The organism is Streptomyces saintjeani, assembly GCF_055409605.1.
In genome coordinates, this window is the sequence record NZ_CP189624.1 from 901,696 (window position 1) to 1,127,444 (window position 225,749).

General features: G+C 72.2%; 202 protein-coding genes, 4 pseudogenes and 2 riboswitches (2 of these 208 only partly in view). Of the genes and pseudogenes, 105 read left to right on the plus strand and 101 right to left on the minus strand.

Annotated features, from left to right (window positions below):
- The 7 genes from ACQCO7_RS04070 to ACQCO7_RS04100 form a co-directional block, all read left to right on the plus strand.
- Window positions 1-2,013 carry the 3' portion of a bifunctional aldolase/short-chain dehydrogenase gene (locus ACQCO7_RS04070; RefSeq protein ID WP_464070490.1) on the plus strand. 27 nt of this gene lie to the left of the window's left edge, so 2,013 of the gene's 2,040 nt are visible here — the last part of the coding sequence; its start codon lies beyond the left edge, outside the window; its stop codon occupies window positions 2,011-2,013.
- A 56-nt stretch (window positions 2,014-2,069) separates the two neighbouring features.
- Window positions 2,070-3,446, plus strand: coding sequence for a rhamnulokinase (locus ACQCO7_RS04075; protein ID WP_464070491.1), 1,377 nt, complete (start codon window positions 2,070-2,072; stop codon window positions 3,444-3,446).
- A gap of 215 nt (window positions 3,447-3,661) precedes the next feature.
- Window positions 3,662-4,417, plus strand: a complete 756-nt coding sequence (locus ACQCO7_RS04080) for a (Fe-S)-binding protein (RefSeq protein WP_464070492.1) — start codon at window positions 3,662-3,664, stop codon at window positions 4,415-4,417.
- Window positions 4,414-5,892: a LutB/LldF family L-lactate oxidation iron-sulfur protein gene (locus ACQCO7_RS04085; protein ID WP_464070493.1), complete on the plus strand. Its 1,479-nt coding sequence runs from the start codon at window positions 4,414-4,416 to the stop codon at window positions 5,890-5,892. Before ACQCO7_RS04080 ends, ACQCO7_RS04085 begins: the two co-directional genes overlap by 4 nt.
- Entirely contained in the window at window positions 5,889-6,548 is a 660-nt protein-coding gene (locus tag ACQCO7_RS04090) for a LutC/YkgG family protein (protein WP_464070494.1), read from the plus strand. Before ACQCO7_RS04085 ends, ACQCO7_RS04090 begins: the two co-directional genes overlap by 4 nt.
- Before the next feature lie 35 nt (window positions 6,549-6,583).
- Window positions 6,584-7,441, plus strand: a complete 858-nt coding sequence (locus ACQCO7_RS04095) for an AAA family ATPase (RefSeq protein ID WP_464077142.1) — start codon at window positions 6,584-6,586, stop codon at window positions 7,439-7,441.
- Window positions 7,438-8,787, plus strand: coding sequence for a vWA domain-containing protein (locus ACQCO7_RS04100; RefSeq protein ID WP_464070495.1), 1,350 nt, complete (start codon window positions 7,438-7,440; stop codon window positions 8,785-8,787). Before ACQCO7_RS04095 ends, ACQCO7_RS04100 begins: the two co-directional genes overlap by 4 nt.
- A gap of 14 nt (window positions 8,788-8,801) precedes the next feature.
- Here ACQCO7_RS04100 and ACQCO7_RS04105 read toward each other — a convergent pair whose 3' ends face one another.
- The 3 genes from ACQCO7_RS04105 to ACQCO7_RS04115 all read right to left on the minus strand — a co-directional run bounded on the left by ACQCO7_RS04105 (window position 8,802) and on the right by ACQCO7_RS04115 (window position 10,965).
- A complete protein-coding gene (locus tag ACQCO7_RS04105; protein ID WP_464070496.1) occupies window positions 8,802-9,161 on the minus strand; it encodes a cupin domain-containing protein in 360 nt (119 codons plus the stop codon).
- Between the two features lie 127 nt (window positions 9,162-9,288).
- Complete coding sequence (locus tag ACQCO7_RS04110) at window positions 9,289-10,266, minus strand: threo-3-hydroxy-L-aspartate ammonia-lyase (protein ID WP_464070497.1); 978 nt, start codon at window positions 10,264-10,266, stop codon at window positions 9,289-9,291.
- A 33-nt stretch (window positions 10,267-10,299) separates the two neighbouring features.
- Window positions 10,300-10,965: a helix-turn-helix transcriptional regulator gene (locus ACQCO7_RS04115; RefSeq protein ID WP_464070498.1), complete on the minus strand. Its 666-nt coding sequence runs from the start codon at window positions 10,963-10,965 to the stop codon at window positions 10,300-10,302.
- A gap of 202 nt (window positions 10,966-11,167) precedes the next feature.
- On the opposite strand from ACQCO7_RS04115, the gene ACQCO7_RS04120 reads away from it, so the two are divergent.
- A complete protein-coding gene (locus ACQCO7_RS04120; RefSeq protein WP_464070499.1) occupies window positions 11,168-11,989 on the plus strand; it encodes an SAM-dependent methyltransferase in 822 nt (273 codons plus the stop codon).
- Window positions 11,990-11,999: 10 nt separating this feature from the next.
- On the opposite strand, the gene ACQCO7_RS04125 is transcribed toward ACQCO7_RS04120, so the two are convergent.
- Together ACQCO7_RS04125 and ACQCO7_RS04130 are read right to left on the minus strand one after the other, a co-directional pair.
- Window positions 12,000-12,917, minus strand: a complete 918-nt coding sequence (locus ACQCO7_RS04125; RefSeq protein WP_464070500.1) for a helix-turn-helix domain-containing protein — start codon at window positions 12,915-12,917, stop codon at window positions 12,000-12,002.
- Between the two features lie 105 nt (window positions 12,918-13,022).
- Window positions 13,023-13,244, minus strand: coding sequence for a DUF397 domain-containing protein (locus tag ACQCO7_RS04130; protein ID WP_464077143.1), 222 nt, complete (start codon window positions 13,242-13,244; stop codon window positions 13,023-13,025).
- Between the two features lie 133 nt (window positions 13,245-13,377).
- Here ACQCO7_RS04130 and ACQCO7_RS04135 point away from each other — a divergent pair, with 133 nt between their 5' ends.
- The 3 genes from ACQCO7_RS04135 (at window position 13,378) to ACQCO7_RS04145 (ending at window position 18,338) form a co-directional block, all read left to right on the plus strand.
- On the plus strand, window positions 13,378-13,812 hold the full coding sequence (locus tag ACQCO7_RS04135; RefSeq protein ID WP_464070501.1) for an ATP-binding protein: 435 nt from the start codon (window positions 13,378-13,380) through the stop codon (window positions 13,810-13,812).
- Between the two features lie 138 nt (window positions 13,813-13,950).
- Window positions 13,951-15,903 carry a protein kinase domain-containing protein gene (locus tag ACQCO7_RS04140; RefSeq protein WP_464070502.1) on the plus strand — a complete coding sequence of 651 codons (1,953 nt, stop codon included), beginning with the start codon at window positions 13,951-13,953 and terminating at the stop codon, window positions 15,901-15,903.
- Window positions 15,904-16,172: 269 nt separating this feature from the next.
- Window positions 16,173-18,338, plus strand: coding sequence for a sensor histidine kinase (locus ACQCO7_RS04145; protein ID WP_464070503.1), 2,166 nt, complete (start codon window positions 16,173-16,175; stop codon window positions 18,336-18,338).
- Between the two features lie 52 nt (window positions 18,339-18,390).
- On the opposite strand, the gene ACQCO7_RS04150 is transcribed toward ACQCO7_RS04145, so the two are convergent.
- On the minus strand, window positions 18,391-20,040 hold the full coding sequence (locus ACQCO7_RS04150) for a cellulase family glycosylhydrolase (protein ID WP_464070504.1): 1,650 nt from the start codon (window positions 20,038-20,040) through the stop codon (window positions 18,391-18,393).
- A gap of 535 nt (window positions 20,041-20,575) precedes the next feature.
- Complete coding sequence (locus ACQCO7_RS04155) at window positions 20,576-21,574, minus strand: ATP-grasp domain-containing protein (RefSeq protein ID WP_464070505.1); 999 nt, start codon at window positions 21,572-21,574, stop codon at window positions 20,576-20,578.
- 494 nt (window positions 21,575-22,068) lie between these two features.
- Here ACQCO7_RS04155 and ACQCO7_RS04160 point away from each other — a divergent pair, with 494 nt between their 5' ends.
- Complete coding sequence (locus ACQCO7_RS04160; protein ID WP_464070506.1) at window positions 22,069-22,593, plus strand: hypothetical protein; 525 nt, start codon at window positions 22,069-22,071, stop codon at window positions 22,591-22,593.
- Window positions 22,594-22,608: 15 nt separating this feature from the next.
- A complete protein-coding gene (locus ACQCO7_RS04165; protein ID WP_464070507.1) occupies window positions 22,609-22,920 on the plus strand; it encodes a DUF6191 domain-containing protein in 312 nt (103 codons plus the stop codon).
- Between the two features lie 2 nt (window positions 22,921-22,922).
- On the opposite strand, the gene ACQCO7_RS04170 is transcribed toward ACQCO7_RS04165, so the two are convergent.
- The 5 genes from ACQCO7_RS04170 to ACQCO7_RS04190 all read right to left on the minus strand — a co-directional run bounded on the left by ACQCO7_RS04170 (window position 22,923) and on the right by ACQCO7_RS04190 (window position 30,856).
- Complete coding sequence (locus tag ACQCO7_RS04170) at window positions 22,923-23,366, minus strand: RpiB/LacA/LacB family sugar-phosphate isomerase (protein WP_464070508.1); 444 nt, start codon at window positions 23,364-23,366, stop codon at window positions 22,923-22,925.
- Window positions 23,367-23,409: 43 nt separating this feature from the next.
- Entirely contained in the window at window positions 23,410-26,316 is a 2,907-nt protein-coding gene (locus tag ACQCO7_RS04175; protein WP_464070509.1) for an ATP-binding SpoIIE family protein phosphatase, read from the minus strand.
- 139 nt (window positions 26,317-26,455) lie between these two features.
- The gene (locus ACQCO7_RS04180) at window positions 26,456-27,628 is read right to left on the minus strand and encodes a winged helix DNA-binding domain-containing protein (protein WP_464070510.1); all 1,173 of its coding nucleotides are present in this window, start codon (window positions 27,626-27,628) and stop codon (window positions 26,456-26,458) included.
- 391 nt (window positions 27,629-28,019) lie between these two features.
- Window positions 28,020-29,306 (minus strand): MFS transporter, encoded by a 1,287-nt coding sequence (locus tag ACQCO7_RS04185; protein WP_464070511.1) that lies wholly within the window; start codon window positions 29,304-29,306, stop codon window positions 28,020-28,022.
- A gap of 155 nt (window positions 29,307-29,461) precedes the next feature.
- Window positions 29,462-30,856: a M20/M25/M40 family metallo-hydrolase gene (locus ACQCO7_RS04190; protein ID WP_464070512.1), complete on the minus strand. Its 1,395-nt coding sequence runs from the start codon at window positions 30,854-30,856 to the stop codon at window positions 29,462-29,464.
- Between the two features lie 128 nt (window positions 30,857-30,984).
- On the opposite strand from ACQCO7_RS04190, the gene ACQCO7_RS04195 reads away from it, so the two are divergent.
- From ACQCO7_RS04195 to ACQCO7_RS04205, 3 genes are all read left to right on the plus strand, one after another.
- On the plus strand, window positions 30,985-31,878 hold the full coding sequence (locus tag ACQCO7_RS04195; protein WP_464077144.1) for a LysR family transcriptional regulator: 894 nt from the start codon (window positions 30,985-30,987) through the stop codon (window positions 31,876-31,878).
- Window positions 31,879-31,977: 99 nt separating this feature from the next.
- Window positions 31,978-32,127, plus strand: coding sequence for a hypothetical protein (locus tag ACQCO7_RS04200; protein WP_464070513.1), 150 nt, complete (start codon window positions 31,978-31,980; stop codon window positions 32,125-32,127).
- On the plus strand, window positions 32,127-32,795 hold the full coding sequence (locus ACQCO7_RS04205; protein ID WP_464070514.1) for a TetR/AcrR family transcriptional regulator: 669 nt from the start codon (window positions 32,127-32,129) through the stop codon (window positions 32,793-32,795). Before ACQCO7_RS04200 ends, ACQCO7_RS04205 begins: the two co-directional genes overlap by 1 nt.
- A 13-nt stretch (window positions 32,796-32,808) precedes the next feature.
- Here ACQCO7_RS04205 and ACQCO7_RS04210 read toward each other — a convergent pair whose 3' ends face one another.
- Window positions 32,809-34,104 carry a tetratricopeptide repeat protein gene (locus tag ACQCO7_RS04210; RefSeq protein WP_464070515.1) on the minus strand — a complete coding sequence of 432 codons (1,296 nt, stop codon included), beginning with the start codon at window positions 34,102-34,104 and terminating at the stop codon, window positions 32,809-32,811.
- A gap of 228 nt (window positions 34,105-34,332) precedes the next feature.
- On the opposite strand from ACQCO7_RS04210, the gene ACQCO7_RS04215 reads away from it, so the two are divergent.
- Window positions 34,333-35,175, plus strand: coding sequence for an SDR family NAD(P)-dependent oxidoreductase (locus ACQCO7_RS04215; RefSeq protein WP_464070516.1), 843 nt, complete (start codon window positions 34,333-34,335; stop codon window positions 35,173-35,175).
- Window positions 35,176-35,445: 270 nt separating this feature from the next.
- Here the strand turns inward: ACQCO7_RS04215 and ACQCO7_RS04220 are convergent, their stop codons facing one another.
- Window positions 35,446-36,165, minus strand: coding sequence for a TetR/AcrR family transcriptional regulator (locus tag ACQCO7_RS04220; RefSeq protein WP_464070517.1), 720 nt, complete (start codon window positions 36,163-36,165; stop codon window positions 35,446-35,448).
- Window positions 36,152-36,607: a DUF1569 domain-containing protein gene (locus ACQCO7_RS04225; RefSeq protein ID WP_464070518.1), complete on the minus strand. Its 456-nt coding sequence runs from the start codon at window positions 36,605-36,607 to the stop codon at window positions 36,152-36,154. The genes ACQCO7_RS04220 and ACQCO7_RS04225 overlap by 14 nt, the downstream gene beginning before the upstream one ends.
- A 59-nt stretch (window positions 36,608-36,666) precedes the next feature.
- On the opposite strand from ACQCO7_RS04225, the gene ACQCO7_RS04230 reads away from it, so the two are divergent.
- Window positions 36,667-38,061, plus strand: coding sequence for an aldehyde dehydrogenase family protein (locus ACQCO7_RS04230; RefSeq protein WP_464070519.1), 1,395 nt, complete (start codon window positions 36,667-36,669; stop codon window positions 38,059-38,061).
- A 64-nt stretch (window positions 38,062-38,125) separates the two neighbouring features.
- Complete coding sequence (locus tag ACQCO7_RS04235) at window positions 38,126-38,542, plus strand: VOC family protein (protein ID WP_464070520.1); 417 nt, start codon at window positions 38,126-38,128, stop codon at window positions 38,540-38,542.
- On the opposite strand, the gene ACQCO7_RS04240 is transcribed toward ACQCO7_RS04235, so the two are convergent.
- From ACQCO7_RS04240 to ACQCO7_RS04265, 6 genes are all read right to left on the minus strand, one after another.
- Window positions 38,539-39,000: a VOC family protein gene (locus ACQCO7_RS04240; protein WP_464070521.1), complete on the minus strand. Its 462-nt coding sequence runs from the start codon at window positions 38,998-39,000 to the stop codon at window positions 38,539-38,541. The two genes, ACQCO7_RS04235 and ACQCO7_RS04240, sit on opposite strands and share 4 nt — an antisense overlap.
- 110 nt (window positions 39,001-39,110) lie before the next feature.
- Window positions 39,111-39,389 (minus strand): WhiB family transcriptional regulator, encoded by a 279-nt coding sequence (locus ACQCO7_RS04245; RefSeq protein ID WP_464070522.1) that lies wholly within the window; start codon window positions 39,387-39,389, stop codon window positions 39,111-39,113.
- 34 nt (window positions 39,390-39,423) lie between these two features.
- A complete protein-coding gene (locus tag ACQCO7_RS04250) occupies window positions 39,424-39,930 on the minus strand; it encodes a DUF6328 family protein (RefSeq protein ID WP_464070523.1) in 507 nt (168 codons plus the stop codon).
- A 28-nt stretch (window positions 39,931-39,958) separates the two neighbouring features.
- The gene (locus ACQCO7_RS04255; RefSeq protein WP_464070524.1) at window positions 39,959-41,803 is read right to left on the minus strand and encodes a transketolase; all 1,845 of its coding nucleotides are present in this window, start codon (window positions 41,801-41,803) and stop codon (window positions 39,959-39,961) included.
- A 9-nt stretch (window positions 41,804-41,812) separates the two neighbouring features.
- On the minus strand, window positions 41,813-42,037 hold the full coding sequence (locus tag ACQCO7_RS04260; RefSeq protein ID WP_464070525.1) for a DUF6458 family protein: 225 nt from the start codon (window positions 42,035-42,037) through the stop codon (window positions 41,813-41,815).
- A gap of 373 nt (window positions 42,038-42,410) precedes the next feature.
- Entirely contained in the window at window positions 42,411-42,971 is a 561-nt protein-coding gene (locus ACQCO7_RS04265; RefSeq protein WP_464070526.1) for a hemerythrin domain-containing protein, read from the minus strand.
- A 228-nt stretch (window positions 42,972-43,199) separates the two neighbouring features.
- Between ACQCO7_RS04265 and ACQCO7_RS04270 the strand changes: the two genes are divergently transcribed.
- From ACQCO7_RS04270 to ACQCO7_RS04300, 7 genes and pseudogenes are all read left to right on the plus strand, one after another.
- Entirely contained in the window at window positions 43,200-43,637 is a 438-nt protein-coding gene (locus ACQCO7_RS04270) for a phage holin family protein (RefSeq protein WP_464070527.1), read from the plus strand.
- Window positions 43,638-44,035: 398 nt separating this feature from the next.
- Window positions 44,036-45,373, plus strand: coding sequence for an NAD(P)/FAD-dependent oxidoreductase (locus ACQCO7_RS04275; RefSeq protein ID WP_464070528.1), 1,338 nt, complete (start codon window positions 44,036-44,038; stop codon window positions 45,371-45,373).
- Between the two features lie 131 nt (window positions 45,374-45,504).
- Window positions 45,505-45,615, plus strand: coding sequence for a gas vesicle protein GvpO (gene gvpO / locus ACQCO7_RS04280; protein ID WP_464070529.1), 111 nt, complete (start codon window positions 45,505-45,507; stop codon window positions 45,613-45,615).
- A gap of 73 nt (window positions 45,616-45,688) precedes the next feature.
- Window positions 45,689-45,931: pseudogene (locus ACQCO7_RS04285) on the plus strand (SRPBCC family protein); the annotation flags it as partial.
- 113 nt (window positions 45,932-46,044) lie between these two features.
- Window positions 46,045-46,566 (plus strand): GvpL/GvpF family gas vesicle protein, encoded by a 522-nt coding sequence (locus tag ACQCO7_RS04290; RefSeq protein WP_464070530.1) that lies wholly within the window; start codon window positions 46,045-46,047, stop codon window positions 46,564-46,566.
- A pseudogene (locus ACQCO7_RS04295) lies at window positions 46,542-46,610 on the plus strand (gas vesicle protein); the annotation flags it as partial. The gene ACQCO7_RS04290 and the pseudogene ACQCO7_RS04295, both read left to right, overlap by 25 nt.
- Window positions 46,606-46,677 (plus strand): annotated as a pseudogene (locus ACQCO7_RS04300) (gas vesicle protein K); the annotation flags it as partial. The pseudogenes ACQCO7_RS04295 and ACQCO7_RS04300, both read left to right, overlap by 5 nt.
- A 20-nt stretch (window positions 46,678-46,697) precedes the next feature.
- Here ACQCO7_RS04300 and ACQCO7_RS04305 read toward each other — a convergent pair.
- A complete protein-coding gene (locus ACQCO7_RS04305) occupies window positions 46,698-46,868 on the minus strand; it encodes a hydrophobic protein (protein WP_464070531.1) in 171 nt (56 codons plus the stop codon).
- A 102-nt stretch (window positions 46,869-46,970) separates the two neighbouring features.
- Window positions 46,971-47,609, minus strand: coding sequence for an ANTAR domain-containing protein (locus ACQCO7_RS04310; RefSeq protein ID WP_464070532.1), 639 nt, complete (start codon window positions 47,607-47,609; stop codon window positions 46,971-46,973).
- A gap of 143 nt (window positions 47,610-47,752) precedes the next feature.
- Between ACQCO7_RS04310 and ACQCO7_RS04315 the strand changes: the two genes are divergently transcribed.
- Window positions 47,753-48,115, plus strand: coding sequence for a helix-turn-helix transcriptional regulator (locus tag ACQCO7_RS04315; RefSeq protein WP_464077145.1), 363 nt, complete (start codon window positions 47,753-47,755; stop codon window positions 48,113-48,115).
- Between the two features lie 369 nt (window positions 48,116-48,484).
- Here the strand turns inward: ACQCO7_RS04315 and ACQCO7_RS04320 are convergent.
- The 19 genes and pseudogenes from ACQCO7_RS04320 to ACQCO7_RS04410 all read right to left on the minus strand — a co-directional run.
- A pseudogene (locus tag ACQCO7_RS04320) lies at window positions 48,485-48,700 on the minus strand (response regulator); the annotation flags it as partial.
- A gap of 77 nt (window positions 48,701-48,777) precedes the next feature.
- A complete protein-coding gene (locus tag ACQCO7_RS04325; RefSeq protein ID WP_464070533.1) occupies window positions 48,778-48,930 on the minus strand; it encodes a hypothetical protein in 153 nt (50 codons plus the stop codon).
- A gap of 100 nt (window positions 48,931-49,030) precedes the next feature.
- Entirely contained in the window at window positions 49,031-49,996 is a 966-nt protein-coding gene (locus ACQCO7_RS04330; protein WP_464070534.1) for a serine hydrolase domain-containing protein, read from the minus strand.
- Complete coding sequence (locus tag ACQCO7_RS04335; RefSeq protein ID WP_464070535.1) at window positions 49,996-50,901, minus strand: DUF6895 family protein; 906 nt, start codon at window positions 50,899-50,901, stop codon at window positions 49,996-49,998. Before ACQCO7_RS04335 ends, ACQCO7_RS04330 begins: the two co-directional genes overlap by 1 nt.
- The gene (locus tag ACQCO7_RS04340; RefSeq protein WP_464070536.1) at window positions 50,898-51,782 is read right to left on the minus strand and encodes a DUF6895 family protein; all 885 of its coding nucleotides are present in this window, start codon (window positions 51,780-51,782) and stop codon (window positions 50,898-50,900) included. The genes ACQCO7_RS04335 and ACQCO7_RS04340 overlap by 4 nt, the downstream gene beginning before the upstream one ends.
- Window positions 51,779-52,435: a hypothetical protein gene (locus tag ACQCO7_RS04345; protein WP_464070537.1), complete on the minus strand. Its 657-nt coding sequence runs from the start codon at window positions 52,433-52,435 to the stop codon at window positions 51,779-51,781. The genes ACQCO7_RS04340 and ACQCO7_RS04345 overlap by 4 nt, the downstream gene beginning before the upstream one ends.
- 12 nt (window positions 52,436-52,447) lie before the next feature.
- Window positions 52,448-52,627 carry a hypothetical protein gene (locus ACQCO7_RS04350; RefSeq protein ID WP_055721676.1) on the minus strand — a complete coding sequence of 60 codons (180 nt, stop codon included), beginning with the start codon at window positions 52,625-52,627 and terminating at the stop codon, window positions 52,448-52,450.
- A gap of 132 nt (window positions 52,628-52,759) precedes the next feature.
- A complete protein-coding gene (locus ACQCO7_RS04355) occupies window positions 52,760-53,182 on the minus strand; it encodes a hypothetical protein (RefSeq protein WP_464070538.1) in 423 nt (140 codons plus the stop codon).
- Between the two features lie 131 nt (window positions 53,183-53,313).
- Entirely contained in the window at window positions 53,314-54,192 is an 879-nt protein-coding gene (locus tag ACQCO7_RS04360) for an SDR family NAD(P)-dependent oxidoreductase (protein ID WP_464070539.1), read from the minus strand.
- Window positions 54,193-54,203: 11 nt separating this feature from the next.
- Window positions 54,204-55,259, minus strand: a complete 1,056-nt coding sequence (locus tag ACQCO7_RS04365; RefSeq protein ID WP_464070540.1) for an LLM class flavin-dependent oxidoreductase — start codon at window positions 55,257-55,259, stop codon at window positions 54,204-54,206.
- A complete protein-coding gene (locus tag ACQCO7_RS04370) occupies window positions 55,256-55,774 on the minus strand; it encodes a flavin reductase family protein (RefSeq protein WP_464070541.1) in 519 nt (172 codons plus the stop codon). The genes ACQCO7_RS04365 and ACQCO7_RS04370 overlap by 4 nt, the downstream gene beginning before the upstream one ends.
- Window positions 55,775-55,800: 26 nt before the next feature.
- Entirely contained in the window at window positions 55,801-56,841 is a 1,041-nt protein-coding gene (locus tag ACQCO7_RS04375; protein WP_464070542.1) for a phosphotransferase family protein, read from the minus strand.
- A gap of 4 nt (window positions 56,842-56,845) precedes the next feature.
- The gene (locus ACQCO7_RS04380; protein WP_464070543.1) at window positions 56,846-58,135 is read right to left on the minus strand and encodes a ketosynthase chain-length factor; all 1,290 of its coding nucleotides are present in this window, start codon (window positions 58,133-58,135) and stop codon (window positions 56,846-56,848) included.
- Window positions 58,132-59,397, minus strand: a complete 1,266-nt coding sequence (locus ACQCO7_RS04385) for a beta-ketoacyl-[acyl-carrier-protein] synthase family protein (protein WP_464070544.1) — start codon at window positions 59,395-59,397, stop codon at window positions 58,132-58,134. Before ACQCO7_RS04385 ends, ACQCO7_RS04380 begins: the two co-directional genes overlap by 4 nt.
- A gap of 60 nt (window positions 59,398-59,457) precedes the next feature.
- Window positions 59,458-60,303: an NAD(P)H-binding protein gene (locus ACQCO7_RS04390; protein WP_464070545.1), complete on the minus strand. Its 846-nt coding sequence runs from the start codon at window positions 60,301-60,303 to the stop codon at window positions 59,458-59,460.
- Window positions 60,300-61,379: an LLM class flavin-dependent oxidoreductase gene (locus tag ACQCO7_RS04395; protein ID WP_464070546.1), complete on the minus strand. Its 1,080-nt coding sequence runs from the start codon at window positions 61,377-61,379 to the stop codon at window positions 60,300-60,302. Before ACQCO7_RS04395 ends, ACQCO7_RS04390 begins: the two co-directional genes overlap by 4 nt.
- A gap of 22 nt (window positions 61,380-61,401) precedes the next feature.
- A complete protein-coding gene (locus tag ACQCO7_RS04400) occupies window positions 61,402-61,707 on the minus strand; it encodes an antibiotic biosynthesis monooxygenase family protein (protein WP_464070547.1) in 306 nt (101 codons plus the stop codon).
- Between the two features lie 28 nt (window positions 61,708-61,735).
- The gene (locus ACQCO7_RS04405; RefSeq protein ID WP_464070548.1) at window positions 61,736-62,977 is read right to left on the minus strand and encodes a nuclear transport factor 2 family protein; all 1,242 of its coding nucleotides are present in this window, start codon (window positions 62,975-62,977) and stop codon (window positions 61,736-61,738) included.
- A complete protein-coding gene (locus tag ACQCO7_RS04410) occupies window positions 62,967-63,284 on the minus strand; it encodes an antibiotic biosynthesis monooxygenase family protein (RefSeq protein ID WP_464070549.1) in 318 nt (105 codons plus the stop codon). The genes ACQCO7_RS04405 and ACQCO7_RS04410 overlap by 11 nt, the downstream gene beginning before the upstream one ends.
- A gap of 234 nt (window positions 63,285-63,518) precedes the next feature.
- Here ACQCO7_RS04410 and ACQCO7_RS04415 point away from each other — a divergent pair, with 234 nt between their 5' ends.
- From ACQCO7_RS04415 to ACQCO7_RS04465, 11 genes are all read left to right on the plus strand, one after another.
- Window positions 63,519-63,833: an antibiotic biosynthesis monooxygenase family protein gene (locus ACQCO7_RS04415; RefSeq protein WP_010353757.1), complete on the plus strand. Its 315-nt coding sequence runs from the start codon at window positions 63,519-63,521 to the stop codon at window positions 63,831-63,833.
- Window positions 63,830-64,732 (plus strand): MBL fold metallo-hydrolase, encoded by a 903-nt coding sequence (locus tag ACQCO7_RS04420; protein WP_464070550.1) that lies wholly within the window; start codon window positions 63,830-63,832, stop codon window positions 64,730-64,732. Before ACQCO7_RS04415 ends, ACQCO7_RS04420 begins: the two co-directional genes overlap by 4 nt.
- A gap of 60 nt (window positions 64,733-64,792) precedes the next feature.
- Window positions 64,793-65,800 carry an MsnO8 family LLM class oxidoreductase gene (locus ACQCO7_RS04425; protein WP_464070551.1) on the plus strand — a complete coding sequence of 336 codons (1,008 nt, stop codon included), beginning with the start codon at window positions 64,793-64,795 and terminating at the stop codon, window positions 65,798-65,800.
- A 29-nt stretch (window positions 65,801-65,829) separates the two neighbouring features.
- Complete coding sequence (locus ACQCO7_RS04430; protein WP_464070552.1) at window positions 65,830-66,801, plus strand: quinone oxidoreductase family protein; 972 nt, start codon at window positions 65,830-65,832, stop codon at window positions 66,799-66,801.
- A gap of 56 nt (window positions 66,802-66,857) precedes the next feature.
- Window positions 66,858-67,643 (plus strand): SDR family NAD(P)-dependent oxidoreductase, encoded by a 786-nt coding sequence (locus ACQCO7_RS04435; protein WP_464070553.1) that lies wholly within the window; start codon window positions 66,858-66,860, stop codon window positions 67,641-67,643.
- Window positions 67,644-67,685: 42 nt separating this feature from the next.
- Window positions 67,686-67,955, plus strand: coding sequence for an acyl carrier protein (locus ACQCO7_RS04440; RefSeq protein ID WP_464070554.1), 270 nt, complete (start codon window positions 67,686-67,688; stop codon window positions 67,953-67,955).
- Window positions 67,956-67,973: 18 nt separating this feature from the next.
- Window positions 67,974-68,759 carry an SDR family NAD(P)-dependent oxidoreductase gene (locus ACQCO7_RS04445; protein WP_464070555.1) on the plus strand — a complete coding sequence of 262 codons (786 nt, stop codon included), beginning with the start codon at window positions 67,974-67,976 and terminating at the stop codon, window positions 68,757-68,759.
- 100 nt (window positions 68,760-68,859) lie between these two features.
- On the plus strand, window positions 68,860-69,804 hold the full coding sequence (locus tag ACQCO7_RS04450) for an aromatase/cyclase (RefSeq protein ID WP_464070556.1): 945 nt from the start codon (window positions 68,860-68,862) through the stop codon (window positions 69,802-69,804).
- Between the two features lie 236 nt (window positions 69,805-70,040).
- Window positions 70,041-70,883 (plus strand): AfsR/SARP family transcriptional regulator, encoded by an 843-nt coding sequence (locus tag ACQCO7_RS04455; RefSeq protein WP_464070557.1) that lies wholly within the window; start codon window positions 70,041-70,043, stop codon window positions 70,881-70,883.
- A 25-nt stretch (window positions 70,884-70,908) separates the two neighbouring features.
- Window positions 70,909-71,790 (plus strand): alpha/beta hydrolase, encoded by an 882-nt coding sequence (locus tag ACQCO7_RS04460; protein WP_464070558.1) that lies wholly within the window; start codon window positions 70,909-70,911, stop codon window positions 71,788-71,790.
- A 14-nt stretch (window positions 71,791-71,804) separates the two neighbouring features.
- Window positions 71,805-73,082: an MFS transporter gene (locus ACQCO7_RS04465; RefSeq protein WP_464070559.1), complete on the plus strand. Its 1,278-nt coding sequence runs from the start codon at window positions 71,805-71,807 to the stop codon at window positions 73,080-73,082.
- Here ACQCO7_RS04465 and ACQCO7_RS04470 read toward each other — a convergent pair.
- From ACQCO7_RS04470 to ACQCO7_RS04480, 3 genes are all read right to left on the minus strand, one after another.
- Window positions 72,994-75,702, minus strand: coding sequence for an AAA family ATPase (locus ACQCO7_RS04470; RefSeq protein ID WP_464070560.1), 2,709 nt, complete (start codon window positions 75,700-75,702; stop codon window positions 72,994-72,996). The two genes, ACQCO7_RS04465 and ACQCO7_RS04470, sit on opposite strands and share 89 nt — an antisense overlap.
- Window positions 75,703-75,902: 200 nt before the next feature.
- On the minus strand, window positions 75,903-77,276 hold the full coding sequence (locus ACQCO7_RS04475; RefSeq protein WP_464070561.1) for a methyltransferase: 1,374 nt from the start codon (window positions 77,274-77,276) through the stop codon (window positions 75,903-75,905).
- Between the two features lie 171 nt (window positions 77,277-77,447).
- A complete protein-coding gene (locus ACQCO7_RS04480; RefSeq protein ID WP_464070562.1) occupies window positions 77,448-78,413 on the minus strand; it encodes a pirin family protein in 966 nt (321 codons plus the stop codon).
- A 91-nt stretch (window positions 78,414-78,504) separates the two neighbouring features.
- Here ACQCO7_RS04480 and ACQCO7_RS04485 point away from each other — a divergent pair, with 91 nt between their 5' ends.
- Both ACQCO7_RS04485 and ACQCO7_RS04490 read left to right on the plus strand, forming a co-directional pair.
- Window positions 78,505-79,032: a MarR family winged helix-turn-helix transcriptional regulator gene (locus tag ACQCO7_RS04485; RefSeq protein WP_464070563.1), complete on the plus strand. Its 528-nt coding sequence runs from the start codon at window positions 78,505-78,507 to the stop codon at window positions 79,030-79,032.
- Window positions 79,029-79,466, plus strand: coding sequence for a MarR family winged helix-turn-helix transcriptional regulator (locus ACQCO7_RS04490; RefSeq protein WP_464070564.1), 438 nt, complete (start codon window positions 79,029-79,031; stop codon window positions 79,464-79,466). The genes ACQCO7_RS04485 and ACQCO7_RS04490 overlap by 4 nt, the downstream gene beginning before the upstream one ends.
- 54 nt (window positions 79,467-79,520) lie before the next feature.
- Here the strand turns inward: ACQCO7_RS04490 and ACQCO7_RS04495 are convergent, their stop codons facing one another.
- Entirely contained in the window at window positions 79,521-80,912 is a 1,392-nt protein-coding gene (locus ACQCO7_RS04495) for a PepSY-associated TM helix domain-containing protein (RefSeq protein ID WP_464070565.1), read from the minus strand.
- Window positions 80,913-81,047: 135 nt separating this feature from the next.
- Between ACQCO7_RS04495 and ACQCO7_RS04500 the strand changes: the two genes are divergently transcribed.
- Window positions 81,048-81,686 (plus strand): peptide deformylase, encoded by a 639-nt coding sequence (locus ACQCO7_RS04500; RefSeq protein WP_464070566.1) that lies wholly within the window; start codon window positions 81,048-81,050, stop codon window positions 81,684-81,686.
- An 8-nt stretch (window positions 81,687-81,694) separates the two neighbouring features.
- On the opposite strand, the gene ACQCO7_RS04505 is transcribed toward ACQCO7_RS04500, so the two are convergent.
- Window positions 81,695-83,101, minus strand: coding sequence for a dihydrolipoyl dehydrogenase family protein (locus tag ACQCO7_RS04505; RefSeq protein WP_464070567.1), 1,407 nt, complete (start codon window positions 83,099-83,101; stop codon window positions 81,695-81,697).
- Window positions 83,102-83,224: 123 nt separating this feature from the next.
- Between ACQCO7_RS04505 and trxA the strand changes: the two genes are divergently transcribed.
- Entirely contained in the window at window positions 83,225-83,617 is a 393-nt protein-coding gene (trxA, locus tag ACQCO7_RS04510) for a thioredoxin (RefSeq protein WP_464070568.1), read from the plus strand.
- Here the strand turns inward: trxA and ACQCO7_RS04515 are convergent.
- The 3 genes from ACQCO7_RS04515 to ACQCO7_RS04525 all read right to left on the minus strand — a co-directional run bounded on the left by ACQCO7_RS04515 (window position 83,614) and on the right by ACQCO7_RS04525 (window position 87,058).
- The gene (locus ACQCO7_RS04515; RefSeq protein WP_464070569.1) at window positions 83,614-85,044 is read right to left on the minus strand and encodes a benzaldehyde dehydrogenase; all 1,431 of its coding nucleotides are present in this window, start codon (window positions 85,042-85,044) and stop codon (window positions 83,614-83,616) included. The two genes, trxA and ACQCO7_RS04515, sit on opposite strands and share 4 nt — an antisense overlap.
- A gap of 152 nt (window positions 85,045-85,196) precedes the next feature.
- Complete coding sequence (locus tag ACQCO7_RS04520; RefSeq protein WP_464070570.1) at window positions 85,197-86,237, minus strand: LacI family DNA-binding transcriptional regulator; 1,041 nt, start codon at window positions 86,235-86,237, stop codon at window positions 85,197-85,199.
- A gap of 155 nt (window positions 86,238-86,392) precedes the next feature.
- Window positions 86,393-87,058: a TetR/AcrR family transcriptional regulator gene (locus ACQCO7_RS04525; protein ID WP_464070571.1), complete on the minus strand. Its 666-nt coding sequence runs from the start codon at window positions 87,056-87,058 to the stop codon at window positions 86,393-86,395.
- A 120-nt stretch (window positions 87,059-87,178) separates the two neighbouring features.
- Between ACQCO7_RS04525 and ACQCO7_RS04530 the strand changes: the two genes are divergently transcribed.
- Window positions 87,179-87,739 (plus strand): NADPH-dependent FMN reductase, encoded by a 561-nt coding sequence (locus ACQCO7_RS04530; RefSeq protein ID WP_464070572.1) that lies wholly within the window; start codon window positions 87,179-87,181, stop codon window positions 87,737-87,739.
- 105 nt (window positions 87,740-87,844) lie between these two features.
- On the opposite strand, the gene ACQCO7_RS04535 is transcribed toward ACQCO7_RS04530, so the two are convergent.
- Window positions 87,845-88,726: an LLM class F420-dependent oxidoreductase gene (locus tag ACQCO7_RS04535; protein WP_464070573.1), complete on the minus strand. Its 882-nt coding sequence runs from the start codon at window positions 88,724-88,726 to the stop codon at window positions 87,845-87,847.
- A 224-nt stretch (window positions 88,727-88,950) separates the two neighbouring features.
- On the opposite strand from ACQCO7_RS04535, the gene ACQCO7_RS04540 reads away from it, so the two are divergent.
- Both ACQCO7_RS04540 and helR read left to right on the plus strand, forming a co-directional pair.
- Window positions 88,951-90,144, plus strand: coding sequence for a nucleotide disphospho-sugar-binding domain-containing protein (locus ACQCO7_RS04540; RefSeq protein ID WP_464070574.1), 1,194 nt, complete (start codon window positions 88,951-88,953; stop codon window positions 90,142-90,144).
- A gap of 24 nt (window positions 90,145-90,168) precedes the next feature.
- On the plus strand, window positions 90,169-92,316 hold the full coding sequence (gene helR / locus ACQCO7_RS04545; protein ID WP_464070575.1) for an RNA polymerase recycling motor ATPase HelR: 2,148 nt from the start codon (window positions 90,169-90,171) through the stop codon (window positions 92,314-92,316).
- Here the strand turns inward: helR and ACQCO7_RS04550 are convergent.
- Entirely contained in the window at window positions 92,285-93,229 is a 945-nt protein-coding gene (locus tag ACQCO7_RS04550) for a TerC family protein (protein ID WP_464070576.1), read from the minus strand. The two genes, helR and ACQCO7_RS04550, sit on opposite strands and share 32 nt — an antisense overlap.
- A gap of 240 nt (window positions 93,230-93,469) precedes the next feature.
- Between ACQCO7_RS04550 and ACQCO7_RS04555 the strand changes: the two genes are divergently transcribed.
- From ACQCO7_RS04555 to ACQCO7_RS04570, 4 genes are all read left to right on the plus strand, one after another.
- Window positions 93,470-94,447: an alpha/beta hydrolase gene (locus ACQCO7_RS04555; RefSeq protein WP_464070577.1), complete on the plus strand. Its 978-nt coding sequence runs from the start codon at window positions 93,470-93,472 to the stop codon at window positions 94,445-94,447.
- A 63-nt stretch (window positions 94,448-94,510) separates the two neighbouring features.
- Complete coding sequence (locus ACQCO7_RS04560; protein WP_464070578.1) at window positions 94,511-95,914, plus strand: helix-turn-helix domain-containing protein; 1,404 nt, start codon at window positions 94,511-94,513, stop codon at window positions 95,912-95,914.
- A 129-nt stretch (window positions 95,915-96,043) separates the two neighbouring features.
- The gene (locus ACQCO7_RS04565; protein WP_464070579.1) at window positions 96,044-97,255 is read left to right on the plus strand and encodes a sensor histidine kinase; all 1,212 of its coding nucleotides are present in this window, start codon (window positions 96,044-96,046) and stop codon (window positions 97,253-97,255) included.
- Window positions 97,252-97,890 carry a response regulator transcription factor gene (locus ACQCO7_RS04570; RefSeq protein ID WP_464070580.1) on the plus strand — a complete coding sequence of 213 codons (639 nt, stop codon included), beginning with the start codon at window positions 97,252-97,254 and terminating at the stop codon, window positions 97,888-97,890. The genes ACQCO7_RS04565 and ACQCO7_RS04570 overlap by 4 nt, the downstream gene beginning before the upstream one ends.
- A gap of 24 nt (window positions 97,891-97,914) precedes the next feature.
- Here the strand turns inward: ACQCO7_RS04570 and ACQCO7_RS04575 are convergent, their stop codons facing one another.
- Complete coding sequence (locus ACQCO7_RS04575; protein WP_464070581.1) at window positions 97,915-99,378, minus strand: MFS transporter; 1,464 nt, start codon at window positions 99,376-99,378, stop codon at window positions 97,915-97,917.
- 117 nt (window positions 99,379-99,495) lie between these two features.
- Here ACQCO7_RS04575 and ACQCO7_RS04580 point away from each other — a divergent pair, with 117 nt between their 5' ends.
- Window positions 99,496-99,957 (plus strand): MarR family winged helix-turn-helix transcriptional regulator, encoded by a 462-nt coding sequence (locus ACQCO7_RS04580; protein WP_464070582.1) that lies wholly within the window; start codon window positions 99,496-99,498, stop codon window positions 99,955-99,957.
- A 203-nt stretch (window positions 99,958-100,160) separates the two neighbouring features.
- Here the strand turns inward: ACQCO7_RS04580 and ACQCO7_RS04585 are convergent, their stop codons facing one another.
- Window positions 100,161-101,936, minus strand: coding sequence for an FAD-binding dehydrogenase (locus ACQCO7_RS04585; protein WP_464070583.1), 1,776 nt, complete (start codon window positions 101,934-101,936; stop codon window positions 100,161-100,163).
- A gap of 244 nt (window positions 101,937-102,180) precedes the next feature.
- Here ACQCO7_RS04585 and ACQCO7_RS04590 point away from each other — a divergent pair, with 244 nt between their 5' ends.
- The 8 genes from ACQCO7_RS04590 (at window position 102,181) to ACQCO7_RS04625 (ending at window position 110,717) form a co-directional block, all read left to right on the plus strand.
- Window positions 102,181-103,452 carry a helix-turn-helix domain-containing protein gene (locus ACQCO7_RS04590; RefSeq protein ID WP_464070584.1) on the plus strand — a complete coding sequence of 424 codons (1,272 nt, stop codon included), beginning with the start codon at window positions 102,181-102,183 and terminating at the stop codon, window positions 103,450-103,452.
- A gap of 183 nt (window positions 103,453-103,635) precedes the next feature.
- A complete protein-coding gene (locus ACQCO7_RS04595; protein WP_464077146.1) occupies window positions 103,636-104,157 on the plus strand; it encodes a GNAT family N-acetyltransferase in 522 nt (173 codons plus the stop codon).
- Between the two features lie 128 nt (window positions 104,158-104,285).
- On the plus strand, window positions 104,286-104,837 hold the full coding sequence (locus ACQCO7_RS04600; protein WP_464070585.1) for a GNAT family N-acetyltransferase: 552 nt from the start codon (window positions 104,286-104,288) through the stop codon (window positions 104,835-104,837).
- 57 nt (window positions 104,838-104,894) lie between these two features.
- Window positions 104,895-105,041, plus strand: a riboswitch (cobalamin riboswitch).
- Between the two features lie 86 nt (window positions 105,042-105,127).
- On the plus strand, window positions 105,128-106,144 hold the full coding sequence (locus tag ACQCO7_RS04605) for an ABC transporter substrate-binding protein (protein WP_464070586.1): 1,017 nt from the start codon (window positions 105,128-105,130) through the stop codon (window positions 106,142-106,144).
- Complete coding sequence (locus tag ACQCO7_RS04610; protein WP_464070587.1) at window positions 106,141-107,151, plus strand: FecCD family ABC transporter permease; 1,011 nt, start codon at window positions 106,141-106,143, stop codon at window positions 107,149-107,151. The genes ACQCO7_RS04605 and ACQCO7_RS04610 overlap by 4 nt, the downstream gene beginning before the upstream one ends.
- Window positions 107,148-107,918: an ABC transporter ATP-binding protein gene (locus tag ACQCO7_RS04615; protein WP_464070588.1), complete on the plus strand. Its 771-nt coding sequence runs from the start codon at window positions 107,148-107,150 to the stop codon at window positions 107,916-107,918. Before ACQCO7_RS04610 ends, ACQCO7_RS04615 begins: the two co-directional genes overlap by 4 nt.
- Before the next feature lie 185 nt (window positions 107,919-108,103).
- Window positions 108,104-109,075 carry an ACP S-malonyltransferase gene (locus tag ACQCO7_RS04620; RefSeq protein ID WP_464070589.1) on the plus strand — a complete coding sequence of 324 codons (972 nt, stop codon included), beginning with the start codon at window positions 108,104-108,106 and terminating at the stop codon, window positions 109,073-109,075.
- Window positions 109,065-110,717, plus strand: a complete 1,653-nt coding sequence (locus ACQCO7_RS04625) for an acyl-CoA dehydrogenase family protein (RefSeq protein ID WP_464070590.1) — start codon at window positions 109,065-109,067, stop codon at window positions 110,715-110,717. The genes ACQCO7_RS04620 and ACQCO7_RS04625 overlap by 11 nt, the downstream gene beginning before the upstream one ends.
- Here ACQCO7_RS04625 and ACQCO7_RS04630 read toward each other — a convergent pair.
- Window positions 110,621-111,991 (minus strand): class I adenylate-forming enzyme family protein, encoded by a 1,371-nt coding sequence (locus ACQCO7_RS04630; protein WP_464070591.1) that lies wholly within the window; start codon window positions 111,989-111,991, stop codon window positions 110,621-110,623. The genes ACQCO7_RS04625 and ACQCO7_RS04630 overlap by 97 nt on opposite strands.
- Before the next feature lie 426 nt (window positions 111,992-112,417).
- Here ACQCO7_RS04630 and ACQCO7_RS04635 point away from each other — a divergent pair, with 426 nt between their 5' ends.
- On the plus strand, window positions 112,418-113,479 hold the full coding sequence (locus tag ACQCO7_RS04635) for a 3-oxoacyl-ACP synthase III family protein (RefSeq protein WP_464070592.1): 1,062 nt from the start codon (window positions 112,418-112,420) through the stop codon (window positions 113,477-113,479).
- Here ACQCO7_RS04635 and ACQCO7_RS04640 read toward each other — a convergent pair.
- Window positions 113,424-115,622 (minus strand): MMPL family transporter, encoded by a 2,199-nt coding sequence (locus ACQCO7_RS04640; RefSeq protein ID WP_464070593.1) that lies wholly within the window; start codon window positions 115,620-115,622, stop codon window positions 113,424-113,426. The two genes, ACQCO7_RS04635 and ACQCO7_RS04640, sit on opposite strands and share 56 nt — an antisense overlap.
- A 121-nt stretch (window positions 115,623-115,743) precedes the next feature.
- Here ACQCO7_RS04640 and ACQCO7_RS04645 point away from each other — a divergent pair, with 121 nt between their 5' ends.
- From ACQCO7_RS04645 to ACQCO7_RS04660, 4 genes are all read left to right on the plus strand, one after another.
- Window positions 115,744-116,067, plus strand: coding sequence for an antibiotic biosynthesis monooxygenase family protein (locus ACQCO7_RS04645; RefSeq protein ID WP_075736808.1), 324 nt, complete (start codon window positions 115,744-115,746; stop codon window positions 116,065-116,067).
- 184 nt (window positions 116,068-116,251) lie between these two features.
- Entirely contained in the window at window positions 116,252-117,748 is a 1,497-nt protein-coding gene (locus tag ACQCO7_RS04650) for an alpha/beta hydrolase (RefSeq protein ID WP_464070594.1), read from the plus strand.
- A 143-nt stretch (window positions 117,749-117,891) separates the two neighbouring features.
- The gene (dacB, locus tag ACQCO7_RS04655; RefSeq protein WP_464070595.1) at window positions 117,892-119,229 is read left to right on the plus strand and encodes a D-alanyl-D-alanine carboxypeptidase/D-alanyl-D-alanine endopeptidase; all 1,338 of its coding nucleotides are present in this window, start codon (window positions 117,892-117,894) and stop codon (window positions 119,227-119,229) included.
- A 128-nt stretch (window positions 119,230-119,357) separates the two neighbouring features.
- Window positions 119,358-120,656: a Gfo/Idh/MocA family protein gene (locus tag ACQCO7_RS04660; RefSeq protein WP_464070596.1), complete on the plus strand. Its 1,299-nt coding sequence runs from the start codon at window positions 119,358-119,360 to the stop codon at window positions 120,654-120,656.
- 51 nt (window positions 120,657-120,707) lie between these two features.
- Here ACQCO7_RS04660 and ACQCO7_RS04665 read toward each other — a convergent pair whose 3' ends face one another.
- Both ACQCO7_RS04665 and ACQCO7_RS04670 read right to left on the minus strand, forming a co-directional pair.
- On the minus strand, window positions 120,708-121,433 hold the full coding sequence (locus ACQCO7_RS04665; protein ID WP_464070597.1) for a TetR/AcrR family transcriptional regulator C-terminal domain-containing protein: 726 nt from the start codon (window positions 121,431-121,433) through the stop codon (window positions 120,708-120,710).
- Between the two features lie 233 nt (window positions 121,434-121,666).
- Window positions 121,667-122,701 carry an aldo/keto reductase gene (locus ACQCO7_RS04670; RefSeq protein WP_464070598.1) on the minus strand — a complete coding sequence of 345 codons (1,035 nt, stop codon included), beginning with the start codon at window positions 122,699-122,701 and terminating at the stop codon, window positions 121,667-121,669.
- 88 nt (window positions 122,702-122,789) lie between these two features.
- Here ACQCO7_RS04670 and ACQCO7_RS04675 point away from each other — a divergent pair, with 88 nt between their 5' ends.
- On the plus strand, window positions 122,790-123,419 hold the full coding sequence (locus ACQCO7_RS04675; protein WP_464070599.1) for a TetR/AcrR family transcriptional regulator: 630 nt from the start codon (window positions 122,790-122,792) through the stop codon (window positions 123,417-123,419).
- Window positions 123,420-123,851: 432 nt separating this feature from the next.
- On the opposite strand, the gene ACQCO7_RS04680 is transcribed toward ACQCO7_RS04675, so the two are convergent.
- From ACQCO7_RS04680 to ACQCO7_RS04720, 9 genes are all read right to left on the minus strand, one after another.
- Window positions 123,852-125,009, minus strand: coding sequence for an MFS transporter (locus ACQCO7_RS04680; protein WP_464070600.1), 1,158 nt, complete (start codon window positions 125,007-125,009; stop codon window positions 123,852-123,854).
- Between the two features lie 114 nt (window positions 125,010-125,123).
- Window positions 125,124-125,378 carry a hypothetical protein gene (locus tag ACQCO7_RS04685; protein WP_464070601.1) on the minus strand — a complete coding sequence of 85 codons (255 nt, stop codon included), beginning with the start codon at window positions 125,376-125,378 and terminating at the stop codon, window positions 125,124-125,126.
- A 31-nt stretch (window positions 125,379-125,409) separates the two neighbouring features.
- Window positions 125,410-126,258 (minus strand): PEP/pyruvate-binding domain-containing protein, encoded by an 849-nt coding sequence (locus ACQCO7_RS04690; RefSeq protein ID WP_464070602.1) that lies wholly within the window; start codon window positions 126,256-126,258, stop codon window positions 125,410-125,412.
- A 156-nt stretch (window positions 126,259-126,414) separates the two neighbouring features.
- Window positions 126,415-126,954 (minus strand): hypothetical protein, encoded by a 540-nt coding sequence (locus ACQCO7_RS04695; RefSeq protein WP_464070603.1) that lies wholly within the window; start codon window positions 126,952-126,954, stop codon window positions 126,415-126,417.
- Window positions 126,955-127,194: 240 nt separating this feature from the next.
- Window positions 127,195-127,611, minus strand: a complete 417-nt coding sequence (locus ACQCO7_RS04700; protein WP_464070604.1) for a tetratricopeptide repeat protein — start codon at window positions 127,609-127,611, stop codon at window positions 127,195-127,197.
- 24 nt (window positions 127,612-127,635) lie between these two features.
- Complete coding sequence (locus tag ACQCO7_RS04705) at window positions 127,636-128,709, minus strand: LLM class flavin-dependent oxidoreductase (protein WP_464070605.1); 1,074 nt, start codon at window positions 128,707-128,709, stop codon at window positions 127,636-127,638.
- Between the two features lie 159 nt (window positions 128,710-128,868).
- On the minus strand, window positions 128,869-129,210 hold the full coding sequence (locus ACQCO7_RS04710) for a GNAT family N-acetyltransferase (protein WP_464070606.1): 342 nt from the start codon (window positions 129,208-129,210) through the stop codon (window positions 128,869-128,871).
- A complete protein-coding gene (locus ACQCO7_RS04715) occupies window positions 129,203-130,186 on the minus strand; it encodes a pirin family protein (RefSeq protein WP_464070607.1) in 984 nt (327 codons plus the stop codon). The genes ACQCO7_RS04710 and ACQCO7_RS04715 overlap by 8 nt, the downstream gene beginning before the upstream one ends.
- Window positions 130,187-130,282: 96 nt before the next feature.
- The gene (locus ACQCO7_RS04720) at window positions 130,283-130,771 is read right to left on the minus strand and encodes a MarR family winged helix-turn-helix transcriptional regulator (protein ID WP_464070608.1); all 489 of its coding nucleotides are present in this window, start codon (window positions 130,769-130,771) and stop codon (window positions 130,283-130,285) included.
- A 153-nt stretch (window positions 130,772-130,924) separates the two neighbouring features.
- Between ACQCO7_RS04720 and ACQCO7_RS04725 the strand changes: the two genes are divergently transcribed.
- Window positions 130,925-131,956 carry an ATP-binding cassette domain-containing protein gene (locus ACQCO7_RS04725; protein WP_464070609.1) on the plus strand — a complete coding sequence of 344 codons (1,032 nt, stop codon included), beginning with the start codon at window positions 130,925-130,927 and terminating at the stop codon, window positions 131,954-131,956.
- The gene (locus ACQCO7_RS04730) at window positions 131,953-132,783 is read left to right on the plus strand and encodes an ABC transporter permease (protein WP_464070610.1); all 831 of its coding nucleotides are present in this window, start codon (window positions 131,953-131,955) and stop codon (window positions 132,781-132,783) included. The genes ACQCO7_RS04725 and ACQCO7_RS04730 overlap by 4 nt, the downstream gene beginning before the upstream one ends.
- On the opposite strand, the gene ACQCO7_RS04735 is transcribed toward ACQCO7_RS04730, so the two are convergent.
- The 3 genes from ACQCO7_RS04735 to ACQCO7_RS04745 all read right to left on the minus strand — a co-directional run bounded on the left by ACQCO7_RS04735 (window position 132,738) and on the right by ACQCO7_RS04745 (window position 137,668).
- A complete protein-coding gene (locus ACQCO7_RS04735) occupies window positions 132,738-135,800 on the minus strand; it encodes an ATP-binding protein (RefSeq protein WP_464070611.1) in 3,063 nt (1,020 codons plus the stop codon). The genes ACQCO7_RS04730 and ACQCO7_RS04735 overlap by 46 nt on opposite strands.
- A 79-nt stretch (window positions 135,801-135,879) precedes the next feature.
- On the minus strand, window positions 135,880-136,752 hold the full coding sequence (locus tag ACQCO7_RS04740; RefSeq protein ID WP_464070612.1) for a hypothetical protein: 873 nt from the start codon (window positions 136,750-136,752) through the stop codon (window positions 135,880-135,882).
- Window positions 136,753-136,870: 118 nt separating this feature from the next.
- Window positions 136,871-137,668 (minus strand): putative protein N(5)-glutamine methyltransferase, encoded by a 798-nt coding sequence (locus ACQCO7_RS04745; protein WP_464070613.1) that lies wholly within the window; start codon window positions 137,666-137,668, stop codon window positions 136,871-136,873.
- A 275-nt stretch (window positions 137,669-137,943) separates the two neighbouring features.
- Between ACQCO7_RS04745 and ACQCO7_RS04750 the strand changes: the two genes are divergently transcribed.
- The 3 genes from ACQCO7_RS04750 to ACQCO7_RS04760 all read left to right on the plus strand — a co-directional run bounded on the left by ACQCO7_RS04750 (window position 137,944) and on the right by ACQCO7_RS04760 (window position 139,426).
- Entirely contained in the window at window positions 137,944-138,339 is a 396-nt protein-coding gene (locus ACQCO7_RS04750; RefSeq protein WP_464077147.1) for a MarR family winged helix-turn-helix transcriptional regulator, read from the plus strand.
- A 72-nt stretch (window positions 138,340-138,411) separates the two neighbouring features.
- The gene (locus ACQCO7_RS04755; RefSeq protein ID WP_464070614.1) at window positions 138,412-138,759 is read left to right on the plus strand and encodes an ArsR/SmtB family transcription factor; all 348 of its coding nucleotides are present in this window, start codon (window positions 138,412-138,414) and stop codon (window positions 138,757-138,759) included.
- Window positions 138,760-138,844: 85 nt separating this feature from the next.
- The gene (locus ACQCO7_RS04760; protein ID WP_464070615.1) at window positions 138,845-139,426 is read left to right on the plus strand and encodes a hypothetical protein; all 582 of its coding nucleotides are present in this window, start codon (window positions 138,845-138,847) and stop codon (window positions 139,424-139,426) included.
- A 16-nt stretch (window positions 139,427-139,442) separates the two neighbouring features.
- On the opposite strand, the gene ACQCO7_RS04765 is transcribed toward ACQCO7_RS04760, so the two are convergent.
- The 3 genes from ACQCO7_RS04765 to ACQCO7_RS04775 form a co-directional block, all read right to left on the minus strand.
- A complete protein-coding gene (locus ACQCO7_RS04765) occupies window positions 139,443-140,597 on the minus strand; it encodes an NAD(P)-binding domain-containing protein (protein ID WP_464070616.1) in 1,155 nt (384 codons plus the stop codon).
- A 117-nt stretch (window positions 140,598-140,714) separates the two neighbouring features.
- The gene (locus ACQCO7_RS04770) at window positions 140,715-141,278 is read right to left on the minus strand and encodes an EF-hand domain-containing protein (protein WP_464070617.1); all 564 of its coding nucleotides are present in this window, start codon (window positions 141,276-141,278) and stop codon (window positions 140,715-140,717) included.
- Between the two features lie 238 nt (window positions 141,279-141,516).
- Window positions 141,517-142,509, minus strand: a complete 993-nt coding sequence (locus ACQCO7_RS04775; protein WP_464077148.1) for a LacI family DNA-binding transcriptional regulator — start codon at window positions 142,507-142,509, stop codon at window positions 141,517-141,519.
- Window positions 142,510-142,685: 176 nt separating this feature from the next.
- On the opposite strand from ACQCO7_RS04775, the gene ACQCO7_RS04780 reads away from it, so the two are divergent.
- The 11 genes from ACQCO7_RS04780 (at window position 142,686) to ACQCO7_RS04830 (ending at window position 155,504) form a co-directional block, all read left to right on the plus strand.
- Complete coding sequence (locus ACQCO7_RS04780) at window positions 142,686-143,636, plus strand: TIM barrel protein (protein ID WP_464070618.1); 951 nt, start codon at window positions 142,686-142,688, stop codon at window positions 143,634-143,636.
- A complete protein-coding gene (locus ACQCO7_RS04785; RefSeq protein ID WP_464070619.1) occupies window positions 143,626-145,032 on the plus strand; it encodes a sugar porter family MFS transporter in 1,407 nt (468 codons plus the stop codon). Before ACQCO7_RS04780 ends, ACQCO7_RS04785 begins: the two co-directional genes overlap by 11 nt.
- A gap of 14 nt (window positions 145,033-145,046) precedes the next feature.
- Window positions 145,047-146,063 carry a Gfo/Idh/MocA family protein gene (locus ACQCO7_RS04790; RefSeq protein WP_464070620.1) on the plus strand — a complete coding sequence of 339 codons (1,017 nt, stop codon included), beginning with the start codon at window positions 145,047-145,049 and terminating at the stop codon, window positions 146,061-146,063.
- Window positions 146,060-146,929 carry a sugar phosphate isomerase/epimerase family protein gene (locus tag ACQCO7_RS04795; protein ID WP_464070621.1) on the plus strand — a complete coding sequence of 290 codons (870 nt, stop codon included), beginning with the start codon at window positions 146,060-146,062 and terminating at the stop codon, window positions 146,927-146,929. The genes ACQCO7_RS04790 and ACQCO7_RS04795 overlap by 4 nt, the downstream gene beginning before the upstream one ends.
- A 187-nt stretch (window positions 146,930-147,116) precedes the next feature.
- The gene (locus tag ACQCO7_RS04800) at window positions 147,117-148,496 is read left to right on the plus strand and encodes a glycoside hydrolase family 43 protein (RefSeq protein WP_464070622.1); all 1,380 of its coding nucleotides are present in this window, start codon (window positions 147,117-147,119) and stop codon (window positions 148,494-148,496) included.
- A 210-nt stretch (window positions 148,497-148,706) separates the two neighbouring features.
- Window positions 148,707-150,353: an MFS transporter gene (locus tag ACQCO7_RS04805; protein WP_464077149.1), complete on the plus strand. Its 1,647-nt coding sequence runs from the start codon at window positions 148,707-148,709 to the stop codon at window positions 150,351-150,353.
- A 163-nt stretch (window positions 150,354-150,516) separates the two neighbouring features.
- A complete protein-coding gene (locus ACQCO7_RS04810; RefSeq protein ID WP_464070623.1) occupies window positions 150,517-151,524 on the plus strand; it encodes an Lrp/AsnC family transcriptional regulator in 1,008 nt (335 codons plus the stop codon).
- Window positions 151,525-151,590: 66 nt separating this feature from the next.
- Entirely contained in the window at window positions 151,591-152,085 is a 495-nt protein-coding gene (locus ACQCO7_RS04815; protein ID WP_464070624.1) for a MarR family winged helix-turn-helix transcriptional regulator, read from the plus strand.
- Between the two features lie 159 nt (window positions 152,086-152,244).
- The gene (locus ACQCO7_RS04820) at window positions 152,245-153,372 is read left to right on the plus strand and encodes an ABC transporter substrate-binding protein (protein ID WP_464070625.1); all 1,128 of its coding nucleotides are present in this window, start codon (window positions 152,245-152,247) and stop codon (window positions 153,370-153,372) included.
- Between the two features lie 56 nt (window positions 153,373-153,428).
- Entirely contained in the window at window positions 153,429-154,709 is a 1,281-nt protein-coding gene (locus ACQCO7_RS04825) for a YhgE/Pip domain-containing protein (RefSeq protein WP_464070626.1), read from the plus strand.
- Window positions 154,710-154,910: 201 nt separating this feature from the next.
- Complete coding sequence (locus ACQCO7_RS04830; RefSeq protein ID WP_464070627.1) at window positions 154,911-155,504, plus strand: DinB family protein; 594 nt, start codon at window positions 154,911-154,913, stop codon at window positions 155,502-155,504.
- A 3-nt stretch (window positions 155,505-155,507) separates the two neighbouring features.
- Here the strand turns inward: ACQCO7_RS04830 and ACQCO7_RS04835 are convergent, their stop codons facing one another.
- The 7 genes from ACQCO7_RS04835 to ACQCO7_RS04865 all read right to left on the minus strand — a co-directional run bounded on the left by ACQCO7_RS04835 (window position 155,508) and on the right by ACQCO7_RS04865 (window position 166,829).
- Window positions 155,508-159,116, minus strand: coding sequence for a family 78 glycoside hydrolase catalytic domain (locus ACQCO7_RS04835; RefSeq protein WP_464070628.1), 3,609 nt, complete (start codon window positions 159,114-159,116; stop codon window positions 155,508-155,510).
- Window positions 159,117-159,120: 4 nt separating this feature from the next.
- Window positions 159,121-159,912, minus strand: coding sequence for an SDR family oxidoreductase (locus ACQCO7_RS04840; protein ID WP_464070629.1), 792 nt, complete (start codon window positions 159,910-159,912; stop codon window positions 159,121-159,123).
- On the minus strand, window positions 159,909-161,696 hold the full coding sequence (uidA, locus tag ACQCO7_RS04845; protein ID WP_464070630.1) for a beta-glucuronidase: 1,788 nt from the start codon (window positions 161,694-161,696) through the stop codon (window positions 159,909-159,911). The genes ACQCO7_RS04840 and uidA overlap by 4 nt, the downstream gene beginning before the upstream one ends.
- A 77-nt stretch (window positions 161,697-161,773) precedes the next feature.
- Entirely contained in the window at window positions 161,774-162,610 is an 837-nt protein-coding gene (locus tag ACQCO7_RS04850) for an ATP-binding cassette domain-containing protein (protein ID WP_464070631.1), read from the minus strand.
- Window positions 162,607-164,331 (minus strand): dipeptide/oligopeptide/nickel ABC transporter permease/ATP-binding protein, encoded by a 1,725-nt coding sequence (locus ACQCO7_RS04855; protein WP_464070632.1) that lies wholly within the window; start codon window positions 164,329-164,331, stop codon window positions 162,607-162,609. The genes ACQCO7_RS04850 and ACQCO7_RS04855 overlap by 4 nt, the downstream gene beginning before the upstream one ends.
- Window positions 164,328-165,272: an ABC transporter permease gene (locus ACQCO7_RS04860; protein ID WP_464070633.1), complete on the minus strand. Its 945-nt coding sequence runs from the start codon at window positions 165,270-165,272 to the stop codon at window positions 164,328-164,330. The genes ACQCO7_RS04855 and ACQCO7_RS04860 overlap by 4 nt, the downstream gene beginning before the upstream one ends.
- A gap of 9 nt (window positions 165,273-165,281) precedes the next feature.
- Window positions 165,282-166,829, minus strand: a complete 1,548-nt coding sequence (locus ACQCO7_RS04865; protein WP_464070634.1) for an ABC transporter substrate-binding protein — start codon at window positions 166,827-166,829, stop codon at window positions 165,282-165,284.
- Between the two features lie 243 nt (window positions 166,830-167,072).
- Here ACQCO7_RS04865 and ACQCO7_RS04870 point away from each other — a divergent pair, with 243 nt between their 5' ends.
- The gene (locus ACQCO7_RS04870; protein ID WP_464070635.1) at window positions 167,073-167,669 is read left to right on the plus strand and encodes a TetR/AcrR family transcriptional regulator; all 597 of its coding nucleotides are present in this window, start codon (window positions 167,073-167,075) and stop codon (window positions 167,667-167,669) included.
- Window positions 167,670-167,766: 97 nt separating this feature from the next.
- On the plus strand, window positions 167,767-168,072 hold the full coding sequence (locus ACQCO7_RS04875) for a hypothetical protein (protein WP_464070636.1): 306 nt from the start codon (window positions 167,767-167,769) through the stop codon (window positions 168,070-168,072).
- Here the strand turns inward: ACQCO7_RS04875 and ACQCO7_RS04880 are convergent.
- From ACQCO7_RS04880 to ACQCO7_RS04920, 9 genes are all read right to left on the minus strand, one after another.
- Window positions 168,053-169,828, minus strand: a complete 1,776-nt coding sequence (locus ACQCO7_RS04880) for an RICIN domain-containing protein (protein WP_464070637.1) — start codon at window positions 169,826-169,828, stop codon at window positions 168,053-168,055. The two genes, ACQCO7_RS04875 and ACQCO7_RS04880, sit on opposite strands and share 20 nt — an antisense overlap.
- Window positions 169,822-172,020, minus strand: coding sequence for a beta-galactosidase (locus ACQCO7_RS04885; protein WP_464070638.1), 2,199 nt, complete (start codon window positions 172,018-172,020; stop codon window positions 169,822-169,824). The genes ACQCO7_RS04880 and ACQCO7_RS04885 overlap by 7 nt, the downstream gene beginning before the upstream one ends.
- 47 nt (window positions 172,021-172,067) lie before the next feature.
- Window positions 172,068-172,979 (minus strand): carbohydrate ABC transporter permease, encoded by a 912-nt coding sequence (locus tag ACQCO7_RS04890; protein ID WP_464070639.1) that lies wholly within the window; start codon window positions 172,977-172,979, stop codon window positions 172,068-172,070.
- Window positions 172,976-173,851, minus strand: a complete 876-nt coding sequence (locus ACQCO7_RS04895) for a carbohydrate ABC transporter permease (RefSeq protein WP_464070640.1) — start codon at window positions 173,849-173,851, stop codon at window positions 172,976-172,978. The genes ACQCO7_RS04890 and ACQCO7_RS04895 overlap by 4 nt, the downstream gene beginning before the upstream one ends.
- Window position 173,852: 1 nt before the next feature.
- Window positions 173,853-175,238 (minus strand): ABC transporter substrate-binding protein, encoded by a 1,386-nt coding sequence (locus ACQCO7_RS04900; RefSeq protein ID WP_464070641.1) that lies wholly within the window; start codon window positions 175,236-175,238, stop codon window positions 173,853-173,855.
- A gap of 178 nt (window positions 175,239-175,416) precedes the next feature.
- Window positions 175,417-176,490, minus strand: a complete 1,074-nt coding sequence (locus tag ACQCO7_RS04905) for a LacI family DNA-binding transcriptional regulator (protein ID WP_464070642.1) — start codon at window positions 176,488-176,490, stop codon at window positions 175,417-175,419.
- Window positions 176,491-176,713: 223 nt separating this feature from the next.
- On the minus strand, window positions 176,714-177,748 hold the full coding sequence (locus ACQCO7_RS04910) for an enoyl-CoA hydratase/isomerase family protein (protein WP_464070643.1): 1,035 nt from the start codon (window positions 177,746-177,748) through the stop codon (window positions 176,714-176,716).
- A 171-nt stretch (window positions 177,749-177,919) separates the two neighbouring features.
- The gene (locus tag ACQCO7_RS04915) at window positions 177,920-178,159 is read right to left on the minus strand and encodes a hypothetical protein (RefSeq protein ID WP_464070644.1); all 240 of its coding nucleotides are present in this window, start codon (window positions 178,157-178,159) and stop codon (window positions 177,920-177,922) included.
- A gap of 14 nt (window positions 178,160-178,173) precedes the next feature.
- Window positions 178,174-178,863, minus strand: coding sequence for a M24 family metallopeptidase (locus ACQCO7_RS04920; protein ID WP_464070645.1), 690 nt, complete (start codon window positions 178,861-178,863; stop codon window positions 178,174-178,176).
- A 153-nt stretch (window positions 178,864-179,016) separates the two neighbouring features.
- Here ACQCO7_RS04920 and ACQCO7_RS04925 point away from each other — a divergent pair, with 153 nt between their 5' ends.
- The 5 genes from ACQCO7_RS04925 to ACQCO7_RS04945 all read left to right on the plus strand — a co-directional run bounded on the left by ACQCO7_RS04925 (window position 179,017) and on the right by ACQCO7_RS04945 (window position 184,110).
- On the plus strand, window positions 179,017-180,600 hold the full coding sequence (locus ACQCO7_RS04925; RefSeq protein ID WP_464070646.1) for an ABC transporter substrate-binding protein: 1,584 nt from the start codon (window positions 179,017-179,019) through the stop codon (window positions 180,598-180,600).
- A 65-nt stretch (window positions 180,601-180,665) separates the two neighbouring features.
- A complete protein-coding gene (locus tag ACQCO7_RS04930) occupies window positions 180,666-181,634 on the plus strand; it encodes an ABC transporter permease (RefSeq protein ID WP_464077150.1) in 969 nt (322 codons plus the stop codon).
- A complete protein-coding gene (locus ACQCO7_RS04935; RefSeq protein WP_464070647.1) occupies window positions 181,624-182,496 on the plus strand; it encodes an ABC transporter permease in 873 nt (290 codons plus the stop codon). Before ACQCO7_RS04930 ends, ACQCO7_RS04935 begins: the two co-directional genes overlap by 11 nt.
- On the plus strand, window positions 182,493-183,473 hold the full coding sequence (locus ACQCO7_RS04940; protein ID WP_464070648.1) for an ABC transporter ATP-binding protein: 981 nt from the start codon (window positions 182,493-182,495) through the stop codon (window positions 183,471-183,473). Before ACQCO7_RS04935 ends, ACQCO7_RS04940 begins: the two co-directional genes overlap by 4 nt.
- The gene (locus tag ACQCO7_RS04945; RefSeq protein WP_464070649.1) at window positions 183,466-184,110 is read left to right on the plus strand and encodes an ABC transporter ATP-binding protein; all 645 of its coding nucleotides are present in this window, start codon (window positions 183,466-183,468) and stop codon (window positions 184,108-184,110) included. The genes ACQCO7_RS04940 and ACQCO7_RS04945 overlap by 8 nt, the downstream gene beginning before the upstream one ends.
- A 19-nt stretch (window positions 184,111-184,129) precedes the next feature.
- On the opposite strand, the gene ACQCO7_RS04950 is transcribed toward ACQCO7_RS04945, so the two are convergent.
- The 6 genes from ACQCO7_RS04950 to ACQCO7_RS04975 form a co-directional block, all read right to left on the minus strand.
- Complete coding sequence (locus tag ACQCO7_RS04950; protein WP_464070650.1) at window positions 184,130-185,095, minus strand: TAXI family TRAP transporter solute-binding subunit; 966 nt, start codon at window positions 185,093-185,095, stop codon at window positions 184,130-184,132.
- Complete coding sequence (locus ACQCO7_RS04955) at window positions 185,092-186,597, minus strand: sensor histidine kinase (protein ID WP_464070651.1); 1,506 nt, start codon at window positions 186,595-186,597, stop codon at window positions 185,092-185,094. The genes ACQCO7_RS04950 and ACQCO7_RS04955 overlap by 4 nt, the downstream gene beginning before the upstream one ends.
- A gap of 4 nt (window positions 186,598-186,601) precedes the next feature.
- Window positions 186,602-187,261 (minus strand): response regulator transcription factor, encoded by a 660-nt coding sequence (locus ACQCO7_RS04960; protein ID WP_010355199.1) that lies wholly within the window; start codon window positions 187,259-187,261, stop codon window positions 186,602-186,604.
- Window positions 187,262-187,265: 4 nt separating this feature from the next.
- Window positions 187,266-188,582 (minus strand): MFS transporter, encoded by a 1,317-nt coding sequence (locus tag ACQCO7_RS04965; protein WP_464070652.1) that lies wholly within the window; start codon window positions 188,580-188,582, stop codon window positions 187,266-187,268.
- 151 nt (window positions 188,583-188,733) lie between these two features.
- Window positions 188,734-188,883 carry a hydrophobic protein gene (locus tag ACQCO7_RS04970; protein ID WP_464070653.1) on the minus strand — a complete coding sequence of 50 codons (150 nt, stop codon included), beginning with the start codon at window positions 188,881-188,883 and terminating at the stop codon, window positions 188,734-188,736.
- 117 nt (window positions 188,884-189,000) lie between these two features.
- A complete protein-coding gene (locus tag ACQCO7_RS04975; RefSeq protein ID WP_464070654.1) occupies window positions 189,001-189,213 on the minus strand; it encodes a hypothetical protein in 213 nt (70 codons plus the stop codon).
- 382 nt (window positions 189,214-189,595) lie between these two features.
- Between ACQCO7_RS04975 and ACQCO7_RS04980 the strand changes: the two genes are divergently transcribed.
- On the plus strand, window positions 189,596-189,892 hold the full coding sequence (locus tag ACQCO7_RS04980) for a hypothetical protein (protein WP_464070655.1): 297 nt from the start codon (window positions 189,596-189,598) through the stop codon (window positions 189,890-189,892).
- A 207-nt stretch (window positions 189,893-190,099) separates the two neighbouring features.
- Window positions 190,100-190,456: a PRC-barrel domain-containing protein gene (locus ACQCO7_RS04985; protein ID WP_464070656.1), complete on the plus strand. Its 357-nt coding sequence runs from the start codon at window positions 190,100-190,102 to the stop codon at window positions 190,454-190,456.
- Window positions 190,457-190,558: 102 nt separating this feature from the next.
- Here the strand turns inward: ACQCO7_RS04985 and ACQCO7_RS04990 are convergent, their stop codons facing one another.
- On the minus strand, window positions 190,559-191,053 hold the full coding sequence (locus tag ACQCO7_RS04990; RefSeq protein ID WP_464070657.1) for an Asp23/Gls24 family envelope stress response protein: 495 nt from the start codon (window positions 191,051-191,053) through the stop codon (window positions 190,559-190,561).
- Between the two features lie 391 nt (window positions 191,054-191,444).
- Here ACQCO7_RS04990 and ACQCO7_RS04995 point away from each other — a divergent pair, with 391 nt between their 5' ends.
- From ACQCO7_RS04995 to ACQCO7_RS05010, 4 genes are all read left to right on the plus strand, one after another.
- On the plus strand, window positions 191,445-191,870 hold the full coding sequence (locus tag ACQCO7_RS04995) for an STAS domain-containing protein (protein WP_464070658.1): 426 nt from the start codon (window positions 191,445-191,447) through the stop codon (window positions 191,868-191,870).
- 78 nt (window positions 191,871-191,948) lie between these two features.
- Window positions 191,949-192,692 (plus strand): GAF and ANTAR domain-containing protein, encoded by a 744-nt coding sequence (locus ACQCO7_RS05000; RefSeq protein WP_464070659.1) that lies wholly within the window; start codon window positions 191,949-191,951, stop codon window positions 192,690-192,692.
- A 79-nt stretch (window positions 192,693-192,771) separates the two neighbouring features.
- A complete protein-coding gene (locus ACQCO7_RS05005; RefSeq protein ID WP_464070660.1) occupies window positions 192,772-193,488 on the plus strand; it encodes a GAF and ANTAR domain-containing protein in 717 nt (238 codons plus the stop codon).
- 640 nt (window positions 193,489-194,128) lie between these two features.
- Window positions 194,129-194,257 carry a hypothetical protein gene (locus ACQCO7_RS05010; protein WP_464070661.1) on the plus strand — a complete coding sequence of 43 codons (129 nt, stop codon included), beginning with the start codon at window positions 194,129-194,131 and terminating at the stop codon, window positions 194,255-194,257.
- A 55-nt stretch (window positions 194,258-194,312) separates the two neighbouring features.
- Here ACQCO7_RS05010 and ACQCO7_RS05015 read toward each other — a convergent pair whose 3' ends face one another.
- Window positions 194,313-194,693: an STAS domain-containing protein gene (locus tag ACQCO7_RS05015; RefSeq protein WP_464070662.1), complete on the minus strand. Its 381-nt coding sequence runs from the start codon at window positions 194,691-194,693 to the stop codon at window positions 194,313-194,315.
- A gap of 408 nt (window positions 194,694-195,101) precedes the next feature.
- Here ACQCO7_RS05015 and ACQCO7_RS05020 point away from each other — a divergent pair, with 408 nt between their 5' ends.
- Together ACQCO7_RS05020 and ACQCO7_RS05025 are read left to right on the plus strand one after the other, a co-directional pair.
- A complete protein-coding gene (locus ACQCO7_RS05020; protein WP_464077151.1) occupies window positions 195,102-196,466 on the plus strand; it encodes an FAD-dependent oxidoreductase in 1,365 nt (454 codons plus the stop codon).
- Window positions 196,467-196,491: 25 nt separating this feature from the next.
- Window positions 196,492-196,896 carry an ArsR/SmtB family transcription factor gene (locus ACQCO7_RS05025; RefSeq protein ID WP_464070663.1) on the plus strand — a complete coding sequence of 135 codons (405 nt, stop codon included), beginning with the start codon at window positions 196,492-196,494 and terminating at the stop codon, window positions 196,894-196,896.
- Window positions 196,897-196,900: 4 nt separating this feature from the next.
- Here ACQCO7_RS05025 and ACQCO7_RS05030 read toward each other — a convergent pair whose 3' ends face one another.
- The 4 genes from ACQCO7_RS05030 to ACQCO7_RS05045 all read right to left on the minus strand — a co-directional run bounded on the left by ACQCO7_RS05030 (window position 196,901) and on the right by ACQCO7_RS05045 (window position 202,454).
- Window positions 196,901-197,413 (minus strand): DinB family protein, encoded by a 513-nt coding sequence (locus tag ACQCO7_RS05030; RefSeq protein WP_464070664.1) that lies wholly within the window; start codon window positions 197,411-197,413, stop codon window positions 196,901-196,903.
- Window positions 197,414-197,426: 13 nt separating this feature from the next.
- Entirely contained in the window at window positions 197,427-198,746 is a 1,320-nt protein-coding gene (locus ACQCO7_RS05035) for an ABC transporter ATP-binding protein (RefSeq protein ID WP_464070665.1), read from the minus strand.
- A gap of 97 nt (window positions 198,747-198,843) precedes the next feature.
- Window positions 198,844-200,565: an ABC transporter permease gene (locus ACQCO7_RS05040; protein WP_464070666.1), complete on the minus strand. Its 1,722-nt coding sequence runs from the start codon at window positions 200,563-200,565 to the stop codon at window positions 198,844-198,846.
- Between the two features lie 386 nt (window positions 200,566-200,951).
- Entirely contained in the window at window positions 200,952-202,454 is a 1,503-nt protein-coding gene (locus ACQCO7_RS05045; protein WP_464070667.1) for an MFS transporter, read from the minus strand.
- Between the two features lie 178 nt (window positions 202,455-202,632).
- Window positions 202,633-202,852: riboswitch (cobalamin riboswitch) on the plus strand.
- A gap of 143 nt (window positions 202,853-202,995) precedes the next feature.
- On the opposite strand from ACQCO7_RS05045, the gene metE reads away from it, so the two are divergent.
- The 10 genes from metE to ACQCO7_RS05095 all read left to right on the plus strand — a co-directional run.
- Window positions 202,996-205,287: a 5-methyltetrahydropteroyltriglutamate--homocysteine S-methyltransferase gene (gene metE / locus ACQCO7_RS05050; RefSeq protein WP_464070668.1), complete on the plus strand. Its 2,292-nt coding sequence runs from the start codon at window positions 202,996-202,998 to the stop codon at window positions 205,285-205,287.
- Window positions 205,288-205,454: 167 nt separating this feature from the next.
- The gene (locus ACQCO7_RS05055; RefSeq protein WP_464070669.1) at window positions 205,455-207,101 is read left to right on the plus strand and encodes an allantoin permease; all 1,647 of its coding nucleotides are present in this window, start codon (window positions 205,455-205,457) and stop codon (window positions 207,099-207,101) included.
- A gap of 139 nt (window positions 207,102-207,240) precedes the next feature.
- A complete protein-coding gene (locus ACQCO7_RS05060) occupies window positions 207,241-208,443 on the plus strand; it encodes a cytochrome P450 family protein (RefSeq protein WP_464070670.1) in 1,203 nt (400 codons plus the stop codon).
- A gap of 60 nt (window positions 208,444-208,503) precedes the next feature.
- The gene (locus ACQCO7_RS05065; protein ID WP_464070671.1) at window positions 208,504-209,955 is read left to right on the plus strand and encodes an amidohydrolase family protein; all 1,452 of its coding nucleotides are present in this window, start codon (window positions 208,504-208,506) and stop codon (window positions 209,953-209,955) included.
- Window positions 209,956-210,237: 282 nt separating this feature from the next.
- On the plus strand, window positions 210,238-211,836 hold the full coding sequence (locus ACQCO7_RS05070) for a lyase family protein (RefSeq protein WP_464070672.1): 1,599 nt from the start codon (window positions 210,238-210,240) through the stop codon (window positions 211,834-211,836).
- Window positions 211,833-212,753 (plus strand): GHMP family kinase ATP-binding protein, encoded by a 921-nt coding sequence (locus ACQCO7_RS05075; RefSeq protein WP_464070673.1) that lies wholly within the window; start codon window positions 211,833-211,835, stop codon window positions 212,751-212,753. The genes ACQCO7_RS05070 and ACQCO7_RS05075 overlap by 4 nt, the downstream gene beginning before the upstream one ends.
- Before the next feature lie 97 nt (window positions 212,754-212,850).
- Window positions 212,851-215,133: a pyridoxal-phosphate dependent enzyme gene (locus tag ACQCO7_RS05080; protein WP_464070674.1), complete on the plus strand. Its 2,283-nt coding sequence runs from the start codon at window positions 212,851-212,853 to the stop codon at window positions 215,131-215,133.
- On the plus strand, window positions 215,130-216,203 hold the full coding sequence (locus tag ACQCO7_RS05085; RefSeq protein WP_464070675.1) for a GntG family PLP-dependent aldolase: 1,074 nt from the start codon (window positions 215,130-215,132) through the stop codon (window positions 216,201-216,203). The genes ACQCO7_RS05080 and ACQCO7_RS05085 overlap by 4 nt, the downstream gene beginning before the upstream one ends.
- Window positions 216,196-219,864: a fatty acyl-AMP ligase gene (locus ACQCO7_RS05090; RefSeq protein ID WP_464070676.1), complete on the plus strand. Its 3,669-nt coding sequence runs from the start codon at window positions 216,196-216,198 to the stop codon at window positions 219,862-219,864. The genes ACQCO7_RS05085 and ACQCO7_RS05090 overlap by 8 nt, the downstream gene beginning before the upstream one ends.
- Before the next feature lies 1 nt (window position 219,865).
- Window positions 219,866-225,749: the 5' portion of an amino acid adenylation domain-containing protein gene (locus ACQCO7_RS05095; RefSeq protein WP_464070677.1), read on the plus strand. Its footprint extends 851 nt past the window's final position; only the first 5,884 of its 6,735 coding nucleotides appear in the window; the start codon lies at window positions 219,866-219,868; the stop codon falls past the right edge of the window.

Below are 225,749 nucleotides of genomic sequence, written 5' to 3' on the forward strand. Positions count from 1 at the left end.
CTCATCGCTCGGTCGCGTCGGCTCGGTGCCGATCCTCGTAACACCAACTACGCCGGTGGGAATGCGTCTGCCAAGGGCGATGCCGTTGATCCTGTGACCGGGAGCGATGTGCCGCTGATGTGGGTCAAGGGGTCCGGTGGTGACCTCGGCACCCTCACCGAAGCCGGGCTCGCCGTGTTGCGGCTGGATCGGCTGCGGTCGCTCGTCGGCGTGTATCCCGGTGTCGAGCGCGAGGACGAGATGGTCGCCGCGTTTGATTACTGCCTGCACGGGAAGGGTGGCGCCGCTCCCTCCATCGACACCGCCATGCACGGGCTCGTCGACGCCGCGCACGTCGATCATCTGCACCCCGACTCCGGGATCGCGCTCGCCTGCGCGGCCGACGGGGAGAAGCTGACCGCCGAGTGTTTCGGGGACACGGTCGCGTGGGTGCCCTGGCGGCGGCCCGGTTTCCAGCTCGGGCTGGACATCGCCGCCATCAAGGAGGCCAACCCGCGGGCCATCGGCGTGGTTCTGGGCGGTCATGGGATCACCGCCTGGGGGGACACCGCCGAGGAGTGCGAGCGGAACTCGCTGCACATCATCCGGACCGCCGAGGAGTTCCTGGCCGCGCGGGGGAAGGCCGAGCCGTTCGGCGCGGTGATCGAGGGGTACGAGGCTCTGCCGGACGCCGAGCGGCGGGAGCGGGCCGCCGCACTCGCGCCGTACGTGCGTGCGCTCGCGTCGCAGGACAAGGCTCAGGTCGGGCACTTCAACGACTCGGCGCCGGTACTGGAGTTCCTGTCCCGCGCCGAGCACCCCCGGCTGGCCGCGCTGGGGACGTCCTGCCCCGACCACTTCCTGCGGACCAAGGTCCGGCCGCTCGTCCTCGACCTGCCGCCGGCCGCTGCGCTGGAGGACGCGGTGGCGCGGCTGAAGGAGCTGCACGCCGAGTACCGCGAGGAGTACGCCGCCTACTACGCGCGGCACGCCGACGCGGACTCGCCCGCGCTGCGCGGCGCCGACCCGGCGATCGTGCTCGTTCCCGGTGTCGGGATGTTCTCCTTCGGCAAGGACAAGCAGACCGCGCGGGTCGCCGGGGAGTTCTACGTCAACGCGATCAACGTGATGCGCGGGGCCGAGGCGGTCTCGTCGTACGCGCCGATCGAGGAGTCGGAGAAGTTCCGGATCGAGTACTGGGCGCTGGAGGAGGCCAAGCTCCAGCGGATGCCGAAGCCCAAGGCGCTGGCGACGCGGGTGGCGTTGGTGACCGGTGCCGGGAGCGGGATCGGGAAGGCCATCGCACAGCGGCTGGTGGCCGAGGGGGCGTGTGTCGTCGTCGCGGACCTCAACGCCGACAACGCGGCTGCTGTGGCCGATGAGTTGGGCGGCTCGGACAAGGCGGTCGCCGTCACGGTCGACGTGACGTCCGAGGAGCAGATCGTTTCCGCCTTCAAGGCGGCCGTGCTCGCCTTCGGTGGTGTCGACCTGGTCGTGAACAACGCCGGGATCTCCATCTCCAAGCCGCTCCTCGAGACTTCGGCCAAGGACTGGGACCTCCAGCACGACATCATGGCGCGCGGGTCGTTCCTGGTGTCGCGGGAGGCCGCGCGGGTGATGACCGCGCAGGGGATCGGCGGGGACATCGTCTACATCGCCTCCAAGAACTCCGTCTTCGCCGGTCCGAACAACATCGCGTACTCCGCGACCAAGGCCGACCAGGCGCACCAGGTCCGGCTGCTGGCCGCCGAGTTGGGCGAGCACGGGATCCGGGTCAACGGGGTCAACCCCGACGGGGTCGTGCGCGGGTCCGGGATCTTCGCCGGGGGCTGGGGTGCCCAGCGGGCGGCGACCTACGGGATCGAGGAGGAGAAGCTGGGCGAGTTCTACGCGCAGCGGACCATCCTCAAGCGCGAGGTGCTGCCCGAGCATGTCGCGAACGCCGTGTTCGCGCTGACGGGCGGGGAGTTGACGCACACCACGGGGCTGCATGTGCCGGTCGACGCGGGTGTGGCCGCCGCGTTCCTGCGGTGAGCGGGCGTCAGAAGGCTTACGCGGCCGTCGACTTGGGCGCGTCCAGTGGACGTGTGATGGCCGGCCGCGTGAGCCCCGACTCGCTGGAGCTGACGGAGGTGCACCGGTTCGCCAACCGGCCGGTGCGTCTTCCGGAGGGGCTGCGGTGGGACGTACTCGCCCTGTACGCCGGGGTGTTGGACGGGCTGCGCGCGGTCGGCCAGGTCGACTCCGTCGGCATCGACAGCTGGGCCGTGGACTACGGGCTGCTGGACGGCGACGGGGTGCTGCTCGGCAACCCCGTGCACTACCGGGACTCCCGCACGGAGGGGGTCGCGGAGAAGGTGTGGGCGTCGGTTCCGGCGGCGGAGCTGTATGCGGCGACCGGGTTGCAGTACGCGCCGTTCAACACGCTGTACCAGCTCGCCGCCGAGCGACTCCGGGGCGCTGAACGGCTGTTGCTCATCCCGGACCTGCTGACGTACTGGCTGACCGGCGAGCAGGGCACCGAGCTGACCAACGCGTCGACGACCCAGCTGATCGATCCCCGGACGCGGGACTGGTCGCGCGAGGTCGCCGAACGCGTCGGCATCGACCTGGAGTTGTTCGCGCCGCTGCGGCAACCCGGTGACCACGCCGGGGAGTTGCTGCCCGCCGTGCTGGAGGAGACGGGGCTCACCGGCCCCGTCCCGGTGACGGCCGTCGCCTCGCACGACACCGCCTCCGCCGTGGCCGCCGTACCCGCCGGGAGCGAGCGGTTCGCGTACATCAGCACGGGGACCTGGTCGCTGGCCGGTCTGGAGCTGGACGCGCCGGTCCTCACGCAGGAGAGCCGGGCCGCGAACTTCACCAACGAGCTGGGGATCGACGGCACCGTCCGCTACCTGCGCAACATCATGGGGCTGTGGCTGCTCCAGGAGTGCGTACGGGCCTGGGGCGAGCCGGACCTGGGGCTCCTGCTGCGGGAGGCCGCCGCCGCGCCGGCGCTGCGGTCGGTGGTCGACGCGGGGGACGCGGCGTTCCTCGCGCCGGGCCGGATGCCGGAGCGGATCGCCGAGGCGTGCCGGGCGTCGGGGCAGCCGGTTCCCCAGGCGCGGGGCGAGATCACCCGGTGCATCCTCGACTCCCTCGCCCTCGCCCATCGCCGGGCGATCGAGGACGCCCAGCGGCTCGCCGATCACCCCGTCGACGTCGTCCACATCGTGGGGGGCGGGACGCGTAACGCGCTGCTGTGCCAACTGACCGCCGACGCCTGCGGGTTGCCGGTCGTGGCGGGGCCGACCGAGGCCGCCGCGCTCGGGAACGTGCTGGTGCAGGCGCGGGCGCACGGTCTGGTCGGCGACCGGGCCGACATGCGGCGCCTGCTGGTCCAGAGCCTGCCGCTCACCCGGTACGAGCCCCAGGGGGGCACGGACCGGTGGCGCGAGGCGCGGGAGCGGCTCGGGGGGCGGTGAGGGTGCCGGGGTGGCGTGCGCGATTCCGGGGGCCGGGCGGGGTGCGCGATCCCGCAAACCTTGTGGTGCGCGCCGCCCCGCAGACCGGGTGGCGTGCGCCGTCCCGCAGACCGGGTGGGGTGCGCATCCCCGGGACCGCACCCCACCCCTTCTCCCCTCCCGCCCCGTCTCCGACTACCCTGCACTCATCCGATGACTGACCCCGAGGAGCCGCGATGCGTGTCGCTCTGTTCCTGACCTGTGTCAACGACACGCTGTATCCGGACACCGGCCGGGCCGTGGTGAAGCTCCTGACCAGGCTGGGCGTCGACGTGGACTTCCCGATGGCGCAGACGTGCTGCGGGCAGGCCCACTACAACACCGGGTACCGGCATCAGGCGGAACCGCTGGCCCGGAAGTTCTCCGATGTCTTCGGGGGGTACGACGCGATCGTCACCCCGTCCGGGTCGTGCGGGGCGATGGTGCGGGAGCTGTATCCCCGGATGGGCGAGCGGGCGCGGGCGGAGGGCCGGGGCGACTCGCTGGCCGCCGTGCTCGCGCCGGTCGTGCCGAAGACGTACGAGCTGACGGAGTTCCTGGTGGACGTGCTGGGGGTGACCGACGTGGGGGCGTACTACCCGCACACGGTGACCTACCACCCGACCTGTCACGGGCTGCGCAGTCTCGGGCTCGGCGGGCGGCCGTACCAACTCCTCAAGGCCGTCAAGGGACTTGAGCTGGTGGAGCTGCCGGGGGCGGAGGAGTGCTGCGGGTTCGGGGGGACCTTCGCGATGAAGAACTCCGATGTCTCGGCGGCGATGGGCGCGGACAAGGTCCGCAACGCCGCGTCGACCGGCGCGGAGGTGCTGTGCGCCGCCGACAACTCGTGTCTCATGCACATCGGGGGGACGATGACCCGGCTGAAGACCGGCATGCGGCCGGTGCACATCGCGGAGATCCTGGCGAGCACGGAGGAGGAACCCGCCGTATGAGTGGAACGTATCTGGGCATGCCGGCGTTCCCGGTGGCCGCGAAGGAGGCCGTCGGCAACGCGACCCTGCGCGGGAACCTGCGCCACGCCACGCACACGATCCGCGCCAAGCGCGCCAAGGCCGTCGCCGAGGTGTCGGACTGGGCCGAGCTGCGCGAGGCGGGCAAGCAGATCAAGGACCACACGCTGCGCCATCTCGACCGGTATCTCGTCCAGTTGGAGGAGTCGGTCCAGGCTGCGGGCGGCACCGTGCACTGGGCGGCCGACGCCGACGAGGCGAACCGGATCGTGACCCGACTCGTCAAGGAGACCGGCGAGTCGGAGGTCGTCAAGGTCAAGTCGATGGCCACGCAGGAGATCGGCCTCAACGAGGCGCTCGAAGCGGAGGGCATCCACGCGTACGAGACCGATCTCGCCGAGCTGATCGTCCAGTTGGGCAAGGACCGGCCCTCGCACATCCTTGTCCCGGCGATCCACCGCAACCGGGGTGAGATCCGGGACATCTTCCGCGCCGAGATGAGCGAGTGGGGCCGCCCGGCGCCCGAGGGCCTCACCGACACGCCCGCCGAACTCGCCGAGGCGGCCCGGCTGCACCTGCGGGAGAAGTTCCTGCGGGCCAAGGTCGGCGTCTCCGGCGCGAACTTCATGGTCGCCGACACCGGCACCCTCGTCGTCGTCGAGTCCGAGGGCAACGGCCGGATGTGCCTGACCCTCCCCGAGACGCTGATCTCGGTCGTCGGCATCGAGAAGATCGTCCCGACCTGGCAGGACCTGGAGGTCTTCCTCCAGACCCTGCCGCGCTCCTCGACGGCCGAGCGCATGAACCCGTACACGAGTACCTGGACGGGTACGACGGACGGCGACGGGCCGCGCGTCTTCCATCTCGTCCTGCTGGACAACGGGCGCAGCGACACCCTCGCCGACGAGGTCGGGCGGCAGGCGCTGCGGTGCATCCGCTGCTCGGCGTGCCTGAACGTGTGCCCGGTGTACGAGCGGGCCGGGGGGCACGCCTACGGCTCGGTCTATCCGGGGCCGATCGGCGCGATCCTCAGTCCTCAACTCCGGGGCACGGCAAGCGAGATCGACGCCTCGCTGCCGTACGCGTCGTCGTTGTGCGGGGCCTGTTACGAGGTGTGCCCGGTCGCCATCGACATCCCCGAGGTGCTGGTGCATCTGCGGGAGCGGGTCGTGCAGGGCGGGCCGGTCGTGCGGGAGGGGAACCGGGTCGTGCTCAAGCCCGCGAAGGGGCATGCCGCCGAGCGGGCCGCGATGCGGGCGGCGGGGTGGGCCTTCGGGCGGGCCGGTGCGCTGCGGGCGGGGCAGCGGGTCGCTTCGCGGAGCCGACGGTTCCATCCCCGGACGCTGCCCGGGCCCGGCAAGGCGTGGAGCGGGACGCGGGATCTGCCGACGGTTCCCGTCGAGCCGTTCCGTGACTGGTGGCAGCGGACCCAAAACGGAAGGGGCGGCGCGAAGTGAGCAGCAGGGAACGGGTGTTGGGGCGGGTGCGGCGCGCACTGGCGGATGTGCCGCGTGATGACTCGCCGGTGGAGCGGGGGTATCTGCGGGAGCACGGGGGGCTGAGTCCGGCGGAGTGTGTCGAGCTGCTGGCGGAGAACCTGGCGGATTATCGGGCGATCGTGCACCGGACGGATGCGGGCGAGCTTCCCGGTCTGATCATGCGCTTGTTGGCCGATCGGGGTTCCCGGCAGGTCGTGGTGCCGCCCGGGCTGGACGCCGGGTGGCTGTCGGCGACCGACGTGGAGCGGGTCGAGGACGTCGCGGAGGGCACCCCGTACGAGCTGGACCGCGTCGCCAGTGTCGTCACGGCGTGCGCGCTCGCCATCGCCGAGACCGGCACGATCGTCCTGGACGGCAGCCCTGACCAGGGGCGGCGCCGGATCACGCTCGTCCCCGACCACCACATCTGCGTCGTCCGCGTGCCGGATCAGGTCGTGTCGTCCGTACCGCAGGCGCTCGAACGGCTGGACCCCTTGCGGCCGTTGACGTGGATCTCGGGTCCGTCGGCGACGAGTGACATCGAGCTGGACCGGGTCGAGGGCGTGCACGGGCCCCGGACGCTGGAAGTGATCCTGGTGGGCCGTGACAACGGAGGTGAACAAGCGCTTAGATAGGAGCGCCCGTGCCGCCCCTCCTGCCGGAGGCCCCCTTGTTCACGTCCGTCGACGACGTCTCCGCCCGCCTCGCCGAGGCCGGGTACCTCGCCTCCCCGGCGATCGCCACGACCGTCTTCCTCGCCGACCGCCTCGGCAAGCCGCTGCTCGTCGAGGGTCCGGCCGGGGTCGGGAAGACGGAGCTGGCGAAGGCGGTCGCGGCGGTGGGCGGCGCCGAACTGGTCCGGCTCCAGTGCTACGAGGGGATCGACGAGTCCCGCGCGCTGTACGAGTGGAACCACGCGAAGCAGTTGCTGCGGATCAGCGCCGGGCAGGGCGAGACGTGGGACGAGGCGCGCACCGACATCTTCGGCGAGGAGTTCCTCCTCCCCCGGCCCCTGCTGGCGGCGATCCGCGGGGACGCGCGCAAGGTGCTGCTGATCGACGAGACCGACAAGGCGGACGTCGAGGTGGAGGGGCTGCTCCTGGAGGTGCTCAGCGACTTCCAGGTCACCGTCCCGGAGCTGGGGACCGTCACCGCGACGCACCGGCCGTTCGTCGTCCTCACCTCCAACGCCAGCCGTGAACTGTCCGAGGCGCTGCGGCGGCGCTGCCTGTTCCTGCACATCGGGTTCCCGGAGGAGGAACTGGAGCGGCGGATCGTCCGGCTGAAGGTGCCCGGCGTCGAGGAGGCGCTCGCCGCGTCGGTCGTCCGGGTCGTGGGGGCGCTGCGGGCGATGGACCTGCGCAAGGCGCCCTCGGTCGCGGAGACCGTCGACTGGGCGCGCACCCTGCTCGCGCTCGGCGCGGACACGCTGGACGAGACCGTCGTGCGCGAGACCCTCGGGGTCGTCCTCAAGCACCAGGACGACATCCTGAAGGCCGCCGCCAAGCTCGACCTGGACGCGGTGTGAACGACGTCGCGGCGCGGCTCGCCGGGTTCGTCGGCGTGCTGCGCGAGCACGGGGTGTCCGTCGGGACCGGCGAGACCGTCGACGCGGCCGAGGCGCTCGCCGTGCTCGGCTTCGACGACCGCGAGGTGCTGCGGGAGGGGCTCGCGGCGACCCTGCTGCACACGGCGGGGCAGCGCGCGGTGTTCGACGCCGTCTTCGACCTGTACTTCCCGCGCTCCGTCGGGGCGCCGGGGCGGGCGCCGGGCGACCGGGAGTCGCTGCGGGACCGGCTCGCCTCCGCCCTCGCGGACGACGACGCCGCGATGCTGGGGCAGTTGGCCGTCGAGGCGGTCGACGGCCTTGGCGGGTACGGGAGTTCGCCGGGGTCGGACGGGTGGTCGGCGCACCAGACCCTCGAACGGCTGCGTCCCCAGACCCTGTTGGCGCGGGTCCGCGACGACGTGCGCTCGCGGGGTGCCGGTACGGGGTTCACCGACCGGCTCCTCGAAGACGAACTCCGGCGGCGCATCGAGGAGTTCCGCGCGCTGGTGGCCGCCGAGGCGCGGCGCCGGGTGGCCGAGCGGCGGGGGCGGGAGACGATCGCGCGGCGCGCGGTGGCGCCCAGCGCGGACCGGGTGGACTTCCTGTACGCCGGGCGCGATCGGCTGGCCGAACTGCGGCGTACGGTGCGGCCGTTGGCGCGCAAGCTCGCGACGCGGCTGGCGGCGCGGCGGCGGCGTGCCTCGCGGGGGACGATCGATCTGCGGCGTACCCTGCGGGCCTCCCTGTCCACGGGCGGGGTTCCCGTACGTCCGGTGCTGCGCCGGCGGCGGCCCGTCCGGCCCGAACTGGTCCTGCTCTGCGACGTGTCCGGGTCCGTGTCCGGGTTCTCCGACTTCACGATGCTGCTCGTGCAGGCCCTCCACGACCAGTTCTCGAAGGTCCGCGTCTTCGCGTTCGTCAACCGGATCGACGAGGTGACCGGCCTCCTGCGGCACGGCGCCGCCGACCCGGCTGGGCTCGGTGCGGTCATCCGGGCCGAGGCCGACCTCACGCGGTGGCACGGCAGCAGCGACTACGGCGCCGCGCTGGGCGAGTTCGCCGAGCGGTACGGTCTCACGCTGACCCCGCGCACCACCGTCTTCGTCCTCGGCGACGCCCGCACCAACATGAGCGACCCGAACCTCGCGGCCGTCCGCGAGATCGCCGGACGCGCGCGGCGCGTGCACTGGCTGAACCCCGAGCCCCGTTCGCTGTGGGGTACGGGGGACTCGGCCGCCCCCGAGTACGCCGAGCTGGTCGCGATGCACGAGTGCCGCACCGCCCGCCAACTCGGCGACCTGGTGAGCCGGTTGCTCCCGGTCTGACCTCCCTCTCCCGGTCAGTCCGCCTTCGCGTACTCCTTCGCCATCGAGCCCGCGAAGTCGTACACGATGACCTGTTCGTCGCCCACCACCCACGCGTCGTGCCCGGGCGGGCAGACGAACACGTCACCGGGGCCGACCTCGCCCTCGCCGCCGTCGTCCATCCGGATGTGCATGCGTCCCTGGACGACGTAACCGTTGTGGTGGATCTCGCAGCTGTCCGTGCCCGCGAGGGGGGCCACCGACTCGGACCAGCGCCAGCCCGGCTCGAACGTCGCCACGGCGAAGTCGAGCCCCGTGAGGTGGACGGCTTCGAGGTGACCGCGCGGGAAATCGCGCCGTTCGTCGGGCTTGTCGAGCGTCTTCATCTCCAGCATGACGCTCCTCCCTTCCGGCCTTACGTCTTCATGGTCCGCCTGTCCAGCGGGGGCCGCCATTCGGGGGAACGGGGATGGGTGCGCCGCCGATGAGGGTGAACCCGGCGTCACCGACGCGGACGCCCTCTCACTCCCCGCCCCCGCACAGCCCCGCGAACCTCTCCGCATCCACGTTCCCGCCCGACACGATCACCCCGACCCTCCCGGACACCCCTTCCACCCGCCCCGCGAGCAGCGCCGCCAGCGGAGTCGCCCCGCTCGGCTCCACCACGATCTTCAGGCGTTCGAACGCGAACCGCATCGCCGCCCTGATCTCGTCGTCGGAGACCAGTTCCACGGCGTCCACCAGACGCTGGATCACCGCGAACGTCAGCTCCCCCGGCGTGTCCAGTGCCTGTCCGTCGGCGATCGTGCGCGGGATCGGGACGCTGACGCGGTGGCCGGCCTCAAGGGACCGCTTCGTGTCGTCCCCGGCCTCGGGTTCCACGCCGATCACCCGGGTGTCCGGGGCGAGCCCCTTCACCGCGGTGGCGGACCCGGCGATCAGTCCACCACCGCCGACCGGCACGAGGAGGGCGTCCAGCTCACCGACCTCTTCGAGGAGTTCGAGCGCGGCCGTGCCCTGCCCAGCCATCACGTGGGGATGGTTGTAGGGCGGGATCAGGGCCAGGCCACGCTCCGCGGCGAGGGCCTCGCTGATGGCCTCGCGGTCACCGGTGTACCGGTCGTACGTGACGATCTCGGCGCCGTACCCGGCCGTCGCCTCGGCCTTGGAGCGCGGCGCGTCCTCCGGCATGAGGATCACGGCCGTCGTACCGAGTTCACGCGCGGCGAGGGCGACCGCCTGGGCGTGGTTGCCGGAGGAGTACGCGGCGAGCCCCCGCTCCAGCTGCTCCGGCGTCAGCCGGGACGCCGCGTTGTAGGCGCCCCGGAACTTGAACGCGCCGATCCGCTGGAAGTTCTCGCACTTCAGGTACACCTCGGCACCGACCCTCTCGTCCAGCGTCCGCGAACGCAGGACGGGGGTCCGGTGCGCGACCCCTTTGAGGCGGACGGCCGCCTCACGGACGTCGTCGAAGCTGATCGGCAGGTCTGTGGTCGTCATGGATGGTCCACCTCTCAAGTCGTTCACACGCATTCAGTGAGGCGCTTCCGCTCTCGCCTGGGACAGATAGCTGTACGCCGAGGCCCTGGAGATCCCGAGCCGGGTCGCGACCTGTTCCACGGAGTGCCGGACGGCGAACACTCCCCGCGCGTCGAGGCTCCGGAACAGTTCCAGTCGGCGCGGGCGGTCGAGGTCGGACCAGGTGCCCTCGCGGGCGGGAAGGTGAGTGTCGACCAGGACGTCGACCACGGAGTCGATGTCGTGCTCGAACGTCGTCACGGGCGTCTCGGGCACCGACACGGCCGGTCCGGCGAGCGCGCCGAGCAGGTTCTGCACCTTGGCGACCTCGGTGATGTCCACGTTGACACACAGCGCGCCGAAGACGGTGCCCCCCGAGTCCCGCAGCACCATCGTGGACGACTTCACCAGTTTCCCCCCGACCGTGCGCGTCACGTAGTTCAGGTCGTCCGACGCCTCGTCGCCCCCGGCGAGCACCCGCAGTCCGATCTCGCTCATCGCGGCCCCCACCACGCGCCCGGTCACCTCACCGGCGACGGCCACGGCCGAGTGCTCGGGCCGCCGGTAGTCGTGCAGCACCACTTCGCACACCGGCCCGAACGTCGCCACGAGCCCGTCCACGACCGGCCTCAGCGCCGCGAGAATCGCGTCCCGCTCGGCATCCCTGCTCCCGCTTCCCATCGTCCGCCTCCCTCACCTCTGCCTTCAGACTACACATCCATCGCCTGGACGAACAGTCCACTTTCGAGTGACACCCCACCCCGCACACCACCCCGCACCTCCTCCGGGGGAACCCCGCCCGGACCTCTGGCGCCCTCGATTCCCGCTTCCCTACGATGAGTTCGCCTCCGCGCCCCGGCGGAGCAGGACTGGGGGGACACGTATGCGGCCCGGTGAACGGCTCTCCATGGACATCGACGCGGCGGTACCCACCGCGGCCCGGATGTACGACCACTACCTGGGCGGCAAGGACAACTACGCGGCGGACCGGGCGGCCTGCGAGCAGCTCGACAAGGTCGTCCCGAGCACGCGCGTGCTCGCGCTGAACAACCGCCGCTTCCTCCAGCGGGTGGTCCGCACGCTCGCGCGGGAGTACGGCGTCCGCCAGTTCCTGGACCACGGCTCGGGCCTGCCGACGCAGGACAACGTCCACCAGGTCGCCCAGCGCGTCGACCCGGCGGCGCACGTCGTGTACGTCGACAACGACCCGATGGTCCTCGTGCACGGCCGCGCGCTGCTGGAGGAGGACGAGCGCACGGCCGTGATCCACGCGGACATGCGGCGCACGGAGGAGATCTTCGCGCACCCCGACACCGAGCGCCTGATCGACTTCTCGCGGCCGGTGGCCGTGCTGTTCAACTCGGTGTTCCACTGCGTCCCGGACGACGAGGCGGACGGCCCCGAGGCGGTCGTACGCAGGGTCGTCGAGCGGCTCGCGCCCGGCAGCTTCCTGGTGATGTGCCAGCTCGTCAGCGAGGACCCGGAGGTACGGAAGTTCGTCACGGACTTCATGGACCAGGCGACGCAGGGGCATTGGGGCCGGGTGCGGCAGGAGCGGGACGTCGCCGCCTGGTTCGCGGGGCTGGAGATCCTGGAGCCGGGTCTGGTGGAGGTCTCCACCTGGCGCCCGGACACGGAGGTCGCGCCGCGTCAACAGAGCCTGGAGTGGATCGAGTTCGGCGGCCTGGGGCGCGTCCCCGGCTGAGCCCGGCCGGCTACCGCGGGTACCGCTCCTCCATCACCTGCTTCAACAGGGCCAGCGAGTCACGGGGGTTGAGCGCCTGGTCGGCCAACCGGTCGAGCGACACCCGGTACTCCTCGGTCTCCTCCTGCGCCTCGACGAACACCGCTCCGGCGAGGTGTTCCAGGTAGACGACGTCGGGCAGGTCGACGCCGCCGAAGCGCAGGTAGGTCACCGGCAGGGGCGGCGCGGAGGCGACCGCGCCGTCCAAAGGGACGATCTGGAGGGTGACATGGGGCCGCCCGGCCATCTCGACGAGGTGGGCCAGCTCCTCCCGCATCACGTCCCGCCCGCCGAGCACGCGCAGCAGCACGGACTCGTCGACGATCGCCCACAGCGCGGGCGCGTCGGCGCGGTGCAGGAGCCGGGCGCGCCGCATGCGCAGGTCGACGCGCCGCTCGACCTCGCGCGAGGGGGCGCGGGGCAGTCCGCGTTCGACGACGGCACGGGCGTACGCGGGGGTCTGCAACAGGCCCGGCACGTACTGGATCTCGAAGGTGCGGATCGCGGTCGCGCCCTCCTGGAGGCCGACGAGCCGGTCGAACCACTCGGGCACGAGCCGCTTGTCGTACCGCTGCCACCAGCCGGGTTCGCCCGCTCTGCGCAGGAGTTGGAGCAGGACGGACGCCTCGTACCCGTCGGTGCCGTAGAGCCGCAGCAGGAGCAGTACGTCGGTCTCGGCGGGCGGTCTGCGGCCCTTGCCGGACTCGATGCGGGAGAGCTTCGCGGGGCTGAACCCGGCGGCGCGGGCGGCCTCCTCCTGGGCGAGGCCCAAGTCCTCGCGGATACCGGCGAGTTGCAGGCCGACCAGCGTCTTCAGCAGGGTCGGCGCGGGGTCTTGCCGGTTCAGATACGGTTCGAGGCGGGAGACGCGAGGTGACTCCGCGGGCATCCTGAACTCCTCAGGGCCGGGCACATGACGAGACTGTACTTTCCCGACCGGATTATCCCATCTCCGGGGCGCGTGGCACATGCCCCCGGAACATGACGGAACGCGTCACAGGAGATGGTCAAACTCCCCGTCCTTCACGCCCGCGAGGAACGCCGCGATCTCGTCCGGCGTGTACACCAGCGCGGGACCGTCGGGGTCGCGGGAATTGCGCAGGGCGACAAAGCCGCCGGGCAGGGCGGCGGCCTCCACACAGTTGCCGGTCGCGTTGCTGTGGCGGCTCTTGGTCCAGCGGGCGTCCAGCGAGCTCGCCCGTACTCCGTTCTCCACCGGCACGGCTGCCTCCTAGGCGGTGAGGGCAATTTCCCGTGAAATTGCACGGGGCCATCGACACCGTGGATAATAGACAGGCCGACAACCGGTGTGCCAGAGCCCTGTTCTGACGTCGTACCAGGGAGAAGCCGTGCCGCCACGTGCCCCGTTCCCCGCCGCGAAGTCCGCGATCCTGGATCTCACGGGCAGCCGGGAGGGTTTCGCCGAGGCCCGCGACTTCACCCACCGCACGCTGGACGACTGGGAGTTGGAGCACCGCCTCGACGTCGCCGACGCGGTCGCGGTCGTCACCGAACTCGCCGCCAACGCCGTGCTGCACGCCCTCCCGCACGCGGATACCTGTGACGTACGGGTCAGGCTCACCCTGCGCCGTACGCACCTGATGTGCGCCGTCACCGACCGCAGCGACGACGTGCCCGTGTACCCGCCGGTCGTCGATCCGTTGCTCGAACACGGCCGGGGGCTCAGGATCGTCGAGGCGCTGTCGCAGCACTGGGGGTGGACGAAACGCACGCCTGTGGGCAAGACCGTCTGGGCCATGCTCCCGACCCGCTCCCCGGCCTGATCCGATCGCCGCAATCACCGGCGTCACCTGCCGGTACTGGGCTAGCCTCGTACTTCCCGTCCGAGACGAACTGACGTACGGCGAACATCACTTCGGGGTTGATCTGTGTCAGACCAGCGACCGGTCCCACCTGGCCCGGTGACGAACGAGGCCGGTGCCCTCCGGCTGACCGGCGCGCAGCCGCTGCGGCTCGGCGACCCGGACCGCGTCGGTCCGTACGCGACCCTCGCGCTGCTCGGCAGCGGCGGCATGGGCCGGGTGTACCTGGGGCGCTCGGCGGACGACGGGCCCGGGCTGTTCGCGGTGAAGGTGATCAGGCCCGAGTACGCCGAAGACCCCCGTTTCCGCCGCCGGTTCGAGCGCGAGGCCCTGGTCCACGACCGGATCCGCACCGCCCGCGCGCCGCGCTTACGGGGCACCGGCTTCGAGGCCGAACTGCTGTGGATGGCGACGGAGTACATCCCGTCGCTGGACCTCGCCGACGCGGTCCGGGAGGACGGCGCGCTCTCGACTCCCGCCGTGTGGCGGCTCGTTGCCGAACTCGGCGAGGCGCTCGGCGTGTTGGCCGAGGCGCACGTCGTGCACCGCGACCTGAAGCCGTCCAACGTGCTGCTCTCCGACCGGGGTACGCACGTCATCGACTTCGGCATCGCCAAGGCGGTCGACGTCAGCGCGATCACCGGTACGGGCAACCGGGTCGGCACGCCCGCGTACATGTCCCCGGAGTATCTGCGCACCGGCCACTGCGACACCGCGTCCGACGTGTTCTCGCTCGCCGGGACGCTGATCTACGCGGCCGTGGGCCGGGCGCCGTTCGGGGACGGCACGGGCGTGGACGTCATGCACCGCGTGGCGTTCGAGGAGCCCGACGCGGAGGTCCTCGCGAAGGTGACGGCCGCCGACCCCGGCCTCGGCGCGCTGCTGGCGTCCTGCCTCGCCAAGGACCCCGCCGAGCGCCCCACCCCGGCGGCGCTCACGGAGTCGGCCACAGCGCATCTCACCTCGCCCGGCTGGCCCGAGCCGCTGGGCTCCCGGGTGCGTGAACTGCGCCGGGCGTACGACGTGTTGCACGACATGCCGGTGGCGCTGGTCCCGCACCTGCGCCCGCGCGGCCACCGCCCGCCCCTCGGCTCGACACCCCCGCCGGGCCCGCTGAGCCGCCCGGCACCCGACGCCGTCGTGATCCCGCCGGTCGCGGACAGCGGGGTGGCGCAGACGCCGGGGTCACTGGCGTACGGGGCGGCGGAGCCGGGGGAGTTGGCGGGGTCGCGGGGGCCGGGCTCGGCGGCGAACGGCCCGCAGCCGGGGCGCGACCCCAACTCCCGGGAACACGCCGGACCTCCAGACGGCCCCGGCTCTTCGGAGACCGCCGGACCCGCAGGAGGCGCCGGCTCTCCAGGTGACGCCAACTCGCCGGACGCCGCCGGGAGTTCAAGCGGCTCCAAACCCCTCCTCGCCGGTCCCGGCCGCCGTCGGCGCAAGCGGCTCATCATCGCCACCACCGGCGTCTCCCTGTGCGCGGTCGCGGCCGGTACGTTCGTCCTGACCCGCCCCGGCACCCCCGCCTCCGCCGCCCCGCCGAGGAACAGCGTCGTGACCACTGGCGGCGCCGCCCCGAGCCCCGGCGCATCGGGCTCGCGCGAGCCGAACGGCACGAAGACCATCTCCGGCGACCGCTCGGCCTCGGACCCCGCCGACGCCCCGGGCGGCAGCCCCAGCGCGCCCACGCCCGACGGCTCGGCCGACGAGGACACCGCATCGGCGGACCCCACCCCCTCGGCGGGCCCGAGCGGCGGGGCGAGCGACCCCGGCACCACCCCGGGCGCCGAGTCCCCGTCCTCCGACCCCGAGCCCCCGCCGGCGAGCTGCTCCTACTACGCGGGCAACGGCCCCGTCGGGCCCGGCGACAGCGGCAAGAAGGTGCAGCAGGCGCAGTGCCTGCTGGTCGCGCGCGGATACGACATCGGCGGCGAGAGCGGCAGTTACGGGGCGGGCACGGAGGCGGCGGTACGGAGTTTCCAGGGCTCGGCGGGGCTGAACGCGACGGGCTCCGTGGACCGTTCGACATGGGGAGCGCTGCGTTCCGGTTGACGACCGGCGACGTGACACACGGGTCGTGAAGATCGACCGGGTTGTGTGAAACTTGGACGGCTTGGGCCGAACGATGAACATCGACGATCGCTCGATGCTAAGAATTGGCCAGATCAGATCGAGCCCCGCCCCACCCTGCCCGGACGCGTGACGGCTCGGAACCGAATGGGACGCACTTGCCGAACACCTCAGCCGACGCCCCGGCGGCCGAGCCCCGGAGAGGGCCCGCGGAAAAGCCCGCGCGGACGTCACTCACCCGCAACTGGCCGGTGGCCAGGCGCCTGCGGGCCGTGCTGCTGCTGCCGGTGCTGGTGACCCTGGTCCTCGGCGGGATCCGGGTACGGGACTCGCTGGACACCTGGCGGGCCGCCGACGACGCGGTCCGGGTCGCCGAACTCGTGGGCGCGGCCAGCCGGTACGCGAGCGACGCGATCAACGAACGGGACGTCTCCGTCGTCCCGTTGCTGAGCGGTCAGCGGGACGCGGCGGTCGTCGCCGAAGCTCGCAGGGTGACCGACGCGGACGCGAAGGCGTTCACCGAGGCGGTCGAACGGATGCCGCAGGAAACCCGGTTGATCCGCCGGGTCGCTCTGGTGCGGGCCGGGGAGCGGCAGTTGCCGCGGGTGCGGACCGCCGCGTTCACCGCGCGGACGACGGGCGTGCAGACCGAGGAGAGTTACTACGCCGTCCAGCACCCCTTGATGGAGATCTCCAACGAGCTGGGGTACGGCCGCTCCAACCAGTCGAGTTTCGGCCGTTCCCTGTACGCGATCTCCCTCACGCAGGCCGCCGAGTCGCTGATCCGGTCCATCGGCACCCACCTCCTCGTCGGCGACCGCGACAAGCTCGCGCGCGGCGAACTCACCGTCCAGCTCACCGCGTTCAGGTCGTACGCCTACCTCGAACAGGTCGCCCTGCGCGAGTACGCGGCGGCGGGCACCCCCGACGACACGACCCGCCTCCAGCAGGCCCTCGCGGCGGCGCAGGCGCGCGGGCAGGAGCGCAACGCGCAGGCCGCCGCCGAGGCGCGGGCCGCCGGGCGGACGTACGTGCCGCCGCCGACGATCGCGACGATGGTCGAGCGGATCTCCTCGGGGGCGTCGATCGGGGAACTCGCCGGGGAGGGCATCACCGCCGAGTCGTTCTTCGCGTCGTCCACGCTCGGTTTCGACGCCTACCGCAGCGTCCAGGTGCAGCTGGTGGACAGCGCGCTCACCAACGCCCGTGCCATCGCGGACGATTCGCGCGACGACGCGATCGTGACCGGCGCGGTGGTGCTGGCGGCGATCCTGCTGGCGTTCCTGTTCGCGGCCTGGATGGCCCGCCTCACCAGCCAGGGCATGCGCAGCCTGAGCGCCTCCGCGATCGACATCGCCGAACGCCAGCTCCCGGAGCTGATCGGCAGGTTGTCGCAGAACGACCCGCACACCGTCGACCCCCGGGTGCGGCCGATCCCGATCACCTCCACGGACGAGATCGGGGAGGTCGCCCGCGCCTTCGACCACGTCCACCGCGAGGCGGCCCGACTCGCCGCCGTCCAGGCCAGGTTGCGGGGGCAGGTGAACGCCATCTTCACCAACCTCTCGCGCCGCAACCAGTCCCTGATCGAGCGTCAGCTCGCGCTGATCGGCGAGCTGGAGGACCACGAGACCGAACCGCAGCAGCTGGAGAACCTCTTCCGCCTCGACCATCTCGCCACCCGGGTACGGCGCAACGGGGAGAACCTCCTGGTCCTCGCCGGGGAGCGGCCCGGCCAGCTGTGGGACCGGCCGCTGCCGCTGGTGGACGTGGTGCGGGCGGCCTCCTCCGAGGTGGAGAGCTACGAGCGCATCGAGCTGGCGGGCGTCCCGGACGTCGGGATCGGCGGCCCGGCCGTCACCGACCTGGTGCACCTGCTGGCCGAACTCCTGGAGAACGCCACGTCGTTCTCGTCCCCGAAGGCACCGGTGCGGGTCCTCGCGACGCGGCTGCCGGACGGCGGGGTCATGGTCGAGATCCACGACCAGGGCATCGGGCTGCGCCCCGAGGACTTCGCGACGATCAACCGCAAGCTCGCCGATCCGCCGGCCCCCGACGAGACCGCCTCCCAGCACATGGGCCTCTTCGTGGTGAGCCGGCTCGCCCACCGCCACGGCATCCGCGTCCAGCTCCGGCCGTCCGCCGCCCGGTCGGGCACGACGTCCCTCGTCATGCTCCCCGCGGTGGTCACCGACCAGGCGCTCCCCGACTCCGACACGCTGACCCTGCGCCGCGCGGTCCCGGCGGGGCGGCCCGCCGAGGACCCGTTCGCGGGGTACGAGTCGTGGAGCGACCACACGCCCTCCGACGACGCCTCGGAGAAGGTGGAACGCTCCCTGCTCAGGCCGCGCTGGGGCCGTAAGAAGACCCCGGCACAGAAGGACGCCGCGAAGAAGAAGGCGTCCGCGAAGGACTGACCCGGGCGGGCCGGGGCGTTCCGCGCTCGCCCCGGCCCTTTCTGATGGTTCGTCAACTCTTGGCGCAGGTCGTGCCGTTGAGGGTGAAGGCGGCCGGTGCGCTGTTCGTGGCCCCCTTGTTGGCGATGAATCCGACGGTCACCGAGCCCGCCGCCGGGATGACGGCCGTGTAGCTGGCCGGTTTCACGGTCACGGCGCCCCCGGACTGGGTGGCCGTGCCGCCCCACATGTTGCTGACGGTCTGCCCGTCGGCGAAGGAGAACCCGAGGGTCCAGCCGTTGACGGCGGTCGTGGAGGTGTTCTTGATGACGATCTCGCCCTGGAATCCGCCGGACCACTCCCCCACCGCCCGGTAGCCGACGGAGCAGGACTGGCCGGGGGCGGGCGGGCCCGTGGTCACGTTCACGGTACCGGAGCGGGTGGAGCGGTTCCCGGCCGCGTCACGGGCGTACACCGCGAACGTGTACGCAGTCGAGGCCGAAAGCCCGGTCACGGTCGCCGAGTTGGTGGTGGACGCGGCGGCGGCCGTCTCCGTCGTGCCGCTCACCCGGACGACGTCGTACGCGCTCACGCCAACGTTGTCGGAGGACGCGGCCCAGGTCAGGGTCGCCGAACTCCCGGTCACCGCCGAGGCGGTCGGGGTGCCGGGTGCGGTCGGCGCCTGGGTGTCGCCGCCGGGGCCGCCACCGCCGAAGATCGTCGCTTCCTTGGAGGTGCTGACGATGCCGTTGGCGCCGTTGAAGATCCGCTGGCCCCACGAACTCAGGTTCTTCGCGTCGAAGTTGAGGGCGAGGTCGAGGACCGGGTCGGTGTTGCCGCTCCAGCTCCACGCCAGGTAGCCCAGCTTGAGCTGTTGCGCGCTCGCCATCATCGTGTCCTCGTCGGGGTCGCCGTACTGGTCGGCGGGGCCGCCGAACTCACCGATGAGGAGGGGGAGTTTCGCAGTGACGAAAGCGCCCAGGTAGTCGGTGATCTCGGCGGCGGTGTCGAACACGCTGTACATGTGGATGGAGAAGATGAGGTTGCCGGTGGTGTCGGCGGCGTACACGGACTGGGCGTTGGCGCGCATGACGCCCTGCCAGTCCTGGCCCCAGTTGGGGGCGTCGACCATGAGGAGGTGCTGGAGTCCGGCGGCGCGGAGTTTCTTGACCGCGGCGATGGTGGGCGCGGTCCAGCCGTCGGGGTTCGTGTTGCCCCAGGGCTCGTTGCCGATGTTGATGGCGATGTAGTCCTCTTGTCCGGCGAGGACGCTCTTGAGACTGATCCAGTAGTCGGCGGCCTGGTCGAGGGTTCCGGCGGCGGACTCCTCGCCGTAGCCGGTGGTGTCGTGGACTTCGAGGACGCAGATGACGCGGTTGGCCTTGCACTGGGTGATCACGTTCGCGACGTCGGAGGCGGTGTTGGCGGTCCAGCGGTGGCCGTCGGCGAGGACGACGCGGACGGTGTTGGCGCCGAACGCCTTGATGTCGGCGAGGGACTGGTTCAGGCGGGTCGGGTACCAGGTGTGCGCGTGGTTGACGCCGCGCATCACGAAGTCGTTCCCGTTGGACTCCAGCAGGCGGCCGTTGCTGATGTGCAGGCCGGTCGCCTTGATGCGCGGTGCCGTCGCGGCCTGGACGGCGGCCGGTGCCAGCGCGCCGAGCAGGAGGGCTCCGAGGAGAGCGGCCAGCACTTTCCGGAAGAGGGCTCTGGGTGTTCTCACTGCGGCTCCAGTAAGTGAGCGCCAAGAGGTTCAGGCTAGGGACAGAAGATGGGAGCGCTCCCATAAACCCACTTGGCCAAGTACACGTCAAGAGAGACGGCGCATGCTCATCGGTGCGTGCCCCCCTACCTGCACACATTCGTTCCGGCCGGTCGGCATATTCCGGCCGCCAGATGGGGATGACCGGCCCCAAGAAGGTCAACACGCCCGAGCGCACGGGACGCGAACCGGACCGTGCTGCGGGGGACGAGGAGGCGGACGTGAAGAGGATCCAGTTGAACAGGCATCCCCGTGGACCCCGCCGACCGGAGCCGCAGGACCTGCGGACGCCGTCGGGCCGGCCGCTTCCCTACTGACGGCCTTTCTGCACAGCGCGCTCTCCGTACGCGGCGGCGCGACCGGGTCGACTTCCCGGCCGCGCCGCTTTGTCGTGTCCGTACGGTCCGACTCCCCCGCAGGTCGGGGTGGTTGGACCCCGTCCCGGTGACGGTCAGGGCGGAGCACGTCGGTCGGGTGCTCCGGCCGTCATGTCACGTCACCGGGACGGGAGCCTGTCGCCGCGCCCCAGCGGCACCCGCGTCGCGCTGTGGTGCGCGCCGGTGGCCAGGGCGTGGGCTTCGAGGTGGGCCTCGATGTACGGGACGGCGACGAGCGGGAGTTCGCCGTCCACGAAAGCGGGCTGCACGTTGACCTCGAAGACGACGCCGCCGTTCTCCACCGCGAGGTCGACCCCGGCGAACGGCAGCCCCACCGACGCGGTCGCCGCGATCGCCAGCTCGGCGAGGCGGGGCGGCAGTCCGTGCGCCCCCAGGTGCACCGGGGTCGCGCCCCGGCAGGTGTTGCACGGCGTGTCGTCCTCGGGCTGGAGGTGCTCGCGGGCGTGCACGATCCGCGAGCCGAGGACGAAGACGCGGAACTGGTGGCGCAGACCGTCGGCGGTGACGTTGCCCGCGTCGCGCGACAGCAGCCAGTCGGTGTCCTGCCCGGCGTAGTAGGCGGCGGCCTCGGCGAGCCGGTCGAGGCTGTTGACGTGGAAGGTGTCGTTGCCGCCGGTCCCCACGACCGGGCGGGCCCAGGTGTCGCCGCCCAACTCCTCGAAGGCGCCTCGGACTTCGTCCCGGGTGGGCCGGGACAGGACGACCGTGTCCATCTGGGCGACGCCGTCGCGCCGGAAGCGCTCGACGGTCAGGTTCTTCTCGGTGGCGGTGCGCCAGGCGTCCGGGCCGGTGCCGAGGGTGACGACGTCGCACTCCTCCAGCAGCCGCTGGAAGCCGGCCAGCTCGGCGCGTCGGTGCGGCGGGATCTCGTAGAGGACGACGACGTCGGGGACGAGGTCGAGGCCCTCCTCGGGAACCCGCAGCCGTAACCGGCCGCCGTCGCGGACGGCGCGGCCCGCGCCGCCGGTCGCGAAGTGCCGTGAGTCGACGCGGACGGGCGGGGTTCCGGTGAGCAGTTCGACGGCCTCGGCGAGGTACTCCCGGCAGCCTTCGGGCGACGTGGGGTCGGCGATCAGGGCGATGCGGGGTCGGGACACAGCGGCCTCCAGATGCTCTCGACGCGCGCTCGCGGCGTGGGACGGCCTGCGCCGCCTCGCGTGCGGTGTCACGGGTGGTGCCTGTCGCGCGGGGTGCCCGTGTCCCGTAGGCCGGCGGCCGTGGGGGCGCGGACCCGGTGTCGGGCCCGGCCGGTCGGGGCGGCTTGCCGGGGCTCCGGGGCTCGTGCGGGGTGCCCCGCCGGTCCCGCGCCGCAGGGCTGTGGCGCCACAGTAGGCGCCCGGTGCCGGACCGGGCCAGGGCGCACGCGCCCCGGCGCCCTGACCCTGCCCTTGCGCCGGACGCCCCGGCCGTGCGCCCCGCTACGACTCCGGATGACGTGCGGTGACCCCTGAGCCCCGTCCGGCCCCAACCGCCCCTTGGCGTACGGCTCTTCGGGTGCGTCGACGCACCGGCGGGTCTCCTGGAATCCGTCTGCCCGCTCTGAGCAGGAACACTCATGCCCGTGTTCATGTCGTCCGGTTACGGTGATCGTGTGACGGATGTCAGGGTGCGGGTGCTCGAAGGCCCGCTGCGCACGGAGTGGTTCATCGGCGTGACGATGTTCAGCTGGGTCGCCATGACCGTCGCCGGGGTGAGCGGCCTGTTCGGGGCGGCTCCGGCGGGACCGGCGATCGCGGGAAGTCTGGGGCTGCCGTTCCTGCTGCACTTCGCGCTGCGCGGGCGGTTCGCGGTGCGGTTCGACGAGACCGGGGTGACCGTGCTGCGGCCCTGGTCGCGGCGGCGTGCCGGGTGGGACGAGGTGACCGGGGTGGGGTTTCGGCGGCTGCCGCTCGCCGAGGACGACACCGAGCGGTGGGCCGTGTCGGTCCTCGCGGGCGGACGGTCGCTGCCGCTGGTGACCGTCGAGGACGCGGTCGACGCGGACCGGCCCTCGCGGGACCTCCTCGAACACCACGGGCGGCTCTTCGCACCGCTCGCGAAGCAGGGCTTCCGCCCCGAAGAACCCGCGGAGCGCCGCTACTTCGACCGCGCGGTGGGGTCGTTGTCCGTGGGCTGACCCATACTGGGCGGCATGGAATTCGTCGTCTTCATGACTCTGCCGGGGCTGGTCGTCATCCTGACCGCGATCGCCTTCACCGATCAGCTCCTGCTGCGCGCGGGCCGCGCCGGATTCCTCCCCTGGCGCAACTCCGCGCGCCAGGGCCAGATCTCGGCGACCGGCTTCGAGCAGCTCCACGCGGCGCTGTCGCCGGGCAAGCAGAGCGAGCTGAAGGAACGCCAGTCGTCGCTGGTCCTGCGGGACGACGAGGGGGACGGCGCGCCGCCGCACCGTACGACGGTCGATCTGGACGGGGGCCGGGCGGTCGTGCGAATACGTCGCTGAGGTCAGCGTCCGTCGAGCCGCGCCACGTGTTCGACGTTCCCCCGGTCCTCGGCGTCCTCGCTGGCCTCGGCCGTGAACCAGGCGTCCAGGATCTCCTTGAGGAGCGGCTCTGAGGTGAGGCGCAGTCCCAGCGCGAGGGCGTTGGCGTCGTTCCAGCGGCGGGCGCCGTCGGCGGTGTAGGCGTCGGTGCACAGGGCGGCGCGCACGCCGGGGACCTTGTTCGCGGCGATGGAGGCGCCGGTGCCGGTCCAGCAGCAGACGACGGCCTGGTCGGCGCGTCCCTCGGCGACGTCCCGCGCGGCGGCCTCGGAGCAGACCGCCCACTGGGGGTCGGCGCCTTCCCGCAGCGCGCCGTACAGGGTCACGTCGTGGCCGCGTCCCCGCAGTTCGGCGACGAGGGCGCGGGCGACGGGTTCGTCCATGTCGGAGGAGACGGAGATGCGCATGGGGCCAGCGTACTGAGCGGACGGAGGGTGCCTGCCAGGGTGCCTACCAGTCGTCGCCGAACGGCAGCTTGTCCAAGTCGCCGTCGAAGTCCGCGAACTCGGGGAGTATCTCGGCGTCGGCGAACCCGGGGAGGACCCCCGAGCCGTCGACGGGCTGTTCCGTCCAGATGCACTTGCCGGTCGCCGTGTACCGCGTCCCCCACCGGTGCGCGAGCGCCGAGACGAGCTGGAGCCCCCGGCCCCCCTCGTCGGTGTCGGTGGCCCGCCGGATGCGCGGCATGGTGAGGCTCCCGTCGAAGACCTCGCAGACGAGGTCGGTGCCGTGCAGGAGCCGCAGGCGGGCGGGGCCGCGCGCGTGCCGTACGACGTTGCCGACGAGTTCGCTGACGAGGAGTTCGGTGGTCGGGATGAGGTCGTCGAGGTGCCAGGCGGTGAGCTGGTCGCGGACGTGGCCGCGGGCCTGTCCGGCGGCGCGGGGGTCGTCCGGCAGCGACCAGGACGCGATCTTCCCGGCGGGCAGCCCGTGCAGCCGGGCGACGAGGAACGCGGCGTCGTCGGCGGCCTGCTGGTCGGCGGGGAGGAGTTCGGCGGTGAGGCGGTCGCAGAGCGCTTCGAGGTCGGCGGCGGTCCCGTCGCGGTGCGCGGTGCGCAGGAGCTGTCCGAGGTCGGCCATGCCCTGGTCGACCTCGCGGGTCGCGGACTCGACGAGGCCGTCGGTGTACAGGACGAGCAGGCTGCCTTCGGGGACGGCGAGTTCGACGGTCTCGAAGGGCGGCCTCGCGGCGCCGAGCGGCGGGTCGACGACGTCGTCCGGGAAGTGGACGGTGCCGTCGGGGTGGACCAGCGCGGGCGGCGGGTGCCCGGCGCGGACGATGGAACAGGTCTGGGTGGTGGAGTCGTACAGGGCGTACAGGCAGGTGACGTACGACCGTTCGCCCATCGCGCCGACGATGTCGTTGAGGTGGCCCATGATCTCGTCGGGCGGGAGTTCCAGGTCGGCGAGGGTGTGGACGGCCGTCCGGAGCCGTCCCATGGTGACCGCCTCGGACAGGCCGTGGCCCATGACATCGCCGACGACGAGGGCGACCTGGCCGCCGGAGAGCGGGATGATGTCGTACCAGTCGCCGCCGACGTCCATGCCCTGGCCCGCGGGGAGGTAGCGGGCGGCGGCGGTGCAGGCGGGCAGGTCGGGCAGGGCGTCCGGCAGGAGGCTGCGCTGGAGTTCGCGGGACCGGGTGTGCTCGGCGTCGTAGAGGCGGGCGCGCTCCAGGGCCTGGGCGACGAGCGCGCTGATGGTGGCCAGCAGGGTGCGTTCCTCGTCGGTGAGGCGGCGCGGCCGGTCGAAGGCGACGACGCAGATCCCGAAGGTCTTGCCGGAGGCGGTGAGCGGCAGGAACGCCCACGCTTCTTTCCCGGCGCGCTCGGGCATGCCCGCCAACTGGGGTGAGCGCTCGACGAGTTCGCGGGCGGTGGACAGGAACAGGGGGGTGCCGTGGGTGACGGCGTCCCAGGAGGGGTCGCGCGGGGCGCGGCGGCGGCCTTCGACCTCGGCGAGGAACGCGTCGGGGTAGCCGACGGCGCCGACGTTGTGCAGCCGGTCGTCCTCGATGACCTGAACGAGGAGCCCGGAGGCGGCGAACGGCGGCAGCACCCGGCGCGCGACCGCCTCGACGACGTCGGCGGAGGTGGTCGCCTTGGCGAGGGCGGCCGTCAACTCGGCGATGCGCGCGGCGCGTTGGGAGGCGGCACGCTCCCCCGCGCGGCGTTCGTCGGCGAGGCGGCGCTTCTCCGTGACGTCGGTGAAGTACAGCGTGCGTCCGTCGGGGCCGGGGACGAGGCGCAGGTGGTAGCGGCGACACGTGTCGCTGGGATGGATGTCGAACTCGGTGGGTCTCTCCTCGGCGGCGGCCTTGCGGCAGCGCTGTTCGAGGCCGGGGACGTACCGGACGGCGGGGACGTCCCACAGGGTGCGGCCGAAGAGTTCCTCCTCGGTGAGGCCGAAGGTGCGCTCGGCCTCCAGGTTGGCGAAGGTGATCCGCCAGTCGTCGTCGACGGCGAGGAAGCCGTCGCTCATGTGCCGCAGGGCGCGGCCGAGGGCGTCGCGGCCGGGCCGGGAGTCGTCGCTGTCCCAGGCCATGCCGATGAGCCGGTGCGGCTCGCCGTCCGCGTGGTACGTCGCCTTGCCGCGCGTGCGGGTCCAGCTCCAGCCGCCGTCCAGGGCGCGCACCCGGTACTCGGCCTCGAACACGGCGTGGTCGCGGACCGCGCGTTCGGCGAGGGTGAGGGTGGGGGCGAGGTCGTCCGGGTGGACGACGCGGATCCAGCTGTCGATGTGGCCGGTGAAGTCGGCGGGGCGCGTGCCGTACAGCTCCATCGCCGCCTCGTCCCAGCTCAGCGCGCCGCTGGTGAGGTCCCAGTCCCAGGCGCCGACCCGGGCCTCCTTGAGGGCCTGGCGCAGCCGGGTGTGCTGTTCGCCGCGCGGCCGGTGGGTGAGCGGCGGGGCCTGGCCCATGCGTTCCTCGGCCCAGGAGACGAGGGAGCGCAGGTACGACCACTGCGCGGCCGTGGGCTGGCCGGAGTCTCCGGTGAGGAGGGTGAGGGCGCCGATGCTGTGCTCGCCCCGGTACAGCGGGAGGGCGGCGAGGCCGGTGCCGGGCCAGGCGGGGTCGGTGGCGTCGCCGGGGAGCGGGTCCCAGACGCCGCTGCCCCGGTGCAGGGCGCGGGCGGGGGCCAGCGGGCCGTTGTGGTCGACGATCTCCCAGGTCCGGGTGAGGGCGGACGGCAGGCCGGTCGAGGAGACCAGGCGCAGCGGGGACTTGAGGCCGCGCAGGTGGATCGTGCCACCGAGGGCGCCCAGCTCGGCCACGGCGTGCTGGAGGGCCAGTCGGAAGACTTCGCTCTCCGGGATGCCGGGACCTACCGTGCCGAGCAAAGCCAACCGCGCGTTCATGCTGGGAACCTTATCGTTCACGTCTCGGACGGAAGCGTGCTTCGCAGAATTCTCACCGGTCACGGGGGGTTGGCGCTATACGGAGGGCAACCCCGTTTCGTTCCCCGGCACTTCGGGCGGTGTCTTTCGACGGTGCCTTTCAGAGGGTGCCTTCGTACAGGCGCCGTTCGACCGGTGTACGGAAGCTGGCGCGGACGCGGGTGTCGCCGAACCATGCCTTGAGGCGCTCGGCCTCCGCCGTGACCGCCGCCGCGCTGATCCCCTGGTCGAACAGGTGGGTCGCGATCTCGCCGTCCGCGCGCTGGGACCAGACGCCGACGACCTCGCCGTCCCACCAGACCGTCGGGCCGATGTTGCCGTTGGTGTCGAACAGGTCTGCGGTCAGGGCGGGTTGGAGGTACCAGTCGCGGTGCCGCCAGCCCATGGGGGTGGGGTCGAGGGCGGGCAGGAGGGCGATGCCGGGGTCCACGGGCTCGGGGGTCTCCAGGTCGGCGGGGAGGGCGTGGCCCTCGCCGTGGTCCAGGGCGACCGGGATCGCGCCGGTCTCCGCGAGGGCCTTGCGGGTGTCGGTGAGGTTCCAGCCCGTCCACCATTTGACGTCCTCGGTGGTGGCCGGGCCGAACACCTCCAGGTAGCGGGTGACCAGCGCCGCCCTCGCCTCGGGCGCCGACAGCTCCGGGTGCGGTTCGACGAGCCGCCAGCGGAACTGCGACGACGCCCAACTCCCCAGCGGGCGCCCGCGCCTGATCCGGTTCTCCGCCGCCATCACGCCGAGGAACCGGTTCGCGATCTTCGGCCGCGCCTCGTATTTCTTGCCGGGCGACTGCACGATCCGCTCGCTCAACTCCGGTACGGCGTCGGAGAGCTGACTCGCCGTCGCCTCGCCGAGGCCGGTGAGCGCGGCCACGACCTCGCGTTCGACGGCCGTGAACCTGTCCTCGTCGTAGCCGAGTTGCTCGGCCAGCACCTTGAGGAGGTCCCGGCGCAGGCGGGCGGCGACCGGGCGGGCGGCTGCGGCGTCGACGACCGGGGCGAGGTCGCGGGGCACCACGAACACCGTGCGCCTCATGCACAGCATCCGCACCAGGGTGCCGTCTTCGTACTGGGCCCGCTCCAACTCGCCGACGGACGGGTTCTCCTGACGTGCGGCCACCGAGAGGTAGACGCTCGCCGGGTCCGTCGCGTGCAGGCACAGCACCGACTCGACGACCTCCTCCGGGGTGGCCGCACGCAGGGAGGGGGCGAGCCGGTGCCGGGTGACGAGGAGGGCACGGCGGTGGGCGTCGGTGAGCCTGGGGAGGGGGGTGGTCATGGCGCCGGAGGATACCGGGTGGGGGGGGCGGCTACCGGCGGGTCGGTCGGGGTGGGGGGCGTGGAGACAGCGGCAGGCCGGCACGGACGGGGCGACCGGCTGACGCTGCTCGGCCGCACGCCGGAAGGTACCGCTTCGCGGGGAGGGACGACCGGCGAGCCGCCCGAGACCGGTCCGCCTGAGGACAGCGGCAGGCCGGCGCCCGGACGAGGCGGCCGACGGGCGCTGCTCGGCCGACGGCCACCGGCAAGCGCATCCCGCCCGGGCGGCCACCAGCGAGCCGACACGCATCGCTCGGCAGCAGCCGCGATCGAGCGCAGGTCGGCCGGCAGCCGTCGACGCGTCTGCGCGCTCATTCCGCCCGGCGGCCACCGGGGCCTCGCCGGTCCCCTCAGCGGATGCCTCCCACCCGTACCGCCGCCCCCAGCGCCGCCACGCTCAGCAGGGCCGTACTCAGGAGGTAGTACCCGGGAGCTACTCCCGACCCCGTCGCCTGGGTCAGGGCCGCCGCGATCGTCGGGGTGAAGCCGCCGAAGACCGCGACGGTCGTGTTGTAGCTGAAGGAGAGGCCGGTGGCGCGGGCATGGGCGGGGAACGCGTCGGCCATCACCGAGGGGAGCGTGCCGAAGTAGACGGACTTCAGCAGGCCGAGGATCGTCGTGCACAGGGCGAGCGTCAGGAACGTCGGGGACGCCGTGAGCCACAGGAACAGGGGGACCGCCGAGACGCCGAGGAGCAGCGCGGCCGGGACCATGAGGCGCAGCCGGCCGTACCGGTCGCCGAGCAGGCCGACGACGGGCGTGACGAACGTGAGGACGGCCCCGGCGATGAGGAGCGCGGTGAAGGAGAGCGAGTCGTCGAGGCCGAGTTCGTCGATCCCGTACGTCGGGAGGTACTGGAGCATGAAGTTCACGGCCGTCGACACGACCAGGAGGCCCCCGGCGATCAGCAGTCCCCGCCAGTGGTCGCGGAACACCGTCAGGATCGGCGACTTGGCCTGCGGCTCGCGCGGGGCCGCCGGGGAGTCCTCGACGTACCGCCGCACGAAATACCCGACGGGACCGATCAACAGGCCGAAGACGAAGGGGACCCGCCACCCCCACGCGTCCATCTGCCCGGTGCTCAGTACGGCGGTGAGCCCCGCCGCGAACCCGGCCGCCATCAGCGTCGACAGCCCCTGGCTCGCGAACTGGAAGCTGCCGAGAAAGCTCTTGCGGCGCTCGTCCTGCTCGACGAGGAACGAGGTCGCCGCCCCGAACTCGCCGCCCGCCGCGAACCCTTGGCAGAGCCGGGCGACGACGACGCCGACGGTCGCGGTGATGCCGAGCGTGTCGTAGCCGGGCATGACCGCGAGCATCAGCGTGCCGAGGACCATGAGCCGGATCGACAGCATCAGGGCCTTCTTGCGGCCGTGCCGGTCGGCGTACGCGCCGAGCAGGAGCCCGCCGAGGGGCCGGATCAGGTAGGTGACCCCGAACACGGCGTACGCCTGGACGAGTTGGACGCCGGGGTCGCCGCCGGGGAAGAACGTGCGGCCGATGTGCGCGGCCATCAGCGCGTACACCGCGAGGTCGAACCATTCGAGGGCGTTGCCGATGGTCGCCGCCGCGATGGCCCTGGTGGCGCTCCGGCGGACGGGGGCGGCGGTGTGGGTGGACTGCGGGGAGGGAGCGGTCACGGGGAGGGGTCCTTCCGGCGGGCCGAGGCGGGGAGGGGGACGGGGAGGCGTGCGGGGCCGGAGGTACTACGGGTAGGGGGTACTACGGGCATGACGGGTCCGCCCGGTGGGAGTGCCATGGCCCCACCGGGTACTGCGCGGGGACTACCTGAGGACTACGCGCGGCGGGACTGCGCGCGGCTCGGCAGCGGATGGTCCGCCGTCGGATTCCCCAGCGCGTGCAGCAGCCCCGCGGTCAGCGCCAGCCCCTCCCGTGCGATCGGCGCGGGAAGGTGTTCGTCGGTGGCGTGCTGCCGGCAGCCGGGGTAGGAGTGCGGGAGCCAGAGCGTGGACAGGCCGAGTACGTCCGTGAAGACCGCGTTCGGCAGACCGCCGCCGATGTTGGGGAGGACGGCGACGGGCCGCCCGGCGGCGCGGTCGAGGACGGGCCGCGCCCACCGCACCCACGGATCGTCGAGCGGCGTACGACTCGCGGGGTACGTGCCGAGGGTGCTGACGTCGATCATCGGGTAACCGTGGGAGGCGAGGTGCGCGGCGACGGCAGCGGCGGCCCCCTCGGTCTCCGTACCGACGACGTGCCGGAGTTGCAGCACCGCGCGGGCCCGCCCGGGGATCGCGTTGACGGGGCGCCCGGCGTCGCCGGAGGAGAAGGCGATGACTTCGAGGGTGTTCCAGGCGTAGAGCCGTTCGGCGGGGGTGAGTCCGGGCTCCCCCCAGTGCGGGTCGGCGTCGACCTCGACCCCGGCGAGCGCCTCCCGCACCTCGGGGCTCACCGGCGGCGGCAGCAGCTCGGGGACGAGGATGCGGCCGTGTCCGTCGACGAGCGTCGCGATGGCCCCGGCGAGGGTGGTCGCCGGGTTGCGCAGGACGCCGCCCCGGTTGCCGGAGTGGTGGGAGCCGGGCCGCAGATCGACGTCGAGGAGGAGCTGTACGGCGCCCCGGGCGCCGAGGAACAGCGTCGGCGTCGTCTCGTCGAGGCGGGGCCCGTCGGAGGCGAGCAGGACGTCCGCCGCGAGCAACTCACGGTTGGCGGCGGCGAATTCGGTGAGCCCGGGGGAGCCGATCTCCTCGCCGGGGTCGAAGAGGAACGTCACGTTGAAGCCGAGGCGGCCCTGTTCGGCGAGAAGCAGCCGAAGCGCGGCGAGGTTGACGAGGTGTTGACCCTTGTTGTCGGCGGCGCCGCGCCCGTACCAGCGGTCGCCGTCGGCCGTGAGGGTCCACGGGTCGCGGTCCTCGCTCCACCGTCCGGCCATGCCCTCGACGACGTCGGCGTGGCCGTAGCACAGGACGGTCGGCAGCGCGGGGTCCTCGACGCGCCGTCCGACCAGGAAGGGACCGGCCGCCGGTGAGGGGTTCTCGTGCCGGGTGACGGTGCAGCCGAGGTCCGTCAGCGCGGGGGTCAGGATCTCGCCGAGGTATGCCTCCAGGGCAAGGCGGCCCTCGGGGAGCGCACTCTCCGTGGGGTACGCGACCATCGTCGCGAGTTCGGCGAAGAAGGCACCGGAGTCGACGAACTCCTCGGCCGCGCGGGCGAGTTTCTCGGGGGTCACGGGTGCTCTCTCCAAGGTTCCGGGGAGGTGTGGCATCAGCAGAGTAGGGCGGTTCGCGGTCTGCGACCATTGCCGTTTGTGACGTCCCACGTTCTCTTTTCGGCAACCCTCAGGAGGTTTTGGTGCAGATGCTGCCGGTGAACCTGGCGTATTTCCTCGAAGTGGCCCGCGCGGGTTCGGTGACGGAGGCCGCGCAGGGTCTGAACGTCGCGCCGTCGGCGGTCAGCCGGCAGATCGCCAAGCTGGAGTCGAGCCTCGGGGTGCCGCTGTTCGTCCGGCATCCGCGTGGCATGACACCGACCGAGGCGGGCCTTCGACTGCTGGCCCACGCGCGCCGCACTGAGGCCGAATCGGCCGCGCTGGTCGAGGAGTTGAGGAGCGGCGGGGGTGCTGCGGCGCGCAGTGTCGCCGTCGCCTGCTCGGAGGGGTTCGCTCGGCGCCTCGTCCCGCTCGCGATCGCCGGGCTGCGCCGCGACCATCCCGACGTGTCGTTCCGCATCGACGTCGTGCAGCGCCAGGAGGCGACGCGCCGGGTGGTGGAGGGGCTCGCGGACGTCGCGGTGACCTATGCGATGGGGCCGCAGGCCGACGTACGCGTCGAGTGCTCGGTGGTGGTGCCGGTGACCGCGCTCGTCCCGTACGGCCATCCGCTCGCCGGGCGCGACCGGGTGGGGCTCGCCGAACTCTGCGGGTATCCCCTGGCATTGGCCAACCCGGGGACCAGCCAGCGCGAGCTGTTCGACATCGGCGTACGCCTCGAAGGGCTGAGCGTGCGCCCGGCGCTGGTGTGCGACGCGCTCGCCCCGCAGTACGCGTTCGTCCGCGCGGGCGGCGGCATCGCCCTGGTCGGTGACCTGGGCGACCTCGACGACACGGGCCTCGCGCACGTCCGCGTGGACCACCCGGTGTTCCGCCAGCGGGAGGCACAGGTGCAGACGGCGGCGGCACGGAGACTGCCGTGGGCGGCGACCAGGTGCGCGGAACTGCTGACGGAGGCACTGTCGAAAGCGCCGGGGGCCTAGTCCCATCCGCCTACCCCTCCTCGGTCCCCAGGCCCTTACCGGTGCGGGCCCACGTCGTTAGCCTGAGCGGCCCATCCCGCCTTCCCCCCGAGGAGAACGGTGCCCGAGAGCGGCTTCGCCCATCTGTGCGCGCTGGACGTGCTGGAGAGGGACGTCCCCCGGCGGTTCGAGGTCGCGGGGGTGCCTCTCGCCGTCCCGGTGCGGGTCACGGACGGGCACGTGTACGTGTGCCTGCCGGACGAGGGCTGATGGACGGCGCCTCCGACGCCGCGCGCTCGGACGCCACCCGCAACCGGGAGCGCATCCTGGACGCCGCGCGCCGCCTGGTCGTCGAGCACGGTCCCGGGCACGTCACGATGCAGGAGGTCGCGGCCGAGGCCGGCGTCGGCAAGGGCACGCTGTTCCGGCGGTTCGGCGACCGGGACGGCCTGCTCGCCGCGCTCCTCGACGAGGCCGACGCGGACTTCCTGGAGGCGTGCACGTCCGGCCCTCCGCCGCTGGGACCGGGTGCGCCGCCCGTCGACCGGCTCACCGCGTTCGGCCACGCCCTCCTGGACCGGACGACCGTCGAGGGCGACCTCGGCCCCGCCCTCGCCCGTGTCCTTCAGCCGCAGCACCGCGACGCCTCCGTCCCGGGCCGCGCCTTCCAGACCCATGTCACGGGGCTCCTGTGCGAGGCGGGCGTCGAGGGCGACCACGAGCTGCTCGCCCGCGCGCTGATGTCCTTCCTGAGCTGGGAGACGATCGACTACCTCGACCGGCGCGCGATCCCGACGGCCCGCCTGTACGCGGCGTGGGCGGACCTGGTCCGCCGCGTGCTGTGCCTGTCCGGGGCTGAGCCACGGGGCCTGAGCGGCGAGGTGGGCCGGTCCGGGCCCGCGTCGCCGGACGGTTCCGCCCCCTCACTGCCGAGGTGACGGTTTTGCCCGCTCACGACGGAGTGCGCCGCGCCCCCCGCGCCCGTTCCAGCACCCCCGCCGCCGCCCGGTTGCGGGCGTGCGGGCGCAGCCGGGCCAGCAGGGTGCGCAGCCGGGTGTCCGCCCGGTCGCTGGCGATCACCGGGTACGTGTCGAGGAAGGTGTGCGCCACCGCGCAGGCCCGGTCGAGGTGGCCGATGTCCAGGTGCGTCAGGGCCAGGTCGGCGAGCGTGATGGCCGTGGACCGCCGTTCGTCCGGCGGCCGGTGGCGCAGCGAGGTCTCCAACGCCCGTACGGCCGACCGGTGGTCGCCTCGCGCCCGGTGCACGTACGCCTGTTGCAGGGCGAGCGCGCCGGGGTGGAACGCGCCGGTCGGCAACTCCCCCGCGCCGCCCGCGCGTTCGAGGCAGCGTTCGGCCTGGGCCAGCCTCGCGAGGCAGGCCGCGTCACCGGCGGCGGCCTCCGCGACCGCCAACTGGCCGAGGAAGAAGGCGTGTTGCCGGGGCGGGGCATGCCGGACGCCGATCCGGGCGGCGTCCCACGCGAGCGCCCGTGCCTCTGCGGTGTGGCCCAACTGGTGGGCCTGAACGCTGAGTCCGCGCAGCGCGACCGCGTGTCCGACCCGGTCCCCGACCTCGTCCGCGAGCCTCGCGGCGGCCCAGTACATGCGCTGCGCCGGTGCGTGCCGGCCGCCGTCGTACGCGACGAAGCCGCACAGGTACGCCAACTGGGCGGCGACCTCGAAGAGTTCACGCCGGACGCCGGGTGGGGCGGAGCCGCGCAGCCAGGGGAGCAGGGTCGTGCCGAGGAACCTGCGCAGGGGTTCGCGGACCGCGCCGGAGCCGAAGACGTCGTCGCTGCGGGAGAGGACGATGAGGAGGTGGCGGGCGGATTCGACGTGGGGGGTGCCGATGCGGGTGCCGTCCGGCGGGGCGGGGTGGGAGGTGCCGGGCAGGAGTGTTCCTCCCGGGAGGTACGCCTCTCTCCGTCCGACCAGCCCCAACGCCCCGTCCAGCAGGGCCACTCCGCCCTCCCCCGCCTCAGGGTCTGCGGCCTCCGCGAGTCCGGTGTCGGTGGCGCGTAACCGTCTGCCGAGTCTCGTCGACAGCGCCTGTGCCACCAACTGAGGTGCGGGCGGGCGGGGTTGGGTTCCCGACAGCCAGTGCGACACCGCCGTACGGTCGTAGGTCAGCGTGAACCCCTGTGCCGTTCCCAGCGAGTTGACCTCCAGGGCCAGGCGGGCGCCCGACCAGCCGGACTCGGTGAGGAGTGCGCGCAGGGCTCGGTTCGGTGGTCTCAGTCGTCGCACGGTCACCCCCGACGGACGTTCAACGTCCGCTCGTGTTCAACACACCGGTCAGCGGTACGGGCGCCGGGTGCGGCCGGTGTCGTACAGGCTCAGGGTGCGTCCGTACGGGCGGTCGCGCGCAGTGCGCATCGGCGGCGCGTGCGGCTGCCGCGCACGCCGTCCGCCGGGGTGCGAGCGGCTCGTGGGACGCCGTTCCCTTCCGCTTCCCTGCTCCGAGAGGACTCCCCCATGACCTCGTCCCTTGATCTCTTCCGACTCGAAGGTGCCCGCGCCCTCGTCACCGGCGCCTCGCGCGGCATAGGCAAGGCGGTCGCCGAGGCGCTCGCGGACGCGGGGTGCGATCTGGTGGTGACCGCGCGGACGGCCGCCGCGCTGGAGGAGACCGTGCGGGAGGTGGAGGAGCGGGGGCGGAAGGTGACGGCCCTCGCCGGGGACCTCGGTCGGGCGGGGGTCGCGGCGGGGCTCGTGGAGCGGGCCGCCGAGAGGCTCGGGGGGCTCGACGTCGTCGTCCACAACGCGGGGGTGACGGCCGCGGACGCGGACGGCGGGATGCTGCTCGCCCAGCTCCAGGACCTGCCCGAGGCCGCCTGGGACCGGGTCGTCTCGGTCAACCTCGACGCGACCGCCGCGCTGTGCCGGACCGCGTACCCGTACCTCGCCGAGTCCGCGCGGGCGAGCCTGGTCCTGATGTCCTCGACGGCGGCCCTCCTCGGCGCCCCGCTCCTCGACTCGTACGCGGCGACGAAGGCCGCGCAGGTGTCGCTGGCGAAGAGCCTGGCGGTGGGGTGGGCGCGGCAGGGCATCCGCGTGAACGCGGTGTGCCCGGGGTGGACCCTCACCGACATGACGACGTTCGCGAGCGGGACGGACGCGCTGTCGGAGTGGCTGATGGGCCACGTGCCCATGGGCCGCTGGGCGACGGTCGAGGAGATCACCGGGTCGGTACTGTTCCTCGCGTCACCGGCGTCGTCGTACGTGACGGGGCACGCGCTGGTGGTGGACGGCGGGGTGTCGGTGCCGGACGGAGGGCTGGCGGGGTACCCGAAACCGGCGTCGCCGCTGGCGGGTTGAGCGGGCGGCTGGTACGGGGCGCGGGCGCGGATAGCCGGTTCCTGAACCACCGGGCGTCACACGTCACGGCCGGTTCGCGTCCCCATCGCCGGTCACCGTCACACATCGCGGCCGACCCGCGCCCCCAGTCACCAGCCGCCGTCCATCACACCCGGCCCGCGCCCGGGCGCACCGGCACACAGCACAACCCGCCGTTCCCCAAGTCGCCAACCATTACACGGCGCGGCAGCCCGTACCCGCCGCCCCGGTCGCCATCACGCCCCGCCGCCCTCACCCCTTCCCCCCGACCGCCCTCAGCAGAAACGGCAGCAACCGGTCCGCCGCCCCCTCCGCGTCGGCTGCCTCCGTGGGCCGTGCCGTGAGCAGTAGGCGGCTGACCATCGGGCCGATGACGAAGTCCGCGACCAGGTCGGCGTCCTCGACGGGGGCGATCTCGCCTCGGTCGACGGCCCGGCGGACGGCCTCCTCGACGCGGTCGCGTACCGGCGTCATGAACGCGGCGGTGAGGGCCTCGGCGAGGGTGACGTTGTGGGCGGCCTCGCCGATCAGGGCGCGCATGAGGCGGCCGTTCTCGCCGGTCAGGCCGGTGGCCTTGTCGCGCAGGAGGAGCCGGAGGTCGCCCTCCAGGCTGCCGGTGTCGGGCCGCTGCTCCAGATCCGCGGTGAAGGCGGCAGCCGCGGCGAGGACCAGCTCCTCCTTGGAGGACCAGCGCCGGTAGAGCGTCGCGGTGGAGACACCGGCACGGGCCGCGACGGCGGCGGTGGTCAGCCCGCCGTACCCGCTCTCGGCGAGAACGGCGAGGGTGGCGGCGAGGAGGGCGCGGTCGCGAGCGGCATCGCGGGGCCGCCCCCGGCGGGCGGGAGCGGGGGCAGCGCCGGACGCCTCCACCGAACCCGTGCCGGACGCCCTCACCGCGCCCCCACGGAACACCTCCGCCACCTCGCCGCCGGACGCCCCCGCCGCGCTCCCGCCGGGCTCAGCGTCGGACACCGGTCAGCCCCGGCAGATGCTCCGCGAGGTGGTACGCGTGCAGGCGGGCGTACTCGTCGTGCGTGCACGGGCCGTACGCCGGGTGCGGGGCGTGCGGGCCCGTGTGGGTCGTGAAGCGGGCCACCGCCTCCGCGAGGTCCGCGGCGGCCTCCGCGAGGGGGAGGTCCGGGTTCAGGGGCGGGGCGCCGTCGATCTCGGCCGTCAGGGAGTGCTTCATCGCGCCCCGGCTCAGGAAGACCCTCTTGGCGAGGGCGCCCGCCGTCGCGCGGAACACCGGTGATTTCAGGCGCGGGTAGCCCGTGACCGAGTAGCGGACGGTCTGGGCGCAGTGCTGGAGCGTCTGGGAGAGGTTCCAGGCCGCGTCCGTCTCCAGGAGGTCGCCCTCGGGGCGGTGGAGCTGTTCCAGGACGCGGTCGGTGAGGTCGGGCAGAGCGGGGGTCATGCGTACGAGAATACACGTATACGAAACGAAACATTTTCGTTTCGTATACCCTGGGCCTCATGCCCCTCGACACCCGCACCACACCCGACGCCGCGGTGACCGTCTCCCGCCTGAACGCCACCTTCGCGACCGGCCGCACCCGCCCCGCGAGCTGGCGCAAGGAGCAACTCCGCGCCCTGCGCGCCCTGTTGATCGACCGCCAGACCGAACTGTCGGACGCGCTCCACACCGACCTCGGCAAGAGCCCCCTGGAGTCGTACCTCACGGAACTCGGCTTCGTGGTCAACGAGATCGACCACACCCTGCGCCACCTGAACCGCTGGATGCGCCCGCGCCGCGTCGGCGTACCGATCTCGCTGGCCCCGGCCCGCGCGCGGACGGTACGCGAACCGCTGGGCACGGTCCTGATCGTCAGCCCCTGGAACTACCCCCTCCAGCTGGCGCTGGCCCCCCTCGTCGGCGCGCTCGCCGCAGGCAACTGCGCGGTCGTGAAGCCGAGCGAACTCGCCCCGGCGACGTCGGCGGCGCTCGCGCACTGGCTGCCGAAGGTGCTCGACCCGGACGCGGTGGCCGTCGTGGAGGGTGGCGTGCCGGAGACGACGGAGCTTCTGGAGCAGCGGTTCGACCACATCTTCTACACCGGCAACGGCGCGGTGGGCCGGATCGTGATGACCGCCGCCGCCCGCCATCTCACGCCGGTCACCCTGGAGTTGGGCGGCAAGTCGCCCGCAGTCGTCGAGCCCGGCACGGACCTCAGGGCCGCCGCGCACCGGATCGCGTGGGGCAAGTTCATGAACGCCGGTCAGACCTGTGTCGCCCCGGACTACGTCCTCGCGGTCGGGGACGCGGCGACCGAGATCGAGGAGCATCTCGCGGCGGCCGTACGGGAGATGTACGGGGAGCGGCCCGCCGAGAGCGCGGACTACGGGCGGATCGTCAACGAGCATCACTTCGAGCGGCTCACCGGCCTGCTCGGCGACGGCCGTACGGTCGTGGGCGGCGAGCACGACAAGGAGACGCGGTTCATCGCGCCGACCGTCCTCGCGGACGTGTCCCCCGAGTCGGCGGTCATGCGGGAGGAGATCTTCGGTCCGGTCCTGCCGATCGTGCGCGTGTCCGACCTGGACGCGGCGATCTCCTTCATCACCGCGCGGGACAAGCCGCTCGCGCTGTACGCGTTCGTCGGGTCGGGCCGCTCCAAGAAGCGGCTGGAGGCGGAGACGTCGTCCGGGGCGCTCGCGTTCGGGGTGCCCAACGCGCACCTCACCGTCCCCGGGCTGCCGTTCGGCGGGGTCGGGGAGAGCGGGGTCGGCCGCTACCACGGGTCCCACTCCATCGACACGTTCAGCCACCACAAGGCGGTACTGGACAAGCCGCTCCTGCTGGACCCGCTGCGGGTGGCGTATCCGCCGTTCACGCAGGTCAAGGAGCGGATCCTGCGGAAGCTGGTGTGACACCGCCGCGCCGTTGTCAGTGGGCCGCGTTACGGTGCGAAGCAACCGCACTTTGGAGGCTCGCATGGCTTCTCGGCTCAACCCCTACCTCACGTTCACCGGCGAGGCCCGGCAGGCGCTGGAGTTCTACGAGCAGGTCTTCGGCGGCACGCTGTCGCTGAACACGTACGGCTCCTTCGGCCAGGACGCCGGTCCCGACCTCGCCGACAAGATCATGCACGGCATGCTGGAGACCCCGGCCGGCTTCACCCTGATGTGCGCCGACAACCCGCCCGGCATGGCACCGCCCGCCGAGCACCGGTACTCGATCAGCCTCAGCGGTGACGACGACACCGAGCTGCGCGGCTGGTGGGAGAAGCTCTCCGCCGGCGGCTCGGTGTCGGTGCCGCTGGACAAGCAGATGTGGGGTGACGTGTTCGGCATGTGCACGGACCGCTTCGGCGTCCCGTGGATGGTCAACATCACCGCACCGCCGAGCTAGTCGAGGCAGAACTCGTTGCCCTCGGGGTCGGCCATGACCAGGAACCCGCCGCTGAGCGGAGGCTCGGGCTCGTGCCGGCGCAGCAGGGTCGCGCCGAGGGCGACGAGGCTCGCGCGCTTGGCCTCCAGCGCGGCCGTCCGGGCGTCGCCCTCAAGGCCAGGGGCCGCGCGGACGTCGAGGTGGACGCGGTTCTTGGCGGTCTTGCCCTCGGGCACGCGCTGGAAGAACAGCCGGGGCCCGCGTCCCTCCGGGTCCACGAGGGCCGACTTGTCGTTCCACTCCGCCTCGGGCACTCCGACCTTCGCGAGGAACTCGTCCCACGCGGCCAGCGCATCGTCCCCGTCGGCGAGTTGGACACCAGGCGGAGCGGGATACACGTACCCGAGGACCTCCCGCCAGAACTCGGCGAGGGCGCGGGGGTCGTGCGCGTCGAAGGTGACCTGGACGTCGAGACTCAACGGCGTACTCCGTTCGGTGCGGCTGATCGGCTCGACGACCACTCTGGCATCGGTCTAGGCCAGATCCTGACCTATTTCACCGGCACCCGCCTGTTTCACCGGCGCCCGGCTCACCCCAGCCGCTCACCCCCGGCCGCCTCCACCGGCACCCCGCCCCAGACCCCCGCCCTCTGATGCGTCTCCCGCGCCCACTCCGCGCACCGTGCCGCCACCGGGCAGCGGCGGCACACCCGGCGGGCCTCCTCCACCTGGTCGGCGCCGGGGCCGTTGAGGCTGATGGGGAAGAACAAGTCCGGGTCGGCGGCGTCGGCGCAGGCCGCGTCGCGCTGCCAGTCCATCCGGTTGTGCCCGCCGGTCTCGACATACCGTGCTCCGGGCTTGGCCCTCATGAGGTCCATCCTCCTCACAGATCGTTACGAATAGTCACTGCTTCTCCGCCTGCCCCACCCCTCCGCCACCATGCGGCGCGCCGGCTCTCCCCCGCGCCCACAGCGGCAGCAGGAGCCAGCAGAGCGCGAGCCACCCGGCCACCGGGACGGTCAGCCACGCGGCGAGGGTGTCGTCGACGACCGCGCGCAGGACGAGCAGGAGGGCGGACGTCATCGTGCCGAGCAGCAGGCCGAGGCCGAGGACGGTGAGGCGCGCGGCCCAGTCCACGGTCCGCGGCTTGGCCTGCCGGCCGGTGAGGATGCGGTGCAGGGCGACGGGCCCGATGAGCGCGCCGGTGGTGGCCGCCGCGAGGACGACCGTCACGACGTACAGCGCGCGGTCGGTGCCGGAGACGTCCGCGAACCCCGGCTGGAAGACGACGGCGAGCAGGAACGCGAAGAGGACCTGTACGCCGGTGAGGGCGACCCGCACCTCCTGGAGCAGGTCGTTCCACCGCCGGTCGGCCCGCTCGGCGGGGGTCTCCCGGCGGCCCTCGCTCATCGCAAGCCCTTCGCTCGCGCCGCTCCCCTCAGGAGACAACGGCCCGCCCCGTCAGCAGCATCACCGTCGCCGCGATGGCCTCCGCGTCGATCCCGGCCGCCCGCACCTGTTCTTCGAGTGTCGCCGACCCCGGCATGTCCCGCACCGCGAGCCGGACCAGCCTCGGCCGGGGGCGTCCGTCGGCGAAGGCGGCGGCGACGGCGTCCCCGAGGCCGCCCTCGGGGCGGTGGTCCTCGACGGTCAGCAGGCACCCGGTCGCCTCGGCCGCCGCCCTGAGCGCGACCTCGTCGACGGGCTTCACGGAGTACAGGTCGATCACCCGCACCGGAATCCCGACGGACTCCAGCAACTCCCCGGCGCGCAGGGCCTCGTGGACGGTCGCCCCCGCGCCGACGACCGTCACCCGGTCGTCGGGCCCGGACCGCAGCACCTTGGACCCGCCGACGGGGAACTCCTCGTCGGGGCCGTAGATCACCGGCATCGGGGAGCGGCAGGTCCGCAGGTAGCCGATGCCGGTCAGGTCGGCCATCTCCCGTACCAGGTGAGCGGTTTGGTGGGCGTCGCAGGGGTGCAGGACGGTCGAGCCGTGCACGGCCCGCATCATCGCCAGGTCTTCGAGCCCCATCTGGGAGGGCCCGTCCTCGCCGATGGAGACGCCCGCGTGCGAGCCGCAGAGCTGGACCGCGAGCCCGCTGACGGCGGCCATGCGGACGAAGTCGTGGGCCCGCGTGAGGAACGCGGCGAACGTCACCGCGTACGGCACATAGCCGCGTGCCCTCAACCCCACGGCCCCGGCGACGAGTTGCTGCTCGGCGATGTAGCACTCGAAGTACCGCTCGGGGTGGGCCTCCCCGAACACCCCCGCCTTGGTGGAGTCCCCGACCTCGCCGTCGAGCACGACGACGTCGTCCCGTTCCGAGCCGAGCGCGGCGAGGGCGTCCCCGAACGCGGCGCGCGTGGCGACCTGCTCGCCCAACTCGTACCGGGGCCAGGGGACATGCTGAGCCTTGGGCCGCTCGGGGCGCCGGCTCCCGACGGGCAGGGTGACACCGATCCGCGCGGACCGCACCCCGCCGAGTTCCTCGATGGCCCGCTCGGCGTCGGGCAGCGGCTTCCCGTGGTGTCCCTCCTTGTCCTCGACCCCGGCGACGCCCTTGCCCTTGAGGGTGCGGGCCAGAACCGCCGTGGGCCGCCCTTCGGTCGAAGCCGCCTCGCGGTACGCGGCGTCCACGGCGGCCACGTCGTGCCCGTCCACGGCGACCGTGTGCCAGCCGAACGCGGCCAGCCGCGCGGCGTACGCGTCGAGGTCCCAGCCGAGGCGGGTCGGGCCGCGCTGGCCGAGGCGGTTGACGTCGACGATCAGGGTGAGGTTGTCGAGGCGCTCGTGCCCTGCGTGCTCGACGGCCTCCCACACCGAGCCCTCCGCCAGCTCACTGTCCCCGCACACCACCCAGACCCGGTACGGGAGTTGGTCGAGGCGCTGACCGGCGAGGGCCATCCCGACGCCGACCGGCAGGCCCTGGCCGAGGGAGCCGGTCGCGACGTCGACCCACGGCAGGCGCGGGGTGGGATGGCCCTCAAGTCGGCTGCCCTCGCGGCGGAACGTGAGGAGTTCGGCCTCGTCCACCACCCCGGCCGCCCGGTACAGCGCGTACAGCAGGGGTGAGGCGTGGCCCTTGGAGAGGATCAGCCGGTCGTTGCCGGGGTGCGCGGGGTGCGCGAAGTCGTAGCGCAGGTGATGGGCGAGCAGGACCGCGCCGAGATCCGCCGCCGACATCGACGAGGTCGGGTGTCCCGAGCCCGCCGCCTGCGCGGCGCGTACCGCGTCCACCCTCAACTGCTGTCCCAGTTCGGCCAGTTCGTCGTACCGCATGTGAAGTCCTCACTCGTACGTGTGCGGGCCGCGGTCGTCCATGACCGGGGGCGTCGGCGGGACGATCACCCGCCTGCGGCGCGCGATGCTCGCGAACGTGAACGTGCCGATCACGCCGACCGCCATGAGGATCACGCCGATCAGGTCGAGGTTGACTCCTTCCACATCCCAGTCCGTCGCGAACGTGAGGATCGCTCCCACGGCGATCAGGCCGAGGCACCCTCCCAGTCCCATGAGTCCTGCTCCTTCCCTCCGGTACGCGTCACCGGATCCGGGCCGGGTACCCGCCGTGCGGCCACCGACACCGAGGAGTGGCTCCCCGTGGACATCGCCTTCCTGACGGCCCCCGAGGGCACCGAGCAGATCTAGCCGACCGCGCCGTGGCAGATCCTGGCCCAGCCTGTGCAACTCGGGCGCGACCTGGGTCGACGTACCCGTGCAGGTCTGCGGCCAGGGGCCGAACCCGCTGGTCCCGAGCCGCAGGCCGGAAAGCCTGAGAGAGGTAGAGGGCAGAGAGCCCGGGGTGGCCAGACCTCACCACCCCGGGCTCTCTGTCCTCCGGTCGTAGTCCTCAGGTAGTCCCCGGGTAGTACTCGGTGGGTAGTGCTCAGTCCTTGCCGCGGCCCGTCAGTGCGTCCCTGATGCGGTCCACCATCCCCGTGCCGGCGGCCAGGAGCTTGTTGGCCGGCGGGGTGTTCGGGGCCGAGGGGTGGGGGCGGGTCGGGGCCGTGGACTTCGCGTGGCGGACCTGGTCGCCGAGTTTGGCCAGGTCGTCGGGGGTGGTGACCTCGCGCAGGCGCGGGAAGAGGGTCTCCTCCTCGTCGCGGATGTGCGAGCGGACCGACGCGATCAGCTCGCGGATCAGGCGGTCGAACTCCGGCTTGTCGGCGCCGAGGCCCTCCAGGGTCTTCATCGTGCGCTCGGCCTCGGAGTGGTCGGCGATCTCCTTGTCGGCGACCCGGTCGCCGTCGGGGAGGGCGGTGCGGACGGCCGGGTAGAGGTGCATCTCCTCGGCCACCGAGTGCCGGACCAGTTCGATCACGGCCTTGTCGGCGAGGTCGCGGCGCCGCGCGTCCCCCGGCGGGAGCGCCTCGATACGCGCGAACAGTTCCTCCACTTCCCGGTGATCGGTGGTGAGTTCGACGATGACGTCTCCGCCGTGGCCCATGGCCGGTTCTCCTTGCGTACGGGGGTGTACAGGCCCTGCCGTCGCGCTCCCCCGGATTCCCGGCTCCGTGCGAGCGGGGACAGGGATGTGCCGCGATGAGGTGCTCCCACACCGCCCGACCCTCCCTCGGGGGGGGTAACGGCAGGGCCTCGGACGCCCGCCGGGTACCCCGCCGCCCCGGTGCGAACCGTCGCGTTACGCGCCGCCGCCGAGGGGTACCCGGCCGCCATGAAACGCATGGACCATCTCGACAAACATCTGGTCGAGGAGTTGACGGAGGTCGCCCGGGAGACGATCCGCGAGGAGCTGCGCGAGCAGACGCGCAGGCAGCGGCGCCGGGCCACCCTGTACGCCGCGTCGGGCGCGGTCGCCCTGTACGCGGGCGCGGCGCTGGCCCTCACGGTGGGCCTGGTCCTGGGCACAGCCCTCCCGGCCTGGGCGGCGGCGCTGATCATGGCGGCGATCCTGGGAGTGGCGGCGTACGCCCTGCGGGGAGCGGCCCGCCCGCACACCTCGCCCCACGAACCCCCGTCGGACCCGGAGGCCCCACTCCGCGCCCAGCGCCGCGAGGACGCGCTCCGGGGCCCGATGCCGACAGGCGGCCCGGGAGTCCCGTACCCACCGACGGCACCACCGCAGCCGGAGCCCCGCCAACGCCCCATCTGAGCAGCGCGGGCCCAGCTCACTCGGCCCGTCTGGACAACCCGGGCCCGACCCACGCAGCCCATCCGAGCAGCGCGGGACCAGCCCGCACGGCCCATCCGAACAGCCCGGGCCCGACCCACGCAGCCCGTCTGAACAGCCCAGGCCCGACCCACGCGGCCCACCTGAACAGCCCAGGCCCCGACCCATGCGGCTCATCTGAACAGCACAGACCCAGCCCACGCGGCCCATCCGAGCAGCCCGGGCCCGACCCACACGCCCCCGCAGCACCGGGGCAGCACCGAGCCACCCTGAGCACCGGCCAGCACCCACACGCACACCCGAGCACCCGGTCCGATCACCCGACCGGCATCACATCCGAGCCCCACCGTCCGCACCCCTCCCCCACCCCAGGAGCCCTCATGAGCCGCCCCCGCATCGTCATCGTCGGAGCCGGTTTCGCCGGATACCGTGCCGCTCGGCAGCTCGCGCGGGCGGCGCGGGGGCGGGCCGAGATCACCGTGCTGAACCCGACCGACCACTTCCTGTACCTCCCCCTGCTGCCGCAGGTCGCGACCGGCGTGCTGGAGCCGCGCAGGGTCGCCGTCTCGCTGCCCGGCACCCTGCGGGACGTACGGATCGTGCTCGGGGAAGCCGACCGGGTGGACCTCGATCACAGGGCCGTGCACTACCGGGGACCGGAGGGCGGGACCGGCTCGCTGCCGTACGACCGTCTCGTGCTCGCCGTCGGCAGCGTGAACAAGCTGCTGCCCGTCCCCGGCGTCACCGAGTACGCGCACGGCTTCCGGGGCCTCCCCGAGGCGCTGTACCTCAGGGATCACATCACCCGGCAGATGGAACTCGCCGCGACGGAGGACGACCCGGCGGCGCGCTGTACGTTCGTGGTCGTCGGCGCTGGCTACACCGGCACCGAAATCGCCGCCCAGGGCCGCCTGTTCACGGACGCGTTGCAGCGGGCCCGGCCGCGCCACGAGGCGCTCACGACCCGCTGGCTCCTCCTGGACACGGCCCCGCGCATCCTCCCTGAGCTGGACGAACGCCTCGCGCGCACGGCGACGCGCGTACTGGGCGAGCGGGGCGTGGAAGTGCGGACGGGAACGTCCGTGAAGGAGGCGAGGAAGGACGGCGTCCTGCTGACGGACGGCGAGTCGGTCCCCACCCGGACGCTCGTGTGGTGCGTGGGCGTACGCCCCGACCCGCTCGCCGAGTCGCTGGGCCTCCCCCTGGAGCGGGGCCGGATCCTGGTGGAGCCGACCCTCCAAGTGCCGGGCAGGCCCGAGGTGTTCGCGTGCGGTGACGTCGCCGCGGTCCCGGACACCGACAGGCCGGGCGAGTTCACCGCGATGACGGCGCAGCACTCCTGGCGGCAGGGCAAGCTGGCGGCGGAGAACGTGGCCGCCTCGCTCACCGGCCGCGCGCAACGCCCTTACCACCACAAGGACTTGGGTTTCGCGGTCGACCTCGGCGGCGGCGAGGCGGCGGCCGACCCGCTGGGCCTGCCCCTCTCCGGCCTGCTCGCCGGCATCGTCACCCGCGGCTACCACCTCGCCGCGCTCCCCGGCAACCGCGTCCGGGTCGCGGCGGACTGGCTCCTGGACGCCGTACTCCCGCGCCAGAGCGTCCAGTTGGGCCTCGTGCGCGCCGGGTCGGTGCCGCTGGAAACGGCCTCGCCTGAGCTGCCGCGCACGCCGGGCGGCGAGCCGGAGAACGCGTCGCCCCCGCAGCACACCAAGGACTGAACCCTCCACGAGCCCGCGCCAACTGAAGGTTTGACAACGGGAGTTCGGGCCACTCGACGGGCACAAGCCCTTCGCGACTCGACACCGGACCACGGGCGGCGATCATGACGGACGGCGGCTCACCCGAGCCCATGGAAGTGCTGAACCGGGCGGAATACCGGGTCGACCTCGACCCGCAGGGCCGGGTCACGGCCTACCGACGCGTCCGCCGCTACGAGCGCGGGCGTGCCGACCCGCACTGAGCGGCCGGCCCGCACCGAAACCGAACGTGCCCCCACCATGCGAGGAGGCATGGCCGACATGACCGCCGTCCCGGCACAGACCAAGGGGCCGTTGCGCACAGCCCTCGAAGTCGGCGCGGGCCGCGCGAAGGACAAGGAGGCACTCAAGGGTCTCGGCAAGAAGAGCAAGGGCACCGCCGGCAAGAAGCCGACGGTCGTCATGGAGCACGTCGACGTCGACGTCCCGCCGCGCACCGCCTACGACCAGTGGACCCGCTTCCAGGACTCCGGCTCCTTCACGAAGGGCGTCAAGAGCGCCGACCGCGCGGACGACAGCCCGCCTCGAAGCCCTGGAAGCGCTGGAGCAGCCCCGGTGACCGCCCTGCGCTACGTCTACGCCGTCTGCCCCCCCCGTTCGAGACGCCGCTCCCGGCGGATCTCACCGGCGTCGTGGGCGAGTCACCCGCCCGGCTCGCCCACGGCCACCTCGTCGCGGTCGTCAGCCGCGTCCCCGAGGACGACTTCGCCGAGAAGCCCTTGCGGCGGCGTCCGGAGGACCTGGACCGGCTGACCGGGACGGCCCACGCCCACGAGCGGGTCGTCGACGCGACCCCGCTGCGGCTCGCGACCGTCTTCCGCGACGACAGCGGCGTACGGACGATGCTGGAGGAGGGCGAGACCCGCTTCCGGCACGTCCTGGAGCGGATCGCGGGCCGGGACCATCTGCGGCAGCGGCGCCGCGCGGCCCTCTCGGGCGAGGAGTCCTGGCACCGCGCGGAACTGTTCTCCGCAAGGCTCCGCAGCGTGTTGTGTTCACCCGCCGACGCGGCATGCCTGCGCCCGCCGCGGAATTCCCCGGCCTCGCCCACAGAACAGAACGTCTTCAACGCGGCTTTTCTCGTACGCCGGGAATTCTCCGCGAGTTTCATGGAAATCGCGGACGGCTCGTGGACCTCGTCCGGATCGACCTGAACGCCCTGATCAGCTCGGTGACGGCGCAGGTGCCGTCCCCGTGAGCGGTACGGGCTGCGGCCCGAGGACCCGAATCCGGACCTCGGGCCGCTCGGACCGCTGCTCCCGCGAACGCGAAGCCGACTACTGCCTCACCAGCGGTACCAGCGCCCCCTGCCGCCGGTCGCCGACGTCCCGCGCACCAGGAATCCCAGCAGCCAGACGACGAGGACGACGAGCCCTATCCACCAGAGAATCTTCACGGCGAATCCGACGCCGAAAAGCAGCAGTGCCAGAAGCAGTACGAGAATAATCGGAACCATGGTGTGAACCTCCTGTGCTCCGGGTTTCCCGGACTCCACGTTTCATTCACCGTACTTTTCATTCACCGGCCGCCGATTCCCGGAGCGCCCGGATCGGATCCGTCAGGGCTGCGGTGTCTCCTCGGCCCCGCTCACGCTCGCGACGGCCTCGGTGAGGTGCTGGCGGACGGGGTCCGGGAGGGGTTCGCCCCGGACCGTGGTCACCACCGTCGCCGCGAGGAGATGCAGCTTCGTGTTGCTGTTCTGGGACGCCTTCACCAGGACGTCCCACGCTTCGTCGGGACTCAGTCCGAAGGACGCCATCAGGATGCCCCGGGCCAGGTCGATCTCCGGCCGGGTCCGCATGGCGCGGCGCAGCTGGACGACCTCGCCGCGCAGGGCCTCCTCCTCGGTGACGTGCCCCTCGACGAGCAGGGGGCAGGTGCCCGTGAGCGCCAGCAGGCGCTCCGCGACGGGGCTCGCGGCGGTGACGGCGAGCGACTTTCCCGCGGCCACCGCGTACCGCCGGATCTCCAGCAGGACGTTCAGCGCCGAGCAGTCCCAGAACTCCAGTGCGCCCAGGTCGAGTTCGACGCGCCGGGCGGGTTCGCGCAGGGCCGCGCGCAGGGTGCGTTCCAGCAGCGCGCTGTCGTCCAGGCACAGTTCGCCGCCCACCGTGACGACGACCCGGTCACCGTCACGGCACGTGCGCACCGACGGCGCGACGGGGTGCGATCGCGCTTCTCCGGGAGGTTGGGGCATGGCTGCCTCTCTGTGGGTACTCGCCTACTACACCTCTGCCCCAGAGTCGCCCCGTCATCCGGCACCCGTCAAGGGATACCGGAATTCGAGTTCGCGCTTTTGGACACGTGAACGACCGGTCGTAGGATCTCCTCATGGCCGGAGTGGATGGAGTGCCCGAGTCGCATGCCGGGTGGACGTTTCTCACCAACCACGCGCGTGTCCTCGCCACCATCGCCGACAACCACAACGTCCGGATCCGGGACATCGCCGCCCGCTGCCGGCTCACCGAGCGCGCGGTCCAGAAGATCATCGCCGACCTCGAACAGGACGGTTACCTCTCGCGTACGCGCGTGGGCCGGGGCAACGACTACGAGATCGACCCCACGAAGATCCTCCGCCACCCCGCCGAGGCGGGCCTGACGGTCGCCTCGCTGCTGACGATCCTGGTCCAGGACGAGGCGGAACGGCACGGGAGGACGAGCGAGGCGCTGCACGAGGGCGCACCCCGGCACCACGAGGGCTGACCCCTCGACGCACACCCACCTCACTCCCCCACCGGCAACCTCAACTCCGCCTCCGCCCCACCCTCCGGGCGATTGCGGAACGTCAGCTGCGCCCCCCGGCAACCGCGCCTGCCCGTGGCGATGGTCAGCCCCAGCCCCGTACCCCCCGTCCGCGCCCCGGTCCGGAACCGCTGCGGCCCGGAAGCGTGCAGGATCGCCGGCAGGTCCGCCGGAAACCCGGCGTTCCGCTTCGAGGCGGGCGCCGAGCGCGGCGGCCATGGTGTTGACGGCGGCGAGGCGGGCGATCTCGTCGTGGCCGCGTGGATGGGCCCGCGCGTCGAGGTCGCCCTCGGCCGAGATCAGCAGCACCGGCACCCGCGACTCCTCCCGGATCCGCCCGGCCAGGCTCACGCCGTTGAGGCCCGGCAGCATGATGTCCAGTACGGCGACGTCGGGCCGCCGCTCCCGGAACAGCGCGAGTCCGCTCACCCCGTCGGCGGCGGCCCGCACCCGGTAGCCGCGTGCCTCCAGCGTCAGCTGCGTCGCCTCCCGGATCAGGTCGTCGTCCTCGACCAGCAGCACCTCGGGCAAGGGGGTACCTCTCACTCGTCCGGCACTTCCAGGATCGTGTCCTCGTTGCCGAACGGGGCGGGCGGTTTCAGCGGGGTGATGGCGGCATGCCCCTAGTAGGCGACGTCCCCGCGCCGGGTCGGCCCACTGAGGACGACCTTGACGCGGTACTCCGCGAGCTTCCCGCCGGTGCACCCGGCCAGGCACCCGGTTCCTGCGCGACCCCGGTGGCCGCCGGCCGCGAGGTCCCCCACCCCGTCCAGCACAGCCCCTCCAGACAGACGCTCTCACCCACGGCGACCTCGGTGGGATGCCGCCGGGCCCGCCCGTAGTCCGGTGAGGCGGAGGACCCCGGCGCCGCAGCGCTCACCCCGGTGCCTCGGTGGTGGCCGCGAGGGCGTGCAGGAGTTCGTGGGCGACCGGGGTGAGGCGGCAGCCTCGGTGGTGGCGGTTGGCCAGGGCGACGACGGCTGTGCCGGAGGACGGGTGGAAGCCGGCGTACGCCTGTTGGCCGAAGGTCGCGCCGCTGTGGAAGAGGAGCGGGCCGTGGTCCGTGTCGTGCTGGAACCAGGTCAGGGTGTGGGTCTCCCGGTGCCGTCCGCGCCGCAGTTGGGGTACGGCCACCTGGCGCAGGGCGTCGCCCAGCACGCCCCGGGGGTCGAGGTGTGCCTCGGCGTACGTGAGCAGGTCCTCCGGCGTCGCCCGTACCGACGCGGCCGGTGCGAACGCCCCCATCGGGGTGGGCGGCACCCGGGTCGTCCCGTCCTTGCGGTACCCGGTGATGTCGGTGGCGGCGGGTGTCGCGCTGGTCCGTTCCATGCCCAGCGGCGTGAGGACCCGCTCGGCGAGGAGCCGGGGATACGGCGTCCCGGTCGTCCGGCTCAGCGCCTGCCCGAGGAGCGCGACGCCGAAGTTGGAGTACCCCCAGTGCTCACCGGGCGCGTGCCGAGGGCGGGTTCGGGCGAACGCCGCGAGCAGTCGGTCCGTGTCGTACGCCGTGTAGGGGTTGCGGTGGGGGCGCAGCAGCGCGCCCGGGAGGAGGTCGTACGGGAGGCGGGGCAGCCCCGAGGTGTGCGTGGCGAGGTGGCGCAGGGTGATCGGCGTCGGTCGTACGGGCAGGTGCGCGGCGAGCGGGTCGTCGAGGCCGATCACCCCCTCGTCGGCGAGCCGCGCGGCGAGGAGCACGGTGAACGTCTTGGTGAGGGAGCCGAGTTCGTACCGCAGCGGGCGTACCGCGCCGACGACGGTCCGGCGGCCGTGGCGGGAGACGCCCACGACGGCGTCGGGCGCGTCGATGTGGTGGAGCGCCTCGGTGAGGCGGGTGTCGGGCATCAGCCGAGCGCCCGGGAGACGGCCATCGCGGAGGCGAACGCGGCGACGAGCGTGGGGTGGTGGACGAGGTCGAAGGCGTCACCGTCGGGCATCTCCCCGTGGACGGGGAACGCGCCGGAGTCGTCCTGGGCCGCCGCGTACCGCTCCCACAGTTCGGCGTCCAGCGTCGGCCGGGGCAGGCAGGCGTCCACGACGAGGAGTTCGCCGAGGAGGTCCCAGTGTTCGAGGTCGGCCCAGGTCTCCAGCCAGGCGGGGAGGTAGCGGTCGAGGTAGTCGGCGATGTCGGGCGGCAGCGCGTGCGGCTTCTCGCCCCAGTTGGTGACGTGGAAGACGGTGTGGGTGATGTCGTAGGCGATGTGCAGTTGGACGGTCCACGGTTCGGGGAGCTGCCCGAGCCAGGTCCGGCGCAGGGTCTCGTCGAAGTCGGCGCTGGGCGTGAGGCCGGTCCGGCGTTCGGCGCTGAGCAGGGCGAGCTGCCGGTTGGGGGGCCGTTCGACGGCAGCCCAGCTCCGGGTGAGCCGGGACACGGCGAGCATCTCCTCCAGGCCCGGGTGCCGGTAGCCGCTCTCGTGGAACGGTACGTAGACCTCCAACGGCACCGGCGAGTGCGGCTCTTGCCGCTGGAGCGCCGCCAACACCTGGCCGCCGTCGAGGAGTTCACGCCAGGCGAAGTCGAGGAGCGCGCCGCACCGCTCCCGCTGCCGGGAGCCGACGACGCCCTCGCGGAACAACACCCGCATGTTGACGCCGAGTTCGCCGACGGGCTTGAGGCGTTCGCCGAGGGCGAGTCCGGAGGCGTGGTCCTCGGGGGTGAGCCGGAAGCGGTCCCGGTGGGTGTCGAGCCAGTCGAGCGCCCGCTCCCCCACCCGGTGCAGCAGGGCCGGTGAGGCTGCCGTCACGGTCATGACGCGGAGTCCCTTCCGAAGAGCGCCAGCGTCGCCGCGAAGGCCGTGGCCAGCGTCGAGTGGTAGCAGGCCCGGAACGAGTCCCGGGGGAACGCCTCCTGTTCCGGGACCGCCCCGTCGGCCGACTGCGCCCGCGCCAGCCGCGCCCAGGCGTCGTCGTACGTGTCGGCGTCCGGCAGACACGCGCCCACCGCGAGCAGTTCGGCGACGAGGTCCCACTCCCCCTGCGCGAGCCGGTCGTCGAGCCAGGCGGGCAGCCACAGCCGCAGGTAGTCGGCGGCCTCGGGGTCGAGCGCGGCGCGGTCGGCGCCCCAGTCGGTGACGTGGAAGACGTCGTGGGTGAGGCCGTAGGCGGTCCGCAGGTCCAGCGCCCAGGGTTCGGGGCGTACGCCGAGCCAGGTGCGGGCGAGTTCGGCGGCCGGGTCGGTGTGCGGGGCGAGGCCGATGCGGCGTTCGGCCATCAGGACGCCGAGGGTCCGGGTCGGGGTGTCGAGGGCGACGCCACGGGACCTCAACCGCCCGCTGACGGCGGTGAGTTCGTCGGCGGCGGGGTGGCGAAGACCGGCCTGTGCGAAGACGGCGTAGATCTCGACCGGGTAGGTGGCGTGGGGTTCTCGGTGGACGAGGTCGGCGAAGAGCGCGCCCTCGCGGGTCTCGGCCCAGGCGAACGCGAAGAGGTCCCCGGCCTCGGCGCGCGCTTCCGCGCCGGGGTGCAGGGTGGCGATCCGGCTGGTGAGCTGGGCGAGTTCGCCGAGCGGCTTCCAGGTGAGGTCGCGGTCGGCGTCGGTCGTCGCGTCGGCGGGCAGCCGGAAGGCGTCGCGGTGCGCGGTCAGCCAGCCGAGCGCGCGGGCGGCTACCCGGTCGAGGGCGAGGCCCGTCACCGGCCGGTCCCGAAGAGCCGGCGCGCCGCCTCCACCTGGAGGACGACCCGGGGGTCGGCCGCGCCCCACCGGCCCACGAAGACGAGGCCCGCCGCGAGCCCCAGCGAGTCGGGGACGCCGGGCAGCCGGGCCAGCCAGCGTCCGACGCCCGCGGCCTGGAGCCAGTCGCGCCGCCGTACGGCGCGCACGAACCCGCGCGACAGGTCGACGGCCCGTCCGGCGAGCCGCTCCTCCAGGCCGGGCGCGAGTCCGGGCACGGCGAGGGCGGCGAGCTGGGAGACCTGGTGGGAGAGGCGGGGCCAGGGTTCGTGTTCGGTCCAGCCGGTGTCGGGGTCCCCGGCGGCGGGCCAGGCCCCGGGCAGCAGGGTGCGCGCCGACTCGGCCAGCCCGTGGTGGCTCCACGCGGACACGGCGGAGCCCGCCGTCGGCGGGTAGGCGGCGAGGGCCTGCCGTACGAGGGGTACGTCTCCGTCGGCGGCGTGGCCGCTCAAGGCGTACGGCACGAGGACGTCCGCGCCGAGGACCCGGACGGCGGCCGGGGTGAGGGGGTCTTCGGGGCGCAGGACGCGGGACACGGCGTAAGGGTCACCCTCGCGCAAGGCGAGGATGACCCCGGTCGCCGCGTCGGCCACAGCGGTGTGCAGCTCAGCCAACGCGGCTCTCCTCTAGCTCTTCGCCGGCTTCGTCGGACGCGGGGTCGGCGGCGAGAGCAGCAGCGCGGCGCCGACGAGCAGGAGGGCCGCGCATTCGGCGCTGTCCTGATAGACGCCGTCCTGTTCGGGTGCGTCGATCAGGTGGTCCACCTGGACGGTGAGTTCGGTCGGCAACGTGCGTTCCATGCCCATGGAAATCAACTCCTGTGAGAAGGGGTGACATCCCAAAGCCTATATTCCGGACAAAACACCGCAAGTTGACCATCGAAGTTCACCCCTCCGCCGTCCAACTCCCGTCCGCCGGCGCCGTCAGGACCTCCCGCTTCAGCTCGGCCCGCCGGGGGCTGGAGACCAGCTCCTGAGGCAGGACGCCGAGCGCGTGCGGCGTCTCGGCGCGGTGTTGCGCCCCTCCTGGTCCTTGGCGTCCTCGGCCGCCGTCTCGCGTACGACGGTGTCGGCGGCGGCCGGCGGCCCCTCGACCCCGGGGGTGCGGGGCGCGGTGAGCAGGCCGTGGGCGTACTCGATCTGCTCGTGGACGTCGCGGAACGAGGGTTCCCCGGCGGCCTCGGAGACGTTCAGCCGTGCCCGCTCCCCGGTGAGGAGAGCGGCGTACTCCGGCGCGAACGCGACCCGCAGCCAACCCGGCGCGGTGAGGCGGGAGTCGGTGCCCGTCCTGCGCTCGACGCTGTTGTGGAAGTCGTGCCGGCGCAGCTTCTTGACGAACACGCTCGCCTCGTCACGGCGCACCCGCACCCGGCGCAGGCGGCGTTCGGTCGTGCCAGGCGGCGGGTGCGCTGCGGGACGTAGAACTACGGCTCCGCACAGGGGCGTTGGCAAAGGGATGTGCGTCCCGGGGCCCGGCGGGCGAAGAGCCTCCCTCACCACCGCAACCCCCCGCTCACCTCCAGCACATGCCCGTTCACGTACCGGCTCTCCGCCCCGGCCAGAAAGACCGCCGCGTCCGCCACCTCCTCCGGCCTGCCCATCCGCCCCATCGCGAGCTTGGCCTCGTAGTGCGGCCAGATCCGCTCGTTGCGCGGCAGGAGGCTGCCCATGCCGGCGTCGATGAGCCCCGGGGAGAGGCAGTTGACGGTGATGCCGCGGGGAGCGAGTTCGGCGGCGCAGACGCGGGTGAACGCCTCGACGGCGGCTTTGGAGGAGCTGTAGACCGACGCGCCGGGGGTGACCTGGCCGGCGAGGGCCGAGGACATGGTGATGACGCGGGCGTGGTCGCTGTGTTCCAGGTAGGGGACGGCGGCCTGGACGCAGCGGAAGACGCCCGTCAGGTTCGTGCCGATGACCTCGTCCCAGTCGTCCTGCGGAAGGGTCGCGGCGAGGCCGGGCCGGCTGACACCGGCGTTGGCGACGACGATGTCGATGCCGCCGAGCTGGGTGTCGGCGTACGCCATGAGCGTGTCGACGGAGGCCCGGTCCTGGACGTCGACGGGGTGGAAGTGGTACTTGCCGGGCCCGAAGGCCAGCTCCCACTCCGCGTGGTCGGCGCTCCGGGCCGCCGCGACGACGTCGCAGCCCTCGCGCAGGAACGCCTGGGTGATGGCCCTGCCGAGCCCTTTGGTACCGCCGGTGACCACGGCCCTGCGGCCGGCCAGCCTCGTGGTGGGCACGTCGCCCTCCTTTTCGTCGTATCCGAATCCGAATCCGAACCCGTGTCCGTGTCCGTACTGCGGCACGGGCTCATACATCAGCCCGCGCTGGACGAGGCCCTGGACGAGTCCCCACTGGACGAGGTCGCCCATGCCGAGGGCCCTCATGAGAAGCGGGGCAGGACGTGTTCGGCGAAGAGTTCGAGGGTGCGGACGGACTCCTCGAACGGCATGTTCCCGGAGACGATCTGGAGGCTGATGGTGGCCTCCCCGTACAGCTCGCGGATGAGGTCCACGCGGTCGGCGACCTCCTGCGGGTCGCCCACGAGGACCTTGTTGTCCCGCAGCTGCTTGCCGAAGTCGCTGCTGTTGACCCGGGCCACGATCCGTTCGTACCCGGCGTAGTCGGCGCTGCGGGTGTGCGACCAGGAGGCGACGGCGGCGGCCATCACCTGGTGGTTGCGCTCGGAGTAGAGCTGGCCGAGGCGGTGCGCCTTGTCGCGGTCCTCGGCGAGGTAGCAGTTGTAGCTGAAGTGGACGTCCTCGTCGGCCGTGGCGAGACCGGCCTCGGTGCGGGTGTCGCGGTAGCGGGCGAGCATCTCCTGGAGCTTCTCCTGCTTGTTGATGGACGGGACCATCATCACGCCGTACCCGTCCCGGCCGGCGGCCTCGCCGGACTCGGGGGTGATGGCGGTGGCGACCAGGACCCGGGGGTGCGGGGACTGGAAGGGGCGCGGCAGCAGGGTCACCGGGCCGAAGGAGTGGAAGCGGCCCTCGAAGGTGGTCTCCTCCTCGGTCCACAGCTGCTGACACGCCCGTACGCCTTCCGCGAAGCGTGCCTTGCTCTCGTCCATCGGGATCTCGTACGCCCAGAACTCCTCCGGCAGGAAGCCCCGGCCGAAGCCGACGTCGAGGCGGCCGTGGGAGAGGTGGTCCAGCATGGCGAGCTTGCCGGCCAGCTTGACGGGGTGGCTGAACGCGGGCAGGACGGCGCCGGTGATGAGCCGGACGCGTTCGGTGCGGGCGGCTGCCGCGGCGAGGAAGGTGACCGGGTCGGGGCTGTAGCCGCCGTACGCGGAGAAGTAGTGCTCGACGGTCTTCACGTGGTGGTAGCCGAGGTGTTCGGCGCGCTCGGCGAGGGCGAGGGCCTCCTCGAAGAAGCGGACCGCGCTCTTGTCGTCGGGGCCGACGGTGGGGAAGAGATTGATGCCGAATTTCACGACGCGGTCCTCTCGGGAAGAAGCTTCAGGTAGGAGCGGCGGTGGTAGAGCAGGGCGCCCCGGTCGTGGGCCTCGCCGCCCAGGACCCGGCCGAGGAGGATCCAGTGGTCCCCGGCCTCGATCCGGGACTCGGTGGCGCACTCCAGGTGGGCGACGGAGTCGGCGTGCAGGACGGGCGCGTGCCCGGCCCGTGCCGAGGGGCGGTGGGTGACTCCCGCGAACTTGTCGCCGGTCTTCGAGGCGAACTGCCGGGAGACGTGTTCGGCCTCCTCGGCGAGGAAGTTGACGACGAAGCCGGCCGAGCCGAGGAGCGCGGGCAGGGTGCGGGAGGACTTGTCGACGCAGACCAGCAGCAGCGGCGGGTCCATCGACACGGCGCTCACGGCGGTGCTGGTGAGCCCCTTGGGGGTGCCCCGGTCGTCGGTGGTGGTGATCACGGCGACCGCTGCGGGCAGGGCGGCGAAGGCGTCCCGGAAGACGGTGGCGTCGATCGGGTCCGTGGTGCGGGTGGGCATGGTGCCCTCCTTCGGTGCGGTTCGGGTCAGGACGCGAGCACGCGCTCCAGCAGCCGGGTCGCGTTGCGGTGCAGCGGGATGCCGCCGCCGAGCAGTCCGGTCACCCGGGCGGTGATGAGGCAGAGGCGCAGCGCCGCGAACACCTCGTGGTACTCCAGGTGCCGCAGCCGGGTGCCGGTGAGCCGCTCGTAGCGGCGTACAGTCGCCTCCCGGTCCGGCAGCCCGGCCAGCCGGGGTACGCCGATGCCCTCGCTGAGGTGCCGGTCGAGGTGGAGGAACCAGGCGACGTCGCTCTCGGGCGGGCCGACGTCGGCCAGGTCCCAGTCGAGTACGGCGCAGGGGGTGAGCCCCTGGAAGAGGAGGTTGCCGAGCCGGGCGTCCCCCCACAGCGGCCGTACGGGCCCCCGCTCGGGCGGCAGGTTGGCGCGCAGCCAGGCCAGGGCGCGGCGCGCGGCGGGCGGTTCGTGCGGGGCGTAGAAGGTGAAGTGGCGTTCGTAGTGGTCGAGTTGGCGTTGGAGGTACGGGCGCGGGTCGCCGTCCGTGAGGAAGCCGAGGCCGAGCCGGCCGGGGTCGAGGGCGTGCAGCCGGGCCAGGATGCCGAGCCCGGCGTCCCAGAGGGCGGCGCGCCCGGCCGGGGCGAGGTCGGCGACCCAGCCGGAGCGGTGGTAGGAGGGGACGTCGGCGGGGACCTCGCCGTACGCCCGTTCCATGATCATGAACGGGGCGCCGAGGACCGAGGGGTCCTCCTCGTGCCACAGGACGGGCGGTACGGGCAGGTCGGTGGCGTCGGCGAGGACGCGCTGGAGGCGGACCTGGGCGGCGAACCGGCTGTCGGGGTGCACCTGGTGGCGGGTGGGCGCGATCCGCAGGACGACCGCGCGGGTGCCCGGCGGGTCCCGCCAGGTCAGGTCGAGCGTCAGGGTCTCGTTGGTGAAGCCGGCGCCGGCCGGGGTGTCCAGGCCGGACACGGTGAGGCCGGTGGCGCCGGGCAGGCGGGCGGCGAACCAGGCCGTCAGCCGCCGTACGGTGTCCGGGGTGTCGCGGTGCAGGGTGACCGGCTCGGGCATCGCGTCACGCCTCCGCCGCGCGCAGCACCATCGCCGCGTTGAACCCGCCGTAGCCGCGGGCCAGGACGAGCGCGGTCCGCAGCCGGGTCCGGCGCGGTCCGCCGACGACCAGGTCGAGCTGGTAGTGGGCGGGGACGTCGGCGGTGTGCACGGTCGGGGGGATCACGCCCTCGCGCAGGGCCATGAACGCCCAGGCGAGGTCGAGGGCGCCGCCGCCCGCGTACAGGCGTCCCGTCATGGTCTTCGGGGCGGTGACCGGGACGCCGTACGGCCCGAACAGCGCGCGCAGGGCCTCGGCCTCGGCGCGGTCGAGGTCGGGGACGCCGGCCGCGTCGGCGAAGACGACGTCGACGTCACCGGCGCTCAGGCCCGCGTCGGCGAGGGCGTGTTCGGCGGCGCGGCGCAGGCCCGGTTCGCCGCCGGTGCCGGGCCGGGGGTCGAAGGTGGCCGCGTATCCGGCGACGGTGCCGTAGGGCCGGGCGCCCCGGGCGCGGGCGGCGTCGGCGTCCTCCAGGATCAGCAGGGCGCCGCCCTCGCCGGGGACGTAGCCGCAGGCGTCCCGGTCGAAGGGGAGGTAGGCGCGGCGGGGGTCGCTGCGTGCGCTGATCCGGCCGGTGGCGAGCTGGCCCGTCCAGCCCCAGGGGCACAGGGAGCCGTCGACGCCGCCGGAGACCAGGAGGGTGACGCCGGAGCGCAGTTGGCGGCGGGCCTGGGCGACGGCGTCGATGCCGCCCGCCTGTTCGGAGACGACGACGCCGCTGGGTCCGCGCAGGCCGTGCCGGATGGAGATCTGGCCGGTGTTGACGGCGTAGAACCAGGCGAACGACTGGTACGCGCTGACGTGCGAGCCGCCGTCGCGCCACAGGGCGGCGAGTTCACGCTGGCCGAACTCGTAGCCCCCGGCGGAGCTGGCGGTGATCACGCCGGCCGCGTACTCGGGCAGCGTGGCCGGGTCGACGCCGCTGTCGGCGAGGGCCTCCTCGGCGGCGACCAGGGCGAGCCGGGTCATGTGGTCGGTCTGCGGCAGGAGGCGGCTCGGGATGCGCTCGGCGGCGTCGAAGTCCGGTACCTCCCCGGCGAGGTGGGCGGGGTAGGCGGCCGGGTCGAACCGCTGGACGGGGGCGATCCCGGCGGTGCCGTCCAGGCTGGCCCGCCACCAGCTCTCCCGGCCGAGGCCGTTGGGGGCGGCGACACCGAGGCCGGTGACGACGGCGGTGGCCCGGCGCGCGCCCGGGGCGGCCCCGGCGGCTCCGGCGGTCCCGACCGCTCCGGCGGCGAGGGTTGTCGTGCTCATGCGGCCTCCTTCGGGCGGGCCAGGACCATCGCGCTCTGGAACCCCCCGAAGCCGCTGCCGACCGTGAGGACGGTGTCGATACGGCGTTCGCGGGCGGTGAGCGGGGTGTAGTCGAGGTCGCACTCGGGGTCGGGTTCGTGGAGGTTGGCCGTCGGCGGGACCAGGCCGTTCTCGATGGCGAGGACGGAGGCGGCGATCTCCAGGGAGCCGATGGCGCCCAGCGAGTGGCCGATCATCGACTTGATGGAGCTGACCGGGGTCGCGTGGGCGTGCGCGCCGAGGGCCCGTTTGAACGCGGCGGTCTCGTGGCGGTCGTTCTGCTTGGTGCCGGAGCCGTGCGCGTTGACGTAGTCGACGGCGGTCGGGTCGGTGCGCGCCTCGTCGAGGGCGAGCCGGATCGCCTCGGCCATCTCCTTGCCGTCGGGGCGCAGCCCGGTCATGTGGTACGCGTTGCAGCGGGAGGCGAAGCCGGTGATCTCGGCGTGGATGTGCGCGCCGCGCGCCAGGGCGTGGTCCAGGGACTCGATGACGAAGAAGGCGCAGCCCTCGCCGAGGACGAAGCCGTTGCGGCTGCGGTCGAAGGGGCGGGAGGCGTGCTCGGGGTCGTCGTTGCGGGGCGAGGTCGCCCTGATCGCGTCGAAGCAGGCCACGGTGATGGGGGAGATCGGCGCCTCGGTGGAGCCCGCGATCATCACGTCGGCGGCGCCCTCGCGGATCAGGGAGACGGCGTGCCCGACGGAGTCCAGGCCGGAGGTGCAGCCGGTGGAGACGACGGTCACCGGGCCCTGCGCGCCGACGTCCCAGGCGACCTCGGCGGAGATGGAGCTGGGGACCATGTAGTCGTAGAGGTGGGGGACGGCGTAGGTGTGGTCGACGGCCCACCGCTCGCCGCCGTCGCTGACGACCCGGTACTCGGTGTCGAGGCTCATGGTGCAGCCGACGGCGGTGCCGACGGTCACGCCGGTGCGGTGCGGGTCGAGCCGGTCGCTCTCCAGGCCGCTCCCGGCGACCGCCTCGCGGGCGGCGACCAGCGCGAACTGGGCGGCGCGGTCCATGCGCCGGGTCTCCTGGGGGGTGAGTCCGTGGGCGGCGGCGTCGAAGTCGCACTCGGCGGCGATCCGGGAGCGGAACGCCGAGGCGTCGAACAGCGAGATGGTGCGGGTGGCGGTGCGCCCTTCGGAGATCAGCTGCCAGAAGGACTTGGTGCCGATGCCCTGCGGGGCCACCACCCCGATGCCGGTGATCACCACGCGGCGGCTCATCCGGCGCTCCTGAGTTGTGTCACGTACATGTCGTATCCTTCGTACGGTGTCGAAGAGAGGTCAGCGGAAGTCGGCCGCGTGGTCGGCGGCCCACTCCGCGAAGGTCCGCGCGGGCCTGCCGGTGACACGGGCGACCGTGTCCTCGACCGGCGCGGGCTTCCCCACCCCGGCGGCGAGGTAGGCGAGCACGGTGTCCGCGAAGTCCGCCGGCATGGCGGCCCGCAGCTCCTCACGCGCGGCCTCGGCGGGTACGTCCTCGTACCGCACCTCCCGCCCCACGGCCGCCCCGAGGATCTCGGCCTGCCGGCGCCGGGTCAGGGACTCGGGCCCGGTGACGACGTACGCCCGCCCCGCGTGCCCGGGGTCGGTGAGGGCCAGGGCCGCGACCGCCGCGACGTCGGCCTCGTGCACGGGCGCCGACGCGGAGTCGCCGTAGGGGGCGCGGACCACGCCGGTGCGCAGGTGCGGGGCCCAGGCCAGGGTGCCGGTGGCCAGCGTGCCCGCCCGGACGAAGGTCCACGGCAGTCCGCAGGCGGCGACCGTCTCCTCGACGCGGGCGTGGTGCGCGGCGATGGGTCCCCCGGGCGGGTCCCCGGCGACGACGGACGCCGAGGACAGCACGGTGAGCCGGCCGGCCCCGGCGGCGACGGCCGCCCGGGTGAACGCCTCGATCCCCCGGGGTTCGCAGTACAGGAAGACGCCGTCGACGCCGTCCAGCGCGGGCGCGAAGGTGTCCGGGTCGGTGAGGTCGAGGGGCAGCACCTCGGTGCCGTCCGGCAGGCCCTTGACGGCGGCCGGGGTGCGGCTGCCCGCCCGCACCTGGACACCGCGTGCCGTCAGGGCGTGGGCGACGTGCCGGGCGAGGGTGCCGCCGGCGCCGGTGACCAGGACGCGCACGGCGCTCACCGGCCGTCCGTGAAGGCGGGCGCGACGTGCTCGGCGAAGAGCCTGAGGCCGTGCTCGACGGTGGCGCGGGGGACGTGCCCGGAGTGGACGGACAGGCCGACGGAGATGCCGTCGCCGTACCAGTCGGCGATCTCGGTGAGCTGGGCGCGGACGTCGTCGGGGGTGCCGGCGAGGATCTTGTTCTGTTTGACGCGCTCGTCGAAGGCGGCGCCGCCCCCGACCGCGGCGGCGGCCATCTTGTCGTAGCCGGGGTACTGGTCGCTCTTGACGGTGGCCCAGGCGCTGACGGCGGCGCCCATCTTCTCGCTCATCTTCCGTTCCACGTGTTCGCCGAGGCGGTACGCGGCCTCGCGGTCCTCGTCGATGAAACAGGGGAAGCTGAGGTCGATGCGCTCGGTGCCGGGGGCGTACCCGGCGGCGGCGCGGGCGCCCCGGTAGACGGCCAGGGCCTCCTGGACCTTCTCGCGGGTGGCGACCGAGGCGATGAGCTGGAGGTGATGGCCCTGTTCACCGGCGGTGCGGCAGGAGTCGAGGCTGCCGGTGCTGGCGACGAAGACCGGCGGGTGGGGCTGCTGGGCGGGCTTGGGGAGCATGGTGAGGGGCCCGAACCTGTGGAAGGAGCCCTCCCACCTCAGGTCGTCCTCGGTCCACAGCCGGACGCAGGCTTCGACGCCCTCCTCGAAGCGGGCGCGGCTCTCGTCGAGGGGGATGCCGAACGCGGCGAACTCGTCGGGCAGGAAGGCCCGTCCGAAGCCGACGTCGAGCCGTCCGCCGGAGATGTTGTCGAGCATGGCGAGCTGCCCGGCCAGCTTGACGGGGTGGGTGAAGGCGGGGATGACGGCGCCGGTGGCGACCCGCAGCCGGCTGGTGCGGGCGGCGACCGCCGCGAGGAACGTGATCGGGTCGGGGCTGTAGCCGCCGTAGTCGAAGAAGTAGTGCTCGACCAGCTTGACCTGGTGGTAGCCGAGTTGCTCGGCGAGCTGCGCGAGGTGGAGGCCGTCGTCGTAGTACTGGGTGGGGGTGGGTTCGCCGCCCGATCCGCCGACGGTCGGGAAGAACACGATGCCGAATTCCATGGGGTGCTGCCTTCCCGGCGGTTCAGGCCGCCGACGCGTCGAATTCCAGCTGGAGCTCGTACAGGGCGGGGCTGACCTCGGTGAGGGCGAGGATCTCGGGGTAGAAGGCGGTGTGGGCGTCCATCTTCATGAACTCCCGGTAGTGCTCGACGCTCTCCCAGCGGGCCACGTTGAGGTAGCGGGTGGGGTCGTCCTGGTCGCGGACGAAGGTGTGGTCGAGGTAGCCGGGGTGGTCGAGCGCGAGGTCGGACACCTTGTCGAAGAGGGCCTCGAACCGCTCGGCGGTGGTGCCGGGGCGCAGGGTGAACCGGTTGATCATGACGATCATGGAGGGCTCCGGGTGGGATGGGGTGGGGTCAGCGGACGTTGTCGTGGGAGACCAGGCGGTGGCGGACCTTGAGGCCCTCGGGGGTGCGCACGAGGACGTCGTCGACGGCGGTGCTCAGGTAGACCTGGGGCGAGCCGTTCTCGACGGTGGAGTAGATGGCCGCGTAGTAGTGGGTGGTGACGGTCTCCTCGTCGTACGACACGAGGTCGACCATGCCGAGCCAGTGCCGGCGCTGGAGGCCCTCGCCGGCGATGCGGTCGAGGCCGGTGCGCATCCGGTCGCGGATCTGGTCGCGGCCGGTCCAGGGCTCGGGGCGGGCGTTCTGCACGAACTCGCCGTCCTCGGTGAAGGTGTCGGCCCAGCGTTCGGCCTGGCCCGAGTCGAGGAGGTGGGCCTGGCGGGCGTAGAACCGTACGACCTCGCTGTACAGGAGCAGGTCGGTGACACCGCCGGCCTGGTCGGTGAGCTGCTGGACGGTCATGGTGGCCTCCTTCTGGAGCCGGGTACGGGTGGTGGCCCTCAGGCCGGTGACCGTGGCGCTGTCGCCGGGGGCGAGGACCGCGCGGCGGCGGACGGTGAGCCGGACGCCGGCCGCGGTGGGGGTGAGGTCGAGGACCGAGGCGTCGAGGGTCAGCGCGGGGTCGGCGGTGAAGTGCCGTTCGGCGACGCGGCGGCCGGGGACGCCGACCCGGACGGTCGTCGCGGCCGGCGGGGCTGCGTCCAGGCGCTCGTACAACTCCTCGGCGCTCAGGGGGAGTTCGGTGACGCTCTCGGCCGTGACCGTGAGGGGTCCGGCGTCGTGGTCGTGCTCGGCGGCGTCGCGCAGGTGGCCGAGTTCGAGGTCGCTGTTGCGGTCGATCAGCGCGTCCACCGCGAACCGGTCGGACTCGTCGAGGAGCTGGTAGGCGTGGGTGAGGACGATCCGGGTGCGGTCCGTACCGAGGGGTTCGACGCGCCAGGTGCCGCTCATCGCGGCGAGCGGCGCCGGGGACTTCTCCTGGCGGAACGTCATCGTGCGGCGTCCGGCGTCCAGGCCGACCCGTGACACCCAGGTCCTGGTCCCGCCGGCGGGCCCCTCGGGGGCGCGCCAGACCTGGATGCGCAGGTCGTCGCCGTCGGTGCCGAGCGGCTCGATGTGGACGGTGCCGGGGAAGAAGCGGGGCCACTGGGCGAAGTCGCCGAGGATGCCGAAGACGGTGTCGGCGGGTGCCCGGACGGTGACGTCGTGCTCGGCGCGGTGGACCGGGGGCGCCTGGGTGTCAGCCGGCACGGTGCGCCGTCCGCGTGGAGTGCTTGACCGACAGGACGGTGGTGCTGGTGTCGCCGATGTGCCGGGCCGCCCCGCCGAGCTTGCCGATCACGTCCTGGAACTCGGTCCTGGCGGCCATCCGCCGGACCGCCTCGTCGTTCTCCCAGTAGCTGACGGAGAGCTGGGTCAGCGGGTCGTCGAGGGCGGTCACCAGCTGGTGCCGCAGATATCCGGGCTGGGCGCGGAAGAATTCCGCGGTCTCCGCGAAGACGTCCCGGAATCCACCGGATTCCGATTCCGTCCGGAACTCGCTGAGCAGTACGACCATTTTCGGGCCTCCCGGTGAAAGGGAATCGAATCGAATGCCTCGAACCTTATGGTCAGCGGTCTCGGTGATGACTCGGAAGCCGCTCGGAGATCTCCCGGAGCGAATGGAGAGAAATTCTCCGAGCGGCTTCCGAGTGCGCGCCGACCGTGCACCGACCGTGCACCGAGGGGCGGGATTCCATTCTTTTCCCAGCGCATCGCTCCACACGCAGACCGCTACTTGAGGACGGACGACATGACCGCCATCTTCGCGAACACGCTCACGCTCAAGGACCCGCAGGACGCCGGGGCCGCCAAGGACCTGGAGGAGACCATCACCGAGGCCGGCGCCTTCATGCGCCGCCAGCCGGGCTTCCGCTGCTTCCGCCTGGTCCGCTCCGTGAAGAACCCGGAGAGCTATCTGATCTACGCCGAGTGGGACGACGTCGAGGTGCTGGAGACCGCGATCGCCCAGCCGGACGTGCGGACCCGGGCGGCCCACGTCCGTACCCTGACGCAGGGCGCGCCGAAGATCTACGAGGTCGTCTCCGCGGCGGACCTGACCACGTGACAGGGCGGGTGACGGAGGTCGCCGACCGCGTCTTCGCGTTCGTGCAGCCCGATGGCGGCTGGTGCCTGAACAACGCGGGGATCGTCGTGGGCGCCGAGCGGGTCTGCGTCGTCGACACCGCCGCCACCGAGCGCAGGGCCCGCGCGCTGTACGCCGCCGTCGAGCGGGTCGCCGGCCGGCCGCCGGGGTTCCTGGTGAACACCCATCACCACGGCGACCACACCTTCGGCAACTCCCTGTTCCCGCCCGGCACGACGGTCGTCTCCCACGACCTCGCGCGCACCGAGATGGCCGACAAGGCGCTCTCCCTGTGCCAGGTGTGGCCGGACGTCGACTGGGGCCGCCTCGCCCTGCGCCTGCCCGACCTTACGTTCTCCGACCGGCTCACCCTGCACCTGGGCGACGAGCGGGCCGAGCTGCTGTACGTCGGTCCCGCGCACTCGACCAACGACGTCGCCGTCTGGCTGCCGGAGCGCGGGTGCCTGTTCGCCGGGGACGTCCTGATGTCCGGCTGCACCCCGTTCTGCCTGATGGGGTCGCTGGAGGGCAGCCTGCGGGCGGTGGCCCGGCTGCGCGCCCTCGGCGCCGAGACCGTCGTCTGCGGACACGGGCCGGTGTGCGGTCCCGAGGTCTTCGACACCACCGAGCGCTACCTGCTGTGGGTGCGCCGGCTGGCGAAGGAGGGCATCGCGGCCGGTCTCGACCCGCTGACCACGGCCCGCGAGACCGCGCTCGGCGAGTACGCCGGCCTCGTCGACCCGGAGCGGCTGGTCGCCAACCTGCACCGGGCGTACGCGGAGGAGCGCGGCGCGCGGCCGGGCGAGTACCTCCCCTCCGGGCCGGTGTTCCGCGAGATGACCGTCTACAACGGCGGCCGTCCCCTGCGCTGCCTGGCCTGAGACGACACCCCCGAAAAACACACACGATGAACATCGTGAACATGGTGAAAGGAGCACACCGTGAAACTGTCGGTGGTCGAGCAGGCCCCCGTGGTGGAAGGACTCACCCCGGCCGACTCGCTGCGGCACAGCATCGAACTGGCCCGCCTCGCGGACCGCCTGGGCTACGAACGCTTCTGGGTCGCCGAGCACCACGCCGAGATCTTCAACGCGGTCCCCGCCCCGGAGATCCTCGTCGCCCGGATCGCGGCGGAGACCTCCGGCATCCGGGTCGGCTCCGGCGGGGTGCTGCTGTCCCTGTACAGCCCGCTGAAGGTCGCCGAGGTGTTCCGCACCCTGCACGCCCTGTACCCCGGCCGGATCGACCTGGGCATCGGCCGCGCCAACCGGGTCAGGCCGCCGGTGTTCGCGGCGCTGCGCGACGACGGCGCCTCCCAGGAGCCGTCCCCGGACGACCTGTGGCGGCGCCTCGCGGAGCTGCGCGGCTACCTGGACCCGGCCGGCGAGCGCCCGTTCCCGGTCTCCCCCGCGCTGCCGGGCGGCCCGGACCTGTGGCTGCTGGGGGCGAGCGTGTCCAGCGCCGAGGCGGCGGCCCGGCTCGGACTGCCGTACGCGTACGCGCACTTCATCGCACCGGCGGTCACCCGGGAGGCGCTGGACGCCTACCGGACCGCCTTCGTGCCGGGCTCCGACGCCGCCGCGCCCGCGCCGATCCTGTCGGTGGTGGTGTGCTGCGCGGAGACCGACGCCGAGGCGGAGCGGGTGTACGCGACCCACCGGCTGTTCCACCGCCGGATGTCGCAGGGCGACGTACGGCTGCTGCCGCCGGCGGACCTCTCCGTCGCGGAGATGAACCGGCCGGGGCCCGACCCGCTGGCCGAGGAGTCCTTCGAGTGGCCGCGCTACGTGGTCGGCTCCCCCGACCGGGTCCGTGACCAGCTCACCAAGATGGCCGACGCCACCGGCGCCGAGGAGCTGGGCGTCGTGTCGATGATCCACGACCAGCACGACCGGCTGCGCTCGTACCGGCTGCTCGCCGAAGCCTTCGAGCTGACCCCCCGGCACTGACCCCCGGCACTGACAGAGAGGCAAACCCCGTGCGTGTCATCCGCTACCACTCCTACGGCGGCCCCGAGGTCCTGTCCGTCGAGGAGGCCGAGATCCCGAAGCCGGGTCCGGCCGAGGTGCTCATCGAGGCCGAGGCGATCGGCGTCAACTTCGTCGAGACCCAGCGCCGGCAGGGCACCGCGCCCTTCCCCACCCCGCTGCCCAACGCCCCGCACGGCGACGTCGTCGGCACGGTCGTCGCCGCCGGGGCCGAGGTGACCAGCGTCAAGGTCGGCGACCGGGTGGCCGCCCCGGTCGCGGGCGAGGCGTACGCCGACTACGCCGTGCACGACGCCACGTTCCTCACCCCGATCCCGGCGGACCTCGGCCTCGCCGAGGCGAGCGTGCTGGCCTCCCCCGCGCAGACCGCGCTGTGCACCCTCAAGACCGCGCGCGTCGAACCCGGCGACACGGTCCTCGTGCACGCCGCGTCCGGCTCCATCGGACACCTGGCCCTCCAGATCGCCAGGCTCCTCGGCGCGGGCACGGTCATCGGTACGGCGGGCTCGGCCCACAAGCTCGACTTCGCCCGCGCGTACGGCGCCGACATCGCCGTCGACTACTCGGCGCCCGACTGGGCCGACCAGGTCCGCGAGGCGACGGGCGGGCGCGGGGTCGACGCGATCGTCGACAGCGTCGGCGGCGACGTCCTGCGCCAGGGCATCGGCCTGCTCGCCCCCTTCGGCCGCCTCGTGTTCTACGGCGCGGCCAGCGGCGAGGTGCCGTCGATCTCCCCGATGGAGCTGATCGGCCTCCAGTACGTGACCGGGTCGAGCCTGTGGGCGTGGTGGCGGCACCGGCCCGACGAGGTGCGCGCCGGACTCGGCCGGCTGGCCGGGCTGCTCACCGCCGGTGAGCTGCGGGTGTCGCTCGGCACCACGCTGCCGCTCACCGAGGCGGCGAAGGCGCACCAGCTGATCGAGGAGCGCGGGCACCTCGGGCGCGTCCTGCTCATCCCGTGAAACCTGCCCCGCCGGACGACGGGGGAGCCGACCACTGTCCGAGGAGTCATCGCCGTATGGATCTGAACCTGACCGGAAAGACGGCCGTCGTCACCGGTGGCAGCCGGGGTATCGGCCTCGCCATCGCGCGAGCGCTGGCCGACGAGGGGGCTCGGGTGGTGTGCGGAGCCCGCACTCCCCTGCCGGGGCCGGCCCACCCCGGGCTGCTGGCCCTGGAGGTGGACCTGTCGACCCCCGAAGGGCCTCAGCTCCTGGCCGACCACGCCCTGGAGCAACTCGGTGGCATCGACGTGCTGGTCAACAACCTCGGCGGCGACGGCACCACCCCGGACCGGCCCTTCCCGGAGATGGACGACAAGTTCTGGTACGACGCGCTCAAGGTGAGTTTCCTGAGCACGATGCGGATGACGCGGGCGGCGCTGCCCAGCTTGCTGGAGCGCCGGGGCAGCGTCATCCACATCAGCTCCGTCGCCGCGCGCACGCCCGACCCCGCGCACATGCCGTACAGCGCCGCCAAGAGCGCCGCGCTCAACTTCACGGCCGCGGTCGCGCGGCAGTTCGCCGGCCACGGTCTGCGGGTCAACACGATCGCTCCCGGTGTCGTGAACACCAGCCTGTGGACGTCGCCGGGCGGCGCGGGTGAGCGGCTCGCGAAGGACCTGGGCATTCCGCTGGCCGAGGTCATCGAGGAAGTCCCGAAGCTGGCCGGAATCCCCACCGGGCGGGTCACGGAACAGGGGGAGGTCGCCGCGCTCGCGCTGCTGCTCGCCTCGGACCTGGTGCCCAACGTGACCGGCGCGGAGTTCGTGGTGGACGGCGGCATGACCTCGGGGCGCATCTGACGCACATCCGACTTTCCGGAAGACACACAAGGAGACAGCGGTATGACCAAGAAGGTGTTCAGCATCGACGACCTCAAGCGCATCCTCCTCGACGGAGCCGGTGAGCCGGAGGGCCCCGGCGTGGCGGCGGCGACCGTCGACCTCGGCTTCCAGGAGCTGGGCTACGACTCGCTGGCGGTCCTGGAGACCTGCACCCGCATCGAGCGCGAGTTCGGCGTCTCCCTCGACGAGGAGGTCCTCGGCGAGGCCGGCACCCCGCGCGCTCTCGTCGACATCGTCAACAACCATCTGTCCGTCGCCCATCTGGCCTGAACGGAAGGGGAGCACACCATGTCCGACAGGGACGCACGCACCGCCCTCGTCACCGGCGCGACCAGCGGCATCGGCCTCGCGGTGACCCGGAGCCTGGCCCGCGAGGGCTACCGCGTCTACTTCTGCGCCCGCACCGAGGACTCGGTGGCCGCGACGGTCAAGACCCTGCGCGACGAGGGCCTCGACGTCGACGGGAGGGCGTGCGACGTACGGTCCGGCGACGACGTACGCGCCCTCGTGACCGCCGCGGTCGAGCGGTACGGCACGGTCGACACGCTCGTGAACAACGCCGGGCGCAGCGGCGGCGGGGTGACCGCGGGGATCTCCGACGAGCTGTGGGCGGATGTCCTGGACACCAACCTGACCAGCGTGTTCCGGATGACCCGCGAGGTGCTGACCACCGGCGGGATGCGGGAACGGGCCCGGGGCCGGGTGGTCAACATCGCGTCCACGGCAGGCAAGCAGGGCGTCGTCCTGGGCGCCCCCTACTCCGCCTCCAAGCACGGCGTCGTGGGCTTCACGAAGGCGCTCGGCAACGAGCTGGCGCCGACCGGGATCACCGTCAACGCGGTGTGCCCGGGGTACGTGGAGACGCCGATGGCGGAGCGGGTGCGCCAGGGGTACGCGCAGGCGTGGGACACCTCGGAGGGCACGGTCCTGGAGAAGTTCCAGGCGAAGATCCCGCTGGGCCGCTACTCGACCCCCGAGGAGGTGGCGGGCCTGGTCACCTACCTGACCTCGGACACGGCCGCCTCGATCACCGCCCAGGCCATCAACGTCTGCGGCGGCCTGGGCAATTTCTGAGACGCCCGCGCCACACAGAAATACCGAACGGAAATACCGAACGGAAAGGCCGTGCAGAAATGCCGTACGGAAATCCCGCACAGGAAGGGAGAGGGACCGGATGAGCGCGTCGGCACCGCGTGAGGTCGAGCACGAGATCACGGTGAAGGCTCCGGCGGCCACGGTGTACGGGCTGGTCGAGTCCGTCACGAGCTGGCCTCAAGTCTTCCCGCCCACAATCCATGTGGAACGGCTGGAGCACACGCAGAGCAGCGAGCGGATACGGATCTGGGCGACGGCCCGCGGCGAGGTGAAGAGCTGGACCTCGCGCAGGGAGCTGGATCCGCAGGGCCTGCGGATCGGTTTCCGCCAGGAGGTGTCCGCGCCTCCGGTCGCGTCGATGGGAGGTGCCTGGGTGATCGAGCCACTGGCGGACGACGCCTGCCGGGTCCGTCTGCTGCACGACTACCGCGCGCTCGACGACTCCCCGCAGGGGCTGGCCTGGATCGACGAGGCGGTCGACCGCAACAGCCGCTCGGAGCTCGCGGCCCTGCGAGACGGCGCCGAACGGGCGAGCGGCGCGGGCGAGTTGCTGCTGACCTTCGACGACACCGTGCGCGTCGACGGCTCGGCCGAGGACGTGTACGACTTCCTGAACGCGGCCGACCGCTGGCACGAGCGCCTGCCGCACGTCGACCGGGTGGAGCTGCGCGAGAGTGAGCCCGGCCTTCAGCTGCTGACCATGGACACGCTGACGAAGGACGGCTCCCGGCACACGACGGAATCGGTGCGGGTGTGCTTCCCGGCCTCCCGGATCGTCTACAAGCAGACCAGGGTGCCCGCGCTGATGACCGTGCACACCGGCCGGTGGAGCCTGGCCGAGGAGTCCGGCGGGGTGGCGGTGACCTCGCGGCACACCGTGGTGCTGAATCCGGGGACCGTCCGTCAGGTACTGGGCGAGAGCGCCGGGATCGGGGACGCGCGGGAGTTCGTACGCGGCGCCCTGAGCGCGAACAGTCTCGCCACCCTCGGATACGCCAAGGAATATGCCGAACGCAAAGCCTGACCGGGATTGCCCCGCGACGACGTGCTCGTCGCGGGGCGCCCGGGAATCAGGCACCCCCTACCCACCCCCTATCCAGCCCCGGGTGCGCGATGACGCAGCGTCCGGCGATTCGTTCACCGTGACCACCATAGGGGTTGGTAGCGCACCGGGCCCCACTTAAGATCTTCGTCACATCCTTTCCGTAGTTCGACAGAAAGGGCGGCATTGCGAAATGCCGCCCGAAAAGGACGTGAACCATGGTGGAAGTGAAGATACTGGGGTCGCTCGAATTCGCCGTGGGAGGGAATTCAGTGGTTCCCTCCGCACCGAAACTCCGGCAGATCATCGCCCTGCTGGCCATCCGCTCCAACACCGTGGTGACCGTCTCCGACTTCGCCGACGAGATGTGGGGCAGCACACCGCCACGCAGTCTTTCCACGACGCTACAGACCTACATCCTCCAGCTCCGGAAGATCCTGAAGAAAGCGGAGCAGGAGGCCGTCGAGCGCAATCAGCCGGTCAGTTCGATCGTCACCCACCCGGGGGGCTATGTGCTCCAGACCCCGGAGACGACGACCAAGGACTTCGAGGACTTCAACGCGGCCGTCGACAACGGCCACCGGAAGATGCAGGCCGGCCACTACAGCGAGGCCGTCGCCTTACTCACCGAGGCACTGAGCCTGTGGCGCGGTTCCGCCCTGGTCGACGTCCACCGCGGTTCCCTGCTGGACAGCTACGCGGTGAAGCTGGAGGAGGCGCGGCTGGCCGCGCAGGTCCTGCGGGTGGACGCGTGTCTGGGCCAGGGCTGCGACCATCAGCTCCTGCCCGACCTGAACTCGCTGGCCGCGCTGCACCCGCTCAACGAGAAGCTCCAGTACCAGCGGATGCTGGCGCTGTACCGGTCGGGCCAGGTCGCCGACTCGCTCCAGAGCTACCGGGGTTTCTACTCCGCGCTGATGGACCAGGTAGGTATCGAGCCCTCGCCGCAGCTGCGGGAACTCCAGGAGGCGATCCTCCTGTCCCTGCCGGCCCTGTCCGAACCGTCCCCTTCGGAAGAGACCCGGAAAGTGGTCTCCGAGCTGATCCGGCACAGCCCATGACGGTGTGACGTACGAGGAGAACCCCATGCCCTTACCGCAGCCGGCCGCAGGCGCACGCCGGATCACGCTCGACGCCTCGGGTGTCGCGCTGTCCGCGCTGCTGAGCGAGCCCGCCGGTCCGCCGCCGCGCGCTGTCGTCGTGGCGCTGCACGGCGGCGGAATGAACGCCGCCTATTTCGCCGCCCCGGCCGACCCCTCGCTGTCCCTGCTGTCCTACGGCTCCGCCCTGGGGTTCACGGTCCTCGCCCTGGACCGCCCCGGCTACCGGGCCTCCGCCGCCCGGCTGCCGGACGGTCTGGGCCCCCGGGACCAGGCGCCGCTGATAACGGCGGCCCTGGCCGACTTCGCCGCCCGCCACCCGACGGGCGCCGGCTTCCTCCTGCTGGGGCACTCCTACGGCGGCAAGGTCGCGCTGGTCACCGCCGCCGAGCAGCCGCCGCCCGACCTGCTCGGCGTGGACGTCTCGGGCTGCGGGTACGCGTACGCGCTGGACCCCGCCGAGGTGGCGCGGGCGATGGAGCGCGGCAAGTCCTCGAAGAGCTGGGGTCCGCTGCGGTTCTACCCGCCGGGCACGTTCACCGCGATGCGGGACGTGGTCGAGCCCATGCCCCACGCGGAGCGGGAGGGGCTGGCGCGCTGGCCGGAGCTGCTGCGGGCGACGGCGCCCGGGGTGCGGGCGCCGGTGCGGTTCACGTTCGCCGAGCACGAGGCGCTGTGGCTGCACGACCCGGCGGCGCTGGCCGACCTGACGGCCCTGTTCGGCGCCGACGCGCGGGTCGCCGTCGACCGGCAGGCGCAGGCCGGTCACAACATCGGCCTGGGCCGCTCGGCCCGCGCGTACCACCTGCGGGCCCTGGCCTTCCTGGAGAACTGCCTCGTCACCACGGCCGTCCCGGTGCGGCCGTGAGCCCGGGCCGGGGCGTGTTCCGCTCTCTGAAGGTCAGGAACTTCCGGCTCTTCGCGACCGGCCAGATCCTGTCGGTGACCGGCACCTGGATGATGGTCACCGCGCAGGACTGGCTGGTGCTGGGCCTGACCGACGACTCGGGTCTCGCCCTCGGCCTGGTCACCGCCGCCCAGTTCGGCCCGATGCTGCTGTTCACGCTGTACGGCGGGACGCTCGCCGACCGGCACGACAAGCGCCTGCTGCTCACCGTGTGCAACACCGCCTCGGCCGCCGGGGCGCTCGGTCTGACGCTGCTGGTGTCCCTCGGCGCGGTGCGGCTGTGGCACGTGTTCGCGTTCGCGTTCTTCCTCGGCGTCGTCAACTCGCTGGAGGTGCCGACGCGGATGTCGTTCGTCGGGGAGCTGGTCGGCGGTGACCTGCTGCCGAACGCGTCCGCGCTCAGCGCCGCCTACTTCAACCTCGCCCGCGTCGCGGGTCCCGCGCTGGCGGGGCTGGTGATCTCCGCGTTCGGGGTCGGGCCGGTGATGGCGTTCAACGCGGCGAGCTACACCGCCGTACTGCTGTGCCTGCGGCTGATGCGTACGGCGGAGATGCGGGCCCCCGTGGCGCGGCGGCGCGGGGGGATCCGGGACGGGCTGCGGCATGTGCGGGAGCGGCCGGATCTGGCGGCGCCGCTGCTGCTGGTGCTCGTGGTGAGCGTGTTCGCGCTGAACTTCCAGCTGACGCTGCCGCTGCTGGCGAAGGACGTCTTCGAGACGGACGCCCGCTCGTTCGGGCTGCTCACGGCGGCGTTCTCGTTCGGCTCCCTGTGCGCGGCGCTGGCCACCGCGACGCGGACGGGGCGCCCGTCGGGCCGTACGGTCGTCGTGGCGGCGGCGGTCCTCGGGGTGCTGGAGGCGGTCGCGGGCTTCTCCCCCGGCTTCCTGGCCGGGATGCTGCTGCTGGCGGCGACCGGGTGCGCGTCGGTCTACTTCGGGCAGGCCGCCAACCACCGGGTCCAGCTGGGCGCGGAGCCCGGCTACCGGGGGCGGGTGCTGGCCGTGTACACGCTGATCATGCAGGGGTCCACGCCGGTGGGGGCGCTGCTGACGGGGTGGGTGATCTCGGGGCACGGGGTGCGGGTGAGTCTGTGGCTCGGGGGCGCGGTGGCGCTGCTCGCGGCGGTGGCGGCGGCTCTCCTGGAGCGTGCCCGGACCAGGGGCGTCAGGGGATCATCCCGTCCGGCGGGATCGGGAACGCCAGCAGCAGATCGGCGCGTTGCTTCAGACCCAGCTTCCGGTAGATCTTCGTGAGGTGCTGCTCGACCGTGCTCACCGTGACGCACAGGCGGTCGGCCATCTCCCGGTTGCTGTGGCCGATGCCGGCGAGCCACGCCACCCGCCGCTCGGCGGCGCTGAGGCCGTCGAGCCCGAGGGCCCCCTCGTGCTCCTCCCAGAAGTCGTCGGCGAGGTCGGGACCGCCGAAGACCGGCGCTCCCGGATCGTCCTGAACCTGGGCGCTGAGGGCCAGCATGAGGGGTTCGAACCCGCGGTACCTGGCCATGTTCCAGGCCCGGCGCACGAGCACCCGCCCCACCTTCGTGCTGCCGAGGGCGTGCTGGGTGCGGCCGAGCTCGTACAGGCCCAGCGCGAGGTCGACGCGGTACGGGAAGTCCTCCAGGAGTCCGACCATGTCCCGCAGGAGGTCGGCCCTGCGGTCGATCGGCCGGGCCAGCGCGAGGACCCGCAGCGCGGTCGCTCTCCCCCAGGGGGAACCGGCCTCGGCGATCACGGCCTCGGCGGTCCGTACCGCCTCGTCCTTGCGGCCCAGCCGGAGGTGGACCATCGCGACCCGCGCCTGCCAGGGGCAGACCGGCGAGGCGGGGACACCGAGGCGGCGCTCGATCTCGCCGCACGCGAGGAAGTCGCCCAGCGCCGAGGAGGGCATGTCGGTCGCCAGCCGGTACAGGCCGCGCGCGTACAGGTACAGGCGGCCGAACTCCGATGTGAAGAGGCTGTCGGGTACGGGGATGCGCAGGGTCGCCTTGGCTTCCTCGAACCTGCCCTGGTGGATCTGGGCCATGATCAGGACGCTGAGCGGGAGGCCGGCGTAGATGCCCCAGTCGGCGGGGTCGGCGAGCGCGCGGCGCGCCTCCTCCTCGGCCTCGGCGGGACGTCCGGCGTTCAGCTCGTTGACCGACTGGAGGCAGTGCAGGATCAGGCGCCGGAAGGGGCTCATGGTGTCGCGGCCCTCCTCGGCTAGGCCGTCGCAGGCTGTGGTCGGCAGGAAGAGGCAGACGTGGTGCAGGAGCCGGCTCGTGAAGCGGCCGACGTCCATGATCCAGGCCGCCTGGTCGGCGTCCAGGAAGTAGGAGCGGATCATCTCCCGGCTCACGCCGGACCCGGCGGTGTGCGGTGTCCCTGACCGCCGGTCGGGGACGGGGAACTCCAGCAGGTCGCAGGCCCGGTCGTACTCCGCACGGTCCCGGTCGCTCAGGAGGTCCAGGATCTCGTGGGCGACGGCGCGCTGACCGCTCCAGGCGAGCATCTCGGAGGCCACGGCGACGCCCTGGCACGGCAGCCGCCCCTGCCGGGTGTGGTCGACCAGGTCCGGCAGGTGGCTCAGGGCCGCGGAGACGTCCACCCGCCATTTCGCGCAGACCAGTTCCAGGAGGACCTGAGCCTGTTCGCCTGTGCCGGAGGCGGAGTCGTACGCGAGTTCCAGGCAGCGCACCGCCGCGGCCCACTTCCCCTCGGCCTGGGCGTGCCGGGCGGCTTCCCGCAGCACCGCGCGCTCCCAGGGGTGCGCCGCGACGCCGGCCGTCTCCAGGCAGCGGGCCACGGCGCGGACCGGGGCACCCTGCCGGTGCAGCAGGCGCGCCGCCGAGCGGTGGAACTCCACGCGGTCCGTGAAGTCGGGGTCCTCCAGGACCGCCGCGCGGACCGCCGGGTGCCGGAAGACGCCCCCGGCCGTCAGCCCCATGGCGTCCATCAGCTCCAGGGCACTCCCCGTCTCGACGGTCCCCACCCCGCTCACGGCGCTGATCAGGGCCTGCGATCCGCAGGTGTCCACGACGGCGAGGGCGCGGGCGACCCGTTCGAGTCCGTCCAGGTGCCCGCCTGCCAGCAGCAGCCGTACGGAGAGGGAGATCCGGAAGGACACCTGCCCGCGCGTCAGCGGGTCCGTGAGGTGCGGAAGCGACTTGCTCTCCCCGCCGATGACCGCCAGCAGCCGGACGTTGCCCCCGGTGAGTTCCATGGCCTTCTTCAGGAAAGCCACGCCGGGCCGTATCCCCGTCAGCTCCCTGAAGAACTGGGCGCTTTCGGGGAACCCGAGGGGCGACAGGCTGATCACCAGCAGCGAGGTGTGCTTGCCGACGGCGGACTGGAAGTCCCGGGACTGCCGGGTCGGGGACAGGTACCCGCAGGACACGACCAGGAGGACGGGCAGGTTGCGGAGACGCTCCAGCAGGGAGCGCAGCACCCACAGCGAGACGGAGTCGGCGAGGTGCGGGTCGTCCACGACGAGGACGACCCGGCCTTCGCCTGCGGCGGAGCGCAGGAACCGTTCAGCCATCGGCCGCACCCGGGACGCCAGGGACTGGCAGGGCGTGCACAGGCGGGCCACCGAGGAGGCACAGGAGTGCACCGGTGCGCGGCCGGTGTCGCCCACCGGCACGTCACCCACCGGCACGTCGTCACCGAAGAGCTGGTCGACCAGCCCCAGCGGCACGTCCTGGCCGGTCCGCGTCCCGGTGGCCTGGCGGACGACGGCTCCCGCGGCGCGCGCCTCCCGCGTGAACCGCTCGACGAGGTGCGTCTTCCCCACTCCCGGCGGCCCTTGGACGGCGACGATCCTGCCGCCCTCCTCGACCGGTGTCCGCATGACCTCCCACAGGGCGGAGATCGCCGCTTCCCGGCTGGCCAGCGACATCTCACGCGCTCCCTACGACGATCACAGAATCGTTCCTCCCCAGGACTCCGAGTACTTGAAACTCTAAGGTTCTCGGGTGTCGGGCAGAGGTCACCCCTGTTTCTCCACCTGTTCGCACGCGGCGGACCCACCGCACGAACGCCCCCGCGCCGGCCGCTGGTCCAGGGCGGTCGGCGTGGGGGCGTGCGTACGGTGGCCGGTCAGCCGACGGAACCTGCGCCCTGCGCGGGGCGGCACTCGACGACGAAGACGCCGGACGCGGTGGGAGAGACGGAGGTGACGGCGAGCCCCGCCGCCTCCGCCAGCCGCCCGTACTCGGACAGGGAACGCTCCTTGCCGCCGAAGAGCATCAGCATGAGGACGTCGATCTGGGCGAGGAGCCGCTGGTCGTCGAGGACGCCACCGCCGCGGCCACCGGCCTCGCCGGTCTCCTCCGAGGGCAGCCCTTCGAGGACGAGCACCCGTCCCTGCGGTCCGACCGCCTCCGCGCACCGCCGCAGGATGCGGGCCGCCGCCTCGTCGTCCCAGTTGACGAGGACGTTGTGCAGGACGACCGTGTCGGCGCCCGTAGGGAGCGCGTCGAAGAAACTGCCGCCCACCACCGAGATCCGGTCCAGGGCACCGCTGTCCGCGAGTTCACGCACCGCTTCCTCGGCCGTGCCGGGCAGTTCCAGCAGGGTCCCGCGCAGGGCGGGCAGCCGCTCCAGGAGCGTGGCCAGCAGGGTGCCCCAGCCGCCGCCGACGTCCAGCACGTGCCGTACGCCGCTCCAGTCGTAGCCCTCGGCGATCGAGGGGACCAGCAGCGTCGTCTTGCGGCTCATCCACTCCTGGAAGGACGCCGAGAACGCCGGGTCGGCGGCGAAGTCCTCCCACATCGGCAGCCCGAAGAGGCGCTCGTACACCGGCTCCCCGGTACGCACCGAGTGCAGGATCCCCCGGGACACCTCGTCGATCCGCGCCTGCGCGCTGCCCAGGTCCAGGGACGAGACCAGCCCCGACGCGTGCCCCTCCCGGAGCGCCTCGGAGAGCTCGGTGCCGCAGAACCCGCCGTCGGCGGTCTCCGCGAGAACGCCGTGCCGGGCCAGCAGCCTCAGCAGCCGGTGCAGCGCGTCCGCGTCGGCCCGCAGCCGCTTCGCCGCCTGCGCCGCGGACAGCGGCGCGCCCGCCAGCAGGTCGGGCAGCCGCAAGGTCACCGCGGCGCGGATCGCCCACGGGGTGACGGTGTCGGTCTTGGCCAGCAGCCGGGACACGAGAGCCTCGGCCGTCACCTCCCGGAACTCGACGGCCACGCCGTACGGCCCGACAGCCCACGCCCCCTCACCGTCCCTCGCCGTCACCGGCACCCCCGCCGCCTCCGCGTCCGCCAGGACCCGGCCCACGTCCCCGACCGGCACGGCCAGCACCCCGGTGTCCAGCGGCACGGTCACCGAAACGCCCTCGGCCGACACCACGTACACCCCCGCCTCGGGCCGGAACACCACCTCCCCCGGCACGTACCGCTCCCAGAACGACGAGACGTCCCACGCCGCCTCTTCCGTCCCGGACTCCACGACGCAGTCCTTCGTGATCGACATGCCGCTCCTCCCTGATGCCACGCCACGACCGCCCCGACCACTACGGAGACAGGCCCTCGAACCGACACGTCGATCATGTGGCAGGGCCCCTCAGAACCGGCTCGGAGGCCACTCGGAACGCGTCCTTCCGTCGCCCCCGGCGAAGGGGCCAGGTGACGGACGATCCTCAGGTCAGCGCACCCTGCCCCGCGATCTCAAGGGCACCGCCGGCAGCTCCGGAGCGGGCAGAGGAGGACCGTCGTACCCCTTCACCTCCCCGAACCTCGTCCCTTCCGTCCAGTCCCGGCGCGCCTGCGCGATCTCCTCCTGGGACCGCCCGATCCAGTTCCAGAACATGACCAGCTCCTCCTCGAACGGCTCGCCGCCCAGGAGCATCACGCTCGCGTCCGAGCCCGCCCGCAGCGGGAGTTCGGTGCGTCCGCAGCCGAGGTAGAGCATCGAGCCGGGGAGGACGGGGACGCCGTCGACGTGGGTCTCGCCGGACATCGCGAGGACCGCGTACTCGAAGTCGGGGTCCAGGGGGAGGCGTACGTCCGTGCCCTCGGCCAGGGTGAGGTCCGCGCCGGTGATCGGGGTGTAGACGGTGCCCGGGGAGGTGGCGCCGTCGAGGGTGCCGAGGATCAGGGTCGCGGTGAGGCCGGGGGCCGTCACCTCGGGGAGCGCCGCGTGGTGCTCGAACCCCGGTTCCGTGTGGCGGTGCGCGTCCGGGAGGGCGACCCAGAGCTGGGCGCCGTGCAGGAGGCGGGCGTGGTCGCGGGGGCTCTCCTCGGAGTGGCTGATCGCCCGGCCCGAGGTCATCAGGCCCAGTTCACGCGGGCGGATCGTCTGGAGGCTGCCGATGGAGTCGCGGTGCAGGACCTCGCCCTCGTGCAGCCAACTGACCGTCTGGAGACCCATGTGGGGGTGCGGGGGGACCTGCATGCCGGGTTCGTCGGCGATGTCGTCGGGGCCGTAATGGTCGACGAAGCACCAGGCGCCGACCATCCTGCGGCCCAGGTTCGGCAGCAGGCGGCGTACCTCGGTGGACCCTCCGAGCTGGACCCGGCGGGGGGTGAGGAGTTCGCGTACCGGTTCCGCTACGACGAATCCCAGGCCGCCGCAGGCGGCGGGGGCCGGGGCCCGATCTAGGTTGCTCATGGGGTCAACCTAGCCCCGTGCGGCGGGTCTTGTCCGGCGACCTCACCGGGACAGTAGCCATGGACATAGTAGCCATGTACAGTATCGATCCATGAGCACCGGGAACGAGAAGGCGACGCACGGCTCGCTGGTCTGGCGCCTCGCGGGCAAGTGGCGGGTCGCGGTGGACCGGGCGCTGGCCCCGCTGGGTCTCACGCACGCGCAGTACGTCGTCCTCGCCTCGCTGCACGGGATGCGGCGGGCGGGGGTACGGCCGCCCAGTCAGCGCCGGCTCGCCGATCAGACGGGGCTCGAAGCGCTGTACGTCTCCAAGCTGGCGCGGGCGCTGGAGTCCGCGGGGTTCCTCGTACGGGAGAAGGACCCCCGGGATCCGCGGGCCATGCGGCTCACCCTCACGGAGGAGGGGAGTGCGGTGACGCGACGGGCGATCGGGGTCGTACAGGGGCTGCTGGATCAGATGCTGGCACCGCTCGGAGGGCAGGACAGCGCGCGGGCGGTGATTTTCGCGGACGAGCTGCGGTTGCTGCTGGAGACACCGCTCACGCCGTCCGGCGACGCCGGTTCCACCGAGGCCGGGGGCTCAACCCGGCCCGACGACATCACTCGGGAGACGTCATGACCACTGTCGACGGCCGCATCATCGGCCTCGCCCACTACGCCGGACGCGCGGTCGTCGAGCGGGTCCTCGACCGGCACCGGCTCCGCTTCCTCGACCACCTCGCGCTGCGCGCCTCGCTCGCCGTCGGCGGTCCCTTCCGGCCGGACGACGTCGCGGACCGGCTCACCATGGACCTCAAGAACGACTTCGCCGTGTCGAAGGAGGCGGTGACCCATCTCGCCGCGCGGGGGTACCTGGAGTTCTTCGACGGGCCGCACCTCCTGCGGCCCACCGACGCCGGGCGCGCGCTCTTCGCGGCGGTGAGCGCGGAGATCGCGGAGGTGTCGGCGCGGATCTACGCCGGGCTCACGGAGGAGGAGCTGACGGTCGCGGGGCGGGTGCTGGAGCTGGTGGCCGAGCGCGCCAACGCCGAACTCGTGGAGCTGGACGCGTAGTCGACCGACGCGGGGCCCGGTTCCTTACGCGGAACCGGGCCCCGATACGTGCCGTCAGACGGCCGCCTTCTTCCTGCGGTGCGCGATCTCCCCCAGCACCACGTCCACCACGATGAACCCGGCGAGCGGAATCCCCAGCAGCGGGACGAAGTAGCCCAGCGCCGCGACCAGCGCCATCCCGGGTACGAGGAGGTACGGCGGGACCTCCGCCCACGCGCCCCTCGGGACCGGCCGCCCGAACGCCCGGCCCCGCCCCCGCTGCCACCACATCCGGTAGCCCAGCAGGATCATCGTGACCAGCGCGAGCGCCAGCAGCGCCAGCACGATCTGGTTGGCCAGGCCGAAGAGGATGCCGGTGTGCAGGTCGATGCCCCAGCGGGTCAGCTTCGCCAGCACCGGGTAGTCCGCGAACCTCACCGTGTCCGTGACCTCGCCGCTCCCCGGGTCCACGGCCACCGCGTCCTGCTTCTCCGGCCAGCTGCGCTGGATCTGCCGGACCACGTACGCCGACTCCGCGTCGGCCGGGGGCACGATCTCGACCGGGTCGCCGAGGCCCTTCGCCCGCGCCGCCGCGAGGACCTTGTCCAGGCCCACGCCGTGCTCGCCCGTGCCGCCCGCCGCCGAGGCGGAGCCGTGTCCGGCGTGCTCGCCGCCCGACGCCGACGACGACACCGACGGGGTCGTCTGGCCGAGGGAGGTGCGCAGTTGCGTGACGCTCTCGCCCGCGTACTTGGACCAGGTGAGGCCCGTCGCCGACAGGAACACGAAGCCCAGCGCCACCCAGACGCCCAGCGCGCCGTGCAGGCCCAGGGTGCGGCGGCGGCCACTCGTGCCGCGCACCTTCCGCAGGGCCCTGCGCCGCGAGAACCACAGCGCGATGCCGCCCAGCGCGATCACCCACAGCCAGCTCGCCGCGAACTCGCTGTACAGGCGGCCGTTCTCGCCCAGCCTCAGGTCCCGGTGGAACTCGTCGATCCAGGTGCGGACCGGGAGGGCGCCGGTCGAGCCGTACTGCTCCAGGTCGCCTTTCACCTTCGCCGTGTACGGGTCCACGAAGACGGCGAGCGTGTGGGTGGCCTCGACCCCCTTCACCCCGGACAGCAGTACGCGGGTCGTCGCGTCGTCCTTCGGCGAGGGCCTGATCGCCGCGACCGTGCCCTCCGGGTGCGCCTTCCTCGCCGCCGCGACCTGCTCCGATATCGGGAGCTTCGACTCGCCCACCGGGACGGTGAGTTCATCGGCGTACACGATCTTCTCCACCTGGAACGAGGCGGCGTAGAGCAGGCCGGTGAGCGCGGAGACCAGCAGGAACGGGGCGACCAGGATTCCGGCGTAGAAGTGCAGCCGCAGGACGAGCGGACGCAGCGGCGCCCACGGGCCCCGCTTCTTCGGCGCCGGATCCGCCTTCGGGGCGTCGTCCGTGGTGATCGGGGGAGCGGTGGACATCGGCGGGGCTCTCCGGGGGCTGGGGACGGGGACGGTCAGCTGTTGCGGTTCAGTAGTCGGGGGGAAGGGCCCAGAAGTTCCCGCCGATTTCAGTGACCTACGTCACGCCTTGTCGCCACATGGCATCCTGACCCGATGACACCCCCGAACACCCACCTCACGGACCGGATCGAACAACTCCTCTCCACGGAGGGCCCGTTGCCGATCGTCCCGGCGGGCGACCCGGTCCTTCGCGCGAGCACTCCCCGGTACGAGGGCCAGCTCACCCCCTCCCTGCTGGCCCGCTTCGTCGAGGCCCTCCGCGTCACGATGCACGCCGCCCCCGGCGTGGGCCTCGCCGCCCCCCAGGTCGGCGTCCCCCTGCGCATCGCGGTGATCGAGGACCCGGCGACGGTCCCGGAGGAGATCAAGGCGGCGCGGAGCCGTGCCCCGCAGCCGTTCCGGGTCCTGGTCAACCCCTCGTACGAAGGAGTGGGCCCCGAACGGGCCGCGTTCTACGAGGGCTGCCTGAGCGTCCCCGGCTACCAGGCGGTCGTCGCCCGCCACGCCGAGGTCCGCCTCAAGGGCGAGGACGAGACGGGTCGCGTCCTCGACGAGGTGTTCTCGGGCTGGGCCGCACGGATCGTCCAGCACGAGACGGACCACCTGGACGGAGGGCTGTACCTGGACCGGGCGGAGCTGAGGTCGCTGGCGGCGAACGAGGTCCTGGCGGAGAGGTGGGGGCAGGGGGCGCCGAGGGAGGCGGCGGAGGGGCTGGGGTTCGCGTTGCCGTAGGGCACGGCCTACTGATCCCGGTAAGCCTCCAGCAGCCGCAGCCACACCTCGCTGACCGTCGGATAGGCCGGCACCGCATGCCACAGCCGGTCCACCGGTACCCGCCCGGCGACAGCGATCGTCGCCGAGTGGATCAGCTCCCCCACTCCGGGGCCCACGAAGGTCACCCCCCTGACGATCCCCTCCTCCAGGTCCACCACCATCCGCGCCCGGCCCCGGTAGCCCTCGGCGTACAGCCCGGCCCCCGCGACGGACGAGAACTCCACGTCCACCGCGCGGACCCGGTGCCCGGCGGACTCCGCTTCCGCCAGGGTCAGCCCAGCCGACGCCGCCTCGGGATCCGTGAACACGACCTGCGGGACGGCGTAGTGATCGGCGCTCGCCTTGTGCCCGGCGCCCAGCGGATCGCCCGACGCCCGCGCCGCGATCGCGGCGCCCGCGATACGGGCCTGGTACTTGCCCTGGTGGGTGAGGAGGGCGCGGTGGTTGGCGTCGCCGACGGCGTAGAGCCAGTCCGTGCCGGTCACTTGGAGCGTGTCGTCCACTTCGAGCCACGTACCCGGCGTCAGGCCGACCGTCTCCAGGCCCAGGTCGTCCGTGCGCGGCGCCCGCCCCGTCGCGAAGAGGATCTCGTCCGCCTCGATCACGTCCTCGGTGTCGAGGGCGACCCGTACGACACCGTCCTCCCGGCTCACCGACGCGACGTTCACCCCCGTACGGATCTCCGCCCCCGCCTCCGTCAACGCCTCGGCGACCAGCTCCCCGGCGAACGGCTCCATCCTCGGCAGCAGCCCCCCGCTCCCCCGCACCAGCACCGTCACCCGGGACCCCAGCGCCTGATACGCCGTGGCCATCTCGACCGCGACCACTCCCCCGCCGACGACGACCAGCCGCCCCGGCACACTCCGCGAGCTGGTCGCCTCGCGGCTGGTCCACGGCCGGACCTCGGCCAGACCCGGCAGCGGAGGCAGCGCGGCCCGCGACCCCGTCGCCACAACCACCGCGTGGCGAGCCGTCAGCACCTGCCCGCCGACCGTCACCGTCCGCTCACCGGCTATGCGCCCGTGCCCCCGGTACAGGTCCGCCCCGATCCCCTCGACCCACCCGACCTGCCCGTCGTCCTTCCAGTGGGAGGTGAAGGAGTCACGGCTGGCGAGGACGGCGGGAACATCGAGGGGCCCGGCGACAGCGTCCCGCAGCCCCGGCACCCGGCGCGCGTCCGCACGGGCGATCACCGGCCGCAGCAACGCCTTGCTCGGCATACACGCCCAGTAGGAGCACTCGCCGCCGACGAGTTCGCTCTCGACGATCGCGGTGGTGAGCCCCGCCGCCCGCGTACGGTCGGCGACGTTCTCGCCAACAGGCCCCGCACCGATGACGATCACGTCGTAGACAAGGGAATCCGTTTCACTCATGGGCCCAGTCTGGTGGGTGGCGTACGCGGGGGCCACAGGGGTAGAGGCTCGGAATACCGGCGTCCCGAGCCGTGTTTGCCGGGACGGATGCCCACGAGATCCCCACAGAAGAGGTTGGACACCATGAGCAGCACGGTCGAACTCACCAAGGAGAACTTCGACACGACGGTCACCGAGAACGAGTTCGTGCTGATCGACTTCTGGGCGGCGTGGTGCGGCCCGTGCCGTTCGTTCGCGCCGGTCTACGAGAAGGCGGCGGAGGCGAACCCGGACCTGGTGTTCGGGAAGATCGACACGGAGGCCCAGCCGGAGCTGGCGGCGGCGTTCGGGATCCAGTCGATCCCGACGCTGATGATCGTCCGTGACCAGGTCGCGGTGTTCGCGCAGCCGGGCGCGCTGCCCGAGGCGGCCTTGGCGGACGTCATCGGACAGGCGCGCAAGCTGGACATGGACGAGGTCCGCAAGTCGATCGCGGAGCAGCAGGAGCAGGAGCAGGACAAGCCCGCCGAGAGCTAGAACGGGTACTGCGCCGTGTCCCCCCGTACGGTCGTCCACCGCAGGTCGGTGAACGCGTCGAGGTTCGCCTCGCCCCCGAACCGCGCCCCGTTCCCGGACGCGGCGAGCCCGCCGAAGGGCGCGACGGCCTCGTCGTTCACGGTCTGGTCGTTGATGTGGACGATGCCGGTGGGGATGCGGGAGGCGAGGTCGAGGCCCCGGCCGACGTCGGGGGTGACGATGCCGAGGGAGAGGCCGTACGTGCTCGCGCAGGCGAGGGCGACGGCCTCTTCGGCGGTGTCGAAGGGGCGTACGGGGGCGACGGGCCCGAAGACCTCCTCGGCGTACGCGGGGGTGTCGTCGGTGACGTCGGCGAGGACGGTGGGCCGGTAGAAGCGCCCTTCGTGGGTGCCGCCGGCGGCGACCTTGGCCCCGGCGGAGACGCTGGCGGTGACGAGCCCGTGGACCTTGGCGAGCTGTCCGTCGTCGATGAGCGGCCCGAGGTGGACCTGTTCCCGGTGGGGGTCGCCGACGGCGAGGGAGTCGGCCTTGGCGGCGAGCCGCGCGACGTACTCCTCGTAGAGCGAGCGGTGGACGAGGTGGCGGCCGGTGGTCATGCAGATCTGGCCCTGGTGGAAGAAGGAGCCCCAGGCGGCGGTGGAGATGACGGTGTCGAGGTCGGCGTCGTCGAGGACGATCAGCGCGGAGTTCCCGCCGAGTTCGAGGTGGACCCGCTTGAGGTGGCGCCCGGCGAGTTCCCCGACGGCGCGTCCGGCGCCGGTGGACCCGGTGAACGACAGGACGGGCACCCGGGGGTCGGCGACGAGCGCGGCCCCTGTTTCGGCGCCGCCCGGCAGCACGTGCAGCAGCCCGTCCGGGAGCCCCGCCTCGGCGAACACCGCCGCGAGCGCGTGCCCCCCGCAGACGGCGGTGCGCGGATCGGGCTTCAGCACGACGGCGTTCCCGAGCGCGAGCGCGGGGGCGACGGACCGGATGGAGAGGATCAGCGGCGCGTTGAAGGGCGCGATGACGCCGACGACGCCGACGGGCACCCGGCGGGTGTAGGAGAGCCGGGGCTGTTCGCTGGGCAGGAGCTGTCCGGTGGGCCGGGAGGCGAGGGCGGCGGCCTCGTAGCACTCCTGGGCGGCGACGTGGAGTTCGAAGTCGGCCTTGCCGGGGATCGACCCGGCCTCGCGGACGAGCCAGTCGCGCAGTTCGGGGGCGTGCGCGGTGAACAGGTCCCCGGCCTTGCGCAGGACGGCGGCGCGGGCGAAGTGGGGTGCGGCGGCCCAGTCGCGCTGGGCGGCGTGGGCGGCCTCGGTGGCGGCGGCGACGTCCTCGGGTGCGGCGAGGGTGACACCGGCGAGCCGTTCGCCGGTGGCGGCCTCGACGACGGGGTGTCCGCCGCCCGGGTGGGTCAGCCAGGTCGAGGGATCGAGCAGCGGCATGTCGGCTCTCCGTTCGGCGGCTCTGCACGGCGGCCCGCGGCCGTGGAGAGCGCGGGCCCCAACTGGTTGAGCGCGCAACAGCTTAGTCACGTCGAACAGAATTGCGACGACCCTCGGCGCACATTCGCAGCGCCGAATTCACCGCACCGGATTCAGCTGGACTCCCGCGTCACCAGAGCGACTTGGATGGCGTCCGCGCACTCGGTCTCGGTCCCGGGCGCGTGCACCGCGCGATCGACGAGGTCGGCGAGGGCGGGCCCGTCGGGCAGCCGGATCGCGACGGAGGTGAGGCGGGGCCGGGACAGCCGCGCGATCAGGAGGTCGTCGGCGCCGACCAGCGAGACGTCCTCGGGGACGCGGACTCCCGCGTCCTGGAGGGCGCGCAGCAGCGGAAGGGCGTACTCGTCGTTGTAGGCGAACACCCCGTCGAGCCCGAAGTCCGGCCAGCGGGCGGCGAGTTCGACGGCGGACTCCTCGGTGTGGGCCATCCGCAACTCGGTGACCTCGGCGCCGGTCCCGGCCAACTCGGCGCGTACGCCGGCCAGTCGGGGCGTGGAGAACATGTCCATCCCGCGTTCGACGGGGACGACGACACCGATCCGGCGCCGGCCGCGTTCGTACAGGTGCCGGGCGGCGAGGCGGCCGACGTCGGAGTGGTCGAGGATCAACGTGTGGGCGCCCGGGACGTGTTCGGCGGCGAGGGCGACGACGGCCTTGGCCCCGGCGCGTTTCAGGACGGCGACGCCCTCCGCGCTGATGCCGTTGCCCGGCACCAGGACGGCGACCGGCCGCAGTTCGGCCCAGGCGCGCACGGCCTCCTGTCCGCTCAGGCCACTGGCGCCGTACTGGACGACGGTGTAGCCGAGGTGGCTGAGCGACTGCTGGAGGTCGTGCACGAACTGGCTGTAGAGGGGGCCCGCGGCGACGGTCGGGGAGGGCATCAGCACCATGCGGCTGTGTCCGGCGCGCAGGCTGCGGGCGGCGGCGTGCGGGACGTACCCCAGTTCGCGGGCGGCCTCGTGGACGCGGTGGCGGGTGGGTTCGCTGATCCGCACGGCACTGGTGTTGTTCAGGACGTAGGAGACGGTCGCCCGGGAGACTCCGGCGAGGCGGGCGACATCGGCGCTGGTGGGCACGGGCCGCGGCGCGGGCGGCACGGGCGTTCTGGGTATCTGCACCATGACGTACGGCATCTTGGCAGACGTGGCGGGCGCGGCGGACGGAGGGGGGCAAGGGGAATTCAGGACGACGTCTTTCCGACTGGTCCAGACCCCTTGTGACCAGGGTCGCGGGAGTACGACGAGACCTTCGTCACACAGCGTGCTCCCGGCCTCGGACGACACCCGCCTCAGGGGTCACAGGGGGTGCGCGTCACCCGGTCCACGAGGTCGCTCCACCCCGCTTCGAGGCGCTCCATGGGCTCGCCGCACTGGCGGACCATGTGGTTGACGAACGGCGGGCTCAGATAGCCCATGAGGGCGTGGGCCAGCAGGACGTGATCGGCGCCGGGGGCGCACTGGCGCAGCAGCATCACGACGTGGCTGTGCAGGAAGCGGCCCGCGCCGACGGCGAAGCGGCGGTCGGCCGCGGGTTCGGCGGCGAGCTGGAGGTCCATGTGGTCGACGGTGGTGCGCAGCAGGGCGTGCCCGAAGGCGTGCAGCCGCTCGATCGGCGGGGCACCGGGTCCCAGTGGCGGGGGACCTGACATGAACGCGGTCTGGAGCTTGCGCGCGGAGTGGTCGAGGAGTGCGGTGAGAAGGCCGGTGCGGTCGCCGAAGCGGCGGAAGACGGTGCCCTTGCCGACGTTCGCCTCGACGGCGACGGCCTCCATCGTGACACCGGCTGCGCCGTGTTCGGCGACGAGTCTGGCCGCGGCGTCGAGCAGGCGGGCGCGGTTGCGCGCGGCGTCCGCCCGCAGGCACGGCTCGTCGTCCGGCTGTTCGAGCTGGAGGAGTTCGGGGCCGGTGGAGGAGTCGTCCGAAGGGTTCACGAAGGGGGGCAGAAGGGCGGACATGAACTCAGCGTAAAGCACCGGGAAGGAAACTGGACCGCGGTCCGGTTATGGTGGTAGAACCTTAAACGGACCTCGGTCCGGATCTCCATACAGCATTGTTCCGCACTCCTGGGAGTACCCATGTCTGTCCGTATCCTGGCGCTCGTAGGCAGCCTCCGCGCCGGCTCGACCAACCGTCAGCTCGCCGAGGCCGCTGTCAAGGTCGCTCCCGAGGGCGCCGAGGTCGTGCTGTTCGAGGGCCTCGGCGACGTGCCGTTCTACAACGAGGACATCGACGTCGAGGGCAGCGTCCCGGCCGCCGCCGTGAAGCTGCGCGAGGCCGCCGGCTCCGCCGACGCCTTCCTGTTCTTCTCGCCCGAGTACAACGGCACGATCCCGGCCGTCCTGAAGAACGCCATCGACTGGCTGTCCCGCCCGTACGGCGCCGGCGCCTTCACCGGCAAGCCCGCCGCCGTGGTCGGCACCGCCTTCGGCCAGTTCGGCGGCGTCTGGGCACAGGACGAGGCCCGCAAGGCCGTCGGCATCGCCGGTGGCAAGGTCCTGGAGGACGCCAAGCTCTCCATCCCCGGCTCGCTGACCCGCTTCGCCGAGACCCACCCGTCGGACGACGCCGAGGTCGCGGCACAGCTGGCCGAGGTCATCAGCACCCTGCACGGCGCGACGGAGCCCGCCGCCGCCTGAGGCACGCAGCAGCCGTACCAGGGCCGGAGCCTTTCAGGACCCCCGGCCCGTAAGTGGGGCCGGAGCTTTCCGGAAGAAGCTCCGGCCCCTCTCGCGTGCCCGCGTTCAGTCCAGCTCCGCCAGCCTCGGCGCGACCTGCCCCACGAACCCCTCGATCCACCCAGCCGGGTTCCCGACCGTCGGTCCGAGGATCACCGTCTCGATGCCGAGCTTGCCGTACCCGGCGATGTCCGCGAGGAACGCCTCGACGTCGCCCTCGCCCGCCGCGCCGCCCATGTACGTGATCGTCTTGGTGATCGCGTCGTAGTCCCGGCCCTCCGTCTCGCAGTGCCCGCGCAGCACCTCCAGCTTGTGGCGCACAGACTCCGGGGACGAGGCGAAGAGGTTGCAGGCGTCGCCGTACCGGGCCACCAGCCGCAGCGTCTTCTTCTCGCCCTCGCCGCCGATGAGGATCTCGGGGTGCGGGGCGCTCACCGGCGCCGGAACGCACAGGGTCTCGGCGAGCCGGTAGTGCCGTCCCTCGAAGGGGCCGTTGTTCTCCGGGTCCCACATCTGGAGGGTGATCCGCAGCGTCTCCTCCAGCCGCTCGAAGCGCTCGGCGACCGCCGGGTACGGCACGCCGAGGCCCGCGTGCTCGCGGTCGTACCAGGCCGCGCCGATCCCGAGCCAGGCCCGGCCGCCGGAGAGGACGTCGAGGGTGGTGACGATCTTCGCGAGCAGGCCGGGGTGGCGGTAGGTGACGCCGGTGACGAGCGCCCCGAGCTTGACCGTGGAGGTGTTCGCCGCGAGGAAGCCGAGCGTCATGTACGCCTCCAGCATCGGGTCCTCGGCGCCGCCGTTGAACTCCATCTGGAAGTAGTGGTCCATCACCGACAGACGGCTGACTCCGGCCGCTTCCGCCGCGGCCCCGGCCGCGGCGAGTTCGGCGCCGAGCGCGCCCCCGCCCTCGGGATGGTCGAAACGATTGATGTGCACACCGACGTGCATGGCCCGTCTCCGCTCACCGGACGATCACTGACACGTCCGACGCTATGACTTCGAGCGCTCTCGAAGTCAAGAGAGAAGTGAGGGCAGCAAAAAGGCAAGGAGCCGAACGGCTTTCCTTGCCATGCTCAAGTTATAACGCATGGGGGGCCTTGCGGCAAGGCCCCCTCCGTCCCGCACAATCACCGACCTGACCTGTTCCACCTGCGTAAATGGGGGCTGTGGGAATGCGTGTGCTGTTGATGTCGTACGGATCGCGCGGAGACGTCGAGCCGCTCGCCGCTCTCGCCGCGCGGCTGCGCGCGCGGGGCGCCGGGGTCCGGGTGTGCGTACCGCCGGACGAGGAGTTCGCGCGGCTGCTCGAAACCGTCGGCGCGGAGGTCGTGCCGTTCGGGATGTCGGTGCGGGCCCTGGTGTCGGGCCCGGGGCGGCCGGACCCCTTCGCGACGGCGAAGGCGCTGGTCGCCGAGCACTTCGAGACGGTCGGCGCGGCGGCCGAGGGCTGTGACGTGCTGCTCGCGACGGGGCTGCTGCCCGCCGGGGCGCGGTCGGTGGCCGGCCTGCTCGGGATCCCGTACGTGTTCGCGCTGTTCCAGCCGACCTCGATCCCGTCCCCGGACTACCCGCCGCTGCCGCGTCCGGGCAAGCCGTTCCCGCCGGACGAGAAGGACAACATGGTCCTGTGGGGCCTGGACGGCGAGAAGGTCGACGCCCTGTACGGCGAGGCCCTGAACACCCACCGCGCCAAGCGCGGCCTGCCGCCCCTGACGAACGTCCGCGACCACGTCTTCACCGACCGCCCCTGGCTCGCCGCCGACGAGACGCTCGCCCCGACGGACCGCGACGTCGTCCACACCGGCGCGTGGATCCTGCCCGACAGCCGCCCGCTGCCGGCGGACGTGACGGCGTTCCTGGAGGCCGGGGAGCCGCCCGTGTACGTCGGTTTCGGCAGCATGGCCCTGCGGGACGCGTCCGCCGAGGTCGCCCGCGCGGCCGTCGACGCGGTACGTTCCCAGGGCCGCCGGGTGCTGCTCGCGCGCGGCTGGGCCGAGCTGGCGCCGGTCGACGACCAGCCGGACTGCCACGTCGTCGGCGAGATCAACCACCAGGCCCTGTTCCGCCGGGTCGCCGCCGTCGTCCACCACGGGGGCGCCGGTACGACCACGACGGCCACGCTCGCCGGGGTGCCGCAGGTCGTCGTCCCGCAGATCGTGGACCAGCCCTACTGGGGGTCCCGGGTCGCGGCGCTGGGGATCGGGGCCGCGCACGACGGTCCCGTACCGACGTACGCGTCGCTGTCCGCGGCGCTCGCGACGGCGCTCGCGCCAAAGACGGCCGTACGGGCGAAGGCCGTCGCCCCGACGGTGCGGGCGGACGGGGCGGACGTGGCTGCGAAACTGCTGATCGATGTGGCGGGCTGAGCCACGGAACGTACGGAGCTTTTGATGAACCCCCTCACCAGCAGCGCCTTCGCCCTGCCGGAGCGGTTGGCCGCGAAGGCCGACCCGGCGCTGATCGCCGAGGACGAGCGGCATTTCGCGGCCGTCGCCGAGAGCCTGAAGGCGTCGATCGCGGAGACCTCGCGGCTGCTCGACGCCGAGCTGAAGGCGCCCGGCGGGAGCGGGCAGGCCGCCATGGACCGGGACATCGAGGTGCACCGGCTCGGCGGGCGGCTGCGCACGCTGCGCCGGTTCGGGCTCGACCTGTGCCTCGGGCGGATGGTCACCGACGAGGGGATCGTGTACGTCGGGCGGCTCGGGCTGACCGGCGGGGACGGGCGGCGGCTGCTGATCGACTGGCGCTCCCCCGCCGCCGAGCCGTTCTTCGCGGCGACCCACGCGAACCCGATGGGCCTGGTCTCGCGGCGCCGCTACCGCTGGCACGGCGGGCGGGTCGGCGACTACTGGGACGAGGTGTTCACCAGCGACGGCCTCGAACAGGGCGTCGCGCTCGACGACCAGTCCGCGTTCGTCGCGAGCCTCGGCACCAACCGCTCCGAGCGGATGCGGGACGTCCTCGCGACGATCCAGGCCGACCAGGACGCGATCATCCGCGCCGGTTCGCGCGGCGCGCTCGTCGTGGACGGCGGCCCCGGCACCGGCAAGACCGTCGTCGCCCTGCACCGCACGGCGCACCTGCTGTACGCCGACCCGCGGCTCGGGCACCGGCGCGGCGGCGTCCTGTTCGTCGGCCCGCACCGGCCGTACCTGGACTACGTCTCCGACGTGCTGCCGAGCCTCGGCGAGGAGGGCGTGCAGACCTGCATCGTGCGCGACCTGGTCGCCGAGGGCGCCGCCGCGAAGCCCGAGGGCGACCCGGAGGTGGCCCGTCTCAAGGAGTCGGCGCGGCTGGTGAAGGCCGTCGAGCGGGCGGTGCGGTTCTACGAGGAACCGCCCGCCGAGGGCATGACCCTCGCCCTCGACCGCGTCCTGCTGCCGCTGACCGCCGCCGACTGGGCGGAGGCGTTCGACGCGCCCGAGCCCGGCACCCCGCACAACGAGGGCCGCGAGGAGGTCTGGGCGAAGCTCGTCGAGATCCTCTGGGACAAGTACGAGGGCGACCTCACACCCCAGCTGTTCCAGCGGCTGCTGCGCCAGATCGAGCCGCTGACCTCGGAGCTGTCCCGGGCGTGGCCGCTGATCGAGGCGGCCGACCTGGTCGGCGACCTGTGGACGGTCCCGGCGTACCTGCGGCTGGCCGCGCCCTGGCTCACCCCCGACGACGTACGGCGCCTCCAGCGCGCGGACGCGCACGCGTGGACCGTGTCCGACCTGCCGTACCTCGACGCCGCCCGGCAGCGGCTCGGCGACCCGGGAGCCTCCCGGCGCAGGCGGCGTCAGGAGGCCGAGGCCGCCGCCGAGCGGGAGTACCGGGCGCAGGTCACCGAGAACCTCCAGCGCGGCGACGACGACTGGGAGGGGATGCTGATGTCCATGCTCACCGGCCAGGACCTCCAGAACTCCCTGGCCACCCCGCAGGCGCCGGTCGTCGAACCCGACCTGCTCGCAGGTCCCTTCGCGCACATCGTCGTCGACGAGGCGCAGGAACTCACCGACGCCGAGTGGCAGATGCTGCTCCTGCGGTGCCCGTCCCGGAGCTTCACCATCGTCGGGGACCGGGCGCAGACGCGGCGCGGGTTCACCGAGTCGTGGCAGGAGCGTCTTGAGCGGGTCGGGTTCGACCGGATCGCGCTGGCCTCCCTCAGCGTCAACTACCGGACGCCGGAGGAGATCATGGCGGAGGCCGAGCCCGTGATCCGCGCGGTGCTGCCGGACGCGAACGTGCCGACGTCCGTACGGAGTTCGGGGGTGCCGGTCGCGTACGGCCCGGTGTCCGAGCTGGAGTCGGTGGTCGGCGGGTGGCTCGCCGCGTACGACGAGGGGACGGCCTGCGTCATCGGGGCGCCCTCGTACGCCGGGGACGGCGGGCGGGTGCGGTCGCTGTCGCCGGAACTGGTGAAGGGGCTGGAGTTCGACCTGGTCGTGCTGGTGGATCCGGAGCGGTTCGGGGCTGTGGATCACTACGTCGCGATGACGCGGGCGACCCGGCAGCTCGTCGTCCTCACTGGTTCCTCGTCGCTCGCAGGCTCGTGAACGTCGTCACCGCGAGGACCAGCACGATGAACCCGAGGGAGAACGGGATGCTGATCTCGGGGACGTGGACGCCGGACTCGTGCAGCGCGTGCAGGAACAGCTTCACGCCGATGAAGCCGAGGATGATCGACAGGCCGTAGCTGAGGTGCACCAGCTTCTTCAGCAGGCCGCCGATCAGGAAGTACAGCTGGCGCAGGCCCATCAGCGCGAACGCGTTGGCGGTGAACACGATGTACGGGTCGTCGGTCAGGCCGTAGATCGCGGGGATGGAGTCGAGGGCGAACAGGATGTCCGTCGAGCCGATGGCGAGCATCACGACCAGCATCGGGGTCATGACCTTCTTGCCGTTCTGCTCGATCCACAGCTTGGTGCCGTGGTAGCGGTCGGCGACGCCGAAGCGCTCCTCGACCATCCTGAGCATCTTGCTCTCCTCGTACTCCTCCTCCCCGTGCCCGCCCTTGCGGGCGTCCTGCACGAGTTTCCACGCGGTCCAGATCAGGAAGGCGCCGAAGATGTAGAAGACCCACGAGAACGCGGAGATGATCGCCGCGCCGGCCGCGATGAAGCCGGCGCGCAGGACCAGCGCGACCAGGACGCCGACCATCAGGACGCGCTGCTGGTACTGCGGCGGCACCGCGAACTTGGACATGATCAGGACGAAGACGAAGAGGTTGTCGACGCTGAGGGACTTCTCGGTGATGTACCCGGCGAAGAACTCGCCCGCCGACTGGCCGCCGCCGTAGATCCAGACGCCGACGCCGAACAGGATCGCGAGCACCACCCAGACGACCGTCCAGGTCCCGGCCTCCTTGAGGGAGACCTCGTGCGGCTTTCTGCCGATGAAGAAGTCGACGGCGACCAGGACGCACAGGGCGGCCACGGTCACCAGCCAGACGGTCAGGGTGACGTTCACGGGTTCGGTACTCCTGTTTGCCTGTGGGGGGCTGTGGGGCTTGTGGGGATTCGCCATGATCCTTCAACGGCCGGATTCTTTCCACTCCTGTTTGGTGAACAAGGGGTCACGGGAAGCGATAGGGCCAGCTCATACGGGCTCCACCCGCCGGTCGGCGGGCAGGATCCGCCGGACGGCGGTGAGTCGACAGGCCCTCGGTGGCCGGAACATGGCCTCAGCCCACCCACTTCAGGAGTAGCCATGACGACGATGTCACCGCCGCCCTTCGACCCCGAGCTGTCCGCCGCGCTGGAGGTGATCAAGGACGTCATCGGGCCCAGCATCACCATCGAGGACGTCCGGGCGCTGCGGCGGGGGGAACTGCCCACGGTCCTGGTCCCGGCCGACCTCACCCTAGGCGGCGCGTTCACCGTCGAGGACCGGGTGGTGCCCGGGCCCGAGGGCGCCCCGTCGATCTCCCTCCTGATCTGTACGCCGACGACTCCCCCGCCGGCCCGGCCCCGCGCGGTGATCTACCACACCCACGGCGGCGGCATGGTCCTCGGCGACAACCGCACGGGGGTGGACGGGGTCCTGGAGTGGGCGCGCGAGCTGGACCTCGTCGTGGTCTCGGTGGAGTACCGCCTGGCCCCCGAGCATCCCCACCCGGCGCCGATCGAGGACGTCTACGCCGGGCTGCTGTGGACGGTGTCCCACGCGGAGGACCTGTACGTGGACCCCGAACGCGTGGTGATCGCGGGCGCGAGCGCGGGCGGCGGGCTCACGGCGGCGCTGGCCCTCCTCCTGCGCGACCGCGAGGGGCCGCGCCCTCTCGGCCAGCTCCTGCTGTGCCCGATGCTGGACGACCGCAACGACACGCCGTCGGCGTACCAGATGGAGGGCCGGGGAGTCTGGGACCGCACGTCGAACGACACCGGCTGGACGGCGTTGCTGGGCCCCGACCGAGGCACTGCGGACGTCTCCCCGTACGCCGCCCCGGCCCGCGCCACCGACCTCTCCGGGCTGCCCCCGGCCTTCATCGACGTCGGTTCCGCCGAGACCTTCCGCGACGAGGACGTCACGTACGCGACGCGTATCTGGCAGGCGGGGGGTGCGGCGGAACTCCATGTCTGGCCGGGGGGTTTCCACGGTTTCGACGGGATGGCGCCACAGGCCGCGCTGTCGCAGGCGGCGAAGGGGGCGCAGGTGGGGTGGTTGCGGAGGCTGCTGGCGGAATAGGGGCGGCGTCACCGGGACGTACGGGCTCTGCCGGTCGCCGGAGGGGTGGCGCATCATGGGCGTATGAAAGAGCTGGCCGGGCGGTTGAGTGCGGTGGATCCGGTGGCGGGGGCCGCTGTGGGGGTGATCGCGTACTTCGACCGGTTGACGGAGGCTCGGGCGGGGGTGGAGGCGTTGGTGCGGGGGGCCGCTGTGCTGGCGGGCGTGCCGGTGCGGTTGGTGGACGAGGAGCGGCGGGTCCGGGTACGGGTGGAAGCGAACGGAGTCCGCCAGGACGCCGACACACCACCCGACCCGGCTTGGCCCAGCACCCCGCTCACACCGGGCGGCCGTCCGGCACTGTGGCTGGAGCGCGGGGGCGGTCAGCCTGACGCCGGCAATGCCGCGCCTGGCGATGGTACGAACGGCCTGCCAGGCGTCAGCACGAGCGGCTTGCCCGGCGCCGGCGCAAGCAGCCTGCGCGACGTCGGCGCGAACGGCTCGCCCGGCGCCGACAACGCCCCACCCGACGCTGGCACGAACAGCCTCTCCGACGTCGGCACAAGCAGCCTGCCGGACGTCGGCGTAAACGGCTCGCCCGGCGTCGGCAACGCCCCGCCCGGCGCTGGCACAAGCAGCCTGCCCGGCGCCGGCGCGGACGGCTCGCCCCGTGCTGACACGGCCAGTTCGCCCCGCGTCGGCGCGAACGGCTCGCTCGGTAACCCCGTCGCCGCTCCGCCCAGCGTCGTCGACGCCGTCATTCTGGAGCGCGCGGCAGGTGCCGTGAGTCGGGTTCTGGACCGTACCCGTGGTCGCGCCCCCTCCGACGATCCCGCTCTCGTGGAGACCCTCCTCGACGCCGACGCTCCCGAGCAGGCCCGCCTGCACGCGGGCCGCGGGCTGGGGCTGGCCCCGGGCGTACGGGCCCGTGTGGTCGCCCCGCTGGACGGCGCGCCGTACGTGGTCCGGGTGCCGGTGGGCCAGGAGAGCCGCCCCGCGCTCACCTCCCGGGGTGGTGAAGGTGCCGCGCCGGTCCGAGCCGCTGAGAGCGCCGCAGGCATCCGCGCCGGGGTCGGACCCGCCCTCCCCCTTCTCTCCCTCCCCGATTCCTGGGCCGCCGCCCGTACCGCCCTGCGGTTCACCGCCGAGGACACCGCCGCGGACCCTGGCCCGCGGGTCGTGTACGCCGACGACCTCGGCGGCGTCGCGCTGCTCGCGGAGACGGTCGTGCCGGGTGGTGAACCGCCGCCGGACGTCAGGGCGTTGGAGCGTGCGGCGGTCGAGGCGCCGTGGATGCTGGCGACGTTGCACGCGGTCGCGTTCACGCAGAGCCTGCGGGCCGCGGCGACCGGACTGACCGTCCACCACTCGACGTTGCAGGACAGACTGGCGCACGCGGAACAGTCCCTGGGCTGGCCGGTCCGCACCCCGCAGGGCCGCTTCAGACTCCAACTGGCGCTGACGATGCGGAGACTGGCGAGGCCGTGACCCGTACCCGTCCGCCCCGTCGGACCGATCGGCTGAACGCCGGTTCCTGGCCGACAGGCAGAACTCACAGGGCCCCTACAGCCGCCCGCTAGACTCGGCGCCCCTCCTCCACCGGATCAAGGGGTCTCCGTGTCCGACCGCCGTCCCCCCGCCCCCCGCCGGTCCCTGGACCACCTCGCGCACGGCGCGCTCGCGCTCGTCGTCGTCGCGGGGCTGGTCCGGGCCGCCGCGTACGGGGGCCCGCTGTGCCGCGACATCGTGGTGCTCAGCACGCTGCTGGCGCTGGTGTACGGGGGTGGACTGGCGGCCGGCGGCCGATGGGGCACGGCGGCGCGGCACACCTGGGTGGCCGCGCTGGTCGCCCTGTGGACGGCGCTCGTGCTGCGCGCCCCGGTGACGCTGACCGACGCGTACGTGTGGGCGGCGATCCCACTGGCCTGCGCGGCGCTGCGGGCGCTGGACCGGCGGGCGGCGAGCCTAGCCGTGGGCGTGATCACTGTCTCGCTCGTCGGCCAACTGGTGCGCGACAGCGGTGATTTCACGCCGGAGATGCTGGTGCCGGTGGCGGCGGTGTGGGGGACGGTCGCGCTGTACGGCACGTTGCAGCGGGAGGCGGACCGACGGCGGCTGCTGGTCGAGGAGTTGCGTGCCACGCGCGAGGAGCTGGCCGGGCAGCAGCGCCGGGCCGGGGTGTTGACCGAGCGGGAGCGCATCGCGCGGGACCTGCACGACACGCTGGCGCAGGAACTCGCGGGCGGCGTCATGCTGTTGCAGGCGGCCGAGCGGGACTGGGAGGAGCGTCCGGACGTCGCGCTGACACGTGTCCGGGCGGCGGCGGACGGCCTGCACGCCAACCTCGCGGAGACCCGCCGCATCATCAGCGACCTCACGCCGTCGGCGGTCGCGGAGGCCGGACTCGCGGGCGCGCTGCGGCTGTTGTGCGAGCGCGCGGAGACGGAGGGCGCGGCGGCGCGGGTCCGGTTCCGGACAACGGGCGCCGCGTGCCCGGCACTTGACCAGCAGGGCGCGGCGACGCTGTTCCGGGTCGCGCAGGGCACGCTGGCGAACATCCGTGAGCACGCCCGCGCGGTGAACGTCCACGTCACGCTCCACCAGCGGCCGGACGGCGCGGAGTTGGAGATCCACGACGACGGGCGGGGGTTCGCGCAGCTCCCCGACCGCCCCGGCCCGTCCCGGGGTTTCGGTCTGCCGGCCGCCCGTGCGCGGCTGCGGGAGTGCGGGGGTTCCCTGGACGTGCACAGCGCGCCGGGGCACGGGACGCGGGTGTGCGCGTCGATCCCCGTTCCGGCCGGGAAGGTTCTCGACGAGGTGTCCGGGTGACCGTGCTGCGTCTGCTGCTCGCCGACGACCACACCGTCGTCCGGGCGGGTCTGCGTGCCCTGCTGGAGGGGGAGGCCGATCTCGTCGTCGCCGGGGAGGCGGAGAGCGGCGAGGAAGCGGTGCGGCTGGCGGCCGAGTTGGCGCCGGACGTGGCGCTGATGGACCTGCGGTTCGCGGGGGCCGCCGGGATCGACGGGGTGGAGGCCGTACGCCGGTTGCGGGCGGCGGCTCCCGGGGTGGCCGTGGTGATGCTGACGAGCTACTCCGGACGCGCCGACGTCGTACGGGCGTTGGAGGCGGGGGCCCGGGGGTACGTCCTCAAGGCCGGGCCGCCGCAGGAGCTGTTCCGGGCGGTGCGCGGCGCTGCCGCCGGGGCGCTGGGGCTCGCGCCGGAGCTGGTGGGGGCGCTCGTCGGGGAAGAGCCGGACAGGGAGCGGGAGTTGACGGCGCGTGAGATCGGCGTCGTACGGCTGCTGGCGGAGGGGCGCGGGAACCGGGGGATCGCGGAGGCGCTGTTCCTGAGCGAGGCGACGGTGAAGACGCATCTGGTGCGGATCTACCGGAAGCTGGGGGTCGACAACCGGGCGTCGGCGGTGTCGGAGGCGGTACGGCGGGGTGTGCTGGACCTGTCGTGAAGGCCGGCACACCCCGTCCGTGGATCAGACGCGGGCCTCTTCCGGTTCCTGAGCCGGGTCCGTCTTCTCCGTGCCGTCCGCGACAGGCTTCGGCGCCGGGATGGCCGCCGCGATGCCGGCCGAGACGAGGGCGAGGGCGCCGCCGACCAGCAGGGCCGTACGGAAGCCGGTCTCGGAGGCGAAGGTGAAGCCGCCCAGCGTCGTCGTCATCTGGGAGAGGATCACGCCGATGACGGCCGAGCCGATCGAGGTGCCGAGGGCGCGCATCAGGGTGTTGAAGCCGTTCGCGGCGGCCGTCTCCGACGCCGGGACGCTGCTCATGATGAGCGCGGGCATCGCGCCGTAGGCGAGGCCGACGCCGCTGCTGGTGATGATCGTGACGACCATCAGGCCCGCCGCCGAGCCCATCAGCGCGAGCGAGGCGCCGTACCCGGCCGCGAGGACGAGCGCGCCGCAGACCAGCGTGAACTTGGGGCCGCGCGCGTTCGTGAGCTTTCCGCCGAGCGGCGAGACCAGCATCATCATGACGCCGCCGGGCGCCATCCACAGACCGGCCGCCAGCATCGACTGGCCGAGGCCGTACCCGGTCTCCTTCGGGAACTGGAGGAGCTGCGGCAGGACCAGCATCGACGCGTACATGCCGAAGCCGATGAAGACGGACGCGGCGTTGGTGAGCAGGACGCGGGGGCGGGCCGTCGTCCGGAGGTCGACCAGCGGGTCCTTCGTACGGATCTCCCACCAGCCCCACGCGCCCAGCGCGACGACCGCCGCGGCGAACAGGCCGAGTACCGAGCCGGAGCCCCAGCCCCAGTCGCCGCCCTTCGAGACCGCGAGCAGCAGCGCGACGAGGCCGACGCCGAGACCGATCGCGCCGGGCGCGTCGAAGCGCTGGCCCTTCGCGCCCGCCGGGACGTCCGGGATCAGGAACCAGATCAGTACGGCCACGGCCGCCGCCAGCGTCGCCGAGCCCCAGAACAGGACGCGCCAGCTCGCGTACTCCGCGACCGCCGCGGCGATCGGCAGACCGATCGCGCCGCCGATCCCCATCGACGCGCTGACCAGGGCTATCGAGCCGCTCAGCTTCTCCGTCGGGACGACGTCCCGCAGCAGGGCGATGCCGAGGGGGACCACGCCCATGCCCATGCCCTGGAGGCCCCGGCCGACGATCATCGTGACCACGTCGGAGGCCAGCGCGCACACGACCGAGCCGACGACCAGCGGGATCGAGCAGGCCAGCAGCATCGGGCGTTTGCCGACGAGGTCGCCCAGGCGGCCGACCACCGGGACGCACACCGCCGAGACCAGCAGGGTGACCGTGATCACCCACGCCGCGTTCGACGACGTCGTGTCCAGGATCTTCGGCAGCTCCGCGATCAGCGGGGTGACCAGCGTCTGCATGATCGCCGCGGTCGTGCCGGCGAAGGCCAGCGTGGCGATCACGGCGCCCGAGCGGGCCGTGGGCTGGGCCGTGGGCTGGGGGGCGTCCATTCAGGACTCCGCTTTCTCTCAGGGGGTGAAGGGTGCCAGAGGGTGAAGGATGTGCATCGTACATGCCATATGTATCAAGCATGTGATCTGTCGTTCGCCGTGTGCCAGGATTGATCCATGGAGACGCCCACTCATCAGGTCGAGTACGAGCAGATGCTGCTCAGCCGCCACTCGTTCATGAGCAAGCGGGGTGGTCGGCGGACCGACGGGGTGATGGAACGCAGCGCGTACATCATGCTGAGCCGGATCCGGATGCAGGGGCCCATGTCGATCGGGGAGTTGAGTGAGGCGTTCGCCTTGGACGCGTCGACGTTGAACCGGCAGACCGCTGCGGCGTCCCGTGCGGGGCTGTTGGAGCGGATCCCCGACCCGGCCGGGGGGATGGCCCGGAAGTTCCGGCTCACGGAGGAGGGTGAGCGGCTGCTGGATCAGGAACGCACGGGGATCGTCGAGGTGTTGGACCGGGTGATGGGGGATTGGCCGGATGAGGACATTGCCGCGTTCGCGGGGTATTTGAGGCGGTTCAACAACGGGATCGAGGCGATCGGGGGACGACCGTGGCCGAGGGAGGGGCAGTAGTTCGGCTGCGGGTGCGCTGTGGCTGGTCGCGCAGTTCCCCGCGCCCCTGAAGGATCGGCGGCAAAGCCGCCGCCTTCAGGGGCGACGTGCGTGGGCTCGCAATAGTTACAGCCCGGCCCTCGGGAAAAGACCGGCGCTCGCGCCGTCTTTTCAGGGGCGCGGGGAACTGCGCGACCAGCCACGACGCTCCCGCGGTCGGCCTCCTAGATCGCCGCCGCTGCCGCCTTCCCCGCCTGGCGGCCCGAGAACAGGCAGCCTCCCAGGAACGTCCCCTCCAGCGAGCGGTAGCCGTGGACACCGCCTCCGCCGAAGCCCGCCACCTCACCCGCCGCGTACAGGCCGGGAATCGGGGACCCGGCCGCGTTCAGCACCCGGCCCGAGAGATCCGTCTGGAGGCCGCCCAGCGTCTTGCGCGTCAGGATGTTCAAGTGGACCGCGATCAACGGACCCGCCGACGGGTCCAGGATCTTGTGCGCCGACGCCGTACGACTCAGGCTGTCCCCCGGGTAGGTGAGCGCGTTGCGGATGCCCATCACCTGGACGTCCTTCGTGTACGGGTTGTCGATCTCCCGGTCGCGCGCCTCGATCTGGCGTTTCAGGTCCGGCAGGTCGATCAGGTTCTCGCCGGTCAACTTGTTCATCCCCGCGACCAGTTCGGGCAGCGTCGACGCGACCACGAAGTCCGCGCCCTTCTCCTTGAACCTCTCGATCGGCTCGGGGGACTGCCAGATACGGGAGAGGAGTTTCCAGACGTCCTTGTTCGTGAGGTCGGGATTCTGCTCCGAACCCGAGAGCGCGAACTCCTTCGCCAGGATCTTCTGCGTCGTCACGAACCAGGAGTAGTCGTACCCGGAGTCGGTGATGGACTTGAGGGTGTGGAGGGTGTCGTACCCGGGAAGGTCGGGCGTGTCGAAACGCCGCCCCTTCGCGTCGAACCACATCGAGGACGGCCCGGGAAGGATACGGATACCGTGGCCGGGCCAGATGGGCGCGTAGTTGCGGAGCCCCTCCGTGTAGTGCCACATGCGGTCGGGATTGACGATGCGGCCCCCGGCCTTCTGGGTGATCCCGAGCATGCGGCCGTCGACGTGCGCGGGCACCCCCGTGATCATCGACTTCGGTGGATTCCCCATCCGCGCGGGCCAGTTGGCCCGTACGAGGTCATGGTTCGCGCCGATCCCACCGGACGTGACGACGACAACGGGCGCACGCAGCTCGAAGTCCCCGACGACGGTACGCGAACTGGCCGTCCCCCGGGCCGCGTTGGAGGGCTCCAGGAGAGCACCCCGCACACCGGTGACCGTACCGTTCGTGACGACGAGTTCATCGACCCGGTGCCGGAACCTGAACGTGACCTTCCCGGCGGAGACCCCCGCGCGGACCTTCTTCTCGAAGGGTTCGACGACGGCGGGCCCGGTACCCCACGTGACGTGGAAGCGCGGTACGGAGTTCCCGTGCCCGGTCGCGAGACCGCCCCCGCGCTCGGCCCACCCGACGATCGGGAACCACTGGACGCCGAGCCCGGCGAGCCAGGACCGCTTCTCGCCGGACGCGAAGTCCACGTACGCCTCGGCCCACTTGTACGCCCAGTGGTCCTGCCCGGCGGGGTCGGTGATCCCCCGGTCGAAACCGGCCGTACCGAGCCAGTCCTGCCACGCGAGGTCGCGGCTGTCCTTGATGCCCATCAGCCGCTGCTCGGCGGAGTCGACGAGGAACAGCCCGCCGAACGACCAGAACGCCTGCCCGCCGAGGCTCGCCTCGGGCTCCTGGTCGAGCAGCAGCACCTTCCGCCCGGCGGCGACGAGTTCGGACGTGGCGACGAGACCGGCGAGACCGTGCCCGACGACGATCGCGTCCGCGTCCTGCGCCTCGGCGGCGAACGACGGCGCGGCGAGGGACTGCGCGAGGGCGGCACCGGCGACGACACCGCCGGCCACGGTCATCACGCGACGGCGGGAGGGGTGCTCCACAGGCTCCATGTGCTTCCTTCCGGGTACGGCTCGCGGCGAAGCGAGACGCGCGGGGACGGGGAGGGGTGCTGCGGGGTACGGCAGGTGCGGCTGGGGTGCCGCAGTGAGGGTGTCGCGGCCCGACCCACCCCTGTTACCTTCAGTAGCCCACAGGAAATCAAGTCGTCACCCTGATCCGGTAGTGGCCGGGCGGCAACAGGAACTCCCCTTTGTTGTGGCCCGGACACAGCGTCCGGACGAGCGAAGGGGGCCCATGAGCGTCCGCCACGGACCCGAACCGGTCGCCGGGATCCTGCGCGGCATGGCCGACGACACGGACGTGTGCCGTGAACTCGTCACGGCGGCCCGCAGGCGCTCCCCCGAACTGGCGCGCCTCACCGAGGAGGAGACCCGCTCGCACGCGACGGCGATGCTGCGGGCGGCGGGGGCGTGGTTCGCGGCGCTGGAACACCCGGACCCGCTCACGGCATCCGGCGCCCCCAACTCCCCCGGCTCACCCGACTCTTTCGGCTCCTCCGATCCCTTCAGCCCACCCGGCCCCCTCGGCTCTTTCGACTTCCCCGACTCCCTCGATGAACAGGACTTCACCGCCGCCCTGTTGCTCGGCGCCGACCGTGCCGCCCAGGGTGTCCCGATGACCGTCGTCCTGCGCGGCGTCCAGGCGGCCCTCACCCGTGCGGCCGAGATCACCGTCGACCGCTGCCGCTCGGCCGGTGTCCCGGACCGGGCCCAACTCCACGTCGTCCTGCGCCTGAAGGAGTACGGCGACGCGGTGGAACGCCAGGTCATCAACGGCTACCGCGCGGCCGAACGCGAGACCCCGCGCGGAACCGGCGCCGCCCGGAACCGCCTCCTGCGCCAGGTGCTGCTGGGCGGCGCGCTCCCCCCGCTCTCCGAACTGACCCGTGCCGGTATCCGACCCGGCGCCGACGGCCTCTACCACTGCCTGGCCGCGGACCACACCACCCTCCCCGCTGTCCCCGCGGCAACGGCCTTCCTGGACGGCCGGCTTGCCGCCCTCTCTCCCCTCCCCCCGACCCCGGACCAGCTCGAACCCGGCGCCTTGGTCGTCGTATCCCCGGCCGCTCCGCTGGCAGACCTCCCCGAGCTGTACCGCCTGTGCGTCAGGGCGGTTGACCTGCTCCGTCACCAGAGCCGCCCCGGCCTCCACGAACTCACCGACCTGGCGGCGGAGTTGGCCCTCTCCGAACAGCCCCTGCTGGGCGCCTATGTGACGGCCCGTCTCCTGGCCGCCCTCGACCCCACCGACGACTTCCACCGCCAACTCGCGCTGACCGCGCTGACGTTCCTGGACCTGGGCCGCCGCCTCGACCAGACCGCCGCCGCACTCTTCACCCATCCCAACACCATCCGCTACCGCCTGGCCCGCCTCCAGCAGATCACGGGAAGCTCCCTGGGCAGCGGACCGGGCGGCCACACGGAAACGCTGCACTGGTGGTGGGCGTTGACGACATGGCTGGGCGGGGAACGAGCGGTGGACGCGTCGTACGAGGACGCCGGTTAGCCCAGCGGCGCTCCCACTCCCACAGGGGGCTCCGCCGGTGATCGACGGCGAGATCCTCACCGAGCGGTCCGACGCGTTCGATCGCTTCGGGGATGCGGGGATCGCCGTACACAGGTCCATGGTGTGTGTTCCCCCTACGATCGGGGTCCGACGACAGGACAGGAGACGTGAGGGGTGAACGGGATGTCGGCGGAGCCGGTCCGTACCGCGCGGCTGGAGCTGCTGCCGCTGCGGGTCGAGTACGCCGAGGAGATGGCGGAGGTGCTGGCCGACCCGGCGTTGCACGCGTTCATCGGCGGGGCGCCGCAGACGGTGGACGAACTGCGGGCGCGGTACGGACGCTTGGTCACAGGGTCTCCCGAGCCGGACGTCTCCTGGCTGAACTGGGTGGTCCGGCTCCGGGAGAAGGGGTGTCTGGTCGGCACGGTTCAGGCAACGGTCACGAACTCCGCCGAAGGACTCCTCGCCGAGGTCGCGTGGGTCGTGGGGACGCCGTGGCAGGGACGGGGGATCGCGGGTGAGGCGGCTCGGGGGCTGGTGGGGTGGCTCGGCGGGATGTCGGTGCGTACGGTCGTCGCGCATGTCCACCCCGAGCACGCCGCGTCCGCTGCCGTGGCGGCGGGGGCGGGGCTCGTGGCCACCGGGGAGTGGCACGAGGGCGAGATGCGGTGGCGGAGGAGGATGACGGCCGAGGGGGATGCGTGAGCTGGAGTCCGTCGGTCTATCGGTTCGCCGAGGGCGGGGACGACCGGCCCGACGTTCCGGGAGGCGCTCACCCGGCGCCTGGGGAAAACCCGAAGCGCCGGTCGTTCCCCGGGAGTTACGTTGCTCCGATGACCTCCCTCACCACCGACCGCCTCCACCTCCGCCTCTTCACCCCGGACGATCTCGACGACCTGTACGCGTACCAAGGGCTGCCCGAGGTCGCGCGTTATCTGTACCGGCCGCCGCTCGGCCGGGAGCAGTGCGCCGAGAGTCTGGCCCGCCGCGCCAAGGGGTCGTCCTGGAGCGAGGACGGCGACAGTCTGGTCCTGGCGGTGTGCCGGCGAGGCGAACCCGGGGTCGTGGGGGAGATCGTTCTCAAGCTGGCGAGCGCGAACGCCCGGCAGACCGAGATCGGCTGGGTCTTCAACCCCGCGCACAGCGGCCGGGGTTACGCCACGGAGGCGGCCCGCGCGGGAACCGTCCTGGCCTTCGGCGAGCTGCGCACCCACCGCCTCTACGCCCGCATCGACACCCTGAACACCGGTTCCGTACGCATCGCCGAGCGTCTCGGCATGCGCCGCGAGGCCCACTTGATCGAGAACGACCTCAACGGGGAGAGCTGGGGCAGCGAGTACGTGTACGCGATGCTGGCGCGGGAGTGGGAGAGCGAGCAGGGGTGAGAACCCGCGCCCCCTCCCCCGCGTGATAACTTCCCAGGGCCAGTCGAACCCACGTGCGTCCACGTGAACGCACGAGGTCAGGGAATCCGGTGGAACTCCGGAGCTGACGCGCAGCGGTGAGGGTGACGGGCGGGACAGCAAGGCCACTGGACGGTTCGTCCGGGAAGGCGTCCCGGCTGGACGATCCCGAGTCCGAAGACCTGCTGGCGGCCTCCGGCCGGAGACGCGGTCGGGGGTGCGACCGTACGACCGGGCTTCGCGTACGAGCCCTCGACGCCGAAGGAAGCTCTGTGCGACTCGCACGTCCTGCCGTACTGGCCCTTGCATCCGCTGTCCTCGTCGCGGGGTGCGGAACGTCCTCCTCCGACGAGAAGGCGTCCGCGACCGACGCCGTCACCCTCACCAACTGCGGCCGGAAGGTCACCGTCGACAGCCCGCCCAAGCGCGCGGTCTCCCTCAACCAGGGCACCACGGAGATCATGCTCTCCCTGGGCCTCGCGGACCGCATGGCCGGCACGGCGACCTGGACGGACCCGGTGTCCAAGGGCCTGGAGAAGGAGAACGCGAAGGTCGAGCGCCTCGCGGACAACGCCCCTTCGCTGGAGACGGTCCTGGACGCGGAACCGGACTTCGTGGCGGCCTCGTTCGCGTCGACGCTCGGCAAGGGTGGCGTGGCCCCGAGGGACCAGTTCGAGAAGCTGGGCGTGCCGACGTACCTGTCCCCCTCGGACTGTGTCGGCAAGGACAACGACGGGGACGGCGACGGTGCCCGCACGCAGCCGCTGTCGATCGACACGATCTACGGCGAAGTCCTGGACCTGGCAAGGATCTTCGGCGTCGAGGAGCGCGGCGAGAAGCTGGTCGCGGACCTCAAGGCACGCGTACAGAAGGCGACTTCGGGGCTGAAGGCCCAAGACGTCACCCTGCTCTACTGGTTCGCGAACTCCCAGTCCCCCTACCTCGCGGGCTGTTGCGGAGCCCCCGGCGTCATCACCCGCGCGCTGGGCGCGAAGAACGTCTTCGACGACACCAAGGACGAATGGCCGCAGGTGAGTTGGGAGACGGTGGCGGACCGCGACCCGGCGGTCCTGGTGATCGGCGACCTCACCCGCAAGCAGCAGACGGCGGAGACGGCCGCGAAGAAGATCGAGTTCCTGGAGTCGAACCCGGCGACGAAGAACATGACGGCGGTGAAGGAGAAGCGCTACGTCCTGCTGTCGGGCCAGGCCATGAACCCCACGATCCGTACGGTCGAGGGCATCGAGAAGGTCGCGGCGGCGCTGCGGACGTACGGCCTCGGCAAGTGACCCGGGGTCTCCTGCTGGGTGCGGGCGGCCTCGCGCTGCTGGCCGCGTCGGTCGCGCTGGCGATCACGATCGGCCCGGCGGACATCGCGGTCGCGGACGTGTGGGCGTCGGTCGCGTCCCATCTGGGCTGGGGCCACACGGAGTTGAGCCCCCTGCGGGACGGCATCGTGTGGAACCTGCGCCTCCCGCGCACGCTCCTGGCGGCGGTGTGCGGCGCCGGGCTCGCGGTGTGCGGCGCGGTGATGCAGTCGCTGCTGCGCAATCCGCTCGCGGACCCCTTCGTCCTCGGCGTCTCCTCGGGCGCGTCGACGGGCGCGGTCGTCATCGTCGTCCTCGGCGCGGGCGGCGGCCTGATCTCGGTGTCGGGCGGCGCGTTCATCGGCGCGGTGCTGTCGTTCGGCCTGGTCCTGCTGCTGAGCCACACGCTGGGCGGTACGACGGACCGGGTGGTCCTCGCGGGGGTCGCGGCGATGCAGCTCTTCTCGGCGCTGACGTCGTTCATCGTGATGACGGCGGCGGACGCGGAGACCACGAGGGGCATCCTGTTCTGGCTGCTGGGCTCGCTGAGCGGCGCGGACTGGACGGACGTCGCCGTCGGTACGGCGATCCTCGCGGCGGCGCTGCTGGTCTGCGTCGGCCGGGCCCGCACGCTGGACGCGTTCGCGTTCGGCCAGGACGCGGCGATGTCGCTGGGCGTCTCGGTGGCCCGTACCCGCCTGATCCTGCTCTGTACGACGGCCCTGCTGACGGCGGCCCTGGTCAGCTCGGCGGGTGCGATCGGCTTCGTCGGCCTGGTCCTCCCGCACGCGACCCGCGCGCTCACCGGCCCCGGCCACACCCGCCTCCTCCCGGCGACGGCGCTGGCGGGCGCGGTGTTCCTGGTCTGGGTGGACACGCTGGCCCGCACGGTGCTGGCCCCGCAGGAGGTCCCGGTGGGGGTCGTGACGTCCCTGATCGGGGTCCCGGCGTTCGTGGCGGTGCTGTACCGGACGAAGGGCGCGCGATGACCGGCCTGCACGCGGACCGTGTCTCCCGCAGGGCGGGCGGCACCCTCATCCTCGACGGCGTCACCCTCACCCCCCGCCCCGGCCGGGTCACCGGCCTCCTCGGCCCGAACGGCTCCGGCAAGTCCACGCTCCTGCGCATCCTCGCGGGCGTCCTCACCCCCGACACCGGCGCGGTCACCCTGGACGGCCGCGCCCTCGCCGAGGTGGGCCGCCGGCAGCTCGCCCGCCGGGTCGCCATCGTCGAGCAACAGGCGGACACCCAGGTCGCGTTGACGGTCGTGGACGTCGTACGTCTCGGCCGGATCCCGCACCGCCGCGCGTGGACCCCGGCCGCGCCGGGCGACGAGGACGCGGTCCGTACGGCGCTGGAGCGCACCGGCCTCACCGACAAGGCGGACCGCCCGTGGCACTCCCTGTCGGGAGGCGAGCGCCAGCGGGTGCACATCGCCCGCGCGCTCGCGCAGGACCCCCGCGAACTCCTTCTCGACGAACCCACCAACCACCTGGACATCCAGCACCAGTTGGCCCTGATGGCCCTGATCACGGAGCTGAAGGTCACCACGATCGTCGCCCTGCACGACCTCAACCTCGCGGCGATGTACTGCGACCGCCTCGCCGTCCTCAAACAGGGCCACGTCGTCGCGACCGGCACTCCCCGCGAGGTCCTGACGGAGTCGCTCGTGGCGGACGTGTACGGGGTGCGCGCGGCGGTCACCGACGAGGCGCCGGACGGACGGCCGCACATCCGGTTCCTCGGGCCGGTGTGAACGGGGCTGTGTGAGCGGGGCTGCGTGAACGGGGCCGTGTGAGCGGGGCGCACGTGCCGCGACCTTCGTGAAGTCCGGCGTGCGCGCCCTCGTCGCTCCCCTGTGCCGCCGCGCGCTCTGCCACCGCCGGTCGGCGCTGTGCTGAGGTCTCAGAGACACAGTCGGCCGAGTTGGGAGTCGCCGTGGTGAGCGATCGGATGGTGGTCCACGCCTTCGCCGGGCAGGGGGATTTCACACTGGCGCCGCTGCTCAGAGCGCTGGACGCGCAGGACGTCGTGGAGGAGGCGCTGGAGGAGGTCGCCGCCGAAGGCGACCCGGTGGCCGGGGAGTTCGGGGTGGCGCCGGTCGTCTCCCGGCTGCTGAGCGGGGAGTTGAGGAGTTCGCGGGAGCTGGCGGACGGCCCGGTGGGGACGCCGCAGTACGCGCTGTTCGCGTGCTCGGTCGCCGTGCACAGGGCGCTGTGCCGTTCGGGTCTCGCCCCGGACCGGGTGGTCGGGATGAGCTTCGGCGACATCGCGGCCTGCGTCGCGGCGGGCATCCTGGACGTCGCGGACGGCACGCGCGTCGCCTGCCTGGTGGCCCGCGCGCTGACCGGCCACCCCGGCGGCATGCTCCTGGTCGAACCCCCGGTGACGGACGGCGACCTGGAGGCCGAGGCGCACCGGCTCCTGGCCGCCCTGGACCTCCCCGGCCTGACGCTGGCCTGCGTCAACGACGACCGCCGCGTCATCCTCACCGGCTCCTCGGACGCGGTCGGCCTCGCCGAGCAGCTCCTCCTCGGCCTCGCCCTGCCGGCCGTCCGGCTCCGGCTGCCGTTCCTGTGCCACCACCCCGAACTGGAGGACGACGCCCGGCAGTTCGTCGACGCCATCCGGGACGTCCGGGTCGAGGTGGCTCAACTTCCCGTCTACTCGTCCCTGTTGGGCAGGGCGTACCGCCCGGACGACGACGTGCGCGAGGTCCTGTCGTACGGCCTGACGCGGCCCGCCCGGCTGCCGGGGGTGCTGCGGCAGTCGGTGGACGGCGGTCCGGCGATGCTGCTGGAGGCCGGTACGGGGAGCGCGCTCACCCGCAGCGCGCGGGAGTTGTTCGCGCAGGAGGACGTGGCGACGGTGGACGGGTTCGCGTGGGTCACGGGGGTGCCGCATGGCCGGTGAACATGACGTGGCGTCAGCCCTGTTGCGGCGCGCGGCGGTTCTGGGCGACGCCGGGCGACTCCTGGGCGACATCGACCGGTTGGCCGAGGTCCAGGCCGAGGCGGCGGTCCGGCAGCCCGCGCTGTACATGGCGTTGGTCAACCACTACGTCCTGTGCCTCAACGCGGTCGTCAGCTTCGGCATGGACGACGCCTGTCTCAAGCCGTACCGGGCGGCGCTGGAGGGGGGCGTGGCCAAGGGCGTGTTCCTGGTGACGGAGGTGGGGCGCGCGGGCAGTCACCTCGGGGCGCGGACGACCGCCGAATTCGACGTCATGACACGGGAGTTCGTGCTCGACACCCCGGACGCGGACGCCCTCAAGTTCTCCAGCGTGACGCCCGACGGGCCGCCGACGTACGGCGCGGTCATCGCGCGGGCTGTCGTCGAGGGGGTGGACCGGGGGACGTTCGCGTTCCTCGTCGACCTCACCGACGGCGAGCGGGCGGCGCCGGGCGTGGAGATCTCGGGGCCGCTGACGGCGAGCGCGCTGCCGCTGGCGTACGGGCTGATCCGGTTCCGGAACTGCCGGGTGCCGTACGGGCGTTGGCTGTCGGACGGGGCGTGGATCGACCCGGACGGACGGTTCACCGATCCCGTGGGCTCACCCGGCGCGCGGCTGCGGCGGACCCTGTCCGTGGGGCAGGCGCTGTGGGCGACGGTTCCCTCCGCGATGGCCGCGATGTCCCGGCGGGCGGCGGTCACCGCGCTCCGGTTCGCGGAGCGCCGTACGACGCCGTCGGGGGCGGCGCTGCTGGACCATCTCACGCATCAGCGGGCCCTGTTGGGGGCGTTGTCGGGGGCGTACGCGCTGTCGTGCGCGGCGGACGCGGCGCTGAAGGCGTGGCGGCGGAAGGCGTCGGGCTCCGCCGCGCCCAAGGCCGCGCTCTCGCCGTGGGTCGCCGTGGACGCGTCGCTCGCGCTGCTGAAGGCCGGGGCGACGGAGGAGGCCGTACGGGTCGTCGAGGTGTGCCGGCGGCACTGCGGACTCGCCGGGTTTCTCGACGTCAACCTGTTGGAGGGGTATCTCGGGGCCGCGCAGGCGTTCACCGTGGCGGGCGGGGACAACGCGCTGATCTTCGTGGACACGGGGCGGGCGGGGCTCGGCGTGAGCGGCGAAGAGCCGGTGATCCCGGGCGGGTTGACCGACCCGGGCTGGTGGCCGGGCGTGGCCCGCGCGCAGGAACTGCGGCTCGCGGCGGACGCCGTACCCGGCGACCTCCCGCGCCTCAGGGACCTCGGCGAGGCGGCGGCGGCTTCGCTGCTGGCGCGTGCGCTCACCGGTCACCCCCTCGCCGTCCTGTACGGCCTCCTCCAGGCCGACCGCGCGGCGGGCCGCCTCGTCGCGACCGGCGTTCTCGGCCCGGACGACGTACGCGCGCTCCCGCAGGCGATCGACCGGCTGTGCGAGGAGCTGATGCCGCAACTACCCGCCCTGATCGACGAGTTCGACAGCCAGGATGCCGCTCCCCCGCTCGGCGCCCCCGACTACGCCAGCGCCCTCTGGGATCACTTCGCGAACTCGTTGGCCCGAGGCTCCCGTACCACCACGTCGCACGGGAACTCCACCCTGAGCAGCACCTCCTTCAGCCGCCGCGTCACCTGATCGCGGATCGTCTGGCTGGCCTCCCGCGCGGTGACGTGCAGCCGGTACCGCTGCCGGCCGATCCCGCCACGGCCGGTGTCGGTCTGCACGATCTCGGTCCGCACATGCAGCACCCCCGGCAGCGCGCCCACCAACTCCCGTACCCAGCGCAGGGATACGCGGTCCCCGTTGATGACGACGAAGTCGGCGATGCGTCCGCAGAAGAACAGGTGTCCGCTCTCGTCGACGCGGAAGACGTCCCCCGTGGCGACCGTGTCGGCCGCGACCAGCCCCCGCCGTCCGGCGGTCCCGTGGCCCACGCGCCGGACCATCGCGCTCGGCGTCGTGACCAGGAGTTCGCCTCTGACGCCCTCGCCGCGCACGGCGACCTCGACGCCGGGCAGGGGGAGGCCGACGGAGGTGTAGCGCTCGGGGGGTGCGCGGTGCGCGGCGAGGGTGGAGACGCGCGGGCCCGCCTCGGTGAGGCCGTACGTGAGGTACAGCTCGCCGCCCCGGTGCCGGGCCAGGAGTTCCTTGACGTGGGTGGCCTCCAGGGAGTCGCCGCCGACGGTCAGCACCCGTAAGGGGGAGGGGAGTTCGTAGGTGTCGTCGAGGAACGAGCGGACCAGGGACGGGGACAGCGAGGACACGGTCACGCCGTGCCGGCGCAGGCCCTCGCGGTAGGCGCCGGGCGCGAACGGGGGGCCGCTGAGCACGAGCCGCGCGCCGGTCGCGATCCCGGCGAGGGCCTGCGCGACCAGCGCGAAGGAGTAGTGCAGCGGCAGGTTGAGCCAGACGGTGTCGGTGCCGCGCAGCCCGATCGCGTCCGCGTGCCGGCGCGCGTTGTCGAACAGTGCGGCGACCCGGTGCAGACAGCCGCCGGCCGTCCCGGAGGTCGCGGAGGTCATGACGATCGCCTGGCCGGGTTCGTAGGCGTGCGGGTGGGCGGTGGCTATGCGGCGTACGACGAGGTCGGGGGTGGTCGTCGCGAGCGCGGCGGCGCCGAGCGCGTCGGCGATGATGCGGCGCCGGTGCTCGGGGCAGGCGCGGGGCAGCAGGACGGGCACGAGGCCCGCGTAGTGGGCGGCGAGGAACGCGGTGAGCTGGGTGTGCGGGTCGGGGACGGCGATGAGGACCGGGCTGCCGGGCGGGAGCGCGGCGGCCACGAACGCCTCCCGCACGTCCGTGAGCCGCCGCCGGCGCACCGGCTGCCCGGCGTCGGTGTCGACCCGGTCGCTGAGATAGTCGGCCACCTGGTCCTCGGGCGGGACGAGCATGAGGGTGCTCAACGTCAACTGCCTTTCGTGGTCGGCATGGTGAGACGCAGCAGTCGTACGCGGGTGACGCGTCCGCCGGGAACGCCTGGGACCGCCCGACGGGCAGGAGAGAGGTGGGGGAAGGAGAGATCGTCCCCAAGTCAAACCACCTGCTCGCCGCATGTAAAGGACGCGTGGTCGGCATTGCGGCGCGCGCGGACGCCCCTGCGACCCCGGCCCGCCGGGGGCGCCCCGGTGGGTGCGCCCCCGGCTCGCGGGCCGGGTGAAGTGAGCCGTACTGCTTCGCGTGTGCCTCGCACGCCGTCGGGGTGCTGTGCGAGAACGAGGGGGCGGCGCCGGACGGGTCGCCCCACCGGCTCCCCGGCACCGTTCGCAAGGCCCCTGTGTTCGCAAGGCCCCTGTTCGAGAACTCCCGTTCGGAAAGCTCCCTCTTCGGAAGGCTGAATGATGAACGCCTCCATAGGCATCATCGGCACCGGCTCCTACCTCCCCGCCCGGCGCCGTACGAACGCCGAGGTCGCCGAGCTGGCCGGAGTCTCGGCGGAGTGGATCGCCGGCAGAACGGGCGTGCTCGCCCGGCACGCCGCCGCCCCGGACGAGGCCGCGTCGGACCTGGGCGCGGCGGCCCTCAAGTCGGCCCTCGCGGCGGCCGACCTGGAGGCCGGGCAGCTCGATGTGATCGTCGTCGCGACCTCCACGCCGGACGAGCTGGGCCCCGCGACGGCCTGCCGGGTACAGGCCCTCACCGGCGCCCGGCACGCGGTCGCGCTGGACGTCACGGCGGCCTGTTCGGGCTGGCTGTTCGGAGCCCGGGTGGCCCGCGACTGGCTCACCGGCGACAGCTCGGCCAGGTACGCGGCGGTCGTCGGCGTGGAGGCGTACTCCAAGTTCGTCGACCCCACCGACCGCGCCACCGCCTCCCTGTTCGGGGACGGCGCGGCGGCGACGCTCCTCGGTCCGGTCGCCGAGGGCCAGGGTTTCGGCGCGTTCACGCTCGGCTCGGACGGCCGGTACGCGGACCACGCGATGATCGCGGCAGGCGGCAGCCGGCTCCCCGCGCCCCTCGGAGCCCAGCACATCACCATGAACGGCAAGGGAGTTCGTGACTTCATCCTCGACGTGTTCCCCCGCATGCTCGCCCACGCGCTGGGCCAGGGCCGGGTCACCCTGGACGACGTCGCCCTCGTCGTCACCCACCAGCCGAACCCGGTCCTGCTCCAACAGGCGGCCCGCGACATGGGGGTGACGGATCGTCAACTCGTCGTCGTGGGGCACGAGGTGGGCAACATCGGCGCCGCGAACATCCCTTACGCGCTGGCGAAGGCGGCGTCCGAAGGGCGGCTGCACGCGGGCGACCTGGTCGTCATCATCGCGTTCGGCGGCGGGGTGACGTGGGGGACGACGCTGCTGCGCTGGACGGGAGCCTCGGCCGTACGGGTCGCGCCGACCGTCAGTCGGGTTGTCCGGTCCCCGCCTGCGGGGTCGGCGCGGGGTGGGCGCGGCTGAGGGCCTCGCCCTCCACGTCGAGGTGCGGGAGGAGGCGGTCGAGCCACTTCGGGAGCCAGGCGACCCTGTCGCCGAGGAGGGCGAGGACGCCGGGGACGAAGGCCATGCGGACCACGAACGCGTCGAAGAGGACGGCGACGGCGAGCCCGAAGCCGATCATCTTGATCATGGACTCGTCGGCGGTGACGAACCCGGCGAAGACCGAGATCATGATGAGCGCGGCGGCGGCCACGACCCGGGCGCTGTAGCGGAACCCGGTGGTGATGGACTCGCCGGCGCCCTGGCCGTGGACGTACGCCTCCCGGATGCGGGAGACGAGGAACACCTCGTAGTCCATCGCGAGGCCGAAGACGATGCCGACGAGGAAGATCGGCATCATGCTCATGATCGGGCCGGTCGACTCGACGCCGAGGAGCGAGGCGCCCCAGCCCCACTGGAAGACGGCGACGACGCAGCCGAGCGCGGCGAGCACCGAGAGCAGGAAGCCCAGCGCCGCCTTCAGCGGGATGAAGATCGACCGGAAGACCATCAGCAGCAGGAGGACCGCGAGCCCGACCACGACGACCAGGTACGGGATCAGGGCGCGCTGGACCTTCTGGGCGACGTCGATGTTGAGCGCGGTCGAGCCGGTGACCTCGAAGGTCGCGCCGGTCCCGGCGACCGCCCGCGAGCGGTGGTCGCGGATGGTGTGGACGAGGTCCTCGGTCTTCTTGTCGGTCGGCGACCAGGCGGAGACGGCGGAGAAGACGGCGGTGTCACCGGCCTTGTTGAAGCGGGGCGCGGTGACCGAGACGACGCCCTTCGTCGCCTTGACCCGGTTCTCGATCGTGGTGACGGCGGTCTTCGCGTCGCCCGCCTTCTCCGCGTCGACGACGATCGTCAGCGGGCCGTTGAAGCCGGGGCCGAAGCCCCTGGCGAGGTCGTCGTAGGCGCGGCGTTCGCTGGTCGCGGTCGACTTGACCTCGTCGCCGGGCATCCCGAGCTGGAGGCTCAGCACGGGGATCGCCAGCACGATCAGGCCGGCCATCGCGGTGAACCGGACCGGGAAGGGATGGCGCTGCACGAACTCCGCCCACCGGCTGCCCCGGTTGCCGAACACGCCCTGCACGCGCCGCCCGGTGAGCCGGTAGCGCCGCGAGAGCACGGCACGCGGCCAGAACCCGATCAGCGCCGGGGTCATCGTCAGGCAGACGAGGACGGCGAGGACGACCGCGCCCGCCGCGCACAGGCCCATCTTGGTGAGCATCGGGATGCCGACGACGGACAGGCCGGCCAGGGCGATGACGACGGTGAGGCCCGCGAAGACGACGGCGGAACCGGCGGTGCCGACGGCGAGTCCTGCCGCGTCCTGTTCGGTGTGGCCGTTGGCGCGTTCCTCCCGGTAGCGGGACAGGACGAACAGGGCGTAGTCGATGCCGCAGGCCAGGCCCAGCATCGTGGCGAGGGTGCTGCTCGTCGAGGTGAGGCCGAACGTGCCGGCCAGGAGGGTGATCGCGGTCATGCTGATCCCGACGCCGAGCACCGCCGTGAGCAGCGGGAGACCGGCGGCGGCCAGCGAGCCGAAGGTGACCAGGAGAACGACGGCTGCTACGACGATGCCGATGACCTCGCCGACGCCGCCCGGGCTCGGGGAGTCCGCGAGCGCCGTGCCGCCGGTCTCGACGGTCAGGCCCGCGTCCCGCGCGCCCTTCGCGGCGTTCCTGAGGGTGTTCTTCGCGGTGTCCGTGAGGTCGTCGGGGGCGACCGTGTAGGTGACCGTCGCGTACGCCGTCGAGCCGTCCTTGCTGACGGCTCCCACCTGGAAGGGGCCCACCGCCGAGGCGACCTGCTGTCCGGCCGCCGCCTGGGTGACGGCCTTGTCGATCGCCGCCCTGTTCTCTTCCGACGTGACCTTCTCGCCCTTGGGCGCCACGAAGACGACGCGTGCGGTCGCACCGTTCGCCTGGGCGCCGGGGAACCTCTTGTCCATCAGGTCGAAGGCACGCTGCGCCTCGATGCCGGGGGCGGAGAAGGCGGTGTTCGGGGCCTCGGGTGCCTGCGCGGACGCCGCGCCGAGGCCCACCAGCACCAGGATCCACAGCAGCGCCACGTACCAGCGCCGCCGGAATGCCAGTCTGCCCAGGCGGTAGAGCAACGAGGCCATGCGGAACGCTCCTCACGTGCGGCCCCCGGGCTCACAGTGTCGGGCAGCCCCCCGTGCCCCGCATGTCGTGATCCGGGGGCCGGTGTGCCGGTGCGCCGCACGTGGCAGGCAGGATGAGCGCATGAGCGTAGTCAAGATCAACGTACTGACGGTCCCGGCGGAACAGCGCGAGACCCTGGAGAAGCGCTTCGCGGGCCGCGCGCACGCGGTGGAGAACTCCGACGGCTTCGAGTGGTTCGAGCTCCTCCGCCCGCTGGAGGGTACGGAGGAGTACCTCGTCTACACCCGCTGGCGGGACGAGGAGTCCTTCCAGGCATGGATGGAGGGCCCGATGAAGCAGGCCCACCAGGGCGGGGCGGGCGGCGAACGCCCGAAGCCGGCGTCGTCGGCGTCGACGCTGTGGTCTTTCGAGGTGGTCCAGCAGGCGGGCCCGAAGGGCGAGTGAATCCAGGGACCGGGGGCGCTTTTCGGGCGCCTCCGGCTCAAGGGTGAGGGGCGCGCTGACTCGGCCGTCTCCGGCATGTGGTGTTACCGGCAACGGGGGCCGTACACAAGGGGGTTGGCACCCGGGTGGGTCGGCGGGACCGCCGGAGTGTCCGGGCCGCTCGCGGTCTCTAGCGTGGGGTCGCGTGACAACTTTCGCCGTACGAACCCGAGTTGCCCTCTGTTCCGCACTAGCCCTCGCCGCGCTCCCCCTCACCGCGTCGGCCGCCACCGACCCCTTGGCCCGCTTCCACGAGCAGCGGCTCGACTGGAAGAGCTGTGTGACGGGCCCGGACGACACCACCGGGAAGGAGTTGGCGCAGGCCGGGGCCAAGTGCGCAGATGTCACTGTGCCGTTGGACTACGCGGACCCCGGCGGCCGGACCGTCACCGTAGCGATATCCCGTATCCGGGGCACCGACACCGCCCACCGCATCGGCCCGTTACTGCTGAACGGCGGCGGCCCGGGCGGCTCCACGATCGGTGACGCGCCGTGGATCCACGGGGAGTTGAAGGGGATCGCGGGCCGGTACGACGTCGTCGGCGTCGACCCCCGTTTCGTCGGCCGCAGCACGCCGCTGGACTGCGAGTGGCCCACAGGCACGTCCCTTTGGAGCGCCCCGGCGAAGTTCGACGCCGGCTTCGCGCGCGACCTCGCCGCCCTGTGCCACAAGAACGCCGGGGACGTCCTCCCGTACGCGACGACCCGCAACACCGCCCGCGACATGGACGTGATCCGCGCGGCGCTGGGCGAGCGCAAGGTCTCGTACCTGGGCTACTCGTACGGCAGTTACCTGGGCGAGGTGTACGCGACGATGTTCCCGGCCCGCGTCGACCGCATGGTCCTGGACGGCGTCATCGACCCGGCCCGCTACTCCCCCCGCCTCCTGCGCGTGGCCGAGCCGGAGAACCGGGCCGCGCTGAGGGACTGGGCGCGGTGGACGGCGACCAGGCACGCGACGTACGGACTGGGCGCCACAACCGACGCCGTACTCAGGACAGTCGACCGCATCCAGGCAGCGGCGACCCGCGAGCCGCTGACCGTGGGCCCGTACGAAGTCGACGAACGCGTCGTCCCGATGCTCCTGCTCACCGGCCTCTCCCAGGACAACGACCAGGCGTACGGCGAACTCGCGCGATCCGTAAGGGACTTGGCCACGCAGGGCGGCCCGGCCGACCCGTCCCCCGCACTGCTGGAGACACTGAAGTTCATCCTGACCGGCGACGAGTCGTCGTACGGAAGCGTCCAGTCGGCGATCCTCTGCGGCGACGTCCCCACGGAACGCGACCCCGAGGCGTACCGGCGCGACATCGAGCGCGGCCGGCTGACGGACCCCCTCTTCGCCCCCATGACCCGCAACATCGGCCCCTGCGCCTTCTGGCCCGCCCCGCGCGAGACCCCGACGGCGGTCCGGGACGACTTCCCGGCGCTCCTGGTGAACGCGACCGGCGATCCGCGCACCACGTACGCGGGCGCGGTGGCCCAGCGCCGCAACTGGCCGTCGTCGCGGCTGATCACGCTGGCCGGCCCGGCGCAGCACGCGGTGTTCGGGGTGTACGGGAACGCCTGCGCGGACGACGGGGTGCGCGCGTATCTGGCGAGCGGACGGCTTCCGGCCGGGGACGTGACCTGCCACGCCTGACAACGAACAAGGGCCTCGCTTCTGTTGAGAAGCGAGGCCCTTTCCTGCCCTTTTCACATCCCCTTCACCCCTACTTGAAGGTACAAGCTACTTCGGCTGCTACTTTTCGCCGAGATCCATCCACTCCCCCGCTAGGACCCCCCATGTCGAGCACCCCCCTCTCCGGCGCGCGTGGGCGTCACCGCAAGCCCCGCGAGATGAACCCGGCGGTCCGCCGCGCACTCCTGGTCGCGGCGGTGGCCCCGGTCGCCGGCACGATCCTGGCCGGCCCCTCCGCGTTCGCCGCCGAGAAGGCCACCGCGACGAAGGCCGGCGCGACGGAGCTCGACCCCGCCGAGCAGAAGATCGCGGACAACCTGAACACCCGCGTCCAGGACGCCCGCCTCGGCACGACGTTCAGCGGCGTCGTCATCGACGCCAAGTCGGACAAACAGGTCTGGGGCCACGACGCGGAGACCGCCCTCATGCCCGCGTCCAACGCGAAGCTCGCGACCTCCACGGCCGCCCTCACCGTCCTCGGCCCCAGCCACCGCTTCACCACGAAGGTCGTGTACGGCGACGGCGCGCTCACCCTCGTCGGCGGCGGCGACCGCACGCTGACCTCGGCCGACCTCCAGGAGCTGGCGAAGACCGCGGCGGCCGGCGTCAAGGCGGCGGGCCTGGCCTCCGTCAAGGTCCACGTCGACGACAGCCTCTTCCCCGAGCCGTCCCTCGCGACCGGCTGGAACGACGGCTACTACCCGGACAACATCGCGCCCGTCCGCGCGCTGGTCGTCGACGGCCACGGCGTCATGGACACCTCGCTCGACGCCGGGCAGGTCTTCGCGAAGCTCCTCACCGAGCAGGGCGTCACCGTCGACGGCGACGTCGCGCACGCCACCGCCGCCCGCACGGACGTACCCGTCGCCCGCCACACCTCCGGCAAGCTGTCGGAGATCGTCAAGAAGATGCTGAAGACCAGCGACAACAACATCGCCGAGACGCTGCTGCGCATGACCGCGCTCGGCGCCGGGCGCCCCGCCACCTTCGAGGACGGTACGGCCGTCGTCCGCGACGTCCTCGGCTACCGGTACGGCGTCTCGCTGGAGAACTTCGAGATCCACGACGGCAGCGGGCTCTCCCGCGCCGACAGGATCCCGGCGCAGACCCTCGCGGACATCCTCGACCTCACGACGAACCCGCGTTACAGCCACACGCTGAAGTACATCAAGGACGGGCTGCCGGTCGCCGGTGAGGCCGGTGCCACGCTCGGTCCCGAGTGGGGGCGCTTCGACACGCCCGACTCGTCGTGTGCCGTGGGCAAGGTGATGGCCAAGACGGGGACGCTGACCGGGGCCATCGCGCTGAGCGGGTTCACGCAGGCGCAGGACGGGCGGTGGAAGGTGTTCTCGTTCGTCGAGAACAACTCGACCGCCGCGCCGGGGGCCATCAAGGACGCGATGGACGGGCTGGCGGCGACTGTCAACGGATGCTGGGCGTAAGGGAGTCGACCTTCTGAGGGAGTCGACTTTCCGAGGGGGGCCGCCGGCGCCGGGTGATCTTTCGGCTCGGCGTCGGGGTGGGTACGCTCCGACGCGGTGTTTTTCGTACGTCGGAACGGAGACCCCGCATGTCCAGTGTTCCCCGCCGCCGCGTCGCCGTCGTCGGACTCGGCTCCCGCGCCCGGCTGTTCGTGAACGCGCTCGCCGGGCCCTACGCGGACCGGTACGAACTCGCCGGGTTCTGCGACACCAACTCCCGCCGGATGGCCGTCCACAACGAGTGGCTCGGCGGCGGGACACCCGTACCGGCCTACCCCGCCGGGGAGTTCGGCGAGATGCTGCGCCGCGAGCGCGTCGACCTCGTCGTGGTGTGCAGTGTCGACCGGACCCACGACGAGTACATCGTGCGGGCGCTGGACGCCGGGTGCGACGTCGTCACCGAGAAGCCGATGACGACCGACGCGGACAAGGCCCGCCGCATCCTCGCGGCCCGCGAACGCACCGGGCGGGACGTCCGCGTCGCCTTCAACTACCGTTACAACCCGGCCCATTCGGCCGTACGGGAGCTGCTCGCGGACGGCGCGATCGGCGAGGTCGGGTCCGTGCACTTCGAGTGGCTGCTCGACCTGCGGCACGGCGCGGACTACTTCCGCCGCTGGCACCGCGAGAAGGCCGACTCGGGTGGACTGATGGTCCACAAGGCCACGCACCACTTCGACCTGGTGAACTGGTGGCTGGACAGCTCACCCGAACTCGTCTACGCACAGGGCACGTTGTTCTTCTACGGCTCCGAGGCGGGCCAACGCCGGGGGCTGGCGCGGGAGTACGACCGTGCGCACGGCCGACCTGCCGCCTCGGACGACCCCTTCGCCCTGCACCTCGCCGACGACCCCGACCTCACGTCCCTCTACCTGGACGCCGAGTCGGAGGACGGCTACCACCGCGACCAGAACGTCTTCGCGCCCGGCGTGACCATCGAGGACGACATGGCGGTCCTCGTCCGGTACGCCTCGGGCGCCTCCCTGACGTACCACCTCACCGCGTACGCCCCCTGGGAGGGGTACCGGATCGCCTTCAACGGCAGCGAGGGGCGGCTGGAGCTGCTCGTCGAGGAGACGACCTGGACCCCGCCCCGGGTGAGCGCCGCTTCGACCCACGGCGTCGAGGCGAACGCCGGCCGTACGGAACTGCTGCTGCGCCGGTCCTGGGAGCGGCCCCGGGAGATCGAGGTGGCGAGCGGGGAGGGCGGGCACGGGGGTGGGGACGTGCGGATGCTGGAGGATCTGTTCGGGACGCGGGCACCTGATCCGCTGGGGCGGGCGGCGGACGCGGTGGACGGGGCGCGGTCGCTGGTGACGGGGTTGGCGGCCAACCGGTCGTTCGAGACGGGGGCGGTGGTGCGGACGCGGGATGTGCTGGACCTCTGAGACACGCGGTCTCCTTCAGGGAGGGTTCTGCGCGCGGGGGAGGCGGCGATGTCACCCCCTGCCCGGCAGCCTCATCGCCAGCCCGTCCAGCACCACGTCCAACCCGTACCGGAACTTCGCCTCCCGCGCCTCCTCCGGCCCCTGCCCCTCCGGCGCCGGGTGCCCGTCCGCGAGGTGCGTGTACCCGGCCGCCGCCTCTTCCGCCGCCGGCATCAGGCGGGCCACGAACCCGGCCTCCGTGTCCCCGGACCGCGCGACCGTCCCGAGCCACGCGGCCTCCGTCGCGCTCATGCCGGTGACGTACGACAGGAGCGCGGAGATCGCGTTGCCGGGGTCGGGGAAGCCGGCCCGGACGAAGAGCGCGGCCAGGCTCTCGGTGCGGGACATGAGGTTGGGGCCCAGGTAGGCGAGGCCCGCCTGGCCGAGGACGGAGGCCAGCCACGGGTGGCGCAGGATCGTCGCCCGGAACGAGAACGCCGCGTCCGCCACCGCGCCCCGCCAGTCGTCGCCGTCCGCCGGGGGTACGGCGATCTCACCGAAGACCTCGTCGGCGGCCAGCTCCATCAGCTCGTCCTTGGTGGCGACGTGCCGGTACAACGAGGTCGCCCCCGCGTTCAGCCGCGCCCCCAGCTTCCGCATGCTGAGCGCCTCGACGCCCTCCGCGTCCAGCATCGCGACCGCCTCGCGCACGATCGCGGCCCGGCTGAGCGCGGGCTGATCCGGTTCGCGCCGGGGGCGGGCCCATACCGAGGGGATCGGGTTCCGCTTGGCCGTCATGACGCTCCTGTTCCTCGCCGGTGCGTGGGTCCTGGCCAGCATACCCCGCGGTGCGTACACCGTTCCCTCCGTGCGCACATCGTTCCCCGGGCACCCGGGGCGCTGCTCGCGGGGCGTACACCGCCGGACGGGAGCGGTGGGTCGGCGCGCGGACCCTCGTCGACGACTCCCGCGACCGTCCGGCGCGGTCGGTCGCACGGCTCGCCGCGCCCCCGGAAGGCGGCCCCTCATCCTCACACCATCGGCGGGTTCAGGCGGGCGAACCCCTCCTGGCGCTGGTACGGGAAGTGCGGGTACGGGGCGGTCCGGGCGCTCGCCCGGTCCAGGCGCGCCATCTGCTCGGGCGTCAGTTCCCAGCCCACCGCCCCCAGGTTCTCCCGGAGTTGACGTTCGTCCCTGGCGCCGATGATGACCGAGGACACCGTGGGGCGCCGGAGCAGCCAGTTGATGGCCACCTGGGGAATCGTCCGGCCGGTCTCCTGGGCCGTTTCGTCGAGCGCGTCCACCACCCGGTAGAGGTGCTCGTCCTCCACCGGGGGACCGTAGTCGGCCGTCCGGTGCAAGCGGCTCCGCTGCGGCAGGGGGCGGTCCCGGCGAACCTTTCCCGTGAGGCGGCCCCAGCCCAGCGGGCTCCAGACCACCGCGCCCAGCCCCTGATCCAGGCCCAGCGGCATCAGGTCCCACTCGTAGTCGCGGCCGATCAGCGAGTAGTACACCTGCTGGGCCACATACCGGGTCCGCCCGTGCCGGTCCGCCGCCCCCAGCGACTTCATCGTCTGCCAGCCGGAGAAGTTGGAGACGCCGAGGTAGCGGATCTTCCCCGCCCGCACGAGGTCGTCGAGCGCCGCCACGACCTCCTCCACCGGCGTCGCCGCGTCGAACGCGTGCAGCTGGAACAGGTCGATGTGGTCGGTGCCGAGTCTGCGCAGCGCACTCTCGCAGGCGGCGATGAGGCGGGCGCGGGAGGTGCCGGCGTCGGCGGGCCCCTCGCCGGTCGGCAGGCCCGCCTTGGTGGAGACGAGCACCCGGTCCCTGCGGCCCTTGATCGCCTCGCCGAGCGTTTCCTCGGAGGCTCCGTCCGAGTAGACGTCCGCCGTGTCGAACATCGTGATCCCCGCGTCGAGGCAGATGTCGACCAGCCGCCGCGCCTCCCGCACGTCCGTGCTGCCCCACTCGCCGAACAGCGGTCCCCGCCCGCCGAAGGTTCCGGCGCCGAAGCTCAGCGCGGGAACCTTGAGGCCGGACGCGCCCAGTTGCCTGTACTCCATGACCACTCTCCCTTAACGGGTCCTGCGTTCCCTTAAGATGTCCCCACCCTAACAAGCATTGACCGACTAACGGAACGGGAGTCCCGTTATGGAGACCGAGGGCGCCGATCCCGGAACCCTCCGGCCCGGTGGACGTACGGCCCGGGTCCGAGCCGCCGTCCTGCGAGCCGCCGGAGACGTCCTCGCCGAGGAGGGCTTCACCCACCTCGACCTCGCCGACGTCGCCCGCCGCGCCGAGGTCGGCAAGACCACCGTCTACCGGCGCTGGGGCACGGTCACCGGCCTGGTGGCCGACCTCCTCACCGACATGGCCGACCAGTCCCTCCCCCGCACCGACACCGGCTCCCTCCTCGGCGACCTCAGGGCCAACGCCCGGCTCGTCCAACGCACCCTCACCGATCCTCGCCAGGGCGCCCTCTTCAAGGCCGTCATCGCCGCGGCCACCTGCGACCCCCGAACCGCCGAGGCCCTCCACCGCTTCTACGCCGTCCGCGTCGAGGAGTGGGCCCCCTGCGTCCGCCAGGCCGTCACCCGAGGCGAACTCCCGGCCGGCACCGACCCTCACGAGGTGATCCGCGCCGTCTCCGCCCCCCTCTACTACCGTCTCCTCACCACCCCCTCGCCCCTCACGGAATCCGACGCGGACCACGCGGCGGAAGCGGCGGCGACGGCCGCACGGGCGGGGGTGTTCGTGCGGGACGGCAATCCCTTGAGCTGACCCTCCGCCTTGCACCTCCCTTGAGCGGGTCCGTCTTCGCCGGCTTGATGTGCGACGCCCTGACCGGCTTCGTGAGGTGGAAGAGGCCACGTCGTCCAGGCCGTCCACTGGTTCCAGCGTGGCCTCTGCCGGCCCTGCCGTCGTGGATCAATCTTCGCGGAAACCGGTCCGCCGCCGCCTCGGCCGTTCGGCCAGTACTCCCGCCGCAGAAACCGCCCCGTCACCCGAACGGGGTCGGCCGTTCGGCCGAGGCGGCGGAGCGGGGAGCCGGGCCAGAATGGGGGAAAGCCGCCGCCGAGGCCGAGGCCCAACAACCGCAGAACCACCCCGCCCCATCACTCGCCCCTCACCCCCCAACTCACCCACCACCCAGCCCCTCAACCCCTCCCCCCTCGGCCTCACCCACCACTCACCCCCTCAACCTCACCCACCTCAATCCCGCACCGCGACCACCTTCTCCGTACGAGCCGCGACCACCATCACCCCGAGCCCCACCACCACAATCCCCGCCCCCACAAAGAGAGGTGACCGATAGCCCAACCCGACCGAGATCGCCACACCCCCCAGCCAAGCCCCCAACGCGTTCCCCACATTGGAGGCCGACACATTCGCACTCGCGGCCAGCGCCGCCCCGCCCGCCTGATCCGTGACCCGGGTGATCATCCCCGGCACGCTCGCGAACCCGGTCACCCCCATCAGGAACACCAGCACCACCGAGGCCCTCTGACTCCCCGCCAACAGCCCGAACACCGCCAACGTCACCGCGAGTCCCGCCAGCGCCCACACCAACGCCCGGTCCCGATCCCGGTCGGCCGCGCGACCGCCCACCAGATTCCCGACGACCAGACCGACCCCGTACACCATGAGCAGCCAGGCGACGTCCGCCGAGGAGAAGCCGCCGACCTCGGTGAAGGTGTACGCGATATAGCTGAACGCGCCGAACATGCCGCCGTAGCTCAGCGCGGTGGCGGCCAGAGTGAGCCAGACCTGAGAGGAGCGGAACGCGAGGAACTGTTCACGCAGACCCTGTGAAGCGGGCGGCGACGCCGTGGCCGGGACCAGGGCGGCGATGCCGGCCAGCGCGAGGACGCCGATCACGGTGACCGCCCAGAACGCGGCCCGCCAGCCCCACCGTTCACCGACGAGCGCCCCGAACGGCACGCCGAGCACGTTGGCGACGGTGAGACCGGCGAACATCACCGCGACGGCCTGGGACTTCTTCTCCGGTACGACGAGGGCGGTGGCGACGAGCGAACCGATGCCGAAGAAGGAGCCGTGGCACAGGGCCGCGACGATGCGGCCCAGCATCATCACCCAGTAGTCGGAAGCGACAGCGGAGAGGAGATTGCCGATGACGAACAGGGCCACCAGGCCGACGAGGACCTGTTTGCGGGGGAGCCGGGCCGTCGCCGCGGTCAACGCGATCGCACCGACCGCGACGCTCAGCGCGTACCCGGAGATCAGCCGGCCGGCCGCGGCTTCGGACACCGCGAAGTCGGCCGCGACCTGTGGCAGCAGTCCCGCGATGAGGAACTCGGTGAGCCCGATGCCGAATCCGCCGAGGGCCAGCGCGACCAGTCCGATCGGCATCCGTGACTCTCCGCTCGCGCGCCGGGACATCGACACCGGGAGATCACTATGCCATCCCTCGGCCGGAGAGCTTCTCCAATTCCGTTGCCAGCGGCGCCGGTTGCTCCTCGACGGTCACGTGACGAGCTGCCGGTCGGCGTCGGCCGTCAGGTCCACGGCGAGCAGCGGCAGCGCGGACCGCAGCCGCCCCACCCGCCACGCGGCCCCCGTCCGCCGGACACCCGGCGCCTGGTCGACGAAGTCGAGCACGGGATGCGCGGACGGCACGGCGCCGAGCAGCCGCGGATCGGCGGCGGCCCGCCCCCGTGGGGTCGTGACGGCGGGCAGCCGCCGGGGCGCGGCGCCCGCGATGTCGAGCGCGAGGGTCAAGCCCGTGGGACATGGGTTCGGCCCAGAGGTCCTACTCCAGCGGCTGGAGGACGCCGGGCAGCGGCTCGGCGACCGGTCCGGGGCCCAGGAGCCGCGCGCCGGGGGCGGGCCGGGCGGCCGTCGCGGTGATCGGCCGTGTCTGGAACAGCCACAGCTTCCCGTCGCCGTCGAACCCGAACTCCATGTCCTGCGGCCCGCCGAAGACCCGCTCGGCCTTCTTCGCGAGCCGCACGAGCCGGGCCCGCTGCCGATGGGAGAGGATCCGCTCGCCGGGTGGTTCGGTACGGACGAGGCGGGCCCTGCGGGTCAGCCGGTAGCGCACGCCCTCTGCGCTGCCGTCGACGAGTTGGTCGGGTCCGCCGCGTACGGCGCTGACGAGGATGTGGTCGGTACGTCCCTCGACGGGGTCCGCGCCGGACATCACTCCGCCGACGGACGAGGTCAGCATGGGCTGCACGAGGACGGCCGTCCCGTCGTCCTCGGGTCCGCCCTCCGGTGGCCGCAGGCGCCGTGCTCCGCGCGCGGAGTCGAGGACGGCGCCGACGGCGGCCTTGAACTGCTCCCAGCCTCGGACGTCGGGCACGGACTCGACGCGGCCGGCCGGGGAGGAGTCCTCGGTGTCCTCGTGCGCGGAGGAGGACCGGACGACCAGGGGGATCCGGTCACCGCGGAGTTCGTGCCAGAGGGCTCGTACGGAGTACTCGCCGGCCGGTGCGTCGGGCGCGCGGTCGACCGGTACGAGGACGAACCCCGGCAGCGTGGGGAGGCCCGCGGCGGCGGCCCGTGCCAGGTCGGCGGCCTTCACGCCCGTGACGGCCGCGTGCCGCGCCTGCTCGGAGTCGAGCGGTACGACAGCCAGTTCCGTGCCTTCGAAACCCATGGGTGTCCCCTCCAGCGAATGCGAATGCGGATGCGGATGAGCGAATGCGGATGTACGAACATCGGCCTGCGCGCCGAGCCGGGTGACCGCCCGCGCAGCAACACGCGCAGCAGCCTGTGCAGCCGGCCCTCCCGATCGGCCCGCGCAGCAGCCCGCTCAGCCGGACCGGCGCAGTGGCGCGCTCCCGGTCAGTGCCCAGGCCGCACCGGGCAGCGCCACGGCGAGGAGGGCGACGAGGAGGTGGTCGTCGGCCGCGAGGACAGCTCCGGCGCCGACGACCGCCGCGCCGAGCAGCGCGCCGGCGCGCGTCAGGGAGTGTTTCGCCCCGCCCGCCAGGGCCAGCGCCATGAGGACGTACCAGCTCGCGGCGGTGCCGGGGAGGTCCAGGTAGTCCTGGACGAGGGAGGTCTCGTGGGCGGGTATGCCGTGCCGGGCGACGAGGACGGCGAGGCCGCCGGCGCCGGTCAGCAGGAGGGCGACGGCGCCGCGTGCGTAGCGGTTCTGGTCGTGGCGGGCCAGCCACAGGAGGGTCAGCGCGGTCGCGGGCCAGCGGACGAAACCGTCGGCGTCGGAGGCGAGGCGTACCGCGTCGTCGTGGAGCGCGAGGGCGGCGTACGTGGCGGCGGTGGCGAGGGCCATGCCGCCGGCGACGAGCCGCCAGTCGAGGTGGTGGCCGCGTATGGCCGGTGTGCTCACCGGACCGTTCCCTCGGCCATGGTGCCGGGACAGTCGTCCTTCACGGCAGCCTCCTGTTTCCACCGGCCGCACTGCTGTGTCCGGCCGTCCGGAGCTGTTGACACATCAACCGCCCTCCATCTCGCCCCCTTGAGATGTCAACAAGTCCCGGCGCGGAACATTCCCCGCCGGACAACACAGAACGCGGGGGCGTCCGCAGCACCGCCGCGGACACCCCCGCCCCCACGTCCCCTCACCCGCTCACGCGTCCTGCGGGAACTCCCCCGAGAACGCCCCGGCCATCCGCAGCCACGGCGCCGCCTCGGCCTCCCGGCCCTGCCGCTCCAGCGTGCGGCCCAGCATCAGGTGGGCGTAGTGCTCGACCGGGTCGCGCTCCACGATGATCCGCAACTGCTCCTCGGCGCGGCCGAGTTGCGCGGAGTGGTAGTAGGCGCGCGCCAGCAGCAGGCGGGGCGCGGTCTGCTCCGGGAACTCCTCGGCCACGCGGGCCAGGAGCTTCGCGGCGCCGGTGTAGTCCTTCGCCTCGAAGAGCAGCCCGGCCCGCTCCCACAGCTCGCCGGGGGTCTCCTCACGGACGGCGCCGGGGCCGTCGTCGAAGAGGTGCAGGGCACTGGCCCAGCGGTCGGGGGCGACGCCGGCGTTGAACTCGGCGGTCATGGTGGCTCCTTCTCAGATCTGCGTTCAGCGGGTCGCGAGCGGCGAACCGTGGGTCGGCGGCGCGTCCGGCACCCCAGCCGGGCGCCGCGCGGCGAACTCTTCGCGGAGTACGGGTACGACGAGTTCCCCGAGCATCTCGACCTGCTCCAGCGCGGTCTCCAGCGGAATGCCGCCGCCGTCCACGTTGAACAACTGGCGCTGGTAGTCCCCGGCGTACTCCCGGAAGGTGAGCGTCTTCTCGATCACCTGGTCCGGCGTACCGACGGTCAGCGGTGTCTGCGCCATGTAGTCCTCCAGCGGGAGCCCGCCGCCCATGACCGGCGAGTGGTCGAACACGGGCCGGAACTCCCGGATCGCGTCCTGGGAGTTGGCCCGCATGTAGACCTGCCCGCCGAGTCCGACGATCGCCTGTTCCGGCGTGCCGTGCCCGTAGTGGGCGTACCGCCGCCGGTACAGGTCGACCATCCGCTTGGTGTGGTCGGCAGGCCAGAAGATGTTGTTGTGGAAGAACCCGTCCCCGTAGTAGGCGGCCTGCTCGGCGATCTCAGGCGACCGGATGGAGCCGTGCCAGACGAACGGGGGTACGCCTTCCAGCGGGCGCGGGGTGGAGGTGAAGCCCTGGAGCGGCGTACGGAACCTGCCCTCCCAGTCGACGGTGTCCTCGCGCCACAGGCGGCGCAGCAGGGCGTAGTTCTCGATCGCGAGGTCGATGCCGTCGCGGATGTCCTTGCCGAACCAGGGGTAGACGGGTCCGGTGTTGCCGCGGCCCGTCATGAGGTCGACGCGGCCGTCCGCGAGGTGCTGGAGCATCGCGTAGTCCTCGGCGATCTTCACCGGGTCGTTGGTGGTGATCAGCGTGGTGGAGGTGGAGAGGATCAGCCGCTCGGTGCGCGCGGCGATGTAGCCGAGCAGGGTGGTCGGCGAGGACGGGACGAAGGGCCGGTTGTGGTGCTCGCCGGTCGCGAAGACGTCGAGTCCGACCTCCTCGGCCTTGAGCGCCAGGGCGGTCATCGCCTTGATCCGCTCGTGCTCGGTCGGGGTGCGTCCCGTGGCCGGGTCGGTGCTCACGTCGCCGACGGTGAAGATGCCGAACTGCATCGCCCTCGGCCTCCCATCTGGTTGATGTATCAACTCCGACGGGAAGAACGCGCTCCGGTCGCTCCCTATTCCGGCACCCCGGCAGCGTTCCTTTCCGGCACCTCGGCCGCGTCCTGTTCCGGCGCCCCGGCCGCGCACCCCGCCCGGGCCCTCGCGGCCCTACTCCGCCCCGCCCCCGAGCCGCTCCTTCAGCCACCCCCGCACCTCGGGCGTCACCGGATCGACGAGGTCGCCGAACCCGTCGTGCCGCTCCAGGTACCGCGCGACATAGGGGCAGATCGGCACGATCCGCTTCCCCGAGGCGCGCACGTCGCCGAGGGCGCCCAGCACGAGCCGCGCCGCCAGCCCCTGCCCGCCGTACTCCTCACCCACCTCGGTGTGGAAGAAGACGCGCTGCTCGCCCCGGTCGCGGTAGGCGGTGAGACCGGCGCGCCGGCCGTCCACCACGATCTCGTACAGCTCCTCGGCGTCGACGCGCCTGACCAGCGGGGACTCACTCATCTCGGGGACCTTTCACGGGGTTGCCGCGCGGACGGATGACCGCGCCCGGCAGGGCGGGGGCGGGGAGGCGGGCGCCGGGGTAGCCGGTCACGGCACCGAAGCGGTCGCCCTCGGCCTCCCACTCCTCGCGGGCGCGGACGATGTCCTCGTGGGTGCGGCCGACGAAGTTCCACCACATGACGATCTCCTCCTCGAAGGGAGTGCCGCCGAGGAGGACCGTGCGTGCCGGTTCGCCGGACTCGTTGGCCAGCGTCAGGGTTCCGGCGCCGCAGGGGACGTACCCGAGTTCCGCGTGCCGCAGGGTGGTCGCGGCGAGGCGGACGGTCCCGGTGTCGATCAGGACGCCGTGCTCGAAGGACGGATCGACGGCGAGGGTGACCTCGGCGTGCGGGGCGAGGACGAGTTCGGCGCCGAGGAGCGGGGTGAAGGTGCGCACCGGGGAGGCGCTGCCGGCGAGGGTGCCGAGGAAGACGCGGAGTTCGGCGCCGTCGAGGTGGACCGGGTCGGGGGCGTGGTGCTGGAAGTCCCGGGCGGCCGAGCGGTGTTCACCGGGCAGCGCGAGCCAGAGCTGGACGCCGTGCACGAGGGTGGTCGCCGGGGTGGTGACCTCCGAGTGGCAGATGCCGTGGCCGCCGGTCATGAGGTTCAGCTCGCCGGGGCGGATCAGGGCGTGGGTGCCGAGGCTGTCGCGGTGCTCGATCTCGCCGGCGAAGAGCCGGCTCACGGTCTGGAGGCCGGTGTGGGGGTGCGGGGCGACGTCCATGCCGCCGCGCCCGGCGACCTCGGTCGGGCCGTAGTGGTCGACGAAGCACCAGGCGCCGATCAGGGTGCGGGCGCGCTGCGGGAGCGTGCGCCGTACCGAGAGGGAGCGGGGGCCGCCGAGGGGGACCTCGCGGGGTGTCAGGACGTCGACGGCGTCCGGTGGGGAGTCGCCGCCGCACTTCAGCGCCTCGGGGTCGGTTTCGACGTCGCTCACCGGGGCCACCTCCCACAGGCTCTAGTTGGCATGTCAACTATCATGCCATGGGCCTGCCACGCGGGACAGCGCCCGTCGCCCCGGCACACCCGAGCCTCAGTCCGCCTCGGCGGTGGGGTGCTCCGGCGCCTCGTCGATCTTCCTCACGACCCGTTCCGACACCTCGGCGATCACCCGCAGCTCGGCCGGTGTCACATGGTCGAGGAACAGCCCCCGCACCGCCTCCACGTGCCGGGGAGCGGCGGCCTCGATCATCCGGCGCCCCTCGTCCGTGATCACGACGAACGCGCCGCGCCCGTCTTCGAGGCACTCGTCGCGCAGCACGAGCCCGCGTTTGACCATGCGCGCGACGTGGTGGGACATGCGGCTCTTCTCCCACTCCAGCGCGCGGGCGAGGTCCAGGATGCGCCGGCGCCCGTCGGGGAGGTCGGTCAGTTCGACGAGGACCGAGAAGTCGGCGGCCGAGACGTTCGCCTCCGTCTGGAGCTGGCGCGTCAGGTGCCCCCGGAGCCGGTCCTGAAGGCGTACGAAGCCGCGCCACGCCTGCTGCTCTTCCGCCGTCAGCCACCGCACCTCTTGTTCCATGGGGGAAGTGTAGACGTGGTTGACACTTCACCGACTGCTCGGCCCGGCACCGGGCACCCCCCCTGACCACAGCCGACGCGGTCGCCCTGCACCCCCGCGCCCTGAAACCGCCGTGAAACCCCGCTGAACCCGCCCCGCCGCATCCTCTGCCGCATGACGACAGAACACATGACGGCAGAACAACGGCTCGCCATCGCGGCGTACGGGCTGCGCAAGGCGTACGGCGACAAGACCGTGCTGGACGGCATCGACTTCGAGGTGCCGACGGGCACGGTGTTCTCCCTGCTGGGACCCAACGGCGCGGGCAAGACCACGGCCGTCGGCATCCTCTCCACCCTGCTGACGGCGGACGCCGGGGACGGGAAGGTCGGCGGGTACGGACTCCGTGCGCAGGCGCACGCCGTACGGACCGCGATCGGGGTCACCGGGCAGTTCTCGGCGGTGGACGGGCTGATCACCGGCGAGGAGAACATGCTCCTGATGGCCGACCTGCACCACCTGGCCAGGAACGAGGGCCGCAGGGTCGCCGCCGAGCTGCTGGAGCGGTTCGAGCTGACGGACGCCGCGAAGAAGCCCGCGTCCACGTACTCCGGCGGCATGAAGCGGCGTCTCGACCTCGCGATGACGCTGGTCGGCGGCCCGCGCATCATCTTCCTCGACGAGCCCACGACCGGCCTCGACCCCCGTTCCCGGCACACGATGTGGGGCATCGTCCGTGAACTGGTCGCCGCCGGGACGACCGTCTTCCTCACCACCCAGTACCTGGACGAGGCCGACGAACTCGCCGACCGCATCGCGGTCCTGGACGGCGGCCGGATCGTCGCCGAGGGCACCCCGGCGGAGCTGAAACGCCTGGTCCCGGGCGGCCACGTACGCCTGCGCTTCACGGACCCGACGGCGTACGAACACGCCGCGACGACCCTGCGCGAGACGACCCGCAACGACGAGACCCTCACCCTCCAGATCCCGAGCACCGGCAGTCAGCGCGAACTCCGCGCGGTCCTGGACCGGCTGGACTCGGCCGGCATCGCGGCGGACGAACTCTCCGTGCACACACCGGACCTGGACGACGTGTTCTTCGCGCTGACGGCACAGCCGACGGCCGCCACCCCCACCCCGCCCGGCACCGCCGCCAAGAGCACAGCTCTCACAACCCCCGCCGCCACCGAGGAGCACGCCCGATGACCACCCCGGCCCCCACCTCAGCCCCCACCCCCACGCTCGCCCCCGCCCACGCCCTCCGCGACAACCTCACCATGCTCCGCCGCAACCTCCTCCACGCCCGCCGCTACCCCTCCCTCACCCTCAACGTCCTCCTCACCCCCGTCATCCTCCTGCTCCTGTTCGTCTACCTCTTCGGCGGCGTCATGAGCGCGGGCATCACCGGCGGCCCCGCCGACCGCTCCGCGTACGTCGCGTACATCGTCCCCGGCATCCTCCTGATGACGATCGGCGGCACAGCGCTCGGCACGGCGGTCGCGGTGTCGATGGACATGACGGAAGGGATCATGGCGAGATTCCGCACGCTGGCGATCTCCCGGGCGTCGGTCCTGACCGGCCACGTCCTCGGCAGCGTCCTGCAAACCCTCCTCGCGCTGGCCGCCCTGCTCCTGATCGGCGTAGCCATCGGCTTCCGCCCGAACGCGACCCCCCTGGAATGGCTCGCGGCGGCCGGTCTCCTGGCCCTGTTCAGCCTCGCCCTGATCTGGTTCGCGGTCGGCATCGGCCTCGCCTCCCCGAACCCGGAGGGCGCGAGCAACCTCGGTCTGCCGCTGATGATGCTGCCGATGGTGTCGAGCGCGTTCGTCCCGGTGGACGACATGCCGGGCTGGTTCCGCTGGTTCGCGGAGTACCAGCCGTTCTCCCCGGCGATCGAGACCCTGCGCGGCCTGCTGCTGGGCACGGCGATCGGTACGGCGAACGCGCTGCTGACGCTCGGCTGGGCCGTGGGCCTGTCGGTGCTGGGCTACGTCTGGTCGAAGGCGCTGTTCGTGAGGGAACCCAGGCACTGAAACGCGGCGTCACGCCCCAGCTCCCCGTACTCGGCCCGCGCTCGCGCGTACCCCGCCGCGTCGGCCCGCTCGGCGGCCTCGCGGGCACGCGCCGCCGACAGTACGGGGAAGTCCCGCGCCACCGGCACGAGTTCGCTCAACGCGACGAGCCGCACAGCCCCGGCGTCCCCCTCGGCGAGCCCCGCGAGCGCGACGGCGAGCAGCACCGCCCCGTACGAGGAACCCGGCGCAAGGCCGGGCAGCAGACCCCGCAACTCCCTTACCAGACCGGCAACTTGGTCCACCCGCCCGTGCAGGGCGTGCGCCGCCACCGCCCCCGCGCGCACCTCAAGCGACCACTTCAGCATGAACGGATCGTCGGCGTCGGCCGTCCGCACCTCCTCGGCCGTCCGCCGCCACAGCCGCAGCCCCGCCTCGACTCGCCCGCGCGCCAGCGTGATCTCCGCGCGGGCGCCGAGGTCGGAGCTGAACGCCACGGCGTTCTCCGGGCGTTGGTCGAGGCTGGCGAGTCCGTACCAGTACTCGGCCTCGTCGACGCGGCCCAGTTGGAGGCAGGCGAGGGTCAGCGCCCAGCGCACGCCGACGGGGTCGGACCAGTCGTTGTGGGAGTTGCCGTACGCGCCGAGCGTGTCGTGGGCGGCACGCAGATGGTCGTACGCCTCCTGGCTCCGCTGGGTGCGCAGGCACAGTTCGCTGATGCGGCCGTGCGCGAGCATCCGCAGGGCGGGGTTGCCGGAGGGGGCGAGCGAGGCGAGCATCCGGCGGGCGTGGTCGAGGGCGCGCTCGGTGTCCTGGGCGGCGTCCCACACGTAGCTCGCGACGGTCGACGCGGTCCCGGCGAGCATCGGCTCGTCCGCCGCGCAGAGTTCCGTCAGCCGTTCGTACCCGGGCGGGTGGATGTCCGGCAGGGCGGCCAGGACGACGGCGAGGGCGCGCGGCACGGTGTCCGGCGGGGCGGGCGGCAGCCGGCGCAGGGTCGCCAACTGGCGTACGGCGTGGGGGCCGTGGGCCATGAAGAGGGTGCCGGTGGCGACGACGGAGGCGCTGCGGAGGGTCTCGATGTCGCGGGGGTCGTCGGGTCGGTGGTGGGAGAGGGGGCCGCCGGTCTCCTCGATGAGCGCGGCGAGGCGGGCGTAGTGGGACTCGGTGGCCCACAGGGAGCCGAGGACGGCGGTGACGGCGGCGGTGGTGGCGCCGTCGTCGCGGGCCAGGGCGTGGCGCAGGGCGAGGACGAGGTTGTCCTGTTCGGCGCGGACGAGGTCCCAGGCGGGGACGGGGGCCGTACCGAACAGGACGTCGTGGTGGGTGCGGCCGAAGTCGCGGGCCCAGGTGAGGAGCCGGCCGGTGACGGCCTCGTCCTCGGCCGCCTCGGCGCGGCGGGCGGCGCCGAACTCGCGGAGGGTCTCCAGCATCCGGAAGCGGGTGCCGTGCGGGGTGTCGGCGACCTTGAGGAGGGACTGTCCGGTGAGCTGTTCCAGCAGGTCGAGCGGGTCGGCGGGGGAGCCGAGGACGTACGCGGCGGCCTCGGCGTCGAAGCCGCCGGGGAACACCGACAGGGCGCGCAGGGCGGCGCGGCCGTCCGGGCCGAGGAGGTTCCAGCTCCAGTCGACGACGGCCCGCAGGGTGCGGTGGCGTTCGGGGGTGTCGCGGGCGCCGCCGGAGAGCAGGGCGAAGCGGTCGCGCAGGCGGCGGGAGACGTCGGCCACCGACAGCACGCGGACGCGGGCGGCGGCGAGTTCGACGGCGAGGGGGAGGCCGTCGAGGTGGGCGCAGATCTCGGCGACGGTGTCGGCGGGCAGGTCCACCCCCGGTCGGGCGGCGCGGGCGCGCTGGACGAAGAGTTCGGCGGCGGCCTGTTCGCCGAGTTCGGGCAGCGCGTACACGGACTCCGAGGTCAGGCCGAGCGGGGCGCGGCTGGTGGCGAGGATCCGCAGCTCCTTGAAGCGGGCGACGAGGGTCTGTACGAGGTCGGCGACGCCGGTGACGACGTGCTCGCAGTTGTCCAGCACCAGCAGTGTGGGCCGGGTGCCGAGCGCCACGAGAAGGGCGTCCGGCATGCCCGTGCCGACGGCTGCGGCGACCTCGGCCGCGACCTCGTCGTCCGTGGCGACCCCGGCGAGCGGCACGAAGTGCACGACCGGCTGCTCGGCGGCGTGGCTCACGGCGTGCGAGAGGCGCGTCTTGCCGAGCCCGCCGGGGCCTGCGACGGTGACGACCCGCGCGGTGCGCAGCAGCCCGGCGACCGCGGCGACGTCGGCGTCCCGGCCGAGCAGGGGGTTGGGTTCGTACGGCACGCCGTGGCGGACGCGGGGCATGTCGGCGCTCAGCAACTCCTCGTGCACGTCGCGGAGTTCGGGTCCCGGGTCGATGCCGAGGGCGTCGCGCAGGTCGCGCCGGTAGGCGTCGTACCGGGTCAGCGCGGCGGCGCCGCCCTCGCAGCGCAGGAGTTCCGCGAGCGCCTCCTCGTCCCTGGGGGCCTCGCTCATCACGTCCCTGAGCGGTGCGAGTGCCTCCTGCCTCCGTCCGAGCCTGGCCAGGGAGAGTGCGCGGACCCGGGCCAGCGCACGCCGGGTGTGCGCGCGGTCGGCGCGCAGGGCGCCCAGCGGGTCGTACGGCGTCTGGTCGCCGCCGCCCTCCCACAGTGCGAGCCCGGCCTCGGCCCGCGCGAGCGCGCCCGCGTGGTCCCCGGCCCGCGCGCACCGTACGCTCGCCGCCTCGTGCAGGAGCAGCGCGGAGCTGTCGACCTGGGCGGGCTCGAAGGCGAGCCGGTAGCCCGTCGGCGTACTGACGACCACCTCGGCGCCGAGCTGCGCCCGCAGCCGGGAGACGAGGATCTGCACGGCCTTCGCGGGGTGCTCCGGCAGCTCCTGCGGCCACAGCCCCTCGACGATCCGGGCCGTCCCGCAGCCGGTGGCCAGCTCCTCGGCGAGCAGGGCGAGGAGACCGCGCAGCCGGGGCGCGGTGATCTCCCGGCCCCGGCAGGCGACGCGGGGCAGGAGGGTCAACTCGGTGGTCACTCCGGCAGGTTAGGTCACTTGTTGCCGAGCTTGTTGCCGAGCAGGACGTGCGGTTCTCGTTCCTGGTCGCCGGAGGTCGCTAGCTACGGGTGAAGCGGTACGTCTTGCTGTCCGTGAGCACGCAGAAGCCCGGTGAGATCACGATCACCCGCAGGACGCCGCTGCGGCGGTCGTAGTCGATGCCCTCCGTCTCGAAGCTGCCGGTGCAGCCGCTGCGCAGGGGGAGCTGGCGCAGGGCGGTGACGTGTCCCGAGACGTTCGACGTGCCGTTCGGCTTCGCGGCGAGGTCGACCTGGAGGAGGGGCTTCGTGATGCCGAAGAGCGTGCCGGCCGGGTCGTCCGAGGAGCACAGGAGGGTCGTGGGGCCGGAGAAGTCGCAGCCCTGGACGTCCCGGACGGGGTGGTCGAGGGTGATCGTCGTGACCCAGGGGAGGTCGGTGCCCGGGGAGGTGGCCGGGTTGACGCCGGGGGTCGGGAAGACGAGGAAGCGGGTCATCGTGCCCCACTCCCCCGCGAGCATCCACTGGCCGTCCGGCGAGATCGCCACCCACGAGTTGTTGAGTGCCTCGCCGGAGCCGAGCGCGTGCACGTACTCGGACCAGGTGCCGTTCGGGGACTGGACGCGGAACATCTTCGAGCTGCCCGCGTCCTGCTGGTAGGGCTCGATGTACGTCCCGTCGTACGCGGCGTCCGGGTCCCCGACGTGGTTCCAGCCCCGGATGCTGACACCGACCGGGATCGTCCCGATCCCGGTGTACCGGTTGGGGCTGTTCGCCGGCACCTCCACGGACGTGAGCCCTTGGCTCTCGGTCAGCGGATTCGCGCGGTCGGAGCCGACCTCGGTCCAGGTGTCGGCGGCCGACGCGGGCGGCGCGGCCGAGAACGCGACGGCCGCGGCGGTGGCGAGGGTCACCAGGGCAGCACGGAGCCGACGGGTGGGGCGCAGAGGCATGAGGGCCTACTCCTCGGTAGGGAGGGGATCGGCGGAACAGTCTGTCGGGTGGTGCGGGGCGTGTACAGCCCATGTACGGCGGCGAGTTGGGGAACAGCGGTCGACGCGTGGGGGCTCGTCAGCCTTCCCGGCCCGACCCCCGTATGCCGAGGACGACGTGCGCGTACAGGTCGTCGTCGTACTCCAGGCGCGGGGTCAGGCCGCCCGCCGCGAAGGCGTCCAGGGCCCGCCGGGCCTGGTGTTCGCTCGTCTCCACGAGGAGGCAGCCGCCCGGGGCGAGCCAGTGGGCGGCCTCGGCGGCGACCCTGCGCAGGACGTCCAGGCCGTCGGTGCCGCCGTCGAGGGCGACGAGGGGTTCGTGGTCGCGGGCCTCGGTGGGGAGGAGGGCGACCTCGCCGGTGGGGACGTAGGGGACGTTCGCGGCGAGGATGTCGACGCGTCCGCGCAGGGTGTCGGGCAGGGCGGCGTACAGGTCGCCCTCGTGGACCTGGCCGCCGTACGGGGTGAGGTTGGCGCGGGCGCAGGCCACGGCGGCGGGGGCGACATCGGCGGCGTGCAGTTCCGGCGGGGTCAGGGACGCGGCGAGGGCCGCGCCGACCGCGCCGGAGCCGCAGCACAGGTCGACGATCACCTTCGCGTGCGGGGCGGTGGCGAGGGCGCGGTCGACCAGGTACTCGGTGCGACGGCGGGGGACGAAGACGCCGGGCGCCACGGCTATCCGCAGACCGGCGAACCCGGCCCAGCCGACGACCACTTCGAGGGGTTCACCGGCCGCCCGGCGGGCCACCAGGGCGGCGAGTTCGGCTTCGGTGCGGGCCGCGGAGAGGATCAGGTCCGCCTCGTCCTCGGCGAAGACGCAGCCCGCTGTGCGCAGGGCGATGATGACGGCGGGACGGGCGGAAAGCAGGGGATTCATGGAGATTTCGAGCACTTTCGGGATGACGAAGGGCGCTCGTACGGTCGCCTACGGCCGGCGGTCCGCGCCGATACGGAGGGGGAGCACCCGTGCTGACACAGCGGTGATGGGTCCCACCTCCTCGTCTCCAGATCATCGCGGCTGTCGCGACCGGGCGTCACCCTACCCCACGGGTCCGGCGAGACCGCCCCCCGTATCCGGTTGTACTCTGCAACCAGAGGCGCGGAGGGAGGTCCGGCGTGGATTCCGAGGCCGTGGAGACCATCCAGCGGGAGATGACCGCGTTCGCCCGGCGGGCCAGGGCGAGCGCCGGGCGGCTGCATCCCGAGCTGACGCTCGTGTCGTACACGCTGCTGGGGTACCTGGAGGAGGCCGAGGGTGTGCGGGCGACCGATCTCGCCGCGCACCACGGGCTCGACAAGTCGACGATCAGCCGGCAGGTGACGGCGCTGGAGCGGGCCGGGCTGATCGAGCGGCGGCCCGACCCCGCGGATCTGCGGGTGCAGGGGCTGTATCTCACCGACGCCGGACGGCAGATCCTCGCGCAGGTCACCGAGAGCCGGCGCGAGGCGTTCCGGGAGCGGCTCGACGGGTGGGCCGTGGAGGATCTGGAGCGGTTCGCCGGGTATCTGGTGCGGTACAACGCGGCGAGCGAATCCTCCGTACGATGATCTGGCCGCACCGCCCCCACCCCGCTCCCCACCTCACCTCCCGCCCCGCCTCTCGCCTCGTCTCTCGCCCCGATGGAGTCCCCGTTGGCCCGCACCATCGACCATCCCGACCTGGCCGACGTCCCGCTCCAGCGGTTCCTGGAGGCCCTCGCCGATCCGGTACGGCGTGACATCGTCGCCCAACTCGCCCGCGCCGCCGAGGACCTGAGCTGCGGGACGTTCGTCACGCCGGTGTCGCTGTCCACGCGTACCCATCACTTCAACGTGCTGCGCGAGGCCGGGGTCATCCGGCAGTACTACGTGGGGACGACCAAGCTCAACTCCCTGCGCGCCGACGACGCCGACGGGCGGTTCCCCGGTCTCCTCGCCGCGCTGCTCGGCGCGCAGGAGCGGGAGGCGGACCCGGCGCCCCGGCAGTAGCGCCAACCGCCGTTCGCCGTAAGGGCCGTCGGGGCATGCTCGTGGCAACGCGCACCCGGCCGCCGGCAGCGAAGGGGGAACGGAGATGGACCTGTGGACGCAGGAGGAGTTCGGGGAGGCTCACGGAGGGTACGCGGGGGCCGTGCTCGCGGACGGGAGTGAACCCAAGCCCGTCTGCCTCGACTTCGGGTCCAGCGCCGCGAGCATCGTCCGGACGCAGGAGTGGTGGGCCTACGACGGGCGTCTGAACCGGCCGCTGACCGCCGGGTTCCGGGCCGCGTGCAGGTGCGGGTGGCGGGGTACCACGTACCCCGTCGACCGTGCGTCGATGTCCTACGACGACCTCGCCGACGTCGACATCCTCTGCGCGTACGAGGACTGGGGCGAGCACATCGACGCCGTCGAGCGCCGTGCGATACCCGTGCCGGAGGACCTCGCCGACGCCATCGACCACCTCCATCTGCGCCTCGCCCACCTCGCCGACCAGGCGCCGGTCGCGGCGCTGCGTGCGGTGGGGGCGCTGGAGCGGATGACCCGGGGGGTCGCCCGCGACGCGGCGTACTCGGTGAAGGACGAGGAGCCGGAGTGGGAGGTGATCGGGGTGGCGCTGGGGGTGGACGCCGAGCAGGCGCGGAGGCTGACGCTGCACTATCTGCTGCGGTCGTAGGGGGTGGGTGGCGTGTTCAGGAGGGGACCCCCGCTTCCCGGGAGGTGGTCCTCCACTGCCGCAGCAGGCTGTTCACCGCCTGGCGGCCCGCGCGGTTGGACCCGACCGTGGACTGCGACGGCCCGAACCCGACCAGATGCACGCGGGGTTCGCCGGACGGCTGGGTGCCGAGCAGGGTGATGCCGCCGGACTCGTTGCGCAGGTGCATGGGGTCCAGGTGCGCCAGCGCGGCCTTGAAGCCGGTGGCCCACAGGATCGCGTCGACGGTCGTGAAGGAGCCGTCGGCCTCGCGGACGCCGTGCGGTTCGACGGCGGTGAACATGGGCCGGCGCTCCAGCGCCCCGCGCGCCTTGGCCGCCAGGGCGTACGGGGTCCAGGCGAGGCCGGTGTACGAGACGACGCTCCCGGTCGGCCGCCCCGCCTCGACGTCGGCGGCGACCTTGGAGATGATCTCGCGGCCCTCGACCTCCGGGTCGAACCCGCCGTCCCGGAAGACGGGTTCGCGGCGGGTGTACCAGAGCGTGGTGGCGACCCGGGAGATCTCCTCCAGCTGCTGGAGCGCGGAGATGCCGCCGCCGACGACGGCGACGCGCTGCCCGGCGAACCGCTCGGCGGATACGTAGTCACGGGTGTGGAGCTGGACGCCGGTGAACGTCTCCTGACCGGGGTAGTGCGGGAGGACGGGGTTGGTCCAGGTGCCGGTGGCGTTGATGACGGCGCGGGTGGTCCAGGTCCCGGCGCTGGACTCGACGGCCAGCTCACCGTCGGGCCGGGTGTCCAGGGGATGTACGGCGGTGACGGTCACCGGCCGCAGGATCGGCAGCGCCGTCGCCGCCTCGAACCCGGCGAAGTAGCGGGGGATCGCCGTACGGCTCGGCTCCTCGGGGTCGACCGGCGGTTGCGGGAAGTCGGGGAGGTCGAAGATGCCGTTGACGGTGTTCATCCGCAGGGACTCCCAGCGGTGCCGCCACGCTCCGCCGGGGGCGGGTTCGGCGTCCAGGACCACGAAGGTGCGTTCGCCGTCGGGGTCGGTGAGGGCGCTGGTGAAGCCGCGTCGCTTGAGGTGGTACCCGGCGGAGAGGCCGGACTGTCCGCCGCCGATGACGACGACGCTCGCGCGGCGGGTGCCGCCGAAGGGGGCCGTCGACGGGGTCGGGGGGCGCGTGTTCATGGGGTGTTCCTGCGGTGGGCGGTGGTGGCATGACGTCGCATGCAGGTTCAACAGCATGACCGCGCACGCATTCCCCCGGGGCGGCGGGCAGGCCGGTGATCCACATCACTGCCGTCCCTACCGCGCGTCCAGCGGGTGCACTCCCGTCCACCAGTTGCCCGGGGCCTCGGGGTCACGGCTCGTCCAGTACTCCAGGATCGCCGTGGTGAACTCCTCGCGGGACAGGGTGCCGTTGGAGTCCCGGTCCAGGCGGGCGAAGGCGCTGTCGGCCGTGGCGCGGTCGAGGGTGGGGAAGTGGCCGATCTGGAAGGCGTAGAACTCGTCCGGGTCGACCACGCCGTTGCCGTCGGTGTCGGCGATGGCGAGGAAGGCCTCGGCGAGGCGGCCGAGGGTGGCGGACGCGGCTTCGGGGTCGTCGGCGAGGCTGCGGGTCGAGGCGATGAAGTCGTCCCGGTCGATGGCGTCGGCGCCGCCCGCGAACGGCTGGTGCAGGTCGCGCCAGATCCCGACGTACGCGTCGACGACCGAGTCCTCGGCGGCGGAACCCTCCTCGCGCCCGAGGGCTCGGGCGGAACGCCGGCCCATGAGGACGTGGTCGTGTTCGGTGAGGCGGCCGTCGCCGTCGGCGTCGAGCTGGTCGAAGCCGCGGGCGATCTTGCGGGTGAGGAGGTCGTCGGCCACTGAAGTCCCCTTGTCCGTGCGGGTGTTGTGTGCCGGGCTCTGTCAGGATCGCCCTGGCGGTGGGGGTCGCGCGGGGGTCTTGGGGGCGCGTCACCCCGGGGAACGGGTGTGCGGGTGCGTTGCGCAAGGGGGTGCGGGGCGCTCACGCGGCACGCGGCCGGACCCTCTGTCGGATCTGTCGCCCCGGAGAAGGGGACGCGGTGAGTGGGGAGTTGACGTACACCGCCCTCCCCCGCCCTCACCCGCGCGGCTTCCCCGTCGTCCCCCGTACCACCAGCTTGGGGTCCACCACAGCCTCCCTGGGCTCCAGTCGCTCGTCCTCCAGCCGCTCCACCGCGAACCGCACCGCGTACTCCGCGAGCAGCAGCGCGTCCTGACGGACCGTCGTCAGCCCGAGCGGCATCAGGTGGGAGAGGTGGCTGTCGTCGTACCCGACGATCGAGACGTCGCGCGGAATGTCCAGCCCGCCCCGTGCGAGGGACATCATCAGCCCCATCGCGCACCGGTCGTTGCCCGCGAGGACGGCCGTGGGAAGCGGACGCCCCTCGCCGCGTTCGGCGAGGAGCAGCCGCCCCGCCTCGATGCCGGACTGCTCCGTGTGGTCACCGGCGATGATCCGCGCCTCGGGCTGGAGGGAGTGCCGGCGCATCGCGGCCCGGTAGGCGCGCCGGCGTTCCGCGGAGCCGGGTCCCTTCCCCCCGTCGATGTGGACGATGTCGCGGTGCCCCAGCTCGACGAGGTGGTCCATGGCGAGCCGGACCCCCTTGCCCTCGGCGGTGTGGACGCTGTCGACGCGGGCGTGCGGGACACGCCGCCCGACGGAGACGGCGACGGTGCGGCGGCCGAGGGCGTCGAGGTCGGCGGGCTCGGCGTCGGAGCCGAAGAGGATGACGGCCTCGCAGCGGTGCGCGAGGAGCGCCTCGACGGCCTTGTCCTCGCCGCGTCCCCGCGCGGTCGCGGAGAGCAGGACGTCGTACCCGAGCCGCTCGGCCTCGGGGTAGATGCCCTCGATGAGGTCGGCGTGGAAGGGCTGGTGCGCGGCGATGAGGACGCCGATCGTGCGGCTGCGCCCGCGCGCGAGCAGCCGCGCGGCGTTGTCGAGGCGGTACCCGATCTCCCCGGCGACGCGCAGGACCCGTTCCCGGGTCTCCTGGCTCGCGCCGGGCTGGTTGCGGAAGACGATCGACACGAGCGCCCGGGAGACACCCGCGCGCTCGGCGACGTCCTCCATCGTCGGCCGCTTTCCCACCGTCACGTCCACCACCCTTCGCGGCCCACTGTACGTGGGGCCGGGAACCCCCGGACATCTCCTCGTAACGACCTATTGACATGACATTTGCACAGGCCCGATCGTACTCACATAGAGCGCTCCAGTAGAGCGCTCCAGGCCATCCGGAAGGACACGTCATGGCAAAGGCGCCGGCCTCCCTCCGCGCTACCGCGGGCAATCTCTGCCTGGGCTCGGCCCCCGACTCGTGGGGCATCTGGTTCCCCGAGGACGAGCACCAGGTCCCCTACCCCCGTTTCCTCGACGAGCTGGCCGAGGCGGGCTACCGCTGGCTCGAACTCGGTCCGTACGGCTATCTCCCCACCGATCCGCAGAAGCTGAAGGCGGAGCTGGACGCGCGCGGCCTCCAGGTCTCCGGCGGTACGGCGTTCGGCGCGCTGCACCGCCCGGAAGCCTGGGACGAGACCCTCGCGCACGTCCGCCAGGTCGCGGCGCTGACCCAGGCGGCGGGCGCGCACCACCTCGTCCTCATCCCGCCGATGTACCGGGACGAGAAGACCGGCGCGTTCACGGAGTCCCCCGAGCTGACCGCCGAGCAGTGGGCGGGCTTCGGCAAGACCGCCGACCGCCTCGGGAAACTCCTCCTCGACGAGTACGACGTCCACCTCGTCGTCCACCCGCACGCCGACAGCCACCTCCAGACCCAGCCGGAGATCGAGCGGCTCCTGAACGAGTCCGACTCCCGGTACACGAACCTCTGCCTGGACACCGGGCACGTCGCGTACGGCGGTGGCGACAGCGTCGACCTGATCCGGCGGTTCGGGGAGCGCGTCGGGTACGTCCACATCAAGCAGATGGACCCCGAGGTGCTGGCCCAAGTCGCCGCCGAGGGGCTGTCGTTCGGGGAGGCCGTGAAGCGGGGCGTGTGCGTGTCACCGCCCGCCGGGGTGCCGGGCCCTGCCGACGTCGTGGCCGAACTGGCCGAGCTGGACGCCGAGTTGTTCGTGATCGTCGAGCAGGATCTGTACCCCTGCGCGCCGGAGGTGCCGTTGCCGATCGCGGTCGGGACGCGCGAGCACCTCGCCGGCTGCGGGCTCACGGGGACACGGAGGCCGGCCGATGGCCGTTGAGACAGAGGCGGCCGAGGCTTCCCCCGGGGTCGCGCGGCGGCTGCGGGTCGTCACCCTCGTCGCCACGTTCGGCGGGCTGCTCTTCGGCTACGACACGGGCGTGATCAACGGCGCCCTGCCGTACATGAAGGACGACCTCGGGCTGACGCCGTTCACCGAGGGCATGGTCACCAGCTCGCTGCTGCTCGGCGCGGCGCTGGGCGCGGTCGTGGGCGGGCGGCTGTCCGACGCGCGCGGCAGGCGCCGGACGATCCTGGCGCTCGCGGTGCTGTTCTTCGTCGGCGCGCTCGGGGCGACGCTCGCGCCGGACACGGCGTCGATGGTCGTGGCCCGGTTCGTGCTGGGGCTCGCGGTCGGCGGGGCGTCGGTGACCGTGCCGGTGTACCTCGCGGAGATCTCGCCCGCCGAGCGGCGCGGGGCGCTGGTCACCCGTAACGAACTGATGATCGTCAGCGGGCAGTTGCTGGCGTTCACGTCCAACGCGGTGATCGCGGACGTCGGGGACGAGTCGGGCGGCGTGTGGCGGTGGATGCTGGTCGTCGCGACGCTGCCGGCGGTCGTGCTGTGGTTCGGGATGCTCGTCATGCCGGAGAGCCCTCGGTGGCTCGCCTCGCGGACCCGGTACGCCGAGGCGCTCGACGTGCTGCGTCAAGTCCGGTCCCGGGAACGGGCCGAGAGCGAACTCGCCGAGGTGTCGGCGCTCGCCGCGCGGGACGCCGAGCAGCGGCTCGGGGGGTGGCGGGACGTCAAGTCCACGCCGTGGCTGCGGAAGTTGATGGTCGTCGGGTTCGGGATCGCGATCGTGCAGCAGATCACCGGGGTCAACACGATCATGTACTACGGGACGCAGATCCTCACCGACGCCGGGTTCACCTCGGACAGCGCGCTCACCGCGAACATCGCCAACGGGGTGATCTCCGTGCTGGCGACGTTCGTCGGGATCTGGCTGCTGGGGCGAGTGCCCCGGCGTCCGATGCTGATGACCGGGCAGGCCGGCACGATCGTCGCGCTGTTCCTCATCGGGGTGTTCTCGCTGACGCTGCCCGCCGGGGACGGGCGCGCGTACGCCGTCCTCGCGATGACCGTCACCTTCCTCGCCTTCCAGCAGGGCGCGATCTCGCCGGTGACCTGGCTGATGCTGTCCGAGATCTTCCCGATGCGGATGCGCGGGTTCGGGATGGGCGTCGCGGCCGTCGTGCTGTGGCTGACCAACTTCGTGATCGGGCTGGTCTTCCCGTCCCTCGTCGACGGGATCGGCGTCTCGGCCACCTTCTTCCTGTTCGTCGTCGCGGGCTTCTTCTCGCTCGCGTTCGTGAAGCGGTACGTCCCCGAGACCAAGGGGCGCACGCTCGAAACCCTGGAGGCGGAGCTTCGCGCCCGCTACTCCCGGCCCTGATCGGAGCTGTTGGAATGACTGTACGCATCGGTGTGATCGGCGCCGGGTGGATCGGCAAGGAGCACATACGGCGGCTCACGCACACGGTGACGGGGGCGCGGGTCACCGCTGTCACCGACATCGATCCGGCGCGTGCCGCCGAGGCCGCCGCGCCGGTGGGAGCGCGGGTCCTGCCGGACGGTTTCTCCGTCATCGCCGCCGACGACGTCGACGCCGTCCTCGTCACGTCCTGGGGACCCACCCACGCCGAGCACGTCCTGAACGCTGTCGCCGCCGGGAAACCCGTCTTCTGCGAGAAGCCTCTCGCCACCACCGCCGAGGACTGTCTGCGCGTCGTCGAGGCCGAACAGGCTTACGGGCGGCGGCTCGTGCAGGTCGGGTTCATGCGGCGCTACGACGCCGGGTACCGGCAGCTGAAGGAGGTCATCGACGCCGGGCGGATCGGTACGCCGCTCATCGTGCACTGCGCGCACCGCAATCCCGGCGTACCGGACTCGTACACCTCCGACATGGCCGCGCTCGACACGGCCGTCCACGAAGTCGACGTCCTGCGCTGGCTGCTGGACGACGAGATCGTCTCCGCGCAGGTCGTCACGCCGCGTGCCACGCGGCATCGGGCCGCGCATCTCAAGGACCCGCAGATCATGCTGTTCGAGACGGCGAAGGGGGTGCGGATCGATCTGGAGGTCTTCGTCAACTGCCGGTACGGGTACGACATCCAGTGCGAGGCGGTCGGTGAGGAGGGGGTCGTGCGGCTGCCGGATCCGGCGGTCGTGGCGCTGCGTGGTGCCGGGCAGCGGACGTCCGCCGTCCTCACGGACTGGGTCGAGCGGTTCCGGAGCGCGTTCGACACGGAGTTCCGGGAGTGGGTCGCGGGGGTCGGCGCCGGTGCCGCCCCCGCGGGGCCCTCCGCGTGGGACGGGTACGCCGCGACCGTCATCACCTCGGCGACCGTCCAGGCCCTGGAGTCCGGCCTCGTCGTCCCGACCGACCTGAAGCCTCGTCCCGCCCTTTACGGAGGTGCCGCGTGAAGATCGCCCTCGACCCTTATATGTTCCGTGCGCTGCCGGTCGACGCGATGGTCCGGACGGTGGCCGAACTCGGTTACGAGTACATCGAGTTGTCGCCTCGGGACGACTTCATGCCGTTCTTCGCGCACCCGCGTGCGGATGACGAGCGGATCGCGGAGCTGAAGAACTCCCTTCGTACGCACGGGGTTCAGCCGTCCTCGGTGCTGCCGCTCTACAAGTGGTCGTCGCCGGACGAGTCCGAGCGGCAGGCCGCCGTGCGGTACTGGAAGCGGATGATCGAGATCACGGCCGAGCTCGAATGCCCGTTGATGAACAGCGAGTTCAACGGGCGTCCCGAGCGGGCCGCCGAGAGTGAGGCCGCGTTCTGGCGCTCGCTGGAGGAGCTGCTCCCCCTGTTCGAGCGCGAAGGCATCGCTCTGAACCTGGAGGCGCATCCGGACGACTTCTGCGAGGAGAACACGCCTGCGGTCGACCTGGTCCGCGCGATCAACGAACCGTGGGTGAACTACCTGTACTGCGCGCCGCACACGTTCCACCTGTCCGGCGCCGCGGAGGCAGGCGCCGACATCGCCCAGATGCTCCGCTACGCCGGCGACAAACTCCAACACGTCCACATAGCCGACTCGTTCAACCACAAAGGCTCCTCGGGCCTCCGCTACATCATGAACCCACCCGGCACCCCGGCCCGCATCCACCAACACCTGGACATCGACCAGGGCGAGGTCGACTGGCCCACCTTCTTCACCACCCTCCGCGACCTGGACTTCGACGGCGTGGCAACAGCGTGCGTGTTCGCGTGGGAGGAACGGGCGCACGAGTCGTCGGCGTTCATGCTGGACCGCATAAGGAAGGAACTGGCGGCCTGACCACGCCTGAGGTACCCGGATCCCACGGAGGTCCGGGTACCTCCCCCGGCTCACAACTCCCCCACAGGTCACCCCGTTCGTGTCAGAAGCATTGACCTCCGTTCTCCCACCCCCTACCTTCTGATCGATTTCCCGAACCTTGTCCGGGATTTCGGACGGCCGATTCCCCCGCACCGGAGATCAGACGATGAGCGAACTGCCCCACCTTTCGCGCCGTGGGCTTCTTGCCATGGGTGCCGCTGTGCCTGCCGCGTTGATGCTGGGAGGTGGTACCGCGTACGCGGCGGACTCGGCGTACGCGATGTGTTACTTCACCGAGTCGACCAATCTCGGGGACGGTACGGATTACGGGTTGCATCTGGCCGTCAGTCCGGACGGGTTGAACTGGACGCCGCTCAACCAGAACAACCCCCTCGTCACGCCGACGGCGGGCGCGCTCGGGCTGCGGGACCCGTTCGTCATGCGGAAGCAGAGCGGGGCGTTCGTCGTGCTGGCGACGGATCTCAAGGGGACGGACTGGGGTTACAACAGCCAGTACATCCACGTGTGGGACTCGGCGGATCTGCGGAGCTTCACCGGGTACCGGCGGCTCAAGCTGCACGACATGACCACGCACAGCTGGGCCCCGGAGGCGTTCTGGGACGCGGGGCGGCAGCAGTACGCCGTGATCTACTCGGCCGTCAACTCCAGCGGCCACAACGTCATCATGGTCAACTACACGACGGACTTCGTGACGGCGTCGGCGCCGCAGGTGTTCTTCGACCCCGGCTACGACGTGATCGACGGCGACATGGCCGTAGGGGTGAACGGCTACAACTACCTGTACTTCAAGAAGAACCAGACCCTGGTGAGCGCCCGCTCGACGACCCTGGACCCGGGCAGCTTCACGGAGTACAGCGCGGGCGTGGCACACGGCGGCACGGAGGCCCCGACGATCGTCAAGTCCCTGACGAACAGCGGCCTTTGGTGGCTGTGGGGAGACACGTACACCCCCAACGGCGTGTTCTACGCCTGGCAGTCGACCAGCCCCGCGACCGGCACGTGGACCGCCCTCGACCAGAAGACGTACACGCAGCCGGTCAACTCCAAGCACTGCGGCATCGTCCCGATCACGACGGCGGAGTACGACAACCTCCTCGCCAAGTGGGGCGCGCCGGCCTGGAACCGGCTCAAGTCGTACAACTTCCCGGCGCGTTACGTCCGCCATTCCGATTACGCGGGCCGGATCGACGAGTACCCGATCGAGCCGTACAAGGACTCGCTGTGGACCCTGGTCCCGGGCCTCGCGGACAGCTCGGGCGTCTCGTTCCGCTCGGTGAACTACCCGGACCGGTACCTGCGCCACTCGGACTACGTCCTGCGACTGGACGTGAACGACGGGACGTCGGCGTTCGCCGGGGACGCGACGTTCTACCGTACGGCGGGCCTCGCGGACGCGGGCTGGGCGTCGTTCCGGTCGTACAACAACCCGACGCGGTACATCCGGCACTACGACTACGCGCTGCGGATCGACCCGGTCTCGACGGCGACGGAGCGGCAGGACGCGACGTTCCGGGTCGGGTACTGAGAGCACGTCGACCGGAACGCCGGTTCGTGTCGTAGATCCTCGCGGAACCCCCCTCGGATGTCGGATTTCCGGCGCCGACCCTGTTGTGGCTCGGTCTCTCCCGCCCTCGGGGCGGAAAGTTGCCCCCAGCCACACCAGGGAAAGGGAGAACCCGTGAACGTCTCGACCACGACGGACACCCCGCGCGAGCGGCGGGCGGCGACGCTCGTGATGGCTTGTGTGGGGGTGTTCGTCGCCTATCTGCCGGTGACCACCGTGTCGGTGAGCCTCCCGGCGATCCAGCGGGCGCTGCACGCGTCGACGGCTGAACTGTCGTGGGTGAGCGACGCGTTCGTGCTGCCGATGGCCGCGCTGATCCTGACGGCGGGGGTGTTCGGCGACGTACACGGCCGTAAGAAGGTGTTCCTCACCGGGCTCCTGTTCAGCGCGGTCGGCGCGGCGACAGCCCTGTCGGCGGGGTCGATAGGGGTGCTGTGGGCGGGGCAGGCGGTGTCCGGCCTCGGCGCGGCGGCGCTGCTGCCGACGACACTCGCGCTGATCAGCCACGCGGTTCCCGACCCCCGGGAGCGCGGCAAGTTCGTCGGGCTGTGGGCGACGTCCCTGATGGGCGCGCTCGCGCTGGGCCCGGTGATCGCGGGGCTGATCCTGGAGCACTTCGCGTGGCGCTGGATCTACCTGCTGCCGATCCCGGCGTCGCTGCTCGCCCTGGTGCTGGTGGCCCGCCTGGTCCCCGACTCCCGCGCGCCCGGCACCCGCCGCCTCGACTGGCCGGGGCAGATCAGCGCGGCGGTGACGATCACGGCGCTGGTGTACGGCGTCATCGAGGGCGGCGCGGGCTCGTTCACGGAGGCGAGAGTCGTCGTCGCCCTGGTGCTGGCGGCCGTCGGTGCCGTCGTCTTCGTGGTCGCCGAGCGCCGCAGCGAGAGCCCGATGCTGGACCTGAAGCTGTTCCGCTCCCCCGCGTTCACGGCGACGACGCTGGTCGCGATGATCAGCTTCCTCGGCCTGATCGGCTTCTTCTTCGCGCTGAGCCTGTACTTCGGGATGGTCCAACAGCTGACGACGCTGGAGTCGGCGGGCCGGATGATCCTGGTGACGCTCGCGGCGATCGTCGTCTCGCAGCCCGCGTCACGGCTGATGCACCGCTGGTCGCCGCGCGTCCTGATCACGGGCGGCCTGCTGGTGACGTCGGGTGCGCTGCTGTCCCTCACGTCGGTCGGCGTGGACACGTCGTACGGCTCGCTGTCCTGGCGGCTGGTCCTGCTGGGCGTCGGCCTCGGCTTCGTCATCACGCCGATGACGGCCACGGCGGTCGCGTCGGTCCCGCATCAGCTCGCCGGGATGGCGGCGGCCGGAAACAACGCGTTCCGGCAGGTCGGCGGCGCGCTGGGCCCCGCTGTGCTGGGCGCGGTCCTGAGCACGAAGGCGGCGAACGCCCTGCCGGGCCACCTCGCGGACGCGAGCGTCTCGGCGGCGGCCACGCGGCGGATCGGCGCGGCGGTGAACGAGGGCGGCCTCGGCGCGGTGGCCCGCCTCGACCTGGGCGCGGAACAGGGCCGGGCGCTGGGCGCGATGTCGGAGGCGTTCCTGGACGGGCTGCACCTGTGCCTGGTGATCGCGGCGGGGTTGACGGCGGTCGCTGCACTGGTGGCGGCGGCACTGCTGCGCAGGCCGCAGGGGGTGCCGGGGTCGACGAGGATCGCGGGTTCGGGGACGGGGTCCGAAGTTGACTCGGAGACGGGGTCCGAGGTGCGATTCGAAGCGGGCCCGGCAACGGGGGCCGAAGCGGGCCCCGAGGCAGGGGCCAAGGCGGGCGTCCCGGCGCAGACCCCCGTACAGACCTCCGCGACCACCTGACGGACCGACCACCTGACCGACCGGCCACCGGCAGGCCGGTCGGGCCCGGCTGACCACCGCCCGACCGGCCCCGCCCCGGCACAGGAGCCCGCCGACCGGCCGCCGCCCTCCCTCACCCGCCCACAACAACGCGCCCCCCTGCCACCCCCCGTACGCTCCCCGCATGAGGCCCCACCCATCCTCCCGAAGAGACCCCCAGGCCCCGCCCGTGTTCGACCCCCTCGATCTCAAGCTCCTCCAGGCCCTCCAACTGGACGGCCGCGCCCCGTACACCCGTATCGCGGAAGTCCTCGGCGTCTCGGACCAGACCGTCGCCCGGCGGCTGCGCAGGCTGCACGGGTCCACCCGGATGCGGGTCCTGGGGATCGTGGACGAGAACCGCCTGGGCCGCAGCGGCTGGATCGTGCGGATGCGCTGCACCCCGGACGCGGCGGAGCGCCTCGCGGAGGCGCTGGCGAGGCGGCCGGACACGGCGTACGTGGCGCTGGAGTCCGGCGGCACCGAGGTGGTCGCCTCGATGCGCCCGCGCAGCCGCGAGGACCGCAACGAACTGCTGCTCAACCAGTTGCAGCGCACCCCGCGCCTGCTGTCGGTGAGCGCGCACTGTGTCCTGAACCACTTCTACGGCGGCGCCGCCGGCTGGCTCAGCAAGCTCCAGGCGCTCACCCCGGCGGAGGAAGAGGCCCTGCGCCCACCGCCGGTCACCCCGGAACCCGGCGTCGTACACATCGACGACACCGACGAGAGCCTCCTCGCGGTCCTGCGCCGGGACGGCCGCGCCTCGCTCGGTGAGCTCCAGTCCGCCACAGGCCAGTCGGAGTCGGTGGTCCGGCGCCGCCTGGAGCGGCTGCGCGCGTCCGGCGTCCTCTACTACGACGTGCAGTACGACCCCGAGGCGCTGGGCGGCACGGTCGACGCGATGCTGTGGCTCACCGTCGCGCCGTCCGCGCTGGCGTCGATCGGCAGCGCCCTCGCCACACACCCGGAGGTGGCGTTCGCGGCGGCGATCACCGGCCCCGCGAACATCGTCGCCGCGACCCTGCACCGCAGCAGCGCCGACCTGTACACGTACCTCTCCGACAGGATCGGCGCGCTGGAGGGCGTACACGCGGTGGAGACGGCGCTGACGCTGCGCCAGGTGAAGCAGCTGAACTACGAGCCGATGCGGTGAATTACCTGGTCAGCGAGGTGCGGACCGCCCGATGGCCGGTCATCTCGCGCTGCTAGGGTGCACCGCATGCAACCCCGCTGGCTTTCCGCGCAGGAGCTGCGCATCTGGCGCTCGTTCTCCGACCTGAGTCTCGTCATGGAGGACGCCCTCGACCAACAGCTGCGGCACGACTCGGGGATGAGCCACCTCAACTACTCGGTGCTGGTGATCCTCTCCGAGCAGCCCGAACAACGGCTGCGGATGACGGACCTCGCGGAGAAGCTGCGGATCGCGAGGACCCGGCTGTCGTACACCATCGCCCGGATGGAGGAGGAGGGCTGGGTACGGCGCGAGGACTCCCCCGGCGACAAGCGGGCGCAGCTCGCGGTGCTGACCGAGGCGGGGGTGGCCGCGCTGGCGGAGGCGGCGCCGGGCCATGTCGCCCTCGTACGGGCCACGGTCTTCGACCGGCTGACGCCGGAGCAGGCGCGGGCGTTCGGGGAGGCGTGCGCGATCATCCTCGCGGGGATGACGGGCCCGGAGCGTCCGGCGCTCCCGGTGGACCTGCCGTGGCGGCGCTGACCGTCAAGCGCCGGCCACAGGCACCGACAAACAGGCCCTGACCAGGCGCGATTCACTCAACTTCGATCACCGTCGAGCTCAGCCACAGCCATATCTTGCAGTTTTGCAATACATGAGGCTATGGTCGAAGAACGTTGAAACCTCAGTCAAGGAGCTGTCATGCGGATCTCCCGTACGGCCTGGGCCGGTGCCGTCGCCCTGGGTGTCCTCGCCACGAGCGGCGCGGCGGTCGCGAGCGCCGGTACGAAGCCGACGCCGACGAGCGAGGACGCGCAGTTGCAGAAGCTGTACGCACAGGCCGTCGCCGAGGGCGGCCGGCTGGTCGTCTACGCCGGCGGCGACAAGCCCGGCCAGGCCGACTACCTGAAGGACGCGTTCGTCAAGAAGTTCCCCAGGATGAAGGTCGACATCGTCGTCGACTTCAGCAAGAACCACGACGCCCGCGTCGACAACCAGATCGACGAGCGGCACGTCGTCGCCGACGTCGTCCACCTCCAGACCGTCGACGACTTCCCGCGCTGGAAGAAGGAAGGCGTACTGGAGAAGTACAGGCCGGTCGGCTGGAACGCCGTCGACCAGCGGATCAAGGACAAGGACGGCTACTACACGGGCCTGTTCTACTTCGCCTTCGCCAACGTGACCGCGACGAAGCTCGGTTCGAAGGCTCCGGTCGAGGCGAAGGACTTCCTGAAGCCGGAGTTCAAGAACAAGCTCGTCTTCACGTACCCGAACGACGACGACGCGGTCCTCTACTACTTCAAGCAGCTCACGGACGCGTACGGCTTCGACTACCTGAAGAAGCTGATGGCGCAGAACCCGAAGTTCGTGCGCGGCACCCAGGACTCCTCCGACCTCGTCGGCACCGGCGACTACGTCGCCAACTTCGGCAGCGGCGGCAGCGCGAACGGCGTCTCCCAGGTGACGCTTCCGGAGCGGTCGCCGTGGGTGGCGTGGCCGCAGACCGGCGCGATCCTGAAGAACGCCCCGCACAAGGCGGCGGCCAAGCTGTACCTGAGCTGGATCCTGTCGAAGAACACCCAGACGAACGACATCGGCACCTGGAGCGCCCGTACGGACGTCCCCGCCCCGGCCGGCCGCAAGGGCATCTTCGACTACAAGAACATGAACCCCCTCGGCCTCGGCGAGTTCATGAGCGACCGCACAGCCCTGGACCGCTACAAGTCCCGCATCAACCTGTACGTCGGTGACGTCCAGGGCGTGAACCCGTCGGACCCGCAGGGCGTACTGGGCCTGCACCCGGTGAGCCAGAGCGGCAAGCAGGGCTGAGCGCCCGGTGGGGGTTCGATGTGCGGCGCGCCCGTACCCGTGCTGACCTGGTAACCATGACGCCCGAACCCCCACCCCCGGCCCGCCCGGTCCGTGCGTTCTCGCTGATCCGGCACCCGAAGCTGTGGATCCTGCCGACGCTGCTGAGCACGGTCCTCGCGTTCCTGCTCTCCCTGCTGTACATGGGCGGCATCGTCAGCCCGAACAAGCACCTGCACGACCTGCCGATCGCCCTGGTCAACACGGACCAGGGCAAACCCCCGGCCGGGCAGCGCGCCAACCTGGGCACGCAGGTGGCCGAAGCCATCGAGAAGGCCCCCGGCGACCAGGCCGAATGGCGGCTGCGCACCCGCGCGCAGGCGCAGGACGAGCTGGACAGCGGCAAGGTGTACGGCGCGCTGGTGATCCCCGCCGACTTCACGGACCGCACCCTCGCCCTCACCACCCAGGGCGCGACCACCCGCCCGACGCTGACGGTCCTGACGAACCCCGGCAAGGGCAGCCTAGGATCCAGCCTCGCGAGCAGGATCTCGACGACGGCGGCGCAACAGGCGTCGAAGACCATCGGCGAGCAGCTCACGAAGGCCGACCCGGCGGCGCCGGCGACGACGAAACTCCTGCTCGCCGACCCCGTACAGATCGCGACCGCCGTAGGCCACCCGATCGGGAACAACAGCGGCATCGGCCTGACCGCGTTCTACTACGCCCTCCTCCTGGTCCTGGCCGGTTTCATGGGCGGCAACGTCATCCACTCCGGCGTCGACGGCGCGCTCGGCTACGCGGACGTCGAGATGGGCCCCCTCCACACCCGCCGCCCCACGATCGACGTCAACCGCACCCAGACCCTGCTGCTCAAGATGCTGATGACGGCGGGCATCACCCTCATCAGCTCCTCTCTCGTGATGCTGGCCTGCGTCACGATCCTCGGCATCGACGCCACCCACCTCCCCCTGCTGTGGGTGTTCTCGTACTGCGCGACGCTCGCCGTCGGCCTCGGTGTGCAGGCGATCAACGCCGCGTTCGGCGGCATCGGCCAGCTCGTCGCGATGTTCGTGTTCATCGTGCTGGGCCTCCCGTCGTCCGGCACGACGGTCCCGTTGCAGGCCGTCCCCGGTTTCTACCGCTTCCTCTCCCACTTCGAGCCGATGCGCCAACTCGGCGACGGCGTCCGCGCGATCCTCTACTTCGACGCGCGCGGCGACGCGGGCCTCACCCGCGCCTGGCTGATGATCGCGGTCGGCTTCGTGGTCTCGCTCCTCTTCGGCTTCGCGATGACGAGGTACTACGACCGCAAGGGCCACAAACGCTTCACCCCGCAGCCCCCACTCGGTTCCTGAATTCGTACGGCGGTAAGGGCACCGTCGACCTCGCTGAACGGCGTCCGCCTCGCGGCGGCGCAGTCTCTTCGGTGGCCGGGAGGGAGCCGTCGGTCCGTGGCGCCGCCGCCTTGCACCAGGGCCCGGCGGCGACCTGTCGTAGCGGCGAGCGCGCCGAAACCCGCGCGACCGTCGGCCGGGGGCGGTGCGAGACTCTGCGGCATGACGCGTAACGACCCCAAAGACGATCTGCACCGGTACCTCAAGGCGGCCCGCGAAGCAGTCGTCTGGAAGCTCGACGGCCTGTCCGAGTACGACGTCCGGCGGCCCCTGACGCCGACCGGCACCAACCTTCTCGGGCTCGTGAAGCATCTCGCCAGTGTCGAACTCGGGTACTTCGGGCCGACGTTCGGCCGACCGCACGGTGAGGCCCTCCCCTGGGAGGAGGAGGGCGCCGAGGCCAACGCGGACATGTGGGCGCGGGCCGACGAGTCGCGTGAGGAGGTGCTCGGGCTCTATCACCGCGCGTGGGCGCACACGGACGCGACCATCGGGGCGCTGCCGCTCGACGCGGAGGGCCACGTCGAGTGGTGGGGCGACGACGGCGACGTGACGCTCCAGCTGATCATGCTGCACGTGACGGCCGAGACGCACCGTCACGCCGGCCACGCCGACATCGTCCGCGAACTGATCGACGGCAAGGTCGGCATGCGGGAGACCAACGGCAACATGGACGGCGGCGACGAGTCCTGGTACGAGGAGTACCGGAACAAGCTGGAGGCGTCCGCCAAGGAGGCACAGGCCGGGGCGAGTTAGGGGTCAGCCGTTGAAGCGGTACTCCCCCGCCCGCACCCGGAAGACCTGGTACTCGGCGCCTCCGGAACGGTCCCTGCGGGCCGGCTTCAGGCCCTTCGGGGCGGTGACCGGCTTGCCTTGTGCCGGTACCCAGATCTCCGCGTCCGTGTTGAACGGGACGGTGGCCGTGAGGGCGATGCGGCCGTCGGGGAGCCGGTGCCATTCCGAAGTGACCTTGCCCCGGACCGTGTTGATGGTCGCGCTGACGTGGTCGAGGGGAGCGGGGGACAGATCGACGTCGTCGACGTTCGCAGGGACGCGGCTGTTGACCGGAGTTGAGGGGATGTAGGGGCGGATACGGAGGGTTTCGTACGCGGTTGACGTCGGGCGGATGCCGGCGAGGCTCTGGTAGAACCAGGTCGCCACGTTGGAGCGGTAGTGGTGGTTGACCGAGAGGCGGTCCGTCCACTGCTCCCAGAGGGAGGTGGCGCCCTTGGCGATCTGGTGGACGTAGCCGGGTGTGCCGGTCTGGGTGACGGCCTTGAGGGCGGTGTCCGTGTAGCCGTACTCGCTGAGGATGTTGAACTCGTAGCGTGAGCCGTACATGTCGTTCTGGAGGTGGCCGCCGGATGCGGTGATGCGGTCGGCGAGGAGTTCGACGAGGGCTTTCTTGTTCTCCGCCTGGGGTTTCGTGTTCTTCAGGTAACGGGGGTCGCTCGGCGGCAGGTCGGAGCCGGGGACGAGGTCGAAGGCGACGGCCATCGTGTTCTCGCTGGAGATGCTGCCCTTGGTGAACTGGGCCCCGTCCCAGTAGTTGGCGATGAACGCCTTGCGCAGGGTGCGGGCCGACTCGCGGTAGTACGCGGCCCGTTGGCGGCGGCCGAGGAGGTCGCCGACCTGGGCCATGTAGTCACAGAAGTGGATGTAGAAGGCGAGGCTGATGACGGCGTTGGAGCCAGGGGCCTCAGCGCCGGAGTAGGCGCCGAGGGACGCCTCGAAGACGTAGTCGTTCGCCGGGGTGAACAGGGTCTCGTAGTAGGCGAGAAGCCGGTCCTGGTGGTCGAACAGCTCCGCGAAGAGGCTGCTGTTGCCGTAGTAGGTGTACAGCTCCCACGGCATCACGAAGTACGCGGAGTCCCAGGCGGGTACGGCCTTCCAGGCGGCGTTCCAGCCGGGTGTGCGGTCGTAGCCGTAGCCGCCCTTGGCGACGGGGACGATCATCGGGAGCTGCCCGGTGGAGATCTGGTTGTCGGGGAAGTGGCGCAGGAAGGTGGTGAAGACGCCGTTGACGTCCCACGTCAGGGACTGGGACTCGGAGCTGGCCATGGCGTCGCCGGTCCAGCCGTTCTTCTCGCGGGAGGGGGTGTCGGTGGGCTTCTGCACGAGATTGTTCTGCTCGGCCCACTCCAGGTTGCGCTGGAGGCGGTTGAGGAGGGCGTTGCCGGTGGTGAAGGTGCCGGTGCGGGCGAAGCCGGTGCGGGCGACGGATACGGTGAACAGGTCGGCGTCGCCGGGGAGTCGGGGGGTGCGCCCGAGGACCGCTTCGAGGCCCCGCACCTCCAGGTAGCGGAAGCCGAAGTGGCTGAACTGCTGCTCCCACGTCTGCTCGGGGCGGGCGCCGACCGTGTAGTAGTGGGTCTGGAGGTTGGCGTCGTGCTGGAAGTTCTCCTCCTCGACCGTGCCGTCGGTGACGCGGTTGCCGCCCCGGATGCGCAGGGCGAGGCCCGCCTTGCCGGGGGTGACGCCGGTGAGGTGGACCCGGACGAAGCCGGTGAGGATCTGCCCGTAGTCGACGATCCAGGTTCCCGGGGCGCCCCGCGTGAGGGCGACGGGCTTCAACACCTCGCTGACCAGGACGGGTTCGGACTCGTGGGCGCGCAGGACGGCGGGCTTGAAGCCGGGCGGGGTCTTCGTCGCGGGGAGTCTGCCATGGGACTTGGGGTTCGGGCTGGAGCAACTGCCCGGCGGGATCAGGTGAGTTGCGGGACGCCAGTCGTTGGTGACGCGGTAGCCGCTCGTCCGCCACTCCCCCAGCCTCTCCGCACGCCGGGCGTCGTACTTCTCGCCGGAGTAGACGGAGTCGAAGGCGGTCGGGCCGTCGGCGGTGAGCCAACTGCCGTCGGTGACCAGGGTGGTTGAGGTGCCGTCGGTGTAGGTGACGGCGAGTTTCGCGAGGAGGCGGGGCTGGCCGGAGTAGGGGGCGAGCTGCCAGTACCACTCCTGCGGGGTCGTCAACCCGTAGAAACCCCGGCCCAGTTCGGCGGCGAGGACGTTCTCGCGGCCGGGGCGCAGGAGGGCGGTGACGTCGAAGGTGTCGTAGAGGACCGTACGGTCGTAGGTGCTGTGGTCGGTGAGGAGGCGGGGCGTCCGGGTGCCGTCGACGGTGAGGGGGTCGCCGTTGACGGTGAAGGTGACGTTGCCCGCCGCGCTGAGGTGGAGGCGGGCCTTGGCGATACGGCGGTTGCCGTTCAGCTTGAAGGCGCGGCGCAGGAGGGGGGCCGGGGCGGCGATCGGGAGGACGCTGTTGCGGCCCGGGATGTACGGGTTCTTCGGCGGGAAGGTGAGGCCGTCGAGGGTGCCGATGCCGGCCTCGAAGGGGTTCGCGCCGGTGGTGAGGTCGGCGGCGAAGTCGCGGGCGCCGGTGCCTTTTACGGTGACGCTGCGGATGGTCGCCGAGGTGACGCCGCCGAAGCCGAAGCTGCCGTGGCGGCGGATCTGGTCGCCGGTGAGGGTGCGGGTGTCGACGTGGACGCCGTTCACGGTGGCCCTGACGGTGAGGCCACGCACCTCGACGGTCACCGTGTGGTCGCGGCTCGCCCAGGTGCCCGGCGTGAGGCCGGTGGACACCGGCAGGGTGACCGTGCCGACGGGGACGCGGCGGGTGCCGGAGGCCGTGGGGTTGGTCTCGCTCTGCGGGTCGTAGTGGTCGACTCCCCAGTCCGGCTCCGAAGTGCCGTCGTCCATCCAGGTGTTGCCCGCGTAGTGGCTCGTCGCCATCACGAGTTGCATCGCGGCGCCGGTGCGCTTGAGCGTCCAGTCCAGGGCCTCGCCCCAGGTCTTGCCGATGGGCTCGGCGCGCAGGAGCAGGGAGAGTCCGCTGTCCGGGTCGGCACCGCCCCGGAAGACGACGGTCGCGGCCAGGTCCCGCCAGTCGTGGTCCTGTTCGGTACGTCCGCCGATCCAGCGGGCGCCGGACCAGTCGCCGTCGAAGGGGCCGGTCTCCCAGGTCGCGGGCTTGCTCCAGGCGCCGGGGCGGCCCCGCTCGTCCCAGGAGCGGACCTGCCAATGATAGGCGCGGTCGGCCTTCAACGCGCGCCCCCGGTAGGGGACTTCGACGGTGGCGGTGCTCTTGACGCGTCCGCTGGTCCAGAGGTCGGCGGCGCCGGGGCGGGTGCCTACGCGGATCTCGTACGCGGACTGGCGGTCGACCGGGGGGATCCAGCTGAAGGAGGGGGTGGTCTGGGTGCCGAGGGGGGCGGTGCGGGAGTTGATCTGGAGGGCGTACGGCCGGCCCGTCTTGTGCGCGACGGAGGGGATGACTGCCGAGGCGGCGGCGTCGGGGGCCGAGAGGGCCGTTCCGGCGGCCGTCGCCGTCATGATGCCGAGCAGGTGTCGGCGGCTCAACGTGCTCATGTGCTCAGGTTCCTTCGATCTCGCTGGTCAGCCGGGCGAGGTATGCCTCGATGTCCGCGCCCTTCTCGCGCAGTTCGTCCGCCACGGCGGGGACGGTCAGGATGAGGAAGCGGTCCTCGGCGATACCGTCGGCGACGAGTTCGCCGACCTGGTCCGCTTCCAGGACGGGGGTGTTGGGGCCGCGCGGCGCGGACACCTCGCCGTAGAAGGCGACTTGTTCGGCGATGTTGGTGACGACCATCCCGGGGCACAGGCAGGAGACGCCGATCCCGCGCGGTCGCAGGTAGAGGGCGAGGGACTCGGAGAGCCCGACGACCGCGTGTTTGCTTGCCGTGTACGGGAGTTGCTCGTACCCGTGGGGCATCAGGCCCGCGTTGGAGGCCGTGTTGACGATGTGTCCGCTGCCGCGTTCCAGCAGGTGCGGGAGGAAGACGAGGTTGCTGCGGACGACGCCGAGGAGGTTGACGTCGATGACCTTCCGCCAGGCGTCGAGGGGGATCGCCTCGACGGGGCCGACGGCGAGGACACCGGCGTTGTTCATGACGATGTCGACCCGGCCGTACGTGGTGAGCGCGAGGTCCCGTACCGCTTCCAGGTCGTCGAGGCTGGTGACGTCGCAGCGGGCGGCGACCGCCTGGCCGCCGAGTTCACCGGCGACCGTGTCGGCGCGGGCGGCGTCGCGGTCGGTGACGACGACGAGGGCGCCCCGGCGGGCGAGGGAGTGGGCGGCGGCCCGGCCGATGCCGCTGCCCGCGCCGGTGACGACGGCTACGGCACCCTGCGTTTCCACAGTCATCGCGACGTCGTTCCTTCCTCCGTGGACGGCTTCTTGTGTCCCAGCTCCAGCCATCGGGAGCGGAGTTCGTACACGGCCGCCTTGGGCCGGCGGTCGCGTGTGAAGACGCCCTTGCGGTTGCCGTCGACGCGGTGGATGCCGTGGGAGGTCTGGAAGTCGGCGAAGTTCCAGATGTGTTCGCCGATGACCTCCGGGATGCGGTCGAAGGTGCGGTGGTGCAGGGCGAGGAGGTCGGCCTGGTACTCCTCGGTCCACGGCTGGTCCCACACCGAGTGCAGGCCGGGGAGGGTGTCCGCGCCGTACTCGCTCATGAGGAGCGGCTTGCCGAACTTCGCCGCCCAGGCGCGCAGGTCGCCTTCCAAGTAGCGTGCGGCGGTGGGGAGATCGCCGGTCGCGACGTACCAGCCGTAGTAGCGGTTCACGCAGATCACGTCGAAGAGGTCGGCGATCCGGTCGTTCTCGGAGGTCGCGAACATCACGACCGAGTAGGTGACCGGGCGGGTGGGGTCGAGTTTGCGGGTCAGCTCGACCAGGGGCTCGAAGTATTCGCGGGCGCCCTCCTCGTTGGAGGCGGGTTCGTTGGCGACGGACCACATGACGACGCTGGGGTGGTTCTTGTCGCGGGCGATCAGCTCGCGGATCGCCTGGGCGTGGGCGGCGCGGGTGGTGTCGTTGACGGTGTCCGGGGAGAAGGTCGGGCGGGGCGGGGTGCCCAACAGGCCCGCTTCGACAGCGAGGTTGAGGCCGACGGCGGCTGTCTCGTCGATGACGACGATGCCGTGCCGGTCGGCGAAGTCCAGCACCTCTTCGGCGTACGGGTAGTGGGACGTGCGGAAGGAGTTGGCGCCGACCCACTCGATGAGCTGGAAGTCGTGGACGAGGTAGGCGTTGTCGTGGCCCTTGCCGCGTACGGGGGTGTCCTCGTGCTTGCCGAAGCCGGTGAAGTAGAACTCCTCGCCGTTGATGAGGAACTGGCCTCCGCTGACCTCGACCGTGCGGACGCCGAAGGGCTGTTGGTAGACGTCCGTGCCGGGGATCTCGGCGACGAGGTCGTACAGGTACGCGGCGCCGGGTCTCCAGGGAGTCACGTCCGGGATGCGCAGCGTGCCGGTCGCGCCGTCGGCGGCGGCGACCTCTGTGCCGTCCGCGTCCAGGACACGGACCCTGACCCGGGCGGATTCGCTGGTGCTCACTTCGTAGGCGACCGTGCCGTCGAGGCCGGTGACGACGGTGACGTCCGTGATGTGGGTGGCGGGGACGCTGTGCAGCCACACCGAGCGGGCCAGGCCGGCGTAGTTGTAGAAGTCGTGCAGGTACGTCTGTCTGCGGGTGCCGTCGTGGTCGACGGTGATGCGGCCGGGCGGGACGGTGGTGTTGGTGAGTTCGTTGTTGACGCCGATCGTGAGGCGGAACTCGGCGCCGGGGGTGGTGTGTCGGGTGATGTCGGCTTCGAACGGGGTGTAGCCGCCGACGTGTTCGGCCACGAGGACGTCGTCGACGTACACGCGGCCCTCGTGCGTGGCCGCGTCGACACGGACGAACACCCGCTCGCCGGACCAGCCTCGCGGGACGCGGACCGTGCGCTGGTACCAGACCCAGCCGACGTGGTCGCGGATCGCGGGGTCGGTGAAGAGGTCGTTGTAGCTGGCGGGGACGGCCGCTTCGAGGCCGGTGTCGAGGGGGGCCGACCAGGGGGTGGGGCCCGCCTCGGCGTCCAGGGCGAACTTCCAGACGCCGTCGAGGTTCACCAGCTCTCGGGTGGCGGACGGACGGGGTTTCAGCATGGGGGTCCTCTCGGGTCGGGGAGCGGCTCGCACGAGGGCGCTTCGGGTCGGGTCAGGTCAGCCGGTTCCCGGTCGGCTCAGGCACTTCCGGCGGCCTTGTCCCGGCGCCGTGCCTCGCGCCGGGCTCGCTGCTTCACCGGGTCGGCGACCGGCGCTGCCAGCAACAGGCGGCGGGTGTAGGGGTGTTCGGGGGTGGAGGTGACATGTCCTGCGGGGCCCGTCTCGACGATGTCGCCGTGGTGGACGACCGCCACCCGGTGACTGACGTGCCGGATGACCGCGAGGTCGTGCGAGACGAAGAGGTAGGCGACACCGGTACGGCGCTGGATATCGACGAACAGGTCGAGGACGCGGGCCTGCGTGGAGAGGTCCAGCGCGGAGACCGGTTCGTCGCAGACGATCAGCTTGGGGCCGGGTGCCAACGCCCGTGCGATGGCGACGCGTTGACGCTGGCCGCCGCTGAACTCGCGGGGCAGCCGGTCGTACGCGTCCGCCGGGAGGCCGACCTGGTCGAGAAGGTCCAGCACCCGGGTGCGGGCGCCCTTCGGGGTCGCGCCCTGGACGACGAGGGGTTCACCGAGGATGTCGCCGACGGTCAGGGCGGGGTTGAGGGAGGTGTAGGGGTCCTGGAAGACGACCTGGAGGTCACGGGCAAGTCCCCGGCGTTCCTTGGGAGTTGCGTGGGTGATGTCCTGGCCGAGGAAACGGATGCCGCCGCCGGCCGCTTTGACGAGGCCGAGGACGGCACGGCCGATGGTGGTCTTGCCGGACCCGGACTCGCCGACGACACCGAGGGTCTCGCCCTTGCCGACGGTCAGGGAGACACCGTGGAGGACTTCCTCGGGGCGGGCCCGGAAGCCGCGGCCGGGGTAGGTGACCCGGAGGCCGGAGACGTCGAGAAGAGGGGTCGTCATCGGGTCTCCCGGGAATCGACAGCCTGGTTGTCCTGCGCGCGGACCGTGTCCTCGTCGAGGATCGAGTCCAGCAGCATGCGCGTGTACGGGTGTTGAGGCGTCGCGAACAGCCCCTCCGCCTCCCCCGTCTCGACGATCCGCCCCTCCCGCATGACCGCCACCCGGTCGCAGATGTCGGCGACCACACCGAAGTTGTGCGTCACCAGCAGCACCGCCATGTCCAACTCCGCCTGGAGATCCCGCAGCAGATCGAGGATCTCCGCCTGGACCGTCACATCGAGCGCGGTGGTCGGCTCGTCGGCGACGAGCAGCGCGGGGCGAGTGGCGACCGCGCCCGCGATGAGGACGCGTTGGGCCATGCCCCCGGAGATCTGGTGGGGGTAGGAGGCGTAGGTACGGGCAGGGTCGGGGATGCCGACGCGAGTCAGCAGGGCCAGCGCTCGGGCTCGCGCTTCCTTGCGGGGCAGGGGAGTTGCCGCGCGGATCGCCTCGACGAGCTGTGCGCCGATGGTCCAGTTGGGGTCCAGGTTGGACATCGGCTCCTGGGGGACGTACGCGATCGCCCGCCCCCGTACCTTCCTCAACTCCCCTTCGCCCAGCCCGAGCAGCTCACGCCCGTCGAGCCGCACCGACCCCCGGGTGACCACGGCCTCCGCGGGCAGCACCCCCAGCACCGCGAACGCGGTCTGTGTCTTGCCGGACCCCGACTCCCCCACGAGCCCGAGGGTCTCCCCGGCCTCCAGCGTGAGGCTCACCCCGGAGACGACCTCCCTCAACTCCCCGTCAGGGGTGGGGTAGGCGAGGGCGAGATCGTCGACGACGAGCAGTCCCGAAGAAGTGCCGGCGGGAGAGGGCACGCGGAGTCGGGGTGTCGAGGCGATGCGGGCGGGCTTGGGCCGCCCCCCTTCCAGCGCGTCCCGCAGCGAGTTGCCGAGCAGCACCAGACACGCGGTGATGAGCCCCAGCGTCAGGCTGGGCCACACGAATTGGAGAGGTTCCTCGTAGAGGTTCGTGAACCCCTCGGAGATCATCGCCCCGAAGCTCGGCACCGTGCTGGACCCGAGTCCGAGGAACGCCAGCCCGGACTGTACGGAGATGGAGGACCCGGCGAGGAAGGCGGTGGCGATGATCACCGGCCCCCGGACGACGGTGAGGACGTGGCGGCGCAGGATCCGCCGGTCGGGCAGCCCGGAGACGCGCGCGGCGTCGACGTACAGCTCGTTCTTGACCCCGAGGACGAGGTTGCGGACGAGCCGGTAGATGCCCGGCGAGAGGAGGAAGCCGAAGATGAGCATGGTCGCCCGGTAGTCGCCGCCGGTGACGGGCAGCAGGACGATGAGGAGCAGGAGTCCGGGGAACGTCATGACGAGGCTGAACACCCACTCGGTGACGCCCCGTACGCGTCGCCCGAAGTACCCGCCGATCAGCCCGAAGGTGACGCCGACGGCGAGGGCGATGCTGGTGCCGATGAGGGCGGAGACCATGCTGGTGTTGATGGACGCGAGGAGCCGGGCGAGGGTGTCGCGTCCGCTCTTGTCGCCGCCGAGGAGGTAGCCGTCGGTGCCGGGCGCGGCGTTGACGGCGTCCAACGAGGCGTGGTTCGGGCCGTGTTCGCGGACGATCGGGGAGACCAGGCCGAGCAGGACGATGGCCAGCAGGAGCCCCGCGCTGATGACGGCCTGCGGGTCGCGCAGCAGTCTGCGCACAGCGGGTGTGGTCAACTCAGCACTCTCGCCTTCGGGTTGAGCCAGCCGCCCGCCAGGTCGACGGCGAGGTTGACGCCGATCACGAGGAGTACGCCGAAGAGGCTGATGCCCATGATGATCGGGACGTCTCCCTGGAGGGACGCGTTGAAGGCGTACTGTCCGTAGCCGGGGAGCGCGAAGACCTGCTCGATGACGAGCGCGCCGCCGAGCATCTGGACGAACTCCAGGGAGAGCACGGTGAGCGCGGGCCCGGCGGCGCCGCGCAGGGCGTGCCGCAGGACGACGGAGCGGGTCGGGACGCCTCGGGTGCGCAGCGTACGGACGTAGTCCTTGCGGAGTTCGCCGATCATCGCGCCCCTGATCTGGGCGGTGAGGTTGGCGACGCCGCCCATCATGAGCGCGGCGACGGGGATGGCGATGGTGGAGGCCCAGCCCGCCGGGTCCTCGGCGAGGGGCGTGTAGCCGGTGGCGGGGAACCAGCCGAGTTTCACGGCGAGTACGTAGGTGAGGGCGATCGCGATCAGCAGGTTGGGCACGAGGTGGCCGACCATGGAGACGCCTTGGGCGATGCGGTCGACGGCGCCGCCGCGCGCTGCGGCGAGGACGCCGAGGGTGACGCTGATCAGGGTGGTGAGCAGGAGGGCGGTGACGACGAGGGAGAGGGTGACGCCGAGGCGGGCGGTGACGGCGGCGCGGACGGGTTCGCTGGTGAACCAGGACAGGCCGAGGTCGCCGCGTACGGCGTGGCCGAGCCAGTCGCCGTACTGGACGAACAGGGGGCGGTCGAGGCCGAGTTGGGCTTTCTGCTGGTGGATCTGGCTCGGGGTGGCTCCGGTGCCGACGATGCTGCCGGCGACGTCGTCGAAGGAGGTACTGAGGAGGAGGAAGGTGAGGAGGGTGACGAGGACGGCGAGGACCAGGCCGGTGCCGAGGCGGCGCACCACGTGGAGGATCATGGGGTGTTCCTAGGCGGTGGTGCCGAACTGGCGGACGGTGGCGAGAGTTGACGATCCGTCACCGAGGTAGGTGATGCCCTTCTTGGTGACCCAGTCGCTGCCGATCTGGAAGACGGGGCTGTACCAGGCGTTGTCGACGCCGAACTTGTTGATCTGCCGGTAGATTCCGGCGGCCTTGCCGGGGTCGAGTTCGCGGTCGGCCTGTTCGAGAAGGGCCGCCAGACGGGGGTCGGTGGAGTTGAAGACGTTGCGGTAGCCGGTGGGGCTGTAGAAGTTGCGGGTCTCGGTGGGGGTGGCGGTGAGGCCGTCCACGACGAGGAACAGGGGGTACTTCTTGGACGCGAGCGCGGAGACGGCCTGTTGGGGCGGTACGGGCTGCCAGGTGACCTTGACGCCGATGTCGCCGAGGGCCTGGGTGAAGGTGGGTTCGAAGGTCTTGGTGAAGACGAGGCTCGGCATCGTGACGGAGAACCCGTCCGGGTAACCGGCTTCCGCGAGCAGGCGTTTGGCGCCCTGGGGGTCGTAACCGTAGGTCTGGTTCAGGGAGTCGTCGTACGCCGTGCCCTTGGGGTTGTAGATCTGGGTGGTGGGGCGGCCGGAGCCGCGCAGGAGCTGTTTGACCATCTTGGCGCGGTCGAAAGCCATGTTGATCGCCTTGCGGACCCGCAGGTCGCCCAGGGGCTTGAGGACTTGGCCCTCGCGGTCGGCGAGGACGAGGGTGGCTCCGGCGGTGGCGTCGACGTGCTTGTGCTCGAAGGCGGGGGCGGGGAAGCCGGAGAGCTGGGAGATGTCCACGGTTCCGGCGTTGGTCTGGCCGGCCTTGAGGGCGTTGGCGGCGGCCGTGGGGTCGGAGATGACGCGGACCTTGACGGTGGCGAAGGGGTGGGCGGCCTTGTTCCAGTAGTCGGCGCGGCGCTTGAGGACGTACACCGAGCCGTTGACGGTCTGGCCCTTGTCGAGGGTGTAGGGGCCGGAGCCGACCGGTTCGAGGGCGGCACTCCTGGTGGTCATGGTCTTCGGGTCGCCGATCACTCCGGCGGCCTGCGAGAGCGCGGTGAGCAGGGAGCCGTCCGGGCGCTTGAGGCGGACGACGACGGTGGTCGCGTCGGGGGCCTCGACGGCGGCGAGGGAGGCGAGCATGCCTTGGGAGGGGCCCGGGGCGGTGCGGATGCGGTCGAGGGTGGCGCGGACGGCGGCGGAGTCGACGGGTGAACCGTCGCTGAACTTCATGCCGGTGCGCAGCTTGAGGGTGAGGGTGCGGGCGTCGGTCGAGTACTGCCAGCTCCGCGCGGCGCCGGGCTGGAGGCGGCCCTGGTTGTCCTGGAGGAGGAGGGTGTCGTAGACGGAGTCCCAGACGTACATCTGCTGGCCCTCCAACAGCTGGGTCGGGTCGAAGGAGTTGGGCGTCCCGAAGATCGAGAGGGCGAGGGTCGAGGAGGCGGTGGAGGTGCTCGCCGGCCGGCTGTCGCAGGCCGCCGAGGTGAACAGCACCGCGCCGACGCCCAGGGCGGTGAGGGCTTGTCTGCGGGTGCGCGGATGGGGGTGTCGTATGCGCATGGCTGGATTCCTTCGTCCGGGAACCGTCCCCCTGGTCGGCTCTCCGGGGGAGCGATCACGCCACCACTTACCACGTGGTCTGTTTTCGGTGGGACGCTATGGGGCTGTGGCAAGCTCGTGAAGACGGCGATCACATCTCGTTATGAATTTGTTATTCAATCCTGTGCCCAGCGCTGGACGATTCCCGACCGGGCGGCATAATTTCGAGCTCCCACCGACCCCGTCGAGGAGAGTGAGCGGCACGTGGAGCAGTCGAAGGCGCGGGGCAGTTACGCGAAATCGCTGGCCCGCAGGGCGGAGATCGTGCAGGCCGCGCGCGAGAGCTTCGTCGAACACGGCTTCGCGAAGGCGTCGTTGCGCGATATCGCCGAGCGGGCCGGGATCACCCACACCGGGCTGCTCCACCACTTCCGCAACAAGGACGAGATCCTCGCGGCCGTCCTCGCGGAGCGCGACGCCGAAGAGTGGCGCCACGGCGCGGACCTCATCGAGAGCGCCGACCAACTCGGGCCGTACTTCGAGCAGCTGCTCCGCCACCACCAGCAGGCGCCCGAACTCATACGCCTGTGGATCGAGTTGGCGGCAGCCGCGTCCCGCGCCGACCACCCCGCGCACGCGTACTTCGTCGAACGCTACGAACGCTCGCGGGCCACCTTCACCGAGGGCATCCACGAGGGCCGCACCGGCGTCTCCCTGCGCCCCGGCGTCAGCCCCGAGAGCGCCTCGATGCTCCTCAACGCGGTGCTGCACGGATTGCAGTTGCAGTGGTTGCTGGACCCGAGCCTCGACATCACCCGGCCCGTGCGGGACTTTGTGCGGCTACTGCTGGAAGAGGAGTGAGATATCGGCTTTTACGGGCGCGGTCCGGACGCCGGGCGGACCATGGACGCGAGCCGGTCCCGTACACCGTGACCGCCGATCGCTCCGGGAGGCTCCCGTGCCCGACCGCCCCTTCGTCATCTGGAAAGGTCACGGGGCCGACCAGGGGATCCACTCCGCGCGCTGCGATCAGGGGACCGAGTTCCACGACGTCCGCAGGATGAGCTGGTTCGCGAGCAGCCGGGGCCTCGCGGCGGTCGTCGTCCCCGGCGGGAACGGCATCCGGGCCGCCTGGCGCGGCGCGGGCGGCGACGAGCGCCTGTGGTGGACGCCGGACGACTTCGCCTCCCGGCGCCCACTCGGCGACGGACTCACCACCAGCGACACACCGGCGGTGATCCCGCTCAACTTCTCCGACCTGTGAGCCTCCACTCCTGAGAACCGTCAGCAACCGTTTTCTGCAACGTCAGCGGTGCACCCGCGCTCGCGCCCGTCAGATACAGCTCCGGGTTCTTCACCGACTGCAAGCGGTAGTAACCGTTTGTGGTGGCGACCAGGTTCCAGCTCCCCTTCGGGCTGTCGTCGACCCACTGCCCGATCCGCTGCCCCTCGGTCGCGTTGCCGGTCCAGACGGCGGCGGCCCGCCCGCCGGACCGGTTCAGGAGGGTCGTCCCGCCCTGTGGCCCGGTCACGACGTGCCAGTACTGGGTGTCGGGGTTGCTCGCGGAGCCCACCGCTTCGAGGCGTACGTCCGGGACGTCGCCGTTGCCGAGGTTCGCGTCGTTGGTCCTGCCGCCCGTGCCGATGACCTGGCCCGTCGCGCGGTTCTGCAAACGGTGGTAAGCGCCTGCCGAACGTCCCAGGTCGACCTCCGCGTACGCGAGCGTCGACGTGCCCTGGTTGCGCAGGATCACGACCCGCCCGGTGTCCGCGTCGTACTGGAGGTTACGGCTGTACCCGGCGCCCAGTGTCGTCCGGTACTCCTTCCACACCCCGTCGCTGCGCCCGCTCTCGTTGACCCACACGTCCCCGCTCCCGGCCGCGTTGTAGACGAGCCGCCCGTCGGGCAGGCGGATCAGTACGGGGCTCCCGCCCATCGCGAGCGGATGCGAACCGGCGTCCACGGGAAGGGAGTCGACGCCCTCGCCGACCGGCGAGCCCTTGAAGAACTCCAGCGGGCTGTTCGCGACGCGGTAGCGCGTGTCGGCGCCGCCGCCCCAGTACTCGTACGTCAGCAGCCACTTGCCGTCGGTCGTGGGGGCGACGTTCGTCATGCCGGGGCGTCCGCCGCCGATGCCCCGCGCCGAGGTGAGCCCGGCGATGTCGACGACCGGCCGCTGCCACGCCGCCGAACGGCCGTCCCACGTACGGTGGGCGAGGATCTGGCCGTGCGCGTCCGTCGCCGTGTCGTTGGCGGGGTCGAGGGCCGGTACGCCGGTCGCCGGGTCGAAGCCGGTGTAGTCGTTCTCGTCGGAGTAGAAGCACACCAGCTTGCCCTGATACACCATCAGGTACGGCTCCCAGAGCGGGTCCACCTGGCGGTGCGTGTTCGCGGCGGCGATGTTCTGGCCGACGGCGCCCGCGCTGCCGCCCTGCCATCCGCCGGTGGCGATGATGTTGACGACCCGCCAGGTCACGCCGTCGTCGTTGCTGGCGTACAGGGCGATCGCCATGTCACTGCGGTCGCCGTCGTTGGAGGGCGTCCAGTCGGGGTCGGCGGCCTTGTGCTCCTTGTAGTACGCGTCGTCGCCGGAGACGACGGTCGCCATGAGGAGGGTGCCGCGCTTCAGAGAACCGACGTTCCGCGGGAGGACGTAGAGGTAGGGGTTGGTCCAATTGCTGGTGTACTTCGGGTAGTTTCCGAGGTACGCCGGGGCCTTCACCTCGGACAGGGGCTGCCAGGTCGTGCCGTGGTCGTCGCTCTTGTAGACCGGGATGGTCTGGCCGTCCGCGCTGCCGGACTTCGCGACGACGGTGGACTTCTCGAAGGCGGCGACCAGTCTGCCGCTGGGGAGTTGGGCCGACTTGGGGTAGATGGCGCAGTTGCCCCGGCCCTTGAGACAGGGTTCCGAGCCGAGTTGGTAGAGGATGCCGCCGGTCGGGTTGTAGGCGTGCGCGGTGGCGGTCGGGATGGCGAGGAGGGCCGTCGCCGCTCCCAGGACGCCGAGTCTCTTCAGCATGGCTTCTCCCCTGCGAACACACGGACGTCCCAGGAGTTCAAGCGGGCTTCCCGGCCTAGGGGTTCGCCGCTGAGGACGTCCGTCAGACCGGCGGGTGCCCGCAGACTCACCTGCTCCCAGGACCAGTTGTGGACGACGTACACGCGTCGGCCGTCCGCCGAGGTGCCGCTCGCCACCGTCACCGACTCGGGCAACTCGCCCCAGCCGTGCCGGGGTTCGGGGGCGAGCCACTCGGCGAGGGCGCGGGCCAGCGCCCGGCCGGGGACGGTGCCGACGCAGGTGACGCGGCCTTCGCCGTGACGCCGGGTGGTGATGGCGGGCCAGCGGCCGAAGTGGGGGTGGTCGTAGCGGGCGAGGATCTCCACGGCGTCTGCCGCCGCACCGCTGTCCTGTTCAACGCCCTTTGAGAAACGGCCTGTTGATGTGTCGCCTGCTGCCGCGCCGGCGTCCACGGTCAGCCCGTCCGCCCACCGCGTCGCGGTCGCCCCCTCCGGGACACCGAGCGGCCCTCCGGCCGTGACCGGCACCTCGGCGACGAGGTTGCTGAACTCGTCGTACGACACGCCCGCCGCCTTTGCCAGCCGGGCGGGCGCGCGGTCGGTGCGGGCGCGGGCCTCCTGGTCGGCGTACCCGGTGCGGGGGCCGAGGACGAGGTGGCCGCCCGCGTGGGCGTAGGCGGCGAGCCACTCCAGGGTGGAGTCGGCGGCGAGGTAGAGCGCGGGGACGACCAGGACCGGGTGGGTCCGGGCCGCCGCCTCCGGCTCCAGGCCCTCGCGTTCGCCGGTCGGGTCGTGCAACTGGCGGGCGTGGACGATGCGTACCTGGCGGCGGGCCTCGAACGCGCCCCGGTAGAAGGGGTCGAGGATGCCGTGGTAGGCGGCCGGGTCGGGTTCGCCGTCCGGGGTCGCGAGGGGCGGGTACTTCTGCATGAGCCACTTGCTGGGCGTCGAGTAGACGATCGTGATGTCGGCGTCGGGTTCGAGTCCGGCGACGAGTTCCCCGGCCGTGTCGAACTCGGCGCCGAGGCGGGCGAGTTCGGCGTAGGTGCGGCCGGGCCTGCCGGTGTGCGGGAGGACGCCGCCCCAGTAGGTCTCGGCGCCGAAGTGCAGGGTGTGCCAGTGCCAGTACTCGATCATGCGGGCGCCCCGGGACACCAACGCCCAGGCTGCCTGGCGCCATTGGCCGTCGTACGCGGGACGGTTGTCCCAGGGGAAGCCGATCGAGGAGGCGTTGGTCTCGGTGACGAGGAACGGGGACTGGCGGGAGGAGAACATCCAGTCGGCGGTCTGGTAGAGGGACCAGACGCCGGTGGTCTGCCACTTCTGGGGGCGGTCGACGGGGTCCGGGAGGGCCAGGCCGTCCTGCATCGCGTAGTACGGGTTGCCGGAGGCGATGTCGAGGCGGTCGGTCAGTTCGTCGTCCTCGACCGCCGGGCGGGTGTAGGAGATGCAGGTGGTGACGAACTGGTCGTCGCGCGCGTACTCGCGGACGATGTCGGCCTGCCAGTCGATGAACTCGGTGACCTGGCGGGCCTGGAACTCCCGCCAGGCGACGTCGTACTGGGGCTGGACGTTGCCGTCGGGGGTCCACAGGTCGGCCCACGTCGAGAGGCGGTGCGACCAGTAGACCAGGCCCCACTCGCGGTTGAGGGTCTCGACGTCGCCGTACTTGTGCCGGAGATGGTCGGTGAAGCGCTCGAACACGCCCCGGTTGTGCAGGAGTTCGTTGCCGGGTTCGTTGTCGACCTGGAAGCCGATGACGGCCGGGTGGCTCGCGTAGCGGGCGGTGATCCGGCGGATCACGCGCTCGGCGTGGAAGCGGAACGCCGGGTGGGTGAAGTCGACTTCCTGGCGGGCGCCCCAGCCGATGCGCTCGCCGGTCCTCCGCTCGCCGGTGATCTCGGGGTACTGGCGGGCGAGCCACGGGGGGACGGCGTAGGTGGGGGTGCCGAGGACGACGGAGATGCCGCGTTCATGGGCGCCGTCCAGGACCGGCTGGAGCCAGTCGAGGTCGAAGACGTCGTTCTCCGGCTCCCAGGTGGACCAGACGGACTCGCCGACGCGGATGACGGTGAAGTGCGCCTCGGACATGAGGTCGAGGTCGGTCTTGAGGCGGTTCTCGGAGCGGGGGTAGGGCTGGTACTCGTGGTAGTAGGCGGCGCCGAACAGGACGCGGGCGGGGAGTTCCGCCATGAACTGGCCTCCAGAGAAAGGGGGTTGCTTGACAGGGGTCGGATCGGTCACTGCTTGACGCCGCCGGTGGCCAGCCCGCTCTGCCAGTACCGCTGGAGCAGGAGGAAGGCCACGACGAGGGGCAGGATGGAGAGCAGGGAGCCGGTCACGACCAGCGCGAGCATGTCGCTGCTCGCGCCCGCGCCGCCGTTCTGCGCCTGCGCGGCCCAGGACGAGAGGCCGACGGTGACCGGGTAGAGATCGGGGTCGTTCAGCATGATCAGCGGCAGGAAGTAGTTGTTCCAGGTCGCGACGAGCGTGAACAGCAGGACGGTGACGAGGCCGGGGCCGAGCAGTCTGAGCGCGATACGGAAGAAGATCCGCACCTCGCCGGCGCCGTCGATGCGGGCGGCCTCCAGTAGGCTGTCCGGGATCGCGTCGGCGGCGTAGATCCGCATCAGGTACAGGCCGAACGGGTTGACCAGCGAGGGCAGGATGATCGCCCACGGCGTGTTCACCAGGCCCGCCTCGGCGAACAGCAGGTACGTCGGGATCGCCAGCGCCGTCGTCGGGACCATCACCGCGCCGAGCACCAGGTTGAAGGCGGCGCGGTCGCCCCGGAAGCGGAACTTCGCGAAGCCGTAGCCTCCGGCGGCGGCCAGGACGGCGGCGCCGATGGCGCTGACGCCCGCGTACAGCACGGTGTTGAGGAGCCAGGTGACGAAGACGCCGTCGTCCTGCGTGAACGTGTCCTTGATGTTGGTGAGGAGTTGGGGCGCGTCGGAGAACCAGAGGCCGAAGCTGTCGATCAGGTCGTGCGCGGACTTGGTGGAGGCGATGAGGAGCCAGAGCAGCGGGAGCAGGAAGTAGGCGAGGGCCGCGAGCATGGCGATGGTGAGGGGCGTGCTGCGGCGGGGGCGCTTCGCCTTGCGAACTCCGGTGTGCTGTGCGGCCGTCGGCCTGTCGAGAAGGGTCGTCACGGGGTCCTCCTGCGGTTCGCGGTCAGCAGGACGGCGTAGGAGGCGATGACGATCACGAGGCCGAGGAGGAAGGACACCGTCGCCGCGTAGTTGACCTGCTGGCCGGTGAACGCGAGGGAGTAGGCGTAGAGGTTGGCGGTGTAGTCGCTGGTGATGACGTCGGGGGCGATCTTCATCAGCAGGTTGGGTTCGTTGAAGAGCTGGAAGCTGCCGATCACCGAGAAGAGCAGGCAGAGCAGCAACGCGGGCCGCAGCGCGGGGAGTTTGACCGACCAGGCGATCCGCCAGGCGCCCGCGCCGTCCACCGCGGCGGCCTCGTACAGCTCCGTCGGGATGGTGCGCAGCGCCGCGTACAGGATGATCATGTTGTAGCCGGTGAACTCCCACGTGACGATGTTGGCGAGGCTGCCGAGCATCCAGGTTCCGCTGAGGAAGTCCGGTACGGGCAGGCTGAGTTCACGCGCGAACTGGGCGAACGGGCCGAAGTCCGGGCCGTACAGGTAGCCCCACATGAGCGCGGCGACGACGCTGGGCACGGCGTACGGCACGAAGACGCCGAGCCGGATGATCCGGGCGAGCCGCAGGAGGCCGCTGTCCAGGGCGAGGGCGAAGAGGAGGGCCAGGGCCAGCATGATCGGCACCTGGATGACGAAGAAGAGGGCCACCCTCCCTACGCCGTGCAGGAGTTGGGAGTCCTTGAGGGCCTGGACGTAGTTGTCGAGGCCGACGAAGGCGGTGCCGCCGATGAGGCGTTCCTGGAAGAGGCTGAGGTAGGCGGCGTAGCCGAGGGGGGTGAGGAAGAGGAGGAGGAACAGGATCATGAAGGGGGCGACGAAGAGGGGTCCCGCCGACCTCCGGCGCGGTGCGGCCATCTCAGCTCCCCTCGACCGTGAAGCCCTGACCCTTGGCGTACGACGTGAGTCGTGACTGCCAACTCCCCAGCGCGGACACGGTGTCGGCGTGGTCGGCGAGGGACTTGCCGACGGTCTCGGTCCAGTCGGTGGCGGCCTGGTCGAGGAACGGCGGCCACTGGAAGTCGGCGTCGACGGTCGAACTGACGCCCGCGAACACCTCGTTGACCTTCTGGCCGCCGTAGAAGGCGGGCGCGTCGCCGGTGAACGACGGGTCGGCGAGGAGGGCCTTGGTCGCCGGGAAGAAGAACTGCTCGGTGGCGAACATCTTCGCGCTGGCGGGGTCGCTGTTGAGGAACTGCGCGAACACGGCGGCCTGGACTGCGTTCTTGGTGCCCCGGATGACGGCGGTGGTGGAGCCGCCCCAGTTCCCGGAGGACGGCTTCGCGGCGTCCCACTGCGGGAGCGGGGCCGCGCGCCAGTTCCCGGCGGTGTCCTTCGCGGAGCCGGAGAGGAAGGCGGGGGCCCAGGCTGCGGTCAGCCAGGTCGCGTACTTGCCCTTGTTGAGGGCCGCGTACCAGCCGTCGGTGAAGTCGGGTTCGACGCCGATGACGCCTTCCTTCGCGAGGCCGCCCCAGTACTCGCCGAGCTTCTTCGACACGGCGTCGTCGACACTGATCGCGATCTCGCCCTTGCTCCGGCTGACGTACGGTTTGCTGCCCGCCTGCCACAACAGGCCGTGCCAGGCGGCGGGTTGGTTCGCGGCGAGGTTGGTGAGGTAGACGTCCGGGTCGGCCTGGTGGAGCTTGCGAGCGGCTGCCGCGAACTCGTCCCAGGTGGTGGGTACCTGGATGCCGTGCTTGTCGAAGATGTCCTTGCGGTACAGCATGCCCATCGGGCCGGTGTCCTGCGGGATCGCCCAGACCTCGCCGCCGGTGCCGGTGACCTGGCCCCACGTCCACTCCACGAACGTCGACTTGAGGGCGTCGGCGCCGTACGGCCGCAGGTCCAGCAGGTTGTTGGTGATGGTGAAGGTGGGGATCGCCTGGTACTCCATCTGCACCAGGTCGGGGGCGCCGCTGCCGGCCTTCAACGCCGTGCGCAGCTTGGTGTACTGGGGGGTGCCCTGGCCGGCGTTGACGATCTTCACCTTGACCGCCGGGTACTTCTTCTCGAAGAGGGCGACCTCCTTGGCGATGTTCGGGACCCAGGTCCAGAAGGTGAGTTCGGTCGGCGTCTTCATCGCCTTGTCGATGTCGGCCTGGCCGACCGGCTGGGTCGCGGACCGGGACTCCCCCGAGTCACCGCCGCCGCAGGCGGTGAGGGCGGCGCCCAGGGAGAGGGCTCCGGTCGTCGTGAGGAAGAGGCGGCGGCTCATGGACGCGGACGTGATGATGTTTTCGGGCATGGTGGACTCCCGCCGGAAGCGAAGAGGGGTGCGGGGACGCCGAGGGGGTGAACGTCCGCCGGAGACAAGGGGGTCGGGGACCCGGGGCACGCCTCGGAGCGAGGCGGCATGAGGGGGGTACGCGGCTCGGTGAAGGGGGCGCGGCGCGGTGGGGAGGCGCGCGGGCGCGGTGGTCCGGTCAGTCGCGGGCGGGCCCACCTCCGTCCGGTTTCCTGCCGCTCGGCGCCGGTCCCGTCGAGTCCCGTACGACCAGGTCCACCGGCGGCTGACTCGACGGCAGCGGGTCCGCGCCGGGGTTCTCGATCACGTGCATGAGCCTCTTGAGCCCCTCCTGGGCCACGATGTCGAAGGGTTGGCGCACCGTGGTCAGTGGAGGTGTCACGTACGCGGCGACCGGGATGTCGTCGAACCCGACGACGCTGACGTCCTCGGGCACCCGGCGTCCGGCGTCCGCCAGCGCCCGGATCAGCCCGATCGCCATGTCGTCGTTCGCGGCGAACACGGCGGTGACGTCGCCCCGTCGGGCCAGCTCCCGGCCCGCCCGGTACCCCGAGGCCGCCGACCAGTCGCCCTCGACGACGGGCGGCACCCGCCTGCCGTGCTCGGTCAACGCGGCCCGCCAGCCCACGAGTCGGTCCCGGGCGGCGAACCAGCGCTGGGGGCCCGCGAGGTGATGGACCGTCACATGGCCCAGTTCCAGAAGGTGTTCGGTCGCCGTGCGCGCCATGAGGTCGGCGCCGTCGCCTGCGGACAGCACCGTCGGCGAGGTCACCGGCGAGGGCGCGCCGATCACCAGCACCGGTACGTCCACCCGCAGCGGCACCCCACCGGGTTCGTCGATCGGCTCCGACACGACGATGCCGTCCACGCCCTGGTCGAGCAGCGAGTCGACGGCTCCGGCGATGCCCGCCGGGTCGCCTTCGACGGTGTTGACGACCCGCAGCGCGTACCCCGTGTCCCGGACGACCTTCTCGACGCCCATCAGCAGCGAGGCCGGCCCGTACAGCGCGGTGCCCAGGGTGACGACGCCGATCGACCTGGTGCGGCCCGAGGCGAGCGCGCGGGCGGCGTTGTTGCGCCGGTACCCGAGCTGCTCGGCGGCGTCGAGGACCCGGCGCCGCACGTCCGCCGAGACGTACGGCTCGTCGTTGAAAACGCGGGAAACCGTTTTCTGCGACACCCCGGCGAGGCGTGCGACGTCCACGCTGCGCGGCGCCGCCGTTCCGGCGTTCCGCCCGGCTCCTCGTGTCACGGCACCTCCCGGTCGACAGTTACGACGTGTCCATGATTCCAGACGCCGACCCGCATGACTGCGTAGTCATGTCTGCGCTGTCATGTCTACGCAGTCAGAAGGGTGGCGTCAATAGTTCGGACGACAATCGGGACGGGGGTGGGGGGACCGGGCCGGAACCTCGGACGACGCCTTCACCTCGCAGCGCCCCGTCCGCCCGGCCGGTTCCTCCTGAGGCGCTCCGTCATGCGCCGAGGCCCAGCTCCTCCTCCCCCAGGGGCGTGAAGTACCCGGCCACGTCCGCCTCGGAGACGTCCGGCAGAGTCGCCGGGGACCAGCGGGGGGTGCGGTCCTTGTCGATGATCTGCGCGCGGACGCCCTCCACCAGGTCGTGGGTCGTGAGGGCGTGGCAGGAGATGCGGTACTCCTGGTCGAGGGCCTGTTCCAGGGTGAGCCGGCGTGCGGCGCGCAGGGCGCGGAGGGTGACCTTGAGGGTCGTCGGGGAGCGGGTGAGGAGGGTTTCGGCGGCGCCCTTGGCGCGGGGATCGTCGTACGCGGAGAGCCTGTCGACGATCTCCTCGACGGTGTCGGCGGCGTAGCAGGCGTCGATCCAGTGCCGGTCGCCCGGCAACTCCGCGAGGGGAGGCCGCTGTTCGTGGCGGGCGAGGGCTTCGGCCACCGGGAGGGCGGCCAGGTCGGCGAGGAGGGCGGGGAGTTCGCAGGAGGGGACGTAGTGGTCGGCGAGGCCGCACAACAGGGCGTCGGCGGCGCCGATCTGAGTACCCGTCAGGCCGAGGTGGGTGCCGAGTTCGCCGGGCGCGTGGGAAAGCAGATACGTCCCTCCGACGTCCGGCACGAAGCCGATCCCGGTCTCGGGCATGGCGACGCGGGAGCGCTCGGTGACGATCCGCACGTCCCCGTGGGCCGAGATCCCGACGCCCCCGCCCATCACGATGCCGTCCATGACGGCGACGTACGGCTTCGGGTACCGGGCGATCCGCGCGTTCAGCCGGTACTCGTCCCGCCAGAAGGCGGCCGAGGCGCGCCCGTCGCCGTCCCGCGCGTCGTCGTGCACGGCGCGGATGTCCCCACCGGCACACAGCCCGCGCTCCCCCGCGCCGGTGACGACGACGGCCGTGACGGAGGGGTCGCGCTCCCACTCGTCGAGGGCCGCGTCGATCCGCAGAACCATGGCGTGGTCGAGGGCGTTGAGCGCCCTGGGCCGGTCGAGGACGACCCGCCCGGCCCGCCCGTCCTCCCAGCACTGGACGTCACTCATCGGGTCCCCCCGACCGGGCCTCGGGTCACGTTGGTGCACATGAACTGGTGCTTCCTTCCCGCATCCGCCGTACGCGTCGTGAACGATCTTCCCGCGTCCATGGTCGCAAAGGGCACCGCGTCGGCAAACCGGGCAGGTCGGCGGCCAGGCTTCAGGACGACCCGGCGGCCTTCACCGCCGCTGCCACCGCGTCCTCCACCGGTCCGGCGTGGGGATCGGTTCCTTGCGGTCGGTCTGGGTCCGGATCTCCACATGGGATGCGTACGACGTCGCCCGGAACGCCTCCTCGTACGAGGCCAGTGCCGCGCTGAGCGCTCCGCCCGCGAGGCCCCTGCGGCGGATGCGGCGGGCGAGGAGTGCGAACAGGCCCAGGGCGGCGGCGATGCAGAGCAGCGGCAGGACGGCGGCCATGCTCCGAGCGTACGTCAGAGCGTGAGGAGTTCCTCGTAGAAGCCGCCGAACTCCCGTTCCTGGTCCACGAGATGGATCTCCAGGATCCAGTGGCAGCGGCGCCCCGCGCGGTCCGTGCGGCGTAGCGGCGTCGTGTTCGCGGGGGTGATGTACGACTCGACGTCCGCGCCGTCGATCCGTTCGTGCGGGAACTCGCCGACCAGGTGGCCCGCGTGCCAGCCGCCCAGTTCCCAACCCGCCTTCTCCGCCAGGCGGTTGATCTCCGCGTGGAGTTGTCCGCCGGTAATGCCGGGGGCGTCCTCGAAGAAGCGCCGGCCCGCCCGGAAGATCTCGGGGAGGTCGTCGCGCAGGCGGTGTTTCACGGGGTCGTCGCCGAGGACGAACGTGCGGCCGAAGTCCGCCTCGTACTCCTCGAAGACGGGCCCGAAGTCGGCGAACACGATGTCGTCGGCGGCGATCAGCCGGTCCGGCGGGTTCTCGCGGTACGGCTTGAGGGTGTTGGGGCCGGAGCGGACGATCCGCTTGTGCCAGTGCCGCGTGGTGCCGAAGAGTTCGTTCGCGAGGTCGCGGATGCGGTCACTGACCGCGCGTTCGCCCTCGCCCGGCGCGATCAGCCCGCGCCGGGAGATCTCCGCGAAGAGTTGCTCCGCCTTGGCCTGCGCGCTCAACAGCCGTGCGGCGCGGGTGGGTTCATCGTCCGCCATGGGCCGAACGTAACGCCGGGAGATCGTTTTCCGCAACGGCGGCCAGCACGTCTCAAGCCCCGCCCCCTCGCACGCTTGACCTGCCCTTGACTCGGGTACCCCTCATCTGCAACTCATATGCAACAACGACCCACCAGCAACAGAGGGAGCCCGATGACCCCCCGCATACGAGCCACCGCCCTGACGGCGGCGCTGCTCACCGCCACGGCCGCCTGCTCGGCACCCAGCGAGAGCGGGGCACGGGAGGCCGACTCGGTCGTCATCGGGGTCCCCTCCGAACCGGCCACCCTGAGCCCCCTGCTGGGCTACGGCAAGGACGGCAACTCGAAGATCTTCGACGGCCTCCTCGCCCACGACGCCGACCTCACGCTGAAGCCCGCCCTCGCGAAGTCCCTCCCCGAGGTCAGCGCCGACGGCCTCACCTACACGTACACGCTGCGCGAGGGCGTGAAGTTCAGCGACGGGAAGCAACTCACCGCCGCCGACGTGGTGTTCACGTACACCACGGTCCTGGACCCGAGGACCAACAACACCTCGCGGGTCGAACTCGACGCGGTGAAAGGGGTGAAGGCGGACGGTGACAAGGTCGTCTTCACCCTCAAATATCCCTACGCGCCCTTCGCCGCGCGCACCACCCTGCCGATCGTCCCCGAGCACCTCGCGGGCGGCCAGGACCCCAACACCGGTTCGTTCAACACGAATCCGGTCGGTACGGGCCCGTACGTCCTCGCGGACTGGCGCAAGGGCGAGAAGCTCACGTTCAAGGCGAACCCCGACTACTGGGGCGGCGCCCCGCAGGTCGGGAAGGTGACGATGGCGATCGTCCCCGACGACGACGTCCGCGCCACCCGCCTGCGCGCCGGCGACCTCGACGGCGCGATCCTCCCGCCGAACCTCGCGGCGGCGTTCGCGAGGGACGGCAGCCGCAAGCGGTACGACGCGACGACGTACGACGTCCGGCTCGTGTCCCTGCCCTCGGGGAACCCGGTCGCCGGGGACACCGCGATCCGGCGGGCCCTCGACCTGGCCGTGGACCGGGACGCGATGGTCGCGAAGATCCTGGACGGCGCGGGGAGCCCGGCGTACGGACCGCTGCCGGTGGGCTCGCCCTGGTTCACGAAGGGCATCGAGCGCAGGCAGGACCTCGCCGAGGCGAGGCGCGTCCTCGACCGGGCCGGCTGGAAGGCCGGTGACGGCGGGGTCCGTGCCAAGGACGGCCGCCGCGCCTCGTTCACCCTGTACTACCCGGCCGGCGACAAGGTCCGCCAGGACCACGCCCTCGCGTACGCCTCCGACGCGAAGAAGGCCGGCATCGAGGTCGCGGCGCAGAGCGCGACGTGGGAGGTGATCGAGCCGCGCATGGCCCGGGACGCCGTCCTCGCGGGCTTCGGCTCCACCGGCGACCCCGACTTCGGCCTCTACACGATGCTGTACTCCACCCTCGCCGGCGACGGCTTCAACAACATGGGCCACTACACGAACCCGGTGGTCGACAAGGCCCTCGACGCGGGCCGGCGCACCAGCGAACCGGCGGCCCGCAAGGCGGCGTACGACACACTTCAGCGCGCCCTCGTCGCCGATCCCGGGTACACGTTCCTCACGCACATCGACCACGTGTACGTCCTCGCCGACCGCTGGGACGGCCTCACGACCCAGGTCGAGCCGCACGAGCACGGGTTCGCGAGCGGGCCGTGGTGGAACCTGGAGACCTGGAAGCCGAAGCGGACGGCGCGGTGAACCGGCCGCCCGCGCAAGGGACTTCGCCGAAACGGCCGCCGCTGGCCCGCCTCCCCTGGGCCGCCATGGCCCGCCTCACCGCCCGCCGTCTCCTCCTCGCCGCCCCCGTCCTCCTCGTCGTCACCTTCGGCGTCTTCGCGATCGCCGCCGCCTCCCCCTTCGACCCCGTGAAGGCGTACGCCGGTACGGCCGCGTTCGGCGCCGACGCCGAGACGCTCGCCCGGCTGCGCGAAAACCTCGGCGTGGACCGGCCGTTCGCGGTGCGCTGGTGGGAGTGGCTGACGTCCGCGCTCGGCGGGGACCTCGGCCAGTCGAGCGTGCTGCGGCAACCGGTCGCCGAGGTGATCGGTGAACGCCTGCTGTGGTCCAGCCTGTTGTGCGCGGCGGCGTTCGTCATCGCGGTGACCACCGGAACCGTGCTGGGAGTTCTGGCCGCCCGGCGCCCGGGTTCGCCGCTCGACCGTACGGTCACCTCGCTGGCGTACGCGCTGGAGGCGGCGCCCGTCTTCTGGCTCGCGCTGCTCGCCGTCTGGGTGTTCGCGCTCCGGTGGGGCGTGCTGCCCGCCGGGGGGCTCACGGACACCGCCAGCGAGGTGGTGACGGCGGACCAGGTCGTCCGGCATCTCGCGCTGCCCGCCGGGGTGCTCGCCGTGTCCCAACTCCCCTGGTTCACCTTGTATGTTCGCCAGGGCGTCGGGGACGCGCTCGTCGAGGACCCCGTACGGGGCGCCCGCGCGCGGGGGTTGAGCGAGCGGACCGTCCTGCTCGGGCACGCCCTGCGCTCGGGGCTGCTGCCGGTGCTGACGCTCGTCGGGTCACGGGTGCCCGAACTCATCACCGGTGCCCTGCTGGTGGAGACCGTGTTCAGCTGGCCCGGCATCGCGGCGGCCACCGTCGAGGCGGCGACCTCCGTCGACTTCCCGCTCCTCGCGGCGCTGGCCACGCTCGCCACGGCCGCCGTCCTCGCCGGGAACCTCCTGGCCGACCTGCTGTACGGCCTCTTCGACCCGAGGGTGGGATTCAGTGACATGTGAGGCACCCGGCTGGCGGGCGTACGGACCAAGTCGCCGCTCCACACGGACGGTTCGGGTCAGGGTCTCGGCAACGGTCCTCGCGGTGACCGCACTTGCCGTCCTGCTCGTCCCGCCGCTCGTCCAACTCGACCAGCAGTCCGTCGACCTGGCGTCCAAGCTGCTCCCGCCGAGCTGGTCCCACCCCTTCGGCACCGACGACCTCGGCCGCGACCTCCTGCTGCGCTGCGTGTACGGGCTGCGCGTCTCGCTCCTCGTCGGCCTCGCCGCCGCGCTCACCGCGACCGTGCTCGGCACGGCGGTCGGGGCGCTCGCCGGGACGTTCGGCGGGTGGGTGGACCGGGTCGTGATGCGGGCGGTGGACACCGTGTCGTCCGTACCGCACCTGCTGCTCGGCATCTTCGTCGTCGCGATGTTCCGGCCCGGCGTGTGGCCGGTGATCGTCTCCGTCGGGGTCACGCACTGGCTGTCCACGGCCCGCATCGTCCGCGCGGAGGTGCTGTCGCTGCGGTCCCGGGCGTTCGTCGACGCGGCGATCTCCGGCGGGGCGTCACGCAAACGTGTCACCGTACGCCACCTGCTCCCCGGCGTCCTCCCCCAAGCCGGCCTCGCCGCCGTCCTGATGGTGCCGCACGCCATGTGGCACGAGTCCGCCCTCTCGTTCCTCGGCCTCGGCCTCCCCTCGCACATGGCCAGCCTGGGCGGCCTCGTCCAGTCGGCCCGCGGCTCACTGCCGGCCGGGCAGTGGTGGCCGACGCTGTTCCCCGGCCTGTTCATCATCGTGCCGACACTGGCGATCGCCGGGGCGGCGGGGGCCCTGCGGGAGCGGATCAATCCGCGCAGGAGATCGGAGCTGATGCTGTGACCACGGCCGACAGAGAAGAAGCCGACAGAAAGGAGCCCGTCCTCTCCGTGCGCGGGCTCTCCGTGCGTTTCCTGCTGCCCGGTGGGCGTCAGGTGCCCGCCGTCACCGATGCCGGGTTCGAGGTGGCGGCCGGGGAGTGTCTCGCGCTGATCGGGGAGAGCGGGTGCGGCAAGTCGGTGCTGGCGTCGGCGTTGTTGGGGCTGCTGCCCGCCAACGCGCAGGCGTGCGGGAAGGCTTGGGTGCGGGGGATCGAGCTGGTCGGGGCCGACGAGGGGACGCTGGTGCGGCGGGTGCGGGGGCGGCTCGTGGGGCTGGTGCCGCAGAGTCCGGCGGCGCATCTCACGCCCGTACGGACGGTGCGGTCCCAACTCGCGGAGACGATACGGGCGTTGACGTCCTCCAAGGACCCCGGCGCCGTCGAGAAGGCCGCCCGGCGGGCCGCGTTCCCGCTCGACCACCTCGACCGCCACCCGCACGAACTGTCCGGCGGACTCGCCCAACGCGCCGCCACCGCCCTCGCGTTGGTCGGCGAGGCGCCGTTGCTGCTGGCCGACGAGCCGACGACCGGCCTGGACCGGGACCTGGTGGACCACACCGTCGACGAGCTGCGCCGGCACGTGGACGCCGGGGAGGACAGGGCGCTGCTGATGATCACGCACGATCTCGCGGCGGCGGAGCGCATCGCGGACCGGGTGGCCGTGATGTACGCGGGCCGGATCGTCGAACTCGCCGACGCCAAAAGCTTCTTCGGGCACCCCGGCCCCCGCCACCCGTACAGCCGGGGCCTCCTGGACGCCCTCCCCGACCGCGCGTTCCTCCCCATCCCCGGTATGCCCCCGGAACTCGGCGCGCTCCCGGAGGGCTGCGCGTTCGCGCCCCGCTGCCCGCGCGCCACCCCGGCCTGCGCGGCCCTCCCCCCGACGACCGGCGGAACCGCCTGCCACCACCCGCACCTCATGGAGGACCTCCGTGCTTGAACTGCGCGCCATCACAGCCGGGTACGACAGGAAGTCCCCGGCGGTGCGCGGTGTGTCGCTGACGATCGCGCCCGGCGAGTCCGTCGGCCTCCTCGGCCCGAGCGGCTGCGGGAAGTCGACGCTGGCGAAGGTGGCGGCCCTGCTGCACCGCCCCGACGCGGGCACGCTCACGCTCGACGGCACGCACGTCCACCGCTGGCGCCACCGCGCCCCCAGGGCCCAACGCACCTCCGTGGGCGTCGTGTTCCAGCAGCCCCGGCTCTCGGCGGACCCCCACCTGTCCCTCGCGGACCTCATCGCCGAGCCCCTCCGCGCGAACGGCCGCGCACCCCACGTCGACGCCCTCGCCGCGTCCGTCGGCCTCACCCCCGACCTGCTCACCCGGCGCCCCCACGAGGTCAGCGACGGCCAGCTCCAACGCGCCTGCCTGGCCCGCGCGTTGTCCCTGCGGCCCCGCTGGCTGATCTGCGACGAGATGACGGCGATGCTGGACGCGTCGACAACGGCCGCGCTGGTACGGGCGGTCGAGGAGTACCGGGCGTCATCAGGGGCCGGTCTCCTGGCGGTCGGTCACGACCGGGTGCTGCTGCGGCGGTGGTGCGAGCGGCTCGTCCACTGGGACGAGATCAGCGGATGACAGATGCATACGACCGGCGTCACCCGTGCAGTTCCCGGTACGCCGCGACCGCCCCGGCGTGCAACGGCACCTCCCCGGTGGAGATCAGGCTCCGCACGTCCAGGAACTGCGTCCCGAGCGCCGACGCCGGGACCAGCCGGGCCGCGCGTCCGACGAGTACGTGGGTGAGGGCGGCGGCGAGCGGCGGGGGCAGGTCGGGGCGGCACAGGAGCAGGTTGGCGACGCCGATCGTGGCGACCTCGGCCGTGCCTTCGTACGCACCGGCCGGGACCGTGACCGCCTCCACTCCCGCGCCGCCGCTCTCCCGCACCCGGGGCAGCAGCCCGGCGAGCGGCAGGAGGCGGATGCCGGGAGCGTGCGCGAGACCGGCGAGGACGGGCATGGGTACGCCGCCGGCGAGGAGGACCGCGTCGACCGCACCCGCCCGCATCGCCGCCGTGACCTGGGACATCAGCAGATGGCGGACCCGGACGTCCGCACCCGGCGTGAGGCCCGCCGCCCGCAGCAGCCGGTCCCCCAGCACCGCGCCGCCGGACGCCGGAGCACCCACCGACACGGTCCGGCCCGCGAGGTCGGCCACGCTCCGGGCCCGCGACCCCGCCCGTACGGCGAGCTGCGCGTAGTTCTCGTACACCCGGCCCACCGCCCGCAACGGCACCGGCGCGGCGAAGGGGCCGCTCCCGGCGTACGCGGACCACGCGATGTCGGCGAGGGCGAGCGCCACGTCGGCGCGGCGCGCGTGCAGCAGCCGTACGTTGGCCACACTGCCCTCGCTGCCGACGACTTCGCAGGTCAGGCGGGGGTACACGGCGGTCACCTGCTGGGCGAGGAGCTGTCCGAACGCGGCGTAGAAGCCGTCGCTCTCGCCGGTGGCGATGCGCAGCGTGCCGGTGGGGCCCCGGTCGGCGAGCCGGGCGTCACCGCCGAGCGCCGCGACCCCGGTGACCCCGAGGGCGGCGCGCAGGACGGTACGGCGGCTGTTCACGGCGTACGGCTTCCTGGCGTGCGGCTTCGCGGTGTACGGGGTTGGGGTGTGCGGGGTTGCGGTGTGCGGGGTTGGGGTGTGCGGGGTTGCGGTGTGCGGGGTTGGGGTGTGCGGGGTTGCGGTGTGCGGCTTTCTTGTTGCGGGAGCACCGCGCGGACCGCCAGCCCCCTGGGCACCCCCGCCTCGAACTCGATGCGTCCGCCGTGTCCGGCGACGAGGCGTTCCGCGATGGCCAGTCCCAGCCCGCTGCCCCGTACGTCCCGATGCCGCTCGGCACGCCAGAACCGCGTTCCCGCGCAGGCGAGTTCACCGGCGGACAGTCCGGGCCCGTCGTCCCGCACCTCGATCACCACCTCGGTGCCGGTCGCCCTGGCGGACACCTCGACGCGACCGCCCCCGTACTTGATCGCGTTGTCGACGAGGATGTCCATCACCTGGGCCAACTCGTCGGCGGTACACGCCACTACGCCCTCCCCCACCCGGCTCAGCACCAGCGCCCCGTCCGCGACCGGCCGCCACACTTCCACCTGTGCCTCGATCACCGGCCGCACCTCGCAGCCCGCCCCCTGACGGTCCGTCACCGCCATCTCCCCGGCCCGGTGTTCGGCGTCGGCGAGGGTCATGAGGTCGTCCAACAGCCTTTCCATGCGCTCCAGTTCGGCGGTCACCCCGGTGTACGTACGCGTCGCCGACTCCGGCAGCCGGGGCTGGAGCGAGTCGATGCGCAGTCTCAACGCGGCGAGCGGATTGCGGAGTTGGTGCGAGGTGTCGGCGACGAGGCGCCGTTGCTGTTCGAGGGCGGTGGTGACGGTGTCGGCCATGCGGTTGAACCCCTCGACGACCTGCCGGAGTTCGGGCGGTCCCCCGGCGCGGACGACCCGCTCGGGCGGCAGCCCCGCCGCCAGCTCCCCCACCGCGCGGTCTAGTCGGTGCAGCGGCCGTACGACCCACTGGGTCGCCCTGCGCGCGAGCAGTACGCAGGCCGCCGCGAACACCCCGGCCCCGGCGAGGACCAGGGCCCAGCGCAGGGCGACGTCGTCGGCGGCGGCCCGGACGGACGCGCGCAGGACGACCGCGCCGGAGACACGGGTGCCGGTGCCGACGGGGCGGGCCAGCAGGACGTCTGCGCGGGACCAGGGGCGCAACGTCCCCTCGGGGTAGCGGAGTTGGCTGCGCAGGGCGGCGTCCACGAGACGGGCCACGGCAGGGTCGGCGGCGTGCAGGCCGCCGGTCTGGACGACGGGTGCGCGGCGGGCGTCGACGACCACGACGGCCTCGCCGTACAGCTCGGTGTAGCGGTCGACCTCGGCGGTCAGGGTGTTCACGTCGCCGCTCTCGGCGGCCTGTTCGGCGAGGGTGGCGAACCGGTCGAGGTCGGCGGCGCGGGCGGCGACGAGCTGTTGGGTGCGCTGGACGGCCGTCAGCGTGAGGAGGGGGCCGGCGAACCCGGCGACGGCGAGCAGGGCGAAGGCCAGGACGACCGTGAGGACTCGTGCGCGCATCCCCTCACCCGCCGAAGCGGTATCCGAACCCCCGGATGGTGGTGAGGAGTTCGGGGCGGCCGAGTTTCGCGCGGAGCTGGGTGATGTGGACGTCGAGGGAGCGGGACACGGCGAGGTAGGCGTCGCCCCACACCTCGTCGAGGAGCTGCTGGCGGCTCACGGCGGCCCCCGCGCGGGAGGCGAGCGCGGCGAGGATCGCGAACTCCTTGGTGGTGAGCCGGACTTCGGCGTCGCCGACCTGTACGCGCCGGGCGTCCAGGTCGACTTCGACGTCCCCGGCGCGGACCGTGCGCTGTGCCGGGGCGGCGAGGGCGGCGGCGCGGCGGGCCACCGCCTCGATGCGGGCGAGGAGTTCGGCGAGGCGGACCGGTTTGACGAGGTAGTCGTCGGCGCCGAGCCTGAGGCCCCGGACGACGGAGCGTTCGTCGCCGCGCGCGGTGAGGATCAGCACGGGGAGGGCGCTGACCGCGCGGAGTTTGCGCAGGACGTCCAGTCCGTCGAGGTCGGGCAGGCCGAGGTCGAGGAGGAGCAGGTCGGCCTGCCGGTGCCGGGTGAGGACCTCCTCGCCCCGGCGGGCGCGGGCGGGTTCGTGCCCGGCGTCGTACAGGGCCTCGGTGAGGGCGCCCGCGACCCCGTCGTCGTCCTCGGCCAGCAGCACCCGCACGCGCCTATCCCTTCCGTTCGTCCAGCGGCGAGCCCTCGGACGTCTCGCGCATCCGAATGTAGACGAGCAGCGAGACCAGGACGCAGGCGGTGACGTAGTAGAAGTACCAGGTCTCGTGGCCGATGTCCTTGAACCACAGGGCGATGTACTCGGCGGTACCGCCGAAGACCGCGACGGTCAGCGCGTACGGCAGGCCAACTCCCAGCGCGCGGATGGCCGTTGGGAAGAGTTCCGCCTTCACGACCGCGCTGATCGACGTGTAGAGCGAGCTGATCGCGAGCGGGACGACCATCAGCACGAAGGCGTAGTACGGGTTGTCGGTGTGCGACAGCAGGGTCAGCGAGGGGACGACGACGAGCGCGCCGAGCACCCCGAACCCGATCAGCAGCGGACGCCGTCCGACCCTGTCGGAGAGGCGGCCCATCACCGGTTGCAGCACCACGAACACCAGCAGGGCGCAGAAGTTGATCCACGCGGCGGTCGGTTTGGCGATGCCGCTGGTGTTGACCATGAACTTCTGGAGGTAGGTCGTGTACGTGTAGAAGAAGAGCGTGCCGCCCATGGTCAGCCCGACGACGACCAGGCACTGACGCGGGTACGACAGCAGCATCCTGAGACTCCCCCGGTCCCCGTCCGCCTGCCCCTGCTCGAAGCTCTCCGACTCGTCCATCCCGCGCCGCAGCCACAGCACGACGACCGCGCCGGCGGCCCCCACGACGAACGCGATCCGCCACCCCCACGACTCCATCTGCCCGTCGCTCAGCACCGACTGGAGGATGATCTGGAGTCCCAGCGCCGTCAACTGCCCGGCGATCAGCGTCACGTACTGAAAACTGGAGTAGTACCCGCGCTTGCCGGGCGTCGCCACCTCGGACATGTACGTCGCCGAGGTCGAGTACTCCCCGCCGACCGAAATCCCTTGCAGCAGCCGGGCGGTGACGAGCAGCACCGGCGCGACGACGCCGATCGTGTCGTACGACGGCGTCAACGCCACGATCAGCGAGCCGGCCGCCATCAGCGTCACGGACAGACTGAGCGCCGACCGCCGCCCCCGCCGGTCCGCGTACCTCCCCAGCACCCACCCCCCGATGGGCCGCATCAGGAACCCGACCGCGAACACGGCGGCGGTGTTGAGGAGTTGGGCGGTCTGATCCCCGGAAGGAAAGAACGCGGCGGCGAAGTACACACTGAACGCGGTGTACGCGTACCAGTCGTACCACTCGATCAGATTCCCGACCGACCCGCGCACGATGTTCTTCGCGACCCTGCGCTCGTCGTGCCGGGCGCCCCTCTCCTGGACGGCGGTGTCCTGCGTGGCCATCGAAACTCCCTCGTCAGCGACCTGGAGCAGCCAGAATCCGAGGGACGAGGAGGGGTGGACAAGATCGTGCGCGAAGTCCTAACACTCCCTTAGGACTTGGCGTGGACAACTACACGCGGCTCGTTACGGACCCTCACCGCTTCGGAACTGACTACCGGCGGCGGGCACCTCCTCGCCCGCGCATCGCGAAGCCGACGATCCAGACGACCAGCAGGACGGCGGCGACCCACCACAGGAGTTGCATCGTGAAGCCGAACCCGAAAACCACCAGGATCAGCAGAAGGAGAAGAATCCAGATCATCGCCGGGCCTCCGTATCGCGGGGATTTCCTTGGTTCCGCGGGGTCCGGGCGAAGCGGGGAGGTGGAATGCCGCGTCCCGATGTCCCGGGGTGGCATGGCCCTACGCCGTGCCGCCAGTCAACGCCCGTCGACCTCCCCTGTCAACGCGGCGTCGACACCGGTGAGTTGCGGGAGCCGCGCCGGGACCGCCGGGGCGAGCGGAGCCTCGGCGGGAGATTCGGCCGGCTCGATCCGCGGTGCGGGCAGGATGCGGTCCTCCCACCACGAAAGGGCCATCACGGTCGCCAGCAGGACGAAGGGCGTCGAAGCGGGAACGATCAGCGCATACATGTGTACCGCCTGGTAAGGGATGCGTGCGACGCGGCGGACGGTAGATCGTTGCCCGCCCGGGGGCTCATCGGGGCTTCGCCGAGATCTCATGGCGACGGGTGTGTACGGGAACGGCCGGGCTCGTGACGCGGCACGTTCCGGCACCGATGCGCGGGGTGCGTCCGCTGGGACGCGTTGGCGGTGCGACGCTGCCGGGGGCCGGGGCGGCATGGCGCACGCTAGCCCACGCGGCAGTCCCCCGACAGGTGCCAAGTGGCCATCCCTGCCGGGCGGAACGCGCTGACATCGCACGGTATCCGGACCTCTCGGGCAGGACTACGCTGTGGTGTGAGGCCCCGGTCCCCGGTATCGACGCAGTGTCCCGCTCCCGGGGAGGCCCGCCGTGTTCGTCCTGTTCCTCGTCCTCATCGTCGTTCTGTTCGGCTTCGGCTTCCTTCACCCCATCTGGTGGGTGGCGGCGGCTGTGCTGGTCTACGGCGCGATCCGCCAGGGCCGCGATCACGGCGGAGGCATGAACCGCGGCGGCGGTTCTGGTCCTGGGGACTTCCGGGGGCCCCGGGACTACCAGGAGTACCGGCAGCGCAGGGATCGTCAGAACCGCTGGGACCGCCGCTACTTCCGCCAGAACCGGGCACGCCTGCGGCGCGAGGACCGTCGGGACCATGAACGCGACGGGTGACCCGTGCCGTGGGCGGGCAGCCACGGGACCGCCAGGTACCTGCTGGCCGGCGTCTCGCGGCAGTGCCGTACCGGACTCCCTCGGGTGGCCGCGGCTCTGGTCCCCGGCTGGGAGGGCGAGCCGCTGCGTGCGCTGCGGCGGCTTCACGCGGAAGACCGAGAGCGCGCATCGTCATCGGCCGATGAACCGGCCGGGTAGGGAGAGGTCATGATCCACGCAGCCGACGTCCGGGAATGGCGCAACCTCGCTGTCGTCGACGCCGAGGCGCACAAGATCGGTGTCCTGGAGGCCGTCTATGTGGACACCACCACCGACGAGCCGGCCATGGCCACGGTACGGACGGGCCTGCCCACCCGGCACCGCCTGGTCTTCGTCCCCCTTGAGGACGCGATCGCCGGGCCCGGCTATCTCAAGGTCGGCTATGTCAGGACGCTGGTGAAGCAGGCCCCTTCGATCGGCACCGACGACGTCCTGCCCGCCGAGGACGAGGAAGCGATCTTCAAACACTACGGGCTGCCCTACCGGCCCGGTGCGGCCGGCGAACGGCGACTGGCACGCCGCTGACCGCCCTCGGACGGAAGGACCGCGGTGTTCGCCGGCCCCGGCGGCTCGCGTCGCCGGGAACCGACTCGTCCGGCAGAGCCCGGAGACCGCCCGGGCAAGCCCCTAACGCACCCGGTCCTCGCGGGGCTCCTGCGTGTCATCGTCCGGCAGGTGCACGTCGTCGACCGCGATGTTCACCTCGACGACCTCCAGACCCGTCATCTGTTCCACCGCGGCGATCACGTTCTCACGGACCTCGACGGCGAGGTCCGTGATGCTCACCCCGTAGGCGATGACGACCTGGAGATCGACGGCGGTCTGCTTCTCACCCACCTCGGCCTTCACGCCGCGCCCCGCGCTCGGATGTCCGCCCGGGACCCGGTCGCGCATCGCGCCCACGGTGCGGGCGAAGCCGCCACCCAGCGCGTGGATCCCCGGGACCTCCCGTGCGGCGATGCCGGCGATCTTCTCCACCACCCCGTCGGCGATGGTCGTCCGGCCGCGGGCCTCCGGCGGTTCCTGGAGCCGGGGGCGTGCGGATCGCCGTGTCGTGTCCAGGTCGGCGCGAGGCTCTCCCGGGTCGGGCTGGGGCAGGGTCGAACCGTTCGGCTCCGTCATGCGAAGCCACCTCCTCGGGTGGTGCACGGACTGACGTGCCCGGCGGCCGTCGGCCACCGCGTTTCGCGCCACTTGCCCAGTACCGCGCTACGCGAAGGACATGCCCGCGCACGGCGTCACATCGCGGCCACGGTCCAGGCGCCGGGACCGGGCGGGCCGGCCGACCCCACCGGACCGCGCCGGAGACTATGCTGCTGTACAGACGTCCCAGACCCCGGCGGCTTGTCGTTCCTCGATACAGATGACGCGGGAAGCGGATTCGTGGTCCGTCGCCCGGCGCATCCCAGGAGAGAACCGGGTGGGTTTCCGTGCTGTCGCGCGGATGGTCGGCCCCGCCCTCGTCCCGACTCCGCCGAACGTACTCCCGGATGCTCTTGCGAACCGAGGCGTCATGTCCCTTCCGCAGCTCGCCGTGTATCGCCATGACCGAAGGAAACGGGCACTGATCACCCTGGCGGGTGAGATCGATCTGGAATCCGCGCCGTTGGTGCGTGCGGCCCTGGAGCTGTGCCTGCGGGACGGCATCCGTGCCATCGACGTCGACCTCACTCCGGTCGAATTCTGTGACTGCAGCGGCCTCAACGTCTTCCTGCGCGCCGCGGAGCGGATCACCGCGGCGGGCGGCACGCTGCGACTGCACCACCCGCCACCGATGTTCGCCCTTGTCGCCGATATCGCCGGCTGCGGGTTCCTGTTCCTCGGCCTTCCGCCCGGCCCCCCGCCACCTCCCCCCGGCAACACCGCGGGCATACCCACTCAAGCCACGACCCGCCGGTCCGCGCCCCTCGCACGCCTCCTCTCGGACGATATGCGATGACGGCCGGACCCGGACCGGGACGGTCACAGAAGCCGGGGGACGGCGGCCTCGTCACGAGGTCGGGCGACGGTGGCCCGCGTGGGTCCTGAGAGCAGGTCGGCACGCATCCAGCGGCTGGTGGCCGAGCAGACGGCCCGACGCGGTGCCCGGGTCGCTCTGGTGGACGTGTGCGCCGCGGCCGTGGCCGCGCTGCCGGTCGGCGGGGCCGGGCTGTCGGCGATGTCCAGGGCCACGCCGAGCCACCCGCTGTGCAGCACCGACGGCATCAGTGAGCAGTTGGAGGAGCTCCAGCTCACCTTGGGCGAGGGGCCCTGCGTGGACGCCTTCCGGCGCGGTTCGGCCGTTCTGACACCTGATCTGCTGGCCCGCGACCTCCAGGACAGCTGGATGGTGTTCGCCGAGGCGGCCCTGGAGGCCGGGGCCCGCGCGGTCTTCGCGTTCCCTCTACAGGTGGGCGCGATCAGCCCGGGAGTGCTGGACCTGTACGCCCACGCACCGGTCCGGTTGGACGCGGAGGAACTGGCGGACGCGCTGGCGTTCGCCGATCTCGCGACGCTGGTGCTCCTCGACGCGCGCATCGAGGAGACCGGCAGGCCGCGCGGCTCCGTCGAGGACCTGGGCGCGTACCGGGCGGAGATCGACCAGGCCACCGGGATGCTCACGGTCCAGCTCGGCGTCGGCATCGAGGAAGCCTTCGTCCGGCTCCGCGCGTACGCCTATGCGCAGGGGCGCCGGCTCGCCGACGTGGCCGCGGACGTGGTGGCCCGTCGGCTTCGTTTCCCACCGGACGCGGAGCCGGATCAGACCGGGCAGGACACCTGATGTACCGGTGCCGGCCGAGAAACGTACTGTCCTTCCCGCCCGTTCGGGCCGGGACCAGTCTTCATTGAGGGTGTCCATGATGGATCAACAACTCCTGGCCAAGACCTTCGTCGAGCTGGCCGACAACCTGGTCGCCGACTTCGACCTCATGGACTTCCTGCGGCTGCTGACCGACCGCTGCGTCGGCCTGCTCGACGCGAGCGCCGTCGGGGTGCTGCTCGCGGACCGGGACGGCAAACTCCGCGTCATGGCGGCCTCCGACGAACAGGTTCGCCTGCTGGAGCTCTTCCAGCTCCAGAACGACGAGGGCCCCTGCCTCGCGTGTTTCCACACCCGCGCACCGGTGATCGTCCCCGACCTGACCCGGGAGGTCGACCGCTGGCCACGCTTCGTCACGGCGGCCCACCGCAGCGGATTCGGGGCCGTCCAGGCCCTGCCCATGCGCCTGCGGGAGGAGAGCGTGGGTGCCCTGAACCTGTTCCGGGCCGCGCCCGGCCCCTTCGACCCGACCGCCACCCTCGTGGCCCAGGCGCTGGCCGACGTCGCCACCATCAGCCTGTTGCAGCAACGCACCGCGCAGCGCGGCACCGTGCTGAACGAACAGTTGCAGGCGGCGCTGAACAGCCGGGTACTGATCGAACAGGCCAAGGGGAAGTTCGCCGAACGCCAGGGCGTCGACATGGAGCAGGCGTTCAGTGCGCTGCGCGGCTACGCCCGCGCGCACAACCGCCGCCTGGCCGACGTGGCCCGGGCCTTCATCGACGGCTCCGAACCCCTTACGGGGCTGGGGTCCTGACCCACGCCCCGCCCCGGCCGACGCGCATCGGCACACCGCTCCCGCGCCGGTGACCGTGGGCCGGACAGCCGCCGCACGACGGCGGCGGCCGTCCGGAGCGCGAGGAACGAGAGCCCCCCTGCCGTGTCCTCGCGCGTTGTCCTCCGCGGCGGCGGGGCTGTTGGGAACACCCCGTCTGGAAACTGCCGGGAGGACTTGGGCTGGAGCCGCGCTGTCCGGCGATGCGGCTCCGGCCGGGCCTGTTTTCCGACTCGGGGGCTGGGAGCCTGAACGGGGAGAGCGGCTGGTGCCTGACACGGTCACGGTCCGGTCTTCCCTGCGCGCAGCCTAGAACAGATTCAGGAGCGGCGGAACAGGGCCTGACGAAGGGGCGCTCGTCCCGGGTCGAGGGCCGGTCGCCTTGAGCGAACGGCGGCCACGGGGAGCTGTCCCGGGAGCGGGAGGCGCGGCGGATCGCCGCGGTCTGTCGGCTCCCGCTCCAACTGCTCCTCGCAGGCGCCCAGTTCGTCGAGCTCGGCAGACAGTGCCGCAACCCGAGCCGCAGACGCCGGCCGCTCCTCGCGGGGCACGGTGTCGGTCACCCGCGCGGCTCGCCGTCCCGACGGGCCGCGTGCCTCCAGCGCGCCCGACACCGAGGGCGGTGCCGGCACTTTTGGTGGTCCCGGTGCTCCCCGGGCCCCAGACCGCCGCCACGGTCCCAGCCGCCGCCTTCACCACGGCGCCCGTACTGGACGACGGCGGCCACCACAACGACGGAGACGGCCGGTGACGCCGCATACGACGATCCCGCTCCCGGACCGACCGGGTCCCGTCCGCTCCACGGGTCAGCCCGTGGCCTCCTCGGCGGCGATCTCCAGGGCTTCTTTCCGTACGGCGAACGGGGGGAACCGGCCGATGAGTTCTGCCGCGTGCAGGATCCTCAGGATCATCGGGTGCGGGCAGACGAGCAACAGCCCTCCGTGCCGCTCCCTGACCCGCCGTTCCGCGTGGCACAGCAGGCGCAGCCCGTAGCAGTCGAAGAACTCGACCGGAGTCAGATCGATCACCACGGTCCGCCCATGAGCGGCTGTCGCGGCGTCCAGGTCCGGCAGGATCTGCTGGGCGGTGGCCATGTCGATCTCGCCGTGGAACTCGATGACGGTGAATCCGCTGACCTGGTGGCTGTCGATGTGCCCATGCGGCGATGTCCTGTTGCCCTGTTGCACGGCGTCTCTCCCCGGTGAGCCCGGCTGCCCGAGAGCTCGGGAGCAGGGATGCTTTCGCCACCAGGGGCTGGGGCGGCAACAAGCGGCCAGCGTATGGCCCATTGCCGCCTCTTGCGCGACAAAACGATTCTCTGTACGGAGAGTTCGCCCGGTGGGGTGATTCTCGGCGTATCGACTTGACATGGGGCGTCTTGGCGAGGAGTTCGACGGCCGGTGCCGGGGAGGTGGCGGCTGCCGGGACGGCCGCACGCGCGTTCAACACCCCTGGAAAGGCATGCTGTTCGGCATCCCGGACTTCGGCACGCCCCCCGACGCAAAGCGGGATACTTGCCTCTTCGCGCGACGTGACAACCAGGGAGCTGATCAGTGAACTCTGCGGCAGGGACGGGGCGGCGGCACGCGGTGGTCGTGGGCGGGAGTCTTGCGGGGCTGCTGGCCGCGCGGGTGCTCGCCGGGCATGCCGAGCGGGTGACCGTCGTCGAGCGGGACCGGTTCCCGGAGGGGGGCGGGGCGCGGCCGGGTGTGCCGCAGGGGCGGCATCCGCACGTGCTGTTGCGGGGCGGGCAGACGGCGCTGGAGTCGCTGTTGCCGGGATTCCTGGAGGAGTTGAGGGCGGCGGGGGCGCCCTGGGTGGGCATGCCGTCGGACATGGCGTTGTGGCAGCACGGGCGCTGGTTCCGCCGGTTCCCCGCGACGACGCACATCTACACGGGTTCCCGGGGGCAGTTGGAGGAGATCGTACGGCGGCGGGTGCTCGCCGATCCGCTGATCAAGGTGCTGGAGGGGACCGACGTCGTCGGGCTGCTCGGGGACGCCGCGCGGGTGCGGGGTGTTCAGGTGCGGGACCGTTCCCAGGGCGCCGGGGCCGAACTCCGGGACATCGAGGCCGACTTGGTCGTCGACGCGTCCGGCGGCGGGACCAGGGCGGGGCAGTGGCTCGCGCGGATCGGCGCCGGCGCCGTACCGGAGGAGACCATCGACACCGGGCTCGCGTACGCGTCCCGCGTCTACCGGGGCAAGGGGGGTGCCGTCCTCGACGACGGGGGGACCCTCGGGTACTACGTGTACCCCAACCCCGAACAGGTCCACGCCGGGGGCGCGTTGCCGTTGGAGGACGGCACGCATCTGGTGATCGTGTCGGGGCTGCGCGGGGACGAACCGCCCACGGACGAGGCGGCGTTCGAGACGTACACCAAGCGGCTGGCGCACCCGCTGCTCGACCGGTGGATGGCGGAGGCCGAGCCGCTGACCGCGCCGTTCGGGTTCCGGCGGACGTCGAACGTCCGGCGCCGGTACGACCTGCCGGGGACCCCCGCCGGGTTCCTCGCGACCGGGGACGCGCTGTGCACGTTCAACCCGATCTACGGCCAGGGCATGGCCATCGCCGCGATGAGCGCGGTCGCGCTGCGTGACGCGCTCGCCGGTCGGCGCCGTACGCCGACGACCCGGCGCGTGCAGGAAGCGCTGCTCGCCGCGTCGCGGCAGGCGTGGGACATCTCCGCCGGGGCGGACCGGCAGATGCCGGGGGCGACCGGGACGGCCGTCGCCTCCAAGCCCGCCGACCGGGTCGCGGGGTGGTATCTGCGCCGGGTCATCGAGCGGTCCCCCGGTGACCCCGTCGTCGGGAGCGCCTTCCGCTCCGTACTGACCCTGTCCGCGCCGGTCACGGCCCTGTTCGCGCCCGCCGTCGCCAAGGCCGTGCTGTTCGGCCCACCGGCCCCGACGCCCGACGGTCCGCCGCAGGTCCGCGAGGAGACCGGCACGGCCGTCTGACTCCCCGCCCGGGTACCCTACTTGCATGGAAGCGCAAGTAGGGTCCTGGGACGAGCACCAGGCCGACCAGGCGGTCGCCGTCCTCAAGGCGGTCGCCGACCCGTCCCGCTACCGCCTGCTGTGGGCGCTCACGGACCGCGAACTCCCGGTCAGCAAGCTCGCGGAGATCATCGGCGCCCACGTCGCGGCGACGTCCCAGCACCTGGCCCGCCTGCGCAGCGCCGGCCTGGTCGACTCGCGCCGCGAGGGAACCCGCATCTTCTACCGCGCCGTCGGCCCCCGGGTCCGGGCGCTGCTGGAGGGCGCGGTCCTGGCGGCCGACGAGGCGGGCACGCAGCAGGAGGCTGCCGGGGAGGTCACGCGTACGGCGCCGGAGACGGCGCGGGCCGGAGAGAAGGCCCGCGCCGCACGCCCGGCCACCGCGCACTGACGGCTCAGCCCCGCCGGAGGTAGAGGTCGCGCAGCAGGGCGATCTCGGCGCCGTGATGGATCAGCTCCCGGTTGACGTGCAGGACCCTGTTCTCCAGGGGATACCGCTCGGGCCCCACCGGCGGCGGACTGTCCAGATCGGCGTCCGAGAGCCCGCGAACCCCCGCGTTCCACCGCCCGTACATCTCGTCGAGCTGCTTCAGCGCCTCGTCGGCGGTCCCCGCGTACGCGAACGTCTCGGAGTCGACCTGCGGCCCGCCGAAGTACCACCCGACCCGGTACCCCAGGCACGAGACGACGATGTGCGCCAGCCGCCAGGCGATCGTGGTCACCGGCGCCGGCTCCGGGGCGGGGGACGCGAAGTCCGGCGTCCACTTCCCCGGGCCCGGCCGGACACTCCAGCAGTCCCCCACCGGCTCCCAGAAGTACTCGTCGTCGGTGAGCCCGTCCAGCCGTGGCCGCAGGTTCGTCCGCCAGTACCAGTCCGCCTGCTCCGCGAGCCGCTCGCTTCTCGTCATTTCCGCACCGTACCTACCGCGCCCCGGCCTCCTCCGCCCGGTACTCCTGCGGCTCCGCGTCGTACGCGTACAGCTCCGCGTACCTCCCCCAGTCCGTCGCCGTCTCCAGTTGCCGGGTCACCTGCTCGCTCGTGAAGTGGTGGGCCAGCAGGTCCCGGAAGAAGCCCGCGCGCAGCGTGCCTCTGGGGTTCTGGTTGAGGCTGGTGGTGATCAGGTGGACCAGCGGTGCCTGGACGGCCGCCTCCGCGAAGATCCGCTTCGAGTCCTGGACGTCCGCGTCCGCGAAGGCCGTGCCCGTCTCCGTGAGGAGCAGGTCGTCGCCGGTGACCGTGCCGAAGCCGAGCAGGTCGAGGGCGTCGACCTGGGGCAGCAGGTCGTCGATCTCCAGGCCGAGGTCGTCCGCGAGGTCCGCGAGGTCGCAGGCGCCGCCCCGGCTGAGGACGAGTTCCGCGAGGCCGGAGAGGCCGTCGACGCTGGCCGGGGGCAGGGGCGTGTTCGCGGGGGTGCGCTTGTCGAGTTCGGGGGTCTCGTGGCGGCCGGGGACGCGGCCCTCCTTCTGGCGGCCGGTCATCGTGCGGTACACCCGGTCGATGAGGTCCTCGAACGCGGCCGAGTCCCGGTCGCGGGGCCGGTCCATGCCGACCTCGAAGACCTCGCGGATCGTGCCGTACGGCCGTGCGCCGAGGACGACGATCCGGTCCGCCATCAGCACGGCCTCCTCGATGTTGTGGGTGACGAGGACGATCGCCCGGGTCGGGAAGCGTCCCGACTCCCACAGCTCCATCAGCTCGCCGCGCAGGTTCTCGGCGGTGAGGACGTCCAGCGCGGAGAACGGCTCGTCCATCATCAGTACGTCGGGCTCGACGACCAACGCCCGTGCGAATCCCACGCGTTGGCGCATCCCGCCGGACAGCTCCTTGGGGTACGCGGACTCGAAGCCGTCGAGGCCGATCAGCTCGATGGCCTGCCTCGCGGCCTCGGCACGCTCGACCGGGCCGACTCCCTTGGCCTCCAGGCCGAGTTCGACGTTCTGCTGGACCGTGAGCCACGGCAGCAGCGCGAACGTCTGGAACACCATGGCCGTACCGGGGTTGGCCCCGGTCAGCGGCGTCCCCTTGTACGTGACGGTGCCGGAGGAGGCCGGGACGAGCCCGGCGAGGCAGCGCAGCAGCGTCGACTTGCCGGACCCCGACTTGCCGAGCAGCGCGACGACTTCACCGGCGCGGACCTGGAGGTCGATGCCGGACAGGACGGGGAGTTCGCCGTCGGCACCGGCGTAGGACTTGGTGAGACCGACGGTTTCGAGGAGGAGGTCGTTGGTGAGGGTCGTCATGGTCGTACTCCAAAGCACGTGAGATTCAAGCAAGTTCAGCGGGAGCGCCGGTTCAGGCACCCCGCGTCACGGGGAACGCCGTTTCAGGCGCCCCGCGTCACAGCGAGTAGCGCGTCTCCGCCAGCCGGTACAGCCGCCGCCACAGCACCCGGTTCAGCAGCACGACGTACAGGCTCATCACCGCGACCCCGGCCAGCAGATGCGGGTTGTCGCCCTTCGCCGTGGCCTGCGCGATGTACGCGCCGAGCCCGGTCGCCGTCAGTGTCGTACCGCCGAAGGTCACGACCTCGGAGACGATGGACGCGTTCCAGGCACCCCCGGAGGCGGTGATGCCGCCGGTGACGTACGAGGGGAAGATCCCCGGCAGGATCAGCCGCTTCCAGCGCTGCCGGCCGACGACGCCCAGGTCGTCCATGGCCTCGCGGAGGTCCGTCGGGATGGCCATCGCCCCGGCGATGGTGTTGAAGAGGATGTACCACTGCGCGCCGAGCGCCATGAGCAGCGTGCCGCCGATGTCGATGGACAGCCCGGTCTTGAGGAAGAACCAGACGGCGAGCGGGAAGAGGAAGTTGGCCGGGAAGGAGGCCAGCACCTGCACTATGGGCTGGGCGATCCGCGTCAGCCGGGGCGAGAACCCGATCTTCACGCCGATCGGCACCCAGACGACGGTGGCGAGCGCGACCAGCACTATCACGCGGACGAACGTCGCGAGCCCGAGGAGGAGCGGTTCGCCGAAGACGCCGAGCCCGGTGTGGTCGTACAGGTAGCGGCCGAGGTCGGCGAGCCCCCAGAGGATCAGCCCGCCCGCGACGACGGTGAAGACGACGTCGCCGGTGCGCTGCTTGGCCCGGTCGACGGTCAGCCGCTGGTCGTCGCGGCCGAACACCCGCCCCGCCCTGCTGAGCGCGTGCCCGACGGGGCGCAGCGCCCTGCCGAGGAGCCGGGGCCAGTGGGAGCGGCGCAGCAGGTCGAGGACGACGGACTTCTGCACCTCGCCCGCCTCGGACTGCTCGTTCTTGAAGCGTTCGGCCCAGGCCGTGAGGGGGCGCCAGAAGAGGAAGTTGACGCCGATGACCATGACGGCCATGGCGAGGATCGCCCAGCCGACCTTGCCGAGGTCGCCGGCGGCAATGGCGGCGCCCGCGTAGGAGCCGATGCCGGGCAGCGCGTACTGCTTGTTGTCGACGCTGATCGCCTCGGACGCGACGAGGAAGAACCAGCCGCCGCCGAAGCTCATCATGCCGTTCCAGACGAGGCCGATCATCCCGGAGGGGAGTTCGACCTTCCAGAACCGCATCCAGCGGGTGAAGCCGAACGACCGTGACAGCTCGTCGAGTTCACGCGGGAGGGAGGTCAGGGAGGAGTAGAAGCCGAAGGTCATGTTCCACGCCTGCGAGGTGAAGATCGCGAAGATCGACGCGAACTCCAGGCCGAGCAGCGAGCCGGGGAACAGTGCGATGAACCCGGTCACGGCGACGGTCAGGAACCCGAGCACGGGGACCGACTGGAGGATGTCGAGCGCGGGGATCAGGACGCGTTCCAGCCTGCGGCTCTTGGCCGCCGCGTAGGCGTAGACGAAGGTGAACACGACCGACGCGGCGAGCGCCGCGAACATCCGCAGCAGGGAGCGCGCGGCGTCGTACGGGAGGCGCGCGGGGTCGGTGTCGACGTGGAGGGTGGTGTGGGTGTTGAAGGCGACGGTGGTGCCCTGGCCGACGCGCAGGACGGTGTAGAGCAGCACGAGGACGGCGGCGGCGACGGCCGCGTCCACCCAGGAGAAGCGGGAGAGCAGGGGTCGTTTGACAGCACGGATCAGCATCACGGAGCCTCCGCCCACACTCTGCGCACGGCGAGGCGCCCCGGCCGGCGGCGGCGCGCCGACAGCGGGGCGGGGTCACCCGGGGGAGCGTGGGGAGTGAAGAAGAGAAGGGGGTTTCAGCGAGCGCCCTGGGGGCGGCTCGGACTGGGAGGTTCTGCGCCCATGGCCGCCTCCGTTCCGCGATGTGACTGCACCCATGGCGGGTCCGACAGGGTGAGTCTGCACCTTCTTGCGTCCAGACGCAAATAAAGGCGGAGGCTCTTGCCCGCCTCTCACCTGCGCAGACGAACGAGCCCGCGCGGACACGCGAACGGGCCCGGCGTCTCCCCAGACACCGGGCCCGTTCGCCCGCACCCTCCGCTCAGAGTGCGGTCACCACATGCCGCTCACATGTGGACCGTGGGAGCCGCGTTCTCGTCGGCCTTCGGAACGCCGCTGCGGTAGAGCAGCAGGGTGATGACGGCGCCGACCGCGAAGAACCCGGCCGACCACCAGTACGCGGTGGAGTACGACTCCAGCGCGGCGTGCGCCTGGACGAGCTTGTCGCCCGCGTTCCTGCCGTCCAGGTAGTTGGTCGCGGCGCTCGCCGCGAGGGTGTTCAGCAGGGCCGTGCCGATGGAGCCGCCGATCTGCTGCATCGTGTTGACGGCGGCCGAGGCGACCCCGGCGTCGTGCGCGGCGACCCCGCTGGTGGCCAGGGACATCGCGGGCGCCATGACCAGGCCGATGCCGAGGCCGGTGAGGATCAGCGGCGGCATGACGTGGGTGACGTACGTGCTGTCCAGGCCGAGGTCCGTCATCCAGACCAGGCCGAGCGCGCCGAGGCCCATGCCGAGCGGGACGATGGTCTTCGGGCCGATCCGGGGGACGAGGAAGCTGGTCGCCAGGGTGGCCGCGACCATCAGCGCGCCGACCATCGGCAGGAACGCGAGCCCGGTCTTCACGGCGGAGAAGCCGAGGCTGAGCTGGAGGTAGTAGGTCAGGAAGAGGAAGACACCGAACATCCCGGCGCTGGAGATCAGCATCACGGCGAAGGAGGCGCCGCGGTCGCGGTCGAGCAGGACGCGCAGCGGGAGCAGCGGGTGGGACGCCTTGGTCTGCCACCAGGTGAACGCGGCGAGCAGGATGCCGCCGGCGGTCAGGAAGCCCCAGGAGCGCGGGGAGGACCAGTCGTGGGACTCGGCCATCGAGAAGCCGTAGACGACGGCGAAAAGGCCGGTGGTGACGAGGAGGGTGCCGGGGATGTCGAGCTTCGCGCCGGGTTCGCGGGCCGTGCGCTTGAGCAGGATCCAGCCGCCGACCAGGGGGATCACGGCGAGGGCGAGGTTGACGTAGAGGGTCCAGCGCCAGTCGAGGTACTCGGTGAGGACACCGCCGAGCAGCAGGCCGACGGCCGCGCCGGAGCCGGCGATGGCGCCGTAGATGCCGAAGGCGCGGGCGCGCTCCTTGGCGTCGGTGAACGTCGTGGTCAGCAGCGAGAGCGCGGCGGGTGCGAGGAGCGCGCCGAACAGGCCCTGGAGGGTGCGGCCGACGACGAGGACCTCGAAGTTCGTGGCGGCGCCGGCCAGCGCGGAGGCCGCCGCGAAGCCGCCGACGCCGACCAGGAAGGCGACCTTGCGGCCGAAGAGGTCCGCGATCCGGCCGCCGAGGAGCAGGAGGCTGCCGAAGGCGAGGGAGTAGGCGGTGACGATCCAGGTCCGGTCACCGTCGGAGAACCCGAGGTCGGCCTGGGCGGACGGCATCGCGATGTTCACGATCGTCGCGTCCAGCGTGACCATCAGCTGGGCTATGCCGATCATCGCGAGAACCCACCAGCGGTGACGGGACGCGGGTTCCTCGGCTGTCTTGGTGAGTGACGTCGTGTCCGGCGTCTCGGTGGTCTGTGACATAAGGGGCCTGCTCCGATGAGATGATCGGGCGTCTCGCGAACGAAACGGTTTCGTACTCCAGTGACGCTACACACCTCACTAGCGAAACTCAACCGTTTCGATAGTGAGACCGGCGTCACAGGCCGATCCACGGCTTCCGTGTCCCGAAACGCTTGCCCGTACGGCGACTTCGCCCCGTAAGCTGATCGACGCAGCCGGTTCGCCCCGTCAGCCAGACGGGCCGCGTCGCAAGAGGGAACCCGGTGGGAATCCGGGACTGCCCCGCAGCGGTGAGCGGGAACGACCGCCGTCATACGCACTGGGTCCGCACGGACCTGGGAAGCGACGGCCAGTAGGTGCCTCGTCCTGGACGAGGCGTGCCCGTGAGTCCGAAGACCTGCCGACTGCCCGTGCGCGAGCTGTTCGCGCGCGGAGTTCCGGTGACCTCGCGGGTGGGTCGGCGCACAGAAGGCCGTACGGCGCTGCCGTCCGGCCGGTGGGTCCTTCACGCCCCCGTCCCGTCGCCGGGACCTCAGGGAATCGTCTCGTGAAGGAGATCTCCGTGACCACGAAGTCCGCAGCCGCGGCAACCCTGTACGGCTACCCCCGGCAGGGTGAGAACCGGGAACTGAAGAAGGCCGTCGAGGGCTACTGGAAGGGTCGCGTCACCGCGGGCGAACTCCGCTCGACCGCCGCCGACCTGCGCGCCTCGACCTGGCGGCGGCTCGCCGACGCCGGGATCGACGAGGTGCCGACCGGTGACTTCTCGCTGTACGACCATGTCCTCGACACCAGCGTGATGGTCGGGGCGGTTCCCGTACGCCACGCGGGAATCGAGGACCCCCTGGACCGCTACTTCGCCATGGCGCGCGGCACGCAGGACGCGCCGCCGCTGGAGATGACCAAGTGGTTCGACACGAACTACCACTACCTGGTACCCGAGTTGGGCCCGGACACGGTCTTCCGCGCCGAACCCTCCCAGCAGATCGCCCAGTTGACGGAGGCCCTCGCCCTCGGCCTCACCGCACGCCCGGTCCTGGTCGGCCCGGTCACCTACCTGCTGCTGGCCAAGCCCGCCCCCGGTGTCGACGCCGGTTTCGACCCGCTCACCCTCCTCGACCGGCTCCTCCCGGTGTACGCCGAGATCCTCGCCGGGCTGCGCGCGGCCCGCGCCGGGTGGGTGCAGCTCGACGAGCCCGCCCTCGTCCAGGACCGCACCCCGGCCGAGCTGAACGCCGCCGCCCGCGCGTACCGGGACCTCGGCGCACTCGGCGACCGGCCCAAGCTGCTGGTCGCGACCTACTTCGACCGGCCCGGCGAGGCCCTGCCGGTGCTGGCGAAGGCGCCCGTCGAGGGGCTCGCCCTCGACTTCACGCGGCCCGGCACGCTGGCGGACCTCGCGTCCGTCGGCGGGCTGCCCGGCAAGCGGCTGGTCGCGGGGGTGGTGGACGGCCGCAACGTCTGGGTGAACGACCTCGCCGGGTCCCTCACCGTCCTCGGCACCCTCCTCGGACTCGCCGACCGCGTCGACGTCGCCGCCTCCTGCTCCCTCCTGCACGTCCCCCTCGACACCGGCCTCGAACGCGACACCGACCCGCAGATCCTGCGCTGGCTCGCCTTCGCCCGGCAGAAGACCGCCGAGGTCGTCACCCTGGCCCACGGTCTGACCAGCGGCACCGGCGCGATCGCCGCCGAACTCGCGGCGAACCACGCGGACCTGGCGTCCCGCGCGGGATCGCCGATCACCCATGACCCCGCGGTGCGGGCCCGCGCCGCCGCGGTCACCCCGGCCGACACGCGCCGCGAACAGCCGTACGCCGAACGGGCCTTGGCGCAGCGCGCGCATCTCGGGCTGCCCACGCTGCCGACGACCACGATCGGTTCGTTCCCGCAGACCGGCGAACTGCGCGCCGCCCGCGCGGACCTGCGGGCCGGGCGAATCGGCCTCGACGGCTACGAGGACCGCATCCGCGCCGAGATCCAGGAGGTGATCGCCTTCCAGGAGAAGGCCGGGATCGACGTGCTGGTCCATGGCGAACCCGAACGCAACGACATGGTCCAGTACTTCGCCGAACAGCTCACGGGCTACCTCGCCACGCAGCACGGCTGGGTCCAGTCGTACGGCACCCGGTACGTCCGTCCCCCGATCCTCGCCGGGGACATCTCCCGCCCCGACCCGATGACGGTCCGCTGGACGTCGTACGCCCAGTCCCTCACGTCCCGCCCGGTCAAGGGGATGCTGACGGGGCCGGTGACGATGCTGGCGTGGTCGTTCGTACGGGACGACCAGCCGCTCGCCGAGACGGCCCGCCAAGTCGCTCTTGCCCTGCGGGACGAGGTCGGCGACCTTGAGGCGGCGGGGAGTTCGGTGATCCAGGTGGACGAACCCGCGCTGCGGGAGACCCTGCCGCTACGGCGCGCGGACCACGCGGCGTACCTGGAATGGGCGACGGAGGCGTTCCGCCTGGCGACGTCCGGCGTACGCGCGCGCACCCAGATCCATACGCACATGTGCTACGCCGAGTTCGGGGACGTCGTGCAGGCGATCGACGACCTGGACGCGGACGTGATCAGCCTCGAAGCGGCCCGCTCCCACATGCAGGTGGCCCGCGAACTGGCGGCGCACAGATACCCGAGGGAGGCGGGCCCGGGGGTGTACGACATCCACTCGCCGCGCGTACCGAGCGCGGAGGAGGCATCGGCGTTGCTGCGGGCGGGCCTTGAGGCGATCCCGGCGGACCGCCTGTGGGTGAACCCGGACTGCGGCCTGAAGACGAGGGGCTGGCCGGAGACGAGGCAGTCGCTGGAGAACCTGGTGACGGCGGCGCGGAGGGTACGGGCCGAACTGCACTGAGCCAGGAGGTGAAGTCCCCGGGGATGCCCGGGGACTTCACCCGTGCAGCGAAACATCTCCTTCATACGGGAAGTATTTAGGGGTAACACCCCCTGCCTACCGTCTCCGTGCTCCCGCAAGCCGTGCCGCGGGGCATCCCGTCCCCGCCCCCGCCGCAAGGAGACGTAGTGAGCGTCGAGCCGCAGACAGACGTACGCACCGGCCCGTCCCCGACCACCGACCAGGCCACGAAGGAGACCCTGGAGGACTACACCCTCCGCTTCGCGCCCCGCAGTTACCGCCGCTGGACCCCGATGGTCGTGGCGACGACCGCGCTGGGCGGCATCGCCTACATGGCGGACTTCTCGATCGGCGCCGGCATCGGCCTCGCGCACGGCACCGGCAACGCGCTCGTGGCGATCGCCGTGGCCGCCGTGGTCATCTTCGTGACGGGGTTCCCGCTGGCGTACTACGGCGCGCGGTACAACATCGACCTGGACCTGATCACACGGGGCTCGGGGTTCGGGTACTACGGCTCGGTGCTGACCAGCGTCATCTTCGCGAGCTTCACGTTCATCTTCTTCGCGCTCGAAGGGTCGATCATGGCCCAGGGGCTCAAGCTGGGCCTCGGACTCCCCCTGTGGCTCGGCTACCTGGTCTCCACGCTGATGGTCATCCCGCTCGTGATCTACGGCATGAAGGCGCTGAGCAAGCTCCAGGTGTGGACGACGCCGGTCTGGCTGCTGCTGATGGTGGGACCGCTGGTGTACCTGGTCGCGACCGACCCCGGCACGGTCGACAAGTTCCTGAACTACGCGGGTACGGACGGCGAGGGCGGCATCAACACGGCGTCCGTGCTGCTGGGTGCCGGCGTGTGTCTCTCCCTCATCGCGCAGATCGGTGAGCAGATCGACTACCTGCGGTTCATGCCGCCCAAGACCGAGGAGAACAAGCGGAGCTGGTGGACGGCCGTGATCATGGCCGGTCCCGGGTGGGTGGTCCTCGGTGCGCTGAAGCAGGCGATCGGCGTGTTCCTCGCGGTGTACATCATCGCGAAGGTCGGGGCGGACGCGGCTCCCGAGCCGATCCAGCAGTTCCGGGGCGCGTTCGACGCGATGATGCCGTCCTGGCTGGTCGTTCCGCTCGCCGTCGTCCTCGTCGTGATCAGCCAGATCAAGATCAACGTGACGAACGCGTACTCCGGTTCGCTGGCCTGGACGAACTCGTTCACGCGGGTGACGAAGCGCTACCCGGGCCGCATGGTGTTCGTGCTGGTGAACCTCTCCTTCGCACTGATCCTGATGGAGGCCGACATGTTCAGCTTCCTCAACAGCATCCTCGGCTTCTACTCCAACTGCGCGATCGCGTGGGTCGTGACGGTCGCGACGGACATCGGCGTCAACAAGTACCTGCTGAAGATCTCCCCGCTCCAGCCGGAGTTCCGCCGGGGCATGCTGTACGCGGTGAACCCGGTGGGCGTGGTCTCCTTCGTGGCGGCCTCGGGCCTCTCGATCGCCATGTACTTCCACGCCCTGGGCGACACGCTCCAGCCGTACTCCCCGGTGGCGGCGGCGGTCCTGGCCTTCGTCCTGACCCCCGTGATGGCGGTCGCCACCAAGGGCAAGTACTACCTCCGCCGCACGGACGACGGCATAGCGGAACCCCTCCTGGACCCGGAGGGCAACCCCAGCGCCACGACGTACGACTGCCACGTCTGCCACCAGCCGTACGAACGCCCCGACCTCACGGCCTGCGCGACCCACGACGCGACGGTGTGCTCCCTGTGCCTGAGCACGGACACGGTGGGCGACCACGTCCTCCCGGCGACGGTGTAACCCCCCTTCACCCCACGAGAACGGGGATGACGACCTCACGACCGAGGGAGTCGTCCCCGTTCTCCGTGTCGCCGCCGTGACGGAGCGGCCGGTTCCGGTCGGTCTTTCTCACGAGGTAAAGAGTAAGTAATGTGACCGCATGGTCACATTAGGTGAGAGTTTCGGGGCGGGGTTCTGGGCCGATCCGCACGGTACGTACGCGGTGCTGCGGCGGGACGAGCCCGTGCGGACCGTCGTCACCCCGGACGGGCTGCGGGTGTGGGTGGTCAGTCGGTACGGCGATGTCCGGGAGGTTCTGGCGAACTCCCGGTTCGGCAAGGACGCGGAGGCCGTCGGGGAACTGTTCCGGCGGAACACCGTGCCGGGGCGGGCGCCCCGGGCCGTGGCGCGGAAGACCGCCGGGCACATGCTGAACAGCGATCCGCCCGCCCACACCCGGCTGCGGAGCCTCGTGTCGAAGGCGTTCACCCCCGGCCGCGTCACCGCCCTCCTCCCCCGCACCGAGGCCCTCTCCGCGTCCCTCCTGGACGGACTCGCGGACCGCCCCGAGATCGACCTGATCGGCGACTACGCGTTCCCCCTCTCCATCACGGTGATGTGCGAACTCCTGGGCCTCCCGGAGGGCGAGCGGGACGCGTTCGGCGGCTGGACCCAGGACTACAACGCGACCGGCGCGCCGGAGACGGTGAGCGCGGCGGCCGGACACATCACGGCGTACCTCACCGACCTGATCGCCGCGAAGCGGCGGACACTCGGCGACGACCTCCTCTCCGCGCTGATCGACGACGACCGCCTCTCCGGCGAGGAACTCGTCGCGATGGTGTTCCTCCTGCTCAGCGCGGGCCACGAGACGACGGTCAACCTCGTGGCGAACGGTATGCGCGCCCTGCTCACGCACCCGGCCGAGCTGAAGCGCCTGCGCGAGGACCCCGAGCTGATCCCGACGGCCGTGGAGGAGTTCCTCAGGTACGACGGCCCGGTGAACCTCTCGACGTACCGGTACACGAAGGAACCGGTCACCGTCGGGACCGTCGAGATCCCCGCCGGTGAACTGGTCCTCGCGGCCGTCACCTCCGCCAACCGCGACGCCGCGCACTTCACCGACCCCGACCGCCTGGACGTCACCCGCACCCCCAACCGGCACGTCTCCTTCGGCGTCGGCATCCACTACTGCCTCGGCGCACCGCTGGCCCGCCAGGAGGCCCGGGTGGCCTTCCGCGACCTGCTGAACCGCTACGCCGTGATCGAACCGGCCGTGGCACCGGGCGAGTTGACGTACCGCCAGAGCCTGCTGATGCGCGGCCCGGAATCACTGCCGCTGCGCGTACGAGGCACCGCGTGACGGACCCGGCCCAGAGCCGCACGCATTGAATCGCCCCGAGCCGACAACCAGGAGTCACCCATGCCCCGTTGGACAGGGACCACCCGCCGCCAGGCCCTGACAGGAGCCGCCGCCCTCGGCGTGACGACCCTCGCCGCCGCGCCTCAAGCCCAGGCCGCCACCCCCGACTTACGCCCCGGCCGCCCCCTCCTCATCCGCCGCGCCACCGTCGTCACGATGGACCGGGGCACCCTCTACGACACGGACGTCCTCGTCGAGGGCAACCGCATCGCCGCGATCGGCAAGCACCTCCCCGCCCCCGCCACGGTGATCGAGGCGAACGGCGGCCTCCTGATCCCCGGTTTCGTCGACACGCACCGCCACATGTGGCAGACCACGCTGCGGGGCGTAGGCGCGGACTGGACGCTGGGCAACTACTTCGAGTGGATGATCACGAAGTGGGGCACCCTCTTCCGCCCGGAGGACATCTACGCGGCCAACCACCTCGGCATGGTCGAGGCCGTGAACGACGGCGTCACCACGGTCACCGACTGGTCGCACAACTCCCGCACCCCGGAGCACGCGGAGGCGGCCGTGGACGCGCTGTTCTCGGTCCCGGGCCGGGCCAGGTACGCGTACGGCAACTCCTTCGCGCCCGACCTGGGCTGGGTGACGGACGGCCGGGTGGACCGGCTGATCCGTGACCGCTTCACCGGACGGCCGGACCAACTGGTCACCCTCCAGCTCGCGTTGGACGTGTCCGACACCGAGGAGGCCAGGCGGGCGCTGCGCTTCGCGCGGGACCGGAGTCTCCCGGTGACCACGCACGCGGGCGTGTGGGGCCACTCCGGCGACGAACAGGTCCGGTTCCTGGACGAGTTCGGCGCGCTGTCACCGTCGTCCACCTTGGTCCACGCGGGTTCGCTGAGCGACGACGCGTACCGGAGGATCGCCGCGAGCGGCGCGTACCTGTCCATCGCGTCGGAGAGCGAGTCGAGCGCCGGGCAGGGGTATCCGCCCACCGGGAAGGCGAGGGAGTTCGGCATCCCGGTGTCGCTGTCGATGGACACGGTCGTGTGGTGGAGCGGCGACATGTTCTCGGCGATGCGCTCGACGCTCAGCGCGGACCGGGCGCTGGCGCACCTGCGGGCGCACGAGGCGGGTGAGACCGTCGCGGACAACGCGCTGCGCGCCTCCGACGTGCTGGAGTACGCGACGCTGGGCGGCGCGAAGGCGCTCGGCCTCGGCTCCCTGATCGGCTCGGTCACCGTGGGCAAGCGCGCCGACCTGGTGCTCCTGCGCACCGACACGGTCGCGATGACGCCGGTGCACAACCCGGCGGGGCACCTGGTGTTCCAGGCGGGCCGGGGCGACGTGGACACGGTCCTGGTGGACGGCCGGGTTCTCAAGCACCGGGGCGAGCTGGTCGGCGTCGACCTGAAGCGGGCGCGGCGGCTGGCGGCGGAGTCGTTCGGGTACCTGCGGTCGCGGATACCGGACGCGGAATGGGAAGCCGCGATGAAGATCACGTGAACGAAATCGTGAGCCATGCTGAGCGCCCGATGACCTCCTGCGCATAACTCGCTGTCGAGTCCGTCAGGTTGTTGCGAAAAGTTCGCGTCAAGAACGACCGCGCTTCGGGGCCGTACCCGTCTTCGGGACCAGCCCCGAACTGCGGGAATGCTGGATTCCGCTAACCAATCCCCCGCGCCGGGTGAACTCCGTCACACTTGACCCACGGTCGCTCGGCGATCAGCCTCGGTGTCGCACGTCGTACCGATATGCGTTTACGGGGGTTCCATGTACGACCGCCGCATGCCCGACAACCGTCTCAGCGGCCGGATATCAGCAGCACCCAGCGATTTGCTCCACCGGGAAATCCTGGAACCTCAGTTCCGGTACGAGGCAGAGCATCTTCTGCCCTGGTACGTGGCCATCGAGAAAGTCCTGGCCCTCGAATACAGCCGGATGAATCTGATCGAGAAGGACGACGCCCGGCGTATCGGTTCCCTCCTGGACGGAATCACCGCGGAAGGACTCCAGGCGGACCCCGAGGCGAATTACTCGGACATCGCCTTCGCCGTGGAACGCCACGTCGAGCAGCGCCTCGACCCGGCCGTACCCCGCTGGCACGTGGACCGCAGCCGCAACGACCTCCAGGCGTGCGCCCAGCTCCTGTTCGGCCGCGGCCAGGTGCTGCGGGCCGCCGGGGCGCTCACCGCGTTCGGCCGGGCGGCGCACCGGCTCGCGGCGGCGCACACCGACACCCCGATGCCCGGGTACACGCACCTCCAGTCCGCCCAGATCATCACGCCGGGGTTCTATCTGGCGGCCCTGACGGACCGGGTGATCCACGCGCTGGAACGATTCCTCACGACGTACCGGGGCATCGACCTGTGTCCGCTGGGCGCCGGGGCGATGGCGGGCCAGGAGATCCCCTGGGACCGCGCGGAGATGGCGCGGCTGCTCGGCTTCCGCGCGGCGAACCCGCACGCCCTGACGTCGGTCGCGTCGCGGGACTGGGTCGTCGAGGTCACCGCCGAACTGTCGCTGCTCGCCACCTGGCTGGGCCGGTTCTGCACCGACCTGATGGCCTGGGGCAGCTCCGAGTACGGCCTGATCGAGCTGCCCGACGAGCTGTCCGGGATCTCCTCGGCGATGCCGCAGAAGAAGAACTACCCGGTGCTCGAACGCATCCGGGGCAGGACGGCCCACCTGGTCTCGCTGCACCTGGACGCCGTGCTGGGGCAGCGCAACACCTCGTACTCGAACAGCGTCGAGGTGTCGAAGGAGGCCGGGGCGCACGTCCTGGGCTCGTTCGACACCCTGTGCTCCACGCTGGACCTGTTCACCACGGTCCTGGAGCACCTGCGGTTCCGGGAGGAGCGGGCGCTGGCCCTGTGCGAGCGGGAGTACCTGGGCGGCTTCTCGCTGGCCAACCTGCTCACCCTCGAAGAGGGCGTGCCGTGGCGCCGGGCGCAGGTCGTCGCGGGCCAGTTCATCACGGCCTGCGTGGACAAGGGCCTGCCTCCCGCGCAGGCCGACCCCGAGCTGCTGCGGGCCGTCGCCGTGCAGAACGGCTTCGAGCTGAGCCGGCCCGAGCACCTGGTCGCCGAGTCCTTCGACGTCCGGCGGGGGCTGCTGCGCAAGAGCTCGCCGGGGTCCGCGCACCCCGACGCCGTGCGCGCGCTGCTGGCCGAGCAGGCCGCCCGGCTCGACGAGCTGGACAAGGAGTGGGCCGCGTGCGCCGGGACGGTGGACGCCGCCCTCGCCCGCACCGACGGCCTGCTGGGCATCGGCGCCGCGAAGAGCGAGGACTCAGCGAAGAGCGAGGACGCCGTGGAGACCGGGGACGCCGCGAACGACACGGGCGCCCCGAAGACCACGGACGCCGCGAAGGACGCCACCCGGTGACCGCCGACGAGACGACCCTGGAGTACGCGACCGCCACCGGCACCGGCCACGCCCACGGCACGTTCGGCGAGCTGCTCCAAGGGGTCCTCGACGAGAACGGCCTCGACTTCCTCGTCACCTTCCCCGTCTCCCTCACCTCCCGCGCCGACTTCCAGCTGGTCGGCGGCGCCCGGGAGATCACGGTCCGGCCCGCGCACAAGCACAAGGCCCGCCGGCTCGCCCAGCGCATCCTGCGCGACCACGGCATCGACGGCGGCGGACTGCTGACGCTGATCAGCTCGATCCCCGAGGGAAAGGGCCTGGCCAGCTCGTCCGCCGACCTGGTGGCCACCGCGCACGCCCTCGGGGACGCGCTCGGCGTCCGGTTCACGGAGAGCGAGATCGAGACGCTCCTGCGGGACGTCGAACCCTCGGACGGCGTCATGTACCAGGGCGTCGTGGCCTTCTACCACCGCCAGGTCCGCCTGAAGGAGCGGCTGGGCTTCCTGCCGCCGCTGACGATCGTCGCGCACGACATCGGCGGAACGGTCGACACGGTCCTCTTCAACCGCTCCCCCAAGCCTTTCGACGCGGCCGACCGCAGGGAATACGGCGCGCTCCTCGACGAATTGCGCGAGGCCCTGCGCCACGGCGACCTGGAGACGGTCGGCCGGGTTTCCACCCGCAGCGCCCGGAAGAACACGAAGCTCGTCGCCCGGGACTGTTTCGACGACCTCCTGCGCATTTGCCACGAGGTCGAAGGGCTCGGTCTCGTGCTGGCGCACAGCGGGACGAATCTCGGCATTCTGCTGCGCGACGACGTCCCCGATCACACGGACCGACTGGCTCACGCCCAGAAGTCCTGCGAGGCGCTTCCCGGCTCCGTCTCGCTCTACCGGTCGATGGGACCGGACAGTTACCGCACCGGCGGCGAATAAACCGGCCGACCAAACCGGCCGACCAAACCGGCCGACCAAACCGGCTGAACAAACCGGCCCAACATACCGAACGCGATATTGCTCGGGGGATTTTCCTGTGAAGTTCGACAGCATGGTCGACGCCGTCGGCCGTACCCCTCTGGTGCGCCTGCGCAGCGCCGCGCCCGGAGTCGAGGTCTACGCGAAGCTGGAGCTCCAGAACCTGTTCGCGATGAAGGACCGGGTCGCCCGGAGCATGCTCCTGGAGGCCCGGCGCACCGGGGTGCTGCGCGAGGGCGCGCCGATCGTGGAGAGCTCCTCCGGCACGATGGCGCTCGGTGTGGCGCTGGTGGGGACGGCTCTGGGGCACCCGGTGCACATCGTCACCGATCCCCGGATCGACGCCATCACCCTGGCGAAGCTGCGGGCGCTGGGCTGTGAGGTGCACGTCGTGGCGGCCATGACGAGCCACGGCTGGCAGAGCGCCCGGCTGGAGGAGCTGGAGCGGCTGATGGCCGGTCTGCCCGGCGCGTTCTGGCCCCAGCAGTACAGCAACCCCGACAACCCGGGCGCCTACCGGCTGCTGGCCGAGGAGATCGAGGAGGACCTCGGCGGGGTGGACGTGCTGGTCGGCTCGGTCGGCAGCGGCGGTTCCCTGTGCGGGACGGCCCGTGCGCTGCGGCGCGCGTGTCCGGAGCTGCGGGTGGTGGGCGTCGACTCGGTCGGCAGCGTGCTGTTCGGGCAGCCGGACGTGCCGGGGCGCCTCCAGAGCGGGCTCGGCAACAGCCTCCTGCCGAAGAACCTGGACCGCAGGGTCGTCGACGAGGTGCACTGGCTCAACGACCGCGAGGCGTTCGAGTCGACGCGCGCCCTCGCCCGCGAGCAGCAGGTCTTCGCCGGCAACACCTCCGGCTCGGTGTACCGGGTCCTCCTGCACGTGGCGTCGCGGGCCGCGCCGGGCACCCGGATCGTCGGCATCCTGCCCGACCGGGGCGACCGGTACGTGGACACCGTCTACGACGACGCGTTCTGGGCCCGCAAGGAGCTGGCCTCGCTGGAGGCGCGCGAGGCCCCGGACGCCGTACCGCTCGGCCGTGTCGTACGCGGCTGGTCGGTGGCGGCGCTGCGTGAGCACCCCGAACCGCCGGGCGGGCACCTGCTGTTCGTGGAGTCCAACACCACCGGCACCGGCATGCTGGCGCTGTCCGTGGCCCGGCGGCTGGGCTTCGAACCGGTGCTGCTGACCAGTTCCCCGGCCCGGTACGCGGGGCTCGACGAGGCCGGGTGCCGGGTGATCGTCTGCGACACCAACTCGCAGGCGGAGCTGCGCCGGACGGTCCAGGACGCGTTCCGGCGCGACGAGCTGGCCGGGGTGACGACCACCAGCGACTTCTACGTCCCCGCCGTCGCCGAGCTGACGACCTGGCTGGGGATGCCCGGGAACCGGGCCGACGCGGTCGCCGTGTGCCGGAACAAGGCGCTGCTGCGGGAGCGGCTGCGCGAACACGGCGTACCGCAGCCGGGGTTCGTCGCCGTCACCAGTGTCGCCGAGGTGCCCGCCGCGCTGGCGTCGGTGGGGCTGCCGTGCGTCGTCAAACCCGCCGACGACTCCGGGTCCAACAACGTGCTGCTGTGCCACAGCGAGGAGGAGGCCCTCGCGCAGGCCCGCACGATCCTCGGCATCCGCTTCAACATGCGCGACCTGCCGACGGCCGGGACCGTGCTGATCGAGGAGTACGTCGACGCGCCCGAGTTCAGCGTCGAGATGTTCACCTGGGACGGGGAGACCCGCTGCGTCGGGATCACCGAGAAGAGCGTCACCGGGCTGCCGCACTTCGTGGAGTACCGGCACGTGTTCCCCGCCCCGCTCTCCCCCGCCCGCGCCGCCGCCGTCGAGGGCGCCGTACACCGGGCCGTGACGGCGGCCGGGATCACGCTGGGCGCCACCCACACCGAGGTGCGGCTCGCCGAGGACGGGCCGGTGGTCATCGAGATCAACCCCCGGCTCGCGGGCGGGATGATCCCCGAGCTGATCCAGCTCGCCACCGGCGTACAGCTCCTCGACCAGCAGGTACGGGTCGCGGCGGGCCTGCCGCCCGAGCCGCCGCGCGAGCCGGTCCGGCACGCGGGCATCCACTTCCTGCTGGCCGACCGGACCGGGAAGCTCGCCGAACTGTCCGGCACGGACCAGGCGCGCGCCACCGACGGCGTCGACCGGGTGACCGTCACCGCCCGGCCGGGCGCCGAGGTCCGCCCGCCCCGCAACGCCTACGACCGCCTGGGCCACGTCATCGCCCACGGCGACACCCATGAGCAGGTCACCAAGATCCTGGCCGAGGCAGTCGGCCGCACGGCCGTCGTCCTGGAGGGCGACGAAGCGACAGAGGGGCACGCACAGTGATCGAGCTGCGCAGCGACACATTCACCCTGCCGACCCCGGAGATGCTCCGGGCGATGGGCGAGGCACCCCTCGGGGACGACGTCTACGGCGAGGACCCCACCACCAACCGCCTGGAGGAACTCGCCGCCGCCACCCTCGGCAAGGAGGCCGCCTGCTTCCTGCCGAGCGGCACCATGGCCAACCTCGCCTCGATCATGGCGCACGCCCCGCGCGGCACGAAGGTGCTGGTCGGCGACGAGAGCGACATCTACATCTACGAGGCCGGCGGCGCCTCCGTCGCCGGTGGCATCGTCTACGAGCCGGTCCCCACCCAGCCGGACGGCCGGCTGCTGCTCACCGACCTCGCGAAGGGGTTCCCCGACGACCCCGACGACCCGCAGTTCGCGCTGCCCGCGCTGATCTGCCTGGAGAACACCCACAACCGCTCCGGCGGCAGCGTCCTGCCCCTCGGCTACCTCGCCGACGTACGCCGGTTCGCCGACGAGCGCGGCGTGCCGGTCCACCTCGACGGCGCCCGGCTCTTCAACGCGGCCGTCGGCGCGGGCGTCCCCGTCGCGGACATCGCCCGGTACGCCGACTCCGTCCAGTTCTGCCTCTCCAAGGGGCTGTCCGCGCCCATCGGTTCGATGGCCGTCGGGACGGCGGACTTCGTCGGGCGGGTACGCCGGATCAGGAAGCTGCTCGGCGGCGGGATGCGGCAGACCGGGGTGATCGCGGCGGCGGGCATCCTGGCCATCGAGAACGCCGGGCGGCTGGCCGAGGACCACCGCAACGCGGAGCGGCTCGCCGCCGGGCTCACGGGGATCGAGGGCATCACCGTCGTTGTACCGCCCGCCGAGCACCGCACGAACATCGTCATGTTCCGGGTCACCGATCCCCGGTTCACCTGGCAGACGTTCGCCGAGGCCGCCGCCCGGCACGGGCTGGCCGTCGCGGAGCTGGGGCACGGGCGGCTGCGGGCGGTCACGCATCGCGGGGTGAGCGAGAAGGACATCGACGAGGCGATCGAGGTCGTCGCGCGCGTCCTGGCGGGCGTCCCGGTGGAAGCGGGTGCCGCTCACCGTGCCTGAGTTCCCCACCCTCCCCGCCGCCCTCTCCCACTGGGCCGCCGTCCGACCCGACGACACCGCGTACGTCTTCGCCTCCCCGCAGGGCGACGCCGACCGCACCGTCAGCTACCGGGAGTTGGAGCGGTCCGCGCTCCGCGTCGCCGCGTTCCTGCGCACGACCGCGCGCCCCGGTGACCGCGTCCTGCTCCTGCTGCCGCCCGGCCTCGACTACCTGACCGCGTTCCTGGGCTGCCTGTACGCCGGGACGGTGGCCGTGCCGCTGTACCCGCCGCGCCCCGGGGCGAAACTGGACCGGATCGAGGCGGTCGTCCGGGACTGCCGCCCCACCCACGCGCTCACCGTCGATCTGCTGCTCGACCACCTGCGGTCCGCCGCCGACGGGCTGCGCCTGCACAGCGTCGAGGAGATCAGGGCCGCCGGGCACTCCGCGTCGCTCCCTCTGCCGCGCGCCCGCGACCTGGCGTTCCTCCAGTACACCTCCGGCTCGACCGGCACCCCCAAGGGCGTCATGGTCGGGCACGGCAACCTCGCCGAGAACGACCGGGCCATCGCGGCCGGGTTCGGGGTCCGCGCGGACGACGTCATCCTCAGCTGGCTGCCGCTCTACCACGACATGGGGCTCATCGGTACGGCGCTGCTGCCGCTGTACCTGGGCGTACGGGCGGTGCTGCTCGACACGTTCGCGTTCATCCACGACCCGCTGAGCTGGCCGGAGGCTGTCTCGCGGTACGGGGCGACCTGCTCCGGCGGCCCCAACTTCGCGTACCAGCTCCTCGCCGACCGCCACGATCCCGAGCGGCTCGCGGGCCTCGACCTCTCCTCCTGGCGCATCGCCTTCAACGGGGCCGAGCCGGTCATCCCGGCGACGCTGGAGCGTTTCGCGGACCTGTACGGCCGGCACGGCTTCGACCGGGGTGCCCTGTACCCGTGCTACGGGCTCGCCGAGGCCACGCTGTTCGTGTCCGGTGCGGAGCCCATGGCCGGGTACGAGGCGCTGTCGCTGAGCCGGCGCGCGGTGGAGAGCGGCCGGCTGGCGGAAGCGCCCCCGGACGACGCCGACCGTCTGGACGTCGTCTCCTGCGGGCGGGCCGCCGTCGACACGGAGATCGTCATCCGCTCGGCGGACGGGCGGGCCCTGTCAGACGGGGAGATCGGCGAGATCTGCGTACGCGGGCCCGGCGTCGCGGGCGGCTACTGGGAGCGCCCCGAGGCGTCCGAGGAGACCTTCCGCGCACGCGTCGAGGGCCGGGACGGGACCTTCCTGCGCACCGGTGACCTGGGCGCGCTGCGCGACGGCCGGCTCTATCCGGTCGGCCGCAGCAAGGACCTGATCATCGTCGCCGGGCGCAACTTCTACCCGTACGACGTCGAGAACCTCGCGTCCGCCGCCTCCGACGACCTGCGGCGGGGCTGCGCGGCGGCGTTCCAGCCGGAGCCGGCGGAGCCGCGCGTGGTACTCGTCGCGGAGGCCGCGCGGGGCGCGGTGGCGCGGCTGCGGTCGGACGCGGGGGCGGTGGCGGAGCTGGGTGCGGCGGTACGGCGCCGGGTGGGGGCCGAGTGCGGGCTCGACCTGGCCGACGTGGTGCTCGTCTACCCCGGGTCGATTCCCAAGACGTCCAGCGGGAAGATACGGCGGGCCGAGACGCGGAAGCGGTTCCTGGAGGGCGGGTTGAGGCTGCTCGGCACATCGAGCACCGGGAACCCCACGGCGCGGGGCGGGACCGAGCCCTCCGCCCTCCCGGCACAAGGCGGGACCGAGCCCTCCGCCCTCCCGGCACAAGGCGGGACCGAGCCCTCCGCCCTCCCGACACGGGGCCAGACCGAGTCGCCCGCTCTCCTGGCACCGAGCCCAGCCGGCTCCCCCGCCGCCTCCGCCCCGGGCGTCAACCCCGAGGCTCTCCGCGCCATGCTCGCCCGCCTCGTCGCGGCCCACGCGGGTGCCGAACCCGGCGCCGAGGACTTCGCGCTGCCGCTGGCGGCCCTGGGGCTGGACTCGCTGAAGCTGGTCGCCCTGCGCGGCGGCATCGAGCGGCAGTCCGGGCGGCGCCTGGACACGGGGCTGTTCTACGGCGACCGCTCGCTCGACGACATCGCCGAGGCACTCGGCCGTACGCCGGAACCGGCCGCCGGGGAGCCGGGCGCCGACCTCACCGGCCGTGCCGCCGGAGCCGATCGCACCAACCCCGCCGACTCCTCCGGCGGAGCCGACGGCACCGATCCCGCCGGCCTCTCCGGCCCCGCCGCCGCAGCCGGCCTCGGTGTCCACCCCGCGACCGAGGGACAGGTCCAGTTCCAGTTCCGCCACGAGCTGCTCCCCGAGGACACCGCGCACAACCTCCCCGTCGCCCTGCGCATAGGCCGCCGCCTGGACCCGGCCCGCATCCGCGCCGCGCTCACGGCCGTGATCGCGCGGCACGCGGCGCTGCGTACGACGCTGGGCGAGCCGGGCAGCGCAACCCAGATCGTGCACGAACCGGGCGCCCTGCCGCTGGACTTCACGCACTGGGAGGCCGACGGCGCTTCCCACGACGGCACCCCCTCCAGCGGCCTCCGCCCCGACGGCACGCCCCACGACGGCACCCCACCCAACAGCCCCCGCCCCGGCAACACCCCCCACGAAAGCCCCGTCCCCAGCGCCACCCTCCCCGACCAAGCCCGCCTCGAAGACATCGCCCACCGCCGCTTCGACCTCACCCGAGGCCCCCTGGTCCGCGCAGCCGCGATCACCTCCCCCGACGCCACCACCCTCCTGCTCACCGCCCACCACACAGTCGTCGACTACTGGTCCCTGCGCATCGTCCTCGCCGACCTCCTCGCCGACCTGCTGGGCATCGACCTGCCCACCCCCGCCGAACCCCCCACCGCCGCCGAGTGGCTCCGCCACCGCACCCCCGCCACCGAGGCCCAGCTCGCCGAAGTCGCCGAGAAGTGGCGCCCCTTGCGCGGCCACCTCCTCTTCCCGGCGGCCTCCGCCACCCCCCGCCGCCGCACCCCCGCCGCCCTCCTCGACTTCGCGGTGGACGCGGCCGGGGTCTACGAGGACGCCAGGGCCCACGGCCACACCCCCTTCGTTCTCCTGGCCACCGCCTGGCTCCGCGCTCTCCACGAAGTGACCGGCGAGGAGCGCATCGTCGTCGGCACCCCGTACCACCACCGGGACGACTGGCGTTTCGCGGGAACCGTCGGCTGTCTGGTCGACATGGTCCCGCTGCTCGGCGACTTCGGCGCGGACCCGCAGGACCTGCGGGCCCGCACGGCGCGGGAGGTCCGCGCGGCCCAGCGGAGCGCGGCCGTGCCGTTCGCCCGGCTGGTCCGCGAGCTGGAACCCCCGAGGCACGGCCAGAACCCCTTGTTCCAGGCGACGTTGACGTTCCAGCAGTCCGCCGACGGCCTGCTCGGCGACGGTTTCGCGATCCCTTGGTCCCAAGCCCACCAGACCCTGGACGGCGTCGAGGTGCGTGCCGTGGACGTCCCGCCGCGCGACACGGCGTTCGCGGTGAGCCTGTACGGCGCGAGGGACGGCGACCGTCTCGTGTTCCGCCTCGAACACCAGGAACACCTCGTCCCGGCCGCGACCGCCGCCCGCCTGCGCGACGCGTTCCGGGAGGCCCTGGCCGAGCTGACCGCACCCCTGGCCCGTACCGGAACCACCGGAGGCTGACATGAAGGAGAAGACTGTGCCGACCTCGCCTCTGGCCGGAGTGGACAGCCTCGTCGAGGGCTTCGCCGCCACCGTCCGCGCGCACGGCGACCGCACCGCCGTACGCTGCGGCGCCGAGACGCTCACGTACCGCGAACTCGACGCGCGGGTCCGTACGCTGGCCGCCGCGATCACCGCCCGTGACGCCGACCCGGAGCGCCCGGTCGGCATCCTGCTGGAGCGCTCCGCCGACATGGTGGCAGCGGCCCTCGCCGCCCTGTGGACGGGCGCGTCGTACGTCCCGCTGGACCCCGCGACCCCGGCGGCCCGCCTGGAGCTGATCCTCGAAGACGCGGCCCCGTCGGTCGTCGTCACCACCCGGGAGCCGGCCGCCCGTCTGCCCGGCGGAGTGACCGCCGTACCCGTGGACGGCCCGCTGCCGCAGCCCCTGACCGGCGACCCGGCGCCGGCGCACCGCGAGACCCGCGCGTACGTCATCTTCACGTCCGGCACCACCGGCCGCCCCAAGGGCGTGGAGGTCTCGCACGGCAACGTCCTGCGCCTGTTCACCACCACCGAACCCCTCTACGGCTTCGGCCCCGACGACGTGTGGACCCTGTTCCACTCGTTCGCCTTCGACTTCTCCGTCTGGGAGATGTGGGGCCCGCTCCTGTACGGCGGCACCCTGGTCGTCGTCCCCCGCGAGGCCGCCCAGGACCCGCGCGCGCTACGGCGGTTGCTCGCCGGTGAACGGGTCACCGTCCTCAACCAGACCCCGACGGCCTTCCGCCAGCTCATCGCCGAGGACGCCCGGCACGAGGACCGGCTCCCGCTGCGGCACGTCGTGTTCGGCGGCGAGGCCCTGCACTTCTCGGACCTCACCCGCTGGACGGACAAGTACGGCGACGAGAGCCCGGCCCTGGTCAACATGTACGGCATCACCGAGACGACCGTGCACGCCTCCCACCGCCGGGTCCGCGCCACCGACCTCAAGGACGGCCGCTCGCTGATCGGCCGTCCGCTGCCGGACCTGGACTTCACGCTGGTGGACGACGGTCTCGAACCCGTCGCGGCGACGGAGACCGGCGAGATCCTGGTGACCGGCCCCGGCGTGGCGCTCGGCTACCTCGGCCGCCCCGACCTGACCCGGGAGCGGTTCGTGGAGCTGCCCGGCGTCGGCCGCGCCTACCGCTCCGGCGACCTGGCCCGGCTCACCGAGGACGGGGAGTACGCCTACGAGGGCCGCAAGGACGACCAGGTCAAGATCCGGGGCTTCCGCATCGAACTGGGCGAGATCCAGGCGGTGTTGAACGACGTGCCGGGGGTGCGCCAGGCGACGGTGCTGGTGACCGCGCCGAAGGCGAACGCCGGTCCCGTGGTCAAGACGGAGGACCTGTCGCTGCGGATCACCGACGTCCGGGACCTCGTGCGCGGCGGCCCCCGCGAGCGGGTGAGCCGGGACGACGTGGCGCGCATCGTGGCGTACGTCGTGCCCGGCGAGGAACTCGACGCCGACGACCTCTTCGCGCGGCTGAGGCGGCGCCTGCCCGCGTACATGATCCCGGCGTTCGTGGTGCCGGTCGACGCGATCCCCCTCAACCACAACGGCAAGGTGGACCGGGCCCGGCTGCCCGCGCCGGGAGCGGGCAACCGGCTGCGCGAGTCGGCGCCGGACACACCACGGACCGCCGCCGAGCCCGGTGCGGAGGCCATCGCCGCCGTCTACGGCGACGTACTCGGCGTGCACGGCGTCGGCCCCGACGACTCCTTCTTCAGCGTCGGCGGCGACTCGATCCTCGCCCTGAAGCTGCGCGCGGAAGCGCTCAAGCGCGGGATCTCCCTGGAACTCGGCGACATCTACGCCCTCCAGACGCCCCGCGCCCTCGCGGCCGTCGCCGAGCGGGCCACGGAGAGCGAACAGCAGCCGCCGACCGTGCCGTTCAGTCTGCTCGACCCGGCCGACCGCGAGGCCGTACGGGCGCTGGACGTCGAGGACGCGTACCCGGTGGGCACGCTCCAGGCGGGGTTGCTGTTCCACAGCGCGTACGAGACCGACGTGAACATGTACTGCGACATCTTCATGTTCCGGCTGCGCGGCGTCCCCTACGACGGCGAGGCGATGCGGCGTGCCGTGGCGCGGGTCGTGGAGCGCCACGACATCCTGCGGACCTCGTTCCACTTCTCCGGCTACACGCAGCCCCTCCAGCTCGTGCACCGCACGGCCGCCGCACCCCTCACCGTGACCGACCTGCGCGATCTGCCGGCGCGGGAGCAGGAGGCGCGGCTGGACGCCTGGCAGCGGGGCGAGCGGCTCGTCCCGTACGACTGGTCGCAGCCGCCGCTGATCCGGTTCGCCGCGCATCTGCTGGACGAGGGCGAGTTCCTGTTCGCGATGAGCTTCCACGACGCGCTGCTCGACGGCTGGAGCGAGTCGTCGCTGATCACGGAGGTGCTCTCCGACTACTGGGCGCTGCGCGAGAACCCGGCCCTGCCGCCCGCCCCGCGCACCGCGCGCCGGTACGCCGACTACATCGCGCTGGAGCGGCAGGCGCTCGACGACGACGCGGTGGTCGACTTCTGGGCGAAGGAGCTGGCCGACCCCGAGCCGACGCTCCTGCCGCGCCTGGCGGACGGCCCCTCGGACACGCACGAGGGGACGATGGGTTTCCTCGCCGTCCCGGTCGACCCGGATCTGTCGGACGCGCTGGACGACCTGGCCCGCGACCACAGCGTCTCCCTCAAGCACGTCCTGCTGGCCGTGCACGCGCGCGTCCTGTCCGTCCTGACCGCGCGCGACCGGGTGCTCCTCGGTGTCGAGTCCAACGGCCGCTTCGAGGGCGAGGGCGGCGCCGACGTGCTGGGCGTCCACCTCAACGTGGTGCCCTACCTGCTGACGGGCCGCGGCCTCGCCTGGCGGGACCTGATCCGGGCGGCCTTCGACAAGGAGAGCGAACTCCTGCCGGTGCGCCGCTACCCGTACGCGGAACTCCAACGGCTCGCCGGAGCGCGCGAGTTGACGGACATCAGCTTCAACTACACGCACTTCCACAGCTACGAGAAGCTCGCCGAGGCGACCCGCTTCGAGGTGCTGGACGCCAAGGCGTACATCCAGACCCACTTCACGCTGCGCACCGAGTTCAACAAGGACCCGTTCACGAAGCTCCTCTCGCTGGACCTGGAGGCGAACGTCCAGCGGGTCACCGAGGACCAGTTGCGCGCGATCGGCGTCCTGTACCGCAACGCGCTGGCCCATGTCGCCGCGCACCCGCACGCGGTCCCCACGCGGCGGGAGCTGCTGGGCGAGGAGCAGTGGACGCGGCTCGTGGCGGGGGCCGGGCGGCCGGCGGCGCTGTCGGCGCCGGGCGTGCTGACCCGGTTCGCGGAGGCGGCGCAGCGGTACGCCGGTGACGTCGCCGTGCGGTACGGGCAAGAGGCCCTGACCTACCGGGAGTTGGCGGCGCGGGCGGGCTCGCTCGCCGGGCATCTGCACGGGCTGGGAGTGCGGCCGGGCGAGGTGGTGGCGCTGGGTGCCGTACGCGGCATCGGCCATCTGACGGCCGTCCTCGCGGTGCTGCGCGTGGGCGCCGTGTACCTGCCGCTGCCGGAGGGTCCCGTACGCCGGGTGGCGTCCGTGCTGCGCACCAGCGGCGCCAAGACCGTGCTGTGCGACGCCGCTTACCGGCCCGTGATCACGGAGGACGTGCGCGTGCTGGACCTCGCACAAGTCCTCACCGACGCGGAGGGCGCGGCGCCGTACGACGGTCCCGTGCCCGGCGGCCGGGACGCGGCGTACGTGATCTTCACGTCGGGGTCGACCGGGGAGCCCAAGGGGGCCCTCCTGCGCCACGACGGCATGCTGAACCACATCGAGGCGAAACTCGGCGACCTGGGGATCGGCCCCGGCGACCGGGTGTCCCAGGACGCGGCGGCCACCTTCGACATCTCGGTGTGGCAGCTCCTGGCGCCCCTCCTGGCCGGCGCGACGACCGTCATCTACCCGGACTCCGTCAGCCAGGACCCGCCCCGCCTCCTGCGCGCGGTCGCCGAGGACGGCATCACCGTCCTGGAGGTGTCGCCGTCCGTGCTGAGCGTCTTCAGCTCCGAACTCGCCTACCACGGCACGGAGTCGTTCCCCCCGTTCGCGCTGCGCTGGGTCGTCTCCAGCGGCGAGACCCTGACCCCGCGCTGCGCGAACGCCTTCCGCCGCGAACTGCCCGCCGTACGCCTGCTGAACATGTGGGGCGCGACCGAGGTCTCCGACGACTGCACCCACTTCGAGCTGGTCGGCGAGGCCGACGAGCGGACGGCGTCGGTGCCGGTGGGGCGGCCGATCCGGGGCGCGAAGGTGTACGTCCTGGACGCGGACCGCGAGCCGGTGCCGGTCGGCACGCCGGGCGAGCTGTACGTCGGCGGGCTGTGCGTGGGCGGCGGTTACGTGAACGACCCCGAGCGTACGGCGGCGGCGTTCGTCCCCGACCCCTTCGCGGACGACGCCGGGGTCCTCGCCTACCGCACCGGCGACTGGGGCCGTCAACTCGCCGACGGGACCTTCGAGTTCATCGGCCGGATCGACAGCCAGCTGAAGATCCGGGGCCACCGCATCGAACTCGGCGAGGTGCGGCGCGCGTTCGCGGGTCTCGGGGAGTTGCAGGAGAGCGCGGTGATCGTCCGGGAGTCGGAGAGCGACGGCAAGCAGCTCGTCGGCTTCTTCGTGCCCCGGGCGGCGGAGAACGCGGGCGGGGAGGGGGCGGAGACCGGTGGGGCCGAGAACGCGGGCGGCGAAGGGACGGAGGCCGCCGCGAGCGCCGCGCAGGTCCGCCGCATCGACGTCAGCCTGTCGGCCCTGCGCGACCGCCTCGCCGAGGTGCTCCCCCGCTACGCCGTCCCCGACCACCTCGTCCGGCTCGACGGCCTGCCGCGCACCCCGCACGGCAAGGTCGACACGAAGGCGCTGGCCGCGTGGGACCTGACGGCCGTGTCCGAGAGCGGCGAGGACTCCGGCGAACCCGCGACGCCCACCGAGCGGACGGTCGTCGAGGTCTGGGAGAGCGTACTGAGCCGCACGCCCTCCCCCACCACCCACTTCTTCGAGGCGGGCGGCCACTCCCTGCACGCGACCCAGGTCATGGCCCGGCTCCGGGACCGCCTCGGCCAGGACCTGCCGCTGCGCCTGCTGTTCGAGAACCCGACCCCGCGCGCGCTCGCCGCCCACCTCGACGGACTGGCCGCGCACCACCCGTCCGCCCCCGAGGAGACCCTGAGCATCCCGCCCCGCCCGGCAGGCACGCTCACCTTCCCCCTCACCGCCGGTCAGGCCAGCCTCTGGTTCCTGCACCAGGTCGACCCCGACGACCGGGCCTACGACAACACCTCCCTGCTGCGCCTGTCGGGCCCCCTCTACGTGGACGCGCTGCGGGCGGCCGTGGACGTGCTGGCCGAGCGGCACGAGATCCTCTCCGTCCGCTTCGGCTCCCGCGACGGCGTCCCCCACCAGATGCCGGACCCGTCGGCGCGCGTCCGGCTGGAGGTCGAGGAGGTCGACGGGCTCGACGACCCGCAGGCCCGCGAGGAGCACGTCAAGCGCGAGGCCCTGGCCCAGCGCTTCGACCTGACGCGCGGCCCCCTGGTCGTGGCCCGCCTGTACCGCTTCTCCCCCACCGAGCACATCCTGCGCTGGAGCAGCCACCACACCGTCTCCGACGGCTGGTCCACGGACGTCGCGGTCCGGGAGATCACCGAGGCGTACCTCGCCACGACCGAGGGCCGCACCCCGGAGCTGCCCGAACTGCCGGTGCAGTACGGCGACTTCGCGCTGTGGCAGCGGGACTTCCTGGCGACGCGCGCGGCCGGTGAAGTGGCGTTCTGGCGGGCCTACCTGGCCGGCTGCGCGGGTGAACTGGCGCTGA

What these genes read in the sequence shown, in the direction of transcription:
- ACQCO7_RS04970 (WP_464070653.1), bottom strand. Translation starts at nt 188,883, where the DNA reads ATGATCTGGATTCTTCTCCTTCTGCTGATCCTGGTGGTTTTCGGGTTC.
- ACQCO7_RS04435 (WP_464070553.1), top strand. Translation starts at nt 66,858, where the DNA reads ATGGATCTGAACCTGACCGGAAAGACGGCCGTCGTCACCGGTGGCAGC.
- ACQCO7_RS04665 (WP_464070597.1), bottom strand. Translation starts at nt 121,433, where the DNA reads ATGACGGCCAAGCGGAACCCGATCCCCTCGGTATGGGCCCGCCCCCGG.
- ACQCO7_RS04470 (WP_464070560.1), bottom strand. Translation starts at nt 75,702, where the DNA reads ATGTCGCTGGCCAGCCGGGAAGCGGCGATCTCCGCCCTGTGGGAGGTC.
- ACQCO7_RS04525 (WP_464070571.1), bottom strand. Translation starts at nt 87,058, where the DNA reads ATGTCCGCCCTTCTGCCCCCCTTCGTGAACCCTTCGGACGACTCCTCC.
- ACQCO7_RS04230 (WP_464070519.1), top strand. Translation starts at nt 36,667, where the DNA reads ATGCCCCTCGACACCCGCACCACACCCGACGCCGCGGTGACCGTCTCC.
- ACQCO7_RS04915 (WP_464070644.1), bottom strand. Translation starts at nt 178,159, where the DNA reads ATGGCCGCCGTCCTGCCGCTGCTCTGCATCGCCGCCGCCCTGGGCCTG.
- ACQCO7_RS04745 (WP_464070613.1), bottom strand. Translation starts at nt 137,668, where the DNA reads ATGAATCCCCTGCTTTCCGCCCGTCCCGCCGTCATCATCGCCCTGCGC.
- ACQCO7_RS04880 (WP_464070637.1), bottom strand. Translation starts at nt 169,828, where the DNA reads ATGCTGAAGAGACTCGGCGTCCTGGGAGCGGCGACGGCCCTCCTCGCC.
- ACQCO7_RS04195 (WP_464077144.1), top strand. Translation starts at nt 30,985, where the DNA reads ATGCTGCCGGTGAACCTGGCGTATTTCCTCGAAGTGGCCCGCGCGGGT.
- ACQCO7_RS04535 (WP_464070573.1), bottom strand. Translation starts at nt 88,726, where the DNA reads ATGCACGTCGGTGTGCACATCAATCGTTTCGACCATCCCGAGGGCGGG.
- dacB (WP_464070595.1), top strand. Translation starts at nt 117,892, where the DNA reads ATGTCGAGCACCCCCCTCTCCGGCGCGCGTGGGCGTCACCGCAAGCCC.
- ACQCO7_RS04270 (WP_464070527.1), top strand. Translation starts at nt 43,200, where the DNA reads ATGAAACGCATGGACCATCTCGACAAACATCTGGTCGAGGAGTTGACG.
- ACQCO7_RS04560 (WP_464070578.1), top strand. Translation starts at nt 94,511, where the DNA reads ATGAAAGAGCTGGCCGGGCGGTTGAGTGCGGTGGATCCGGTGGCGGGG.
- ACQCO7_RS04775 (WP_464077148.1), bottom strand. Translation starts at nt 142,509, where the DNA reads ATGGAGGACGTCGCCGAGCGCGCGGGTGTCTCCCGGGCGCTCGTGTCG.
- ACQCO7_RS04205 (WP_464070514.1), top strand. Translation starts at nt 32,127, where the DNA reads ATGGACGGCGCCTCCGACGCCGCGCGCTCGGACGCCACCCGCAACCGG.
- ACQCO7_RS04120 (WP_464070499.1), top strand. Translation starts at nt 11,168, where the DNA reads ATGCGGCCCGGTGAACGGCTCTCCATGGACATCGACGCGGCGGTACCC.
- ACQCO7_RS05005 (WP_464070660.1), top strand. Translation starts at nt 192,772, where the DNA reads ATGGATCAACAACTCCTGGCCAAGACCTTCGTCGAGCTGGCCGACAAC.
- ACQCO7_RS04790 (WP_464070620.1), top strand. Translation starts at nt 145,047, where the DNA reads ATGACTGTACGCATCGGTGTGATCGGCGCCGGGTGGATCGGCAAGGAG.
- ACQCO7_RS04500 (WP_464070566.1), top strand. Translation starts at nt 81,048, where the DNA reads ATGACACCCCCGAACACCCACCTCACGGACCGGATCGAACAACTCCTC.
- ACQCO7_RS04985 (WP_464070656.1), top strand. Translation starts at nt 190,100, where the DNA reads ATGATCCACGCAGCCGACGTCCGGGAATGGCGCAACCTCGCTGTCGTC.
- ACQCO7_RS04975 (WP_464070654.1), bottom strand. Translation starts at nt 189,213, where the DNA reads ATGTATGCGCTGATCGTTCCCGCTTCGACGCCCTTCGTCCTGCTGGCG.
- ACQCO7_RS04380 (WP_464070543.1), bottom strand. Translation starts at nt 58,135, where the DNA reads ATGAGCACGACAACCCTCGCCGCCGGAGCGGTCGGGACCGCCGGAGCC.
- ACQCO7_RS04725 (WP_464070609.1), top strand. Translation starts at nt 130,925, where the DNA reads ATGACGACAGAACACATGACGGCAGAACAACGGCTCGCCATCGCGGCG.
- ACQCO7_RS04710 (WP_464070606.1), bottom strand. Translation starts at nt 129,210, where the DNA reads ATGAGTGAGTCCCCGCTGGTCAGGCGCGTCGACGCCGAGGAGCTGTAC.
- ACQCO7_RS04910 (WP_464070643.1), bottom strand. Translation starts at nt 177,748, where the DNA reads ATGAGTGACGTCCAGTGCTGGGAGGACGGGCGGGCCGGGCGGGTCGTC.
- ACQCO7_RS04800 (WP_464070622.1), top strand. Translation starts at nt 147,117, where the DNA reads ATGAGCGAACTGCCCCACCTTTCGCGCCGTGGGCTTCTTGCCATGGGT.
- ACQCO7_RS04765 (WP_464070616.1), bottom strand. Translation starts at nt 140,597, where the DNA reads ATGAACACGCGCCCCCCGACCCCGTCGACGGCCCCCTTCGGCGGCACC.
- ACQCO7_RS04930 (WP_464077150.1), top strand. Translation starts at nt 180,666, where the DNA reads ATGGCCCGCCTCACCGCCCGCCGTCTCCTCCTCGCCGCCCCCGTCCTC.
- ACQCO7_RS04235 (WP_464070520.1), top strand. Translation starts at nt 38,126, where the DNA reads ATGGCTTCTCGGCTCAACCCCTACCTCACGTTCACCGGCGAGGCCCGG.
- ACQCO7_RS04920 (WP_464070645.1), bottom strand. Translation starts at nt 178,863, where the DNA reads ATGGCGGACGATGAACCCACCCGCGCCGCACGGCTGTTGAGCGCGCAG.
- ACQCO7_RS04595 (WP_464077146.1), top strand. Translation starts at nt 103,636, where the DNA reads ATGTCGGCGGAGCCGGTCCGTACCGCGCGGCTGGAGCTGCTGCCGCTG.
- ACQCO7_RS04660 (WP_464070596.1), top strand. Translation starts at nt 119,358, where the DNA reads ATGTCCAGTGTTCCCCGCCGCCGCGTCGCCGTCGTCGGACTCGGCTCC.
- ACQCO7_RS04835 (WP_464070628.1), bottom strand. Translation starts at nt 159,116, where the DNA reads ATGAGCACGTTGAGCCGCCGACACCTGCTCGGCATCATGACGGCGACG.
- ACQCO7_RS04785 (WP_464070619.1), top strand. Translation starts at nt 143,626, where the DNA reads ATGGCCGTTGAGACAGAGGCGGCCGAGGCTTCCCCCGGGGTCGCGCGG.
- ACQCO7_RS04580 (WP_464070582.1), top strand. Translation starts at nt 99,496, where the DNA reads ATGGAGACGCCCACTCATCAGGTCGAGTACGAGCAGATGCTGCTCAGC.
- ACQCO7_RS04175 (WP_464070509.1), bottom strand. Translation starts at nt 26,316, where the DNA reads ATGAACGCGCGGTTGGCTTTGCTCGGCACGGTAGGTCCCGGCATCCCG.
- ACQCO7_RS04260 (WP_464070525.1), bottom strand. Translation starts at nt 42,037, where the DNA reads ATGGGACTGGGAGGGTGCCTCGGCCTGATCGCCGTGGGAGCGATCCTC.
- ACQCO7_RS05030 (WP_464070664.1), bottom strand. Translation starts at nt 197,413, where the DNA reads ATGACGAGAAGCGAGCGGCTCGCGGAGCAGGCGGACTGGTACTGGCGG.
- ACQCO7_RS04440 (WP_464070554.1), top strand. Translation starts at nt 67,686, where the DNA reads ATGACCAAGAAGGTGTTCAGCATCGACGACCTCAAGCGCATCCTCCTC.
- ACQCO7_RS04585 (WP_464070583.1), bottom strand. Translation starts at nt 101,936, where the DNA reads ATGGAGCCTGTGGAGCACCCCTCCCGCCGTCGCGTGATGACCGTGGCC.
- ACQCO7_RS04700 (WP_464070604.1), bottom strand. Translation starts at nt 127,611, where the DNA reads ATGACCGCCGAGTTCAACGCCGGCGTCGCCCCCGACCGCTGGGCCAGT.
- ACQCO7_RS05040 (WP_464070666.1), bottom strand. Translation starts at nt 200,565, where the DNA reads ATGCTGATCCGTGCTGTCAAACGACCCCTGCTCTCCCGCTTCTCCTGG.
- ACQCO7_RS04515 (WP_464070569.1), bottom strand. Translation starts at nt 85,044, where the DNA reads ATGCCGCTGCTCGATCCCTCGACCTGGCTGACCCACCCGGGCGGCGGA.
- ACQCO7_RS04385 (WP_464070544.1), bottom strand. Translation starts at nt 59,397, where the DNA reads ATGAGCCGCCGCGTGGTGATCACCGGCATCGGGGTGGTGGCCCCGCAG.
- ACQCO7_RS04305 (WP_464070531.1), bottom strand. Translation starts at nt 46,868, where the DNA reads ATGGTTCCGATTATTCTCGTACTGCTTCTGGCACTGCTGCTTTTCGGC.
- ACQCO7_RS04805 (WP_464077149.1), top strand. Translation starts at nt 148,707, where the DNA reads ATGGCTTGTGTGGGGGTGTTCGTCGCCTATCTGCCGGTGACCACCGTG.
- ACQCO7_RS04375 (WP_464070542.1), bottom strand. Translation starts at nt 56,841, where the DNA reads ATGCCCGAGCCGGTCACCCTGCACCGCGACACCCCGGACACCGTACGG.
- ACQCO7_RS04165 (WP_464070507.1), top strand. Translation starts at nt 22,609, where the DNA reads ATGGAATTCGTCGTCTTCATGACTCTGCCGGGGCTGGTCGTCATCCTG.
- ACQCO7_RS04080 (WP_464070492.1), top strand. Translation starts at nt 3,662, where the DNA reads ATGCGTGTCGCTCTGTTCCTGACCTGTGTCAACGACACGCTGTATCCG.
- ACQCO7_RS04990 (WP_464070657.1), bottom strand. Translation starts at nt 191,053, where the DNA reads ATGACGGAGCCGAACGGTTCGACCCTGCCCCAGCCCGACCCGGGAGAG.
- ACQCO7_RS04590 (WP_464070584.1), top strand. Translation starts at nt 102,181, where the DNA reads ATGAGCGTCCGCCACGGACCCGAACCGGTCGCCGGGATCCTGCGCGGC.
- ACQCO7_RS04225 (WP_464070518.1), bottom strand. Translation starts at nt 36,607, where the DNA reads ATGACCCCCGCTCTGCCCGACCTCACCGACCGCGTCCTGGAACAGCTC.
- ACQCO7_RS05025 (WP_464070663.1), top strand. Translation starts at nt 196,492, where the DNA reads ATGGAAGCGCAAGTAGGGTCCTGGGACGAGCACCAGGCCGACCAGGCG.
- ACQCO7_RS04350 (WP_055721676.1), bottom strand. Translation starts at nt 52,627, where the DNA reads ATGGGCATGGAACGCACGTTGCCGACCGAACTCACCGTCCAGGTGGAC.
- ACQCO7_RS04840 (WP_464070629.1), bottom strand. Translation starts at nt 159,912, where the DNA reads ATGACTGTGGAAACGCAGGGTGCCGTAGCCGTCGTCACCGGCGCGGGC.
- ACQCO7_RS04865 (WP_464070634.1), bottom strand. Translation starts at nt 166,829, where the DNA reads ATGCGCATACGACACCCCCATCCGCGCACCCGCAGACAAGCCCTCACC.
- ACQCO7_RS04645 (WP_075736808.1), top strand. Translation starts at nt 115,744, where the DNA reads ATGAGCGTAGTCAAGATCAACGTACTGACGGTCCCGGCGGAACAGCGC.
- ACQCO7_RS04445 (WP_464070555.1), top strand. Translation starts at nt 67,974, where the DNA reads ATGTCCGACAGGGACGCACGCACCGCCCTCGTCACCGGCGCGACCAGC.
- ACQCO7_RS04810 (WP_464070623.1), top strand. Translation starts at nt 150,517, where the DNA reads ATGAGGCCCCACCCATCCTCCCGAAGAGACCCCCAGGCCCCGCCCGTG.
- ACQCO7_RS04705 (WP_464070605.1), bottom strand. Translation starts at nt 128,709, where the DNA reads ATGCAGTTCGGCATCTTCACCGTCGGCGACGTGAGCACCGACCCGGCC.
- ACQCO7_RS04075 (WP_464070491.1), top strand. Translation starts at nt 2,070, where the DNA reads ATGGCCGGCCGCGTGAGCCCCGACTCGCTGGAGCTGACGGAGGTGCAC.
- ACQCO7_RS04360 (WP_464070539.1), bottom strand. Translation starts at nt 54,192, where the DNA reads ATGGGCGACCTCGTCCAGTGGGGACTCGTCCAGGGCCTCGTCCAGCGC.
- ACQCO7_RS04490 (WP_464070564.1), top strand. Translation starts at nt 79,029, where the DNA reads ATGACCACTGTCGACGGCCGCATCATCGGCCTCGCCCACTACGCCGGA.
- ACQCO7_RS04830 (WP_464070627.1), top strand. Translation starts at nt 154,911, where the DNA reads ATGACGCGTAACGACCCCAAAGACGATCTGCACCGGTACCTCAAGGCG.
- ACQCO7_RS04105 (WP_464070496.1), bottom strand. Translation starts at nt 9,161, where the DNA reads ATGCTGGAGATGAAGACGCTCGACAAGCCCGACGAACGGCGCGATTTC.
- ACQCO7_RS04170 (WP_464070508.1), bottom strand. Translation starts at nt 23,366, where the DNA reads ATGCGCATCTCCGTCTCCTCCGACATGGACGAACCCGTCGCCCGCGCC.
- ACQCO7_RS04615 (WP_464070588.1), top strand. Translation starts at nt 107,148, where the DNA reads ATGACCGGCCTGCACGCGGACCGTGTCTCCCGCAGGGCGGGCGGCACC.
- ACQCO7_RS04995 (WP_464070658.1), top strand. Translation starts at nt 191,445, where the DNA reads ATGTCCCTTCCGCAGCTCGCCGTGTATCGCCATGACCGAAGGAAACGG.
- ACQCO7_RS04255 (WP_464070524.1), bottom strand. Translation starts at nt 41,803, where the DNA reads ATGCGGTACGACGAACTGGCCGAACTGGGACAGCAGTTGAGGGTGGAC.
- ACQCO7_RS05045 (WP_464070667.1), bottom strand. Translation starts at nt 202,454, where the DNA reads ATGTCACAGACCACCGAGACGCCGGACACGACGTCACTCACCAAGACA.
- ACQCO7_RS04250 (WP_464070523.1), bottom strand. Translation starts at nt 39,930, where the DNA reads ATGAGCGAGGGCCGCCGGGAGACCCCCGCCGAGCGGGCCGACCGGCGG.
- ACQCO7_RS05035 (WP_464070665.1), bottom strand. Translation starts at nt 198,746, where the DNA reads ATGACGACCCTCACCAACGACCTCCTCCTCGAAACCGTCGGTCTCACC.
- ACQCO7_RS04730 (WP_464070610.1), top strand. Translation starts at nt 131,953, where the DNA reads ATGACCACCCCGGCCCCCACCTCAGCCCCCACCCCCACGCTCGCCCCC.
- ACQCO7_RS04555 (WP_464070577.1), top strand. Translation starts at nt 93,470, where the DNA reads ATGACGACGATGTCACCGCCGCCCTTCGACCCCGAGCTGTCCGCCGCG.
- ACQCO7_RS04455 (WP_464070557.1), top strand. Translation starts at nt 70,041, where the DNA reads ATGGTGGAAGTGAAGATACTGGGGTCGCTCGAATTCGCCGTGGGAGGG.
- ACQCO7_RS04670 (WP_464070598.1), bottom strand. Translation starts at nt 122,701, where the DNA reads ATGGAGTACAGGCAACTGGGCGCGTCCGGCCTCAAGGTTCCCGCGCTG.
- ACQCO7_RS04720 (WP_464070608.1), bottom strand. Translation starts at nt 130,771, where the DNA reads ATGGAACAAGAGGTGCGGTGGCTGACGGCGGAAGAGCAGCAGGCGTGG.
- uidA (WP_464070630.1), bottom strand. Translation starts at nt 161,696, where the DNA reads ATGCTGAAACCCCGTCCGTCCGCCACCCGAGAGCTGGTGAACCTCGAC.
- ACQCO7_RS04085 (WP_464070493.1), top strand. Translation starts at nt 4,414, where the DNA reads ATGAGTGGAACGTATCTGGGCATGCCGGCGTTCCCGGTGGCCGCGAAG.
- ACQCO7_RS04495 (WP_464070565.1), bottom strand. Translation starts at nt 80,912, where the DNA reads ATGTCCACCGCTCCCCCGATCACCACGGACGACGCCCCGAAGGCGGAT.
- ACQCO7_RS04450 (WP_464070556.1), top strand. Translation starts at nt 68,860, where the DNA reads ATGAGCGCGTCGGCACCGCGTGAGGTCGAGCACGAGATCACGGTGAAG.
- ACQCO7_RS04680 (WP_464070600.1), bottom strand. Translation starts at nt 125,009, where the DNA reads ATGCCGATCGGACTGGTCGCGCTGGCCCTCGGCGGATTCGGCATCGGG.
- ACQCO7_RS04410 (WP_464070549.1), bottom strand. Translation starts at nt 63,284, where the DNA reads ATGGTCGTACTGCTCAGCGAGTTCCGGACGGAATCGGAATCCGGTGGA.
- ACQCO7_RS04475 (WP_464070561.1), bottom strand. Translation starts at nt 77,276, where the DNA reads ATGTCGATCACGAAGGACTGCGTCGTGGAGTCCGGGACGGAAGAGGCG.
- ACQCO7_RS04330 (WP_464070534.1), bottom strand. Translation starts at nt 49,996, where the DNA reads ATGCCCGACACCCGCCTCACCGAGGCGCTCCACCACATCGACGCGCCC.
- ACQCO7_RS05070 (WP_464070672.1), top strand. Translation starts at nt 210,238, where the DNA reads ATGCCCGACAACCGTCTCAGCGGCCGGATATCAGCAGCACCCAGCGAT.
- ACQCO7_RS04520 (WP_464070570.1), bottom strand. Translation starts at nt 86,237, where the DNA reads ATGCCGTACGTCATGGTGCAGATACCCAGAACGCCCGTGCCGCCCGCG.
- ACQCO7_RS04740 (WP_464070612.1), bottom strand. Translation starts at nt 136,752, where the DNA reads ATGCCTCTGCGCCCCACCCGTCGGCTCCGTGCTGCCCTGGTGACCCTC.
- ACQCO7_RS04215 (WP_464070516.1), top strand. Translation starts at nt 34,333, where the DNA reads ATGACCTCGTCCCTTGATCTCTTCCGACTCGAAGGTGCCCGCGCCCTC.
- ACQCO7_RS04395 (WP_464070546.1), bottom strand. Translation starts at nt 61,379, where the DNA reads ATGGAATTCGGCATCGTGTTCTTCCCGACCGTCGGCGGATCGGGCGGC.
- ACQCO7_RS04925 (WP_464070646.1), top strand. Translation starts at nt 179,017, where the DNA reads ATGACCCCCCGCATACGAGCCACCGCCCTGACGGCGGCGCTGCTCACC.
- ACQCO7_RS04125 (WP_464070500.1), bottom strand. Translation starts at nt 12,917, where the DNA reads ATGCCCGCGGAGTCACCTCGCGTCTCCCGCCTCGAACCGTATCTGAAC.
- ACQCO7_RS04895 (WP_464070640.1), bottom strand. Translation starts at nt 173,851, where the DNA reads ATGGCCGCACCGCGCCGGAGGTCGGCGGGACCCCTCTTCGTCGCCCCC.
- ACQCO7_RS04900 (WP_464070641.1), bottom strand. Translation starts at nt 175,238, where the DNA reads ATGCCCGAAAACATCATCACGTCCGCGTCCATGAGCCGCCGCCTCTTC.
- ACQCO7_RS04485 (WP_464070563.1), top strand. Translation starts at nt 78,505, where the DNA reads ATGAGCACCGGGAACGAGAAGGCGACGCACGGCTCGCTGGTCTGGCGC.
- ACQCO7_RS04815 (WP_464070624.1), top strand. Translation starts at nt 151,591, where the DNA reads ATGCAACCCCGCTGGCTTTCCGCGCAGGAGCTGCGCATCTGGCGCTCG.
- ACQCO7_RS04265 (WP_464070526.1), bottom strand. Translation starts at nt 42,971, where the DNA reads ATGGGCCACGGCGGAGACGTCATCGTCGAACTCACCACCGATCACCGG.
- helR (WP_464070575.1), top strand. Translation starts at nt 90,169, where the DNA reads ATGAACCCCCTCACCAGCAGCGCCTTCGCCCTGCCGGAGCGGTTGGCC.
- ACQCO7_RS04635 (WP_464070592.1), top strand. Translation starts at nt 112,418, where the DNA reads ATGATGAACGCCTCCATAGGCATCATCGGCACCGGCTCCTACCTCCCC.
- ACQCO7_RS05060 (WP_464070670.1), top strand. Translation starts at nt 207,241, where the DNA reads ATGGTCACATTAGGTGAGAGTTTCGGGGCGGGGTTCTGGGCCGATCCG.
- ACQCO7_RS04955 (WP_464070651.1), bottom strand. Translation starts at nt 186,597, where the DNA reads ATGCGCGCACGAGTCCTCACGGTCGTCCTGGCCTTCGCCCTGCTCGCC.
- ACQCO7_RS04825 (WP_464070626.1), top strand. Translation starts at nt 153,429, where the DNA reads ATGACGCCCGAACCCCCACCCCCGGCCCGCCCGGTCCGTGCGTTCTCG.
- ACQCO7_RS04625 (WP_464070590.1), top strand. Translation starts at nt 109,065, where the DNA reads ATGGCCGGTGAACATGACGTGGCGTCAGCCCTGTTGCGGCGCGCGGCG.
- ACQCO7_RS04780 (WP_464070618.1), top strand. Translation starts at nt 142,686, where the DNA reads ATGGCAAAGGCGCCGGCCTCCCTCCGCGCTACCGCGGGCAATCTCTGC.
- ACQCO7_RS04675 (WP_464070599.1), top strand. Translation starts at nt 122,790, where the DNA reads ATGGAGACCGAGGGCGCCGATCCCGGAACCCTCCGGCCCGGTGGACGT.
- ACQCO7_RS04850 (WP_464070631.1), bottom strand. Translation starts at nt 162,610, where the DNA reads ATGACGACCCCTCTTCTCGACGTCTCCGGCCTCCGGGTCACCTACCCC.
- ACQCO7_RS04600 (WP_464070585.1), top strand. Translation starts at nt 104,286, where the DNA reads ATGACCTCCCTCACCACCGACCGCCTCCACCTCCGCCTCTTCACCCCG.
- ACQCO7_RS04245 (WP_464070522.1), bottom strand. Translation starts at nt 39,389, where the DNA reads ATGAGGGCCAAGCCCGGAGCACGGTATGTCGAGACCGGCGGGCACAAC.
- ACQCO7_RS04575 (WP_464070581.1), bottom strand. Translation starts at nt 99,378, where the DNA reads ATGGACGCCCCCCAGCCCACGGCCCAGCCCACGGCCCGCTCGGGCGCC.
- ACQCO7_RS04750 (WP_464077147.1), top strand. Translation starts at nt 137,944, where the DNA reads ATGACCGCGTTCGCCCGGCGGGCCAGGGCGAGCGCCGGGCGGCTGCAT.
- ACQCO7_RS04110 (WP_464070497.1), bottom strand. Translation starts at nt 10,266, where the DNA reads ATGACGACCACAGACCTGCCGATCAGCTTCGACGACGTCCGTGAGGCG.
- ACQCO7_RS04760 (WP_464070615.1), top strand. Translation starts at nt 138,845, where the DNA reads ATGGACCTGTGGACGCAGGAGGAGTTCGGGGAGGCTCACGGAGGGTAC.
- ACQCO7_RS04530 (WP_464070572.1), top strand. Translation starts at nt 87,179, where the DNA reads ATGTCTGTCCGTATCCTGGCGCTCGTAGGCAGCCTCCGCGCCGGCTCG.
- ACQCO7_RS04335 (WP_464070535.1), bottom strand. Translation starts at nt 50,901, where the DNA reads ATGACCGTGACGGCAGCCTCACCGGCCCTGCTGCACCGGGTGGGGGAG.
- ACQCO7_RS04370 (WP_464070541.1), bottom strand. Translation starts at nt 55,774, where the DNA reads ATGCCCACCCGCACCACGGACCCGATCGACGCCACCGTCTTCCGGGAC.
- ACQCO7_RS04820 (WP_464070625.1), top strand. Translation starts at nt 152,245, where the DNA reads ATGCGGATCTCCCGTACGGCCTGGGCCGGTGCCGTCGCCCTGGGTGTC.
- ACQCO7_RS04755 (WP_464070614.1), top strand. Translation starts at nt 138,412, where the DNA reads ATGGAGTCCCCGTTGGCCCGCACCATCGACCATCCCGACCTGGCCGAC.
- ACQCO7_RS04460 (WP_464070558.1), top strand. Translation starts at nt 70,909, where the DNA reads ATGCCCTTACCGCAGCCGGCCGCAGGCGCACGCCGGATCACGCTCGAC.
- ACQCO7_RS05065 (WP_464070671.1), top strand. Translation starts at nt 208,504, where the DNA reads ATGCCCCGTTGGACAGGGACCACCCGCCGCCAGGCCCTGACAGGAGCC.
- ACQCO7_RS04690 (WP_464070602.1), bottom strand. Translation starts at nt 126,258, where the DNA reads ATGGGTTTCGAAGGCACGGAACTGGCTGTCGTACCGCTCGACTCCGAG.
- ACQCO7_RS04400 (WP_464070547.1), bottom strand. Translation starts at nt 61,707, where the DNA reads ATGATCGTCATGATCAACCGGTTCACCCTGCGCCCCGGCACCACCGCC.
- trxA (WP_464070568.1), top strand. Translation starts at nt 83,225, where the DNA reads ATGAGCAGCACGGTCGAACTCACCAAGGAGAACTTCGACACGACGGTC.
- ACQCO7_RS04415 (WP_010353757.1), top strand. Translation starts at nt 63,519, where the DNA reads ATGACCGCCATCTTCGCGAACACGCTCACGCTCAAGGACCCGCAGGAC.
- ACQCO7_RS04180 (WP_464070510.1), bottom strand. Translation starts at nt 27,628, where the DNA reads ATGACCACCCCCCTCCCCAGGCTCACCGACGCCCACCGCCGTGCCCTC.
- ACQCO7_RS04310 (WP_464070532.1), bottom strand. Translation starts at nt 47,609, where the DNA reads ATGCCCCAACCTCCCGGAGAAGCGCGATCGCACCCCGTCGCGCCGTCG.
- ACQCO7_RS04480 (WP_464070562.1), bottom strand. Translation starts at nt 78,413, where the DNA reads ATGAGCAACCTAGATCGGGCCCCGGCCCCCGCCGCCTGCGGCGGCCTG.
- gvpO (WP_464070529.1), top strand. Translation starts at nt 45,505, where the DNA reads ATGGAAGTGCTGAACCGGGCGGAATACCGGGTCGACCTCGACCCGCAG.
- ACQCO7_RS04275 (WP_464070528.1), top strand. Translation starts at nt 44,036, where the DNA reads ATGAGCCGCCCCCGCATCGTCATCGTCGGAGCCGGTTTCGCCGGATAC.
- ACQCO7_RS04505 (WP_464070567.1), bottom strand. Translation starts at nt 83,101, where the DNA reads ATGAGTGAAACGGATTCCCTTGTCTACGACGTGATCGTCATCGGTGCG.
- ACQCO7_RS04885 (WP_464070638.1), bottom strand. Translation starts at nt 172,020, where the DNA reads ATGGCGGAACTCCCCGCCCGCGTCCTGTTCGGCGCCGCCTACTACCAC.
- ACQCO7_RS04965 (WP_464070652.1), bottom strand. Translation starts at nt 188,582, where the DNA reads ATGGCCACGCAGGACACCGCCGTCCAGGAGAGGGGCGCCCGGCACGAC.
- ACQCO7_RS04640 (WP_464070593.1), bottom strand. Translation starts at nt 115,622, where the DNA reads ATGGCCTCGTTGCTCTACCGCCTGGGCAGACTGGCATTCCGGCGGCGC.
- ACQCO7_RS04860 (WP_464070633.1), bottom strand. Translation starts at nt 165,272, where the DNA reads ATGATCCTCCACGTGGTGCGCCGCCTCGGCACCGGCCTGGTCCTCGCC.
- ACQCO7_RS04115 (WP_464070498.1), bottom strand. Translation starts at nt 10,965, where the DNA reads ATGGGAAGCGGGAGCAGGGATGCCGAGCGGGACGCGATTCTCGCGGCG.
- ACQCO7_RS04540 (WP_464070574.1), top strand. Translation starts at nt 88,951, where the DNA reads ATGCGTGTGCTGTTGATGTCGTACGGATCGCGCGGAGACGTCGAGCCG.